Source organism: Pigmentiphaga sp. H8 (assembly GCF_003854895.1).
Classification (GTDB): domain Bacteria; phylum Pseudomonadota; class Gammaproteobacteria; order Burkholderiales; family Burkholderiaceae_B; genus Pigmentiphaga.
This window is the reverse complement of the sequence record NZ_CP033966.1, coordinates 2,424,347-2,649,792: the sequence shown is the minus strand read 5'-3', so window position 1 is coordinate 2,649,792 and position 225,446 is coordinate 2,424,347. Positions and strand designations below refer to the sequence as shown.

206 protein-coding genes (1 of these 206 cut by a window edge) are annotated in these 225,446 nt (G+C 67.0%); 91 read left to right on the top strand and 115 right to left on the bottom strand.

What is annotated here, in order from left to right:
• Window positions 1-39, bottom strand: partial view of a pyridoxal phosphate-dependent aminotransferase gene (locus EGT29_RS12595; RefSeq protein ID WP_124689325.1) — the beginning only. The gene continues 1,266 nt to the left of window position 1, outside the view; only the first 39 of its 1,305 coding nucleotides appear in the window; its start codon is at window positions 37-39; its stop codon lies beyond the left edge, outside the window.
• A gap of 169 nt (window positions 40-208) precedes the next feature.
• Between EGT29_RS12595 and imuA the strand changes: the two genes are divergently transcribed.
• The 3 genes from imuA to EGT29_RS12580 are packed head-to-tail and all read left to right on the top strand — an operon-like array spanning window position 209 to window position 5,696.
• The gene (gene imuA / locus EGT29_RS12590; RefSeq protein WP_124689324.1) at window positions 209-961 is read left to right on the top strand and encodes a translesion DNA synthesis-associated protein ImuA; all 753 of its coding nucleotides are present in this window, start codon (window positions 209-211) and stop codon (window positions 959-961) included.
• The gene (locus tag EGT29_RS12585; RefSeq protein WP_124689323.1) at window positions 891-2,360 is read left to right on the top strand and encodes a DNA polymerase Y family protein; all 1,470 of its coding nucleotides are present in this window, start codon (window positions 891-893) and stop codon (window positions 2,358-2,360) included. Before imuA ends, EGT29_RS12585 begins: the two co-directional genes overlap by 71 nt.
• Before the next feature lie 6 nt (window positions 2,361-2,366).
• Window positions 2,367-5,696, top strand: a complete 3,330-nt coding sequence (locus EGT29_RS12580; RefSeq protein WP_124689322.1) for an error-prone DNA polymerase — start codon at window positions 2,367-2,369, stop codon at window positions 5,694-5,696.
• A 135-nt stretch (window positions 5,697-5,831) separates the two neighbouring features.
• Here the strand turns inward: EGT29_RS12580 and EGT29_RS12575 are convergent, their stop codons facing one another.
• The gene (locus tag EGT29_RS12575) at window positions 5,832-8,147 is read right to left on the bottom strand and encodes a hypothetical protein (protein WP_124689321.1); all 2,316 of its coding nucleotides are present in this window, start codon (window positions 8,145-8,147) and stop codon (window positions 5,832-5,834) included.
• Window positions 8,148-8,436: 289 nt separating this feature from the next.
• On the bottom strand, window positions 8,437-9,372 hold the full coding sequence (locus EGT29_RS12565; protein ID WP_124689320.1) for a LysR family transcriptional regulator: 936 nt from the start codon (window positions 9,370-9,372) through the stop codon (window positions 8,437-8,439).
• Between the two features lie 123 nt (window positions 9,373-9,495).
• On the opposite strand from EGT29_RS12565, the gene EGT29_RS12560 reads away from it, so the two are divergent.
• The 9 genes from EGT29_RS12560 to EGT29_RS12520 all read left to right on the top strand — a co-directional run bounded on the left by EGT29_RS12560 (window position 9,496) and on the right by EGT29_RS12520 (window position 20,138).
• Entirely contained in the window at window positions 9,496-10,860 is a 1,365-nt protein-coding gene (locus tag EGT29_RS12560) for an MmgE/PrpD family protein (RefSeq protein WP_161567808.1), read from the top strand.
• Between the two features lie 52 nt (window positions 10,861-10,912).
• Window positions 10,913-12,433: an argininosuccinate lyase gene (gene argH / locus EGT29_RS12555; RefSeq protein ID WP_124689318.1), complete on the top strand. Its 1,521-nt coding sequence runs from the start codon at window positions 10,913-10,915 to the stop codon at window positions 12,431-12,433.
• A gap of 60 nt (window positions 12,434-12,493) precedes the next feature.
• Window positions 12,494-13,483 carry a tripartite tricarboxylate transporter substrate-binding protein gene (locus tag EGT29_RS12550; protein ID WP_238160385.1) on the top strand — a complete coding sequence of 330 codons (990 nt, stop codon included), beginning with the start codon at window positions 12,494-12,496 and terminating at the stop codon, window positions 13,481-13,483.
• 108 nt (window positions 13,484-13,591) lie between these two features.
• Window positions 13,592-14,827 (top strand): alpha-hydroxy acid oxidase, encoded by a 1,236-nt coding sequence (locus EGT29_RS12545; protein ID WP_124689317.1) that lies wholly within the window; start codon window positions 13,592-13,594, stop codon window positions 14,825-14,827.
• Window positions 14,828-14,856: 29 nt separating this feature from the next.
• Window positions 14,857-15,840, top strand: a complete 984-nt coding sequence (locus EGT29_RS12540) for a tripartite tricarboxylate transporter substrate binding protein (protein ID WP_124689316.1) — start codon at window positions 14,857-14,859, stop codon at window positions 15,838-15,840.
• Window positions 15,841-15,856: 16 nt separating this feature from the next.
• A complete protein-coding gene (locus EGT29_RS12535; RefSeq protein ID WP_124689315.1) occupies window positions 15,857-17,050 on the top strand; it encodes a CaiB/BaiF CoA-transferase family protein in 1,194 nt (397 codons plus the stop codon).
• Window positions 17,040-17,825: an enoyl-CoA hydratase gene (locus EGT29_RS12530; protein ID WP_124689314.1), complete on the top strand. Its 786-nt coding sequence runs from the start codon at window positions 17,040-17,042 to the stop codon at window positions 17,823-17,825. Before EGT29_RS12535 ends, EGT29_RS12530 begins: the two co-directional genes overlap by 11 nt.
• The gene (locus tag EGT29_RS12525) at window positions 17,815-19,212 is read left to right on the top strand and encodes a CoA transferase (RefSeq protein WP_124689313.1); all 1,398 of its coding nucleotides are present in this window, start codon (window positions 17,815-17,817) and stop codon (window positions 19,210-19,212) included. Before EGT29_RS12530 ends, EGT29_RS12525 begins: the two co-directional genes overlap by 11 nt.
• Window positions 19,209-20,138, top strand: a complete 930-nt coding sequence (locus tag EGT29_RS12520) for a LysR family transcriptional regulator (RefSeq protein ID WP_124689312.1) — start codon at window positions 19,209-19,211, stop codon at window positions 20,136-20,138. The genes EGT29_RS12525 and EGT29_RS12520 overlap by 4 nt, the downstream gene beginning before the upstream one ends.
• Before the next feature lie 3 nt (window positions 20,139-20,141).
• Here the strand turns inward: EGT29_RS12520 and EGT29_RS12515 are convergent, their stop codons facing one another.
• On the bottom strand, window positions 20,142-20,645 hold the full coding sequence (locus tag EGT29_RS12515) for an MgtC/SapB family protein (protein WP_124689311.1): 504 nt from the start codon (window positions 20,643-20,645) through the stop codon (window positions 20,142-20,144).
• Between the two features lie 580 nt (window positions 20,646-21,225).
• Here EGT29_RS12515 and EGT29_RS12510 point away from each other — a divergent pair.
• The 6 genes from EGT29_RS12510 to EGT29_RS12485 all read left to right on the top strand — a co-directional run bounded on the left by EGT29_RS12510 (window position 21,226) and on the right by EGT29_RS12485 (window position 34,099).
• Entirely contained in the window at window positions 21,226-22,908 is a 1,683-nt protein-coding gene (locus tag EGT29_RS12510; RefSeq protein ID WP_124689310.1) for a DUF262 domain-containing protein, read from the top strand.
• Window positions 22,909-24,440: 1,532 nt separating this feature from the next.
• Complete coding sequence (locus EGT29_RS12505) at window positions 24,441-25,538, top strand: hypothetical protein (RefSeq protein WP_124689309.1); 1,098 nt, start codon at window positions 24,441-24,443, stop codon at window positions 25,536-25,538.
• Between the two features lie 2 nt (window positions 25,539-25,540).
• Window positions 25,541-27,868 carry a hypothetical protein gene (locus EGT29_RS12500; protein ID WP_124689308.1) on the top strand — a complete coding sequence of 776 codons (2,328 nt, stop codon included), beginning with the start codon at window positions 25,541-25,543 and terminating at the stop codon, window positions 27,866-27,868.
• The gene (locus EGT29_RS12495) at window positions 27,865-31,413 is read left to right on the top strand and encodes a helicase-related protein (RefSeq protein ID WP_124689307.1); all 3,549 of its coding nucleotides are present in this window, start codon (window positions 27,865-27,867) and stop codon (window positions 31,411-31,413) included. The genes EGT29_RS12500 and EGT29_RS12495 overlap by 4 nt, the downstream gene beginning before the upstream one ends.
• Before the next feature lie 2 nt (window positions 31,414-31,415).
• Window positions 31,416-33,308 carry a hypothetical protein gene (locus EGT29_RS12490; protein WP_124689306.1) on the top strand — a complete coding sequence of 631 codons (1,893 nt, stop codon included), beginning with the start codon at window positions 31,416-31,418 and terminating at the stop codon, window positions 33,306-33,308.
• Window positions 33,305-34,099, top strand: coding sequence for a phospholipase D-like domain-containing protein (locus EGT29_RS12485; protein WP_124689305.1), 795 nt, complete (start codon window positions 33,305-33,307; stop codon window positions 34,097-34,099). Before EGT29_RS12490 ends, EGT29_RS12485 begins: the two co-directional genes overlap by 4 nt.
• 144 nt (window positions 34,100-34,243) lie before the next feature.
• On the opposite strand, the gene EGT29_RS12480 is transcribed toward EGT29_RS12485, so the two are convergent.
• The 4 genes from EGT29_RS12480 to EGT29_RS12465 all read right to left on the bottom strand — a co-directional run bounded on the left by EGT29_RS12480 (window position 34,244) and on the right by EGT29_RS12465 (window position 38,192).
• Window positions 34,244-34,885 carry a class I SAM-dependent methyltransferase gene (locus EGT29_RS12480; RefSeq protein WP_238160384.1) on the bottom strand — a complete coding sequence of 214 codons (642 nt, stop codon included), beginning with the start codon at window positions 34,883-34,885 and terminating at the stop codon, window positions 34,244-34,246.
• A gap of 75 nt (window positions 34,886-34,960) precedes the next feature.
• On the bottom strand, window positions 34,961-35,836 hold the full coding sequence (locus EGT29_RS12475; protein ID WP_124689303.1) for a sugar phosphate isomerase/epimerase: 876 nt from the start codon (window positions 35,834-35,836) through the stop codon (window positions 34,961-34,963).
• Between the two features lie 5 nt (window positions 35,837-35,841).
• The gene (locus tag EGT29_RS12470; RefSeq protein ID WP_124689302.1) at window positions 35,842-37,032 is read right to left on the bottom strand and encodes a dihydrodipicolinate synthase family protein; all 1,191 of its coding nucleotides are present in this window, start codon (window positions 37,030-37,032) and stop codon (window positions 35,842-35,844) included.
• Window positions 37,029-38,192 carry a Gfo/Idh/MocA family protein gene (locus EGT29_RS12465; protein WP_124689301.1) on the bottom strand — a complete coding sequence of 388 codons (1,164 nt, stop codon included), beginning with the start codon at window positions 38,190-38,192 and terminating at the stop codon, window positions 37,029-37,031. The genes EGT29_RS12470 and EGT29_RS12465 overlap by 4 nt, the downstream gene beginning before the upstream one ends.
• A 180-nt stretch (window positions 38,193-38,372) precedes the next feature.
• Between EGT29_RS12465 and EGT29_RS12460 the strand changes: the two genes are divergently transcribed.
• Window positions 38,373-39,185: an AadA family aminoglycoside 3''-O-nucleotidyltransferase gene (locus EGT29_RS12460; RefSeq protein ID WP_124689300.1), complete on the top strand. Its 813-nt coding sequence runs from the start codon at window positions 38,373-38,375 to the stop codon at window positions 39,183-39,185.
• A 60-nt stretch (window positions 39,186-39,245) separates the two neighbouring features.
• Here the strand turns inward: EGT29_RS12460 and EGT29_RS12455 are convergent, their stop codons facing one another.
• Both EGT29_RS12455 and EGT29_RS12450 read right to left on the bottom strand, forming a co-directional pair.
• A complete protein-coding gene (locus tag EGT29_RS12455) occupies window positions 39,246-40,058 on the bottom strand; it encodes a TauD/TfdA family dioxygenase (RefSeq protein WP_124689299.1) in 813 nt (270 codons plus the stop codon).
• A 145-nt stretch (window positions 40,059-40,203) separates the two neighbouring features.
• The gene (locus EGT29_RS12450) at window positions 40,204-41,118 is read right to left on the bottom strand and encodes a LysR family transcriptional regulator (RefSeq protein ID WP_124689298.1); all 915 of its coding nucleotides are present in this window, start codon (window positions 41,116-41,118) and stop codon (window positions 40,204-40,206) included.
• Between the two features lie 352 nt (window positions 41,119-41,470).
• Between EGT29_RS12450 and EGT29_RS12445 the strand changes: the two genes are divergently transcribed.
• Window positions 41,471-42,454 (top strand): tripartite tricarboxylate transporter substrate binding protein, encoded by a 984-nt coding sequence (locus tag EGT29_RS12445; protein WP_124689297.1) that lies wholly within the window; start codon window positions 41,471-41,473, stop codon window positions 42,452-42,454.
• 2 nt (window positions 42,455-42,456) lie between these two features.
• On the opposite strand, the gene EGT29_RS12440 is transcribed toward EGT29_RS12445, so the two are convergent.
• Window positions 42,457-42,753: a hypothetical protein gene (locus EGT29_RS12440; RefSeq protein ID WP_124689296.1), complete on the bottom strand. Its 297-nt coding sequence runs from the start codon at window positions 42,751-42,753 to the stop codon at window positions 42,457-42,459.
• A gap of 324 nt (window positions 42,754-43,077) precedes the next feature.
• Here EGT29_RS12440 and EGT29_RS12435 point away from each other — a divergent pair, with 324 nt between their 5' ends.
• From EGT29_RS12435 to EGT29_RS12415, 5 genes are all read left to right on the top strand, one after another.
• Window positions 43,078-43,527, top strand: a complete 450-nt coding sequence (locus EGT29_RS12435) for a hypothetical protein (protein WP_124689295.1) — start codon at window positions 43,078-43,080, stop codon at window positions 43,525-43,527.
• Between the two features lie 96 nt (window positions 43,528-43,623).
• On the top strand, window positions 43,624-44,274 hold the full coding sequence (locus tag EGT29_RS12430; protein ID WP_124689294.1) for a carbonic anhydrase: 651 nt from the start codon (window positions 43,624-43,626) through the stop codon (window positions 44,272-44,274).
• An 86-nt stretch (window positions 44,275-44,360) separates the two neighbouring features.
• Complete coding sequence (locus EGT29_RS12425; RefSeq protein ID WP_124689293.1) at window positions 44,361-45,065, top strand: hypothetical protein; 705 nt, start codon at window positions 44,361-44,363, stop codon at window positions 45,063-45,065.
• Between the two features lie 109 nt (window positions 45,066-45,174).
• Window positions 45,175-46,065 carry a cation diffusion facilitator family transporter gene (locus tag EGT29_RS12420; protein WP_124689292.1) on the top strand — a complete coding sequence of 297 codons (891 nt, stop codon included), beginning with the start codon at window positions 45,175-45,177 and terminating at the stop codon, window positions 46,063-46,065.
• A 12-nt stretch (window positions 46,066-46,077) separates the two neighbouring features.
• Window positions 46,078-46,638, top strand: coding sequence for a DUF1415 domain-containing protein (locus EGT29_RS12415; RefSeq protein WP_124689291.1), 561 nt, complete (start codon window positions 46,078-46,080; stop codon window positions 46,636-46,638).
• Window positions 46,639-46,653: 15 nt separating this feature from the next.
• On the opposite strand, the gene arfB is transcribed toward EGT29_RS12415, so the two are convergent.
• Together arfB and bioB are read right to left on the bottom strand one after the other, a co-directional pair.
• Window positions 46,654-47,076, bottom strand: coding sequence for an alternative ribosome rescue aminoacyl-tRNA hydrolase ArfB (gene arfB / locus EGT29_RS12410; protein ID WP_124689290.1), 423 nt, complete (start codon window positions 47,074-47,076; stop codon window positions 46,654-46,656).
• Window positions 47,077-47,084: 8 nt separating this feature from the next.
• Window positions 47,085-48,086, bottom strand: coding sequence for a biotin synthase BioB (gene bioB, locus EGT29_RS12405; RefSeq protein WP_124689289.1), 1,002 nt, complete (start codon window positions 48,084-48,086; stop codon window positions 47,085-47,087).
• 370 nt (window positions 48,087-48,456) lie between these two features.
• Here bioB and EGT29_RS12400 point away from each other — a divergent pair, with 370 nt between their 5' ends.
• From EGT29_RS12400 to EGT29_RS12385, 4 genes are all read left to right on the top strand, one after another.
• Window positions 48,457-48,738, top strand: a complete 282-nt coding sequence (locus EGT29_RS12400) for an HU family DNA-binding protein (protein WP_124689288.1) — start codon at window positions 48,457-48,459, stop codon at window positions 48,736-48,738.
• 95 nt (window positions 48,739-48,833) lie between these two features.
• Window positions 48,834-49,298, top strand: a complete 465-nt coding sequence (locus EGT29_RS12395) for a MarR family winged helix-turn-helix transcriptional regulator (RefSeq protein ID WP_161567807.1) — start codon at window positions 48,834-48,836, stop codon at window positions 49,296-49,298.
• A gap of 113 nt (window positions 49,299-49,411) precedes the next feature.
• Window positions 49,412-50,404, top strand: a complete 993-nt coding sequence (locus EGT29_RS12390; RefSeq protein WP_161567806.1) for a tripartite tricarboxylate transporter substrate binding protein — start codon at window positions 49,412-49,414, stop codon at window positions 50,402-50,404.
• A gap of 3 nt (window positions 50,405-50,407) precedes the next feature.
• On the top strand, window positions 50,408-51,592 hold the full coding sequence (locus EGT29_RS12385) for an FAD-dependent monooxygenase (RefSeq protein ID WP_124689286.1): 1,185 nt from the start codon (window positions 50,408-50,410) through the stop codon (window positions 51,590-51,592).
• Between the two features lie 12 nt (window positions 51,593-51,604).
• Here the strand turns inward: EGT29_RS12385 and EGT29_RS12380 are convergent, their stop codons facing one another.
• The 3 genes from EGT29_RS12380 to EGT29_RS12370 form a co-directional block, all read right to left on the bottom strand.
• A complete protein-coding gene (locus tag EGT29_RS12380; protein ID WP_124689285.1) occupies window positions 51,605-52,513 on the bottom strand; it encodes a LysR family transcriptional regulator in 909 nt (302 codons plus the stop codon).
• Window positions 52,514-52,649: 136 nt separating this feature from the next.
• A complete protein-coding gene (locus tag EGT29_RS12375; protein ID WP_124689284.1) occupies window positions 52,650-53,621 on the bottom strand; it encodes a tripartite tricarboxylate transporter substrate binding protein in 972 nt (323 codons plus the stop codon).
• 69 nt (window positions 53,622-53,690) lie between these two features.
• Window positions 53,691-54,518 (bottom strand): alpha/beta fold hydrolase, encoded by an 828-nt coding sequence (locus EGT29_RS12370; protein ID WP_124689283.1) that lies wholly within the window; start codon window positions 54,516-54,518, stop codon window positions 53,691-53,693.
• Between the two features lie 199 nt (window positions 54,519-54,717).
• On the opposite strand from EGT29_RS12370, the gene EGT29_RS12365 reads away from it, so the two are divergent.
• Window positions 54,718-55,392, top strand: a complete 675-nt coding sequence (locus tag EGT29_RS12365) for a TetR/AcrR family transcriptional regulator (protein ID WP_161567805.1) — start codon at window positions 54,718-54,720, stop codon at window positions 55,390-55,392.
• Between the two features lie 4 nt (window positions 55,393-55,396).
• Here the strand turns inward: EGT29_RS12365 and EGT29_RS12360 are convergent, their stop codons facing one another.
• The 11 genes from EGT29_RS12360 to EGT29_RS12310 form a co-directional block, all read right to left on the bottom strand.
• Window positions 55,397-55,798, bottom strand: coding sequence for a hypothetical protein (locus EGT29_RS12360; protein ID WP_124689281.1), 402 nt, complete (start codon window positions 55,796-55,798; stop codon window positions 55,397-55,399).
• 11 nt (window positions 55,799-55,809) lie between these two features.
• On the bottom strand, window positions 55,810-56,541 hold the full coding sequence (locus EGT29_RS12355) for an SDR family oxidoreductase (protein WP_124689280.1): 732 nt from the start codon (window positions 56,539-56,541) through the stop codon (window positions 55,810-55,812).
• A 20-nt stretch (window positions 56,542-56,561) separates the two neighbouring features.
• Window positions 56,562-57,524: a tripartite tricarboxylate transporter substrate binding protein gene (locus EGT29_RS12350; protein ID WP_124689279.1), complete on the bottom strand. Its 963-nt coding sequence runs from the start codon at window positions 57,522-57,524 to the stop codon at window positions 56,562-56,564.
• A gap of 29 nt (window positions 57,525-57,553) precedes the next feature.
• The gene (locus tag EGT29_RS12345; RefSeq protein WP_124689278.1) at window positions 57,554-58,288 is read right to left on the bottom strand and encodes an enoyl-CoA hydratase/isomerase family protein; all 735 of its coding nucleotides are present in this window, start codon (window positions 58,286-58,288) and stop codon (window positions 57,554-57,556) included.
• On the bottom strand, window positions 58,285-60,645 hold the full coding sequence (locus EGT29_RS12340) for a xanthine dehydrogenase family protein molybdopterin-binding subunit (protein WP_238160383.1): 2,361 nt from the start codon (window positions 60,643-60,645) through the stop codon (window positions 58,285-58,287). The genes EGT29_RS12345 and EGT29_RS12340 overlap by 4 nt, the downstream gene beginning before the upstream one ends.
• On the bottom strand, window positions 60,638-61,135 hold the full coding sequence (locus EGT29_RS12335) for a (2Fe-2S)-binding protein (protein ID WP_124689277.1): 498 nt from the start codon (window positions 61,133-61,135) through the stop codon (window positions 60,638-60,640). The genes EGT29_RS12340 and EGT29_RS12335 overlap by 8 nt, the downstream gene beginning before the upstream one ends.
• Window positions 61,132-61,587, bottom strand: a complete 456-nt coding sequence (locus EGT29_RS12330) for a CoxG family protein (RefSeq protein WP_124689276.1) — start codon at window positions 61,585-61,587, stop codon at window positions 61,132-61,134. The genes EGT29_RS12335 and EGT29_RS12330 overlap by 4 nt, the downstream gene beginning before the upstream one ends.
• Window positions 61,588-61,630: 43 nt before the next feature.
• On the bottom strand, window positions 61,631-62,422 hold the full coding sequence (locus EGT29_RS12325) for a xanthine dehydrogenase family protein subunit M (protein WP_124689275.1): 792 nt from the start codon (window positions 62,420-62,422) through the stop codon (window positions 61,631-61,633).
• Between the two features lie 141 nt (window positions 62,423-62,563).
• Complete coding sequence (locus EGT29_RS12320) at window positions 62,564-63,727, bottom strand: acyl-CoA dehydrogenase family protein (protein WP_124689274.1); 1,164 nt, start codon at window positions 63,725-63,727, stop codon at window positions 62,564-62,566.
• 30 nt (window positions 63,728-63,757) lie between these two features.
• Entirely contained in the window at window positions 63,758-65,878 is a 2,121-nt protein-coding gene (locus tag EGT29_RS12315; protein WP_124689273.1) for an acetate--CoA ligase family protein, read from the bottom strand.
• Window positions 65,879-65,899: 21 nt separating this feature from the next.
• Complete coding sequence (locus EGT29_RS12310; protein WP_124689272.1) at window positions 65,900-66,742, bottom strand: p-hydroxycinnamoyl CoA hydratase/lyase; 843 nt, start codon at window positions 66,740-66,742, stop codon at window positions 65,900-65,902.
• Between the two features lie 256 nt (window positions 66,743-66,998).
• On the opposite strand from EGT29_RS12310, the gene EGT29_RS12305 reads away from it, so the two are divergent.
• Both EGT29_RS12305 and EGT29_RS12300 read left to right on the top strand, forming a co-directional pair.
• Complete coding sequence (locus EGT29_RS12305; protein WP_161567804.1) at window positions 66,999-67,985, top strand: tripartite tricarboxylate transporter substrate binding protein; 987 nt, start codon at window positions 66,999-67,001, stop codon at window positions 67,983-67,985.
• Between the two features lie 23 nt (window positions 67,986-68,008).
• Complete coding sequence (locus EGT29_RS12300) at window positions 68,009-69,727, top strand: CocE/NonD family hydrolase (RefSeq protein ID WP_370282970.1); 1,719 nt, start codon at window positions 68,009-68,011, stop codon at window positions 69,725-69,727.
• Between the two features lie 11 nt (window positions 69,728-69,738).
• On the opposite strand, the gene EGT29_RS12295 is transcribed toward EGT29_RS12300, so the two are convergent.
• The 15 genes from EGT29_RS12295 to EGT29_RS28485 all read right to left on the bottom strand — a co-directional run bounded on the left by EGT29_RS12295 (window position 69,739) and on the right by EGT29_RS28485 (window position 83,767).
• A complete protein-coding gene (locus EGT29_RS12295) occupies window positions 69,739-70,113 on the bottom strand; it encodes a VOC family protein (protein ID WP_124689270.1) in 375 nt (124 codons plus the stop codon).
• A 64-nt stretch (window positions 70,114-70,177) separates the two neighbouring features.
• Window positions 70,178-70,867: a YafY family protein gene (locus EGT29_RS12290; protein WP_124689269.1), complete on the bottom strand. Its 690-nt coding sequence runs from the start codon at window positions 70,865-70,867 to the stop codon at window positions 70,178-70,180.
• A 9-nt stretch (window positions 70,868-70,876) separates the two neighbouring features.
• Window positions 70,877-72,013, bottom strand: a complete 1,137-nt coding sequence (locus EGT29_RS12285) for an enoyl-CoA hydratase/isomerase family protein (protein ID WP_124689268.1) — start codon at window positions 72,011-72,013, stop codon at window positions 70,877-70,879.
• A 10-nt stretch (window positions 72,014-72,023) separates the two neighbouring features.
• The gene (locus tag EGT29_RS12280) at window positions 72,024-72,539 is read right to left on the bottom strand and encodes a disulfide bond formation protein B (RefSeq protein ID WP_124689267.1); all 516 of its coding nucleotides are present in this window, start codon (window positions 72,537-72,539) and stop codon (window positions 72,024-72,026) included.
• A 21-nt stretch (window positions 72,540-72,560) separates the two neighbouring features.
• Window positions 72,561-73,268 (bottom strand): MarC family protein, encoded by a 708-nt coding sequence (locus EGT29_RS12275; RefSeq protein WP_124689266.1) that lies wholly within the window; start codon window positions 73,266-73,268, stop codon window positions 72,561-72,563.
• A gap of 24 nt (window positions 73,269-73,292) precedes the next feature.
• Entirely contained in the window at window positions 73,293-74,054 is a 762-nt protein-coding gene (cobA, locus tag EGT29_RS12270) for a uroporphyrinogen-III C-methyltransferase (RefSeq protein ID WP_124689265.1), read from the bottom strand.
• 3 nt (window positions 74,055-74,057) lie between these two features.
• Window positions 74,058-74,570: a DUF934 domain-containing protein gene (locus tag EGT29_RS12265; protein WP_124689264.1), complete on the bottom strand. Its 513-nt coding sequence runs from the start codon at window positions 74,568-74,570 to the stop codon at window positions 74,058-74,060.
• The gene (locus EGT29_RS12260) at window positions 74,563-76,296 is read right to left on the bottom strand and encodes a nitrite/sulfite reductase (protein ID WP_124689263.1); all 1,734 of its coding nucleotides are present in this window, start codon (window positions 76,294-76,296) and stop codon (window positions 74,563-74,565) included. Before EGT29_RS12260 ends, EGT29_RS12265 begins: the two co-directional genes overlap by 8 nt.
• A 223-nt stretch (window positions 76,297-76,519) precedes the next feature.
• The gene (gene purF / locus EGT29_RS12255; protein WP_124689262.1) at window positions 76,520-78,040 is read right to left on the bottom strand and encodes an amidophosphoribosyltransferase; all 1,521 of its coding nucleotides are present in this window, start codon (window positions 78,038-78,040) and stop codon (window positions 76,520-76,522) included.
• 29 nt (window positions 78,041-78,069) lie between these two features.
• A complete protein-coding gene (locus EGT29_RS12250; protein ID WP_124689261.1) occupies window positions 78,070-78,558 on the bottom strand; it encodes a CvpA family protein in 489 nt (162 codons plus the stop codon).
• Window positions 78,555-79,346 (bottom strand): SPOR domain-containing protein, encoded by a 792-nt coding sequence (locus tag EGT29_RS12245; protein WP_124689260.1) that lies wholly within the window; start codon window positions 79,344-79,346, stop codon window positions 78,555-78,557. Before EGT29_RS12245 ends, EGT29_RS12250 begins: the two co-directional genes overlap by 4 nt.
• 56 nt (window positions 79,347-79,402) lie before the next feature.
• Entirely contained in the window at window positions 79,403-80,728 is a 1,326-nt protein-coding gene (gene folC / locus EGT29_RS12240; protein WP_124689259.1) for a bifunctional tetrahydrofolate synthase/dihydrofolate synthase, read from the bottom strand.
• 64 nt (window positions 80,729-80,792) lie between these two features.
• Entirely contained in the window at window positions 80,793-81,560 is a 768-nt protein-coding gene (map, locus tag EGT29_RS12235) for a type I methionyl aminopeptidase (protein ID WP_124689258.1), read from the bottom strand.
• A gap of 26 nt (window positions 81,561-81,586) precedes the next feature.
• The gene (locus EGT29_RS12230) at window positions 81,587-83,437 is read right to left on the bottom strand and encodes a DUF2207 domain-containing protein (RefSeq protein ID WP_124689257.1); all 1,851 of its coding nucleotides are present in this window, start codon (window positions 83,435-83,437) and stop codon (window positions 81,587-81,589) included.
• A 189-nt stretch (window positions 83,438-83,626) separates the two neighbouring features.
• Window positions 83,627-83,767 (bottom strand): hypothetical protein, encoded by a 141-nt coding sequence (locus EGT29_RS28485; protein ID WP_161567803.1) that lies wholly within the window; start codon window positions 83,765-83,767, stop codon window positions 83,627-83,629.
• Between EGT29_RS28485 and EGT29_RS12225 the strand changes: the two genes are divergently transcribed.
• Complete coding sequence (locus tag EGT29_RS12225; RefSeq protein WP_124689256.1) at window positions 83,766-84,893, top strand: FAD-dependent monooxygenase; 1,128 nt, start codon at window positions 83,766-83,768, stop codon at window positions 84,891-84,893. The genes EGT29_RS28485 and EGT29_RS12225 overlap by 2 nt on opposite strands.
• 6 nt (window positions 84,894-84,899) lie before the next feature.
• Window positions 84,900-85,709 carry an IclR family transcriptional regulator gene (locus EGT29_RS12220; RefSeq protein ID WP_124689255.1) on the top strand — a complete coding sequence of 270 codons (810 nt, stop codon included), beginning with the start codon at window positions 84,900-84,902 and terminating at the stop codon, window positions 85,707-85,709.
• 5 nt (window positions 85,710-85,714) lie between these two features.
• On the opposite strand, the gene EGT29_RS12215 is transcribed toward EGT29_RS12220, so the two are convergent.
• Window positions 85,715-86,419, bottom strand: a complete 705-nt coding sequence (locus EGT29_RS12215; protein WP_124689254.1) for a GntR family transcriptional regulator — start codon at window positions 86,417-86,419, stop codon at window positions 85,715-85,717.
• 144 nt (window positions 86,420-86,563) lie between these two features.
• On the opposite strand from EGT29_RS12215, the gene EGT29_RS12210 reads away from it, so the two are divergent.
• From EGT29_RS12210 to EGT29_RS12200, 3 genes are read left to right on the top strand one after another with little or no spacing between them, the layout of a single operon-like run.
• Complete coding sequence (locus EGT29_RS12210) at window positions 86,564-87,013, top strand: carboxymuconolactone decarboxylase family protein (protein ID WP_124689253.1); 450 nt, start codon at window positions 86,564-86,566, stop codon at window positions 87,011-87,013.
• Between the two features lie 17 nt (window positions 87,014-87,030).
• A complete protein-coding gene (locus EGT29_RS12205) occupies window positions 87,031-87,912 on the top strand; it encodes an amidohydrolase (protein ID WP_124689252.1) in 882 nt (293 codons plus the stop codon).
• 40 nt (window positions 87,913-87,952) lie between these two features.
• On the top strand, window positions 87,953-88,915 hold the full coding sequence (locus EGT29_RS12200; RefSeq protein ID WP_124689251.1) for a tripartite tricarboxylate transporter substrate binding protein: 963 nt from the start codon (window positions 87,953-87,955) through the stop codon (window positions 88,913-88,915).
• Window positions 88,916-88,942: 27 nt separating this feature from the next.
• Here the strand turns inward: EGT29_RS12200 and EGT29_RS12195 are convergent, their stop codons facing one another.
• Together EGT29_RS12195 and gor are read right to left on the bottom strand one after the other, a co-directional pair.
• Window positions 88,943-89,791, bottom strand: a complete 849-nt coding sequence (locus EGT29_RS12195; RefSeq protein WP_238160382.1) for a 3-keto-5-aminohexanoate cleavage protein — start codon at window positions 89,789-89,791, stop codon at window positions 88,943-88,945.
• A 17-nt stretch (window positions 89,792-89,808) separates the two neighbouring features.
• The gene (gor, locus tag EGT29_RS12190) at window positions 89,809-91,164 is read right to left on the bottom strand and encodes a glutathione-disulfide reductase (RefSeq protein ID WP_124689249.1); all 1,356 of its coding nucleotides are present in this window, start codon (window positions 91,162-91,164) and stop codon (window positions 89,809-89,811) included.
• A gap of 74 nt (window positions 91,165-91,238) precedes the next feature.
• On the opposite strand from gor, the gene EGT29_RS12185 reads away from it, so the two are divergent.
• The 4 genes from EGT29_RS12185 (at window position 91,239) to EGT29_RS12170 (ending at window position 94,799) form a co-directional block, all read left to right on the top strand.
• Window positions 91,239-91,871: a class I SAM-dependent methyltransferase gene (locus EGT29_RS12185; protein WP_124689248.1), complete on the top strand. Its 633-nt coding sequence runs from the start codon at window positions 91,239-91,241 to the stop codon at window positions 91,869-91,871.
• A 35-nt stretch (window positions 91,872-91,906) separates the two neighbouring features.
• Window positions 91,907-93,028: a methyltransferase gene (locus EGT29_RS12180; protein ID WP_370282967.1), complete on the top strand. Its 1,122-nt coding sequence runs from the start codon at window positions 91,907-91,909 to the stop codon at window positions 93,026-93,028.
• A 29-nt stretch (window positions 93,029-93,057) separates the two neighbouring features.
• Window positions 93,058-93,360 (top strand): Dabb family protein, encoded by a 303-nt coding sequence (locus tag EGT29_RS12175; RefSeq protein ID WP_124689247.1) that lies wholly within the window; start codon window positions 93,058-93,060, stop codon window positions 93,358-93,360.
• 215 nt (window positions 93,361-93,575) lie between these two features.
• Complete coding sequence (locus tag EGT29_RS12170; protein ID WP_124689246.1) at window positions 93,576-94,799, top strand: vWA domain-containing protein; 1,224 nt, start codon at window positions 93,576-93,578, stop codon at window positions 94,797-94,799.
• Between the two features lie 201 nt (window positions 94,800-95,000).
• Here the strand turns inward: EGT29_RS12170 and EGT29_RS12165 are convergent, their stop codons facing one another.
• Complete coding sequence (locus EGT29_RS12165) at window positions 95,001-95,828, bottom strand: IclR family transcriptional regulator (protein WP_124689245.1); 828 nt, start codon at window positions 95,826-95,828, stop codon at window positions 95,001-95,003.
• Between the two features lie 138 nt (window positions 95,829-95,966).
• On the opposite strand from EGT29_RS12165, the gene hmgA reads away from it, so the two are divergent.
• From hmgA to EGT29_RS12150, 3 genes are read left to right on the top strand one after another with little or no spacing between them, the layout of a single operon-like run.
• Window positions 95,967-97,298, top strand: a complete 1,332-nt coding sequence (gene hmgA, locus EGT29_RS12160; protein WP_124689244.1) for a homogentisate 1,2-dioxygenase — start codon at window positions 95,967-95,969, stop codon at window positions 97,296-97,298.
• Window positions 97,295-98,584, top strand: a complete 1,290-nt coding sequence (fahA, locus tag EGT29_RS12155) for a fumarylacetoacetase (protein ID WP_124689243.1) — start codon at window positions 97,295-97,297, stop codon at window positions 98,582-98,584. The genes hmgA and fahA overlap by 4 nt, the downstream gene beginning before the upstream one ends.
• Before the next feature lie 19 nt (window positions 98,585-98,603).
• Window positions 98,604-99,578, top strand: coding sequence for a tripartite tricarboxylate transporter substrate binding protein (locus EGT29_RS12150; RefSeq protein ID WP_124689242.1), 975 nt, complete (start codon window positions 98,604-98,606; stop codon window positions 99,576-99,578).
• Window positions 99,579-99,728: 150 nt separating this feature from the next.
• Here EGT29_RS12150 and EGT29_RS12145 read toward each other — a convergent pair whose 3' ends face one another.
• From EGT29_RS12145 to EGT29_RS12110, 8 genes are all read right to left on the bottom strand, one after another.
• Window positions 99,729-101,309 carry a sulfatase gene (locus tag EGT29_RS12145; protein WP_124689241.1) on the bottom strand — a complete coding sequence of 527 codons (1,581 nt, stop codon included), beginning with the start codon at window positions 101,307-101,309 and terminating at the stop codon, window positions 99,729-99,731.
• Window positions 101,310-101,341: 32 nt separating this feature from the next.
• Window positions 101,342-102,307: a tripartite tricarboxylate transporter substrate binding protein gene (locus tag EGT29_RS12140; protein ID WP_124689240.1), complete on the bottom strand. Its 966-nt coding sequence runs from the start codon at window positions 102,305-102,307 to the stop codon at window positions 101,342-101,344.
• A gap of 80 nt (window positions 102,308-102,387) precedes the next feature.
• On the bottom strand, window positions 102,388-103,320 hold the full coding sequence (locus tag EGT29_RS12135) for a LysR family transcriptional regulator (RefSeq protein ID WP_124689239.1): 933 nt from the start codon (window positions 103,318-103,320) through the stop codon (window positions 102,388-102,390).
• Window positions 103,321-103,377: 57 nt separating this feature from the next.
• On the bottom strand, window positions 103,378-104,397 hold the full coding sequence (locus EGT29_RS12130; RefSeq protein ID WP_124689238.1) for a 2Fe-2S iron-sulfur cluster-binding protein: 1,020 nt from the start codon (window positions 104,395-104,397) through the stop codon (window positions 103,378-103,380).
• A gap of 23 nt (window positions 104,398-104,420) precedes the next feature.
• On the bottom strand, window positions 104,421-105,428 hold the full coding sequence (locus EGT29_RS12125) for a PdxA family protein (protein WP_124689237.1): 1,008 nt from the start codon (window positions 105,426-105,428) through the stop codon (window positions 104,421-104,423).
• Complete coding sequence (locus tag EGT29_RS12120; protein WP_124689236.1) at window positions 105,425-105,898, bottom strand: aromatic-ring-hydroxylating dioxygenase subunit beta; 474 nt, start codon at window positions 105,896-105,898, stop codon at window positions 105,425-105,427. Before EGT29_RS12120 ends, EGT29_RS12125 begins: the two co-directional genes overlap by 4 nt.
• 3 nt (window positions 105,899-105,901) lie before the next feature.
• Window positions 105,902-107,143, bottom strand: a complete 1,242-nt coding sequence (locus tag EGT29_RS12115) for an aromatic ring-hydroxylating dioxygenase subunit alpha (protein ID WP_124689235.1) — start codon at window positions 107,141-107,143, stop codon at window positions 105,902-105,904.
• 23 nt (window positions 107,144-107,166) lie between these two features.
• On the bottom strand, window positions 107,167-108,141 hold the full coding sequence (locus EGT29_RS12110; protein WP_124689234.1) for a tripartite tricarboxylate transporter substrate binding protein: 975 nt from the start codon (window positions 108,139-108,141) through the stop codon (window positions 107,167-107,169).
• A gap of 117 nt (window positions 108,142-108,258) precedes the next feature.
• Between EGT29_RS12110 and EGT29_RS12105 the strand changes: the two genes are divergently transcribed.
• Window positions 108,259-109,038: an IclR family transcriptional regulator C-terminal domain-containing protein gene (locus EGT29_RS12105; RefSeq protein ID WP_124689233.1), complete on the top strand. Its 780-nt coding sequence runs from the start codon at window positions 108,259-108,261 to the stop codon at window positions 109,036-109,038.
• Window positions 109,039-109,044: 6 nt separating this feature from the next.
• On the opposite strand, the gene EGT29_RS12100 is transcribed toward EGT29_RS12105, so the two are convergent.
• Together EGT29_RS12100 and EGT29_RS12095 are read right to left on the bottom strand one after the other, a co-directional pair.
• Entirely contained in the window at window positions 109,045-110,208 is a 1,164-nt protein-coding gene (locus tag EGT29_RS12100; protein ID WP_124689232.1) for a GGDEF domain-containing protein, read from the bottom strand.
• 20 nt (window positions 110,209-110,228) lie between these two features.
• The gene (locus EGT29_RS12095; RefSeq protein WP_161567802.1) at window positions 110,229-112,013 is read right to left on the bottom strand and encodes a bifunctional diguanylate cyclase/phosphodiesterase; all 1,785 of its coding nucleotides are present in this window, start codon (window positions 112,011-112,013) and stop codon (window positions 110,229-110,231) included.
• A gap of 236 nt (window positions 112,014-112,249) precedes the next feature.
• Here EGT29_RS12095 and EGT29_RS12090 point away from each other — a divergent pair, with 236 nt between their 5' ends.
• The gene (locus tag EGT29_RS12090) at window positions 112,250-113,212 is read left to right on the top strand and encodes a tripartite tricarboxylate transporter substrate binding protein (protein WP_124689230.1); all 963 of its coding nucleotides are present in this window, start codon (window positions 112,250-112,252) and stop codon (window positions 113,210-113,212) included.
• 128 nt (window positions 113,213-113,340) lie between these two features.
• The gene (locus EGT29_RS12085; protein WP_124689229.1) at window positions 113,341-113,775 is read left to right on the top strand and encodes an RcnB family protein; all 435 of its coding nucleotides are present in this window, start codon (window positions 113,341-113,343) and stop codon (window positions 113,773-113,775) included.
• A 57-nt stretch (window positions 113,776-113,832) separates the two neighbouring features.
• Here the strand turns inward: EGT29_RS12085 and EGT29_RS12080 are convergent, their stop codons facing one another.
• Genes EGT29_RS12080 through EGT29_RS12065 form a run of 4 tightly spaced genes read right to left on the bottom strand, consistent with a single transcriptional unit; the run spans window position 113,833 to window position 118,366 of the window.
• The gene (locus tag EGT29_RS12080) at window positions 113,833-114,825 is read right to left on the bottom strand and encodes a tripartite tricarboxylate transporter substrate binding protein (RefSeq protein WP_124689228.1); all 993 of its coding nucleotides are present in this window, start codon (window positions 114,823-114,825) and stop codon (window positions 113,833-113,835) included.
• Window positions 114,826-114,847: 22 nt separating this feature from the next.
• Window positions 114,848-115,855 (bottom strand): dipeptidase, encoded by a 1,008-nt coding sequence (locus tag EGT29_RS12075; protein WP_161567801.1) that lies wholly within the window; start codon window positions 115,853-115,855, stop codon window positions 114,848-114,850.
• 19 nt (window positions 115,856-115,874) lie between these two features.
• Window positions 115,875-116,621: a hypothetical protein gene (locus EGT29_RS12070; protein ID WP_124689226.1), complete on the bottom strand. Its 747-nt coding sequence runs from the start codon at window positions 116,619-116,621 to the stop codon at window positions 115,875-115,877.
• A complete protein-coding gene (locus EGT29_RS12065) occupies window positions 116,618-118,366 on the bottom strand; it encodes a hypothetical protein (protein ID WP_238160381.1) in 1,749 nt (582 codons plus the stop codon). Before EGT29_RS12065 ends, EGT29_RS12070 begins: the two co-directional genes overlap by 4 nt.
• A 163-nt stretch (window positions 118,367-118,529) precedes the next feature.
• On the opposite strand from EGT29_RS12065, the gene EGT29_RS12060 reads away from it, so the two are divergent.
• On the top strand, window positions 118,530-119,261 hold the full coding sequence (locus EGT29_RS12060; protein WP_124689225.1) for an IclR family transcriptional regulator: 732 nt from the start codon (window positions 118,530-118,532) through the stop codon (window positions 119,259-119,261).
• Window positions 119,262-119,273: 12 nt separating this feature from the next.
• Here EGT29_RS12060 and EGT29_RS12055 read toward each other — a convergent pair whose 3' ends face one another.
• The 4 genes from EGT29_RS12055 to EGT29_RS12040 form a co-directional block, all read right to left on the bottom strand.
• Window positions 119,274-120,245 (bottom strand): tripartite tricarboxylate transporter substrate binding protein, encoded by a 972-nt coding sequence (locus tag EGT29_RS12055; protein ID WP_161567800.1) that lies wholly within the window; start codon window positions 120,243-120,245, stop codon window positions 119,274-119,276.
• 10 nt (window positions 120,246-120,255) lie between these two features.
• Entirely contained in the window at window positions 120,256-121,287 is a 1,032-nt protein-coding gene (locus EGT29_RS12050; RefSeq protein WP_124689223.1) for a TauD/TfdA family dioxygenase, read from the bottom strand.
• Between the two features lie 95 nt (window positions 121,288-121,382).
• Window positions 121,383-122,129, bottom strand: coding sequence for a GntR family transcriptional regulator (locus tag EGT29_RS12045; RefSeq protein WP_124689222.1), 747 nt, complete (start codon window positions 122,127-122,129; stop codon window positions 121,383-121,385).
• A 74-nt stretch (window positions 122,130-122,203) separates the two neighbouring features.
• Window positions 122,204-123,082 (bottom strand): LysR substrate-binding domain-containing protein, encoded by an 879-nt coding sequence (locus tag EGT29_RS12040; protein ID WP_124689221.1) that lies wholly within the window; start codon window positions 123,080-123,082, stop codon window positions 122,204-122,206.
• A gap of 111 nt (window positions 123,083-123,193) precedes the next feature.
• Between EGT29_RS12040 and phnD the strand changes: the two genes are divergently transcribed.
• The 8 genes from phnD to EGT29_RS12000 all read left to right on the top strand — a co-directional run bounded on the left by phnD (window position 123,194) and on the right by EGT29_RS12000 (window position 130,255).
• On the top strand, window positions 123,194-124,066 hold the full coding sequence (phnD, locus tag EGT29_RS12035) for a phosphonate ABC transporter substrate-binding protein (RefSeq protein ID WP_124689220.1): 873 nt from the start codon (window positions 123,194-123,196) through the stop codon (window positions 124,064-124,066).
• Window positions 124,063-124,866 (top strand): phosphonate ABC transporter ATP-binding protein, encoded by an 804-nt coding sequence (phnC, locus tag EGT29_RS12030; protein ID WP_124689219.1) that lies wholly within the window; start codon window positions 124,063-124,065, stop codon window positions 124,864-124,866. The genes phnD and phnC overlap by 4 nt, the downstream gene beginning before the upstream one ends.
• Entirely contained in the window at window positions 124,863-125,687 is an 825-nt protein-coding gene (phnE, locus tag EGT29_RS12025) for a phosphonate ABC transporter, permease protein PhnE (protein WP_124689218.1), read from the top strand. Before phnC ends, phnE begins: the two co-directional genes overlap by 4 nt.
• Window positions 125,688-125,718: 31 nt before the next feature.
• The gene (psrA, locus tag EGT29_RS12020) at window positions 125,719-126,804 is read left to right on the top strand and encodes an iron-containing alcohol dehydrogenase PsrA (protein WP_124689217.1); all 1,086 of its coding nucleotides are present in this window, start codon (window positions 125,719-125,721) and stop codon (window positions 126,802-126,804) included.
• A 26-nt stretch (window positions 126,805-126,830) separates the two neighbouring features.
• Window positions 126,831-127,649, top strand: coding sequence for a phosphonoacetaldehyde hydrolase (phnX, locus tag EGT29_RS12015; protein ID WP_124689216.1), 819 nt, complete (start codon window positions 126,831-126,833; stop codon window positions 127,647-127,649).
• A gap of 115 nt (window positions 127,650-127,764) precedes the next feature.
• Window positions 127,765-128,793, top strand: a complete 1,029-nt coding sequence (locus tag EGT29_RS12010; protein ID WP_124689215.1) for a CDP-6-deoxy-delta-3,4-glucoseen reductase — start codon at window positions 127,765-127,767, stop codon at window positions 128,791-128,793.
• A gap of 35 nt (window positions 128,794-128,828) precedes the next feature.
• On the top strand, window positions 128,829-129,362 hold the full coding sequence (locus EGT29_RS12005; RefSeq protein WP_124689214.1) for a VOC family protein: 534 nt from the start codon (window positions 128,829-128,831) through the stop codon (window positions 129,360-129,362).
• Window positions 129,359-130,255 (top strand): fumarylacetoacetate hydrolase family protein, encoded by an 897-nt coding sequence (locus tag EGT29_RS12000; RefSeq protein ID WP_124689213.1) that lies wholly within the window; start codon window positions 129,359-129,361, stop codon window positions 130,253-130,255. The genes EGT29_RS12005 and EGT29_RS12000 overlap by 4 nt, the downstream gene beginning before the upstream one ends.
• Window positions 130,256-130,278: 23 nt before the next feature.
• Here EGT29_RS12000 and EGT29_RS11995 read toward each other — a convergent pair whose 3' ends face one another.
• Window positions 130,279-131,184: a LysR family transcriptional regulator gene (locus EGT29_RS11995; protein ID WP_124689212.1), complete on the bottom strand. Its 906-nt coding sequence runs from the start codon at window positions 131,182-131,184 to the stop codon at window positions 130,279-130,281.
• A 185-nt stretch (window positions 131,185-131,369) separates the two neighbouring features.
• Between EGT29_RS11995 and EGT29_RS11990 the strand changes: the two genes are divergently transcribed.
• Window positions 131,370-132,548, top strand: coding sequence for an ABC transporter substrate-binding protein (locus EGT29_RS11990; protein WP_124689211.1), 1,179 nt, complete (start codon window positions 131,370-131,372; stop codon window positions 132,546-132,548).
• 11 nt (window positions 132,549-132,559) lie between these two features.
• Here EGT29_RS11990 and EGT29_RS11985 read toward each other — a convergent pair whose 3' ends face one another.
• The 6 genes from EGT29_RS11985 to EGT29_RS11960 are packed head-to-tail and all read right to left on the bottom strand — an operon-like array spanning window position 132,560 to window position 138,068.
• The gene (locus EGT29_RS11985; protein WP_161567799.1) at window positions 132,560-133,540 is read right to left on the bottom strand and encodes a tripartite tricarboxylate transporter substrate binding protein; all 981 of its coding nucleotides are present in this window, start codon (window positions 133,538-133,540) and stop codon (window positions 132,560-132,562) included.
• A 25-nt stretch (window positions 133,541-133,565) separates the two neighbouring features.
• On the bottom strand, window positions 133,566-134,585 hold the full coding sequence (locus EGT29_RS11980; protein ID WP_124689209.1) for a fumarylacetoacetate hydrolase family protein: 1,020 nt from the start codon (window positions 134,583-134,585) through the stop codon (window positions 133,566-133,568).
• Window positions 134,582-135,124, bottom strand: a complete 543-nt coding sequence (locus tag EGT29_RS11975) for a VOC family protein (protein WP_124689208.1) — start codon at window positions 135,122-135,124, stop codon at window positions 134,582-134,584. Before EGT29_RS11975 ends, EGT29_RS11980 begins: the two co-directional genes overlap by 4 nt.
• A 4-nt stretch (window positions 135,125-135,128) precedes the next feature.
• Window positions 135,129-136,097, bottom strand: a complete 969-nt coding sequence (locus EGT29_RS11970; protein ID WP_124689207.1) for a tripartite tricarboxylate transporter substrate binding protein — start codon at window positions 136,095-136,097, stop codon at window positions 135,129-135,131.
• A 32-nt stretch (window positions 136,098-136,129) separates the two neighbouring features.
• The gene (locus EGT29_RS11965; RefSeq protein WP_124689206.1) at window positions 136,130-136,351 is read right to left on the bottom strand and encodes a hypothetical protein; all 222 of its coding nucleotides are present in this window, start codon (window positions 136,349-136,351) and stop codon (window positions 136,130-136,132) included.
• Between the two features lie 10 nt (window positions 136,352-136,361).
• Complete coding sequence (locus EGT29_RS11960) at window positions 136,362-138,068, bottom strand: FAD-dependent monooxygenase (RefSeq protein WP_124689205.1); 1,707 nt, start codon at window positions 138,066-138,068, stop codon at window positions 136,362-136,364.
• Between the two features lie 107 nt (window positions 138,069-138,175).
• On the opposite strand from EGT29_RS11960, the gene EGT29_RS11955 reads away from it, so the two are divergent.
• Window positions 138,176-138,994 carry a LuxR C-terminal-related transcriptional regulator gene (locus tag EGT29_RS11955; protein ID WP_124689204.1) on the top strand — a complete coding sequence of 273 codons (819 nt, stop codon included), beginning with the start codon at window positions 138,176-138,178 and terminating at the stop codon, window positions 138,992-138,994.
• Here the strand turns inward: EGT29_RS11955 and EGT29_RS11950 are convergent.
• The 10 genes from EGT29_RS11950 to EGT29_RS11905 all read right to left on the bottom strand — a co-directional run bounded on the left by EGT29_RS11950 (window position 138,991) and on the right by EGT29_RS11905 (window position 147,578).
• A complete protein-coding gene (locus tag EGT29_RS11950) occupies window positions 138,991-139,746 on the bottom strand; it encodes a YoaK family protein (RefSeq protein ID WP_124689203.1) in 756 nt (251 codons plus the stop codon). The two genes, EGT29_RS11955 and EGT29_RS11950, sit on opposite strands and share 4 nt — an antisense overlap.
• A gap of 104 nt (window positions 139,747-139,850) precedes the next feature.
• Window positions 139,851-140,438, bottom strand: coding sequence for a DUF2894 domain-containing protein (locus tag EGT29_RS11945; RefSeq protein WP_238160380.1), 588 nt, complete (start codon window positions 140,436-140,438; stop codon window positions 139,851-139,853).
• A 7-nt stretch (window positions 140,439-140,445) separates the two neighbouring features.
• A complete protein-coding gene (locus EGT29_RS11940) occupies window positions 140,446-141,081 on the bottom strand; it encodes an OmpA family protein (RefSeq protein WP_124689201.1) in 636 nt (211 codons plus the stop codon).
• On the bottom strand, window positions 141,081-143,666 hold the full coding sequence (locus tag EGT29_RS11935) for a DUF802 domain-containing protein (RefSeq protein ID WP_124689200.1): 2,586 nt from the start codon (window positions 143,664-143,666) through the stop codon (window positions 141,081-141,083). Before EGT29_RS11935 ends, EGT29_RS11940 begins: the two co-directional genes overlap by 1 nt.
• 10 nt (window positions 143,667-143,676) lie before the next feature.
• On the bottom strand, window positions 143,677-144,393 hold the full coding sequence (locus EGT29_RS11930) for a DUF3348 domain-containing protein (protein WP_124689199.1): 717 nt from the start codon (window positions 144,391-144,393) through the stop codon (window positions 143,677-143,679).
• Between the two features lie 105 nt (window positions 144,394-144,498).
• Window positions 144,499-145,221, bottom strand: coding sequence for a PAS domain S-box protein (locus tag EGT29_RS11925; protein ID WP_238160379.1), 723 nt, complete (start codon window positions 145,219-145,221; stop codon window positions 144,499-144,501).
• Window positions 145,222-145,243: 22 nt separating this feature from the next.
• Window positions 145,244-145,390: a hypothetical protein gene (locus EGT29_RS11920; protein WP_192901811.1), complete on the bottom strand. Its 147-nt coding sequence runs from the start codon at window positions 145,388-145,390 to the stop codon at window positions 145,244-145,246.
• 77 nt (window positions 145,391-145,467) lie between these two features.
• Complete coding sequence (locus tag EGT29_RS11915; RefSeq protein WP_124689198.1) at window positions 145,468-146,154, bottom strand: GntR family transcriptional regulator; 687 nt, start codon at window positions 146,152-146,154, stop codon at window positions 145,468-145,470.
• A 63-nt stretch (window positions 146,155-146,217) separates the two neighbouring features.
• Window positions 146,218-147,174 carry a tripartite tricarboxylate transporter substrate binding protein gene (locus EGT29_RS11910; RefSeq protein WP_124689197.1) on the bottom strand — a complete coding sequence of 319 codons (957 nt, stop codon included), beginning with the start codon at window positions 147,172-147,174 and terminating at the stop codon, window positions 146,218-146,220.
• Window positions 147,175-147,176: 2 nt separating this feature from the next.
• Window positions 147,177-147,578 (bottom strand): RidA family protein, encoded by a 402-nt coding sequence (locus EGT29_RS11905; protein WP_124689196.1) that lies wholly within the window; start codon window positions 147,576-147,578, stop codon window positions 147,177-147,179.
• Between the two features lie 161 nt (window positions 147,579-147,739).
• Here EGT29_RS11905 and EGT29_RS11900 point away from each other — a divergent pair, with 161 nt between their 5' ends.
• Window positions 147,740-148,795 carry a bifunctional transcriptional activator/DNA repair enzyme AdaA gene (locus EGT29_RS11900; RefSeq protein WP_124689195.1) on the top strand — a complete coding sequence of 352 codons (1,056 nt, stop codon included), beginning with the start codon at window positions 147,740-147,742 and terminating at the stop codon, window positions 148,793-148,795.
• Between the two features lie 6 nt (window positions 148,796-148,801).
• On the opposite strand, the gene EGT29_RS11895 is transcribed toward EGT29_RS11900, so the two are convergent.
• The 4 genes from EGT29_RS11895 to EGT29_RS11880 all read right to left on the bottom strand — a co-directional run bounded on the left by EGT29_RS11895 (window position 148,802) and on the right by EGT29_RS11880 (window position 152,393).
• Window positions 148,802-149,305 (bottom strand): flavin reductase family protein, encoded by a 504-nt coding sequence (locus tag EGT29_RS11895; protein WP_124689194.1) that lies wholly within the window; start codon window positions 149,303-149,305, stop codon window positions 148,802-148,804.
• Window positions 149,306-149,317: 12 nt separating this feature from the next.
• Window positions 149,318-150,424 (bottom strand): LLM class flavin-dependent oxidoreductase, encoded by a 1,107-nt coding sequence (locus EGT29_RS11890; RefSeq protein WP_238160378.1) that lies wholly within the window; start codon window positions 150,422-150,424, stop codon window positions 149,318-149,320.
• Window positions 150,425-150,443: 19 nt separating this feature from the next.
• Window positions 150,444-151,415, bottom strand: a complete 972-nt coding sequence (locus tag EGT29_RS11885; RefSeq protein WP_124689193.1) for a tripartite tricarboxylate transporter substrate binding protein — start codon at window positions 151,413-151,415, stop codon at window positions 150,444-150,446.
• A 120-nt stretch (window positions 151,416-151,535) separates the two neighbouring features.
• The gene (locus EGT29_RS11880) at window positions 151,536-152,393 is read right to left on the bottom strand and encodes an IclR family transcriptional regulator (protein ID WP_161567798.1); all 858 of its coding nucleotides are present in this window, start codon (window positions 152,391-152,393) and stop codon (window positions 151,536-151,538) included.
• 170 nt (window positions 152,394-152,563) lie between these two features.
• Here EGT29_RS11880 and EGT29_RS11875 point away from each other — a divergent pair, with 170 nt between their 5' ends.
• The 3 genes from EGT29_RS11875 (at window position 152,564) to fhuE (ending at window position 156,958) form a co-directional block, all read left to right on the top strand.
• The gene (locus EGT29_RS11875; RefSeq protein WP_124689191.1) at window positions 152,564-153,352 is read left to right on the top strand and encodes an alpha/beta fold hydrolase; all 789 of its coding nucleotides are present in this window, start codon (window positions 152,564-152,566) and stop codon (window positions 153,350-153,352) included.
• Window positions 153,353-153,429: 77 nt separating this feature from the next.
• On the top strand, window positions 153,430-154,644 hold the full coding sequence (locus tag EGT29_RS11870; RefSeq protein ID WP_124689190.1) for a formyl-CoA transferase: 1,215 nt from the start codon (window positions 153,430-153,432) through the stop codon (window positions 154,642-154,644).
• 130 nt (window positions 154,645-154,774) lie between these two features.
• On the top strand, window positions 154,775-156,958 hold the full coding sequence (gene fhuE, locus EGT29_RS11865) for a ferric-rhodotorulic acid/ferric-coprogen receptor FhuE (RefSeq protein ID WP_124689189.1): 2,184 nt from the start codon (window positions 154,775-154,777) through the stop codon (window positions 156,956-156,958).
• Between the two features lie 9 nt (window positions 156,959-156,967).
• Here the strand turns inward: fhuE and EGT29_RS11860 are convergent, their stop codons facing one another.
• The 7 genes from EGT29_RS11860 to EGT29_RS11830 form a co-directional block, all read right to left on the bottom strand.
• Window positions 156,968-158,380, bottom strand: a complete 1,413-nt coding sequence (locus tag EGT29_RS11860; RefSeq protein ID WP_124689188.1) for a GntP family permease — start codon at window positions 158,378-158,380, stop codon at window positions 156,968-156,970.
• 96 nt (window positions 158,381-158,476) lie between these two features.
• Window positions 158,477-159,601, bottom strand: coding sequence for a porin (locus EGT29_RS11855; protein ID WP_124689187.1), 1,125 nt, complete (start codon window positions 159,599-159,601; stop codon window positions 158,477-158,479).
• A gap of 65 nt (window positions 159,602-159,666) precedes the next feature.
• The gene (locus EGT29_RS11850; RefSeq protein WP_124689186.1) at window positions 159,667-160,704 is read right to left on the bottom strand and encodes an aromatic ring-hydroxylating dioxygenase subunit alpha; all 1,038 of its coding nucleotides are present in this window, start codon (window positions 160,702-160,704) and stop codon (window positions 159,667-159,669) included.
• A 12-nt stretch (window positions 160,705-160,716) separates the two neighbouring features.
• Window positions 160,717-161,703, bottom strand: coding sequence for an ABC transporter substrate-binding protein (locus EGT29_RS11845; RefSeq protein WP_124689185.1), 987 nt, complete (start codon window positions 161,701-161,703; stop codon window positions 160,717-160,719).
• 28 nt (window positions 161,704-161,731) lie between these two features.
• Complete coding sequence (locus EGT29_RS11840; protein WP_124689184.1) at window positions 161,732-162,034, bottom strand: recombinase-like helix-turn-helix domain-containing protein; 303 nt, start codon at window positions 162,032-162,034, stop codon at window positions 161,732-161,734.
• Window positions 162,035-162,164: 130 nt separating this feature from the next.
• Window positions 162,165-162,761: a TetR/AcrR family transcriptional regulator gene (locus EGT29_RS11835; protein ID WP_161567797.1), complete on the bottom strand. Its 597-nt coding sequence runs from the start codon at window positions 162,759-162,761 to the stop codon at window positions 162,165-162,167.
• A 175-nt stretch (window positions 162,762-162,936) separates the two neighbouring features.
• Window positions 162,937-163,824 (bottom strand): LysR family transcriptional regulator, encoded by an 888-nt coding sequence (locus EGT29_RS11830; RefSeq protein ID WP_124689182.1) that lies wholly within the window; start codon window positions 163,822-163,824, stop codon window positions 162,937-162,939.
• Window positions 163,825-163,941: 117 nt separating this feature from the next.
• Between EGT29_RS11830 and EGT29_RS11825 the strand changes: the two genes are divergently transcribed.
• Window positions 163,942-164,754, top strand: a complete 813-nt coding sequence (locus EGT29_RS11825) for an amidohydrolase (RefSeq protein ID WP_124689181.1) — start codon at window positions 163,942-163,944, stop codon at window positions 164,752-164,754.
• Window positions 164,755-164,763: 9 nt separating this feature from the next.
• Window positions 164,764-165,720: a tripartite tricarboxylate transporter substrate binding protein gene (locus EGT29_RS11820; RefSeq protein ID WP_124689180.1), complete on the top strand. Its 957-nt coding sequence runs from the start codon at window positions 164,764-164,766 to the stop codon at window positions 165,718-165,720.
• A gap of 21 nt (window positions 165,721-165,741) precedes the next feature.
• Here the strand turns inward: EGT29_RS11820 and EGT29_RS11815 are convergent, their stop codons facing one another.
• Entirely contained in the window at window positions 165,742-167,106 is a 1,365-nt protein-coding gene (locus tag EGT29_RS11815; protein ID WP_124689179.1) for a 3-deoxy-D-arabino-heptulosonate 7-phosphate synthase, read from the bottom strand.
• A 147-nt stretch (window positions 167,107-167,253) separates the two neighbouring features.
• On the opposite strand from EGT29_RS11815, the gene EGT29_RS11810 reads away from it, so the two are divergent.
• The 9 genes from EGT29_RS11810 (at window position 167,254) to EGT29_RS11770 (ending at window position 178,957) form a co-directional block, all read left to right on the top strand.
• Entirely contained in the window at window positions 167,254-169,245 is a 1,992-nt protein-coding gene (locus tag EGT29_RS11810; protein WP_161567796.1) for a S8 family serine peptidase, read from the top strand.
• Window positions 169,246-169,278: 33 nt separating this feature from the next.
• Entirely contained in the window at window positions 169,279-169,737 is a 459-nt protein-coding gene (locus tag EGT29_RS11805) for a hypothetical protein (RefSeq protein ID WP_124689177.1), read from the top strand.
• A 79-nt stretch (window positions 169,738-169,816) separates the two neighbouring features.
• The gene (locus tag EGT29_RS11800; RefSeq protein ID WP_124689176.1) at window positions 169,817-171,805 is read left to right on the top strand and encodes an acyltransferase family protein; all 1,989 of its coding nucleotides are present in this window, start codon (window positions 169,817-169,819) and stop codon (window positions 171,803-171,805) included.
• Between the two features lie 35 nt (window positions 171,806-171,840).
• A complete protein-coding gene (locus EGT29_RS11795; RefSeq protein WP_161567795.1) occupies window positions 171,841-172,695 on the top strand; it encodes an IclR family transcriptional regulator in 855 nt (284 codons plus the stop codon).
• 86 nt (window positions 172,696-172,781) lie between these two features.
• Window positions 172,782-174,131 carry an FAD-dependent oxidoreductase gene (locus EGT29_RS11790; protein WP_124689174.1) on the top strand — a complete coding sequence of 450 codons (1,350 nt, stop codon included), beginning with the start codon at window positions 172,782-172,784 and terminating at the stop codon, window positions 174,129-174,131.
• Window positions 174,132-174,150: 19 nt separating this feature from the next.
• Complete coding sequence (locus EGT29_RS11785) at window positions 174,151-175,116, top strand: tripartite tricarboxylate transporter substrate binding protein (protein ID WP_161567794.1); 966 nt, start codon at window positions 174,151-174,153, stop codon at window positions 175,114-175,116.
• Window positions 175,117-175,134: 18 nt separating this feature from the next.
• On the top strand, window positions 175,135-176,553 hold the full coding sequence (locus EGT29_RS11780; RefSeq protein WP_124689172.1) for an FAD-dependent oxidoreductase: 1,419 nt from the start codon (window positions 175,135-175,137) through the stop codon (window positions 176,551-176,553).
• 18 nt (window positions 176,554-176,571) lie between these two features.
• Complete coding sequence (locus EGT29_RS11775) at window positions 176,572-177,951, top strand: FAD-dependent oxidoreductase (protein WP_124689171.1); 1,380 nt, start codon at window positions 176,572-176,574, stop codon at window positions 177,949-177,951.
• A gap of 22 nt (window positions 177,952-177,973) precedes the next feature.
• Complete coding sequence (locus EGT29_RS11770; RefSeq protein WP_124689170.1) at window positions 177,974-178,957, top strand: tripartite tricarboxylate transporter substrate binding protein; 984 nt, start codon at window positions 177,974-177,976, stop codon at window positions 178,955-178,957.
• Window positions 178,958-178,967: 10 nt separating this feature from the next.
• Here the strand turns inward: EGT29_RS11770 and EGT29_RS11765 are convergent, their stop codons facing one another.
• From EGT29_RS11765 to aceE, 8 genes are all read right to left on the bottom strand, one after another.
• Window positions 178,968-179,660: a phytanoyl-CoA dioxygenase family protein gene (locus EGT29_RS11765; protein WP_124689169.1), complete on the bottom strand. Its 693-nt coding sequence runs from the start codon at window positions 179,658-179,660 to the stop codon at window positions 178,968-178,970.
• A 339-nt stretch (window positions 179,661-179,999) separates the two neighbouring features.
• The gene (locus tag EGT29_RS11760; RefSeq protein ID WP_124689168.1) at window positions 180,000-180,329 is read right to left on the bottom strand and encodes a YegP family protein; all 330 of its coding nucleotides are present in this window, start codon (window positions 180,327-180,329) and stop codon (window positions 180,000-180,002) included.
• Window positions 180,330-180,623: 294 nt separating this feature from the next.
• Window positions 180,624-181,160 carry a hypothetical protein gene (locus EGT29_RS11755; protein ID WP_124689167.1) on the bottom strand — a complete coding sequence of 179 codons (537 nt, stop codon included), beginning with the start codon at window positions 181,158-181,160 and terminating at the stop codon, window positions 180,624-180,626.
• A 75-nt stretch (window positions 181,161-181,235) separates the two neighbouring features.
• A complete protein-coding gene (locus EGT29_RS11750; protein WP_124689166.1) occupies window positions 181,236-181,808 on the bottom strand; it encodes a hypothetical protein in 573 nt (190 codons plus the stop codon).
• 282 nt (window positions 181,809-182,090) lie between these two features.
• Complete coding sequence (locus EGT29_RS11745; protein ID WP_124689165.1) at window positions 182,091-182,378, bottom strand: tripartite tricarboxylate transporter substrate-binding protein; 288 nt, start codon at window positions 182,376-182,378, stop codon at window positions 182,091-182,093.
• Window positions 182,379-184,208 carry a dihydrolipoyl dehydrogenase gene (lpdA, locus tag EGT29_RS11740; protein WP_124689164.1) on the bottom strand — a complete coding sequence of 610 codons (1,830 nt, stop codon included), beginning with the start codon at window positions 184,206-184,208 and terminating at the stop codon, window positions 182,379-182,381.
• Between the two features lie 10 nt (window positions 184,209-184,218).
• Complete coding sequence (gene aceF / locus EGT29_RS11735) at window positions 184,219-185,889, bottom strand: dihydrolipoyllysine-residue acetyltransferase (RefSeq protein WP_124689163.1); 1,671 nt, start codon at window positions 185,887-185,889, stop codon at window positions 184,219-184,221.
• Between the two features lie 112 nt (window positions 185,890-186,001).
• Window positions 186,002-188,716, bottom strand: a complete 2,715-nt coding sequence (gene aceE, locus EGT29_RS11730) for a pyruvate dehydrogenase (acetyl-transferring), homodimeric type (protein WP_124689162.1) — start codon at window positions 188,714-188,716, stop codon at window positions 186,002-186,004.
• 270 nt (window positions 188,717-188,986) lie between these two features.
• Between aceE and EGT29_RS11725 the strand changes: the two genes are divergently transcribed.
• The 3 genes from EGT29_RS11725 to EGT29_RS11715 are packed head-to-tail and all read left to right on the top strand — an operon-like array spanning window position 188,987 to window position 192,667.
• Window positions 188,987-191,365, top strand: a complete 2,379-nt coding sequence (locus EGT29_RS11725) for a PAS domain S-box protein (protein ID WP_124689161.1) — start codon at window positions 188,987-188,989, stop codon at window positions 191,363-191,365.
• Window positions 191,365-191,988: a response regulator transcription factor gene (locus tag EGT29_RS11720; RefSeq protein WP_124689160.1), complete on the top strand. Its 624-nt coding sequence runs from the start codon at window positions 191,365-191,367 to the stop codon at window positions 191,986-191,988. Before EGT29_RS11725 ends, EGT29_RS11720 begins: the two co-directional genes overlap by 1 nt.
• A 25-nt stretch (window positions 191,989-192,013) precedes the next feature.
• Window positions 192,014-192,667 carry an FMN-binding negative transcriptional regulator gene (locus EGT29_RS11715; RefSeq protein ID WP_124689159.1) on the top strand — a complete coding sequence of 218 codons (654 nt, stop codon included), beginning with the start codon at window positions 192,014-192,016 and terminating at the stop codon, window positions 192,665-192,667.
• Between the two features lie 9 nt (window positions 192,668-192,676).
• Here the strand turns inward: EGT29_RS11715 and EGT29_RS11710 are convergent, their stop codons facing one another.
• Window positions 192,677-192,967, bottom strand: a complete 291-nt coding sequence (locus tag EGT29_RS11710) for an addiction module antidote protein (RefSeq protein WP_124689158.1) — start codon at window positions 192,965-192,967, stop codon at window positions 192,677-192,679.
• Window positions 192,968-193,083: 116 nt separating this feature from the next.
• Here EGT29_RS11710 and folD point away from each other — a divergent pair, with 116 nt between their 5' ends.
• Entirely contained in the window at window positions 193,084-193,929 is an 846-nt protein-coding gene (gene folD / locus EGT29_RS11705) for a bifunctional methylenetetrahydrofolate dehydrogenase/methenyltetrahydrofolate cyclohydrolase FolD (protein ID WP_124689157.1), read from the top strand.
• A 206-nt stretch (window positions 193,930-194,135) separates the two neighbouring features.
• Entirely contained in the window at window positions 194,136-196,283 is a 2,148-nt protein-coding gene (locus tag EGT29_RS11700) for a M3 family metallopeptidase (RefSeq protein WP_124689156.1), read from the top strand.
• On the opposite strand, the gene EGT29_RS11695 is transcribed toward EGT29_RS11700, so the two are convergent.
• Entirely contained in the window at window positions 196,250-196,579 is a 330-nt protein-coding gene (locus EGT29_RS11695; protein WP_124689155.1) for a hypothetical protein, read from the bottom strand. The two genes, EGT29_RS11700 and EGT29_RS11695, sit on opposite strands and share 34 nt — an antisense overlap.
• A 149-nt stretch (window positions 196,580-196,728) precedes the next feature.
• Here EGT29_RS11695 and EGT29_RS11690 point away from each other — a divergent pair, with 149 nt between their 5' ends.
• A complete protein-coding gene (locus EGT29_RS11690; RefSeq protein ID WP_124689154.1) occupies window positions 196,729-197,133 on the top strand; it encodes a helix-turn-helix domain-containing protein in 405 nt (134 codons plus the stop codon).
• Between the two features lie 88 nt (window positions 197,134-197,221).
• On the opposite strand, the gene ilvD is transcribed toward EGT29_RS11690, so the two are convergent.
• On the bottom strand, window positions 197,222-199,111 hold the full coding sequence (gene ilvD, locus EGT29_RS11685; RefSeq protein WP_124689153.1) for a dihydroxy-acid dehydratase: 1,890 nt from the start codon (window positions 199,109-199,111) through the stop codon (window positions 197,222-197,224).
• 157 nt (window positions 199,112-199,268) lie between these two features.
• Between ilvD and EGT29_RS11680 the strand changes: the two genes are divergently transcribed.
• The 4 genes from EGT29_RS11680 (at window position 199,269) to EGT29_RS11665 (ending at window position 202,754) form a co-directional block, all read left to right on the top strand.
• Window positions 199,269-200,300, top strand: coding sequence for a hemin-degrading factor (locus EGT29_RS11680; protein ID WP_124689152.1), 1,032 nt, complete (start codon window positions 199,269-199,271; stop codon window positions 200,298-200,300).
• Window positions 200,297-201,193 carry a ChaN family lipoprotein gene (locus tag EGT29_RS11675; RefSeq protein ID WP_238160377.1) on the top strand — a complete coding sequence of 299 codons (897 nt, stop codon included), beginning with the start codon at window positions 200,297-200,299 and terminating at the stop codon, window positions 201,191-201,193. Before EGT29_RS11680 ends, EGT29_RS11675 begins: the two co-directional genes overlap by 4 nt.
• 93 nt (window positions 201,194-201,286) lie before the next feature.
• The gene (locus EGT29_RS11670; protein ID WP_161567793.1) at window positions 201,287-202,264 is read left to right on the top strand and encodes a Gfo/Idh/MocA family oxidoreductase; all 978 of its coding nucleotides are present in this window, start codon (window positions 201,287-201,289) and stop codon (window positions 202,262-202,264) included.
• Between the two features lie 124 nt (window positions 202,265-202,388).
• Complete coding sequence (locus EGT29_RS11665) at window positions 202,389-202,754, top strand: hypothetical protein (protein ID WP_124689150.1); 366 nt, start codon at window positions 202,389-202,391, stop codon at window positions 202,752-202,754.
• Window positions 202,755-202,808: 54 nt separating this feature from the next.
• Here the strand turns inward: EGT29_RS11665 and EGT29_RS11660 are convergent, their stop codons facing one another.
• From EGT29_RS11660 to EGT29_RS11620, 9 genes are all read right to left on the bottom strand, one after another.
• Window positions 202,809-204,191 carry a heavy metal sensor histidine kinase gene (locus EGT29_RS11660; protein WP_124689149.1) on the bottom strand — a complete coding sequence of 461 codons (1,383 nt, stop codon included), beginning with the start codon at window positions 204,189-204,191 and terminating at the stop codon, window positions 202,809-202,811.
• Window positions 204,191-204,877: a heavy metal response regulator transcription factor gene (locus EGT29_RS11655; RefSeq protein WP_124689148.1), complete on the bottom strand. Its 687-nt coding sequence runs from the start codon at window positions 204,875-204,877 to the stop codon at window positions 204,191-204,193. The genes EGT29_RS11660 and EGT29_RS11655 overlap by 1 nt, the downstream gene beginning before the upstream one ends.
• A 19-nt stretch (window positions 204,878-204,896) precedes the next feature.
• Complete coding sequence (locus EGT29_RS11650) at window positions 204,897-205,361, bottom strand: DUF411 domain-containing protein (RefSeq protein WP_124692318.1); 465 nt, start codon at window positions 205,359-205,361, stop codon at window positions 204,897-204,899.
• Between the two features lie 15 nt (window positions 205,362-205,376).
• Window positions 205,377-206,306, bottom strand: coding sequence for a copper homeostasis membrane protein CopD (gene copD, locus EGT29_RS11645; protein WP_124689147.1), 930 nt, complete (start codon window positions 206,304-206,306; stop codon window positions 205,377-205,379).
• A gap of 3 nt (window positions 206,307-206,309) precedes the next feature.
• Window positions 206,310-206,693, bottom strand: coding sequence for a copper homeostasis periplasmic binding protein CopC (gene copC, locus EGT29_RS11640; protein ID WP_124689146.1), 384 nt, complete (start codon window positions 206,691-206,693; stop codon window positions 206,310-206,312).
• Window positions 206,694-206,734: 41 nt separating this feature from the next.
• Window positions 206,735-207,700, bottom strand: coding sequence for a copper resistance protein B (locus EGT29_RS11635; protein WP_124689145.1), 966 nt, complete (start codon window positions 207,698-207,700; stop codon window positions 206,735-206,737).
• A 10-nt stretch (window positions 207,701-207,710) separates the two neighbouring features.
• Window positions 207,711-209,420: a copper resistance system multicopper oxidase gene (locus EGT29_RS11630; protein WP_124689144.1), complete on the bottom strand. Its 1,710-nt coding sequence runs from the start codon at window positions 209,418-209,420 to the stop codon at window positions 207,711-207,713.
• 92 nt (window positions 209,421-209,512) lie between these two features.
• Entirely contained in the window at window positions 209,513-211,933 is a 2,421-nt protein-coding gene (locus EGT29_RS11625) for a heavy metal translocating P-type ATPase (protein ID WP_124689143.1), read from the bottom strand.
• 95 nt (window positions 211,934-212,028) lie between these two features.
• Window positions 212,029-214,302 carry a DUF6351 family protein gene (locus EGT29_RS11620; protein ID WP_124689142.1) on the bottom strand — a complete coding sequence of 758 codons (2,274 nt, stop codon included), beginning with the start codon at window positions 214,300-214,302 and terminating at the stop codon, window positions 212,029-212,031.
• 107 nt (window positions 214,303-214,409) lie between these two features.
• Here EGT29_RS11620 and EGT29_RS11615 point away from each other — a divergent pair, with 107 nt between their 5' ends.
• The 4 genes from EGT29_RS11615 to EGT29_RS11600 all read left to right on the top strand — a co-directional run bounded on the left by EGT29_RS11615 (window position 214,410) and on the right by EGT29_RS11600 (window position 218,189).
• On the top strand, window positions 214,410-215,366 hold the full coding sequence (locus tag EGT29_RS11615; protein WP_238160376.1) for a LysR family transcriptional regulator: 957 nt from the start codon (window positions 214,410-214,412) through the stop codon (window positions 215,364-215,366).
• A 122-nt stretch (window positions 215,367-215,488) separates the two neighbouring features.
• The gene (locus EGT29_RS11610) at window positions 215,489-216,874 is read left to right on the top strand and encodes an acyclic terpene utilization AtuA family protein (RefSeq protein WP_124689141.1); all 1,386 of its coding nucleotides are present in this window, start codon (window positions 215,489-215,491) and stop codon (window positions 216,872-216,874) included.
• Window positions 216,871-217,224, top strand: coding sequence for a hypothetical protein (locus tag EGT29_RS11605; RefSeq protein WP_192901810.1), 354 nt, complete (start codon window positions 216,871-216,873; stop codon window positions 217,222-217,224). The genes EGT29_RS11610 and EGT29_RS11605 overlap by 4 nt, the downstream gene beginning before the upstream one ends.
• Window positions 217,221-218,189 carry a tripartite tricarboxylate transporter substrate binding protein gene (locus EGT29_RS11600; RefSeq protein WP_124689140.1) on the top strand — a complete coding sequence of 323 codons (969 nt, stop codon included), beginning with the start codon at window positions 217,221-217,223 and terminating at the stop codon, window positions 218,187-218,189. Before EGT29_RS11605 ends, EGT29_RS11600 begins: the two co-directional genes overlap by 4 nt.
• A 31-nt stretch (window positions 218,190-218,220) precedes the next feature.
• Here EGT29_RS11600 and ftsH read toward each other — a convergent pair whose 3' ends face one another.
• Complete coding sequence (gene ftsH / locus EGT29_RS11595; protein WP_124689139.1) at window positions 218,221-220,260, bottom strand: ATP-dependent zinc metalloprotease FtsH; 2,040 nt, start codon at window positions 220,258-220,260, stop codon at window positions 218,221-218,223.
• The gene (locus EGT29_RS11590; protein ID WP_124689138.1) at window positions 220,257-221,213 is read right to left on the bottom strand and encodes a LysR family transcriptional regulator; all 957 of its coding nucleotides are present in this window, start codon (window positions 221,211-221,213) and stop codon (window positions 220,257-220,259) included. The genes ftsH and EGT29_RS11590 overlap by 4 nt, the downstream gene beginning before the upstream one ends.
• Before the next feature lie 114 nt (window positions 221,214-221,327).
• Between EGT29_RS11590 and EGT29_RS11585 the strand changes: the two genes are divergently transcribed.
• The 4 genes from EGT29_RS11585 to EGT29_RS11570 are packed head-to-tail and all read left to right on the top strand — an operon-like array spanning window position 221,328 to window position 225,258.
• Entirely contained in the window at window positions 221,328-222,305 is a 978-nt protein-coding gene (locus EGT29_RS11585) for a tripartite tricarboxylate transporter substrate binding protein (protein WP_124689137.1), read from the top strand.
• A gap of 37 nt (window positions 222,306-222,342) precedes the next feature.
• The gene (locus EGT29_RS11580) at window positions 222,343-223,335 is read left to right on the top strand and encodes a tripartite tricarboxylate transporter substrate binding protein (protein ID WP_124689136.1); all 993 of its coding nucleotides are present in this window, start codon (window positions 222,343-222,345) and stop codon (window positions 223,333-223,335) included.
• Between the two features lie 37 nt (window positions 223,336-223,372).
• Window positions 223,373-224,434 (top strand): isocitrate/isopropylmalate dehydrogenase family protein, encoded by a 1,062-nt coding sequence (locus EGT29_RS11575; protein WP_124689135.1) that lies wholly within the window; start codon window positions 223,373-223,375, stop codon window positions 224,432-224,434.
• A gap of 2 nt (window positions 224,435-224,436) precedes the next feature.
• Window positions 224,437-225,258: an amidohydrolase gene (locus EGT29_RS11570; RefSeq protein WP_238160375.1), complete on the top strand. Its 822-nt coding sequence runs from the start codon at window positions 224,437-224,439 to the stop codon at window positions 225,256-225,258.
• Window positions 225,259-225,446: the final 188 nt, after the last annotated feature.

Sequence of the window (225,446 nt, the reverse complement as noted above, 5' to 3'; positions counted from 1 at the left end):
GACGTGAGCCAGCTTGTTCGATTTGTTGATGGGTTTCATGAATGAACGGGTCTTCGTAGGAATTGATGCAACGACACGGCCAAGCCACGATACCAGAACACGGGCGTGCCGGCGGCGGACGGCCCCGCCGGCGTTGCGATGACTTTCCACGGCTTGACTCGATCACTGTATATTTATACAGTACTCTGCCGTAAACCGCCGTTGCCCCATGTCTTCAGCCGGAACCTCCACGCCGCGCGCCAGCACCGCGATCCACCCCCTTCTGTGGCGGGGATCGCAGCTTGCCCGCAACTGCCGCCCCGGCCTGGATACCGGCCATGCCGAGCTGTCCCGCCAGTTGCCCGACGGCGGGTGGCCGCTGGGCAGCCTGACCGAACTGCTGCTGCCGCAGCCGGGCATAGGCGAAATCCGCCTGTTGCTGCCGGCGCTGCGGCAATTGCCCGTCCAGCGCAGCATCGTCCTGCTCCACCCGCCCCACCAGCCGTCCGTCCAGGCCTGGCAGGTCCATCGTTTTTCCAGCCGGCAACTGCTGTGGGTCGCGCCCGCCCACGCGGCCGATGCCCTGTGGGCGGCCGAGCAAGTTCTCAAGCAAGGGCATTGCGGCGCCCTGCTGTACTGGGCCTCCCGTCCGCCCGCGACCGCCCTGCGCCGGCTGCACCTGGCCGCCCAGGCCGGCGATACCGCCTTCTTCCTGTTCCGCCCCGCCGAATCGGCCCGCCAGGCATCGCCCGCGCCGCTGCGCCTGCTGCTGCATCCCGCCGGAGACCAGTTGCGCGTGGACATCCTCAAGCGCCGCGGTCCCGTCCACGACACCAGCCTGCTGGTGCCGCTCGCGCCCCCGCGCGCGACAGCGGCCACGGGTCCGATTCCCGCCTTTTCCGAGTTTTCCCATGAGCCTGTGGATCAGCGTCTACCTGACCCAGCCCAGCCTCGACGCACTGAGCCCGTCCTGGCCGGATGACGCGGCCGGCCAGTTGGTGGTCCTCGAGCACGAGGCGGTCGTGGCCGTGACCCCTGCCGCCGCGCAATTGGGCGTGCGGCCGGGCATGCGCAAGAAAGGCGCCGGCGCCCTGGCCCCGCATGCCGCGTTCATCCAGCGGGATGTCGAACGCGAGCGGCAACTGCTCGATGCCGCCGCGCTGGCCATGCTGCAATACACGCCGGAGGTCGCGCCTGGTCCCGACACCAGCCTGCTGCTCGACGTCCGCGCCAGCCTGCGCGTCTTCGGCGGCCCCCTGGCGCTGTGCCGGCGCATCCGGCGCACGCTGGAACAACTGGGCTGCCAGGCCCGCGTCGGCATGGCGCCGACCGCCCATGGCGCCTGGCTGCTGGCGGCACGTGCCACGCGCGGCCCGCGCCGCGTCCTGCGGCTGGATCGGCTGCTGCGCCGGATGGCCCCCTTACCCTGCCTGCTGCTGCCGCCGGCGCGGCCGCACCAGGCCTGGCTGGACGGCATAGGGTGCCGTACCCTTGCCGCCCTGATGCGGCTGCCGCGCGCCGGCCTGCAAAAGCGCTGCGGCCACGCCCTGCCGCACATGCTAGCCCAGGCCCGCGGCCAGGCGCCCGAATTGTTCGACTGGATCCGCGCGCCTCTCCGGTTTTCCGCGCGCCTGGAACCGATCGCCCGCCTCGAGCACACCGCCGCCGTCCTGATCGTGGCCCGGCGCCTCGTCCAGCAACTCGTGGGATGGCTGGGCGCCACGCAGACGGCGGCCAGCGCCATCGTCCTCCTGCTGGAGCACGAACGCGGCCGCCACGCCCGGCCGCCCACGCGGCTGACCGTGGCCCTGGCCCAGCCCGGCTGGCAGGCCGACCACCTGCTGCGCCTGCTCAAGGAACATCTCGAACGCCTGACGCTGGAAGCGCCGGCCATCGCCGTGGCCCTGCATGCCGACCAGCTCGTCTCCCGCGCCGCGCCCTCCGAGGCTTTGTTCACCGACCCCGGCGGCACCCCGGCCGACCACGACCGCCTGCTGGAACTGCTGACGGCGCGGCTGGGCGCGGACCGCGTACTGGCCGCCCGGCCGCGCGCCGACCATCGGCCGGAAGCCGCCAATGGCTGGCAACCGGCCTTGTCGGCGTCACGCACCGGCCCTCGGGACATGGCCTTCGAGGCCGAACGCCCGCTGTGGCTGCTCGCGCAGCCCATTGCCCTGGTCCTGCGCGGCAACCGCCCCTACTACGGCACCCCGCTGCGCCTGCTGCGCGGCCCCGAACGCCTGGAAAGCGGCTGGTGGGACGGCGCCCCCATCTCGCGCGACTACTTCGTGGCCGAAAGCGAAAACGGCATCCGCTACTGGCTCTACCTCGACCAGGCGCTGGACGAACCGCGCTGGTACCTGCACGGGCTCTACGCCTGAATCGCCATGTCATCGCCCCCGCCTTCGCTCCCTGCCCTGCCCGGCTACGCCGAACTGCAATGCCTGACGAACTTCACCTTCCTGCGCGGCGCCTCCTGGCCCGGGGAACTGGTCGAGCGCGCTGCCGAACTGGGCTACACGGCCCTGGCCATCACCGACGAATGCTCGCTGGCCGGCGTCGTGCGCGCGCACGAGGAAGCGAAAAAAGCCCCCACGCTTGCCGCTGACGCGGCGGCGCTGCCCCCCGAGGGGGCTGTTTTGCCTTGGGGCGGCCCGGCGGCAAAACAAGCCCCCACGCTTGCCGCTGACGCGGCGGCGCTGCCCCCCGAGGGGGCTGTTTTGCCTTGGGGCGGCCCGGCGGCAAAACAACACAAGCTGCACCTGATCCTGGGCAGCCAGTTCCGGCTCGAAGCCCAGGACGGCATCCCGCCCATGGACCTGGTCCTGCTGGCCACCAACAAGGAAGGCTACGGCAACCTGTCGGAACTGATCACTTATGCCCGCATGCGCGCCGCCAAGGGCAGCTACCGCCTGCTGCCCGGCGACCTTTCCCACCCCGAGGCCGGGCATGAGCATTTGCGCGGCGTGCCGGACTGCCTGGCCATCCTCGCGCCCGCCCACGGCGTCGCCCGCGACGTGCTTGCCAAGCAGGCCGGCTGGCTGGCGCGGACCTTTCCAGGGCGGTGCTGGATGGGCTTGGCGCTGCTCAATCGCGCCGGCGACGCCGCCCACCGCCAGACCGTCGAAGACGTCGCCCGCGCGCGGGACCTGCCCGTCGTGCCGCTGGGCCAGGTCGAGATGCACGTCCGCTCGCGCAAGCCCTTGCACGACACGCTGTGCGGCATCCGCCTGCGCCAGTCCGTGGCCGAATGCGGCTATGCGCTGGTGCCGAATGCCGAACAGCACCTGCGCGCGCGCGTGCACCTGGCGCAGGTCTACGGTTCGGAACTCATGCGGGAAAGCCTGCGCGTGGCCCGGCTGTGCACCTTCGACCTAGACGAATTGCAGTACGAATACCCCGAGGAACTGGTACCGGCCGGCGCCACGCCCACCACCTATCTGCGCGACGAGACCTATGCCGGCGCCAACAGACGTTTCCCCGAAGGCATCCCCGACAAGATTCGCGATCAGCTCGAAAAAGAACTCGCGCTGATCAGCGAACTCCAGTACGAGGCTTACTTCCTTACCGTCCACGACCTGGTTAGGTTCGCCAAGAACCGCCGCATCCTCTGCCAGGGACGCGGATCGGCCGCCAACTCCGCGGTCTGCTTCTGCCTGGACATCACCGTGGTCCCGCCCGACGACAACTCGCTGTTCGGACGCTTCATCAGCAAGGAACGCAACGAACCGCCGGACATCGACATCGACTTCGAACACCAGCGGCGCGAAGAAGTCATCCAGTACGTCTACGACAAATACGGACGGCGCCGCGCCGCGCTGACCGCCGTCGTCATCAGCTACCGTTCGCGCAGCGCGCTGCGCGACGTGGGGCGCGCGCTGGGCATGGACCTGGCCCTGGTCGACCGCGTCGCCAAGGCCCACCAATGGTGGGACGGCAGGAAGAACCTGCTGAACCGCTTCGAGGAATGCGGGCTGGCCGCCGACTCGCCCGCGGCGCAGCTGTGGGCCAGGCTGACCGAGCAATTGCTGGACTTTCCGCGCCACCTTTCCCAGCATCCTGGGGGCTTCGTCATGTCGCGCGGACCGCTGTCGCGCCTGGTGCCCATCGAGAACGCCGCCATGCCCGACCGCAGCGTCGTGCAATGGGACAAGGACGACCTGGACGCGGTCGGCCTGCTCAAGGTGGATGTGCTGGCCCTGGGCATGCTGACGGCGCTGCGGCGCGCCCTGGAATTCGCCAGCCAGCGACAACAGAAACTGCTCGATCTCTACAGCATCCCTCCAGACGACACCAAAACCTACGACATGATCTGCCAGGCGGACACCATAGGCGTCTTCCAGATCGAGTCGCGCGCGCAGATGAGCATGCTGCCCCGCCTGCAGCCGCGCAATCTGTACGACCTGACAATACAGGTCGCCATCGTCCGGCCCGGCCCCATCCAGGGCGGCATGGTGCACCCCTTCCTGAAACAGCGCGAACAGGCACGCCTGCACGGCCCCGCCCGGATTCCGTATCCCAGCCCCAAGGTCCGCAAGGCGCTGGCCCGTACCTTCGGCGTGCCCATCTTCCAGGAACAGGTCATGCAGATCGCCATGTACGCCGCCGGCTACAGCGAAGGCCAGGCCGACGAACTGCGGCGCTCCATGGCGGCCTGGCGGCGCAAGGGCGACCTGGCACAGCACTACGAACGCATCGTCACCGGCATGCTGACGCACGGCTACGAGCGCGCCTTCGCCGAATCCATCTGCCGCCAGATCCAGGGCTTCGGCGAATACGGCTTTCCCGAATCGCACGCCGCCAGCTTCGCGCAACTGGCCTACTCCAGCTCCTGGCTCAAGCGGCACGAACCCGAAGCCTTCCTGGCCGCGCTGCTCAACAGCCAGCCCATGGGGTTCTATTCACCCTACCAGTTGATCCAGGATGCGCAGCGCCATGGCGTGACCGTCCTGCCCGCCGACGTGCTGGCCAGCGATTGGGAAGCCACCCTGGAAGCCACCGGCGGCGAACGCCCCGCCGTGCGGCTCGGACTGAACCAGGTGCAGGGCTTGCCGGAAGCAGCCGGCCTGCGCATCCAGGCGGCGCGCGAACACCGGCCGTTTGCCGACGCCACCGACCTGGGCCGGCGCGCCGATCTCGACCGGCATGCCTTGCAGGCCCTGGCCGCCGCCGATGCGCTGCGCCGCCTGTCCGGCCACCGGCGCGCGGCGCTCTGGGAAGCCACCGACAGCGTGCCCCAGCGCGATCTATTGCGCGACGCCATGGTGTACGAACAGGCGCCACTGCTCGACGTTCCCAACGAGGCCGACGACATCCGCGCCGACTACGAATCCCTGAAACTGACCCTGCGGCGCCATCCCTTGGCGCTACTGCGCGATCGCTTGACGCGGCGCGGCTTCGCCTCCGCCGAAGCCCTGCACACCTACCCCGACCGCCGCCTGGCGCGCGCCTGCGGCATCGTCACCGTGCGCCAGCGCCCGGGCACAGCCAAGGGCGCGGTCTTCGTCACGCTGGAGGACGAGACCGGGCAGGTCAACGTCATCGTCTGGCCGGGGCTGGTCGAGCGCCAGCGCAGGGAACTGGTGGGGGCGCCGCTGCTGGGGGTGTATGGCACGTGGCAGTCGCATCAGAATGTGCGGCATCTGCTGGCCAAGCGGCTGGTGGATTTGACGCCGTTATTGGGGAGCTTGGTTGTGTCGAGTCGGGATTTTCATTGAGGGGCGGATTGGATGGAGTTGTTCCCGCAAGCCCTGGGCGAATGTGGGCGCGTCGAGGTTTGCTTGCGACCCGAAACGGTCAGTCGAATAACGCGTCTCGAATGCAAGTTTAGAGGTGCATGGTGAGAAGCTTTACTACTCCTCTCCTGAATTATTAAAGTAAAGCTGTGTCGTCACGTTGACCAACTCTTCGGGCGACCCTCCGTAGCTTTCGATACCATGTGTTTCCTTAAGCCGCTCAAAAATATGGTACGGCTCAAGTTCTCGCGCTGTCAGCAGGATGACGCGGTGCTCGTACGGGCCGTTCAAGGTGCGGGCCAAGGCGATCTCATCGGCGGTGAAAGGTGCCAATTTAACGAACAGTACATACGCTTTGAAGCGATGCCTGGGCAATGCGTCCGCGACGCGGCGCATGTTGTCCATATCGCGTTGAAATTCCTCCAGATTGATGGGGCCTTGATCTTTGCACTCAGCGAGGATTACCGCCGAGGGATCCGGATACTGCCCTTTCATCAGCCAAACAAAATCGACTTCGCATTTCGGCAAAACCTGGTCCACAGTGGGTACCAAATCAAGAGAGGCGGAATACACACTGTGCCTTGATACATGATCGAGATTTGTACCTAGTTGCTGCAAGGTTAACGCGACCGGTATTGCTCCCTGGGCGTTCCGCTCTACGCCCAGCAGTCCTGATCGCCGGAAACGCCATTTACTGTCAAGTAGTTGCCGCGCGGCATCGTAGCTGTGCCCACAAAGTTCGCACATGGCTTGCTGCCTAAGCGCATCGAGCGCTACCCAGCTCGACATTCCACATTTCACACAATCCAGATTGACACCCATACGAAACAGGCCTTTGTCCACCATGTAGCTGAAGACATCTGGCGGGGATAGTTTCGTGTTCATCGGGCGTGGACCTAGAAACAAGTCCACATGTGGAGAAAACGAGCCGCTACGATGCTCAGGCGTTTTATCTACGATTGTGTCGCGTGCCGCCTCACGCGTGAACGTATCATGTAGTCCGAACTTCTTAAGTAACTTCCGAGCACCTGGTATTTTGAATACGCGTGCCCCTTGCAGACCACCTAGTTGAGCTAGTAACTGGCGCACAATGCGCCCACCGTTGCTCAGCTTTGCATCAAATCCAGCCATCGAGAAAATGCGCTGCACCAGATCGGCGACAGGCATCGCGGCGAGGAAACTGTCATGATCAGATGCCCCGATTACTAACCCCATCCTTTGCGGCTCTATGCGAAAGCTGGAATAGTCAAAGTGTAAGGTGCGAGCATAGAATTCGTTGAGTTCCGGCACGTAGGGCACGTCGAACGTGTTCAGCTCATCACCATAGAGACCACCAAAGAAAGAGATGGAAGCCACCAGACGTTGATTATAAAAATGCACATCGCTATCAAAGGGCTTGTTGGCGAATGCGAAGTTCACACGTGGAACAGCATTGGACTCCCCCATAACGCCCAGTGTTGATGCCTCGCCGAGTGACATCATCGGCGGGGAAACAGAACTGCCGGACCAAAAGTGATCTTGGACGCGGTAGCGGATCGTTTGCATATTTCCGAAGAGCTCATCCGCATTGTAAATGTCGCGTCTAGACCAAACGCCAAGTCGACGATCCGATTCATGCCGACGATGCTCCACACTGTTTTGCAAAGCCTTGCGCAATTCTGGAATCAGATCGGCATAGCGATCCATATGATCGGGATCAACGAACCAAAGTGTGATGTCACACGCACGCAGATTCCAGTAGCAGACAATATCATCTGGCTCTGCTGCGTTACCCACAAAGAATCCGGGGGTATCCCAGCCTGGCCTGACTGCGTAATGACGCTGTATGCCCAATCGGCCAATAGCAGCGATATGAGGGTGTTCTAAGATGTCTGCGGGGATTCGAGCTCGCGGTTCCAGCTCGTAAACTTTCGGTTCTGCAACCTGAGCGATCATTTCGGCATAGTCCACGCCGATTTCATCTGCGCTCGGGTAGGCACCGAACTGCATGAGAAATACATCCGCGAGAGCATCATCCTGTTGCCATTGGTAAGTTCGGAAGCCTTCATCCTTTATGAGTTTCCACTCAGGCCTATTGTGCCAATGTGAGACGGCATTGGATATATCGAGAACGCGTGAATAGCTACCCCAACGCTCATCTTTGACGAAAATGGCGTCACCGCAAAGCGGGGGAATCAAGTGCGGGAATTTCTTCGGAAAGTCTTTTACTTCCACGCTGTCGCCCAGCGGATAGATGAGATCGACACGGAACCGTTCGATCAACTGGCGTGCTTCTTCCTCCCGATCAATCACTAAGATGGGGTTGAATCGGCCTCCCCAAAGCGCGTAGGAATACCTTATTGCCTGCCGTATTGCGTTGACGTCGCCTTCGCGCACTGCCCAGCCGATGCGCAACGGGCGATAGCACACATCCACCCTTAGAGTATCTACCATCCGAACTCCCTCCACTTTGTAATTTCCAGCAGCACCCAAAGCCTACCGACCTTAACAATGCCTGCTTCTAACCGGTAGCAGCCCCCCAGGACAGCACCGATCGCGTTCGAGAAATTGAACGCCCTATGGTTAACGCTGCGGCCAATGTCCGAACCTCACCGGCGATGTTCATCAAACCTGTTTGCAATGCTAGAACCAGAGCGAAACCCGTCCCGACGAGAAACAACACGACGACGGTAGCAGCTTTGGAGCTGGCGAAAACAGAAAACACGCCGAAGACCTGACGCCCCTACTGTGAAGCCTGATCGTCCCGAGCCGGAATTTCCATTGACAACCGGACCGGATGGAATTGCTCCCGCAACCCCTGGGCGAATTTCAGGGCCAACCGTGAACGCGGACGATCCTTCGGAAAAATCAGGCACAGGCTCAATTCGATGTGCGGGCGGAAAGGACGAAACTCGACGTCGGGCAACGGGTACTGATGCACCGTCGCCAGATCGACCAGCCCGATGCCCACGCCCTTTGCCACCATCAGGCACGCGGCCTGCGAGGAGTTGACCTCCACCGCCACATTGGGCATCGACAACCCGTGCGCCCCGTATGCGGCCTGGATCGCTTTGCCGATCCGGGTCGTGGGGCCGGTGGCAACGACGATTCCCTTGGCAAGGTCCTGCGCGGTCACCTCTTTTTGCTTGGCCAGGCGCGACCGCCGCGGCACGGCGCACACCACGCTGGACTTTCCCACCTGCTCGACACCGACGCTGGGGTCCATGACCGGCGTGTAGACCAGGCCGATATCCACCTCGCGCCTTGCCACCCGCTCTTCGATGGCGTTGGCCGTGGCCATGGCATGAATCGTGACGCGCGCTCCGGGGCTGTGCCGGTGCAGCCGGGACACTGCTTCGGGCAGATAGGCATTGACGAAGGTCGGGGACGCGGCAACGGCCAGCCGCCCCGTGCGGCCGCCGCGTATCTCGTCGACCGCGCGGTTCAAGGTATCGATGCGGCCGAAGATCGCCTGGACATCGGGGAAAAGATCGCAGGCTTCGGGCGTCGGTTGCAGGCGTCCGCCCATGCGTTCGAAGAGCTTGAACTTCAGTTGCTGTTCCGCATGGCGCAGCACGTTGCTGATGGCCGGCTGGGTGACGTTGAGCAAATGGGCGGCCCCGGTCACGGACCCGGCCTGCATGATCGCGTGGAAAACCTCGAGATGGCGCAGGTTCATGGGACGGCCTCGCGGCGATGGCATCACTTGGAATGATAGGGTACCAAAGAATAATCATTGGAAAGAAATACCACGGCACTTCAAGATCCCGGCTATCGAAGCATCGATCGCAAGGGAGTTGGGGTGGAGACGACACGACGGGACGGCGCCGGCCTGACGCGGGAACTGGTGCGGCGGGCGCTGGCGGTGCGCCACGAAGACCTGCCCGGCACCGTGCGCCAGGTCGCCCGGGACTGCCTCGTGGATTGGCTGGGTTGCACCCATGCGGGTGAGCAGGAACCGGCCTGCCGCATCGTGCGCGCCTCCGTGCTCGAGGAAGGCGGCGCCGCCCAGGCGACCTTGATCGGCAGCCCGCTCAAGGTCGGCGTCTCGCAGGCGGCCCTGGTGAACGGTACGGCCTCGCACGCCCTGGACTATGACGATGTGAATCTGGTGCTGCCGGGACATGTCAGCGTTGCCGTCATCCCCGCCCTGCTGGCGCTTGCGGAATATCGCCAGGCCTCCTTGTCCGAGTTCGTCGCGGCCTTCGTCGCGGGCTATGAAACCGCCTGCCGCATCGGGGCGCTGGTCGAGCCGGCGCACTATGCGAACGGCTTTCATGCCACGGCCACCCTTGGCAGCCTGGGCGCGGCGGTGGCCTGCGCGCACTTGCTGAAGCTGTCGGAATCGGAGGCCTGCCATGCCGTCGGCGTGGCCGCGACCCAGGCGGCGGGCCTGAAGGCGATGTTCGGCAGCATGGCCAAGCCGCTGCATGCCGGCATGGCCGCCCAGACCGGCGTACGGTCCGCCCTCTGGGCGCAGAAAGGCTTCACCAGCCGCCCGGACGCGCTGGAATGCGCGCAGGGCTTCGTGCTGGCGCACGGCCAGGACATGCATGCGCACCACGCTCTGGCGGAGCCGGCCGGCGGTCATCACCTCCTGAACAACATTTTCAAGTTCCATGCGGCCTGCTTCAGCACCCATGCGACCATCGAAGCGCTGCGGGAACTCCGGCGCGAACATGCGCCTTCCCCAGACCAGGTCCAGCGCATCCAGGTGACGGCGGGCACCCCCTGCGCCATCTGCAACATCCCATCGCCCACCACCGGCCTGGAGGCCAAGTTCAGCCTGCGCGCCGCTTCGGCGTTCGCCCTGCTGGACATGGACACCAGCCGATTGGACACCTGGGACCGGGTGACCGAGGACGCCGTGCAGGCCACCCTCGAACGGGTCCGTGTGGAACTGGTGCCCGGCATGGGGTTGAGCGAATCGGTCGTGGCCCTGCACCTGGCCGACGGGCGCTCGTTCGAACGCGCGGCAAGCGTGGGATCACCCATGGCGGACAAGGCGGAACAGTCGCGGCGGGTGGACCGGAAGTTTCTAGCCCTCGTCTCGCCCCGGATCGGATACGACCGCAGCCTCCGCATTCTCGATCGGCTGACCGCGATGGTCGACGACGCCTCTTCGTCCGCATCCCTGACCGATTTGTTTCTCGATTGCCGCGCCTGACGGCACCCTGGATTTCCTTCCCCCCCGACATCGATCAAGGAGACCGATAGCAATGAACAAGGACAGCATCTATGGCAAGGTTGCCAAAGGCGAACCGTACCGCAAGGCCGGCGCCCGCCTGACGGAGGATGCCGAGGACGTCCAGAAACGCACGAAGCTGGGCGATCCCGAACAGCAGATGCGCGAATACAAGTTCTATCACCGCTTCGACAAGGCGCATCTGGTGATGCTGGCCGAACAAGGCTTTCACACGCGCGAAGATGCCGCCAGGATGTTGCAGGCGCTGCGCAGGATGGAGCAAGCCGGCATCGAGAAAACGCGCGCGGAAACCGAAGCCGGCGAACATTCCGGTGAAGCCTGGCTGATCACCGAACTGGGCGAAGACGTGGGCGGCCGCATCCATGCCGGCCGCAGCTCGGGCGACTTCATGGCGGTCACCAGCCGCATCTTCATCCGCGAATTCATCCTGAAGCTGATGGACGCATCGATCGCCCTGCGCAAGCAACTGGTGCAGCTTGCCAGCGAAAACGTCGATACCGTGATGCCGGCCTCGACCTGGTCGCAGCATGCGCAGCCCACGACCTTCGCGCACTATGCGATGTCCTGGGAGCTGTCTCTGGAAAACGATTTCTCGCGCCTGAAGCAGCTTTACGAGCGCGTCAACATGAGCCCGGCGGGCGCCGCCATCATGACCGGATCGCGCTACCCCATCAAGCGCGAACGGACCGCCGAACTGCTGGGCTTCGACGGCGTCATCACCAACACGCGCTATGCCGTGCTGGGCTTCGACGGCTGGCTGGGCGTGCCCGCCGAGGCCTATACCGTCCCGGCCCTGCTGATGATGAACGTATCGGGCATCGCCTCCGAACTCTACCTGTGGTCCAACACCGAGTTCTCGTACGTGGAACTGGCCGACCGGTATTGCGGCACCAGCAGCATCATGCCGCAGAAGAAGAACCCCTACACCCTGATGTGGATACGCGGCGCCGCGGCGCGCACCTATGGGCACCTGGCCTCGTACCTGTACGAAATGCACGATGCCTGCATGGGCTACACGCGGCAGCTCGCGCCGACCCTGGACGACGTGCTGGAGGCCACCCAGATCATGACCGGCGTGCTCGCGACGCTGTCGCTGAAGAAAGACCGGATGCTGGCCAACGCCACCGGCCTGAACTGGATCTGCGCCACCGACATCGCCGACGCGATCGTCCTCGACAAGGGCCTGCCCTTCCGCACCGCGCACCAGATCGTCGCCATCCTGGTACGGCTGGGTATTTCCCGCGGCCTGACCCAGGCCGACGTGACGAGCGCGCTGGTCGATGAAGCGGCCATCGAATACATGGGCAAGCCGCTCGGCTTGAGCGAAGCATCGCTCCGCCAGGCTCTGACACCGATCGAATGCATCAAGGCCCGCACGTTGACCGGCGGCCCGGCTCCCGAACGGGTCGAGGAGGACATCGCCCGGGCCAGGAAACAATACGCCACAGACGAAAATATCCTCGCCGAAATCAGCCAACGCCTGGCCGCCTCGGAAAGCCGGCTCGAACAGGCCATCGACCAGATCATCGGATAACGGGCGGCACGGGGGACTCCCCCGTGCCTGCCCTGCCCGATGACTTAGGAGAACAAGGAAATGAAATCCATACGGATGGAGACAGGACACTCGGCGCTGCGCCGGACACTCATGGGCCTGTGCCTGGCGGCCGCGGCCGCGGCCGCCGCCTCGCCCGCGCAGGCCGAACGCGTGATCAGGCTCATCGTGCCCTACGGGCCGGGGGCGACGCTGGACACCGTGGCGCGCAACTTCAACGCCGATCTCGGCAAGGCCCTAGGCGCCACGGTGATCGTGGAAAACCGCGCCGGCGCCGGCGGCACCATGGGCACGACCTTCGTGGCCCGCTCGACCGACCACAACACCCTGCTGTTCACCGCGGCCAGCCACAACCTCGCGCCGTCCCTGTATCGCAGCCCCGGCTACGATCCGATCAAGGATTTCTCCGGCGTGGCCTACGTCGGCAACGCGGGATTCGTGATCGCGGTTCCCGGAACCCTGGGCGTCGATTCGCTGCAGGACTACATCAAGGCCATCAAGGCCAAGCCGGGCGAACTGAACTACTCCTCCGCCGGCAACGGCGGCGCCACCCACCTGGCGATGGCATCGTTCCTGGCCAACGTCGGCGGAAAGATGCAGCACATTCCCATGAAGGCGACCGGCGACGCGATCAACGAAGTGCTGGCGGGCCGCACCCAGGGCACCGCCGCGGCCGTGCCGGCCATCATAGGTTTCAAGAACGACGCGCGCGTCAAGATGCTCGCCTACACCGGCGCCAAGCGCTCTCCTCTGTTGCCCGACCTGCCCACCGCGGCCGAGGCCGGCGCCCCGGGCTACAAGTACGACACCTGGTTCGGCATCCTCGCTCCCAGGAACATGCCGCAGGACGAGATCGACAAGATCCACGCCGCGATGGACAAAGTGCTGGCCGATACGACGGTACAGGCGCGCCTGACCCGGCTGGGCATCGATTCCGAGCAGATGTCGGCCGAGGCGTTCAACACGCTGCTGCGGAAGGACTTCGAAGCCGCGGGTCCGCTGGTCAAGGCTTCCGGGGCCAATATCGAATGATGGATGCGCCTGCCTTCTCGTCGAAGCCATTTTTTTTCGATTTTTTAGAAGCACTACCCACAAATAATTTCACTTTTTTCAAAAGGAGGGGGTGTGTAGTCTTGCCGCATGACAACGACGCACCACCCCGCCACCCCGGCCAGGCACGCCGCCTATGAAGCGCGCACGACGGGGCTCCCTGCCCGCATCCGTCACGTCCTGAACCTGGACGATTTCGAACGCGCGGCGGCCCGGTACCTGCCCCGCCCGCTGCGCGAATACGTACTGGGCGCGGCCGAGGACAACCGGTCGCTGGCCGCCAATCGCGCGGCGTTCCGGCGCCATGAGTTCGTCACGCGCGTGCTGGCGGACGTTTCCCGCCGCTCGACTCAGACCACGCTGCTGGGCCAGGCCTACCGCGTGCCTTTCGGCATCGCGCCGGTCGGCATCAGCGCGCTGCTGGCCTACCAGGGCGATCTCGCCATGGCCCTGGCCGCTCGGCAGGAAGGCGCGTGCATGATCATGAGCGGCTCGTCGCTGATGCGGCTGGAAGAGATCCACGAACAGGCCCCCGGCACGTGGTTCCAGGCCTACCTGCCGGGCGATCCGGTCCGCCGCGCCGCCCTGGTCGAACGGGTGGGCCGCGCCGGCTACGAGACGCTGGTGGTCACGGTGGACATCCCCGTGTGGGCCAATCGCGAGAACAACATACGCGCGGGCTTTTCGCTGCCCCTGCGCCCCACCCCCAGGCTGGCCTGGGAAGGCGTCACGCATCCCGGCTGGCTGGTCCGCACCCTGCTCCGGACGCTGGCCACGCGCGGCATGCCGCATTTCGAAAATTCCTTCGCCGAACGCGGCGCGCCGGCGTTTTCCGCCAAGGCGGTGCGCGACACGACCGGCCGCGACCATCTGACCTGGGACGACATCGCCGCGATACGCCGGCAGTGGCGCGGCAACCTGGTCGTCAAGGGCATCCTGTCGGTGGAGGATGCGCGCCGCGCGCTGGCGATCGGCGCCGAGGGCATCATCGTGTCCAATCACGGCGGGCGCCAGCTCGACGGCGCCGCCGCCCCCCTGCGCGTGCTGCCGGCCATCGCGGACGCGGTCGGGCAGCGCCTGGCGGTGATGATGGACGGCGGCATCCGGCGCGGCGGCGACGTCCTGATCGCGTTGTCCCTGGGCGCCCGCTACGTTTTCGCCGGCCGCCCTTTCATTTGCGCCGCCGCCGTGGGCGGTCAGGCCGGCGTGGCCCACGCCATCCAGCTTCTGCAAGCCGAGGTCGATCGCAACATGGCGATGCTGGGAGCCAGCCGCCTGGACGAACTCGGCCCGCACTGCCTGTTGCAGGCACAACAAGAATCCTGAAGAGGATCCGACATGACGAGGAGAAAACCATGAACAAGACCCTGTTGACCACTTTGTTTGCCGCCCTGGGCGCCGGCCTGGCCGCCCCCGCGCTGGCCGACTCGTTTCCGGCCGCGCCCATCACCATCGTCGTTCCGATGGCGGCAGGCGGCCCGACGGACACCGCCGCCCGCGCCATCCAGCAGGCCATGGGCACGGCGCTGGGACAGTCGGTGGTCATCGAGAACAAGGCCGGCGCGGCCGGGCTGATCGCCATGAATTTCGTGCGCCGCGCCAAGCCCGACGGCTACACGCTGGGGGTCGCCTCGGCCACCACGCATGCCATCGCGCCCAACATCTATACCGAAGCGCCCTACGACTCGGTCAAGGACTTCAGCTTCGTCGGCGCGCTGATCACCGCCCCCGGCGTGCTGGTGGTGGCGCCGTCGGTCGCGCCCAAGTGCGACATGCAGGCCTTTCTGAAGAACCTGAAGGCCAACCCCGACAAGTACTCGTACGGCTCGGCCGGCGCGGGCTCGCTGTCGCATCTGAACGGCGCGCGCTTCCTGCAGGCCACGGGCACCAACATGCTCCACGTGCCGTACCGCGGCCTGTCCAACGCGATGAACGATCTGTACGCGGGCCAGGTGCACGCCGTGTTCGACAACGTCAGCTCGGCCATGACGCACATCAAGAGCGGCAAGGTCTGCGCCATGGCCGTCCAGGCCCCGTCGCGCCTGGACAGCCTGCCCGACGTGCCGACCTATGCCGAACTGGGCCTGCCCGAACTGAACAAACCCACCTGGTACGGCATCGTCGGCCCCGCCGGCATGCCCAAGGAACGCGTGCAGGCGCTGAACCAGGCCCTGAACAAGGCCCTGGCCTCGCCCGAGGTGGCCACCCTGTACCAACGCCAGGGCGTCGCGGCGGCGGCCGGCTCGGCCGACGACTTCGCCGGCAAGGTCGCCAGCGAGCGCCAGATGTGGGCGGACACCACCGCCCGGATGAAATTCGAGAAATTCTCGGTGAAGTAAGCAAAGGAGAATCAGGATGTCTGAACAGCAGGCCCGCTTGCCCTTGTCCGGCCTACGCGTGCTCGACCTGACGCGCGTGCGCGCCGGCCCGACCGCCGTGCGCGTCCTGGCAGACTGGGGCGCCGACGTGGTCAAGATCGAAGAACCCGTCGATCCCGAACACGAGAACGAAATGGGCGGCATGCGCCTGGGACCGGACTACCAGAACCTGCACCGCAACAAGCGCAGCATCACGCTCAACCTGAAATCGGACCCGGGGCGCGCGCTGTTCCTGGACCTGGCCGCGCAGGCCGACGTCGTCGTCGAGAACTACCGCCCCGACGTCAAGGACCGCCTGGGCATCGACTACGACACGCTCCGCGCCCGCAACCCGCGCCTGATCTACGCCAGCATCTCCGGCTTCGGCCAGGACGGCCCCTATGCGCGGCGCCCGGGCTACGACCAGATCATCCAGGGCATGACCGGCATGATGTCGATCACCGGCCTGCCCGGCCACGGTCCGGTGCGCGCCGGCATCGCCATCGCCGACACGACGGCGGGCGTTTTCGGCGCGGTGGGCATCCTGACCGCGCTGTACGAACGCGAGAAGACGGGACAGGGGCAATGGGTCCGGACCTCGCTGCTGGAATCGCTGCTGGCGACCATGGACTTCCAGTGCGCCCGCTATCTGGTGGCTGGCGAGATTCCGGTGCAGGCCGGCAACGACCATCCCACCATCATTCCCACCGGCGTGTTCGACACGCAGGACGGACAGGTCAACATCTGCGTGTCGGGCACCGTGATGTGGAAACGCTTCTGCCACGCGATGGGCCGGGAACGCTGGCTGGACGATCCGCGCTTCGCCACCAACAAGAACCGCTCGGCCAACCGCCTCGAACTGAACGACGAGATCGCCGCCGTGTTCGCCACGCAGACCAACGAACACTGGATCGAGCACCTGAACGCCAGCGGCCTGGCCTGCGGCGCCGTCAACAACGTCAAGCAGGCCTTCGACGACGCGCAGGTGCGGCACCTGGGCATCGCCTGGCCCGTCGCGCACGAGAAGCTGGGCGACATCCACCTGGTCGGGCAGCCCTTCAGCCTGGGCAACCATCAGGCCGGCGTACGGCGCGTCGCCCCCATGCCCGGCCAGGACAACGAAGCCATTCTTGCCGAGATCGGCATCCAGGGCGACACCCTGCAGCAACTCAGGAGCGAACATGTCATCTGAAGCCCGGCCCGGCCGCATCCACGTCGCCGTCGAGCAGCACCTGGGCCGCGTCGTGATCGACCACCCGGCCAAGCACAACGCGCTGACCTTCGACATGTGGCAGTCCCTGCCCGGACTGCTGGACGAACTGGAAAGCCGCGACGACGTGCGCGCCATCGTGTTCGAGGGCGCGGGCGACCGCGCCTTCGCCTCGGGTTCGGACATCTCGCAGTTCGGCGAACAGCGCGACACCGAGGAAAACGTGCGCCGCTACAACGCCACCGTCGAACGCGCCATCGGCCGCATCGGCGCCGTGCGCAAGCCCACCCTGGCCTTCATCAACGGCTATTGCTTCGGCGGCGGCGTCGCCATCGCCCTGCATTGCGACATGCGCTATGGCAACGAACAGGCGCAGTTCTGCATCCCCGCCGGCAAAGTGGGCGTGGGCTACCACGAGCTCTGGCTGCACCGGCTGGCGCAACTGGTGGGGCCGGCCCACGCCAAGGAAATCATGTTCACCGCCCGCCGCTACACGGCCGAGGAAGCCCGGCAGATGGGCCTCGTCAACCGTATCCAAACGCGCGAGGAAACGCTGGACCTCGCGCGCACCATCGCCGGCCTGGCGCCGCTGACGCACCGCGCATCCAAGCTCGCCATCGAAACCTCCATCGCCCCGGAGGGACGGGACTGGCAGGCCTGCAAGGACGCGATCCTGGACTGCTTCCGCAGCGCCGACTACGTCGAGGGACGCGAGGCCTTCACCGGCAAGCGGACACCGGTGTTCCGTGGCAAGTGAGCACACCGGCGCGCCGGAGCAGCGCGTCCGCGCCATTGCCGACGACCTGCTTGCCGGCGCGGGCCTGCCCGGCCTGACGGCGTTCACGCTGGCCGGGCCGCGCCCGGCGCTGGACTCGCCGCTGCCATTGGCGGACATCGCCGTGGCCTTCCAGTTGGCGGTGGCCCATGGCACCGCGCTGGTCGCCACAGGCGAACCCCGCGCGCACTACGAAGTGTCGCCCGCGCAGGCGCTGGCCGGGCTGGAACCCACGCACTTCCAGCGCATCCATGACCACCGCTTTCCCCAGTCGTCGCACGGCAAGGAACTGAAGTCCGACTTCTATCCCACCGCCGACGGCCGGTGGTTCCTGCCTTCCGGCTCCTATCCCCATCTGCGTGACGGCACCCTGGCCTTGCTGGATTGCGCCAATACGGCGCCCGCCTTGGCCGCGGCCATACGGCGCTGGCCGGCGCAAGAACTGGAGGACGCGGGAGCCGGACAAGGCCTGCCCGGCGCCTGGGCGCGAACGCCCGAAGCCTGGCTGGCCAGCGACGCGGGCGCCGCTATCGCCTTGGAACCGCTGCTGACGGTGCGGCCGCTGCGCGCCGGCGCGCCGGTTGTGGGCGGCTTGGCCGGATTACGGGTCCTGGATCTGTCCCACGTCATCGCCGGGCCGGTGGTCGCCCGCCACTTCGCCTTCCACGGCGGCGACGTCCTGCGGATCTCGTCGCCCGCCCAACCCGACCCGCTGCCGCAGATCCTGGACACCGGCATCGGCAAGCGCAACGCCTTCGCCAGCTTCCACGACCCCGACGACCTGGCCCGTGTGCGGACGCTGGCCACGGACGCGGACATCGTCGTCGATTCGTGGCGGCCCGGCGCGCTGGCCCAATTCGGCCTGGACGCCGCCGGCCTGCTGCCGCGCGCCAGCCGCGACTTCATCCACGTCGGCGTGAGCGCCTTCGGCCATCACGGCCCCTGGGGCGCGCGCAAGGCCTTCGACCAGGTGGTGCAGGCCGCCACCGGCATCGCCGCGCTGCACGCGCGGGACGGCAAGCCCCGGCTGTCGCCCACCCGCCTCCTGACCGACTACCTGACCGGCCAACTGGGCATACTCGGCACGCTGGCCGCGCTGCGCCAGCGGCAGCAGTCCGGCGGCAGTTGGGAGGTGCGGGTATCATTGGCGCGAGTGGCGACGTACCTGCTGGCCTGGGCCGCCCCATCGCACCGGGGCGGCGACGCCTTCGACGCCCTGGCGCCCCAACTGGTCACGCGCCACGGCCCGTTCGGCACCACCCATCACGTAGCGCCCGCCGTCGCCGGCCTGGACGACGGGACAACCCCCGGTCCCCATCCGCTGGGCAGCTCGCCCGCGGCCTGGGCGCCTTCCCCCCTTCGGCCATGACACTGAAACAGCTCGAAGCGTTCTACCTGGCGGCCACCAGCCCCAACTTCATGATCGCCGCCGAACGCCTGCACATTTCCGTCTCCACCCTGTCCAAGCGCATCACCGACCTCGAACACAGCCTGCGCAGCATCCTGTTCGACCGCAGCTCCTTGCGGGCCCGCCTGACCAGCGAAGGCGAACAACTGCTGCCGCACGTCGAACAACTGCTCAAACAGGCCAACGTCGTCGCCGGCATGGGCCGACAAGCCGAAATCCTGCGCGGCCGCTGCCACTTCGGCGTGGGCGAACTCAGCGCCCTGACCTGGCTGCCCACCTTCATCGCCCGCCTGCAAGCCGCCCACCCCGACCTGCAACTCGACCCCGTGGTCGAAGCCGGCAGCTCGCTCGGCAACCTCGCCCGGCGCGTGGCCGAAGGCGACCTCGACTTCGCCGTCATCGCCAACCGCCCCGCCGACAACCGCATCAAGGCCGAATACCTCGGCAGCGCAGGCTTCGCCTGGGTCTGCTCCCCCGCCCTGCACCGCCAGGGCGAAGGCCGGCTGCCGGCCCTGCTGCCCGATTGCGCGCTGATCTCGCTACCGCCCTCCAGCGGCACTGCCCTCATCATCGAACAATCGCTCCAGTCCATCGACGCCACCGTCGCCCGACGCCTGCACTGCAACAGCTGGGCCGTCATCGCCCAACTGCTGATACAGGGACTGGGCCTGGGCGTGCTGCCCGAATCCTGGGCCGACCAACTCGTCCAGGCCGGCCTGCTCGTGCGGCTACGCGGCACCCCGCCCCTGGCGGCGCTGGACTACTTCCTGATCTCACGCGAACGCGACCTGCGGCCTCTGGTCGGCACCTGCCTGGACATTGCCTGCGAAGTCGTCAACTTCAAGCCCACCGACATCGGCTTTTTGCACACCGGCACGCGGGCCTGAACCCTATTGATGGTCCTCGTGCTTCGGCTGGCCTCGGTCATGCGTCAGCTTGCGCAGCAGCGCCAGGATGAACAGCGCGAACAGCGTGCTGACGATGGCCGTCATCTCCCGCCCCATGCCAGCCGCGATGCCGATGGCGGCTGTCAGCCAGATGCTGGCTGCCGTGGTCAGGCCGTGGATCTCGCGGCCGTTTGATTTGAGGATGGCGCCGGCGCCGAGGAAGCCTATGCCGGCGATCACGCCTTGCAGGACTCGGCTCATGTCGGCTACCTCCATGCCGCCTTGTAGGGGGACGAGAACGAATAGTGCGGCGCCCAGGGCGACGAGCATGTGGGTGCGTAGGCCGGCTGAGGTGCCGCGTAGTTCACGTTCCAGGCCTAGGAGGCCGCCCAGGGTCATCGCGACCAGGAGGCGGACGAATACTCGGGTTAGTTCGGCTACGTCGGGGATGTCGGAGAATTCGCTGGAGGCGGTGGTCCAGATTTGGGTCCATAGGGGGGCGTCCATGGGTGGCCTTTTTTTATTCGGATAATCGTCAGACTACGGGCAAGCTGGTGAGATGCGCAGTCACAGAGCACTCACGCTCGTAACAAGGTGTAGACTCAGCAAGTCGAATAGGCCCAACGCTAAGCTTGTTCTCAGATGCCTAGGCTCACAGTTATAGGCATTTCCTCTTCCAGGTCAGGTGCTTTAGTCAACGTCAGCTTTCGGCCACCTGCGTACGTTGACCAGCGCTGCTGGATAGACATTACAGCGGCGGCTACGCCCAGATAACGGTTGTTGAATGCTATGAGCGTGACTCGACGCTTACCGTGTACTGCCGCGCGATCCACTGTCACAGTGCCCGTTACTTTCCCGGCTGGAAATGCGCCCACGCCACCCCCTATTGAGCGCATGCGGGTCTGAGGTTGTTATGGCCTTCGTGCAATTTCGATGGGTTCAAGGTAGGCTATGCGAATGCCACGCTCACACCGCACCCGTGTTTCTGCGGTAACCGCACCCGACGTCCAGGCCACTAGACATTGTCGGCTTCAATTTTGGCTCTCACTTTGACCCCATTCTGCTCACGACGCAACGGAATTAATGTATGACCGATCCGATCAATACACTAGAAATTAACTCGCACGGGCTCGGTGCATGTCTCGCTTCGAACTTCCTGACGGTACCACGGTATCAACGGGCTTACTCGTGGGAAGATGACAATGTAGGCGATTTTCTGACGGATGTGAACACGTCGTTTAATAACGGAGCCGCAGAATACTTCATGGGCTCGGTGGTTATCCAAGGTGCGGATCAAAAATACGAAGTCGTTGATGGGCAGCAGCGTCTAACAACGGCAACCATTCTCGTGGCGGCTGTTCGGGACTACCTCGGCGAGAAAGGGCAAGCAGCCATAGCCGAAGACTTGGAGCGCCAGTTCCTTCTCACGAAAGACACTTGGCAGCAGCAAATCAAACCGCGTATGGTCTTGAGTGACTATGACAACGCCTTTTTCGTTTCCAATATTCTAAAAACGGAAGAGATGAGCGTCGCCAAACCGACACGTGAATCGCATGAGCGGATTCTGAGGGCGAAGGCGGCGGCCCGCGCGTTCATTAGCGGATTCGTGGCCCAAACGGCGAATTGGCTTGAGCGTTTGCAAAGACTCATCGAATTTCTGGAGCACAAAGTTCGCGTCATTATGGTGATGGTCCCAAGCCAAGCAAACGCGTATGTGATTTTCGAAACCCTGAATGATCGCGGGCGCGATCTGTCCGCCTCCGACCTCCTGAAGAACTATCTCTTCGGCAAGGCCGGAAATCAGTTGAACGAAGTACAGACGAAATGGAACCTGATGCTGGGCGCACTGGAAATGCACGGTGGCGATGCTGTCGTTATCACATACATTCGTCAACTTTGGTCAGCTACGAGGGAGGTTGCCCGGGAGAAGGAGCTTTTTTCCAAGATCAAAGATAAGATCATCAATGTACAAACTGCCGTCGATTTCGCGAGCGAGCTTCACGAGCGTGCGAGAAACTATGCAGCTATCATCAACGAGAACGATGGGTCTTGGGATGAACTGGGCGTAGAAGCAAAATCTATCATCCGTTCTCTGAACCTTCTTAAGCTGGAGCGGCATCGCCCAGCACTCCTTGCATTGATCTGCTGTTTTGAAAAGAGCGAGTGCATTAAGGCGATGAGATTGTTGTTGAACGGTGCTGTGCGGTATCTAATCGTGACGGGCGCTGGTGGTGGCACTTTGGAATCTGCGTATTCAGATGCTGCGCGCAAGATCTTCACAGGAGAGATAAAGACGGCGACTGCCTTTGGCAAAGAACTTCAAAAGATTATTCCTAACGACGAGGCATTCAAAGCCAGTTTTAAAACCGCACGTAGTTCGAAGGCTTTCCTTGCCCGCTACTACATGACGACGCTTGAGCGTGCGGCCAACGGAGAGGAGAACTGCGAACTAGTACCAAACGAAAATGTCACTGCTGTGAATCTGGAGCACGTCCTGCCGGACAATCCTGAGGAAAATTGGCCTCACGTCGAACCCGACGTCGCCGCGGCTTATTCGAAACGACTCGGAAATCTAGCTATTCTCAGCGCCGCGCTGAATACGGAGATTGGTAACAGAGGTTTTGAAGAGAAGCGAAAAATTCTAGCTGCGTCGCAATTCAAACTTACGAGTGGCATCTCGAGTTATGCGTCTTGGGGGCCAGTAGAGATCGATGCTCGTCAAGCGATGTTGGCAGACTTGGCCGTGAAGGCATGGGGCTATGCGCCATAAAAAAATGGCGTTGCGGCCAGTCGTGCGTGTTGACAGGTACTTCGATGGGAAGCATGCAATCTCGTTTCCGCAGTTTATGCCCAAGATAACAGTCGCCGTCTCGGAGATTAAGGGCGAGTTGGCAACCTTAACCGCGGCCGTTGAGCGCACAGATGCGCTCAAGAGCGGAGAACCTCTTAAGTCGACAATCGTCGGCGCTGTTCGTGCTTTGGCCGAGTCCATCAGCGGAGATTGGACAGCGCAGGAGGCTCAGGTCGCTCACAGTAAGCTGAGACTCGAATGCCTGCGACACCTCCGATGACGCGTTGACCAAAATGACTGCCAGAATGGCCGTCATGGCTTAAAAGCACCCTTTGGGTGAACACGGGCTCGACGTTCGCTTCGAGTCGAAAGCTGTCATTCGTGAATAGCTGCTTTCGACCCAAAGCGGAAGTTCAAGGGACCAAAGACCATGACTGCTTCGCAGCGGGTGCTGGCCTTGGTCGCAGGAACAATTCCCGAGTTACTGATGGTCGGAAATTCCGGGGATATCGAGTGTCGCGGCGGTGAGCGAGCTTATTGATGGTCCAGCGCACCAGCAACCCAAGGGTAGATCGTTCCGCCCGGTATTGACCACGTAGCTCAGGCGCAGGAGAATGCAACAAAATGTTCTGGCAGGGGCATTAAGGCATTAATGAAGAACAGCGCAACGGCCGTTGAATTGAAGGCGTTGCCCTGAAAGGGCCTACAACCGCATGTCACAGCCTCAACGCACATCTTCATCAACTTCCTTGTTGGCGCGCGTCAACTGGCAGGCGGTAGGCGCTCGTGTGGCGAGAGAGGTGAGCAACCGAGAAGTCCACGCTCCGGTCGTGTCGACCTACCGTTGGTGGGCTCGCCGCCCGCACAGCGTAATGGGGGCGTTGCTCGACGCTGCCGTGAAACATTACGGAGCTGACCTAATTGTGTCGGACCCCTTCAGCGGCGGAGGAACCGTGACGTTCGAAGCTGCTAAGCGAGGGATCAAGACATACGCCCAAGATCTCTATCCCTGGCCTGCCCGCGGACTCGCCGCTGCTCTGGGTCGTTGCGAAACCACAGACCTTCGGGCGGCTGCCGACCGCGTACTAACCGCCCTTGCGCCACAGCGTACCGCTTATCTCACCCCTACAGGCGCCGAACTCTCGCATGTTCTCCGCGTTCGCGTGTCAACGTGCTCGCACTGCACCTGCGAGGTCCACGAGTATCCGCATGGACTAGTTTCGTTGACTAGTCGCGGCCTTCGGGACACTGGCGCCTTCTTCGGCTGCCGCGCCTGCGGTCACCTCACTCGACGAAATCGGAACGTCAAGAGCTTCTCCTGCGACGGTTGTCAGAAGCGCTGGAATGTAGACGCGGATGGGGGAAATTGTCCTCATTGCCTGCAGGAAGGAGGCCTACAGCCTAAGGGCTGGCGTGCCATTTTGGTCCAGGAGTTGGTAGAGCTCCAGGGCCGGCTCCGTGCCGTCTTGAGGCCTGTCTCTGCAGGCGACCCCGTCTGTCTCGATGACTCCATGATGCTGCATGAAGCGCTGGCCATCGGGATTCCACCGGGCAAGGAGACCAAGCGACTTCTTGACAACGGGTTCGTGAGGTGGAGCGACCTATACTCGCGTCGGCAGGCTGAGGTCCTTGTCGATGGTTTGAGAGCTGTGGCTGCACTGGACTGCGCAACGACCATCAAAGACCGGCTGGTGTTCTCGCTGCTTGGCGCTGCCGAAATGCCAGCGTTCCTCAGCCGGTGGGACCGGTTCAACCTCAAGCCGTTTGAGGGGATGGCGAACCACCGCTACACCCAGACGACCCTTGCGGTGGAATGCAACCTTCTGTCCCCAGTGGGAAGGGGCACGATTCCGCGCCGCCTTGAGGCGGCCACGCGGGCGCTCCAGTGGTTCATTGACTCGCGACAGCGGCCTCCGAAAGTTGAGACAACGGTCCCCGGTCGCCGTGGTCGAAAGAAGACCGACTGGGACGTGCTCGTAACCACAGGTAGCAGCGTCAAGCAGGCGCTGCAAGCGGGTTCAGTGAGCGTCGTCGTGACAGATCCGCCTTACTTTGACGATGTGCAGTATGGGGAGCTGGCAAGACTATTCCATGTCTGGCTGACGATTTATGACCCAAGTATTACCGTCGACGAAAGCGCCGAAGCTGTGCCGAACAACACGCGAGGCGTCTCCTCCGCCGACTACGAAGCAACGATTGCAGCATGCCTAGCTGAGAGCAGGCGAACGCTGAAGGCAAACGGCCGGCTTATCCTCACGTTTCACAACAAGAAGGTCGCTGCTTGGCGAGCACTTGCCGGCGCAATTGCCAGAGCCGAACTCAAGGTGACCGCTCTAGCCGCTGTGCTGGCGGAAAACCAGGGCGACCATTGCAAACGCAGCGTTAACGCAATGCTCCACGACTTGGTCATTGAGTGTGCGCCGGTAACCGCGTCTCGGCTGGCCAGGCCATCGCTTGAGTTCAGGCCAAAATCGTGTGCTGAGAAGAATCTTGCGGCCATGGGGTTGGCGTTGGCCGATTGCGTGGCCGCTTGCGAGGCGATCAATATCGGTATTGCATACCGTGCCCACCTCAAACGTCTTGGCGTTCGTAAGCGGCTCATCGAATAGCGATGTGGGACGGTGCAATCCGGTTATCCACCCAGCGTGTCACTGACGCGCTTTTGCATCGCAGCATTCTGCCTCAAGACGCACTGGCATTCGAGAAAGTCAGCGGCGCGATTGCAGTGCGAACCGCGTTGCGACTACCGACTGGTGAGCAAAGCCTGCTATTCGCTGTGCCCGAGGCAACTGCATCAACAGCACGCCACATCGTGGCGGCTCTGCTCGTCGGAGACTACGCGCACACAAACGCGCAGGGGCAAGTGCCTCAAGCCGAGGCCAAGCACATACTCCGGGGGGATATCGTCCTTGTCACACAGGCCATCTCTAACGGCAAGGCTCGGCTTGAAGAACTGTCCGTAGGTAGGGGGCAGCGACTTTCTGACCTCTGGGAAATCACGACGCTCAGCAGGTATACCGCGGCCAAGTCTACTAAGCCAAGGGTGTTTCTGACTAACCCCGGCTGGCTTGAGAAAACCATGGGTGGGCGGCGGTTCGGCGCAGTGGTCATCGACGCCTCGCACCCGAGCACCTTCGTTCAACTGCCGCAGTTGATGCGGACCGCCATGGGATGTACATCTCTGCGTATTGGGATTTCTCCACCTCCGGCTGAGGAGATTCTGGGCGCATGCGGATACCCATCAAAGCTGCAGCTTTGGCTGTGGGACTCGCAGGCGAAGAGTGATGCGGAGACTGTCGTCGAAGCGAGAGATCCCCAGTGCCGTGCCAACGGCGACCGCCACCTGTGGGTTTGTGACTCGGACGCGGAAGCGGCACAGGCGCTGGCGGAGGTTTACCGGTGGCTCACGACCGCAGCCCGAGCCGCTGAAGGTCGCAGCTATCCAGGGCTGCGGCAATGCTGGGGGCTGTACAACCGCCTGCGCCAAGTGGCCGTCCCACTTGCACACCTTGAGCAAGTGTCAGCCTCAACTTGGGCGGGCAACTTACGACAGCGCATAGCTGAACTGGAGAGCGTCAGTGGCCATGGCAGCGTTGCGTGGGATACAACATGGCCACACCTCGTTGCTACGCTCAAGTTGGCATACGAAATGCTTCTGAGGCGGGAGGAAACCGCGAAATTCTGGGGTGTAGCAAGCAACCTGGAGGCGTTCCTGGCCTCAACCACTCCCCACCTCCGCGTTGTAGCTGGGTCAGAGACAGAAGTCACTCTTTTGGCTCCCGCACTCGAGTCTGTAGTCGACGGGTTCTCCGAGGCGCTTGCATCGGGCAGAGTCGAGTTTGTCACCGGCAACAAAGAGGCAAAGTTGGTTGCCGAGGGTGATGTCTGTCCGACTGTACTATTGGCTCCTAGAACGAACGGGCATCGCTACCTCGATGTATTCCCATCCGTGCGTGTTGACGAGTTGCTTTATCCACACGAGGTCGACATCGAGCGAAGCAACCAAGTGCGAATTCACGCTGCTTGGGCCCCGAGAGTGCAGGACGAAGCGCGCGTTCGCTTCCTCGAGCCATTTGGCTTCAACGCCTTATCGTCGGCTGTTCCGCGCCCCTCCGTTCAGCCTCCCGCAGTTGTCGTTCGCAAGTCCAGCGGGCATGTGGTTTCGTTGGTGAGCAGCGCCGAAGTGTCGGGTGAAATCGACATCGAAGCGCTGGTGGACCGCACAGGTGCAGACCTGTTTGACGGTTACAAACCAACGGTGTTCGCCTCCACGGGTACCGCGGGCCCTATCACCGAAGTTCTCTTCGCCAGTGGCGAGCGGCGTCAGTTCTATCGCGGGCAGAAGCTAGACATCTATCTGTCGGAAACGTCGCGCATCGAGCGCCACCTGGCGTGCGAAGTGCGAGCGGGGTGGCAGGTCATAGCTTTCGTCGATGGCCCGTACGACGGTCTCTTCCGGCGGCTTGCCGATGTCGTCAGCTCTCGCCTTCCTTCTTCCGAACGCGTTGCCCTGGAGTTGTGGCGCCAGGCGAAGGAGCACCTGGTCGCGAGGTTCGAGAGCAAGCGCGAGCTCTATGAAAAGCTGGTGGCGCAGGGGCTGACATCTAGCTACGGAACTTTCATTAGCTGGGTCAGCGATGGCGACGAGGACATCATCGCCCCACAACAGTTTCATGAGTTCAAGGTGCTTGCCTCCGAGATGGACACTTATGCCAGCTCGAAGGTAATGATGGAAAGCGCTTTCAAGGCAGTTCAGCACGAACGTGGACGCAATCGGAAATTGGGCCGCACGCTTCGAACGTTCCTCCGAGCGGTGGTTTCTGGCGATGGTTACGAGGAGGCCCTCGCCGGTGCACGCACGATTGACACAGCTATCGCCGATGTATTCGCCGCGGTGGAAATTCTCGAGGTTGAATCAGTTCGCGAAAAGGAAGCATGATGACTGAGAAGAACACGTACAGTCCCACGTATGCTGACGAACTTATTATCTCACGGCACTTCGTTCAAGTGCTCGAACAGCGACTTGCCGGCCGAGACAGTGTGCGTCGAACTAATGTGAACCCGTTGGATTGGTGCCACCTCGGTGTCATTGGACCCGCGAAGCTGCAGAATGCCCCTGTGGAGTTGGACGCGGCAACCCTCGAAGCCGAAACTACCACCGACTACTCTCCTGAGGCCAAGGTTGGCAGCTCTGCTCTAGCGGTTGGCGCCCAATCGACCCATCCGTTGACCGAGGCACGTGCAGGAGCGCCACCAGCGATGGTACAGGAGTCGGAGGACCCAAAGGCGACCGAGAAAAGTGATGATCGTGAGGGTACACGCCGCCCACCCTCTGCCATTGGGTTCGAGGCTTTGGTTCAACCCGGCCCAGACGGCGCCATTACGCTAACGCTCAGCGCACAGTTTTGCATCTTCACAAAGCACTTGCCTGACTTGGCAGAACAGACGAATGTCCTCGACGTTGGGGCATCAGTCGGAGCGCCATTGGCTGAGGTCGTGCAGCGATGGCCGATTGATCTGCAAAACGTCGTGTTCAAGATTCCTTCGGCTGGCGGCACGTTGAATGATGAAGGCGCCGTCCAACGACTACTCGACGACACGCTTGAACGTGCATTTGCTCGCTCTGATGCAGAGCGAGCTTTTCCCGGGACCCGCCCGAAGGTCTCCGAGCTGGACATCAAGACGCCTGAAGCATTCCAGGCTTTCCTGGCTTCAAGACTCAATGCCTCCGAGGTGGAGACGTGGCATCTTAACGCGTCGCTTGAGGTCCGAGCGGTGCCACGACCTGACGGCAAGGTTCGAATCGGCTGTTACTTCAAAAATGATACGCCTGAAACACCTCCGTTGACTAAGGGCAAGGGGCTGAAGGACGCCTTCAAGGTCATTAGTGACGTGCGCATCGATGCCAAAGTGAACGGCCAACTCTGTCCAATCGAAATTCTGCCGGTGCCGCAAGATTACCAATACGACCGACGTGTGTGGGCCGTTGGACACAACACAAGCGTAGTCACCGACAACGAGGTGGGTTTGATTCGAACTGCGGCTTTGGCAGTGTTCGAGCAGCCGCGCATCATGACTCGCGACGTAGTGCCCGCCAAGTTTGCCGCGTTGGCGAGGAGCCCGTTCGAGACGCTTCAGGTCATTTACGAGGCCATGGTCGAGTACGAAAAGGATTGGCAGAAGCGCATTCTCGACGGCAACGAACTGAAGCTGGACCCAGCCGCGATGGTCGAATGCCAGCGCGACCACTCGGGCTTCAAGGACGAGATTCGTCGCTTCGCGTGTGGTGTCGCTGCCTTGCGATGCGATGAGCGTCTGTTGCGGGCGTTCCAGGCGGCTAATCGCGTGTTCGACAAGCTCGCCACCGGATATAACTCGTGGCGGCTTTTTCAGCTTGTGTACATCGTGACTCAGCTGCCGGCGTTGGCAGTTCGTGAGAACCATGTGCAGGGCGAGTTCCCTGCGGGTGCCAAACGAGAGTGGAAGGACGCGCTAGACTGGGGTGACGTTCTCTGGTTTCGCACTGGGGGCGGTAAGACTGAGGCGTACCTTGGCCTCGCTTGCTGTGCGATGCTCTACGACAGGTTGCGGAACAAGCGCTTTGGCATGACTGCTTGGTTGCGCTTTCCGTTACGCATGCTGAGCATTCAGCAGTTGCAACGCGCGATGCGCGTGATTTGGGAGACCGAGGAAGAGCGCAAGCGCATTCTCGGTGAGGAGGCAAGCCAGTCAGCACCGCTGCGGCTTGGCTATTTCGTCGGTAGCACAACAACACCGAACAGTCTGTCAGTTGAGTTCCTGAGCAACCTCACGACCGACGATAGCCTTGAGCGGATGCGCGCGGTGCCCGACTGTCCCGCATGTGGCGGGCGTGGAACGGTCAAGACTCACGCTGATATTCAGAGCATCCGTTTTCGCCATGTCTGCGCCGAGTGCAAAACCGAGCTTCCGCTGGATGTATCGGATGATGAGGTGTATCGGCATCTGCCTGCGCTGATCGTGGGAACCATCGACAAGATGGCCACGGTCGGCCAGCAGCCTAAGTTTGGATTGCTCTGGGGCGGTGCAAAATGGAAGTGCCCCGAGCACGGCTACGGCTTCGGCGAGTACTGTTCGGCGTTCGGCTGCAAAGTGGACAAGAAGCTGCGCCGGACGGTAAAGCCCTACGATCCCGCGCCTTCAATCCACATCCAAGATGAGCTGCATCTACTGCAAGAAGAGCTTGGCGCGTTCTCGGGGCACTACGAAACACTCATCCGCTACTGCGAGAGGACAGTAGGCGGTTTGCCGTCGAAGGTCATCGCGGCTACAGCGACCATCGAAGGTTTTGAGAACCAGGTACGGCACCTGTATGGCGTGAAAGACGCGAGGCGCTTTCCGGGGCGAGGATACGACCGGATGAAGAGCTTCTACGCAGTACCAGATCAAGACGCTGAGGGCCTGCCGAAGACGGCTCGAATCTTCGTCGCGTTCAAAAGCCCGTCACTCTCACCTGCAGACGCGTCGGCCTTCTGTTCCGAAATCCTCCACGCCGAAATCGGCCGACTCTTCGCCAAGCCCCACATCGCTCTGGCCATTTTGAAGGACGCCAAGACGGACGACGACGTGGAAGCGCTGCTGCGCCACTACTCAACAACGCTGAACTACGTGGGCAGTCTCGCAAAGGGCTCGCGCGTGCGACAGGCGCTGGACGCGGTGGCGTCCAAGGTGCGGCCTGGAGGGCGTGACCTGAACGTCGAGTATCACTCCAGCCGTTCCTCAAGCTCGGAGGTCGCGGACGTCGTCCATCGAGTGGAGAGCCCACCAGCATGGTCAGACGAGAGCTTTCTCGACGCGCTGGTTGCGACGAGCATGATTAGTCACGGCGTCGATCTCGAGCGCATCAATTTGATGACGATGGATGGAGTGCCTGAGGAAACTGCCGAGTACATCCAAGCGTCTAGTCGAAGTGGCCGACGTCACGTCGGCCTCGTAGTAGTCGTTCTGAGCGGCTTCTCATTGCGGGCAAATAGCATCTACCAGCGCTTCATTGAATACCACCAGCACCTCGACCGTATGGTCTCCCCGGTGCCAGTCAACCGATTCGCTAAGTACGCCGCGGAGAGGACATTGCCGGGTGTTGCGCTAGGGGTTATTTACGGCACTCACGTAGCGCAAACGGGCAGTTCGAAGCTAAATAACCGTGCGGACGTTGTAGAGCTGCTCGACAGGCAAGGTCCGGCCTTCCTGGACGAGCTTAAGAAGGCCTATTCCCTTGGGAGCAGCGTGTACGACGAACGCCTCGAGAAATCCCTGGCAGATGTCATAACCGAGCAGTTCGGGCGGGTGGCGATGTCGATTCGCAACAGCACGGAGAAGAAGGTCAAGGACGCTGTGCGGCCTGTGCCTATGACTAGCTTGCGCGACGTGGAGGCTGGCGTCCCGTTCTGGCCCGACCACTGTGACTCTCGATTGCTTACCTTCGTCCAAAAGTCCAAGGACTGACCATGGTCAACAAAGGTTTCTCACGAGGTCAGACTCAGGTCCTGTTCCGGCACCTCCCCGAGGCAATCTTCGAACACGACGACTACGGTCTGTGCAAGGTGACGCAGGTTGCGCTCGGAGATGTCGAAGTGAACCGCGACGCGCTCTTCGATGCGATGGCTGACGCTCTAGCGATGTGGCCGGCCGACTTCGCGACGAAGTATCCCGATATGAGAGATGCATCTCGCAGATCGTACTACGCCGTAGGATCTCCCCGGGAGGTTCGATTCACGCCATATCCTCAGGTCTTTCGCTGCCGATTGTGCGCAAGAACTGGGACGTTTACCGACCTCATAAAGCGCGGCGCATCCGCCGTGGGGCGCTGTAGTTGTGGGGGACATCTGAATCAGATGCGCTACGTCCAGGCTCACAACTGCGGGCGTCTCGAGGAACTCTTCGTTCCTCCACAGCGGTGTCCCGCCTGCGGCAGCGGTGCGGATCTGGCGTTTTATGACCCTGGCCGAGTCAAGCAGGCGCGCTGGTACTGTGCGAAGTGCAAAGCCGACATTCAAGCACTGCGCATGACACCCTGCAAATGCACTTACAACCAATCGTTGCCGCCGGGGCAACGAGCTGAGAAATTCCTGCGCGTTGTACCCACGGGCGACCCATCGCTCTACATCCCCCACACCGTGGCCTTCGTCAATTTTCCTGAAGACGACCAGGGGCGGTTGCGAGCCGCGCCTGATGCCTTGCAGCTGATGCTGGCCAGGACATGGGGCCTGTTGCATGATGGCGTCTCCGATACCGTTCGCGAGCGAGCGAGCCTGGGCAATCCGGAGGATGCCGACATGACAGCGTCTATTGTCGAGCAACTCCGCAAGCTCCAGCCGGGTAATCCGATGGTTCTTGAGTATGACGCCAAGAAGCAGCAACCGAAAGGGCAAGCCGAAATCGACCGAGTCAACGAGCTTCTCAAAGCTTGCAAAGTGACGCCGACCGGTGTTCCACGGCGATGGCTGGTCGAGCACACGACACTATTGGACAAAACCGACATCAGTTCTATCGCGAACGTCGCTGGTATGCTGCGGCGGTCAGGTGACGAGGCTGGCGCCCTGGACATCGAGGAGGGCCAGCGCAAAGCATCCGAACTGCTCGGCATCAGCAACATTCGGGTCGTCAACGACTTCCCGCTTGCCCTCTGTGCATACGGCTACACCCGGACAGCGCGGGACCCTTCTCGAACGGTCATTACCCCATTTCCAGTCGATGAACGGAGTCGGATTCCCGTGTATGCCATTGCTGCTGAGACCGAAGCGCTCTGGTTCGAGCTTAACCCTTTGAAAGTCTACGATTGGTTGCTTCAGAACGGCATCATCAGTGGCACTGGGCCTGCGTCACGCGAAGAAGCGTGGGCCCGCTTGTACGCAGAAGTGCCTGGTCTGCGCGAGGCCCCGCATGAGCCGGTTTACAACCAGTTGGCGGCGGTGGCTGTCCGTACACTGATTCACACCATGAGCCACCTCTTTCTGAGGCGTATCGAGTGGAGCGGGTTCGCTCCGTCTAGCGTTGGCGAGTACCTCATCCCCGGATCGCTTTCGTTCATCCTGTACACCAACCGCCATGCAGAGACCAAGATAGGTGGTTTGACGACGTTGTTTGAGCAACGCCTGAACACATGGCTATGGGACGCTGTGCAGTCAGGTCGCGAATGCGTCTATGACCCCATCTGCGAGGACGATGGCGGGAGCTGCGCAGGCTGCACGCACCGCGAGCACAGTTGTATCAGCTTCAACCGCGAGCTCTCTCGCGCGACTGTCTATGGCGGCCCAACGCCCCAGTCCAGCGTGTTCGAGGGGGCGAAGCTTGAGTATGGATACTGGAAAGACGCATGGAAAGCGGCGCCTGTTGAATGATGACCATGACTGCGATATCAGAGCGCATCCAGCGCCCTGACGGGGTTCAACGGCTAGGTCAAGCGTTGTGGATGATGGTCGGTGAGCGCATCGGATCACACGAGGACTTGCTCTGGGCCAACTCCTTGCTCGGTTCGGGCGGTGAACACGCCCTTTGGCAAACACTATTGGATTGGCGTTGCTTGAGTGGAGAAGGTCAGTTGCTCGCGCGCCCGTTGGCAGCCTTTCTGTGCGCAGTATGGGAGGCCACGCCGGAGGTTGGTGTGTCTCTTCTTTGGACCCTGCCCGACGGACTGCAGATCGACGGTATCAACCCCATGGGATACGCCCAAGGCCTTCGATCTCTCATAGGGAGCTCGCGAGAGCGGCTGATGCTCCTTGCGCCGTACCTAGAGAATCAGGGCGTTGGTCAGCTGCAGGACGAGTTGCTCGGGGCATTGGCCAGGGGGGTGCTGGTGATCTTCGTGACGCAGGATGCGAACTCGCTTGGGTCGTGGGCGTCAGCTTCGCTGGAATCGCTTCGGCGTGAGGCACGTGGACTACCGGGTCACCTCTTTGTGTACTCCGCGCCGGTCACCGCACCGGTTCTGCTCCATTCCAAGCTCATTGTGGTCGATGGCGTGACCGCCACAATTGGCTCGGCCAACCTGACGGGCAACGCCTTGCGTCGGAATCTTGAAACCGGAGTGCTCGTAGGCGCCCAGCAAGCGATTGAGATTGAACGTGTGGTTCGAGGCGCCATCGAACTAGGCCAAGTGCGTCTCGTGTTTTCAACCTCGGAGCCGTCATAACTGAGAGTGCCTTTAGCAACTCGGAAGAGTTGCCACGGCCCTGCCACTCTGGAGCAGAAGATCCAACGACGTTCGGCTTTCAATGTACAGTGGCCGCTCAAGCGAACCTCCTTAATAGCGACTAATGGCCGAGAGCGGTCCTTTTCAAGTACCCGATTTCTCCCCAAAGCAACCGCCTCCACCCTGCTTCGCCACCCATATCGTCGCGCCCCCGCACGTCACATCTTCCTCTACATATCGAACCACCGCAAAGCCATTGGCACGCAGCAATTCCTGATACTCACTCGTATCCAAGCTGCCGTGATAAAGAGGCTTGCCCTCGAACTGGCCGATAGCCTCACCCAAACGAGTCCCGCTGGTAAACATCAGAACCGCACCCGGCGCCGCCAGCCGCCGAAAGGTAGCGAACATGGGCCGTTGATCTTCAGGGGATAGATGAAAAAAACTATGCCAGGCCAGCAAACCATGGAATGACCCTGTGACCGGCATCTGCCGCATATCCGCCGCAATCCAGCGTTGCTCTGGAAACGACTCACGCGCACGCGCGAGCAATGGCAGCGACGTATCCACCCCGGTTACCCTGCATCCGTTCTGAATAAGGTAGCGCGCCATCGGCGCACCGCTGCCGCAGCCGATATCCAGCACATCCGGCTGAAAGCCGGGAAGCAGCTCCAAGAACCGGTTCAACCAGGCACGTTCGATGAGTTCATGGTTTCTATTTTTCTCGAACGCAGCAGCATGTTCCCGGTACAGGGCAATGACGTTGTCAGCAGGAGATTTGGACAACACGGCACTCCGAAAACTTGAGCACGTGACGCGTTCAAGCATATCAGAGCCGCCGCTACTGCCCTCCCCCCGCCCCTACACCACCGACCGATGCCGCTCGATGCAGGTCCTCAAAATCGTATCGGTATCAAGCTCCCACCACCGATACGAAAATATCTCCACTTCACTAAACCCCGCGAACCCCTGCGCCTCGACCCACCCCCGCGCCTTGGGAATCTCGATCACGCCATCCCCCATCATGCCCCGATCGTTCAGCAGATCAGTGGTAGGCGTAAGCCAATCGCAAACATGAAAAGCCAATAGCCTTTTCTGCCCTGCCCGCTCGATCTGCGCCTGCAACTTCGGATCCCACCAGACGTGATAAAGATCCACCGCCACGCCAATCTCCCCACTACGCGACGGATCCAGCAGATCGCACACATCCAGCGCCTGTTCCAGCGTATTGATGCACGCCCGATCGGCGGCATACATGGGATGCAGCGGCTCGATGGCGATGGGCATCCTGCGCTCTCGCGCATACTCCAGCAATTGCGCGATGCCTTCGGTTACCTGCGCCCGAGCGCGAGTGATATCGTGGTACTCAGCCTTGCCCTGCAAACCCCCGGGCAACCCGCCAACTACCAGCACCAGGCAGGCGGCGTTCAGTTCGCAGGCCTCGTCCACGGCCCGGCGGTTGTCGTCGCGCGCCCGCATCAAACCTGCATCATCCGACGCCGTGAACATGCCGCCCCGGCAGTAGCCGGACAGGGCCAGTCCGTGGCTGCGCACGGCGCGCGACACTTCTTTCAGGCCTTCGGCCGCGACCTGGTCGCGCCACGGGGAAATGGCGCGCACACCATGGCGCGCGCAGGCGTCCAGGATGTCCAGCAGCGGCACTTCCTGGCCGCGCGATTTGCGCACGGTGGCCGTGTTGATGGACATCCAGTCATGATCCTGGGAAAAATCTCGCATGGGGCTTAGTCTCCATCCACGCCGTGCATAGCCAGCAACGTCTTCATCCTGCCCACCGCCAGCTCGGGCTGCTCCAACAACCCCGCCGCGTCCGCCAACCTGAACAACTCAGCAAAGTGCTGCAGCGACCGCGTGCTCTGCTGCCCGCCCACCATCGCGAAGTGGTCCTGGTGGCCGTTGAGCCAGGCCATGAACACGACGCCGGTCTTGTAGAAGCGCGTGGGCGCGCTGAAGATGTGGCGCGACAGCGGCACGGTAGGCGCCAGGATCCGGTTGAAGGCGTCCGCGTTACCCGCCGCCAGTTCCGCAAGCGCCGCGCTGGCGGCCGGCGCGATGGCGTCGAAGATGCCCAGCAGCGCGTCGCTCTGGCGGTGGTTGGGCAGTTCGCCCTGGCCGTCGCCGGCGATCAGTTCGGCATAGTTGAAGTCGTCGCCGGTGTACATGCGCACGCCGGCCGGCAGGCGGCGGCGCATGGCGATTTCCTTGTCCTTGTCCAGCAGCGAGATCTTGATGCCGTCGACCTTGTCGGGGTGCGCGGCGATCACGTCCAGCGCCGTCCGCATGGCGGCATCCACGTCGCCGCTGCCCCAGTAGCCCTTCAGCGCGGGGTCGAACATGTCGCCCAGCCAGTGCAGGATGACGGGTTCGCGGGCCTGGCTCAGGATGCGCTCGTAGACGCGTTCGTAGTCGGCGGGGCCGCGCGCCACGCGAGCCAGCGCGCGGCTGGCCATGACGATCAGCCGGCCGCCCAGGCCTTCGATGGCGGCCATCTGTTCTTCGTAGGCGCGGATCACGTCGTCGATGCTTCGGGCGTCCTCGGGTGCCAGGTGGTCGGTGCCGCAACCCGAGGCCACGCGCGTGCCCGGCACGTCGCGGGCGGCGTCCAGCGATCGGCGGATCAACTCAAGAGACGTCGGCCAGTCCAGCCCCATGCCGCGCTGCGCGGTGTCCATGGCTTCGGCCACGCCCAGGCCCAGCGCCCACAGGCGCTGGCGGTAGGCAATGGTGGCGTCCCAGTCCACGGCGCATTGCAGCCACGGGTCGATGGCCGCCAGCGGATCGGCCACCACGTGCGCCGCCGAATAGGCGATGCGATCGAACTGCGCGCCGGCGGGCGGCGCCTGGAACGGCGCGCGGTCGCGCAGCGCGTACCGCCGCAGGCCGCCGGCCGTCGGCAGGTTGATGGACAGGCTCATCGCTGGGCTCCGACGTCCAGCCGGGGCACGTCCACCCAGCGCCGTTCCTTCCAGCTTTGCAGCGCGGCCTCGACCAGTTGCACGCCCTTGGCGCCCTCGGGCAGCGTCCAGCGGTACGGCGCGTCTTCCACCACGTGGCGGATGAAGTGCTCCCACTGGATCTTGAAGCCGTTGTCGTAGGCCTGGGTGTCGGGCACTTCCTGCCATTGTTCGAAGAACGGCATGGTCTGTTTCACGTCCGGGTTCCAGATCGGCTTGGGCGTGTTGACGCGCGACTGCGTGCGGCAGTCGGTCAGCCCCGCCACGGCCGAGCCGTGCGTGCCGTCCACGTGGAAGGTGACCAGGTCGTCGCGCCGCACGCGGGTCGTCCACGAGCTGTTCACCTGCGCGACCACGCCGTCCGCCAGTTCGAAGGTGGCGTAGCAGGCGTCGTCGGCGGTGGCCTGGTAGGGCTTGCCGGCTTCGTCCCAGCGCGTGGGGATGTGCGTCTTGCCCAGGCAGGACACGGCCTGCACTTCGCCGAACAGGTTGTCCAGCACGTAGCGCCAGTGGCAAACCATGTCGAGGATGATGCCGCCGCCGTCCTTGGTACGGTAGTTCCAGGACGGCCGCTGGATGGGTTGCAGGTCGCCCTCGAACACCCAGTAGCCGAACTCGATGCGCACCGACAGGATCTTGCCGAAAAAGCCCGCCTTGTTCAGCATGTCCAGCTTGCGCAGGCCCGGCAGGAACAGCTTGTCCTGCACCGCGCCGTGCTTGAGGCCCGAGCCTTCGGCCAGCCGGCAGATCTCCACCGCCTCGTTCAGGTTGGTGGCGATGGGCTTCTCGCAATACACGTGCTTACCGGCGCGGATGGCCTTGGCCAGCAGCGTGGGGCGCATCTGCGTCGTGCCGGCGTCGAAGAACACGGAATCGTCCGGGTTGGCCAGGGCCTGGTCCAGGTCCGTGCCCCAGCGCGGGATGTCGTGGGCCTTGGCCAGGGCTTCCATTTTCTCGGCATTGCGGCCGACCAGGATGGGGTCGGGCATGACCTTGTCGCCGTTGGACAGCGTGACGCCGCCCTGTTTGCGTATGGCCACGATGGACCGGATCAGGTGCTGGTTCATGCCCATGCGGCCGGTCACCCCGTGCATGATCAGGCCGAGTCGTTGTGTTGCCATGCGTGTCTCCGTCGTCGACTGTGTGCGGGTCTGCACTTAATTCACCATTTGGTGAATAGTGACGATATGGCCGGCGGATGTCAACGGCGGGAACGAAATACGGGCAGCGGGAGAAACCCTAATCCGTGTCAGACTGGCATGATTCCGGCTCTGGCCGGACAGGCTCGATCAGGGAGAAACATGCAAAGCCCCCCGATACCGATGGAAATCCGCGGCCAGGTGGCCCTGGCCCGTGCCGTAATCGAACGGCATCTGGCCGGCACGCTGGCGGCTATCCACCTGTACGGCTCGGCGCTGGATGGCGGCTTGAAGCGATACAGCGACATCGACCTGTTGGCGGCCGTGCGCGCGCGCCTGCCCGAGGCGGTGCGGCGCGATCTGATGCGGGATCTGTTGACGGTCTCGGCGCCCGTGGACAGCGGCGGGCCACGGCGGGCGCTGGAAGTGACCGTCGTCGTCCTGGAGGACGTGGTGCCCTGGCGCCATCCGGCCAGGCGCGAACTGCAGTTCGGCGAATGGCTGCGCCAGGACCTGCTGGCCGGCGTCGTCGAGCCCCCGGTCCTGGACCACGACCTCGCGATCCTGTTGACCAAGGCCCGGCAGCACAGCATCGCCCTGGTTGGCCCGCCGGCCGCGTCCCTGCTCGACGCGGTGCCGCCGCGCGACTTCCGCACCGCACTGGCCGATACCCTGGCGCAGTGGAATACCGAAGAGGATTGGGAAGGCGACGAACGCAACATCCTCCTGGCCCTGGCGCGCATCTGGTACAGCGCCGCCACCGGCCGGATCGCGCCCAAGGACGTCGCGGCAGCGTGGGCGCTGGAACGCTTGCCCGACGACCATCGCCCTACCCTGGCGGCCGCGCGGGCCGCCTACCTGGACGGGGAACAGGATGGCTCTGTCGACAGCGAACGGGTCGCCGCCTTCATCCGCTACGCCCGCCCGGAAATAGAAAGCATCCTGGCGGAATCCTCCTTGCGCGATCCCGGATAAAAAAAGGCGGCCCGCGATGCAGGCCGCCCAACACAGGCAACAACGACAACGAAAAAAGAATCAGCCGGCCACGGGGGCTTCCTTGCCCTCGACCTGGACGCGGAAACCCGAGCGCACGTTGGGCCAGTAGTCCCAGATCGCCTTGTGGTGCGTGCAGCGGTTATCCCAGAACGCGATCGAATGCGGCTCCCAGCGGAAGCGGCAGGTCCACTCGGGCTTGTTGCAGTGGTCGACCAGGAATTTCAGCACGCGTTCGCCTTCCAGCCTGGGCAGCTCGTTGATGTGCGACGTGAAGTCGGTGTTCACGTAGATCAGCTTCTTGCCGCTTTCGGGGTGGCGCACGATGACCGGGTGCGAGGAAATCGGCGTGCCGGGACCGAAGACGCGCGTGCCGTCATGGGTGGCGGTCAGGCCTTCCAGGTAGGCCTTCATCCGGGGCGACAGCGCCTCGTAGGCCGCGTACATGCTGGCGAACATGGTGTCGCCGCCGCCGTGCGGGGGCACCGTGTGGTTGTACAGCATGCTGCCCAGCGGCGGGATGGCCGCACACGACTGGTCGCTGTGGAAGTTCTCGCCCGAGATCTGCTTGGAGGTCTCGTCGTAGTGGAACTTGCGCACCAGCGGATTATCGGTGGTCTTGCTGATGGTGTTGACGCCGACGTGCTTGCCCAGCGAGCCGAAATATTCGGCCGTGCGGATCTGGTCCTCGAAACTGATTTTCTGGTCGCGAAAGAAAATGACCTGGTATTCGATGAACGCCGCGTGCAGTTCCTTGACCTCCTGGTCGGACAGCGGGCGGGTCAGATCGATATTCCCGATTTCCGCGCCAATATGCGGGGATATGGGTTTGACCGTTATGGCTTCATATTTCATGATGTTTTCCTGATTCCGCAAAAACAAACTACCGGCAACCCCGGCGGCCACCGGTGCCCCGGTCGGCATGGATAGAATCATCTCCCGCGGGCCGCGATCCTGCTAGCCCCCAGGGCGACTAGTTGTTATGCAATTTTCGCATTACTCAGGCAGCGGGTTCGCTGCCGACCAGCGTTTCCGCCGCGGTTTGCCGCAGCAGGTCCACGGTCTTGGCGGTCAACAGTGTGGGCGGCCGGCGGCTGTGCGTGACCAGCCCGATCACCCCGCCCACCACGGGTTCGACCAGCGGACAGATGCGCAGGTCGGTGCCCGGCATGCCCGCCCGCACCAGGTTGTACGGCACCACCGCCGCGCCGAAGCCCTTGTCGACCAGCGCCACGATGGCCTCGACGCCGTCGATCTCGAAGGCGATGTCCAGCACGATGCCCTGCCGCGCGGCTTCGGCCTCGACCAGCATGCGTAGCGGATGCGGCTCGGACGGGAAGATCAGCCGGTGTTCGGCCAGGTGGGAAAACGCCAGCGGACGGCTCTCCTGCCCCGCCTCGGTCTTGCGCAGGATCAGGCACAGCGGCTCGCGCACCAGGGGCTCGATCTCGGTCAGGGTGGAAACGGCCGGGTCGTACATCAACGCGGCGTCCAGCTTGTCGGAGATCAGGCGCTCGTACAGCGTCATGCTGAGCGCCTCGACGATGGTCAGCCGGGCCAGCGGGAAGCGTTCGCTGAAGGCGCGCACCAGCGGCACGGTCAGTACCCTGCCCAGCGACGGCGGCATGCCGATCACCACGCGGCCGGTGATCTCGGTTTCCGAGCGCGACAGTACCTGGGTGGCGGCGTCGAGCTGCTGCAGCACGCTGCGGGCGAACAGCAGGAACTGCTCGCCCGCATCGGTCAGCACGATGCCGCGCCCGTGGCGGTGGAACAGGGTCTTGCGCAGGTCCACCTCGAGCTGGCGGATCTGCCGGCTCAGGAAGGGCTGCCCCAGGCCCAGGGCCGCGGCGGCCCGGCTGAAGCTGCCGTGCTCGGCCACGCGGACGAAGTATTCGAGCTGCTTGAAATCCATGGTTTTCGATCTAACAGAAATGCAGTATTCGCATAGCTTGTTGCTATCTTCCAGCGAAGGCGGCGATTTGGCAAGAAGCGCTTGACACCATTCGACACGCGCTTATAGTGTGTCACCTATTAACCATTGGACCATACACGAAACACGACATTCGGTTTAAACACCACATATCGTGATCGTTTTTTTCGTGCCGGTCCCGTGGACCGCGCCAGCCATCCCCGGTTTGCGCGGATTATCAACGGAAGAGACATCAATATATTCCCGCCCATATGGCCGGAATAACCCGCATTTATCCGCCCCGAATCGGCGGGATATCTTCTTCCTTCGTTTTTTCGTCCAGAGAGCATTCACCATGGTATTGAGAAAATACGTGCTGCGCGCCTGTGTCGCCGCCACCTTCGCATCCATCGGACTGTCGGCGGCCCACGCCCAAGGCTATCCGACCCGCCCCGTCACCATGGTGGTGCCCTTCGCAGCCGGAGGTTCCTCCGACATCCTCGCCCGCGCCTTCGGCGCCTCGCTGGCCGCCCGCCTGGGGCAGCCGGTCATCATCGAGAACAAGCCCGGCGCGGGCGGCATCATCGCCTCCGACTACGTCGCGCGCGCGCAGCCGGATGGCTACACGCTGCTGTTCGGCACCATCGGCACTCACGCCATCAATGCGGTGCTGAAGAAGACCCTGCCCTTCGACGTCGCCAAGAGCTTCACCGCCATCGGCCGCCTGCAGGACGGTCCGCTGGTCCTGGTGGTCAACCCCTCGCTGCAGGTCAAGAACCTGCAAGGCCTGATCGACTACGCCCGCGCCAACCCGGACAAGCTCTCGTACGCCTCGGCGGGCATCGGCGCCATCTCCCACCTGGGCGGCGAACTGTTCAAGTCGGAAGCCAAGGTGGAGATCGTCCACGTTCCGTACAAGGGCGGCGGCGCCGCCATGCCGGACCTGTTGGGCGGACAGGTCCAGCTCATGCTGGAAACCATTCCCAACACGCTGTCCTCGGTCCGCGCCGGCAAGCTGCGTGCGCTGGCCATCAGCAGCGACAAGCGCTCGGCCGCCCTGCCCGACGTGCCCACCTTCAAGGAAAGCGGCCTGAAGGGCCTGGACGTCACGACCTGGACCGGCCTGTTCGGCCCCGCGAACCTGCCCGCCGACATCGCCTCGCGCCTGAATGCCGAGATCGCCAAGGTCGCCGCCGATCGCGACTACATCGCGCGCATCGAGCAGACCGGCAGCGAAGTCGCCAAGCCCATGACCGGGGAACAGTTCGCCGCCTTCGTCGGCAGCGAGGTCACGCGCTGGCGCAAGGTGGCGCAGGCCGCGGGCGTGCAGCCGGAATAAGCCTAGCCCGGAACGTCGCCGCGCGGCCCGGAGGCCGCGCGCGGCTCCGCCCGGGCCGAGGCGGCCTGCACGGGCACGGCCTGGGGGGACAGGGATTTCATGCAGGCGGCGTAGTCGGCGTCGACGTCGGCCAGCGAGGTATTGCCGCCATAGATTTCCGAGACCAGTCCGATGAACCAGGTCCGGGTCTCGACATCGTCGATGTGCGAGTTGGAAAGCACGGCATCGATCGTACGCTGGGCGGTCCATCCCATGTCCCGCAGCCGGACGACGATCTCCTTCACGTCACGACTGGTCACGCACTCCTCCTGCCCCGAAGTCGTTGCACCCGCCCGGTCGTAACCGTTCATGGTGCACCCCATCGTCACAGCGGTCGCGAGCCCCGCGAGCACCGTTCTCATGGATTCCGCAGTCCTTGTAAATTTTATCGTTGTGTGGCCAGCGGCAAGCATATAGAAGCACGGCCCCGAACTCCACAACGCCGCGAAACTCTTTGCGTTGCGCGCGACATGGCCGCGCCGGCGCAACCGCCCTGTTAAACCCGGAAAAAACCGCAACGGCGCTGTAACCCCTGATGGCCGGGCATGCGGCTAAGCTCGACAGAAATCGGAACGGACTCCGCCATGCGCATTCCCCCCACGACGCGCGAGACCCGCCACACTGCGGAAACCCATCTCAGGGCCGCCGTGCATCCGCTGCGTCCGGACATCCCGGCCCGGGCCATCACCATCGAGACCGACGAGCGCGGACTCTGGAGCGCCCAGATCTTCGGCGTCGAGCAGTCCCTGCAAAACCCCGGGGAATCCCTGCAACGGGAAGTGATGGACCGGCTGTCGCAATGGCACCCCATCTACGAACACGAAGAAATCGCGGCGCTGCTGACCACCCTCAAGATCATCGCGCCCAAGGCGGGGCTGGCCATCCCGCCCGGAGCCCTGAAGCTGATCGAGCTGCCCGCCGGCGTCCTCGTGCTGACGCTGAACGACGTTCCGGTCGTGGCCTCCGAGGACCCCCTGCACCTCCTGTCCCAGGCCCTGGTCAGCCTGCGCGCCGCGCAGGACGCGGCGCGCTGACCGGCCCCCCGGGCATCCCCCAGCATCTCCCCAAAGGCTTCGGCTGGTATCATGATGCTTCCCGCCCGTCCAGGGCGGGCCAGCAACAGGTGAAGCATGTTCCCAGCACGACTCACAGACGGCTACCGCTCTTTCCTGGGCGGCCGTTTCAACGACGAGCGCACCCGCTACAAGACGCTTGCCGAAAAGGGCCAGAAGCCCGAAATCATGGTCATAGGCTGTTGCGATTCCCGCGTGGCCCCGGAAGTCATCTTCGACGCCGGCGCCGGCGAGATCTTCGTGGTCCGCAACGTCGCCAACCTCGTCCCCCCCTACGAAGGCATCACCCAGCACTATCACGGCACCAGCGCGGCGCTGGAGTTCGCGGTGCAGTCGCTGCGCGTCAAGCACATCGTCGTGCTCGGCCACGCGTTGTGCGGGGGCGTCTCGGCCTTCGCCAACAGCGCCGACCCGCTTTCGCCCGGGGACTTCATCGGCAAATGGATGCAGCAGATCGCCCCGGTGGTCGAACGCACCGTCCCGCCCGGCGAAAACCCCGGCATGTACATCCGGCAGCTGGAACTGGCCACGGTCGAACACAGCCTGAACAACCTGATGACCTTCCCGTGCGTGCGCATCCTGGCCGAACGTGGCCAGTTGCAGTTGCATGGGGCCTACTTCGGCGTCGCCACCGGCGTGCTCATGGTGCGCGACCCGGCCACCGGCGAGTTCCATCCCGTCACCGAAGGCCCCATCCCGCTGGACTAGGGCAACAATTTTTACGCAACGTCATCGGGCATCGGCGGTCCAAGCGGTTTGCACCGCGCACGGCCGCTGCGCATGGAGCCTGGACCATGATGTTACGTATTGCCGCCACGGCGCTGTTGTCCCTGTCCCTTCCCCTGCTCGCCCACGCCGCCGGCACCGCCCGGCTGGCCGGACTGGACGACCGGGGGCAGCCTTTTTCCGCCTCGGTCGAATACGCCGGCAACAACCTCAGGGCCGCCTCGCCGCAGAGCCCCAACAACTACCTGCTGGCCCGCGGCGACAAGATCTACGCCGTCAGCCGCGTCAACGGACAGCAGGTGGTCATGGAAGCGGCCGACCTGATGCGCATGGCGGGCGGCCTGATGCCCAGCCCCACGGCCGCCCTCGAGCAGGTCAGCGCCATCGTGTCCCTGCAGCCGACCACGCGCAGCGAGACCGTGGCCGGATTGGGCGGCACCGTCTACGTGCTGACCTATGAAGACGGCCGCCGGCAGCGGCGCACCGAGGAGCTGGTCCTGACCTCGGCCCCCGCGGCCAGCGAACTGACCACCGCGGCGCTGAAACTGGGCCGCAGCCTGGCCTCGCTGTCGGGCACCCTGCTTCCCCCCGGCGCCGACGATCTGGCGCGGCGCCTGCAGGCGGACCGGCTCGGCCTCCTGCGCTTCGGCGACCGCTTCAGGGTGGAGACCCTGGACGACCGCGCGCCCCAGGCCTCGCGCTTCGAATTGCCCGGCGGCTCGTTCCAGATACCCGACCTGCGCGGCCTCTTGCCCGGCCTGGGCGGCCGCTAGGGCACGCAAACCGCGCGGACCCGGCTAGAATGCCGGGATCCGCACGCCTGCCCGAGCCCATGCCCCTTCCCGTCCTGCCCTTCCTGCGCCACGGGAACACGGAGTCCCCATGACACGCGCCACGAGATTCGGCGTGGCCACCATCGTCGTCGGGATCGCCGTCCTTGGCCTGAAATACCTCGCCTACCGGCTGACCGGCAGCATCGCGCTGTATTCCGACGCGCTGGAAAGCATCATCAACGTGGCCACGGCCGTCATCACCGTGGTGGCCCTGTCGGTCAGCGCCATTCCCGCCGACTCCAACCACCCCTACGGCCACAACAAGGCCGAGTACCTGTCCGCGGTCCTGGAAAGCACGCTGATCGTGTTCGCCGCGCTGGCCATCCTGCGCGAAGCCTACCAGGGCTTCCTGAACCCGCGACCGCTGGACGCGCCGGTGCTGGGCATGGCGATCAACCTGGGCGCCACGCTGATCAACGGCGTCTGGGGAGCCTTGCTGATGCGCTACGGGCGCCGCTGGCACTCGCCGGCGCTGGTCGCCGACGGCCGCCACCTGTGGACCGACGTGGTCTCGTCGATAGGCGTGGTGATCGGCGTGGCGCTGGTGGCGCTGACCGGCTGGACCCGCCTGGACTCCATCATCGCCGGCCTGGTGGCGCTGCACATCCTGTGGTCCGGGTGGCAATTGATGCGCGACTCGGTGGGCGGCCTGATGGACGAGGCCCTGCCCCGCGAAATCGTCGACGGCGTGCGGCGGATCATCCACGAACACGGCACCGGGGCGCTGCAAGCCCATACCCTGCGCTCGCGCCGCTCGGGCCCCCGCGTCTTCATCGAATTCAATCTGGTCGTGCCCGGCGCGATGCCGGTAGGCGCCGCCCACGCGATCTGCGACCGGCTGGAAGCCGCCATCCATGGCTACATCGAAGGCAGCTCCATCGTCATCCACATCGAACCCGAACAACAGGCGGTCGCCTCGCCCGAGGTCCGCATCAGCTGAGCCCCACGCATCATGTTCACTTCCCCTCCCGATTCCCTCTCCCATCCGGCCATCGTCGACGCCACCCGCGCGTGGCTGGAGAAGGCCGTCATCGGCCTGAACCTCTGTCCCTTCGCCAAGGCCGTCCACACGAAGGGCCAGATCCAGTACGTGGTCAGCGACGCGCGCGACCCCGACGCGCTGCTCGAAGAACTGGGCGCATGCCTGCGCACGCTGGCGCAGAGCGACCCGGAACAGGTCGACACCGTGCTGCTGATCCACCCCTGGGCGCTGGCCGATTTCTACGACTACAACGAGTTCCTGGACGAGGCCGACGCCGCCGTGGAAGCGCTGGGCCTGGAAGGCGAGATCCAGGTCGCCAGCTTCCACCCCGACTACCAGTTCGCGGGCACCGGCGCCGACGACATCGAGAACTACAGCAACCGCTCGCCCTACCCCACCCTGCACCTGCTGCGCGAGGCCAGCGTGGACAAGGCCATGGAGGCGTTCCCGGAAGCCGAGAGCATCTACGAACGCAACATCGAGACGCTGCGCGAACTGGGCCACGAAGGCTGGAAGAAACTGGGACTGTAGGGCGCCGCGCGGATCTCAGTCCTCGCTCACGCGGCCGCGCATCCGCTTGACCTCGCCGTGCCGCACCTTGCGCTGCAGGCGGCGCTGCTGCGATCCCTTGGTGGGCCGCGTGGCCTTGCGCGGCTTGGGCGGTTCCGCCACCGAGGCCAGCAGGGCCGTCAGGCGTTCCAGCGCGTCGGCCCGGTTCTTTTCCTGGCTGCGATAGGCCTGCGCCTTGATCACCACCACGCCGGCGCTGGAGATGCGCCGGTCCGCCTTCTGCATCAGCGCTTCTTTCCACGCCGGCGGCAGCGACGAGGCGGCCAGGTCGAAGCGCAGGTGGACCGCGCTCGACACCTTGTTGACGTTCTGGCCGCCCGCCCCCTGCGCGCGGATCATCGTGAAGACGATCTCGTCTTCATCGATGGCGACGCCGGGGGCCAGGGGCAGGACGGGCATGGGCGGCCTCAGTGCGCGGCCGCGTCCACGCGCATGCCCAGCCGCCGCAGCAGGTCGCGGTCGGCCTCGGCCTGCGGGTTCTCGGTCACCAGCAGCTTGTCGCCGTAGAACATGGAATTGGCGCCGGCCAGGAAGCACAGGGCCTGCAAGGCCTCGTCCATCTGTTCGCGCCCGGCCGAGAGCCGCACCACGGCCTCGGGCATGGTGATGCGCGCCACCGCGATGGTGCGCACGAACTCGAACGGATCCACCGAGGCGTTGTCGGCCAGCGGCGTGCCCTGCACGCGCACGAGATTGTTGATGGGCACGGACTCCGGATACGGATCCATGTTGGCCAGCTGGACGATGAGCCCGGCCCGCTCGCGGCGCGATTCGCCCAGGCCCACGATGCCGCCGCAGCAGACCTTGATGCCGGCCTCGCGCACCCGGCCCAGCGTATCCAGCCGGTCCTGGTAGGTGCGCGTGGTGATGACCCGGCCGTAGAACTCGGGCGAGGTATCCAGGTTGTGGTTGTAGTAGTCGAGCCCGGCCTCGCGCAGTTGTTCGGCCTGGCCGTCGCGCAGCATGCCGAGCGTCACGCAGGTCTCCAGGCCCAGGTCCTTGACCGCCTTGACCATGTCGGCCACCGCGTCGACCTGGTGGGGCTTGGGGCTGCGCCAGGCCGCGCCCATGCAGAACCGGGTCGCGCCGTTGTCCTTGGCGGCCTGCGCCGCTTCCAGCACCTCGTCCAGCGGCATCAGCTTCTCGGTCTCGACCCCGGTGTCGTAGCGCGAGGACTGCGGACAGTACGAGCAATCCTCGGGGCAGCCGCCGGTCTTGATCGACAGCAGGGTCGACAGCTGGATGGCGTTGGGATCGAAGAAGCGCCGATGCGCCTGCTGCGCCTGGTAGAGCAGATCGGCGAAGGGCAGCTCGAACAGCGCCAGCACCGCATCCACGTTCCAGGATGCGCAATTGCGGCGAGATGTAACAGCGGCGGCCGCGTTCGCGACGACGGGATCAGCTTGCATGGGAACTCCTACACGGGGGATGGCGCGGCTCGCGGGCCGTGGCCAGCGCACATGGTAAGCAAGCCGGGCGGTCGCATCAAATATTCAAAATCCGTTTTTTGCATCAAAAATCGGCGAACTTGCCGTGTACACCCTGATTTTGGATGAAGTCGCGGCCAACATGACGCCTACGCCTGTTGCAACTTCGCAGGATTTTTCGGGTAAGGTGCCCGGACCTCGCCGCGCAGTGGCCGCTCTCGCCCTGCCCTGCGCCGACTGTCATCATCTGCGGCCGGACTTGCATTTCTGCTCCAAGATTGCTTGAATGCCGGCTCTGTGCATAGGCAGGCGGCCATCCGGCCGGTCTGCCGATATTTTTCAAGGAGTACGCATGCGCACCAAGAAGGAACTGATCGACGCTCTCGCCGAGCGCACCCAACAACCGAAGAATGTCTCCGAAGCCTTCATCGACGCACTGGGCGATGCCCTGCGCGACACGCTGGCCAAGGGCGACGAGGTCGTGCTGCCGGGCGTCGGGAAGTTCTCGGTGAAAGAAAAAGCCGCCAAGACGGGCCGCAACCCCCGTACCGGCGAAGCGATCCAGATCGCTGCCCGCAAGGCACCCGCTTTCAGCGCCGCCAAGGTCTTGAAAGACGCCGTCGACGTCAAGTAAGCGTCGCCGCCACGCGCACCTTCCGCCTGGCGCGGCGGTGCGCGCCGAATCAGTCTGCCTTACACTGCAGGAATCCTTCGCTCCCGGAGTCATTCTTGTCCACCGACCAACCCGCAGAGCCTTTCAGCGGTCCCAGCACCACCTACCTGGTCTCCCAGGTACACCATCCCCTCCGCAACTTCAGCGACGCGCTGCTCAAGCCCTACGGCGTGACGGGTATCCAGTTCACCGTGCTGTCCGTGGTCGCGCACCGCGAAAAACTGTCCTCCGCGGACCTGTCCAGGCGCTTCTATGTCACCCCCCAGTCGATGGGCCAATTGCTCTCGACCCTGGAAGAGCGCGGCCTGCTCGAGCGCAAGGAAGACGCCAGCAATCGCCGTATCCTGCGCATCACGCTCACCCCGGCCGGACGGCAGGTGGTCGAGGCCGGCACGCGCGAGCTGAACCGCTTCGAGCAGGAAGCCTTCTCCAGCCTCGGCCCCAAGGAACTCAAGACCCTGCGCGGACTGTTGCGTACAGTCATCGACGATTTGCGCAGCCGACACATCGGCGCGACATAGCGGGCATCGCGCTGATCGAAATTCCTTGTGATCCTATAATTATTATGTGATTCAACTCGCTCATCGCTTCATCTTATAGTCCCCCCAACATGACGGACAACGAGGGGACATCGATGAACAAGCGAGTCTTGCGTGCAACGCCGATGCGGCGTGCGTGCCTCGCCACCTTGGCAACACTGGCCCTGGCCGGCACCACATCGGCCGCGGCCGCCGAATTTCCCGCCGGGCCTGTCACCATCGTCGTGCCTTTCCCGCCCGGAGGCCCCACCGATACCACCGCGCGGCTGGTAGGCAAGACGCTGGCGAAACAACTCGGCCAACCCGTGGTGATAGAAAATCGCGCGGGCGCGGGCGGCACGGTCGGCTCCACCTCGGTCGCGCGCGCCAAGCCCGACGGCCATACCCTGCTGTGGGCCAGCACCAGCAGCCTGGGCGTGGCACCGGGGTTGTACCGCAACCTGGCCTACTCCCCGATGGAATCCTTCGCGCACGTGGGCCTGGTGGCGCGCAGCCCCATCCTGCTCGTGGTGCGTAACGCGTTTCCCGCCAATACCTTGCAGGAACTGGTCGCCTATGCCGCCAAGAACAAGGTGTCCTACGGTTCCGCCGGCAACGGTTCGATCAACCACCTGACCGGCGAATGGTTCAAGGAGGTGTCCGGCGCGAACATCCTTCACGTTCCCTACAAGGGCGGCGCGCCGGCGCTGGCGGACATGATCGGCGGCCAGATCGACATGACGCTGGAGACCATCACCGTCGTGCGGCCCTACCTGGAAAGCGGCCGGGCCAAGGTACTGGCTACCGGCGGCGCCACGCGCTCGGCCGACATGCCGCAGGTCCCCACCGTGCGCGAAGTCTTCGGCGGCGATTTCGAATCGTATTCCTGGACGGGCCTGGTGGCGCCCGCCGGCACCCCGGCCGCCGTCGTGCAGAAGCTCAACGCCGCGCTGCGCGCGGCGCAGGACGATCCCGAACTGATGAGCCAGATGAAGGCCGGCGGCCAGGACGTGATCAAGACCACGCAGGACGAATTCCGCAGCTTCCTGGCCAACGACACCAAGCGCTGGGCCGAACTGATCAAACGCACCAACACCACACTGGACTGACTCATGCGCATCATCATCGCCGGCGGCGGCCTGGGCGGACTGACCGCCGGTCTCGCCCTGCTCCAACAAGGTTTCCAGGTCCGTATCCTGGAACAGGCCCCGCAGTTGAAAGAAGTCGGCGCGGGCATACAACTCGGGCCCAACGCCGTGCACGTGCTGTATGCGCTGGGCCTGGAAGGCGACATGGCCGGGCAGGCCTGCGAGCCGGAAGGCAAGATCGTGCGGCTGTGGAACAGCGGCCAGACCTGGACCCTGTTCAACCTGGGCGACGTATCGCGCGAACTCTACGGCTATCCTTACCTGACCGTGCACCGCGCCGACTTGCACCAGGCCATCGCCGCCGGCGTACAGCGCGCCGACCCCGACGCCCTGGTGCTGGGCGCCAAGTTCGAGCGTTTCGAGCAGAACGGCGACGGCGTGGCCGTCCACACGGCCGACGGCCGGATCTTCCACGGCGACGTGCTGATCGGCGCAGACGGCGTGCACTCGCTGGTACGCGGCCAGCTATTCGGCGCCGACCGGCCCGATTTCTCGGGCCTGGTCGCCTGGCGCGGCGTGATCGAGGCCGACAAGCTGCCCGAGCGCCTGAGCCGCCCGGTGGGCGTGAATTGGGTGGGCCCCGGCGCCCACGTCATCCACTATCCACTGCACGGCTACAAGCTGGTGAACTTCGTCGCGGCCGTGGAGCGCAGCGATTGGCAGGTCGAGTCCTGGACCGAGCGCGGCACCACCGAAGAGTGCCTGAACGATTTGCGCGGCTGGAACGAGGACGTACATACGCTGGTGCGCGCCATCGACGTGCCCTACAAATGGGCGCTGATGGTTCGCGATCCCATGCCGCGCTGGAGCGAAGGCCGGGTCACCCTGCTGGGCGACGCCTGCCATCCCATGCTGCCTTTCCTCGCCCAAGGCGCGGGCATGGCCCTGGAAGACGGCTACATCCTGGCGCGCGCCTTGCGCCAGTACTCCGATCCGACGCAGGCGCTGCTGCGCTACGAGCAGGCGCGCAAGGACCGCACCGCCAATGTCATCCTCGGCGCCAACGCCAACGCCAAGCGATTCCACAATCGCGAACTGGCCCACGCCGAGGGCGCGGCTGCCTACGTGAACCGCGAATGGCAGGAAGACCGGGTGAAGGAACGCTACGAGTGGCTCTTCACCTACGACGTCGAAACCGTACCTATCTGATCGCCCGGCAGACTACGGGCGAGTCTCCATCACGTCCTTGAACACCTGGGCGAATTCGGTCAACGTATCGGGCAGGGGCGCCCCCGCCCGCATCACGTAGCAGAAATCGAAGGTCACCGCCGGGCTGATCACCCGGTGCTCCACCGCATAGCGTGCGCACGCAATTTGCGAAAACTCCGGAATGACCGCGATGCCGAAGCCCTGCTCCGCCAGCCCCAGCGCCGTATCCAGGTGCTGGACGGCGATGCGGCGGCCGATGTTGACCTGGTGCTTGAACAAGGCATCTTCCGCCAATTGATGAAGGGGGCTGTCCTCCGTCAGCGCCACATAAGGCTGGTCGCGCAGGATCTCCCAGGTCGTGTCCTTGCGCCCCTTGGCCGACGGCGTCGGCGCATAGCGCCCCGGCGCATAAACCGCCAGCAGCCCCGATGACACCAGCGCCTTGCGCACCAGCCCCGACACCTTGGAAAAGAACGCGCCGAAAGCCGCATCGGCCTCGCCCGTCTCGACCAGTTGCTGGATTTCGAGCGGACTGCCGGCAATGATCTCGATCTCGACCTGCGGATGATCCGCCAGGAAGCGCCGCATGGTCTCCGGCACGACATTGGCCGCCATCAAGGGCGTGAACGCCAGGCGCAGGGCAGAGCCCTCCTGGCGCCCCATGTCGCGCAGACGGGCCGCCGCGGCGCTGAGTTCACGCTCGACCAATTCCGCCGCGGGCAGAAAGACACGGCCGGCCTCGGTCAGCACCACCGCGCGGGTGGTGCGCTCGAACAACCGGGTATTGAGCTGGGATTCGAGTTCGCGAATGGTCGCGCTCAGCCCCGCCTGGCTCAGATGCAGACGCTGGGCGGTACGGGTGAAATTGCCCGATGCCGCCACCCCCAGAAATGCCCGTAATTGGCGCAAAGAAATATTCATGCGCCAATTATTTCAGTTTTCCCCCCTCTTTGCGCATCACCGCCCCAGACCCAGGATGCGGTGGATCCGGCTCCGCCGGTCCACCCGCATCGCCCCCCGGGGGGCGCGCGAAGCGCGTAGGGGGGGGGCCTTCCCTTCAGTCCAGCTTCAGCCCCGTCCGGCGCACGATGTCGCCCCACTTGGAGATATCGGTGGCGATGATCTTGCGAAACTCCTCGGACGAGGTCGGCGCCGGGTCGGCGCCGGCCGCGCGCACACGTTCGATCACGCCAGGGTCGGTCAGCGCCGCCCGGATCGCCGCGTTCAGGCGCTTGACGACGGGTTCGGGCGTGCCGGCGGGCACCGCGATCCCGAACCAGCCCATGGCCTCGTAGCCTTTCATGCCCGACTCGTCCAGCGTGGGCACGTCGGGCAGCGAACTCGACCGTTCGCGCGTCGTCACGGCGAAGGCCTTCATGCGGCCCTCCTTGATGTACGCCACGGCGCTGGGCACGTCGCTCATGGCCACCGGAATCTGCCCGGCCAGCGCATCGGTGGTGGCCGGACCCGTGCCCTTGTAGGGCACCAAGACGGTCTTCACTTCCCCGATTTGATTGAAGAGCTCGCTGGCCAGGTGCATGACCGTGCCCAGGCCGCCATGGCCGATCGACAGCTTGCCCGGCTCTGCCTTGGCCGCGGCAATCAAGGCCTTGACGTCCTTGTACGGAGAATTCGCCGGCCCCACCAGGACAAACGGCGAGCTGGCGACCATGCTGACCGGAATGAGATCCTTGACGGGATCGAAAGGCATCGTCCGATACAGCACACTGTTGATGCCCAGCGCGCCGGCCCCGCTGAACACCATCGTGTAGCCGTCAGGCGCCGATCGCACCACCGATTCGACGCCGATGTTGCCCCCTGCCCCACCCTTGTTCTCGACCACCACCTGCTGGCCCAGCTGCTTGGACATGACGGGTGCCATGACGCGAGCGATGAGGTCCGTGCTGCCGCCCGGCGGGAACGATACCACCAGCCTCACGGGACGATTGGGAAAATCCCCTTGCGCCTGTGCCGCCGGCAGCGCCAGCACGGTCGCGATCGCCAAGGCCGTCACGATCATCTTCTTCATTGCAGTCTCCTATCTGATAGCCATATGGATCATGCCGCTCGATGGCGGCCTTCTTATTTTTGAGCTTGATCAAATTTGATCATGTTTCATTTCCAGTGACCGCACCATCAGGGCATTCACCGTATCCGCGGCCTCGTAGGCCGCCCAGTGGCCCGCGCCGGGAATCATGTCGAAGACCGCCTGCGGCAGCGTCTCGCGCAAGGCGCGGCCTTGCGCGGGCGCATCGCCGCCGCCGTAGACATCGCGTTCGCCGGCAATGCCATGCACCGGGCAACGCAGGCCCAGGAAAGCCTCCAGTTCGCGGCTGGCCAGCAGCGGCCGGGTGTCCAGCCGGCAACGCTCAAGGTTGTCGGCATGCAGCCGGACGGCCTCGTCATCGACCAGGGCGGCGTCGCCGAACATGGAAACTTCAAGGTTGTGCCGGTGGATACGGGCCGCCTCGGCCGGATCGGTTATGCCTCGCCACCGCAGCAATTCGGGCGGCCGCGGCACCGTGTGCGAGAACGCGCCGCGCAACAACAGGATCTGGCGGACGCGCTGCGGCTGTTGCCGCGCCATGCTTTCCGCCAGGACCGAACCCAGGGAAAATCCGGCGAGCGCCACGTTCGCGTCAGGGCCCGCGACCTGATCGATGCCCAGCCACAGCAGACGGGCGAAAGCGGCGCACGACACGTCGCCGGCCGGCAGGTCGGAATCGCCATGGCCGGGCAGATCGGGCACGAGCACCGTAAAGCGTTCGGCCAGGGCCGCGATGTTGCGCACCCAATGCGTCCACGAACCGCTGTTGCCGTGCAGCAGGACGACCAGCGGACCCGCGCCCCATTGCCGCCAGACTACGGCGCGGCCATCGCCAACCGTCGTGTGGATCCGGGCAGATTGCTCCAGCGTGTCGGCCATTTCGTAAACCCTTGTCTCTTGCGCGTCCGGTCACGTCCGGCGCTTATGATAATCACACCTTATATAAAGTTTCTTTACTTATCAAGAGAATCTTGCATCATCATGGGGGAAGGCCTATCGAGTTCTTCTAGAATAGGCAGCCTCGGCCCCCCCCTCTCATTCCTTCGCCCCCTGCTCTTTCATGAAGAATCCATCCGCTTTGTCTTCCCCGAACCAGGAACTGGGCTTGCGCGAGCGCGCCAAACTCGACAAGCTGCGGCGCATCAAGCAGGCGGCGCGCGACGTCTTCCTGGAAAAGGGCTACGACGTGGCGACCACGCGCGAGATCGCGCAGCGCGCCGAAGTGGCCATCGGAACCATCTTCGTCTATGCCGAGGACAAGCTCGATCTGTTGATGATGATCGTCAACAACGACCTGGATGCCGTGAACGACAAAGGCGCCAGGGTGCTGCGGCGGGACGGTCCGTTGATCGATCTGCTCATGGCTTTCTTCGAACTGCGGTACCGCTACTGGGCCAGGCATCCGCAGATCTCGCGGCCGGCGGTGCAGGCCACCTCGGACTTCCTGGCCCGCAGCAGCGACCGCGGCGAGGAAACGCGTCGTTTCTACGCCCGCCGCGCCAACATCTACGCCATGCTGGCCGACGTGGTGCGGCGCAAACAGGAACAAGAGCAGATCGGCAGCAACGCGGCCCCCGATCTGATCGCCTCGTTGTTCGTCACCATCTACCTGGCCGAAGTGCGGCGCTGGCTCAGCCAGCCCACGCCGCGCCCCGGCGTCGGCCTGGCCTCGCTGCGCGCGCTGCTTCGCCTGGCCATCGAGGGTCTGGCGCCCATGGAGGCCGAACGGCAGGCGCTGGCGTCCGTCGACTGAACGGCTACGCCCCTCCCAACAGGTCGCGCGAGTCGAGCAAAGCGTAGACGATCCCGGGCGTGCGTTCGAAGCAGCGGCGGATCGCGGCAGGAACGGCTTCGCGCGTCTTGCGGCACAGGCCCCGCTGCTCCGCCAGTTCGATGGTGATACCTCGCACCGTGCGGACTTCGTTGGCGCTGGGTTCGATATGCAAGACGATGCCCAGTTGCGCGTGCATGCGCGCCTGCATCGCCATCAGGTCTTCCAGGGTGGCCAGGGTTTCGAGACGGGCCACCAGCCGCTTCTCTTCTTCCTTGGTCAACAGCAGGATGCGCCTATCGCCCTGCGGGTCGGCCAGCAAATGGTCGCGTTCGCAGATACAGGCGCCGGGCGGGCATTCCTTGCGGATGGGAAACGAGGCGTTCATGCCTCGGGATTTTAGCCTCTACCCAGCAAAGGCATGGACAGCGGAAACATCGTGCCTTCATAAAAATTCACTTCGGGCGGCAGGCTGGCCATCAGCAGCACGACGCGGGCCACGTCCTCGGCCTTCATCAACTCGCCGGGTTCGAACTTGCGGCCGGACTTGGCGGCCAGCGCCGACTCGGTCACGCCGGGGTGCAGCACGCTGACCGCGATGCCGTGCGCCCGTCCGTCCAGCGCCAGCGCATGGGTCATGCCGGACAAGCCGTGCTTGGTGGTCGTGTACGGCACCGAGTCCGGCCGTGGCACCTTGGCCGCCACGCTGCCGATGTTGATGATGCGGCCCTGGCGGCGCGGCTTCATGACCCGAAACGCCTCGCGGCTGCAAAGGAAAGCACCGGTCAGGTTCACGTCGATGACGCTGCGCCAGGTATCCAGGCTCATGTCCTCGACAGGCTGGCTGGTGGTGACGCCGGCGTTGTTGACCAGCACGTCCACGCTGCCATGGGCGGCAAGCGCCGCCGCGAACAATTGCGCCACATCGTCTTCACGGCCGACATCGGCGACGCAGGCAAGCGCTTCGCCGCCCGCCTCGCGTACCAACCGTGCGGTCTCGTCCAGGGCGTCCCGGCCGCGAGCGGCCAGCACCACGCGCGCGCCGGCCTGGCCGAACGCCACCGCCACGGCCCGGCCTATGCCGGAACTGGCGCCGGTCACGATCGCGACGCGATCCTCAAGACTCCGCATGCGTGCCAGTCCGCTGCTCGTCATTCGACGGACATGCCCGCGGCGCGGATAATGCGCCCCCACTTCTCGGTGTCGACCGCCACCACCCGCGCCAGGTCGTCCGGACCTCCACTCAGGGGCTCGGCGCCGATGCCGCGCAGGAAGCGGGCCATCTCGGGGCTGCTGGTAACCTTGAGCAGTGCGGCGCTCAGCGTCTTGCGCACGGCCTCGGGCGGATTGGCAGGCAGAAAAATGCCGAACCAGCCCGCCAGGTCGTAGCCTTTCACGCCGGCTTCGGCCATGGTGGGCACATCGGGCAACGACGTGGGCCGCTTGCTGCCCGTAACCGCCAGCGCCTTCACGCGGCCCCCCTTGAGCTGGGGAATGGCCAGTGTCGCGTCGGCGAACAGGAAACTCACCCTCCCCCCGATCAGATCGGTCAGGGCCGGTGGCACGCCCTTGTAGGGCACGTTGACGGCATCGACGCCGGCCAGCGTCTTGTAGAGTTCTCCGGCCACCTGTCCCGTGGCATTGCCGCTGCCCCACGAATACTTGCCGGGCTGATCCTTGAGCAGCCTGGTCAACTGCTCGACGTTGTCGACCTTGGTGTGTTCGGGCGCCACCAGCAGGACGAACCCCAGGCTGGCCACCGTGCCCACCGGCGCGAAATCCTTGATGGGATCGAAGGGCAGCTTCTTGAACAAATGGACGTTGGCCGCATGGGTGGAGTTAGGCGTGAACAGAATGGTGTAGCCGTCGGCGGGCGCCTTGGCCACGAAGTCGGCCGCCAGGTTGCCGAGCGCGCCGGCCTTGTTTTCCACCACCACCGGCTGGCCGAGTTCCTTTTCCAATCCCGCGGCCACCTGGCGCGCCACGTTGTCGATGCCGCTACCGGCGGGATATCCCAGCAACATGCGCACGGGCCGCACGGGGTAGTCGGCGGCCAGGGCCGGCGCGCCGGCCATCAGGGTGATCGCGGCCAACGCGGCAAGGCACTTCTTCATTGATTTCGTCTCCTCTCGAAAGCGTGTCGTCACGCCGGCCGTTCGAACTTGGCCGATAGCGCGGTGCCGGACAGGTGCCCGGCGAGGCTGCTGGAGGTGCCTACCGGCAGTCCCGGCGCCAGCTCCATGAATTGCTTGACCGCGCGCACCGTGACCGGGCTGCACGTCAGGATCGTGGCCGCGATCTGGTCGGCCCGCGACCGCAGCTCGGCGCGCGGGACGACCTCGCTGGCCAAGCCGGCCTGCCAGGCCTCGCGCGCCCCCACCAGGTCTCGCGTCAGCACCATGCGCGCAATCGTTTTCATCGGTACCCGGCCGATCAATGCCGACATCACCAGGGCAGGAGGAATGTCGCGCTCCATCTCGGGAATCTGGAAGCTTGCGTCGTCGGCAGCCAGCGTGATGTCGCACACACCCGCCAGGGCGCAGCCGACACCGTAGGCCTTGCCATGCACGACGGACAGCACCGGCACCGGCGCCGTCTTGAGCGCGTCGTACAGCGCGAGCGCCGGCATCGCCACATTGCGCCGCAGGGCCTCGCCGGTCGGTGTCGAGCCCGGCTTGGGCATGGGCGAGACCCGCCCGGCGCAGAAATCCTCGCCCTCGCCCGACAGGCGGATCAAGCGGATCTGCTCGTCCAGGTTGGAGACGGCATCGATGATCAGGCTCCCCATCTCGGCGCTCATCAGGTTGCCGTTTGCGGGGGTATTCAACACGATGTCCAGCAAGCCCTCGTGGCTGTGCATCCGTACCGGTTCGCTCATGACCGTGCTTCCTGTGCGCGTTGTAGGGCCGACCAGATCGCGGCGGGCGTGGCCGGCATGGGCAATTCCTCGTGCGTGATGTCGCGCAGCGCATCGGCCAGCGCGTTGAAGATGGCGGCCGTGGCAGGCGTGATGCCGCTCTCGCCGCCGCCTTTCACCCCCAGCGCGTTGCCGTGGGTGCGGTCTTCGGTCAGTTCCACGTCGAAGCGCCGCGGGATCGCCCCCGCCCGCGCCACGCCGTAGTCCATGTACGAACCGCTGAAGATCTGTCCGCTTTCCGGATCGACGTGGTAGTCCTCGAGAAAGGCCTGTCCTATGCCCTGCGCCAGGCCGCCATGCACCTGGCCTTCGACGATGAGCGGATTGATCGGGCGTCCCACGTCGTCGATGGAGGTGTAGCGCACGATCTCCACGTCGCCGGTTTCCGGATCGATCTCCAGCTCGCAGACGGCCGTGCCCGTGGGATGGGCGGCGATGCGGCCATTGAACTCGGCGGCGGCGAAGAAGCGGTGTTCCTCCGGATGACCGGGCATGCCGGCGCGCTCGATATGGGCCGCGATCTCGCCCAGGCCGGCCTCGCGTTGCCCGGCTTCGTCGCGCACCCGGCCACCCGCATAGCGCAGCCCCTGCGCGTCGATGCCCCACATCGATGCCGCGGCCGTCAGCGCCGCCGCCCGCAATTGTTCGCCGGCCTGCAACAGCAGATGCCCCACCAGCCGCATGGAACGATCCGAATGCGAACCGCCCCCCACCTTGACGAAGAGCGAATCGCCGGTGCGCATGGTGACGGCTTCGAACGGCACGCCCAGTTCGTCGGCCAGCACCTGCACGAAGCTGGTCTCGTGGCCCTGCCCCGTGCTTTGCGTGCCGACCACGAAGTCGACGCGGCCATCGGCGCCTATGGTGATTTCGATGCGCTCGCGCGGCGCGCCGACCGGCGATTCCACGTAGTTGGCCAGGCCCGTGCCCAGCAGCTTGCCGCGCGACTGCGCCTCGCGCTTGCGCGCCGGCGCCTCGCTCCATTGCGACACGAGCAGGGCGCGCTCCATGTTGGCGGCAAAACCGCCGCTGTCGTAGGTCAGCCCCATGGGACTGCGATAAGGCATCTGCGACGGCTGGATCAGATTGCGCCGGCGCAGTTCGATGCGGTCCATGCCCATCTCGTCGGCGGCGACGTCCAGCATGCGCTCCATCACGTGCGTGGCCTCGGGACGGCCCGCGCCCCGGTAGGGGCCGGTAGGCGGCGTGTTCGTAAGCACCGCGGACAGCAAGGCTGTGGCCGCGGGCACGTGGTAGACCGTGGTCATGATGCGCGAGCCATTGGCCAGCGGCACGTACGAGACGGTATGTGCGCCGACGTTGCCGATGATCTCGTTGTCGATGCCAAGGATGCGCCCTTCCTCGTCGAATGCGATGGCCGCCCGTATGACCTGGTCGCGCCCCTGGTAGTCCGACAGAAAGGCCTCGTTGCGGTCGCTGGTCCATTTCACCGGCTGCCCTACCCTGCGCGCGGCCCACAGCACCGCGAGCTGATCGGGATTCACGCAACTGCGCGGACCGAAGCCGCCGCCCACGTCGGGCGACACCACCCGCAATTTCGCCGGGGGTATCCCCAAGGCATCGGCGATGCACATCTGCTGGCGCGTCACGCCCTGGCTGCCCGAGATCAGCAGGTATTCGCCGGAACCTGCGTCGAAGCTGCCCAGCGCCGAGCGCGGCTCCATCTGGCAATTGACGATGCGGCTGTTGCGGAACTCCCGACGCACGACGCGATGGGCGCGGGCGAAGGCCTCGCGCACCGCCGCCTCATCGCCTACCCGGGCCTGGAAGCACAGGTTGCGCGCAGCGCCGTCCCACAATTGCGGCGCCCCTTCGTCCATCGCCTGCACCGCGTCCACCACGGCCGGCAGGGGGTCATAGTCGATCAGCACCATTTCGCAGGCGTCACGCGCCTCGCGCGCGCTGCGCGCCACCACCAGCACGATCGGCTCGCCCACATGGCGCACGCGATCCACCACCAGCGGCAGGTGCCGCTGGTTGAAAACGCTGCCGGTAAGCGAATCCGGAAAGGCCCGTTCCTTGAAGGCGACGGCGTCGGCCGGATTGGGAATGTGGTCCATGCCGCGCAAGCCGTCATCCAGGTAATCCTGGCCGCGCAGCACGGCGATCACGCCGGGCGCCTGCGAAGCCGCCTCGATGTCGATGCCGCGGATGACCGCATGGGCGTGGGTGGCCCGCACGAACGCGCCATAGGCCTGGCCGGGCAGATTCATGTCGTCGGTATAGCGCCCCTGGCCGCGCACCAGGCGCTGGTCTTCGGCGCGCGGACGCGGCTGGCCGACCAGTCGGCTATCCATGCTGCCTCCCGACCGGCTTGCCCGCCTCGATACGGGCGTGGGCCGCGTGCTTGACCGCCTCGATGATGTTGACGTAGCCGGTACAGCGGCAGATGTTGCCTTCCAGGGCCTGATGGATGCGTTCGTCGTCCAGCGAACCATCCGTGTCCAGGTAGTAATCGATGGCCATCATCATGCCCGGCGTACAGAAGCCGCATTGCAGGCCGTGGCAGGCGACGAAGGCCGCGGGCACTTCGCCCAGTTGCTGCGGCGTCGACAACCCTTCCACGGTCAGTACCTCGCCGCCGCTGGCCTGCGCGGCCAGCACCGCGCACGACTTGACCGCGGCGCCGTCGAGCTTGACCGTGCAGGCGCCGCACTGGCTGGTGTCGCAGCCAACGTGGGTGCCGGTCAGGCCCAGTTCATACCGCAGCAACTCCACCAGCAAGGTACGGTCGTCGACCTCGCGGCTGACCGCCTCGCCGTTCACCCGCAATTCCACCCGGATCATGGCGCGACCTTCTCTTCCACCTTGACGCTGAAGCGCTCGAAGAATTCGGCCGCCATCTTGTTGACGATCGAGCCCACCAGCCGCGCGCCTATCTGCGCCAGCTTGCCGCCGACCTGCGCCTGGGCCACGTAGGTCAGTACCGTGGTCTCCCCGTCTTCGGCCAGCTCGACGTCGGCCACCATCTTGCCGAAGCCGGCGATGCCGCCGTCGCCCTGGCCGATGATGCGATAGCCCAGCGGCGCGCGCTTGTCGGCGATGCTCAGGGTCCCCTTGAAGCGCGCCTTCACCGGACCGATGGCGGCCACCACCACGGCGGCGTACTCGTCCTGCGCCTGTCCGGCATTGAATGATTCGCAGCCGGGCACGCATGCCTGCAGGATTTCCGGGGTATTCAGGTATTCCCACACCCGTTCGCGGGGCGCCCGCAGCGTATGCGATCCTTTCAGTTCCATGACTTCTCCACCTTGCTCGGCCTCGTTCCGGGCCGTCCGCGATTCAAGATAATTGCGCCCAGGCGCGCCGCGCCATCACCCGTACCAGGTTGGCGCGATAGGCCGCGCTGCCCGCGCGGTCGTCGTTCAGTCCATCGGCATCCAGGGGGACCGTAGCCAGCGCCCCGGCGTCGCCGCCGGCCAGCGCCGCCTCCGCTTCGTGCCAGCGGAATACACAGGGCCCGGCCCCGGTTACCGCCACCCGCACGCCCTGCGCGGTATCGGCGACGAACACGCCCGTTACCGCGTAGCCCGTGGCCTTGTGGCGATACTTGGCATAAGCGCTGCGGCGGGGAACGGGAAATTCGAAGCCCACGATGATCTCGCCCGGGGCAAGCGCGGTTTCGAACATGCCGGTAAAGAAATCGTCGGCGGCGATGCGCCGCTGGCTGCTTACCACGGTGCCGCCCAAGCCCAGCACGGCGGCCGGATAGTCGGCGGCGGGATCGTTGTTGGCCACGGAACCGCCCAGGGTGCCGCGGTTGCGCACCTGCGGATCGGCGATCACGCTGGCCAGCGCGGCCAGGCCAGGAATGGCCTCGCCCACCACGGTCGACTCGGCCACCTGCGCGTGCCGCGTGGCGGCACCGATTTTCAGCACGTCGCCGTCGCGCGAGATGCCTTGCAGTTCCGGCAGGCGCGTCAGATCCACCAGGTGCGAAGGCGCCGCCAGCCGCTGCTTGAGCGTGGGCACCAGGGTCATGCCGCCCGACAGGGGGCGGGCTTCGGGCTCACGGGCCAGGCAGTCCAGCGCTTCCTGCAAGGTGGCCGGACGCACATAGCTCAGAGGGTACACATCGTCTCCGTCATTATCGTGGGCGGCCGCGACATGCCGCGCCGCCTGATCCCCGCTAACTGTAGAAGAAACACCGCAAAGGCTGAAACACGGGTTTGCGATGGTCTCACAAGCATTTTCGATAAGTCTCGAAAAGCGGGCTCAATCCTGGTAGCGCTTGAGCATCGTGCGGGCGATCACCAGTTGCAGGACCTGGCTGGTGCCCTCGTAGATGCGCAGCGCCCGGGCATCGCGGTACAGGCGTTCGACGTGGTGGTCAGCCACGTAGCCCGAACCGCCGTGGATCTGCAGGGCGCGGTCGGCGATGCGCGACAGCGCTTCCGAACAGAAGTACTTGGCGGCCGCCGCCTGGTTGCGCACGTCTTCGCCGCGCGCCAGGGCCTGGCCCGCCTGCATCACCAGGGCATGTCCCGCCAGGTATTCGGTTTCGGAATCCGCCAGCATGGCCTGTATCAGCTGGAATTCGGAGATCGGCTGGCCGAACTGCTTGCGCTGCACCGCGTAGCGCGCCGCCTCGTCGATCAGCCGGCGGGCCATGCCCAGCCCCGAGGCCGCCACGCTGATGCGGCCATGATCCAACACCTGCATGGCGATCCTGAAGCCCTGGCCCAGCGCGGCCTCGCCGCCTATCACGTTGGATACCGGCACCCGCACGTTCTCGAAGATCACGTCGCTGATGGGCGAGCCGCGCTGGCCCAGCTTCTTCTCGGACTTGCCTATGTGCAGCCCCGGGGTATCGCGATCGACCAGAATGGCGCTGATGCCGGCCGCGCCCGGACGGGACGGGTCGGTGCGCGCCATGACGGTAAAGACATGGGCACGCGTGGCGTTGGTAATGAAACGCTTGGTGCCGTTGATGACCAGCATGTCGCCGTCCCGTTCGGCACGCGTCTTCAGGCTGGCCGCGTCCGAACCGGCGTCGGGTTCGGTCAGGCAGAATGCCGCGCGCAGTTCACCGCTGGCCAGGCCCGGCAGATACTTCCGCTTCTGCTCCTCGGTGCCGGCCAGCACCAGGCCCTTGCTGCCTATGCCCACGTTGGGCCAGAACACCAGCCGGAAGGCCGGCGAGGTATAGCTGAAGGCCATCTGCACCTGCAATTCCTGCATCAGGTCCAGTTCGCAACCGCCGTAGGCCTCGGGAATCCCCAGGCCGAACAGGCCCATTTGCTTCATTTCCTCGATGACCTCGGGCGGCACCTCCTCCTTTTCCTCCACCTGCCGCTCCAGCGGCATCAGGCGTTGGCGGATGAAGCGCTCGACCGTGTCCATCAACTGAGGAAAGGTCTCGCTATCGAATGACGACATAAGATTGCTCTCCGTGGCGGCACGGCGCCCTCAGGGCGCTGGCGCCGCATCCATGACGAACAGCGCGTCCAGGGCCACGACGCCCTTGCCCGCGGGCAAGGCGATCAGCGGATTGATGTCGATCTCCGCGATCCCGGGATTGGCCAGCATCAGGGCGGACAGGCGCCGCACCACCGCCGCGACCGCCGCCACGTCCACCGGCGGCGCGCCGCGCAGGCCGGCCAACAGCCTGGCGCCCTTCAGGCGCTGCAGTTCACGCATGATCTGCGCCTCGGTCAGGTCGGGCGGCAAAAGGCGTACGTCGTGCAAGGCCTCGATCCATATCCCGCCCAGCCCCACCAGCGTCACCACGCCCCAATTGGGATCGCGGCGCCCCCCCACCACCAGTTCCAGGCCGGGGCTGGACATGGCCTCGACCAGCATGCCGTCCAGCGCGATATCCGGGCAATGCCGGGCCACCGAGGATTGGATGCGCTGCCACGCATCGCCCAGCGCCTGGGCATCGCGCAGGTTGACCGCCACGCCGCCCACGTCGCTCTTGTGCATGAGCGTGTCGGCCTGGGCCTTGAGCACCACCGGATAGCCGATCTCGCGCGCCAGCGCCTCGGCCTCGGCCGGCGTGCGGGCCAGCCCGCCCCGGGGCGTGGCGATGCCCAGTTCGCGCAGCCATTGCTTGCCTTTGAATTCGGCCAGCGGCCCCGGCTGAAGATCGTCGCGGCGCAGGCCGGATTCTTCCCCGCTGCGTTCGGCCGCCTCGGCATGCAGGCGTCCGTAGCGATGCACGTGCGCCATGGCTCGCATGGCGCGGTCGGGCGACCGCAGGAACGGCATGCCGCTCGCATGGACCCGCTCCAGGAATTCGTTGCCCAGCGGGCCGCTGTCGCCCATGATGACGAAGCACACCGGCTTGCGCGATGCCTGCATCACCGGCAACAGCGATTCCGCCTTGGCCATTTGCTGCGCGGGCGAACCGCCCATCAGCGGCATGATCAGGCTGCCCACGCCGGGATCGTCCAGGATGGCCTGCGCCGACAGCCCGAAGATCTCCGGCTTCTGCATGCCGATCGCCGTCAGGTCCAGCGGATTGTCGGGCGCCATGAAGTCCGGCAGGATCTGCGACAAGGCCTGCATCGTGGCGGGCTGGAAATCGGCCAGTTGCAGGCCGATGTCTTCGCAGAAATCCAGCGCCAGTCCGCGCAGCGCGCCCGAGTTCGAGGCCACGGCCGCCCTGCCCTCGGTCACGGGCCGCGGGTAGCGCGCGAGGATGGCCGTCACATCGAACATTTCGTCCATGCTGTCGACCACCACCACGCCTTCGCGCTCGACCAGCGTGCGCATGACCTGGTGATCGCCCGCCAACGCGCCCGTGTGCGACCTGGCCGCCTCGCGAGCGCGCTGGCTGCGGCCCGGGTGCATCAGCACGACGGGCTTGCCCAGCTCGCGCGCGCGGCGCGCCACGCGCAGGAATTCGGCCGGCTTGCGCAGCATTTCGACGAACACCGCGAAGGCATCCACGTCGGGCGCGTCGACCAGCGCGGACAGGAAGTCCTCCGCGCCCAGCACCGCTTCGTTGCCGGTCGAGATCGAGAACGAGACCCCCAGCCCGCGCCCCAGGAACGCCTGGCGCAGGTTGCCGTTCATCGCGCCGCTCTGGGCCACGATACCGATGCGCGGGCCGGTGCGGACCGGCGCCGGCTGCACCGGCTCGAAGGTCAGCGGAACGGCGTCCGCGAAATTGATGAACCCCAGGCAGTTGGGCCCCAGGACGGCCACGCCATGGCGGTGCGCGATGGCAGCCATGGCTTCTTGCGCGGCCCGGCCTTCGTCGCCCATTTCGGCAAAACCCGAGGCGAATACCACCGCCGCGCCCACGCCCCGGCGCCCGCAGGCCGCGACCGAATCGGCCACCGCCACCTGCGGCACCACCAGCACGGCCACGTCCACGCCTTCCGGCAATTCATCGATGGACTTGAAACAGCGGATGCCGTTGACCTCGTCCCGGCTGCGGCTGACCAGGTGCAGCTGCCCGGCATAGCCGAAGCGCTGCAGGTTGGCCAGCAGCAGGCCGCTGACCGACCCCGGCTCGGGCGAAGCTCCGACCACGGCGATCGACTTGGGCCGCAGCAGGCGGTCCAGAGCGAATGAAGACATGCGATACCCCTTCGTGCCGTCTTAGCGCTGATACGCGCCCAGGCCGGGCTTGAACGACTTTTCGTCCAGGAATTGCTTCATGGCGTTGTCGCGGCCGCGCTCCGGATCGTGGAAGGTGGACTGGTCGACCTTGGCCATCAGGTAGTCGGTCGCCTGCTCCCAGCTCATTTCGGCCGCCATGCGATGGGCGATCTTGGCCGTGCGCAGCACGGTGGGATTCTTTTCCATCAGGACCTTGGCCAGTTGGCGGGTCCGTTCGCGCAGGCGCTCGCGCGGCACGGCCTCGTTGACCAGGCCGATATCCGCGGCGCGGCGGCCGTCGAAGGTTTCGCCCGTCATCACGTAGTACATGGCTTCGCGTTCGCGTACCAGCGAGGCCACCGCGCGGCTGACGACGCCCGCGGGGATGATGCCCCAGTTGATCTCGGACAGGCCGAATTGCGCTTCCTCGGCGGCGATCGCCAGGTCGCAGGACACCAGCGGCGTGAAGGCGCCGCCGAAGCACCAGCCGTTGACCATGGCGATGGTGGGCTTGGCGTAGAAGCGCAACTGGCGCCATTGCCACTGGGCGTTGGCGCGATACAGCCGGATGCGCTCCTTGGGATCGTTGTCGGTGCCGCGGAAGTACTCGCGCAGGTCCATGCCGGCAGAAAACGCGTCGCCCGCGCCGGTCAGCACCAGCACCTTGCAGCGGTCGTCCGCCTCCAGTTCCTCCAGCACCCGGACCATGTTGTAGACGATGCCCGGGTTGATGGCATTGCGTTTCGTGGGCCGGTTCAAGGTGACCCATGCGATGCCGTCTTCGAGATCGACGAGTACGGGCGATTGGTCGTTGGACGGGGCGGCTGTCTGGTTGGCGCTCATGGCTTGTCTCCTCATGGATGCCGGATGAATGGCGTACGAACCATTATATAAGATTGCTTTATATAAGGAAACGTTCTTTTATCCGATGGCGGCTCGGGGTTTTCCTTTATCGTCGATATTATTTTTATCCATATAATTTTATCGACAAAATTTTCCAAAGATATTTTTATCGATTTTTTCCAGGTAGCTCGCACAACCACGACAAGAAGCCCGCCCCGACCTCGTCGGGAACACCGCCATGGAGGAGGAACACATCATGAAGAGCCCGGTTTTTCTGGTTGGACTTTCCACAGCCTGCCTCGCAGCCCTGACCCTTGCCGCACCCGCCGCCTACGGCGACACGTTTCCCGACCGTCCCATCAAGCTGATTCTGCCCTTTTCGCCTGGCGGCAATCCCGATACCGTGTCGCGCATGCTGGCGCAGGAAATGGGCAAGCGGCTCAAGCAGCCCGTGATCGTGGAGAACCGTGCGGGCGCCAACTCCATCATTGCCTCGGACCTGGTGGCCAAGGCGCCCGCCGACGGCTACACCCTGCTCTACACCACCGGCTCGCACGTCATCAATCCGCTGCTGTACAAGTCCCTGCCCTACGACAGCGCCAAGGACTTCGTCCCGGTCGTGCTGGTGGGCTCCACTCGCGGCCAGGTGCTCGTGGTCACGCCTTCGCTGCCGGTCAAGAACGTGCAGGACCTGGTCAAGCTCGCCAAGCCGGCCACCTCCAACATCCCTTATGGCTCGGCCGGCATCGGCAACACCATGCACCTGGTGGCCGAGTACTTCAACTACAAGGCGGGCACCCACCTGGTGCACGTTCCCTACAAGGGCGCCGCCCCCGCCATGAATGCGGTCATGTCCGGCGAAGTGAAGCTGGCCTTCCTCAACCCGGTTTCGGCGATCGAACAGGTCAAGAGCGGAACGCTGCGCGCAATCGCGGTGACCGGCTCGACGCGCTTCCCGCAATTGCCCGACGTGCCGACGGTGGAAGAAGCCGGCGTCGCCGGCTACGAAGTCCAGGGCGGCTGGCAGGGGGCGCTGGCCCCGGCGGGCACGCCGCCCGAGATCGTGGCCCGGCTGAACCGTGCCTTCAACGACGCCCTGGCCTCGCCCGCGCTCAAGGAGCGCCTGGCCTCCATGGGGCTGGACCTGGCGGGCGGCTCGCCCCAGGACATGGCGAACTACCTCGCCAAGGAAACCGCGACCTACACCGACATCATGCAGGCCGCCAAGATCGAAAAACAATAGCCAGACAACGCGGAGCCCAGATCGTGACCGAATCGAACACCCCAGCCCGGCATCAAGCCGCCCCCCATGCCCTCGTTTTCGAGAAGGACGTCGAGATCCCGATGGACGACGGCGCCGTCCTGAAAGCGAACGTTTTCCGCCCGGCCGAACCGGGGCGCTATCCCGTCGTCATGGCCCAGGGGGTCTACGGCAAGGACGTCCACTTCGCCGATGGTTTCAAGCCGCAATGGGAAAAATTGCAGCGCCTGCATCCCGGCCTGTGCCAGGACGGCTCCAGCGGCCGCTACCTGCGTTGGGAAACCGTGGACCCCGAACGATGGGTGCCCGACGGCTACGTGGTCATCCACGTCGACGCCCGCGGCAGCGGCAAGTCGCCGGGTTACCTCGACCCCATGTCGCCGCGCGAGATCCAGGACTACCGCGATGCCATCGAGTGGGCCGGCACGCAATCGTGGAGCAACGGCAAGGTCGGCCTGATCGGCATCTCGTACTATGCCGCCACCCAATGGCGTGTCGCGGCGCTGCGTCCCAAGCACCTGGCCGCCATCGTGCCCTGGGAGGGCCGGTCCGATCACTACCGCGACTACGGCTACCATGGCGGCATCCGCAGCAACGGCTTCCTCAGTTCATGGTGGCCCAAGCAGGTGCTGTCCAACCAGCATGGCAACGGCGACACCCCCTATCGCGACCGCGATGACGGCCAACCCACGACCGGCCCCGCGTTGAGCGCAACCTTGCTGGCCGCCAACCGCAGCGACTATCCCGCGGAAATGGCACGCCACGCCTTGTGCGACGCCTGGCACAAGGAACGCACGCCCGATCTTTCCCGCATCACCGTTCCCGTGCTGTCGGCCGGCAACTGGGGCGGCCCCGGCAACCACCTGCGCGGCAACATCGAAGGCTACCTGCGCGCCGGCTCCACGCAGAAATGGCTGTCCATGCACATTGGCACCCACTACGAAAGCTTCTACCTGCCTCGCTACATCGCGCTGCAAAAGCAATTCTTCGATCACTTCCTGAAAGGCCTGCCCAACGGTTGGGACCAGACCCCGCCCGTCCTGCTGTCCATCCGCACCGTGGACGGCGAAACCCGCCGCGCCGAACACGAGTTCCCGCTCGCGCGCACCCAGTGGACCCGGTTCTACCTGCACCCCGGCAACGCCGCCCTGGATACCGTCGCGCCCGCCCAAGCCGCCAGCGCCGGCTTTCAGGCCCAGGAGGAACGCCTGGACTTCACGACGCCGCCCTTTGAAACCGCGACCGAAATCACCGGCTTCATTCCGTTGCGCATCTGGGTCTCGTCCTCCACCCGGGATGTCGACCTCTTCGCCGTCCTCCGGCTCTTCGATCCCGATGGCAAGGAAATCGTGTTCGACGGCGCCCACGAACCCACGCCGCTGACCCGGGGGTGGCTGCGCGCCTCGCACCGCAAAGTCGACGAAAAGATGTCCATGCCCAACCGGATCTTCCATACACACGACGAAATCCAGAAGATCGAACCCGGTACCGCCTATCCTCTCGACCTCGAAATCTGGCCCACCTCCATCGTCATCCCGCGCGGCTACCGCCTGCGCCTGACGATACAAGGCAAGGATTTCGAATTCGAAGGCATCAAGGGTCGGCTTACCCATACCGACCCCACGGATCGCGGCGGCCAGGATTTCCAGGGCCGCACCACCCTGTACAGCGGACCGGAACAGGCATCCTATCTGACGCTGCCCATCATCCCGGCCCGTGACTAGGGCCTGGGAAGCTATCGTGCCGTGTCGGGGGCGAACACACGCAGGCGATGCCCGTCCGGATCGCGCGCGACGAAGGAGCGGCCGAATTCCAGGGTCGCGGGCGGCGTGAGCAGCGGAATGCCGCGCGCCGTCCAGTCCGCGCAGCGGGCGTCGACGGCGTCGTAGCTTTCCATGCGCAAGACGATCTCGCCGCCGCCCGCAGGCGCGCCGGGCGGCGGTTCCACGGTGTGCCGGGACCACAGGCCCAGCATCAGGCCGGTGTCCAGCGCGAACAGCACGAAGGTGGGCGAGGATTCGATGGGGTCGGCCCCCAGCAGGTCCGCGTAGAAACGGCCGCTGGCCTCGGGTTGGTCGACGTAGAGAATGACGAAGTTCGGATGGTTCATGAAGTCGCTCCTGGTTGGTAGGCGTGTCCAGGATAGCGACCGATGCTGCCAATTTCTGTCAGTATCAAACTTCCTGCGGAGGAATGCCTTCTTTCTCTCGCCACGCCTTCAGCAAGGCCTGGCGCCGGCGCGGATAGCGCAGGTCCGTGGCGGTCAGGGCCTGGATGCGGTCGGTGCGGAAATGGCGGAAATCCTGCCGCAGCTCGCACCAACCCAGGACCACGCGCGACTGCTCGAAGAACCCCAGGCCGAATGGCCAGATCAGGCGATGCGAGGCGGCGCCGCCGCCGTCGCGATAGACGATGTCGAGCTTGTGTTCGGCGCGGATCGCGCGGCGGATCTGGGACAGGTCCACCCGCTCCTGCTCGGCCGCCGGGCCCACCAGCAGCGCGGAGGTGTCCAGGCCATGGCGCAGGTCGTCGGGCAGCACGGCGGCGATCTTGGCCAGCGCGTTGCGGGCCGCCCAGGCCAGCGGTTCGTCGGTGCGGCGGGCCACCCACCGCGACCCCAGCACCAGGGCCTCGATCTCCTCTTCCGAGAACATCATGGGCGGCAGCAGGAAACCCGGCTTCAACACGTAGCCCAGGCCGGGCTCGCCTTCGATCTGCGCGCCCTGGGCCTGCAGGCTGCCGATGTCGCGGTAGAGCGTGCGCAGGCTGATGCCCAGTTCCCCGGCCAGCACCTTGCCGCTGACCGGCCGCCTGCGGCGCCGCAGTGCCTGGAGCAAGGCGAACAGGCGTTCGGACCGTGACACGGCGGCAGGCTAGCCGGCCAGCGTCCGCAGCGAAGCGGGCACGGGGAAATCCACGGCCATGTCGCGGAAGGCCTTGTCCGCCCAGGCGGTTCCGACCTCGGTGCCATGGGTGGCCTTCCAGACGGGACGGCGGTCCTTGTCGATCAGCAGGGCCCGGATGCCTTCCTGGAAATCGCCCCGGGTGCAGCACCACAGGGCGACCTGGTATTCCAGCTGGAAGACCTGGGCCAGCGACATGTGGCGCGTGCGCCGCTGCAGTTCCCAGGCCAGCCGCGCGGTGCTGGGCGCGCCCTTGGCCAGGGCGTCGCGCGCCCCTTCCAGCCATGGGTCCCCGCCGTCGTATTGCAGGATGGCGCCGATGACGTCGTCCAGCGCCGGTGCCCGGCACAGCGCCGCCACGGCATCCAGGTTGCGCCGCAGCGGCCCTTCCTCGGGGTCGGGCATGGCATGGCAGGCATCAAGCACCTCGTGCAGCAGGAGGTCGTCGGCACGGCGTTCGCCGGCCCAGTCCTGCCGGGCCAACGCGTCGAGCACCTGTTGCTTGCGGGCATGCGGAATGTGGTAGTCGGCCCAGCCGGCGAACAGCGCATCGGCGGCCTGCAGCGTGGCCCCGGTCAGCCCCAGGAACAGGCCCGACTTGCCCGGCATGCGGTTCAGGGCCCAGGACATGCCCACGTCGGGAAACAGGCCGATGACGATCTCGGGCATGGCCAGGCGCGAGGTTTCCGTGACGACGCGATGGCTGGCGCCGATCAGCAGCCCCATGCCGCCGCCCATGACGATGCCGTTGCCCCAGCACAGGAACGGCTTGGGATAGGCGTGAATGGCGTGGTTCAGGCCGTATTCGCGCTCGAAGAAGCGGGCGATGCGGCGCGGCGGGTCGTCGCCCCGGTGTTCGCGCATCTCGCGGTACACGCTTCGCAGATCGCCGCCGGCGCACAGCGCGCGCCCTTCGCCTTCCAGCACCACCACCGCGATGGCCGGATCGGTGGCCCAGGCCTCGAACTGCATCGCCAGGCGTTCGGCCATCTCCAGGGACAGGGCATTCAGCGTGGCCTGCGCATCGAGCGTGGCCACGCCCAGGCGCCGCCCTCCCCCGGCGGCGATTTCACGGAAGTGGACCGGAGGCGTGGCGCGGGCCTGCATGATGGACTCCCTATTGGACGCCGCCCGCGAACAGCGATCGCGGACGCCGGCGCAGCATCAGGGCGGCGATGCCTGCCACGGCCAGCACCGCGAACAGCAGCACGCTCCATATCTCGTATCGTACGCCCAGCAGGTCCACCACCGCGTCGGCGCAGGTCGCGTAGATGCCGAACACCGCGGGCAGCGACCCGTCGAGGCCGGAACCGGTCATGAAGCGGTCGGCGAAGGTCTGGTCGCAGCTCATCAACTGGGAAGCCACATTGTGCTGATAGACGGCCGTGGCCACGCCGGCCAGCGCCAGCACCGCCACGATGCCGGCGCAGGTCTTCTGCGCCGCCGCGATCCGCCGCAGGACCAGTCCCAGCACCGCGAATACCGCAATCGCGAGATAGATCAGGCGTTGCAGCACACACCAGGCGCAGGGCTGCATGTCGAAGACATGCTGCGACACCAGCGCGACCGCCACGGCGCCCAGGCTGGCGATGGCGGTGAAGGCGAGCAGGCGGTCAACGAGTACGGTTTTCATGGGTCAAGGCCGCAAGGGCTTTCAGGTGGATGGGGGCAACGGGACCTGGCGCAGCACGCCGAGCAGCAGTTCGGACGCGCCATCCCAGACGATCTGGACGCCAAGGCAGAGCAGAATGAATGCTGACAACCGCAGGAACACGACAGTTCCCGTGTCGCCCAGCAGACGCAGCAGTTGCTGCGCATAGCGGAAACACAGCAGCACCGACCCCGCCACCAGGGACAGGCCCAGTACCGCCCCGGCGATGCGGGTGCCGCTGACGATCAGCGAGGCGTGATCGTGCAGGCTGGCGCCCACGGTGATGGCCGCGGCGATGGAGCCCGGCCCGCAGGCAATGGGGAAAGTCAGGGGATAGAAAGCGCGCCGGTTGGCCATCTCAACCGTGAAACCTTCAGCCAGGCGCGCCGAACGCTCGGCTCCGCCGTCGCTGGAATTGAGCAGGCGCCAGGCGCTGGCCACCACCAGCAGGCCCCCGCCCACGCGCACGATGGCCAGCGAGATGCCGAAGAAGTCGAGCACGATCGACCCGATCAGCATCGCCGCGAACAGCAGCAGGAACACGTTGCGGGCGATCCTGGCCGCGAGCACTTCCCGCACGCCAGGGGAAGCGCCCTCGGTCAGGGACAGGAATATCGGTGCCGTCGCCGTGGGATTCAGGATGGGGAGCAGCGTCGCCAGGGAAAACAGGAAACTCTTGCCCAGCGCGAGTCCGTAGTCTTCGATCAACATGACCGAAGTGTAAGAGAAATGAAGTCAGGCCGCAGCGGTCCGCCTCGTTTGCGCTTCCAGGCCGCCCGCTGCCTGCTCGAGCAGGTCGGCGTAGATGTCGCCCACCATGATGAGCGCCGGCCCCCCGCCCAGCTCCCGCGCGGCTTCCGGCAGGCTCCCCAGGGTGGTGGGCAGCACCCGCTGGGCCGCCAGGCTGGCGTTCTCGACCAGCACCGCCGGGCGTCCCGGCGGCATGCCCGTGGCCATCAGGCCCTGGGCGATCGCCTCCGCCTGCCGGCTGGCCATGTACAGCACCACGGTATCGGCCCCCCGGGCGGCATCCGCCCACGCATGGGGACGCTCGCCGCTGCCCACGGCGGGCGTCAGGAACACGACGCTGCGGCTCAGGCCGCGGCGCGTCAAGGACAGGCCCAGCGCCGAGCTGGCGCCGAAGGCCGCGCTGATGCCGGGTACCACCTCGACCTCGATGCCGGCCTGGGCCAGGGCCGCGATTTCCTCCTGCGCGCGCCCGAACAGCATGGGGTCCCCCCCTTTCAGGCGCACCACGCAGGCATGCCGGCGGGCGGCATCGACCAGTTGGCGGTTGATGAACTGCTGCACGGTGGACAACTGCCCGCAGCGCTTGCCCACGGCCACGAGGCGGGCCTGGGGCGCCAGCGCCAGCACCTCGCGGTCCACCAGCGCATCGTGGAAGACCACGTCGGCCCGGCCCAGCAGCCGGGCCGCGCGCACGGTCAGCAGGTCCGCCGCGCCGGGGCCCGCGCCCACCAGATAGACTTTGCCCATGGATCAGTCCTGCCGCGCGGCGGGAACCGGATAGGTTTGCTGGTAGGCCGCCGTGAAGGTGCCGAAGGCCCGCAGCGCCTGCTCGGGATCATGGCCGTGTTTGACCGCGAAGCTGTCGAAGCCCGACCGCGCCTGGTAGTGGATGGTGTCGATCATCACGTCGCCCACCGCCCGCAGCTCGCCTTGCCAGCCCAGCCGCGTGCGCAGCAGGTAGGCGATGGAGTAGCCCCGGCCATCGGTGTAGATGGGGAAATCGACCGCGATCAGCGCCAGCCCTGCGGGGTCTATCCTGCCCTCCTCGGCCAGCTCGGCGGGATCGTCGGCCGGCCCCAGCAGGACGCCCACGGGCCGGCGGCGGCCGCGCAGCTCGGCGCGCGCCGACTGCCAGACGGCCAGCGGCACGAGCCAGTCCTCGTCATCGGCCGGCAGCGGCCGGGCCTCGGTGGGCTCGAAACGCTTCCAGGTGTCGACTTCCAGGTCGCGATGGCGGATCAGCGTGGCGGCGTGCTCAGACATGGGCGGCCTCCACCAGCGCGGCCTTGGCCTGCTGGCGCTCGGCGTAGACCCGGGTCTTGAAGGGATCGATGCCCACGCGCTCGACCACGTCGATGAAGCGCTCGGCGTCGCTGTCGCGCAGGTCGATATAGGTCTCGACCAGGGTGGCGACCACGTCGGCCACTTCCCCGCGCGCGAACGACGGGCCGATGACGCGGCCGATGGCCGCGCCCGCCCCGCGCATGGACTCGATGTCGGGCAAGGGCTTGGCGGCCCCGCTCTGGCGGCCGCCAAGCGTGACCTGGTACCACTCCTCGCCGGCCTTGTCCACGCCCAGAATGCCGATGTGGCCCACGTGGTGATGCCCGCAGGAGTTGATGCAGCCGGAGATGTTCAGGTCCAGCTCGCCGATCTCGTGCAGGTAGTCGAGGTCGTCGAAGCGGCGCTGGATGGCCTCGGCCACCGGGATCGACACCGCGTTGGCCAGCGCACAGAAGTCGCCGCCCGGGCACGCGATGATGTTGGTCAGGAAACCGATGTTGGGCGTGGCCAGGCCCAGCTTGTCGAGTTCCTTCCACAGCGCGTACAGCTGGCCCCGGGCCACGTCGGTGAACACCAGGTTCTGCTCGTGCGAGACGCGCATCTCGCCGAAGCTGTAGCGGTCGGCCAGGTCGGCCACGGCATCCATCTGGTCGGCGGTGATGTCGCCGGGCGGCACGCCGGTGCGCTTGAGCGACAGCGTCACGGCGGCATAGCCCTGGACCTTGTGGAGATGGGTATTGCGCCGCAGCCAGCGCGAGAAGGCCGGATCGTTGCCGGCATGCTGGGGCGAGGTGTCCGGGCCCGGATCCGCGGCATGGGGCGTCGTGGTGAAGCGGTCGGCGATGGCCTGGATGCGCTCGGCGGTGACCGTTTCGGGGCCATCCTTCAGATGCTGCCATTCGCGCTCGACCTCTTCGGCGAACACGTGGGGCGTCAGGTCCTTGACCAGGATCTTGATACGCGCCTTGAACTTGTTGTCGCGACGGCCGTGCAGGTTGTAGACCCGCAGGATGGCCTGCAGGTAGGTCAGCAGATGCTGCCAGGGCACGTAGGCATTGATCAGCTGGCCCACCAGCGGCGTGCGGCCCAGCCCGCCGCCCGCCCAGACGCGAAAGCCGATCTCGCCGTCCTGCTCGACGGCCTGCAGGCCGATGTCGTGCACGCCCACCGCGGCCCGGTCCGTGACCGCGCCGCTGACGGCGATCTTGAACTTGCGGGGCAGGAACGCGAACTCGGGATGGAAGGTGGACCACTGCCGGATCAGTTCGCACCAGACCAGGGGATTGACGATCTCGTCGGGCGCGACGCCCGCGAACTGGTCGGTGGTCGTGTTGCGGATGTCGTTGCCGCTGGTCTGGATCGAGTGCATCTGCACCTTGGCCAGTTCGGCCAGGATGTCGGGAACGTCCTCCAGCTTGGGCCAGTTGAACTGCATGTTCTGGCGGGTGCTGAAATGCCCGTAGCCGCGGTCCCACTTGCGCGCGATGTAGGCCAGCGTGCGAAGCTGGCGCGAGGCCAGCATGCCGTAGGGCACGGCGATACGCAGCATGGGCGCGTGGCGCTGGATATACAGGCCGTTCTGCAGGCGCAGCGTGCGGAAATCGTCCTCGCTGAGCTGCCCGTTCAGGAAACGCCGCGTCTGGTCGCGGAACTGCGCCACGCGTTGATCGACCAGCAACTGGTCGACGGGTTGATACTGGTACATGCAGCAAGCCTCTAGATGTGGCCGAATGGCGATGGGCGGAGCGCGCCGGCGCTTCGGGCCGGAGCGGGCATGCGTATCCCGCGCGGGCGCGCACCCAGGCTTGCAGCTTACAAAGACCGGCTTATGAATAAAACGACCGGTTCGTAATGTGCATATACCGAAAAATATCTAAAAAAAAGCGGAGGCAAAAACCTCCGCTCATATCGGCACCGCCAGTCAGCCGCTACACCTCATTCGCGGCGGAGCCCATGTTCACCCGCAGGCCGCCGGCGCTGCTGTCCTCGCTGCGGCTCTTGCGCATGCGCTCGAGATGATCCAGGTACTCCGGCGTCACGTCGCCCGTCACGTAGTGGCCGTCGAAGCACGAGGATTCGAACTGGGTCAGCGCGGGGTTCATGTCGGTGATCGACTGGCGCATGGCGGCCAGGTCCTGGTAGATCAGCGCGTCGGCGCCGATCACCCGGGCGATTTCCTCGTCGGAGCGGCCATGGGCGATCAGTTCGCTGCGCGTGGGCATGTCGATGCCGTACACGTTCGGGAAGCGCACGGGAGGCGCCGCCGAGGCGAAGAAGACCTTGTTGGCGCCCGCGGCGCGGGCCATCTCGACGATTTCGCCGCTGGTGGTGCCGCGCACGATGGAGTCGTCCACGATCAGCACGTTCTTGCCCTTGAACTCTTCGCTCATGGCGTTGAGCTTCTGGCGCACGGACTTCTTGCGCACCGCCTGGCCGGGCATGATGAAGGTGCGGCCGACGTAGCGGTTCTTGATGAAGCCCTCGCGATAGTCGAGGTTCAGCCGCGCGGCCAGCTGCATCGCCGCCGGGCGGGCCGAATCGGGTATGGGCATGACCACGTCGACCTCGCCCAGGCGCAGGTTGCGCGCGACCTTGTCCGCCAGGTACTCGCCCATGCGCAGGCGCGCGCTGTACACCGATACGCCGTCCATCAGCGAATCGGGACGCGCGAAATAGACGTATTCGAAGATGCAGGGGTTCAGCTGCGGATTGTCGGCGCACTGGCGCGCGGCGCAGCGGCCGTCGAGGTCGATGAACACGGCTTCGCCGGGCGCGACGTCGCGCTCGAACTTGAAGCCCATGCCTTCGAGCGTGACCGACTCGGACGCCACCATCCATTCGACGCCGCTCTCGGTCTCGACCTTGCCCAGGCACAGCGGCCGGATGCCGTAGGGGTCGCGGAAGGCCAGCATGCCGTAGCCGGCGATCTCGGCCACCACCGCGTAGGCGCCGCGCACGCGCTTGTGTACCGCCGACACCGCCCTGAAGATGGCGTCTTCGTCCAGCGACACGCCGTTCGAGGCGCGCTGCAGTTCGTGCGCCAGCACATTGAGCAACACTTCCGAGTCGGAATTGGTGTTCATGTGGCGACGGTCGACGCGGAACAGTTCCTCGCGCAGCGACTCGGTGTTGGTCAGGTTGCCGTTGTGGGCGAAGGTGATGCCGAACGGCGCGTTGACGTAGAACGGCTGGGCTTCTTCCGCGCTGGAGCTGGAACCGGCGGTGGGGTAGCGGACCTGGCCGATGCCCGAGTTTCCGGGCAGCGAACGCATGTTGCGCGTACGGAAGACGTCGCGGACCAGGCCATGCGCCTTGTACATATTGAAGGTGTTGCCCTGCGACGTGGCGATGCCCGCCGCATCCTGACCGCGATGCTGCAGCAGCAGCAGACTGTCGTAGAGCAACTGATTAACCGGCGCCTGCGAGACGACACCGACGATTCCACACATGAGAGCCTCTTTTCAGCAGCACAAACTTCTTAATAGCGGATCCAGTCCGCGAACTGTTCGGGCACATACGGCTTGACCGCGCGCACGCCCTCTTCCGCGTAGGGAGACAGGACGGCTTCGGTCCACCACGGCTCCTTGGGCAGCGGCGTGAATCCCGCCGCCACCACCAGGACCATCACGATGACCACGCCACGCACCAGGCCGAACACGGCGCCCAGGCCGCGATCGGCCAGCGACAGGCCGGTGGCCTTGAGCAACAGCCCCAGCGCCACGTTGACCAGCCCTACCGCCAGCAGCACGGCGATGAACACGCCCGCGTAGGCCACGATCGCGCGCAGGCCTGAATTCTCGATAAAGGCCGCCAGCCACTCGTAGGCCAGCGGTCCATAGCGGACCGCCACCACGAACGCGGCCACATAGGCGATCAGCGACAGGACTTCCTTCACCAGGCCACGAAACAGACCGATCACCACCGACGCGCCCAGGATCAGCAGGACGCCGTAGTCGAAACTGGTCACAGCGGCACGATGGAACTGCTGAAACCGGCCGAACTGACGCGCGCCCGGGCGGCATCGGCCGCCTCGCGCGAGGCGAAGGGACCAACCCGCACGCGGAACACGTCGCCCTTGCCTGTCTTCACACGCTCGGTGAAACTCTTGACGCCCGCGGCGCTGAGCCGGTCGCGCATGTCGTTGGCGCGCTCTTCGGTGGAAAACGCCGCGATCTGCACCGCGAAGCTGCCCTTGCTGTCGGGCTTGGGCGCCGCCGGCGCGGGTGCGTTGCCTTCCAGCAAGGCACGGGCCCGGGCGGCTTCGGCGCGCGCGGCATCCGCGCGGGACGTGTCGCTGGGCGCCGGCTTGGGAGGCGTGGGCTTGGGAGCCTCGGCCTGCGGCTTCGCGGGCTCGGGCTTGGGCGCCTCGGGTTTCGGGGGTTCGGGCCTGGGGGCCGGCGCGGGCGCAGGAGCCGGCGGTTCGGGCTTGGCCGGCGGCGCGGCGGGCGTTTCCGTGGGCGGCGCGGCGGGCGCTTCGGCCGACGGGGCCTTGGCCACCGGTTCGGGGATGGCCATGTTGCGGTCGGGAATCTGGATGGGGATGTCGTCCGGGAGCATGGGCGGCTCGGAATCGAGCACCATGGGCAGCACGACGACCGCTGCCAGGACCAGGGCGATGGCGCCTACCAGGCGGCGCCTGGCGCGGCGGCGCGCTTCCTGGGCGGGATCCTGCGATTCGGCCCCGGCTGCATAGCCGGCGCGACTGGATTTGGCCGTGGTCGTGGCCGCCTTCTTCTTGCGCTCGAGCAATCCCATTGATACGTCCGGCTAAACAGGCGGCAGGGTCTTGCGCCCCCTGCGGGGGCTCCGGCTCAGTCCGCGCGGGCGGGCCTGGCCGCACGCATCGACGCCAACACGCCTGCCACGGTAAGGAAAGATCCGAAGACCAGGATTCTATCACCCTCGCCCATGCTTTCCCGCGCCGCCGCATAGGCCGCGGCGGGGTCGGCGCAGGCCCGCACCGAGGAATCCTTGTCTTCCTTGACGCCTCGCGCGCGCAGGCGCGCGGCCAGTTCCTCGCCGCTCAGCCCGCGGGGCCCGGGCAGGCCGGCGCAGTACCAGTGGTCGATGCGGTCGCCCAGCTTGGCGATGACGCCGTCGATGTCCTTGTCGCTCAGCATCCCGAACACCGCGTAGGTGTAGGGATAGAAGCCCATGTTGTCGAGGTTGTCGGCCAGCACCGCCGCGGCGTGGGGGTTGTGCGCCACGTCCAGGATCACCGCGGGCTGCCCGGGCAGGATCTGGAAGCGGCCCGGCAGTTGCACCTGCAACAGCCCCAGGCGAACCGCCTGCTGCGGCACCGGCAGCCGGTCGCGCAGGGCCTCGAGCGCGGCCAGCGCCGCCGAGGCGTTCAGCAACTGGTTGGCGCCGCGCAGCGCCGGATAGGCCAACGCGTTGCGGCGCTGGCTGCGGCCGCCATAGTTCCACTGCTGCTTGTCGCCGGCGTAGTTGTAGTCGCGCCCGAAGCGCCAGAGATCGGCGCCTATGCTTTCAGCGTAGTCCACCAGCGATTGCGGCGGCATGGGGTCGGCGCAGATGGCGGGCTTGCCGGGGCGGTAGATGTGGGCCTTCTCCCAGCCTATCTTCTCGCGGTCGTCGCCCAGCCATTCGACGTGGTCCAGGTCCACGCTGGTCACGATGGCGCAGTCGGCGTCGACGATGTTGACCGCGTCCAGGCGGCCGCCCAGCCCCACTTCCAGGATGACCACATCCAGCCCCGATCGCGCGAACAGCCGCAGGATGGCCAGCGTGGTCAGCTCGAAATAGGTCAGCGAGGTATCGCCGCGGGCCGCGTCCACAGCGGCGAACTGTTCGGTCAGCGCGGCATCGCTGGCGGATTCGCCGTTCACGCGCGCCCGCTCGTTGAAGTCCAGCAGGTGCGGCGAGGTGTAGAGCCCGACCTTGTACCCGGCGCTCAGCAGCATGGCCTCGAGCATGGCGCAGGTCGAACCCTTGCCGTTGGTGCCCCCCACCACGATGGTGGCCGCGTCCAGATCCAGTTCCAGGCGCCCGGCCACCTCGCGCACGCGGTCCAGGCCCATGTCTATCGGCCGGCTGTGGATGGATTCGAGATAGGCCAGCCACTGAGCCAGGGGGCTGTGGGCGTCGGGGCGGGAGACGAAAGCGGAAGACGGCATGGATGCGAACGGCAGGACAGGAAAATGACGGGAAAACTTGAGGCGACGACTTGGGGCGAGGACGTCAGCGGCGGTTCGGCCAGGCGGTCAGGATATCGTAGCCGTCGTCGGTCACGGCGATCATGTGCTCCCACTGCGCGGACCACGAACCATCCACCGTCACCACCGTCCAGTCGTCGTCCAGCACCTCCACCTCCTGGCGCCCGGCGTTGAGCATGGGCTCGATGGTGAACACCATGCCCTTCTTCAGGCGCAGGCCGCTGTTGGGCCGGCCGTAGTGCAGCACCTGCGGCGCCTCGTGGTACTTGCGGCCGATGCCGTGGCCGCAGAAATCGCGCACCACCGAGAACCCGGCGTCTTCGGCGTAGGTCTGGATGGCCGCGCCCACGTCGCCCAGGGTCGCGCCCGGCCGCACCGCGGCGATGCCGCGCAACATGCTTTCCAGCGTGGCGTCGACCAGGCGCTCGGCCTCCTGCGACGGCTTGCCGGCATAGAACATCCGGCTCGTGTCGCCATGCCAGCCGTCGTGGATCACGGTGACGTCGATGTTGATGATGTCGCCGTCGCGCAGCACGTCCTCGGGCTTGGGAATGCCGTGGCAGACCACGCCGTTGATGGACGTGCACAGCGTCTTGGGAAAGCCGTGGTAGCCGACGTTGGCCGGAATGGCCTTCTGGACCTGGGTGATGTATTCGTAGCAGCGGCGGTCCAGTTCCTCGGTCGAGACGCCGGGCTGGACATACTCGCCTATCATCTCCAGAACCTCGGCCGCCATGCCGCCCGCCACGCGCATCGCTTCGATTTCCTGCGGGGACTTGAGGGTGATTGCCATGCGATGAACTCCGTGTTTGCCCGATTTTAGCGCCGGCCTTCGCCGGCCTCTTCCACGTCCCCGCCGCGCGGGGTCCGCGGCGCGCGTACCGGCGAGGCCTTCGCCGCCCAGCGGTCCAGCGTGCGCATCACCGCGCGCGGCCGGACCAGCGGGTCGTGGACGCCGCCATAGCGGGCCTGCATGTCCACCCGTGCCGCCGAGGCGGCGCCGCGCGCCTGCGCGGCGTGCGCGGCCGCCCAGCGGCGATCCACGCCCAGGGCCAGCGCGTATGGCAGATAGCGTTCGTAGCGGGTCAGCGCGGTGTCGGCATCGTCCGGCGTGGCCGCGGGCGGACGGGCGAGAAACCTGCGGAAACCGTCTATCCGCGCCCGCAGCGCCCGCCCCTGCGCGGTATAGCCGCGCAGGCCGAGAAAGCCCGCGCATACCAGCACCAGCGAGGCCAGCGGCGCCAGCCCGATCAGCAGCAGCCTGGCCGACTCCACGTGCGTGGCCAGCACCACCAGCCCGCCCATCAGGCACAGCAGCCCCAGCACGCTCAGCACGGTGCGGCTGGCCAGGCTGGTCGCCCCCGCCCGCCACTGCGCATAGACCGCGAACCAGGCCGGCACCGCGGGCAGCGGCAGCAGCATGCCCCACGCGGCCCACGACAGCGGATTGCCCTCGCGCACGATGGCGAGTCCGACCAGGGCCACCGTCATGGCGATCCAGAGATAGGCCCCCTTGCGAGCCCGGTCGCCATAGGCCACGAACAGCGAACGCGCGTAGGCCTCGTCCAGCCATTCGCGCTGGCCGCCCTGCGCTTCGTCGTAGCAGCGCCGGTACAGCCCGTCCAGGCGCAGCAGCGTGCGGCCGCCCGCGAAAAAACGGCCCAGCATGGCGTTCAGCAGCGGATCGTGGCGGGCGTCGCTGCCGGTCTGGTTGGGCAGGCGTTCGAGATAGCGTCCGTCGGCCCGCTCCAGCACCTGCACCGAACGGCGGGCCAGCAATTCCATCATGCCGGACAGGAACGCCCAGCGGTCATAACCCTTGCGGTACACATAGCGCAGGGCGGGCGCCGACAGGCCCTCCGGCGGATCGGCCTGCGGCGTCCTGTCGTGCCGGCCCAGCCGCCAGGCCCGCGCGGCGGCGGCCAGGTAATACAGCAGCAGGAGCGCGACCCCCACGCTGGCAACCCAGAACTCGGCCTGGTCCTGCATGCCGTACCACCACGCCTTGAGCGGCCCGGGCCGCCGCACTTCGCCCGCCGGCCATCCCAACTCGACCGTCATGTTCTCGCCCGGCGCCAGCACGCGGGTGGACACGAACACCACGCGCCCGGCCTCCTTTTCCTGGACCCGTCCCGGCGCGCCAGCGCCCTCGCCCGCCACCGCGGCCTGCCGGACCGGCTCGTCCGACGGCAGCACGACACGCACGCGCACCCGGTCGATGGGCAGCGACCAATCCCGGCCCGTCACGTCCCAGGCGAGCCGGTCCTCGCCGCCAGCCGCCTGCAACTGCCGCGTGACGCGATAGATCAATGTGTATTGGTATTCCCCGGGACGGAACACCACGTCCGGCCGGCCGGTGGAAATCCGCATGCCATCGCGCAGGCGCGACAAGGCGAAGGGCTCGGCCCGCCCGTCGCGCCGCACCGAGACGACGTCCAGCCCGGCCGCTGAGCGGCTGCCGTCGGCACGCCGGTACAGCCGCGCGAAATCGCGCTGCAGGCCGTGCTTGATCTCTTTGCCCTCGGAGCGCACGCGCAGGTTTTCGGTCACCAGGAGGTCGCCGCTGCGCTCGACCTTGATGTCGCTGAAGAATTCGAGGATGCGCTCGTCCGCGCGCGCCGGTCCGGCCAGGAGCAACAGCCAGCACAGGGCCAGCAGGCAGAATCTCATGTCCGGCCTCGTCACCGGGTGGATCGAGGAAGCGGCCCGGCCGCGGCCATTACGGAAGAAGTGACGACGTGGGCAGCCCTGGCCCGGGAATGCGATCCGCTCTCAGACATGACACCAGCCTTGTTTTGGCAGGACTGTACCATCGACCGCGCACACGGGCGCCGGCGTCCGTCTCAAGTTGTTTCCCCGTCACAGCGCCATCTCCGGTCCGCCGCTTCCCTCGTCGCGTCCAGGTGTTTTTCCCATTGACATTCTGCCTTCGTCTCCATAAAATTTTTTGAACTTGATGTTCATTTTTGTACAGTCAACACGACACAGGAGAAGTTCCATGGCATCGCCCCTCATCGGTATCAGCGGCGCAGGCATAGGCGGGCTGGCAGCGGCGATCGCCCTGCGCAAGCTCGGCCTGGACTCGGTGGTTTTCGAACAGGCCCCCAGATTCGCGCGCGTCGGCGCCGACATCAACCTCACCCCCAACGCCGTGCTGGCCCTGGACGGGCTGGGCGTGGGCGACGAGCTGCGCAAGACCGCGGCTCGCCCCACGCACCGCATCAGCCGCACCTGGGATACCGGCGAAGAAACGTCCCGCCTGGAAATGTCGCAGGCCGCCGAGACGCGCTACGGCGCGCCCCAGCTGACCATGCACCGGGCCGACCTGCTGGCCGCGCTGGAGCAGGCCGTGCCCGCCGCGACCATCCATCTCGGCAAGCGCACCGTGGGCATAGACGAAGGCGCGGACGGCATTACCGTGCGCTTCGAGGACGGCACGTCCCAGCGCGTGAACGTGCTGGTCGGCGCGGACGGCATCCACTCCACGGTCCGCAAGCACCTGCTGGGCGACGAATATCCGGACTTCACCGGCGTGGTGGCCTACCGCGCCGTGGTGCCGGCCTCGCGCCTGGAAGGCGTGCCCAACCTGGGCGCCTTCACCAAGTGGTGGGGGCCCAACCCCGAAACGCAAATCGTCACCTTCCCGCTCAACCTGGGCCGCGACATCTTCATCTTCGCCACCACGCCCCAGGACAGCTGGCGCCATGAATCGTGGACCATGCCGGGCAGCGTCGAGGAACTGCGCGCGTCGTATGCCGACTTCCACCCCGAGGCGCGCGCGCTGCTCGCGGCCTGCGACGAAGTGCTGAAGTCCGCGCTGTACGTACGCGATCCGCTGCCCTCCTGGTCGCGCGGCAACGTCACCCTGCTGGGCGACGCCTGCCACCCGATGATGCCCTTCATGGCGCAGGGCGCCGGCATGGCGATCGAGGATGCCGTGGTGCTGGCCCGCTATCTGGCGGACACGCCCGAGGCGCCCGCCCAGGCCCTCAAGCGCTACGAGGCCGCCCGCCACGACCGCACCGCCCGCGTCCAGATCGGCTCGCGCGGCAACAACTGGCTCAAGGAAGGCGGCAATGCCGACTGGGTGTACGAATACAATGCCTGGACCGTGCCCCTGGCCTGATCTCCCATGTCATTTTCCGCAGACCCCCTGGACAGCGACGAATCCGCCGGCAAGCCCGGCGCCCTGGTCTCGCCGGTGGTCAGGGCGTTCCGGCTGCTGCGCTACGTGGTCGACGGCGGCAGCACGTCCAACCTGAGCGAGGTCGGCCGCAACATCGACGTCAACCGCGTCACGGTCATGCGGCTGATCGCCACGCTGGAACACGAAGGGGTGATCGAAGCCCTGCCGCAGGGCGGACACCGCATCGGCCTGCCCTTCCTGAAGCTGGCCACCGCCGCCACCGCGGCCAACGACATGCTGGACCTGGGCCGCCGGGTGCTGGCCGACGTGCGGCGCCAGTTGAACGTCTCCGCCTACCTGGCCGCGCTGGATGGCGGCCACGTCGTCTACCTGCTGCGCGACATGCCCGAGGCCGGCCTGATCAGCAGCGTGCGCGTCGGCAGCCGCGTCGCCGCCCACCTGACCACGCCGGGCCGCATGCTGCTGGCCTGGCAGCCGCCGGACGCCCTGGATGCGCTGCTGCGGGCGGATCCCGCCGCGTCGGCCCAGGCCGGCAAGCTGCGCGCGCAACTGGCGGCGGACCGCGAACGCGGCTGCGCCTGGAGCTTCTCGGGTTTCGAACAAGGCATCAACTCGTGCGCGGCACCCGTATTCGGGGCGCTGGGCGAAGCCGCCGCGGCCATCAGCGTGGCGGGCCCGGAAACCGCATTCGGTGCCGATGCCGATTCGCGCGCGCGCACGGAACAGGTCATCGGCCAGGCCGCGCGCGACCTGTCCTCGCTGCTCGGCAGCCGGGGCTACCCGCCCGCCGGCTGAAGCGGTCAGCGGCCGGCCACGCCGGTCTCGCCGCCCGGCAGCACGCTCAACAGATTCGTTCCCGTGCGCGACAGGTGCTGCCGCAGGATGTCGCACGCCCGTTCGGCGTTGCGGCCCAGCGCGGCCTGGTAGATGGCCTCGTGTTCGGCCGGCACGTTGCGATCGGGCGAGTTGCTGGCCAGGAACAGGCGGCGATAGCGGTCGCTCAGGTCGTGCAGCGTATTGCAGAAGCGCAGCAGCAGCGGCATGCCACAGGCCGAGAACAGGGTGATGTGGAAAGTGCGGTGCGCCTTCTCCCAGGCCGGCAGCTTGTCGCCGCTGCGGTCCGCCGCTTCCAGCCGGCTCAGCCGGTGGTAGGCCGCCACCAGGGCGTCCTCCCAGTGTTCGTCCCCGCGCCGGATGGACTCGCCCAGGGCCATGACCTCCAGGTTCATCCGCAAGGCGGTGACTTCCCGGAAATCGTCCGCCGACACCGGCGCCACCCGATAGCCCTTCTTGTCGTTCGTCACGATCAGCCCGTCGGACACCAGCCGCGTCAGGGCCTCGCGCAGGGGACTCAGGCTGACGTCGTACTGCTCCCGCAATTCGTCCAGCCTGAGCTTGCTGCCGGGCAGCAGTGTGCCGCCAAGAATCGAACCCCGCAGGGCCTCGACCAGGGTGGTGGACAGCGTGGGTCCGCTTGGGGAAGGCGTATCGGTCAATGTGGTCATGCTGGAACCCGGAATGAAAGCGCGTGCGCGCAAGGCGCATTCTAGCGGCTTCCATCCCGCTTCGCAGAAATTATCGATTTAAACAAAAAATTGAATTATTAAAAAATAATCGATTACTATATTTAAATCGATCAAGGAGATTCCATGACGCGTTCGCGCCCCGATCCGGCTTTCGTCCAGCAGACCTTCGGCCCCTATGCCGACCCCCTTGCCACCAAGGAAGACCGCGCCGCCAGCTACCGCCAGATGGCCGGCTTCCTGCCCCCGCGGGTCGAAGCCCGGCTCGACGTGACTGGCGCGCTCGACCCGCTCATGGTGGAGTTGCAGGAGAAGGTCCGGGCCCATGCGCTGGAAACCGCCCATTTCGATGACAAGCAGGTGCAGTTGCTGATCTTCGCCATGCTGGTGGCCGAACTGAGCGATGCCGCCGTCATCCACGGCGTGGCCGCCCGCCGGGCCGGTGCCAGCTGGAACGAGATGCAGGCCGTGGTGAACCTGGCCTTCGTCTTCCGGGGTGTCTCGGCCGCCAACCGCGGCGCCGAGATGCTGATACGCATCGCCGAACGCGAGCGCGAGCTGGCCGCCCAGGCCTGACAAAAGGAGTCCGCCCCATGCAAGCCTGCCCCGGCCCGGACCGCGACACCCGCGCGCCCACCTTCGCCGTTCCCCCCGGCTCCTGCGACTGCCACGCCCACGTCTTCGGTCCGCGCGACCGCTTTCCGTTCTCGCCCGAGCGCAGCTACACGCCGGAGGACTGCACGGCCGACCAGTACCGCGACATGCTGGCCACGCTGGGATTCGACCGTGGCGTGCTGGTCCAGGGCGGCGCCCATGGCATCGACAACGCCGCGATGCTGGACGCGATGGAACGGCTGGGGCCCCGCATCAAGGGCATCGCCGTGCTGCCGCCCGGTACGCCGCTGCGCGAGCGCGAGGCGCTGCATGCCAAGGGTGTGCGGGGCTTTCGCATGTCCACCGTCGTCTCGGGCGGCGTGGGCTTCGACCAGCTGGAAGCGCTGGCCGCCGAGGCCGAGGAGATGGGCTGGCACCTGCTGCTGCATTTCCACCGGTCGGAAGAACTGGTGGCCGTGGCCGACCGGCTGCGCGGGCTGCGCTGCCACTACGTGCTGGACCACCTGGCGCGCATCCGCGCGGACGAGGGCCTGGATTCCACGGCCTTCGCCACGGTGATGTCGCTGCTGGATACCGGCCGCTGCTGGATCAAGCTGGCCAGCCTGTATCGGTTGTCCAGCGAGCCCTACCCGCACGCCGACATGCTGCCGATGATCCACCGCGTGGTGGCCGCCCGTCCCGATCGCATGATCTGGGGCAGCAACTGGCCTCATCCCATCCATACCGGCCCCATGCCCAACGACGGCGACCTGGTCGACCTCATCCCGCTCTGGGTGCCCGACGCGGCCGACCGCCACCGGATGCTGGTCGACAACCCGCAGGCGCTGTACGGCTTCGAACCGCTGCCTCGCCAGGCGTAATCCGCCCCCCTTCCCCACCACAAAGATCCAGGAGACTCCCATGCCCTTGAACCCGCGCTTCCTGCTGGCCGCGGCCATGCTCGCCGCCGGCGCATCCGCCCACGCCGGCTATCCCGAAAAGCCCATCACCTTCGTCGTGCCCTTCCCCCCGGGCGGCACGACGGACATCATCGCCCGGTCGCTGGCGGCCCGCCTGGGAACAGAACTCAAGCAGACGGTGGTCGTCGAGAACCGCCCCGGCGCGGGCGGCAACATCGGCGCGCAGGCCGTGGCCCGCGCCCAGCCGGACGGCTACACGCTGCTGCTGTCCACCGCCGGCCCGCTCAGCATCAACCAGCACCTGTACAAGAATCCCGGCTACGACCCGGCCGCCAGCTTCGCCCCGGTCGCCCTGGTGGCGGCGGTACCCATCATGCTGGTCGCCAATCCGTCCGCGCCGTTCAAGACGGTGGCCGAACTGGTGGACTACGCGCGCAAGCATCCCGGCAAGCTGTCGTATGGTTCGCAGGGCAACGGCACCACCAGCCATCTCACGATGGAGCTCCTGAAGACCCAGGCCGGCATCGGCATCCAGCACATTCCCTACCGCGGCAGCGCGCCGGCGGCGACCGACCTGATGGGCGGCGTGGTGCAGGTGATGTTCGACAACTCGCCCAGCACGCTGCCTTTCGTCAAGGGCGGCAAGATGCGGGCGCTGGGCGTGGCCTCGCCCAAGCGCGTGAAAGGCATGGAAGACATACCGGCGGTGGCCGAAACCCTGCCGGGCTTCGCCTCCGAGGCCTGGTTCGGCCTGGTGGCCCCGGCGTCCACGCCGGCCGCCACGGTCGACATCCTGAACAAGGCCGTCAACAAGATCCTGTCCAGCGCCGACTACAAGCAGGAACTGGCGGCCTCGGGCACCGAGCCGCTGGGCGGCACGCCGGCGGACTTCGCCAGGTACCGCAGCGCCGAAGCCGCCAAGTGGGGGGAAATCGTGCGCGCCGCGAACATCCGCCTGGACTGATCCGGCGCAGGCGACGGGCGCGCGGTCCTAGCGCTCGTCGCCCAGGAACAGCGCGCGCACCTGGTCCGCGCTTGCCAGCCGGCGCCCCAGCGCACCGGCGACCTCGGCCACCTGGCGCACCAGCGCGGCGTTGTCGGGCGCGATGGCCCCGTCGCGCAGATACAGGTTGTTCTCGAAGCCCACGCGCGCATGGCCGCCCAGCGCGGCCGCCGCCCCGGCACAGGCGTGCTCGTGGCGGCCGAAGGCGCACATTGCCCACGGGTAGGCTTGATCGTGCGCGGCCAGGAAAGGCAGCAGGTCGGACGGCGACGAAGTCTGGCCGGCGCTGTAGCGCCCCAGCACGAACAGCAGGAACCACGGCGCATCGGGCACCACGCCCTGGCGGCGGTAGGCCTGCCAGCGCTCGACGTCGCCGATGTCGTACAGGATGACCTGGGTCATCACCCGTTCCCGGGCCAGCCAGGAAAACAGCGAGGCCACGCGGGCGTCGGCCTGCGGCCCCAGGGCGATCTCGCGCAGCCCCACGGACACGGCCTCGGGCTTGACGGCCATCACCGCCGCGACCTGTTCGTCGGGGGCGTACACGCCCGCGGCCTCGGTGGTGATCTGCACCACCAGTTCGTTGCCCACCGCCTGGCGCACCGCGCGCGTGGCGGCAAGATAGGCGTCGGGCTCCAGGCTGTGCGACTGGTCGGCCTTGCGCACGTGCATGTGCAGCATGGAGGCGCCGGCATCCAGGCACAGCTTGGCGGTCTCGGCCAGTTGGCCGGGCGTGACCGGCACCGCCGCGTGGTCGGCGGTCTTCTTGTAGGCGCCGTTGGGCGCCACTGTGACGATCAGCGGAGCGTCCAGGCTGGACGGGGCGGGAGCAGGCATGTTCATCTTTTCTTCCCTCAGGCGCCGACCGGATCGCGCATGGTGACGAATTCCTCGGCCGCCGTCGGGTGCAAGCCTATGGTCTGGTCGAACTGCCGCTTGGTGGCGCCGCATTTCATCGCGATGGCCAGGCCCTGGATGATCTCGGGGCCGTCGGGCCCGACCATGTGGCAGCCCACCACCCGGTCGCTGGCGTCGTCCACGACCAGTTTCATCATGGTCTGCTCGTCGCGTCCCGACAGCGTGTTCTTCATCGGCCTGAAGCGCGAGCGATAAACGCGGACCTTGCCGTAGCGCTTGCGGGCGTCTTCTTCGGACAGGCCGACCGTAGCCACCGGCGGCTGGCTGAATACGGCCGCGGGCACGTTCTCGGCGTCGGCCTGCATGGGGTTGTTGTTGTAAAGCGTCTCGGCCAGGGCCCGCCCTTCGGCGATCGCCCAGGGCGTCAGATTCAGGCGGTCGGTCACGTCGCCCACCGCGTAGATGCCGGGCACGCTGGTGCGCGACTGCCCGTCCACCTTGATCTCGCCATGCTCGCCCAGCGCCACGCCGCAGGCTTCCAGCCCCAACCCGCGGGTGTTGGGCGCGCGGCCCGTGGCCATCATCACCTGATCGACCATCAATATTTCGCCGTCGTCGATCTGCACCGCGACGCGGCCGTCGCGCCGCGCCATTCCCACGACACGCGTGTGCGGGCGGATGACGACGCCGCGCCGCTGCAATCCTTCGGCCACGGTCTGGCGGATGTCCTGGTCGAATCCCCCCAGCACCTGGTCGCGCCGGATGGCCAGGGTTACGCGCGCGCCGGCACCGCGGAAGATGCCCGCGAACTCCAGCGCGATGTAGCCGCCGCCCACGATCAGCACGTCGCCGGGAAGCTTGTCCAGCGACAGCGCCTCGTTGGAGGTAATCGCCAGCTCGATGCCGGGGATGTCGGGCAGCACGGGATGGCCGCCGGTGGCGACCATGATGCGCTCGGCCGTATGGCGCTTGCCGGCGACCTCGACCGTATGCGGATCCACCACCACGGCCCGGCCCTCGATCAGCGCCACGCCGGCCTGGTCCAGCATCCGGCGGTAGATGCCCTCCAGGCGGTCGATCTCGCGGTTCTTGGCGGCCACCAGGGCGCCCCAGTCCAGGCTGGCGTCCGGAACGCTCCAGCCATAGCCGGCCGCGTCCTGGAAGGCGTCGGCGAACTGCGACCCGTACATCAGCAGCTTCTTGGGCACACAGCCGCGGATGACGCAGGTACCGCCTACCCGGCTGTCCTCGCAAATCGCCACGCGCGCCCCGTACGACGCGGCCCGGCGCGAACCGGCCACGCCGCCCGAACCGGCGCCAATGGTGATAAGGTCGTAGTCGAACGCAGGCATCAGGCAGGTCTCCGCAACAAGAAACGATACGTAGGCCCTGGATCATAACCCGCACGGCCCACGCCACCGAACCCATGACCGAACCCCATCGCGAGCTTTCCGCCCCCACGCTGGACTACTACGAACAGAACGCCGCCGCCTTCTGGGAAGGCACGCGCGACCACGACGTCGGGCAGAACATCGACGCGCTGCTGCGGCACATCGCCGCGCCCGCGCCGCTGGCCATCCTGGACTTCGGCTGCGGGCCCGGCCGCGACCTGAAGGCCTTGCGCGAACGCGGCCACGCGCCCGTGGGCCTGGACGGCTCGCCGTCCTTCGCCGACATGGCGCGGGCACACAGCGGCTGCGAGGTGTGGTGCCAGGACTTCCTGGCGCTGGAGCTGCCGGCCGGCCGCTTCGACGGCATCTTCGCCAACGCCTCGACGTTCCACATTCCCAGCCAGGACCTGCCGCGCGTGCTGGCGGCGCTGCACGCCACGCTCAAGCCCGGCGGCGTGCTGTTCTGCTCCAATCCGCGCGGCAACAACGAGGAAGGCTGGAACCGGGGCCGCTACGGGGTCTACCATGACCTGGAGCACTGGCGCCGCTACCTGGACGCCGCCGGCTTCGACGAACTCGAACACTACTACCGGCCCGCCGGCCTGCCGCGCGCCCAGCAGCCCTGGCTCGCCACCGTCTGGCGGCGCCGGGCCACGCCGATGGAGTAGACTCGCCCCCCTTCGCCCCAGCCTTTTTCCCCACCGTGACGACTGCCGACGACATCCTGCACTGGAACGACCCCGAACCCCGCGAGGCGGCCTGGCTGTCGGCTGGCGGGCATCCGCCCCCCCGGCGCGTGGCGGCGGCCGACGACCGCATGCCCGCCGACCAGGCCTACCGCCTGGCCTGCGAGGGCACGGCGCTGCTATGGCATGGCGACTTCCAGAATGCCCGCCTGCTGCTGCAGGCCATGGCGCGGCGGGTGGATCGCCGGCCGTTCAAGCCCGGCGCCACCCTTACCCAGACCTTCCACCTGTACCGCCAGGCGCAATTGCAGCGCGCGCGCGTGCTGGGCATGCTGCTGGTCCCCCTGGATGCGGGTTTCGGCATCCCGCTGCGGCGGGCGCCCGACGTGCGCCTGGCCTGCCAGGAAGCCTACGGCGACATCGGCCGTGACGCGGTGGTCTCGCTGCGCGAACTGCAGGGCGTGATCGGCGCCCACGAATGGCGCAAGAAAGGCGTGCCGGTGGCGGCGCTCGATGCCCGCATCCATCCCCATCACGGTGTGTTCTCGCCGATACGCGGCGAATACGTGGAACTGGTGGCCAAGGCGACGCTGCCCGGACAGGACACCGCCTTCGACATCGGCACCGGCACCGGCGTGCTGGCCGCCGTGCTGGCCCGCCGCGGCGTGCGCCGCATCGTGGCCACCGACACCGATGCCCACGCGCTGGCCTGCGCGCGCGAGAACATCGACCGGCTCGGCCTGGCGGACCGTGTCCGCATCGAAGCGGCCGACCTCTTTCCCGCGGGCCGCGCGCAGCTCATCGTCTGCAATCCGCCCTGGGTGCCCGGGCCGGCGCACTCCAGCCTGGACCGCGCGGTCTTCGATCCGGACAGCCGCATGCTGCGCGGCTTCCTGGCCGGGCTGGCCGAACATCTGGCACCCAGGGGCGAAGGCTGGCTGATCCTGTCGGACCTGGCCGAACACCTGGGCCTGCGCCCCCGGTCTGAACTGCTGGCGCTGGTGGAGAACGCCGGCCTGCGGGTGATCGACCGGATCGAAACGCGTCCCCGGCATCCCAAGGCGCAAGACGGCAACGACCCCCTGCACGCGGCCCGGGCCGCCGAGACCACCGCGCTGTGGCGGCTCGCGGCGCGCTAGCACCCTTACCCACGCACCAAGGACCTCCCATGATCAAGCACATCGCCATGTGGCGCCTGAAACTCGATGAAGGCGAAACGCGCGAATCGGTTTTCGCCATCATCCGCGAGACCATCGCGGCGCAGCGCGGGCGCATTCCGGGCCTGCTGGAGTCCGAGGCCGGCCTGAACTTCAGCACGTCGAGCAAGGCGCTGGACGTCGTGGTCTACACGGTGTTCACCGACCGCGACGCGCTACAGGGCTATCACGCCCATCCCGTGCACATGGAAACGCGTGCCAGGATGGACCGCTATCTCGACTCGGGCTGCATGGTCGACTACGAAGTCGCCTGAGCCCCCCGCCATTCGGCCTAGTCCCGCCCTACCGTTTGCCATATTCAGCGGCTTGCGGTTCCTCCCTACCATCCCCTGCACGAACCCCTGATCTCATCCGGACAGCGGTTCAACCAGTCCGCGCCGCACGGCCCACCCTCGTCCATGCAGGATGGTCCGCGCGCCGCGTATTCATGCCATGCGCCCCCTGGGGGGGAACATAAGGGAGCACGACAATGAAACTGTTTTCCAGGAATGGATTGATGGCGCTGCTGGTGGCGGGATTCCTCGCCGGCTGTGGCGGCGACGGCTCGGTCGCGTCGAGCGGCGGCGGTGGAGGCGGTGGCGGCACCCCTCCGCCCCCTCCCCCCGACCCCTATGCCGACAGCACGGCCAAGCCGCCCGCGACGATCACCGACCCGACCATCACGGCGGCCGGTACCGTCTCGGCCAGGACCGATGGCAGCGGCCTGTACGACATCAACGTCGCGGGCTTCGCGGCGCCTACCGCCACGACCTTGTCGGCGCGGCAGTTGTCCATGCGCTCCGGTCCCAACAAGTTCGCGGCCACCCGCGCGAACCTGACCAAGGCAGCCGTTCCTGACCTGGACACCGACGACTTCGTCGTGGTCGAAGGCGGCATCGTCAAGGGCCACACCGTGCGCCGCATCGGCGAGGACTCCACCCGCGCCAAGGCCGACATCGTCTTCGTGTTCGACACGACGGGCAGCATGGGCGGCGCCCTCGACAGCGTGCAGTCGTCCATCATCGAGTTCGCCGACTTCCTCGGCAAGAGCGGGTTGGACGTCCAGCTGGGCGCGGTCACCTTCGGCGATGCCTTCGACACCAAGGTCACGGGCTCGACGCGCATCGGCACCGGCAGCACCACGCCGCCGCCCTTCGATAGCAGTGAGCGTCAGGTCTTCGCGCCCACCACCGACTTCACCAAGTTCAAGCAGTTCATTACCGAAGAAACCGCCACGGGCGGCGGGGACGGCCCCGAGAACGCGGTCGGCGCCCTGCAGTTCGCGTTCGACCATACGCCGTGGCGCACCGGCGCCCAGCGGGTGCTGATCGTCGTCACCGACGTCGTGTCGCACAACGGCGGCAGCTACACCGGCGCCAACATCAGCGGACGCTGGATCCCGCCCACCGCGGCCGACCTCATCACCAAGCTCAAGGGCAAGGCCGTGGTGCACGTGGTGTCGCCCGCCATCGGCGATCCCGGCATCCACACCGACATGAAGGTCTTCGCCGGCACCGAAGGCACGGGCGGCGCGTATTTCGAATGGGACGAACGGGAGTTCAGCCTGGTCGACCTGCCCATCGCTGAAGTGGCCGCCGGCGGCTACATCATCACCTATCGCGCCAAGGCCGATGGCAAGGCCAAGACCCTGCGCGTGGTGATCAATGACGGCGCCGGCATCCGGGGCGAAATCCTCTTGCCGGTCGAATACTGACCCCCCTACGCGCTTACGCGCGCCCCCCAGGGGGCGATGCGGGTGGACCGGCGGAGCCGGATCCACCGCATCCTGGGTCTGAGCGGAGGTGTTTCGGGGCGGAGCACCGCATGCTTGCCTTGATCCACGACGCCGCGGGTACGGGGTGGGCCATCCCAGTGTTGGGTGCAGTCATTTGCCGCTCTGTCGAGCGGCTTTTTCTTATGGGGCCACGGCGTCGCCCGGGTAACCCAGGCGATGGGACAGGGTTTCGGCGGCCTGGCGGACGGCGGCGGCGATGGGGCCGGCGGGATCGGAGTCGAAACGGGCGCTGTTGCCCAGGGCGGTGATGGCCAGCACCATGCGCGAGTCGTAGTCGAAAACGGGCGAGCTGACCGAGTCCACGCCGGGCAGGACGTCGCCGGTGACGCGGCCCACGTGCAGCGCGCGCACGCCGTCCAGCAACTCCGCGACGTCGCGGGCGTTCGAGGGATACGCGCCCTCGGCGGCCCGCTCCTTCAGTTCTTCATCGACCAGCGCGGCCGTCAGCGACGGCGCCATGAAGGCGGCGAATACCCGTCCGGTCGCCGACGACAGCAGCGGCAGGACCGAGCCGGGACGTACGTTCACCATGACCGGACGGGGCGAATCGCGCCATTGCACCACGGTGGGACCGCGATTGCCCCAGACCGCCGCCAGCACGGTCTCGCCCAGCGCGTTGCTGAGTTCGTCCAGCAGCGGCGTGACCAGCCGGACGGCGTCCAGCGAGGCCAGGCTGGCCAGGCCGATGCGCAGGGCCCCGCGCCCTAGGCTGTAGCGCCCTTGCGCATCCTGCTCCACATAGCCACGCTTGATGAAGCTCGCCAGGTAGCGGTGCACCTTGGCCGGATGCATGTCGGCCGCCAGGGCGATTTCCTTGAGCATCATGGGGCGGATGACGTCGGCGAAGGCGTCGAGCACCGTCAGGCCCGTTTCCAGTGCCTGCACCCCGCTGCCGCCGCGCGCGGGCGCCTCGTCCTCGCCTGCGTTCGCGCTTCCCTTGGTCGCCACGCCGCCCCCGCAAAATTACGTTTAACGTAATCCTAGCACGCATGACGTAATTACTTGACGCCGTCGCCAACAAAAATTACGCTTAACGTAAATGCGTTACTTTCGACGTAAATTTTTGATCCCACCCCGCAGACGATCATGACCACGACCCCTCATCCCGCCGAAACTGCCACCAGCACCGGCTACATGTCGGGCTTCGGCAATGAATTCGCCACCGAAGCCTTGCCGGGCGCCCTGCCCGTGGGACGCAATTCCCCCCAGCGCGCGCCCTACGGGCTGTATGCCGAGCAACTGTCAGGCACGGCCTTCACCGCGCCGCGCAGCCACAACCGCCGCTCGTGGCTGTACCGGATCCGGCCCGCCGCGGTGCACCTGCCGTTCGAGCCCATGGAAAGCCCGCGCCTGGTGGGCGACTTCAGCCAGGTGCCGCCCACTTCGCCCAACCAGTTGCGCTGGGATCCGCTGCCCATGCCGCAGGCGCCTACCGATTTCGTCGACGGCTGGGTCACCATGGCCGGCAACGGATCGGCCGATGCCATGCAGGGCTGCGCCATCCACCTGTACGCCGCCAACCGCTCCATGCAGGACCGCTACTTCTACAGCGCCGACGGCGAACTGCTGATCGTGCCCCAGCAAGGGCGCCTGCGCATCGCCACCGAGCTGGGCGTGATCGACCTCGAACCGCAAGAGATCGCGGTCGTGCCGCGCGGCTGCCGCTTCCAGGTGTCGCTGCCCGACGGCGAGGCGCGCGGCTACATCTGCGAAAACTTCGGCGCCCTGCTGCGCCTGCCCGACCTGGGCGTGATCGGCTCGAACGGCCTGGCCAACCCGCGCGACTTCCTGACCCCCTGCGCCAGCTACGAGGACCGCGAAGGCCGCTTCGAGCTGGTGGCCAAGTTCGGCGGCCGCCTGTGGCGCGCCGCCATCGGCCACTCGCCGCTGGACGTGGTGGCCTGGCACGGCAGCTACGCCCCCTACAAGTACGATCTGCGGCGCTACAACGCCATAGGCTCGATCAGCTACGACCATCCCGATCCGTCCATCTTCCTGGTGCTGCAGGCGCCCAGCGACACGCCGGGCGTGGATTCGCTGGATTTCGTCATCTTCCCGCCGCGCTGGCTGGCCGCCGAGGACACCTTCCGCCCACCCTGGTTCCATCGCAACGTGGCCAGCGAGTTCATGGGCCTGGTGCACGGCGCCTACGATGCCAAGGCCGAGGGTTTCGTGCCGGGCGGCGCCAGCCTGCACAACTGCATGACCGGCCACGGCCCCGACGGCGACACCTTCGAGAAAGCCTCGCGCGCGGACACCTCCCAGCCGCACAAGGTCGGCGATACGATGGCGTTCATGTTCGAGACCCGGCACGTCATCAAGCCCACCCGCTACGCGCTGGACACCGCCCAATTGCAAAGCCAGTACTTCCAGTGCTGGCAGAACCTGACCAAGCATTTTTCCCCGGAGACCCGATGAATCCCGCCGATCCCACGATCGCTCCCAGCCTGAGAAGCTGGGTCGAGTCGGCCAATGCCGCCGACAGCCACTTCCCCATCCAGAACCTGCCCTACGGCGTGTTCAAGCCGTCCGCCAGCGCCGACGCCCGGGTGGGCGTGGCCATCGGCGACCAGATCCTGGACCTCGCCCGGCTCGAACAGACGGGACTGCTGCGCACGCCCCGCCCCCTGTTCGCCACCGGCAGCCTGAACGCCTTCATGGCCGCCGGCCGGGAAACCTGGCGCAGCGTGCGCGGCCAGCTCGGCACGCTGCTGGCCGCCAATACGGCCACCCTGCGCGACGACGCCGCGGCGCGCGCCCAGGCGCTGGTGCCGCAGGCGGGCGCCACGCTGCTGCTGCCGGTCGAGATCCCCGGCTATACCGACTTCTATTCGTCGAAGGAACACGCGACCAACGTCGGCGCCCTGTTCCGCGATCCCAAGAACGCGCTGCTGCCGAACTGGCTGGAGATCCCCATCGGCTACAACGGCCGCGCCTCGTCGGTGGTCGTCAGCGGCACGCCGGTACGGCGGCCCAACGGGCAGATCAAGCTTCCCAACCAGGAGAGGCCGGTGTTCTCGCCCTGCCTGAAGCTGGACTTCGAACTGGAAACCGGTTTCTTCGTCGGCGTGCCCAACGGCATGGCCGAACCGGTGTCCAGCGACGAGGCCGAATCGCACATCTTCGGCATGGTCCTGCTGAACGACTGGAGCGCGCGCGACATCCAGGCCTGGGAATACGTGCCGCTGGGCCCCTTCAATTCCAAGGGCTTCGCCACGACCATTTCACCCTGGGTGGTCACGATGGATGCCCTGGCGCCCTTCCGCACCCGGCAGCCCCGGCAGGAACCCGAGCCCCTGCCCTACCTGCGCCACGACGGCCAGCACGCCTTCGACATCCAGTTGGAAGTCTCGCTGCGCCTGCAGGGCCGCGACCAGGCGTCCTCCATCGCCCGTACCAACTTCAAGCACATGTACTGGACGATGGCTCAGCAACTGGCGCACCATACGGTGTCCGGCTGCAATACCCGGGTGGGGGACCTGATGGGGTCCGGCACGATCAGCGGGCCCGACGCGGGCTCGTACGGATCGCTGCTGGAACTCACCGGCAACGGCAAGCATCCGGTGGACATCGGCGGGGCGACCCGCGCCTTCATCGAGGACGGGGATGAAGTCATCCTGACCGGCTGGTGCCAGGGCGACGGCTACCGCGTGGGCTTCGGCTCGTGCGCCGGCACCATCCTGCCCGCCCTGCCCCAACCCTGACAACCCCAAGGAGACAAGCATGAAAAGCACGTGGACGACGGCACTGGCGGCTTCGGCGCTGGTCCTCTGGACCGGCGCGGCCGCTGCGGCCGACGCCTATCCCTCCAAGCCCGTCCGTTGGATCGTTCCCTACGCGGTGGGCGGCGGTTCCGACTTCCTGGCCCGCACCATCGGCGCCCAGTTGTCCGAGCTCATCAAGCAGCCGGTCGTGGTGGACAACAAGCCCGGCGGCAACACGGCCATCGGCGCGGTCGAGACGGCGCGCGCCGCGCCCGACGGCTACACGGTGCTGTCGGCCGACAACGGCACGCTGGTGTTCAACCCCGCCCTGTACAAGAACCTGAGCTACAACCCCACGCGCGACCTGGCGCCCGTCACGCTCATGGGCAAGTTCCCCATGATCCTGATCGTGGGCCCGAACACCGAGTTCAAGGACGCCAAGGACTTCATCGCCAAGGTCAAGAGCCAGCCGGGCAAGTACAGCTACGCCTCGGCCGGCGCGGGCAGCCCGCACCACCTGGCCATGGAACTGCTGAAGGAACGCACCGGCATGCGCATGCTGCACATCGCCTATCGCGGCGCCGCGCCCGCGCTGGTCGACGTGGCCGGCGGCCAGTTGCCGGCCATGATGACCGACCTCGCGGCCGGCAACGCCTTCATCAAGGGCCACAAGGTCCGCCCGCTGGCCGTGGCCAACCCCACGCGCCTGCCGCAGCTGCCCGACGTGCCCACCTTCGCGGAACTGGGCATCCAGGGCGTGGAAGCGTCGGCCCAGGTCGGCATGGTCGCTCCCGCGAACACCCCGCCCGAGGTCATCGCCACCCTGCAAAAACAAGTCACCGCCGCCATCAAGACCCCGGCCGTGAACAAGAAACTGGTGGAATTCGGCATCGAGCCCGTAGGCAGCACGCCCCAGGAATACGCCGCCCTGGTCAAGAGCGAAAGCGAGCTCTGGCAAAAACTGATCCGCGATCTGAAAATCACCCTGGACTGATCAGCTACCCCCAAGGATGCGGTGGATCCGGCTTTGCCGGTCCACCCGCATCGCCCCCTTGAGGGGGCGCCCGAAGGGCGTGGGGGTGGGCTTCCCTTCCGGTCCACCCGCATCGCCCCCTGGGGGGCGCGCGTCAGCGCGTAGGGGGGATCAAGCTAATGCGTCGGGATAGGGGCTGGTGTCGATGTGATGGAGCATGTCGCGCGCCAGGGCCTGCATCATGTCGGCCTTCACGCCCGCGTATTCGGCATCGTCCCACAGGTTCCTGGCCTCGATGGGATCGCGCTCCAGGTCGTACAGCTCGCCCCACTCGGCGCCGTCGTAGATGGTCAGGCGATAGCGGTCCGAGCGCAGGGTGCGGCAGCGGATGCGCGCATCGAAGCCCAGGATGACGCGCTGGCCCTCTTCCTCGATCATCAGGTGTTCGCGCACGCGCTCGGCCTTGCCGGCCATGACGTCCAGCAGGCTCTTGCCCTGGATGCCGTTGAAGCCCGCCACGCCGGCCCGCTCCAGGATCGTGGGCGCGACGTCGATGGTGCTGGCCAGCGCGCTGCCGGCGCCCCGCGCCGGCAGCGCGGGGTCGTGCCAGATGAACGGCACACGCACCAGGCCGCGGTAGTGGATGGGCCCCTTCAGCATCAACTGATGGTCGCCCAGGTAGTCCCCATGGTCGCTGGTGAAGATCACCACCGTGTCCTGGTCCAGCCCCAGCCGTTTCAGCGCCGCCAGCACCCGGCCGATCTGGTGGTCGATGTTGGTGATCGATCCGTAGTTCAGCGCCAGCGCTTCCTTGGCCTCGCGCTCGGTGCAGGCGAAGATGGCGGGCGTGTGCTTGACCGCCTTGCCGCCGTCGCGCTGGCGGTACAGCCATTCGACGTGGGGCAGCGGCGCCTCGCCGGTGTGGAAGGACGGCGGCAGCGCCATCTCGTCGGGGTCGTACATGTCCCAGTACTTGCCCGGCGGCGTGAAGGGATGGTGCGGATCGGGGAACGAGCACTGAATGAAGAACGGCTGGCTGCCGGCGCGCTCCAGGCGCTCGATGGTACGGTCGGCGATGTAGGCGCTGGGATAGAGTTCCTCGGGCACCGCCGTGCGCCAGGCCTGGCCGAACGAGGTCAGCACGTAGTCCGGCGCGGGCGTGGCGGCCTTCGGCCCGATCAGGGCCTCGACCTCGGGATGGTGGCGGCGCAGCCACTGGCGGTAGTGGCCATGGACCGAGTCGCTGTGGTCGTCCACCAGGTCCACGTCCTCGAAACCGTAGAACGGATAGTCGAGATCGTAGCCCTCCCGGGTCAGCCACTTGTTGCGGTTCTCCTGGTCGTAGCGCCCGGGCCCGCGCACCTTCGCCTCGCGCGCCAGCCGGTCGGCGGGATTGGGCGGCCAGGGCGGCGGGTTGTCCGTCATGTTCTGGAAATGCGCCTTGCCCACCAGCGAGGTGCGGTAGCCGGCCTGGCGCAGCACGTCCACGAAGGTGGCCGATTGCAGGTCGAGCGGGATGCCGTTGTGGCGCGCGCCATGGGCCGACGGATAGCGGCCGGTCAACAGGCTGGCGCGGTTGGGCATGCAGATGGGGGTGGCGACGTGCATCTCGTCGCCGCGCCAGCCGGCGGCGGCCAGCGCGTCCAGGTTGGGCGTGGCGACGACCCGGTTGCCGTAGGCGCCCAGGTGATCGGCGCGATGCTGGTCGGTGATGAACAGCAGGAAATTGACGGGGCGTTGCGATTGCGGCATCGGGGATTCCATCGAGGCGTTGTCGTCCGGGCTCATTCGGCGGTGGCGCCGGAAATCTGCACCGCCCGCTTCCACTTGGGCATCTCGGCGGCGATCTGGCGGCCCATGTCGGCCGGGCTCATCGGATGGGGCACCATGCCGAGATCGGCCATGGTCTGCGCGAAACCGGGCTTGTCCAGCGCCTTGCGCACGTCGGCGTTCAGGCGGTCCACCACGGCGGCGGGCGTGCCGGCCGGCGCGGTCAGTCCCATCCATGACGTCACCGATACGTCCGGCGCCACGTCCTTGAACAGCGGCACGCCGGGCAGCGTGGGGAACGGCTCGGGATTGGCCACGGCCAGCACGCGCACCGCGCCCGACTTGATGAACGGCGCCGCCGGCGCGATGCCGCCCATCATCAGCGGCACGTGTCCGGCCGCCAGGTCGGCCATCGCGGGGCCGGCGCCCTTGTAGCCCACGTGCACCACGTCCAGGCGGGCGGCCGCCTTCAGCAGCTCCATGCCCATGTGATGGACCGTGCCCGACCCGGGCGAGGCATAGCTGTACTTGCCCGGTTCCTTGCGGATCAGGGCCACCGCTTCCTGGAAATTCGTCGCCGGGAACGATCGGTGCGCCAGCAGCACCACGACGTTGTCGGCCACCATCGCCACCGGAGTGAAGTCCTTGATCGGATCGTAAGGCAATTGCTTGAACAGGAAGCTGTTCACGCCGTGCGTGTTCGAGGTCGCCATCAGCAGCGTGTAGCCGTCGGGCGCGGACTTGGCCACCGCCTCGGAAGCGATCAGGCCGGACGCGCCGGGCTTGTTCTCGACGATGACGGTATAGCCCTGCTGCTCGGCAATCACGCGCGCCAGTTGCCGCGTCATCACGTCCACGGCGCCGCCCGGGGCGAAGGGCACGACGATGCGCACGGGCCGGGACGGAAAGGCCGCCGGCTGCGCGGCGGCGGTCGCGGCGAACGTGGCACAGGCCGCGACGAGAATACGGGTCGCACCCATGTTGTCTCCTTGCATGATGGATTTGTGCCGGGAGTATGGATGCCCGGGCCCAGGCTGGATAATGACTAATGGGCCCGCTGTCATGAATTCTGGTTATTCCGGCCGCCCGCCCCCGCGGCCTGCCTGAGGCAGGACAGGAAATCCTCCAGCACCGGCGTTGGCATCGTGCCGGCCCGCCGCAGCACCCCCACCGTGGCCCGGCGCCCCAGCGCCAGGGGCAGGACCTTCAGGCGTTCCAGCCGGGACAGCGCCAGCACCACGGCATCCGACATCACCGCCAGCATCTCGTCGTCCTGCAGCAGCGAGGCGATCAGCACCACCGACGAGGCCTCGATGGCCGCGCGCGGCAGCGGCTCGCCCACCGCTGCCAGCGCCAGCTCCATTTCGCGCCGCAGGGGCGTGCCGGCCTGGGGCATCGCCCACGGATAATCGCGGGCCTGGGCCCAGGTCACCTTGCGCAGCCGCGCCAGCGGGTGGCCGCGGCTGGCCACCACGCATATTCCTTCCTCCTGCAGCGGCTCGGCCACGACCGCGGGATCGACGGGCGCCTCGATGCGGGACACGATGCAATCCAGCCTGCCTTCCTTGAGCTGGGGCAGCAGCTTTTCCAGCGAGTTCTCGTGGACGACGGTGCAGATGCCCGGCCGCAGGCGGCGATAATTGCCCAGGCACGCGGGCAGCAGCCCGCTGGTCCCGATGGGCGTGGTGCCGACCAGCAACTGCCCGTCCGAACCGTCGCTCATCGCGCGCAGCGTCTCGCCGGTGCGTTCGAGTTCCCCCAGCACCGTCCGCGCATGCCCGACCAGCGTGTCGCAGAAGCGCGTGGGCACCAGCCCGCGCGAATGCCGCTCGAACAGCTCCACGCCCAGGTCCGTTTCCAGTTCGCGCAGCCATTTCGACAAGGCGGGCTGGGTCATGTGCATCCGCGCCGCGGTCAGGCTCAGGTTGGCCGTCTCGTGCAGAGAGACCAGCACATACAGTTGCCTGACACGCAGGCGTTGAATCCAGTCCATGAAAGCTCCGCACCCGACGACGCCTCATTCTGGCACAGCCCGGAGCGGACACGGCCGCTATGCCGCCTGCGGCGCCATGGGCACGAAGGCATCGCAATAGAAGCGGTCGATGGCCAACCCCCGCTCGTGCACGAAGCCCTGGCGCGCCGCGCTGATCATCGCGGGCGCGCCGCAGGCATAGACCTCATGGTCGGCCAGCGAGGCGAAGTCGTCCAGCACCGCCTGGTGGACGAACCCCTGGCGCCCCTGCCAGCCGGCGTCCGCCGGGCTGTCGGACAGCACGGGCACGAAGCGGAACCAGGGATGCTTGTCGGCCCACTTGCGCGGCAGGTCCGCCAGGTACAGGTCCTCTTCCCGCCGGGCGCCCCAGTAAAGCGTCATGGGCCGATCGAGCTTGCGGCGAATGGCGTCCTCGACGATGGACTTGATGGGCGCGAAGCCGGTGCCGCTGGCCACCAGCACCGCGGGCCGGCCGGTCTCGCGCAGATAGAAGTCGCCGAACGGCAGCGACACGTCCAGGAACTGGCCGGCCTGCACCGACTCCGCCACGTAGCCGGAGAACTTGCCGCCGGGGACGTGGCGGACGTGCAGTTCCACGCCGTCGCTCTGCTGCGGCGGGTTGGCCATGGAGAAATGGCGGACGGCGCCGTCCGCCATCCGCACGTGCAGGTACTGCCCGGCCTTGAAGCGCACCCGCGTGCCAGCGGGAAAGCGCAAGTGCAGCACCGTCACGTCGTGGGCGGCGCGGGCCAGCCGGTAGACCTTGGCGGCCACGGTCTTGCTGGCGGCCGGATCGCGGCGTTCGATGTCGCGCACCGCCACGTCCAGGTCGGAACAGGGCCGGGCCTGGCACAGCAACGCCCCGCCCTCGCGCCGTTCGTCCTCGTCCAGCACGCCCTGGCCGGCCCCGCCACGGACGTCCCCCCGCACGATGCGCCCCCGGCAACTGCCGCAGATACCGGTGCGGCAGGAGTACGGGATCTCGTAGCCGGCGGCCAGCGCGCCGTCCAGGACGGTCTGGCCGTCCTCGCAGGGAAATTCGATGTCTCGTTGATCGATGCGTATGGTGTATTGCATGGATTCCATCCGGTCCGGCGGACCTAGTGATCGGCCAACCCGGCCAAGAGGCGCACGGTGCGCAGCACGGCCGAGGCATCGGCCGTGCCCTGGCCTGCGATGTCGAAGGCGCAGCCGTGTCCGACGCTGCTGAAGCGCACGCCGCCGCCCAGCGACAGCGCGCTGGCCTGCCGGGGGCTCAGCAGCTTGACGGGAATGTGGCCTTGGTCATGGAACATGGCCAGGTACACGTCGTGCCCGCGCTGCGCCAGCATCAGGTCGGCCCCTTGCGGGCCGTCCACGTCCAGGCCCATGGCGCGCAGGCGCGCCACCGCGGGCTCGGTAATAGCCTGGTCCTCGCCGCCGAACAGGCCGCCCTCGCCCGCGTGCGGGTTGATGCCGAAGACGCCCAGGCGCGGCCGTTCGATGCCTATCGCACGCGCGCCGTCTATGATGGCAAGCGCCGCGTCCACGACCAGTTGCGTATCCAGCCGGGCCAGCGCCTGGCGCACCGGCTCGTGCAGCGTCACGTGGCCGATCCTGAGATCGGGCGTGGCCAGCATCAGGAACACCCGGTCGGCCGGCGTCCCGGTCAATTGCGCGATCAGCCCCGGATAGCCCGAGAACGGAATGCCGGCCCGCGCCACCGACGTCTCCGAATGCGGACAGCCGACCACGGCGTCGACCAGCCCGGCCCGGGCCAGGCGCACCGCTTCGCGGACGTAGGCCACCATGGCCGCGCCCGCGCCGGCGCGCACCTCGCCCGGTGCGTACTCCGCCTGCGGCAGGGCCGCCACGTCGACCCACGGCAGTTGATCCGGCAGGCGCACCGCGCCCGGCTCGAAGGCCGTCAGCGCCATGCCGGGCGCATGGCGGGCCACCTGCTCGCGCAGCACGAAACCATCGCCCACCAGCACGCAATCGACCGGCTCGCCGCGCAGCGCACGGGCGGCCTTCACCGCGATCTCCGGACCGATGCCGTTGGCATCGCCCAGCGCGATGGCGATGCGCTTGCGCGCCCTTTCCCCCGGTGGTCGGACGGCTCCGCTCATAGCGGTATCGCCAGCAAGGTATCGATGTTCCGGCTGTCGCAGATGGCCAGCCGCCGGGCGAACCTGAGCTGCCCGTCCGCGCCTTCGACCACGCGGTCCAGGTAGCGGCCGGACGCGAACACCTCGGTGGCGCCATCGCGCATGATGCGCACCACGATGAAGGGCGTCTCGACGCTGGCCGCGCCATCCTCGATGCCCAGCACGAACGGCTGGCCGACGATGTGGCGATAGCGGTGGCGCTCGTAGACGTTGGCATCGCGCAGCGCCGACACGCGGTCGTGCAACATGGCGCGCGTGTCGGCGTAGATCACCCCCGCCTCCATGCCGGCCGCGTGGTTCTCGGCGGTATTGACCACGTACAGGCAGCGCTCCTCGAAGAACGCCGGCCAGGCCTCGACCTCGTCGTTGTCGATGCAGCGCGCGTAGGCGGCGTTCAGGATGCCCAGCCGCTCTTGGGTGAATTCGGCCATGCTTCAGATCTCCATGTAGCCGCGATAGGCGTTCCAGAATCCGCGCACCGACGCTTCGGTGGTGCGGTTCTCCTGGGTCTCGATGCCGCCGCCGCCCATCTCCAGCACGGCCTCCTGATCGCGGCTTGCCGCGATGCCGCGCTGCACGAAACCGCCCACCGCGCCATCCTCCATGGACACGAAGCCCGCCGGCCCCGTCAGGTTGGATTGCCTGAGCCGCATGCGCCGCAACTCGGGCGTGTCGTCCTGGAAGCCCAGGTAGGTCCAGTTCAGCACCGTCCGGTCCAACCCGTCGGGCAGGATCTGGCGCACGGCCAGGGTGTTCTGGATCTGCGCCAGCACGAAACCGGGAAACACCGACAGGATCTGCAAGGTCACGCCGTCGCCGAACTCGTCGCAGCCGTCCAGCATGCTGGGGTCGGCCAGCGCGTAGCCTTCCATGTCCGACCGCAGCTTCTCGGCGCTGTATTCGGCGCTGGCCTGCGGCTGGTGAGCGACCTTCGAATAGCTGACGTGGTGGGCGCCGCTTTCGCTCACGATCACCCCGCCCTTTTGCGACAGGCGGTTGATGTTGAAGGTGGTGAAGAACACGTGCAGCAGGCTGGCATGGTAGGAGTCCTTGACGTTCTCCATGTACAGCTTCCAGTTGTTCGGAATGGTCTGCTTGAAACGGCCGATCACCTCCACCGGCTTGCACAGCACGCGCTCGATGCGTTCCAGGATCTCCTCGCCCAGGTACTCCTCGATCGGCGGCACGTCCTCGTCCAGGCTGCCGAACACCATGCCCGCCACGCTGGCGGTGCGCAGCTTGCGCGGGTGATGGTCCTCCATGCGGAACTCCGGCGGCATGCCGCCCTTGCCGTTCACGCCCTGCTGGAACGCGACGCCGCGCAGGTTGCCCTGCAGGTCGTAGCGCCAGGCATGGTAGACACAGGCGAAGTCGCGCGTCTGGCCGCCGTCGTCCAGCGCGATCAGCGCGCCGCGATGGGCGCAGCGGTTCTCGAAGGCCTGCAGTTCGCCGTCCTCGTCGCGCGCGACGATCACCGGCATGTCGCCCACGAAGGTGGTGCGATAGGCGCCCGGCTCGGCAATCTCGGCCTCCAGGCACAGGTAGTTCCAGGTCGGCCCCTGGAAGACGCGCCGCTGCTCGGCGTCGTGGATTTCCTGGTCGCGGTAGAGCCAGTAAGGCACGCGGGTCAGGCCGGGCTCCCAGGTCCGGGGTTCTCGGGTGTCGCTGTGGGACATGGACTTCCTCGTTGCTGCAAGCATCAGTTGATGGTGACTTCGGCCGTGTCGATGGCCTTCTTCCACTTGACGCGTTCGGTCCGCATGAACTCGGCCATCTGGGCCGGCGTGTCGCCTGCCACCTCGGCGCCCTGCTCGATGAATTTCTGCCTGACGTCCGGCATCTTCAGGACCTCGACGATGGCGGCGTTGAGCTTGCGCGCCACCTCCGGCGGCGTACCGGCCGGCGCGACCACGCCGAACCAGGTGCTGACGTCGAAGCCGGGCAGCCCCGACTCGGCCAGCGTGGGCGTCTTGGGCAGCAAGGGGCTGCGCTGCGCGCTGGTCACGGCCAGGATGCGCAGCTTGCCCGATTCGTGCTGGCGGAAGGTCGAGCTGATGTTGTCGAAGAAGGCATCGACCTGGCCGCCCATCAGGTCGGCCAACGCCGGCGCCGTGCCCTTGTACGGCACGAACACGAAGTCCAGGTCGGCCTGGGCCGCGACCAGCGCGCCGGTCAGGTGCGAGGTCGTGCCGTTGCCCTGGGTCGCCACCGTGACCTGCCCGCCGTTCTTGCGGGCATAGCCGATGAATTCCTGCGCCGACTTCACCGGCAGCGCGGTCTTGACCGCCAGCACGTTGGGCACGCGCGCCAGCACGGCCACGGGAGCGAAGCGCTCGGGATCGAAGGGCAGGCTCTTGTACAGATACTGGTTGATGACCAGCGGCGCCGGCGGCGTGGCCAGCAGCGTGTAGCCATCGGGCGCCGCCTTGGCCACCATGTCGGCGCCGATGTTGCCGCCCGCGCCGGGCCGGTTGTCGATGATGACGGGCTGGCCCCACGCCGCGTTGAGCTTTTCGCCGATGATGCGCGGCAGCACGTCGGCGGTGCCGCCGGCCGAATAAGGCACGACGATGCGTATCGGACGATTGGGGAAGGCGCCCTCGTCGGCCTGGGCCGGGCTGGCGATCACCGCCCATGCCGCGATGGCACAGGCTGTCCATGCTGGTTGTCTCATCCTTGACCTCGTTGGGTTAAACTCGAACAGAAAGTCGCAAAGCGAACGTTAGTTCGGCAATATCCGATGATCAAGAAAAGTGGTTAGAATGTTCGCAAAACGAACATTCCCTCGACCATGAGCACCGTGCCCGAACCCCGCAGCAAGGAAGACAAGGAATACGTGGCCGGCCTGGAGAAAGGCCTGGCCATCATCGAGGCCTTCGGCCTGCGCAGCGGCCCGCTCACCTTGAGCGAAGCAGCCGAGATCACCGGCCATCCGCGCGCCACGGCGCGCCGCTCGCTGCTGACGCTGCAGCGGCTGGGCTACGTGGAAAGCGACGGCAGGTATTTCCGGCTGGCGCCCCGCGCGCTGCGCCTGGGGCACGCCTATGTCAGCTCCAGCCCCCTGCCCAAGCTGGTCCAGCCGGTGCTGGAAACCATCAGCGAGCGCACCAAGGAATCCAGTTCCCTGGCCGTGCTGGACGGCGGCGAAGTCGTGTTCGTGGCGCGCGCCGCCACCCGCCGCAGCCTGTCGGACGGCCTGAGCATGGGCTCGCGCCTGCCCGCCCATTGCGCCGCCACCGGGCGAGTGCTGATGGCCGCCCTGCCCGACGAGGAAATCGCGCGCCTGCTGGGCCGCATGCCGCGCCGCGCGCTCACGCCGCGCACCCGCACCGGGATTCCCGAGCTGACGGCGCTGCTGGAGGAAACGCGGCGCCTGGGCTATGCCACCAGCGACGAGGAACTTGAACTGGGCCTGCGCTCCATCGCCGTTCCCATCCAAGACCAGACCGGACGCACGGTCGCGGCCATGAGCCTGGTCGCGGCCACGGGCCGCTATACGCTGGAAAAAATGGTGGAGATCCTGCTGCCGGAGCTGCTGGGCGGCCGCCGGATGCTGAGCGCGATGCTGTAACAGTGCCTAGGCCACCGCCTGCTTCACGCGGTCGCGCCCCGCCAGCTTCGCCAGGTACAGCGCCCGGTCGGCCCGGCGGAACACGTCGTCGAAGTCGCGATCGCGCGGCTCGCAGCTGGCCACGCCGGCGGAAATGGTGATGGGTACCGGCGCGCCGTCGATGCTGAAGCGGCTGTCCGCCACGGCGACGCGGATGCGCTCGAGCGCCGCGGCGGCCGCCGGCAGGTCCAGGTCGTCCATCAGCACCACGAACTCCTCGCCGCCGGTGCGCGCGACCAGGTCTCCCTTGCGGGCCGCCTGCTTCAGGCAATCCGCGGCGAAGGTCAGCACCTCGTCGCCCACGCCGTGGCCGTAGGTATCGTTGATCGCCTTGAAATGGTCGATGTCGATCACGCCCACGGCCAGCCCGACGCCGGTCTCGCGCGTCCGGCGGAACGCCGTGTTCCCGTCCGCCACCAGCGTGCGCCGGTTCGGCAGGCCGGTCAGATAGTCGGTGGCCGCCGCGATCTCCAGCTGGCGCTTCACGCGTTCGGCGCACAGCAGCACGAACGCCGTGGTGCCGATCACCGGCAGCAGCGCCACAAACATGGGCGAGATCAGATTGATGCCGTAGTCGTTGGTCGCGATCGTGGTCTCGCGCGGCACGTCCAGATGCAGGTAGACCACGAGCCGGCCGAGGACGTAGATGACGACCAGGCCATAGATCACGATCAGCATGCGCCGGCTGCGCGACTCGTCCTCCGCGCGCATGGCGTGCAGCAGCCACATCGACCGGAGCAGCAGCAGCGTCCAGGCGGCCGACAGCAGCTCGACGCGGCAGATGAAGCACGGCTCGATGGCCGACAGCCAGAACGTGCCGGCCACCGCGACCAGGGCGATCGCGACGTCCGCCGGCGACGAACGGCGGCCGTAGAAGCGTTCGAACGCCCGGTGGTAGGCGCCCAGGCCGGACAGGAGCATGCCGTTGGCCAGGGTGACCATGATCGGCAAGGGCATGATGTTGCCGAACGCGAAGAAGCCGCTGCCCAGGGCGACCAGGGCCGTTCCGGCCTGCCAGCGGATCGCGGCGGGCCTCAGCGTCCCGGGAAGATCGCGGTAGACGTTCGCCAGCACGGCGCCGTTGGCCAGCACCATCAGCGCAACCGTCACGAAGACCGACTTGGCGTCCATTCCCTTGCGCTTCCTCCGGCCTAGGGATCGCCGACGGGCGGCATCATGTCGAGGACGTCGGACAGGCCGCCGGCGTCGCATGCCTTGCCGAAATACCAGCCCTGGAGCAGGTCGCAGCCCATGCGGGCCAGGAGCCTGGCCTGCTCCGAGGTTTCCACGCCCTCGGCCGTCACGGTCTTGCCCAGGCTGTGCGCGATGTCGATGATGCCCCGCACGATGGCCTGGTCTTCGGCCGACGCCACCAGGTTGGCGACGAAGCTGCGGTCTATCTTCAACCTGTCGATGGGAAGCAGGCGCAGGTGGGTCAGCGACGCATGGCCGGTGCCGAAGTCGTCCAGCGCGATCTCGACGCCGGCCTCGTGCAGGCGGCGCAGGCCGTCCTCGACCCGCTTCTGGTTCAGTCCCAGGAACATGCTTTCCGTGACCTCGACGCAGAATCGGTCCGGACCGATCCCGCTGTCGCGGAACAGCGCGAAAAAACGATCCAGGAAGACCTCGGAACGAAAATCGGAGTTCGTCAGGTTGATCGCCACGCGGCCGAGCCGGATGTTCCGCGCGTACAGTGCGTCGACGTCGCGGAACACGCGTTCGAGCATGAACATGCCCAGCGCCGCGCGTACCGCCGGATCGGCGAAGCCTTCCTGGAACGCGGCGGGCGGCAGCAGACCGCGCTGCGGGTGGCGCCAGCGCATCAGGGCTTCCAGCGCGACCTTGCCGCCCGGCGCGACCGGAACGATGGGCTGGTAATGCAGTTCGAAGGCCTCGCGGCGCAGCCCCGTCTCGATCTCGGCCAGCAGCTCGGACTTGCGCTCGGCGGTTTCCCTGAGCGTGGGCTCGAAGCATTCCAGGCGATCGCGGCCGAGCGACTTGGCATGGTAGAGCGCGAGGTCGGCCGCCCGGAACATGCTTTCGCTGTCCTCGCCATGGCCGGGATACACGGAAACGCCCAGGCTGGCCGAACACCGCCGCGACGTCTCGGCGATGCGCAGGGGATCGCGCACGCGTTCCAGCGCCCGTTCGAACACCGCGGTGGCTTCGTCGTCGGTCGCGCCGGTCAGCACCAGCCCGAACTCGTCGCCCCCCATCCGCGAGACCGACAGGCGGGCGTCGCCCATCGCGCCCAGCCGCCGGGCGACTTCCCGCAGCAATTCGTCCCCGGCCAGGTGGCCGAAGAAGTCGTTGATCTCCTTGAAGGCGTCAACGTCCATCAGCCCCAGGTGGAACCCCGTGCCGGCCCGCCGGCATTCGCCCACCAGCGACGCCACGTGGTGGTGGAACCAGCTGCGATTAGGCAGCCCCGTCACCGGATCGACGTAGGCGATGCGCCGCAGGCTCTCCTTGCTGCTCCTCAAGGCGTCCTCGAGCAGCTTGCGCTCGGTGATGTCCAGGCAGATCGAGGTGTAGCTGTCCACCGTCCCGTCCTGCAGGACATGCGGCACGATGGTCGTTTCCATCCAGTAGAGCGAACCGTCCTTGCGCTGGTTGCAGATCTCGCCGTGCCAGACCCGGCCTTGCGCGATCTCGCGATACATGGCGCGGAAGAACGACGTGCCGTGCAGGCCCGACTTCAACATGCGGTGATTGGAAGCCAGCAGCTCCTGCCGGGAATAGCCGCTGATCTCGCAGAACCGCGCATTGACATAGGTAATCGTGCCCCGGGCATCGGTACTGGCCACGATGGCGGCACAGTCCAGCGCGTAGCGTATGAAATCCGTGTCCGGCTCGAGGCCGCCCGGGAACCTCGCGTCGTTGGCGGGTTCCCTCGTGCCGACTGTCCGCCGGCTGTTGTTGTACTGCGGGGGCACGCGCTCCCTCCTCCACGGCTGGGCCGTTTTCCCCTCCGGACGCGCAAGGCCGGTCCGGCGCGGTCGGGAAAAACGGTCCGCCCGATATTCTATTGACTGGAATGCCCCCATGATCCAGGAAATGACGCTTGTTTTCCATCGCCACGTGCTAGGCGCGACGGCCGACAGGCCCGGCCGGCACGGGCATGGCGGCGGATTCCGGTATGCTTGACGCCCTCAGAACGAGGAGACATCCCATGTTCCGCAAATGTCTTGCCATCGCCGCACTGGCGCTGGCCGCCACCGGCGCCCACGCCCAGGCCTATCCGTCCAAGCCCATCCGCCTCCTGATTCCCTTCCCGCCGGGCGGGGGCACCGACATTCTTTCCCGCCTCGTCGCCACCCGGCTGGGCGAATCCGAGAAATGGACCATCGTGGCCGAGAACCGCGCCGGCGCGGGCGGCACCATAGGCATCGCGGCGGCCGTGCGCGCGGCGCCCACCGGCTACGAGATGGTGATGGGCCAGAAGGACAACCTGGTGGTCGCGCCCTGGCTGTACAAGAGCGTGGCCTACGATCCGACCAAGGACCTGGTGGCCGTGGCGCACGTGGGCTACACGCCCATCGTCATCGTCACGCAGGCCAATTCGCGCTTCAAGTCCCTGGCCGACGTGGTCGCGGCGGCCAAGGCCGAGCCCGGCGCCATCACCTATGGGTCGCCCGGCAGCGGCACCACCATCCACCTGGCCGGCGAGATCTTCAAGGGCGCGGCGAAGATCGACATCCGGCACATCCCCTACAAGGGCTCGAACGCCGCCATGATGGACGTGCTGGCCGGCAACGTCGACCTGCTGGTGTCCTCCGTGCCGTCGGCCATGGCGCAGATCCAGTCCGGCAAGCTGCGCGCCCTGGCCGTCACCAGCGCCAAGCGCAGCACCTCGCTGCCCGACGTGCCCACCGTCGCCGAGCTCGGCTACAAGGGCTTCGACGTCAGCACCTGGTATGGCCTGTTCATGCCGGCGGGCACGTCCAAGGAGATCGTCGCCACCGTCAACACGGCGGTCAACAAGCTGCTGGCCCAGCCCGAGACCCGCGATGCCATCCACGCCCAGGGCGCCGAGGCGCAGGCCATGTCGCCCGAGGAATTCGCCCAGTTGCTCAAGAGCGACTACCTGAAGTGGAAGGACATCGTGCGCGCCGCCAACGTCACGGTGGAATGAGGCCGCCAGCCGGTTGAAACAGGCTGCAATACCTGCATGGCCCGGTGGGGGTGGCGCGGCCATGCGCGAGGCATAGAATCAATGCAACGCCCGTGTTCCGGGCGCTGCACTGCCTCAAGGAGATCATCATGGCACCCAGTCGCCTGCTGGCGCATCTGCTGACCGGTATCCTGCTCGCGGCCTCGGCCGCGACCTACGCGCAGGGCGGGCCTCCCGGCGGACGGCCCGGCGGCGGCCATGGCCCCGGCGGACCGGGCCACCCGGGCATGAATCATCCCGGACAAGGTCCCGGCCACGACATGGGACGCGGCCCGGGCCGGGCACCCGGCCACGGCCACCGCGGGCCGCAGGGCCCCGGCCCCGGAGACCCCGCCTATCGACACTGGTCTAAGGGCGATCGCGTCCCCTACCCCTATCGCGGGCCGCAGTACGTGGTGGACAACTGGCGCGGCCATCGCCTCTCCCCGCCCCCGCGCGGCTACCACTGGATCAACGTCGGCGCCGACTACTTCCTGGTCGGGGTAGCCACCGGCATCGTGCTCCAGGCCATCCTCAATCCCTAGCCCTGCACGGCACACCTCCCGCGCCACCGCCGCGGGAGGCCTTCGCCGCGCAGGGCCCTAGTCCACCCGCACGCCCGCCGCCTTCACCAGTTTGCCGAAGCGCTCCGTGTCGGCGCGCACCAATGACGCGAACTCCTCCGGCGTCCTGGTTTCGGTTCCATCCACGCCCATCTTCACCAGTTGCTCGCGCACGTCGGGCGCCGCCATGGCCTTGGCGATGCCGTCGTGCAGGCGGTTGACGATGGCGGCCGGCGTGCCCTTGGGCGCGAAGACGCCGTACCAGGTGGCGAAGCGATAGTCGGGCAGGCCCGACTCGGCCACCGTGGGCAGGTCGGGAAACTCCGCCAGCCGGCGCGCGCCGGTCACCGCCAGCGCGCGCAGCTTGCCCGTCTTCACGTAGGGCGCCGTGGTCGGATAGGTATCGAACCCCACCTGCAAGCGCCCCGCCAACAGGTCGGGCATGGACTGCCCGGTGCTCTTGTACGGCACGTGCAGCAATTGCACCCCGGCCATGCTCTTGAACATCTCGCCGGCGATGTGGGGCGTGGTGCCGCTGCCGGCCGACGGGAAGCTGAGCTGGCCCGGATGCGCCTTGGCGTAGGCGATCAGTTCGGGCACGCTGTGCACCGGCACGGAAGGATGGACGGCGATGAAGTGCGGCACCGATGCCGTCAGCGTCACGGGCGCGAAGTCCGTGGCGGTGTCGTACGGAATGTTGTTGAACAGATGCGGCAGGATGGTGTTGACCGACACCACTCCCATCATCAGCGTATAGCCGTCGGGCGGCGCCTTGGCCACGATGCCGCCGGCCACGATGCCGCTCGCGCCCGGCTTGTTTTCCACGACGACCGACTGGCCAAGGATCTCGGACAGCCTGGGCGCGATGACCCGCGCCACCACATCGGTCCCGCCACCCGGCGCGAATCCCACCAGCAGCCGGATCGGCCGGCTCGGAAATGCGTCGTCCTGCGCCCGGGCGGACGGGGCAGCGCCCAGTGCCGCCACCACCCCCACCCCCACCCCCAACATACACCGCAGTAATCGGTTCATGGCCCAGCTCCTAATCGATGAATCAGCCTATCGTTTCACGCAACAGCCTCATCCAGTTGCCCCCCATGATCTTGTCGATGTCGGCCCGGCCGAATCCGCGCCGCTCCAGTTCGACAATGATGTTCTGCAATCCGGCCGGCGTGCGCATCCACTCGGACCAGCCTTCGTGCGGCGCGATCTCCATTTCCTTGGCCGGCGCGCTCTGGCGCGACCACTTCGCGTAGCGCCACCAGGTGCGCACCGAACGCGGATGGCCGGGGCAATAGTCGGTGCCGATGGCAACCGCGTCCACGCCCAGCAGGTCCACGGTCCAGGCCACCATGTCGCCGAACTGTTCCAGCGTGGTCGCGGCACCGTGCCGGGTCATGTTGCGGTTGGGCGTCAGGCCGATCACGCCGCCGCGCCGGGCCAGCTCGCGCAGGGCCTCGGTCTGCTTCAGGCGGCCCGCGCCATATACCGGCGTGCCCACGTATTCGCGCGGGTTGGCATGCGTGATGGCCACCGGCTTGCCGGACATCTGGATGGCTTCCAGGGTCGTGCGCTCGCCGCAATGCGACAGGTCGATCAGGATGCCGAGCTGGTTCATTTCCTCCAGCGCCAGCTGGCCGAACCGCGACGAGATCCCGGTGTCCTTTTCCTCCCAGTAGCCGCAGCCGATGTAGTTCTGCAGGTTGTAGGTCAGTTGCATCACGCACACGCCCAGTTGCCGGAACATGCCGAACAGGTCCAGGTCGTGCTCCACCGGCGCGGTGTTCTGGAACCCGAACATCACGGCCGTGCGGCCCGAGGCGGCCACGGCCTCGATCTCGGCCACGCTGGCGGCGGGCGCGACGAGGTCCTGGTTCTGTTCCAGCACGACGCGCCATTTGCCCAGCAGGCCCAGGGTCTGGGCGGCGTTCTCCCACACCGCCACCGTGGTGTTCACGCAACCTATGCCGGCCTCGCGCCACTCCTCGAACCAGCGCCGCTCCGGCACCGGCATCGACAATCCGTCGACGATGATGCCGACCTGTTTGTTGACCGTATTCATCTGCATCGTCCTTCGCGCGTCACGCGCATCCTTGGCTGGAGGGGACATGGCGGAGCATGTTCAGGTCCATGTCGTCGTCGGCGGGCGGGCGGCCTTGCAGCGTGCCGTCGTCGCGCAGGATGACCGGCCCGGCATGGCGGCGCGAGACCACCGAGTCCGGCGCCAGCGCCCCGTTCGACAAGGCATGGATGGCGCGCCACAGGCCGCCGTCGACCGGATAGCCGTGGCGGATGGCCCGGGCCAGCAGCGGATCCCATTCGTCCATGCCCAGCGGCCGCGCGGTGTTGAACAGCGTCACCACCGCCTTCTGCCCGTGGCCCTCGCCCTCGTCGGGCTGCGACACCTCGGCGCCCGTGCCGTAGCGGCGGCCCAGCCCGGCCATGACGTGCAGCTCGTGCAGGTCCTGCACGCCCGACACGCGCAGCGTGGCGCGGCCCGCCGACCGGGCGCGCTCCACGCCCAGGTCCATCAGGGTGGGCAGCAGCACCCAGGCGTGGATGCCGCCGCCATCCACCACCAGCGCGCCGTCGTCGGCATCCTGCACCGACACCCGGTCCAGCGACCCTTCGCGCAGCCGTTCATAGCCTTCGTACAAGGCGCGGAACCCGCCCAGCCCCATGGACTGGGAAAGCAGCACCACTTCCCTCACGCCGTGCACGTAGCCGGGCGGCAGGCGGCACACCAGCAGGATGCGGTCTATGCACATGCGCGCCTCGCGCACGGATACATCGAACACGCGGGGAGAATCGACGACTTCCCTGTTCATAGGACGGGCTCCTGGGGATAGAACCAATGGGGATCGGCACCGGCGGCGATGTCGGCGGCCGTGGGCGCGCCCTGGTAGATGACGCCGCGCAGGTTGCGCTGCAGGTAGTCGCGCGTCTTGTCGATGCCGTGTATGCCGATGTTGATGAAACGCGTGATCTCGCACGGCACGAACTGCTCGCCCATGATGTTGGCGTGGGGCGAGTGGAAGGCCAGGCCGCTGAGCGTCTGCACGCGGCTGACGATAAAGCGGTATTCCGGCTTCTCCAGCAGGAAGCGCGCGACGCTGGTGGCGGCCGGACGCTGGGCGATCTCGCGGTCCAGCCCCGTCACCAGGCGCGGCAGGTCCAGCCCCAGGTTGAAGACCTCGCCCGCCTCGGCGCGCGGGCCGCGGCGCGGTTCCTCGGCGGTGGCCGACTTGTACCAGACGAACTTCGACGCGCCCTCGGCATCCAGGTCGATGTCGAAGGCCCAGCCGTATTCGGCATGCAGCAGATCGCGCAGGTGGCCGATGGACATCGACGGATCGGTCGCGTATTCCTCGTCCACCGCCAGGCCCTCGGCCAGGCGGTCGCACAGCTCGGGCACCAGCTCGGTCAGCAGGCCCAGGAAGGTCTCGTAGGCTTCTTCGTGCACCGTGCCGTCCAGCGCGTCGCACAGCGCGGACAAGGGATAGCGCTCGGCATTGCCACGCACCGTGCCGGTGTCGTGCAGCGCCTGTACCTGCGCCCGGATGGCCGCCAGGTCGGCGGCAAGGTCGGCGCTGGCCGTGAACTGTTCATAGTCCATCCGGTCTTCGCGCCGGTAGGCAATGGCCTTGTCCAGCAGCTTGAGCAGCAGCGCCAGCTTCGCGTCGCCTGCCGCCACGCGCAGCCGCTTGGCGCCCACGATGGCCTGTTCGCGCGCCTGTACCCAGTGGTGTACCAGCTTGGGATGGTTGTTCACATACAGGATCAGCCCCAGCGCCGAGGCGTTGCCCACGCCCAGGAAACGCTCGATCTCCGGCGCCAGCCTCGCCGCCGCCGGCGAGGCGCAGCGCGCCAGGTGGTTGACCAGGTCCACCGAGAACACCCGCATCATGTAGGCGCACAGCATCTGCGCGTCCAGCGGCCGCCGCAGCGGATGCGTGCTTTCCAGCGCGCGGAACGAACGGGTGCCGAAGGTGCCGTTGCCGTCCAGCCCGGTATTGCGCATCAGATAGCAGACGTCGGCCAGCGTGGGCACGTCGGGCTGGCGCCCCTGTGCCAGCGACTCGACCGTGTGGTTGAACACGCGCGCGCTGCGGTTCGAGCGGGCCCAGATCAAGGTGCCCGGCGTGGCGCGGCCCGCGTAGAGCTTGGGGATTTCCTCGCCGGTGATGCGGATGTCGCGCTCGGACACGGGCCCTTCGACCAGCGCCGCCATCATGTCCCAGGCACGGCCGATGATGCGGCCCGCCCGCCCCTCCATCTTCGGTTCGAATGAATGGACGATGAAATCGAACGGCATCGCGCCCGTGTCGATGCGGTACAGCGCGGTGCCGCGCGCGCGCTCGTCGATCTGCCAGCGCACCCGCTCGATGGTCCAGCGCTCGCGTATGGCCTTGGCCATCAGCAGCCGGCTCACGCTCAGGCGGCTGGCCTGCATCACCCCCATGCGGGCGGGCGTCATCAATAGATCCGCGCTGCGGATGCGGGGCTCGCGCCCGGCCGCCGCGCCGGCTGGCGCCTGGGCCGCAACGGCCTCTTCCACGTCGGCAAAGTCCATGCATGCTCCTGTCGTCATCGCGCCGGCCACGCGGCGCAAGGGGAAACACCTGGCCGGCTGCCCGGCTTTGATGTATTCTATTAGAATACTTATGATTCTATTTAAATCATTCTATACTCCCCATCCGGGAATGCAAGAATTTTTCTGACGAGGAAGCTGCGCCATGCTCGAAGCGCGCGAGGCCGGGGGCGTCCGGCCGCTCAGTTCGGTACTGAAGACGCTGCAATTGCTGGATCTGCTGGGCAAGTCCGACCGGCCCATGAAGCTGATGGAACTCGCGGCCGCCTCGGGCAGCAGCCGCGCCACGACCTACCAGAAGCTGCTGACGCTGATGGAAGCGGGCTGGCTGGAACAGACCGACCAGGGCAGCTACCGACTGTCGCTGCACGCGGCGCTGGTGGGCGAAACGGCGCTGGTGCAGGCCAATCTGGGGGAACGGTTCGCGCACGTGATGCAGGAGCTGGTCCTGCAGGTGGGGGAGACGGCCTCGCTGGCCGTGCTGAACGGCAATTGCGTGCGGCTGGTGCGCCGCGTGGAAGCACAGCAGGTGGCGGTGCGCGCCGACGTCAAGGTCGGCACCCTGCTATCTCTGAACGACAGCTCGTCCGGCCGGGTGCTGACCGCGCTATCCAGCCCGGCCTACCGGGAAATGCTCCAGCGCCAGGGCGCCGTGCTGGCCAGGCCGGCCATGCTGAAAGAGATCGCGGCGCAGGGCTACGCGGTCTCGGAAGGCACCGACACGCCGGGGGTGCAGTCGGTGGCCATGCCGGTGTTCGATGCCAAGGGCGCGTGCATCGCCGCGCTGTCCCTGGTCACGCCGGCCTCGCGCTTCGATCCGGACAAGCTGATCGGACCGCTGCGCGAGGCCGTGCGGACACTCAGCCAGTTGAAGTGATCCGGCTGGCGCTCAGAGCTGGATGTTCAGCTTCTCCACCAGCCCTCCCCACTTGCGTTCGCCCTCGGCGATGGAACGCCGCGCGTCGTCCACCGAACCGCCCGCCGGCTCGGCGCCTTCGCTCGCAAGGCTCTCCCGGATGGCGGGCGACTTCAACACCTGGTTCACGTCGCGGTTGATCCGGTCCAGGACAGCCTTGGGCGTGCCCGCGGGGGCCATCAGCCCGAACCATCCCACCGCCTCGTAACCCGGCAGGCCGGCCTCGGCTACCGTGGGCACGTCGGGCAGCACCGGCGAGCGCTTGGCGCTCGTCACCGCCAGCGCCTTGAGCTTGCCACCCTTGATGTGCTCGCGCACCAGGGGAAACGGCGCGAAGTTCAACTGGATCTGTCCGGAGATGGTGTCCGAAACGGACGGTCCGCTGCCCTTGTAAGGCACGTGGGTGAGCTTGACGCCCGCCATGGACGCGAACAATTCGCCGAACAGGTGATTGGACGATCCGTTGCCGGACGAACCGTAGTTGAGCTTGCCCGGGTTGCGCCGCGCATACTCGATCAGCCCTTTCACGTCGTCGAACGGCATCTTCTCGTTGGCGACCAACACCACCGGCGGCGTGGCCAGCAACACCACCGGCTCCAGGTCCTTGGCCGGATCGTAGCTCAGGCTCTTGTACAGGCTGCGCGCGACCAGGATGTTGCCGAACGAGCCGAGCACGGTGGTGTAGCCGTCCGGCTTGGACTTGGACACCATCTCCACGCCTATGGTGCCGGCCGCGCCCGGCTTGTTCTCGACCACGACCGACTGCCCCCAGATCTGGGACAGCCCCTGCGCGACCACCCGCCCCAGCAGGTCGGTGTTGCCGCCCGGCGTATAGGGCACGATCAGCCGGCTGGGCCGCGACGGAAATGCGTCCTCCGCCTGCGCTACCGGCGCGGCGCACAGCATGCCGCCCAGCGCGGCGGCCAACAGATGCTTGAAGATCATCGCCCTCTCCTCACGAAGCCGACACGGCGGCCTGTCCATGGCGGCGCTCGTACGAAGTGCCGAACTCGCGCGTCTGGCCGAACACCGCCGGCAACGGCCGGCCGTTGGGCAGGGTCAGCCAGGCGCGCAGCAAGTGCCGGCGACGGGCCGGATCGTCGTGGTCCTGGTACTTGGTACGGGCGTGCAGTACCGAATAGTTGTTGCCGATCTGGATGTCGCCCGGCTCCATGCTGAAGCTCAGCTGGACCGCGGGGTCGTTGCAGATTTCCTCGACCAGCTCGATCGCCTGCGCCTGGGCGTCGGTCCAGCGCGGCACGCCGGGCAGGTCCTGCGCCAGTTTCAGGTAGCGGCGCTTGTACAGGGCGCTGAGCCGGCCTTCGAAGAAATTCAGGATGGGCACCGTCTGGATGCGCAAGCCGCCCCGGTGCTGTCCGCGCGTGTCGAAATGGAAAGGTTCCTGCAGCACGCCGGCCAGGTCGGGCCGGCGCCGCAGCACTTCGTTGTACAGCGCCGCGACGCTGACCAGCTTGCTGACGCCCCCGGACACCGCGGTGCGCAGGCACAGCAGCATGAACGCATCGCCGCCGTCGTTGTGGAAGGTCAGTTCGTCGTCGGTCTGGTAGCTGCGCACCGAGTTGTCGTTCGACACTTTCAGGCCGGTGTTGGTGACGCTGTGCATGCGGTTGCCGGCGCCGTCCTGCTCCTGCGGCTCGCCCAGGTTCACGGACAGCCCCCAGAACAGCAGCCGCGCCTCGTCATCCGTGTAGTCGGCGATGGGCAGGCCGCGCAGCAAGGCGAAGCCGCGGCCGCCCTCGAGTTCCTGGCGAACCTTTTCCAGACGGGCGGCCATGCGCGGGATGGGGAAGTCGGCGGCACCGAACTCGGTCGGTTTCATGCCCTTCGCGCGGGCCGTGGCGGTGGCCTCGGCCAGCTCGCGGATCTCGTCCGGCGCCAGGCGCCAGATCCAGTCGGTGGTACCGGCCAGGCTGGTGCCGCTCCAGGCTTCGGGACCGGTGATGGGTGGCAATGCTTGGGCTGTCATGACGTCTCCTTGGTGGCTGTAATTTTGGACATCTTAACATTGTCGACAATTTTGGACGAATTTGAACCCGAAGACGCCCTCCCGGGCGCCCCGCCCTACACGACGCCGCTGTCCTTCAACAGGCGCCGTATCTCCCGGCTATTCTCGTCCAGCCGCGCGGCCCACAGCCTTTCGGCCTCGTCCGCGTCGCCCTTGCGGATCGCCTGCAACGACTTGCGCCACAGCGCCAGCGAACGCTTGCGGCGCTCGACCGAACGCAGGCCCAGCCGGGTATAGCGCGACATCTGCAACGACAGCGACGTGATCAGCGTGAACAGGCGGTCGTTGCCGCTATGGGCGGCGCAGCACAGCGTCAGGCGCGACAGCGTCTCGCCGAAGGCATCGCCCCCCGCCGGGTCCTCGGCCAGCGGCGCGAGCTGGGCCACGCCCGCCTCCAGGATCGCCACCAGTTCGGGCGACGACAGGACGGCCACGCGCCGCGCCACCACGCGGACCAGGGCCTGGCGCACCTCCTGCAAGTCCTCGATTTCCTTCAGCGACAACTGCGTGGCCTGCGCCCCCCGGCGGGGATGGATGCGCACGATCCCTTCCTTCTCCAGCAGCCGCATCGCCTCGCGCACCGGGCTGCGGCTGACCGCGAACTCGTCGGCCAGGTCCTGTTCGCGTATCCACTCGCCCGGCTCGATGGCGGAATTCAGGATGCGGTCGCCCACGTGGGCGGCGATCTGTTCGGGCAGCGTCAGGGTCTTGGACTGCCCCAGCAGCCAGCGGAAACTGGTCGCGCTGCCTTCGTCGTTGGCCTGCAGGAATGCGGAAGATCGGGTGATAGCGGACGGCTCCATCGAATGCCTTGGTTGGTTGTCTGCGTCGGGCAATCGGGCAGTATACGGCGCAGGGGCGGCGCGGACCGCGCGCCCTATCCGCCGCCGGCCTTGCGCAGGCTTAGCGCGACGTCGAAGAACGACTCCAGCATGCGGCTGTGGCGGCGTTCCTCCAGGCAGTAGAGATAGGTCTCGGTGAAAGCCGGGTCGCCCTCGATCCGGACCGGCACGAAGCGCGGGTCGGGCACGAACTCCGCCTCGGATACGGCGCCTATGCCCATGCCGCGCGCCACCGCCTCGCGCAGCGCCTCGCGGCTGCCGATCTCCATCGCGGTGTGGGGCACCACGCCCTGCCGCGCCAGCGCCTCCTCGACCGCGCGGCGCGTGCTGGATCCGCTCTCTCGCCGCAGCAGCGGCTGGCCCTGCAAGGCCTCCAGCGGCACGCTGGCATGGCCGGCGAAGGCATGGCCGACCGGCACGAACAGGATCACCGCGTGCCGGGCATAGGGCATGGCGCTGAACCCGGGCGCATCGTGGAAACGCGCCAGCACACCGATGTCCACGGTGTAGTCCTCCAGGTCCTTGAACACCGAGGTCGAATTTCCCATGCGTATCGACACGTCGATACGCGGATAGCGGCGGTGGTAGGCATCGGCCATCTCGATCACGTGGAAAGGGCCCACCGCGCCCAGCCTGAGCTGGCCCGCGTTCAGTTCCCCGCTGTCGTGCAGCAGGCTGTAGGCGTCCGCCTCCAGCTCGCCCAGTTGGCGCGCGAGCGGCAAGAGGCGTGCGCCGATGGCCGTCAGCTCGACCCGGTGCCCGCGCCGGTGGAACAGTTCGACGTTGTAGCGGCGCTCCAGCCCCTGCACCTGCGTGGTCAGGGTGGGCTGGCTCATGCCCAGCGCCCGCGCGGCGGCGCTGAAGGTCCCGTACTGGGCGACGGCAAGGAAGGCGCGAAGCTTGGCGGCTGACATCCATAGATTGTGTCTATGGAACGATGACGAAATCGTGAATGTCTTGATAAACCCCTGTCACATTGAGTTCTTAATCTGGCGGCACTCGAACCAACCCCAGCGAGAATCTCCATGTCCCTGCGTTTCCCCCGCCTGCGCCGCGCCCTGCTCGCCCTGGCCCTGCCCCTGCTGGCCGCCGCGCCGGCCCACGCCGCCGATACGTTGACCATAGGCCTGATTCCCGCCGAGGACTCCCAGGCCATGATCGAAAGCAGCAAGCAGGTGCTCGACAGCCTGCAGCGCCAGCTCGGCATGCCGGTCAAGCCCTTCGTCGCCACCGACTACAACGGCGTGATCGAGGCGCTGCGCGCCAAGAAGCTGGACGCCGCCTACCTGGGACCGTTCTCCTACGTGCTGGCCCACTCGGTCGCCAACGTCGAGGCCTTCGCCGTCGCGGTCACCAAGAAGACCGGACAAAGCTCGTACAAGAGCCTGATCATCGCCCGCAAGGACAGCGGCATCGCGACGCCGGCCGACCTCAAGGGCCGCAACTTCGCCTTCGTCGATCCGACCTCCGCCTCGGGCCACCTCTTCCCCAAGGCCGGCCTGCTGCAAGCCGGCTACGATCCCGACAGCTTCTTCGGCCGCGTGGTCTTCTCCGGTTCGCACGACGCCAGCATCCTGGCGGTGGCCAACAAGAAGGTCGATGCCGCCTCGGTGGCCGACCGTATCCTGGCCAGCGCCATCGCCAAGGGCCAGGTCAGGCAGGACGACCTGCGGGTCGTCTGGAGCTCGAACCCGATTCCCGAATCGCCCATGGTCTGGCGCAAGGACCTGGACCCCGCCCTGAAGCAGAAGCTGGCCCAGGCGCTGGCGAACGTCAAGGACCTGCCCTGGGGCGACCAGGGCGTGCTGAACGGCTTCCAGCCGACCAACGACGCGGCCTACGACGTCGTGCGCGAGACCGCCAAGGTACTCAAGCTCGATCTGCGGAGCATGAAGTGATCCACGCGCGCCAGTTGACCAAGCGCTACGGCGACAACGCGGTCCTGCGCGGCGTCGACCTCGATGCCGCGGCCGGGGAATTCGTGGTGGTGCTGGGCGAGTCCGGCGCGGGCAAGTCGACCCTGCTGCGCTGCATGAACCGCCTGGCCGTGGCCGACGGCGGCCAGTTGCGCATGGCCGGCATCGACGCCATGCAGGGCGCCGATACGCGGGCGCTGCGGCGAAGCGTGGCAATGATCTTCCAGCACCATCATGTCGTGCCCCGGCTGACCGCGCTCAAGAACGTCCTGACCGGCCGGCTGGGCGCCATGTCCACGCTGGCCTCGGTGCTCCATTGCTTCCGCGGCGACGACGTGGCGCTGGCGCACGAATGCCTGGCCCGCGTGGGGTTGGCGCACAAGGCCCACGCGCGCGCCGACGCGCTGTCGGGCGGACAGATGCAGCGCGTGGGCATCGCCCGCGCGCTGGCGCAGCAGCCGCGCGTCATCCTGGCCGACGAGCCGGTCGCCAGCCTGGACCCGCACACCTCGCGCAAGGTCCTGCAATACCTGCGCGACGCCTCGCGCGACCTGGGCATCACCGTGCTGTGCAACCTGCACCAGGTCGACTATGCGCGCGAGTTCGCCGACCGCATCGTCGGCCTGAACGGCGGCCGCGTCGTGTTCGACGGCGCCGCCGGCTCGCTGGATCAATCCGGCGTCGATCGCATCTACCGGCACTCGCCCGATCCGGCGGACGCGGGCGGCACCGCCCCACCGCTGGCCGCGCGGTTGGCCGTTCCCTCGGGAGCCCAGGCATGAACACCTCGACCAACCGGTATCGCTGGATGGGTCCCGCCCCGCGCAACGCGCAGGGCTGGATCACCCTGGCGGGCGGCGCCCTGGCACTGGCCTGGGCCCTGCAATGGAGCGCCAGTGGCGCGCAAATCAGCTGGACCGAACTGGCGTCCGGCCTGCCGCAGATCATCGACTTCGCCGGACGCACCCTGCCGCCCGACTGGAGCATGCTGGGTCGCCTGGCCGCCCCCGCGCTGGAAACCGTGCAGATCGCCATCTGGGGCACGCTGCTGGCGATCCTGCCGGCCATTCCGCTGTCCTTCCTGGCCGCGCGCAATCTCCAGGGCCGCCGCTGGGTCTACCTGGCCACGCGCCAGGTGCTGAACGTCGTGCGCAGCATCAACGAACTGATACTCGCGCTGGTCTTCGTCTCGGCCGTGGGGCTGGGCCCCTTTCCCGGCGTGCTGGCCCTGGCCGTGCACGGCGCCGGCATGCTGGCCAAGTTCTTCGCCGAGGCCATCGAGGAAATCGACCAGGGCCCGATCGAGGCGCTGCGGGCCACCGGCGCGCGGCCGCTGCAAGTGATCGTGTTCGGCGTGCTGCCCCAGGTGATGACGGCCTGGATCGCGGTCGTGCTGTATCGCTTCGAGGTGAACCTGCGATCGGCCACCGTGCTCGGCATGGTGGGGGCCGGCGGCCTCGGCTTCGAGCTGGTCAGCAGCCTGAAGCTGTTCCGCTACACCGAGACGGCCACCTGCATCATCGTCATCGCCGCGATGGTGGTCGCCGCCGACGCCGTTTCCAGCCAGCTCCGCCACCGGATCCAACACACCGGCCGGCATTGAGCCCGGCCACCTACCTACCCCGTACCGACCCATGTGGACCTATACCAATCCCGTCGCCGCGCACGTCGGCCGCGGCGCGCTGGACCAGTTGCCGCGCCTGCTGGGCGCGCGCCGCGCCATCCTGGTCGCGTTTCCCGAGGCCGGCCCGCTGGGCCTGGTCGACCGCCTGCGCACCCTGCTGGGGCAGCGCCTGGCGGCCGTCGAGACCGATGTCCTGCCCAACCCCGACATCGCCTGGCTCGGCCCCTTGTATGAGCGCCTCTGGCGCGACCACCCCGAGGTCGAATGCGTGATCGCGCTGGGCGGCGGCAGCGCCATCGACTGCGGCAAGGCCATGGCGGTGCGCACGCCCTCGGGCACGTTCGGCGAACTCCTGCACTGGCTGGAGACCGGCGCGCCCGGCACGCCCCACGGGCACCGGCGGCTGATCGCCGTCCCGACCACGGCCGGCACCGGCAGCGAAGTCACGCCCTGGGCCACCCTGTGGGACCAGGCACGGTCCCGCAAGCTGTCGCTGCACCTGTCCTGCACCTGGCCCGAGGCCGCCGTGGTCGACGCCGGCCTGATGGCCAGCCTGCCACGCGCCGCTACCCTGGCGAGCGGCCTGGACGCGCTGTCCCACGCGCTGGAATCCCTGTGGAACGTCCATCGCAACCCGGTCTCGGCCGCGCTGGCCGTGACCGCCGCGCGCAGCATCGTCCGCACCCTGCCCCGGCTGCTGGACGCCCCGGGCGACCTCGACCTGCGCGAGCGGCTCGCCACCGCGGCGCTCCAGGCCGGCCTGGCCTTCTCCAATACCCGCACCGCCCTGGCTCATTCGCTGTCCTACGACATCACGCTGGAACACGGCGTGCCGCACGGCATCGCCTGCTCGTTCAGCCTGCCGCGCATCCTGGAGCTGGCCTGGGGACGCGACCCCGAGGTCGATGCGCAGATGCTGGCCATCTTCGACGCCGCCAACCGCGACGGCGCCGTCGCCCGCCTGACGGATTTTCTCCAGGCCGCCGGCGTGAACACCGACCCCGCCAGCTACGGCATCGCGGACGCCGACTGGCAGCTTCGCATCGACCATGCCCTGCGCGGCCCGCGCGGCCGCAACTTCATCGCCGCCGCATGACTTCCCTTCCTTCATCGACCCCCACCATGTCCCTCCCCCTTCCCCCCGACCTTCCCGCCCCCCACGCCGTCCAGGCCGTCATCTTCGACTGGGCCGGCACCCTGGTGGATTTCGGTTCCCTGGCCCCGACGCAGATCTTCGTCGACGCCTTCGCCTCCTTCGGCATCGAGGTCGGCCTGGACCAGGCGCGCGGCCCCATGGGCCTGTCCAAGCGCGACCACATCCGCACCCTGCTCGACCATCCCGCCATCCGCGCGCAATGGCTGGAACGCTTCGGCCAGCCGCCGGGCGAGCCCGACGTCGACGCCATCTACCGGCGCTTCATGCCCATGCAGATCGAGAAGGTGGGCGACTATTCGGCCCCCATCCCGGGCGCCGGGGAAACCCTGGCATGGCTGCGCCGGCAGGGCATCCGCATCGGCTCCTGCTCCGGCTATCCGCGCGAGGTCCTGGACGTGCTGCTGCCGATTGCCGCCGGCCACGGCATCGCGGCCGACCACGTGGTCGCCGGCGACGAACTGCGCGCGGGCGGGCGGCCCGGCCCCTACATGGCGCTGGCCAACGTGCTGGCGCTGGGCATCGGCGACGTGCGCGCCTGCATCAAGGTGGACGACACGATCCCCGGCATCGAGGAAGGCCGCAACGCGGGCATGTGGTGCGTGGGGCTGACGCTGTCGGGCAACGAGACCGGCCTCACCCTCGAGGAGCTGTCCGCCCTTCCCCCCGAACACGTGGCGGCGCGGCGCGAGGCGGCCGGCCAGCGGCTGCGGGCGGCGGGGGCGCACTACGTGATCGACAGCGTGGCCGGGCTGCCGGCGGTGGTGGCGCAGATCGCGGGGCAATAACACCGTTAATAGCAAGCCTTCTCTCCGAACGATAGTTCCCCGGCGCAACCGTCATTAGACTGGCGTCGGACACTATGACTGCGCCGCGGCCACGCACCCGGCGCGGCGGAGAGACATGGACTACACCATCACCCTGCATCCCAGCGGACATGCCTACGCCTGTCCGCCCGGCACCCCGGTCCTGAAGGCCGGTCTCGACAACGGGCTGTTCATGCCCTACAGCTGCCGCTCCGGCATCTGCCGCACCTGCCGCGCCACCATCGTCGAAGGCCGGGTCGACTACGGCGACGTCCACCCCAGCTGCCTGGACGAGGACGACAAGCGCCAGGGCTACGCGCTGCTGTGCAAGGCCACGCCGCTGACCGACCTGGTCGTCCAGGTGAACGAACTGGATCCGGCCGACGCCATCCGCTCGAAATACATGCCGGCCCGCGTGCTGAAGATGGAGCGGGCCGCCGACGACGTGATGATCGTCACGCTGGGCCTGCCCATGAACGAGCCCACGCTGTTCCGCGCCGGCCAGTACCTGGACATCCTGCTGCAGGACGGCACCCGCCGCAGCTATTCCATCGCCAACGTTCCCGACAACGAGGGCGTCCGGCAGGTCGAGCTGCACATGCGCCACCTGCCCGGCGGTCGCTTCACCGACCACGTGTTCGGCGCGATGAAATTGCGCGAGATCCACAAGCTCGAGATCCCGCTGGGCTCGTTCTTCCTGCGCGAGCACGGCGACAAGCCCATGATCATGCTGGCCTCGGGCACGGGCTTCGCCCCCATCAAGTCCCTGATCGAACACGCCCTGGCGCGCGGCAACCGCCGTCCCATCACGCTGTACTGGGGCGGCCGCAGGCGCGGCGACCTCTACCTGCACGATCTCGCGCAGTCGTGGGCCGACCGGCACGAGCACGTGCGCTTCGTGCCGGTGCTGAGCGAGCCCACGCCGGACTGCGCGTGGACCGGGCGCACCGGCTTCGTGCACCTGGCCGCCATGGAGGATTTTCCCGACATGTCGGGCCACCAGGTCTACGCCTGCGGCGCGCCGGTAGTGGTGGACGCGGCACGGCGCGACTACGTGGCGCGCTGCGGCCTGCCCCAGGACGAATTCTTCGCCGATGCGTTCCTGACCGCCGCCGACAAGCGCTGACACACGAACTCATGCCTTTGGAACAAGGAGACATCATGCTGCCCGAAAACTGCAGGGTCGATACGCCGGCCCACGACTCCGTGGTCAAGCCCTTCTGCCTGGGCCACGGCACGCTGGAGTGCTACAGCCTGAAGGCCTCGCGCCGCTTCTACGAGGAATTCCTGGGACTGGAATGCGTGCGCCACGGCAAGCCGGCGATGGCGGTGCGCCTGGCCATGCGCTTCCACATCATCTGCGTGGAAGTGGGCGACCAGGTCCACCCCGCCAACCTGCTCAATCACTGGGGCCTGGACCTGCCCAGCCGCGAGGCCGTGAACCAGGCCCACGCCGACGCCGTGCGCCTGCAGGACAAATACGGCATCCGCCAGGTGCTGCCGGTGCAGGACATGCACGGCGTGTACTCCTTCTACCTCGAGGACCTGGACCACAACTGGTGGGAGCTGCAGTGCTACGACAACGGCTTCCAGCACGACGACCTGTTCGACTTCGGCGACCGCTTCTCGATGGACGACGCGGCCGACATCGGCTCGCTGGAAGAACTCAAGATCCGCAACCAGGGTGACGCATGATCCAGCTCGTGACCTTCCTGCACGACGGCCAGAGCCGGACCGGCCTGCTCCACCAGGGCAACATCTACGCCTCGCCGCGCTATGCGCGCGTGCAGGACGTGCTGGACGACTGGCCCCGCGCCGACGGCAAGCTGGCCGTGCTGGCCGGCGACCTGCCGGGCCGCGAGCCGGTTCGCGGCGCCACCCTGCTGGCGCCGCATCCCCACCCGCCCACCATCTATTTCGCCGGCGCCAACTACCGCGACCACGTCGAGGAAATGCAGCGCGAGCTGTCCATGCCGCTGGAGATCGACCCCAAGGGCGCGGGCCAGACGCCCTGGCATGCCATCAAGGCTTCGGGCACCACAGTGGTCGGGCCCGAGGCCCAGGTGCGCGTGCCCGGCGGCGCGCCCCTGCTGGACTGGGAACTGGAGCTGGGCGTGATCGTGGGCAGGACCGCCAAGGACGTGGCCGTCGACGAGGCGATGGACTACGTGGCGGGCTACGTGGTGGCCAACGACCTGTCGGCGCGCGGCCATTTCGGCCGGCCCGGCGTGGCCGAGGGCTCGCCCTTCAAGTGGGACTGGATAGGCCAGAAATCCTTCGACGGCGCCTGCCCGCTCGGCCCCGCCATCACGCCGGCGCGCTTCGTGCCCGACCCCATGGACCTGGCCATGAAGCTGTGGGTGAACGACGAGCTGATGCAGGATTCGAACACGTCGCGCATGCTGTTCAGCATCGCCGACCAGATCGCCCACCTGAGTTCGCGCCTGACGCTGCGGCCGGGCGACCTGATCCTGACCGGCACGCCGGCGGGCGTGGGCGCCGCGCGCAAGCGCTTCCTGAAACCGGGCGACGTGGTGCGGCAATGGATCGAACACATCGGCGAATTCCGCTTCACCATCGTGCAATGAAGCCGGGCGCCGCGATCCGCCGCTCAGGGCCGGAAACCGATGCCGTCGATGCAGTCGACCACCTGTTCCCGGAACCACTGGCTGGCCGGATCCTTATGGAAACGGTCATGCCAGTACAGGGCTACCTCGAAATGGCCCAGCGGCAGCGGCACCGGCTTGACCACCAGCGGGAAATACTTGCACAGCTCCACCACCAGCGACTCCGGGCAGGTCCAGATCAGGTCCGAGTTCAGCACCAGGTGCGGCGCCGCCAGGTATTGCTGCATGCGCACCTGGATCCGATCGCGAGCCCCCACCTCGTTCAATGCGCGTTCCAGCAGAATGTGGCCGCTGCCCGCGTATTCCACCAGCAGATGCTGCTGGGCCACGAAGCGTTTCTGCGTCAGCTCCTGCCGGGCGATCGGGTGGTCCCGCCGCATCAGGCACAGGTAGCGCTGCTTGAACAGCACCTTCCTGTGGATGTTGCGTTCGAGCGCCGGCAGGTAGCCCAGCGCCACGTCGATGCGCCCGGTCGACAGGCCCTGCACGGTCTCGTCGATGGGGGCGAACACGACGTTGAGCTTGACGTCCGGCGCGGCCCGGGCGATGCGCGTGAACAGGCTGGGCAGCACCACCACCTCGCCCACGTCGCGCGTGCGTATGGTGAAGGCCCTGCTCGACTCGGCCGCGTCGAACGACGACAGCATGCCCGACGTCTTGCGTATCGCATTCAGCGATTCGAGCAGCGCGGGGGCGATCTCGGCCGCCAGCGCCGTGGGTTCCATGCGGCGGCCGGCCAGCACGAACAGCTTGTCCCGGTATTCCACGCGCATGCGCTTGAGCGCGCTGCTGACGGCACCCTGGGTCACCCCCAGGTTCTCGGCCGCCAGCGTGACCGAGCGGTCGCGCCACAGGGCCTCGAACACGTACAGCAGATTCAGGTCTTTCACGGCGCGGCTCCTGTCGCGGCTTGGGAAGAACTATCAATTCCGCTAATAGCTTGGAATCATCGCCAGCCCATGGATGACGGGCCGGCGGGCGAGGATACTGGCCAGCCAACGCCGTAACTATAAAACACAGTGATGCCCGATCCGCGCTGGCGCGCGGGCAGGACATTCAAGCAAGGGAGACAAGCATGCGAAGCACTCTGGCATTGACCCTGGGCCTGGCCGCCGCGGCCGCCTGCGGCCCGGCGGCAGCCGATCTGAAGATAGGTTTCCTGGCCACTTTGTCGGGCCCGTCGGCCGACGTCGGGCAGGACCAGTACGATGGCTTCATGCTGGCCGTGGAGCAGATGCAGGGCAAGCTCGGGGGCGTCGCCACGCGCGTCCTCCGCGAGGACGACCAGATGAAGCCCGAGATCGCCGTCCAGGCCCTGACCAAGCTGCTCGACCGCGACAAGGTGGACGTGGTCACCGGGCTGACCTACGCCAACGTGCTGATGGCCCTGCAGGGAAAGATCGCCGGCACCGACGTCCCCTTCATCGGCTCGGTGGCCGGCCCCTCGCCCACCGCCGGCGCGCAGTGCAAGTCCAATCTCTTCATCACCTCGTGGCAAAGCGACACCACCGCCGAAGCCATGGGCAAGTATCTGCAGGACACCGGCGTCGACCCCGTCGCCATCCTCGCCCCGAACTTCCTGGGCTCCAAGGACAAGGTCACCGGCCTGAAGCGCTTCTACCGGGGCAAGGTCGCCCAGGAAACCTACACCCCGCTCACCCAGCTCGATTTCTCGGCCGAACTGGCCGCCACCGGCTCCTCGGGCGCGAAAGGCCTGTTCGCCTTCTTCCCGGGCAGCCAGGGCGTCAGCTTCGTGCGCCAGTACCAGCAGTTCGGCATGCTGCAAAAGCTGCCCATGTACTCGGTGCACACCGTCGAGCCCGGCAGCGTGAACGCCATGGGCAAGGCCGGCGTCGGCGCCATCGTGGCCGAGTCCTGGCAGCCCGGCGCCGACAACGACGAGTCGCGCCGCTTCGTCGCGGCCTTCGAGAAGAAGTACAAGCGCACCCCGACGTCCTACGCCGCGTTCAGCTATGACGCCGCCATGCTGATCGACGCCGCCGTCCGCGCCCGCTCGGGCAACGTGTCCGACCGCCAGGCGCTGGCCGCCGCGCTGCGCGGCGCGCCGTTCAAGTCGGTGCGTGGCCCGTTCCGGTTCAACCGCAACAACTACCCCATCCAGAACTACCACATCTACCAGGTGGTGGAAGGCGCCGGGGGCAAGCCCGCCTTCAAGGTGCTGGTGCCGAACGTGCTGGCCAACCACGAGGACGCCTACGCGCGCGACTGCGCGCTCAAGGCCGAGGGCGCCTGACCGGCGCCGCATCAATCCAGCGTCGCGCCCGCCGCCTTCACGATGGCGGGCCATCGGGCCAGGTCGGCCTCCATCCGGCCGCGAAACGCATCCACGGTGGCCGGCGCGGGCTCCAGCCCTTGCCGGGCCAGCTTGTCGCGCACCTCCGGCCGCTCCAGGATGCGGTTCACTTCCCGGTTCAGGCGCTCGACAATGGCCATGGGCGTGCCTGCTGGCGCCACCACACCGTTCCACACGCTCACGTCGAAATCGTCGATGCCGGACTCGGCAAAGGTGGGCACCTTCGGCAGTCCGGCAAAGCGCGTGGGCCGCGGGATGGCAATGGCCTTGAGGCGGCCGGTCTCGATCTGCGGCAACGATGTCGCCAGGGCATCGAACATCAGGTCCACCTGCCCGCCCAGCAGGTCCTGCATGGCGGGCGCGGCGCCCTTGTAGGGAATGTGCCGCAGCGAGATCCCCGCCCGGGTATTGAGCATCTCGCCCGCCAAGTGGGCGATGCCGCCGTTCCCCGTCGAGGCGAAAGTCAGACCGCCGGGCTTGGCACGGGCCAGGCGGATCACTTCCTCCAGAGTGTTGGCGGCAACGGTCGGGTTCGCAACCAGCACGACCTGGTTGGTGCAGGCCATGGCCACGGGCTGGAAATCCTTGCGAGGGTCAAACCTCAGCGATCGGTACAGCGCCGGATTGATCGTCAGGATGGCCGAGGTCGCGAAGAACAGCGTATAGCCGTCGGCCGGTGCACGCGCCACCTGCTCGGCAGCGATGTTGCCGTTGGCCCCCGGACGATTCTCCACGATCACGGGCTGGCCCAGGGCCTGGGCCAGCGGCTCGGCAATCAACCGCGCAGTCGCGTCCGTGCTGCCGCCCGCGGGAAACGGCACCACCATGCGTACCGGCCGGTTGGGATAGGACTGGGCCTGGACCGCCGTCCATCCAAATGAGCACAGGACGGCCGCGCCCAACATCAGGCGTCCCGGAAGTAGTCTCGCCATGTTTTTTCCTTTTGATGTGCCGCGCTCAGCGGCTGGCTGGCGCGATGCGCACGCGCTGGTCGATCGCGCCGAACACCGATCGCCCCGCATGATCGACCGCGTCTATGGTCACCCGGTCGCCATCGCCCAGGTAGGGGTGCAATTGCGTCTCCGGCACGCCATCCAGCATCTGCCGTACGCGCGCCTCGGTAATGCAGGCGCTGCCCGCGACCGGATCGGCATTGCTGATGGTGCCGGCCCCGACGATAGTGCCCGCGCCCAGTGCCCGCGTGGCCGCCAGATGGGCGATGATCTGTCCGAAATGGAAGACCGCCTCCTCGCCCGACCGCAGGTCGCCGAACGGCGCGCCGTTGATGCGCACGCGCACCCGTAAATCCGCCATCGCGCCCCGCCAGGCCTCGCCCAGCACAGCCGGCGACACCGCCACCGGCGCGAAGCTCGTGGCCGGCTTGCCCTGGTAAAACCCGAAACCGCGCGCCACTTCGCCCGGGATCAGGCCCCGCAGCGATACGTCGTTCAGCAACACCACCAACGCGATGTGGTCCAGCGCCCGCGCGGCGTCCACGCCCATGGGGACGTCCGTCGTCACCACCGCGATCTCGGCTTCCAAGTCGATGTCGTGCGAGGCCTCGGCCGCCACGATGTCCTCGGTGGCCGACAACATGACATCGGAGCCGCCCTGGTAGACCATCGGAACTTCCTCGTAGCGCGGCGGGATGGGCTCCTTGCGCCACTGGTAGATCAGCCGCGCGTGGTTGCGGTAGACCGAGGCATCCGCCCACTGGTAGGCGCGCGGCAGCGGCGCCAGGCAGCGATCCGGCGCGAAGGGTTCGGCACCGGCCCAGTGCGCCTCGTCCTGCCGCGCCCGTAGCGCATCCAGCCCGGGCGCGGCCCGTTCCCAATCGTCCAGCGCATCCTGCAAGGTCCTGGCCACGGCGCCCGCCGGCACGCAGCCTCGCAGGTCCGGACTGACCAGCACCAGCCGGCCGTCGCGCGAACCATCGGCCAGCGTCGCCAAGCGCAGTGGATAACGTCCGGCCTTCATGCCCGCCCCGCCACGCGCGCGCGTTTTTCCCGATTCCATTCCGCCAGCACGCCGTGCGCCGCGTCGGCATAGCCTCGTACCGTGGCGGGCTCGGCCACCTCGATGGTCAGCTCGACCCGCAGGCCGTTGGGGTCGAAGAAGTAGATGGATTCGATATAGCCGTCGTGGTCGATAACGCCGATGGACTCCACGCCATGGCTGCGCAGGCGGGCACGCATGTCCTCCAGGCTGCCCCGGTCGGGCACCCGCAGCGCGATGTGCTGCACCCAGGCCGGCGTGTTGGCGCTGGGCAGCGAGGCCGCGTCGTCGCCCAGATCGAAAAAGGCGATGTGCGAGCCATCCTGCATGCGGAAGAAGATGTGTACGTAGGGGCAGAATTCGCCCGTGCTGGGCACGTTGTCCTTCTTGATCACGTGCACCAGCGGCAAGCCGAGCAGGTCCTCGTAGAAGTGCCGGGTGGCCTCGGCGTCGCGGCAGCGCCATGCGAAGTGGTGCAAGCCGCAGACCGGGCGAGCGTCGGGTATGGTTGGTTCAGCCATGGTTCTAATCCAGGGAAATGTGATTGGCCTTGATGATGGGCCCCCACTTGCGCGATTCGGCGCGGGCCAGCGTACGGAACTGCTCGGGGCTGCCAGGGGTCGGTTCCAACCCGAAATCGGTGAAGCGGCTCATCACCGCGGGGTTCTTCAGCGCCTTGTTCAACTCGCCGTTCAGGCGGCGCACCACGTCGGCGGGCATACCCGCTGGTCCCAGCACGCCCTGGAAGGCAAACACGTCCACGTCCTCCACGCCCAGTTCAGCCAGGGTGGGCACGTCCGGCAGCACCGGCGTACGGTTGCGCGTGCCGATGGCCAGCGGCCGTACCTTGCCGCTCTGGATGATGGACAGGCCGGAGGCCAGGTCCAGGAACATCGCCGGCACATGCCCGGCCATCACGTCCTGCATGGCGGGCGCGGCGCCGCGATAGGGGATGTGGGTAATGAAGGTCTTGGTGCGGTGCTTGAACATTTCCATCGCCAGGTGATGAGGCGAACCGTTGCCCACCGACGCGTAGTTCACCTTGCCGGGATTGGCCCGCACGTAATCCAGGAACTCCTTGAAGTTGCGAGCGGGAAAGGCCGGGTTCACCACCAGCACCAGCGGAAATTTGCCGATCGCGCCGATGTAGGTGAAGTCCTTCTCGGGGCTGAACGGCAGGCTCCTGAACAGATGCTCGTTGAAGGCCAGCACCGCGTTGTCGCCCGACATGATGGTATAGCCGTCGGGCCGCGACCGCGCCACCAGGTCCGCGCCCACGTTAGTGGCGGCTCCCGGACGGTTCTCGATCACGATCTGCTGGCCCAGGCCGGCACGCATGGACTCGGCCAGCGTGCGCGCCAGGTTGTCGGTGCCGCCGCCCGCGGGGTAAGGCACCACCCACTTGATCATCTGCGAGGGATAGTCGCCCTGGGCCAGGATGGCCGGGGCCCAGGCCAGCAGCATCGCCGCCAGGCCGAACTTGCGTCTATGCATGGTTGTCTCCGTTGTCGTTGAGGGATGAATGGCTAGCCGGCCCACGCTCCGCCCGGCGCGGACGGCGAAGGTTCAGGCAACTCCCGCAGCGCCTCGTCGATGGCGGCCAGGCAGCGTGACTCGTCACCCACCTGCTCGAACAACAGCAGCGCCAACCGCGCCAGGAACAGCGGCTCGCGGTTTTCGCCAGCCTCGGAAACCGCCTGTGCACAGCGGGTGTAGACGCGATCGCGCGCCAGATCGTCCAGATTCATGAAGGTCCTCTCAGTCTTGGGCGGGCAGCCCGCACGCTTGCCGCAGCGCTCGAAGCACGGCCGCCGGCTCGGCTCGCCGCCAGCGGGCCGCCACATGTCCGTCGGGCCTCAACAGCCAGGCGGCGCCCTGTCCACCCCCATAGGCGGCCCGCATGCGATGCTTCGGATCGGCCACGGTATCTCCGATGGCTTTACCGGCACGGCTGGAGACGCGCAGCACCCGCAGCGGCAGTTCCTGTCCGTCGAACACCGCGCGCATGCGGTCACATGACTCGCCCTCCTCGTCGAACAACAGCAAGGTGAATCGTCTCCCGCCCTCCTCCGCCACCGTCGTGGACAGGTGCGGCAGGCCGTCGCCCGGCAGCACGTCCAGCAGCGGCGCGCCCGGGGCAGGCCCTTCTCCCGCGCCTTCGTCCGGGCTGGACAACGGCGATTCCGCATAAGTGATCGCATGGGTCTGCCGCGGGTTGATCAGGCGCGCGATGCCCTCGTGCCTTTCAGCCAGCGACAGGCAGGCCTCGCGCATCAGATCGAAGCCGCGTGACGGCGGCGACATGAATTCGGTGCTGCGCATCGCGCTGGCGGCATTGATGTGGAAGGCTTCGAGCCGTTCGTCGCTGTAGCTGTCCAGCAGCGCTTGGCCGCCCTGCCCCTTGATCGCATAGGCCAGCTTCCACGCCAGGTTGTCGGCGTCGTCGAACCCCGAGTTCAGCCCCCGCACACCGAAGATGGGCATTGCGTGGGCGGCATTGCCGGCGAACAGGATGCGGCCATGCCGGTAGCCATCGATGGTCATCGCGCCGGCGCGATAGATGGACGTCCAAACCGGTTTCCATGGCAGGTGTCCCTCGCCGATGGCGTCCAGGTGACGCTGGACGAACTCGCGCACGCGCTCCGGCCGCAGGGCGTCCTCCGCATTCTCGCCCGGCCGCACCTGATAGTCGATGCGCCAGATGTCGTCGGGCTGCCTGTGCATGAGGATGGTCGAGCCGCGCCACCAGGGCGGATCGAACCAGGCGCGCCGTTCGGTGGGTGCTCGGCTGGGCAGTTCGATGTCGATGATGACGTAGCGGCCATCGTAGCCGGTACCCGCCATGGACAGGCCCAGCTCGCCGCGCACGAAACTCTGGCCGCCGTCACAGGCCACCAGCCAGTCGGCCTCGGCGGCGTAGGCGCCCAGCGCGTTCTCGATCTCGACCCGCACACCAGCCGCGTCCTGCCGCAGTCCCGTCACGCGCGACGCCCAGCGCACCTCCACGCAACCGGGGTCCGACACATTGCGGGCATCGATGGCGTCCAGCAGGTACTGCTCGATGTAGTACTGCTCCAGGTTGACCATGGGCGGAAATTTCTGCGCGTCGTCCTGCGGCATCGAGAAGCACAGGACTTCGCTTCGGCCGTAGTAGCTGCGGCCCGTGGTCCAGGCCAGTCCCTTGCGCAGGAAGGCATCCGCCGCCCCCAGGCGCGCCAGGATTTCCAGGCTGCGCCGCGAGATACAGGCTGCGCGGCTGCCCTCGCAGACGGTGTCGTCGGCCTCGACCACCACCGAGCGCACACCTTGCCGCGCCAGCCCCAGCGCCAGGGCCAGGCCCACCGGCCCGCCGCCGGCGATCAGGACGGGATGGCGCCGCTCGTCCACGTCGTCGCGCAGCACGGGCAGGCGCGGCGCGTGCCGGTGGTAGATGAAGGGGCCGATGCGGTCGAGTCTGGCTGTCATGCTGTGCCGTGCTGTTCGGTGATGGACGATGCCGGTATTCTTCAGTAAAGCCGTGCCCGAGTTGTCGTCATTTATTACTACATGAATACCCCTAGCCCCCGCGCATCATGAAACGCTGGAAAGTCGTCCCGATCTCGGACACCGTCCCCTCCGCCTTCGCCGTCCGCGCCATCGCCGGCATAGGCACGCCGTCGCTGGCCGGGTCGTTTCTTTCGGCCATGCAGGAACTGCTGCCCGCCAGCCACTGCACCGTCTTCGCTCTGGAGGCGAACGGGCGTGTCGCGGCAGTCTCCACGGCCAGCGCCCACGGCCAGGTCGCGGCGGTGACGGCGGCCGAGTACTACCGCAACCGCTTCGACCTGCAGGATTCGAACATGGTGTGGATGGCCCGCAAGAAAGCCCCCGCGCGACCTCAGACCTGGCTCAGCCACCAGTACGCCGAGGACGTCCGCAACCCTCACTACCGGGACGTCTGCTATACCCAGCCGGGCATACGCGAACGGACCTCGGTGCTGCTGCTCAATCCCGACGGTGGCCGCATCGCGGTCAGCTTCTACCGCAACCTGGCCTACAAGCCCTTCGACGAACAGGATTTCCACATCATCACCACCTGCGCGCCGGTGCTGCAGGCGGCGGTTACCGCGCACGTGCGAGCGGCCTCGGAACCGACGGCGGGCGATACGCTGCATCACAAGGTGTTGTCTCTGCTGGCCAACCGCGAACGCCAGGTGGTGGCGCATCTGCTGGCGGGCAAGACCTCGCGCGCGACGGCCGAATTGCTGGGGCTGCGGTTGACCACCGTGCTGACCTACCGCTACCGCGCCTTCGCCAAGCTGGGCGTACGCACCCAGCGCGAACTGCTGGCGGCCTTGGACAGCCTGCCGCTGAACGTGACGGGCCGAGGCGTCGGGTCCTCGCGCCCCTAGTGGTGCCGCCAGTAGCCCTGGAGGTCCTCGGCCACCGGCATGACCGCCAGCAGGCCCAGCAGCACCGCCAGCGGCACGGTCGACACGAAGCCGAAATAGGCGAACGACAGCGCGCCGCCCACGCCGCCCGCGAAGAACAGGCCGACCAGCATGACCAGCACGCGCAGCTTGGCGCGGTCGGCCTTCACGAAATGCCCGGGATCGGCCTCGCGCGAGGCGTTCCAGTAGAACAGCTTGCCCAGTTCGATGCCGATGTCGGTCACCATGCCGGTGACGTGGGTGGTACGGATCTCGGCGCGCGAGATCTTGGTGATGATGGCGTTCTGCAAGCCCATGATGAAGCACAGCAGCATGACGGTGGCCGGCACCGCCAGCCAGCGGAACTGCTCGATGTTGCCCCCCAGCAGGCCGAAGCACAGCAGCAGCCCGGCCTCCAGCAGCAGCGGCAGCGCGTACTCGCTGGCCAGCCGCGAACGGCGGCCGAAATTGATCAGCACCGCCGACGTCCCGGCGCCCAGCACGAAGAACAGCAGCGCGGCCAGTCCTTGCAGGAAGAAGGCCACGCCGCCCAGGGCCAGATGGTCGGCCATGGACGACAGGATGCCGGACATGTGGGAGGTGTATTGCTGGACCGCCAGGAAGCCGCCCGCGTTCACCGCGCCGGCGACGAGTGCCAGGATGTAGGCGAGGTGGCGGTTGGCCTGAGGCGTGCGCTCGACGGCGGTCAGTCTGCGTAGGTAGAACAAGGGCATGGCGCGGGCATTCCGGGAACGGCGCCGGCGCCTGGGCCAAGGGGCCGCGCCGGACGACCCGCCAAGCATAGACGTTTTCCCGCCTCCTGCGGGAGGCGCCCGCCTCAGTCGGCCTTGCCCTTGCCGGTCTTCTTCGGCGCCTCGGTGCGCGGGGCGGCGCCCAGCAGCAGATCGGCGCCGCTCATGCGCTCCATCCAGGACAGGGTATCGGCATACGACAGGAAATGCCGCAGGTATCCCGGCGCCAGGTCGTGCATCAGCATCAGCGATTGGTGCACGAGATGCAGCGAGTTCAGCGGCCCGGCGTTCTCGGGAACGTTCTCCAGGGCCTGCCGCAGTTCCCTGCCCACGCGCAGCTCGGCCCACAGGCCCCGGAAGTAGTCCAGCACCGCCATGTCGCCGGCGGCGTCCTGGAGCGCGGCGCCGTTCGCCGACAGCAGATCGACCAGCGTGGTCAGGCCGTCTGCCGGCACGGGCGCCGCCACGGCTTCGCCCGCGCCCGCCGCCTGCTCCACGCAGCGGGCATAGTCGTCCAGCACGCCGGCCAGCTTCTCGTCCAGGACTCGGCGCGCCTCGCCCTCGTGCCCGGACGCCCGCCGCGCCAGCGCCTCGATGAAATGGAAACGCAGCGGATCGACGCGATCCACCCCCTGCCCGCGCCAGGTGTCGAGCAGCGTCGCCGCGTCGGACACGGTGTCCCTACTCACGGCGCTGGGAAGACCGGGGCATGGGCGCGATTTCCACGCGCCGGTTGCGCGACCGGCCTTCGTCGTTGGCATTGGACGCCACGGGCTGTTCGGCGCCGAAGGCGGCGGCGAACACCGACGACGATGGAATGCCCTCGTCGATCAGGGCCCGCGTCACGGTCAGCGCCCGCTGCGCCGACAGCTCCCAGTTGTCGGCGAAGCGGCGGTTGCCCTCGCGTATCAGCCGGTCGTCGGTGAAGCCGCTCACCATGATGATCTCGTCGCGAGCCTTCAGGTAGGCGCCCAGCGGCCCCACCAGGCTCTTGAGCACCTGCCGGCCTTCCGGCTGCAAGGCATCGGAATTCAGCGCGAACAGCACGTTGCCGCTGATGCCGATGCGGCCATCGACCAGCGTCACCCGTCCCGTGGCCAGCGGCCCGGCCAGCGCCTGCTCCAGGGCCTGCCGCCGCTGCACCTCGCCCTGCCGCCTCTGGACTTCCTCTTCGAGCTTGGTCGAGAGTTCCAGCTGCGTGCCGATCACGCCCACCAGGAGCAGCACGAAGGCGCCCAGCATGACCGACATCAGGTCGCCGAAGACCGCCCAGACGGGCGATGCCGCCTCGACGTTGGATTCGATGTCGTCGGCCATCAGGACACGTCGCCCGCCGGCGCCCGTTGCACGTCGAGCTGCCGCAGCTCCTCGACGATCTGTTTCTGCGACATCATGCTCAGGTCGATGACGTCCTTGGCCTGCGCGACGTAGTAGGCAAGCTGCTCGTCGCTACGCGCGACGGCCTTGTCCAGGGCGCCCTCGATGCCGCGCAGTTGCTCCATCAGTTTGTCGCTGGATTCGCCGAACAGCTTGACCGCCTGCCCCAGCGCCTCGCCCAGGCTGGCCACCTCGACGGCGCTGCCGGTCACCTGCGCGGCCACCGACTCCAGTTTGCCGGTCTCGGCGCCGACCTGCTCGGTGAAGCGCGTGCCCACCCGGTCCAGCATGTCGGCCGACGCCGCCACCAGCGCATCGACCGCCTCGCGCTGTTCGGTGCTGGCGTGGTTGACGGTGTCCAGCAGGCTGCCCACCGTTTGCAGCAACCGCTCGCGCTCTTCCAGCATCGCGTTGTCGCGCGTCATGCCGTCCGACAACTGCTGCCGCAATTCGCCGATGATCCGGGCCGCCGCCAGCGGGGCTTCCGAGGCCGCCTGCACCAGCCGCTCGATCTCGGCGATGGTGGCGCGGGCATGGGCCTGGGACTCGGACGAGATCTCGTCGGCCGTGCGCGCCAGCGTCTCGCAGACCTCCTGTTGCCGGCCCGCGATCTGCGCGCCGGCCTCGCGCCATTCCTGGCTGAGCGAGCCGGCCAGGGTTTCCAGGGCGCCGGTCCAGGCCGCCTGCCGCGCCTCGTCGCGCGAGGCCAGCTCGGACCGCAGTTCGCCATGGGCCTGTCCCACCGTGTCCAGCAGCGAGGCCGCATGGCGCTCGAAGGTGGCCGCGGCCTCGGCCAGCGCCTGACGCGTGTCGCCGGACAACTGCTCGCTGGCCTGTCCATGCCGCGCAAGCGCCTCGTTCCAGGCGCCCGATACGTTCTGGACGGCGGCCTCCAACTGGCCGGCCACCCGTTCCACCAGGCTGGCCGCCCCCTGCCCGAACGTTTCGGCGAAACGGTCGAACGACGCCCGCATGTCGCCGGCCAGCGCCTCGCCCGTGCGCCGGTGCTCGTCCAGCGCCGTGCTCCATGCGCCGGACACTGTCCCCGCCGTGGCATCCAGGCGGGCGGCGATCCCGTCCACCAGCCCCGCCGAACGCTGCTCGAAATCTTCCGCCAGCCGGTCGAACGAGGCGCGGACGTCGCCGGCCAGCGCCTCGCTGGTGCGCTGGTGCCCGTCCAGCGCCGCGCTCCACGCCTGCGACACCTGTCCGGCCACGTTCTCCAGCCGTGCGGCCACGGTCTCCACCATCTCGGTCGAACGCTGCGCGAAGGCCTGCGCGACGCCATCGAACGTGGCGCGCAGCTCGCCCGACACGGTCTCGCTGGTCTGCTGGTGCGCCGCCAGCGCCGTTCCCCAGGTCGACGACACCTGGTCCACCGACGCCTCCAGGCGGGCGGACACGCCTTCGACCAGGCTGGCCGAACGCTGCTCGAAGGTCCGGGCGAACGCGTCCAGCGCCGTGCGCAGGTCGCCCGCCAGCGCGTCGCTGGTCTTCCGGTGCTCGCCCAGCGCGGTATTCCAGGTATCGGCCACCGTGGCGGTGCTGGTCTCGAAGCGGCTGGACAGCGTGTCCAGTTGCCGCTGCACCGCCTGCGTGACCGTCTCGTGCAGGCTGGCCGTCTCGCGCGCCAGGCCGGCCATCGCGGTCTCGACCGCCGGCTGGATCGTGGCGCCGGCCACCCGCGCGCTGTCGGCCAGGCTCTCCTTCAGGCTTTGCTCCACCGAACCGGCCAGGCGCCGGTACTCGGCCTCGACCCGGCCATGGAAGCTTTCCTGCCCGGCCGCCAGGCGCTCGCCCAGGGCCTCGTTGTGTTTGGCCACCGACTCGGCCAGGGCCTGCAACCGGTCGACCAGCGCCGGCATCAGGTCCGCCTGCCGCTGCAACAGCTTGAACGATTCCTCGCGCTGGTGGGCAAGCGAATACGGGCGCAGCACCGTCGCGATGCGCGTATCCAGTGCCTGCGCCGCCTGCAGGCGCTCGCGCCGGCACAGCGAGGCCAGGAGGCCCAGCATCGCCGACGCCGCCACGCCCGCCACCGAGGTCCCGAAGGCGAAGCCCAGCCCCTTGACCGGCGCCGCCAGCGACGCGCGGATCGCCTGCAGGTCGGTCGCGCTTTCCAGCGCGACCCCCGTGCCCCGCAGCGTCGCCACCATGCCCAGGAACGTCCCCAGCATGCCCAGCAACACCAGCAGGCCGGCCAGATACGGCGTCAGTGCCGGCCCCGGCAGCCCCACCCTTTCACCCTCGACGCGCAGCCGCACGGCGTTGCGCAGCGACGGATGCACCTGCTCCAGCCACGTCCCCAGGCTGGACGGCGGCGCCGACAGATCCGCCGCGGCGCGTGCCAGCGACGACGTCGCCTCGTGGAAACGGCGCAGTTCCAGCCCACCCAGCACGTAGAACGCGGCGATCAGCAGGATCACCGCCAGCGCCAGCAGGTTCGAGCCGACATAGCCCACGCCCACCCAGCCCACCACGGCCAGACCCACGAAGAAAACCACGAAAGGAAGATATCTGCTCATCTAGGACGGATCAGCTTGCGCGAAGGGCCGCCAGCAGCCCCTCGACCGGTTGAAATCGGAAATCCAGCTCGGCCAGCAGGACGCCCCGCATGTCCGCGCGGAAGGTGTCCAGCCAGGGGCCGGGATCGTTGTCGTTGTTGGCGGGATCCTGGCCGGCCTTGCGCAGGCGCAGGAAATGGCCTTCCAGCAGGCCGGGCACCGAGGCCAGCAGATTGCGCTCCTGCGTGCCCAGCACCCGCTCCATGACCGCGTCCACCGCGGCCAGCCGCGCCATCTCGGGCGAGCCGGCGGCCAGCATGGCCCGCAGGCGGCCACGCAGGGCCGCGATGCCGGTCTCCATCTGCTGCTGCTTGGCCAGGCAGCGCTGGCGGTAGCGGGAAAAATCGGTGTCGTCGTCCGGATCGACCAGCAGCGCGGGATCGCGCCGGTGGCGGCTGCGCACGGGGCGCAGCACCCGGTCCCGCTCGATGGCCAGGGCCAGTTCGTCCCGCACCCGCGCGCTATCCTCCCGCGCGGCCGTATCGCTGGCGGGCATGCTGGCGGGCGCCGCTTTCGCGTTGCCGCTCAATACCGCGGACAGCGCGATGGCATCGGTCCAGCCGAGCCACAGGCTCAGCCGGTCGGCAAGCGGCTGCCGGGGGGTGGGAACGTGGGCGTGCGCCAGGCGGGCAAGCAGGCGGACGAAAGCCGGGCCGCTGGCGCCTGTGCGCCCGGACATGTGCGCCATGGGACCGGACGGGCAAAAGCCGGAAGTTTACACGGCTGGCCGCCCCCCAACCCGCCTGGGGCAACGGGAATAGAAGTGGTTACATCTGCATTGACAGAGCCGGCCCTAGTCGGCCGCTTCGATCTTCCGGTAGACCTTGAACCCCTGGCTGCGCACCGTCGCCACCGGCAGCTCCAGCCCGCACGCCTGTTCCACCTTGCGCCGCAGGCGGCGCATCTGCGTATCCAGGCGACGCTGGTCGTAATCCAGGAAATTCTCGCCCAGCGCCTGCACGATGGCCTTGCGCGTCACGCATTCGCCGGTGCCGTCGGCCAGGGCGCGCAGCACGCGATAGTCCTGTCCCGACAGCGGGATCGGCGCGAAGCCGGGAGGCGTCAGGCTGGGCGGCGCCGAGGACAGCCGCCATGTCTCGTCGGCCATCCCGGCCGGCTGCAGGCGCTCGTCCGGCAGCACGTCGTCGCGGGCGGAAATGTCGCGGGCCACCGCCACGCGATGCGCCTTGTCGTCCGACAGGCGCGCCGACCACATGATGTGGGCCACGCTGCCGTCCTTGCGGACATAGCGGTTCTCGAAATAACGCTGGAGATAGCCGGCCTCGATCCGCTCCACCGCGTGCAGCGTACGCGCGCGGTCATCGGGATGGACGAACTCGATCATGCGCCGCCCCACCATTTCCTCGGGCTTGTAGCCGAAGATGCCCTCGCCCGCCCCGGTAATGGACAGGAAACGGCCGTCATGGTCCACGACGCAGATGGCGTCGAGCAGCAGGTCCAGGACTTCGGCGGGCGGCAGCTTGGCCATCGGGTCGTTCGGGCGATTGTTCGTCAAAGGTACGTATCGGCGGTGACTTTCATGGCCCGTCGGCCTTCATGGCGCCTTCCGCTATCGCAGCGTTGATGTCCTCGATGCTTAGCTTGGCGCCGTTGGTCTTGCCTTTCAGAATGCCGCGCAATTGTCCGAAGGACGGCCCCGGGGCGGTCACCGTCAATCTGCCCATGGCTTACCTCCAGTTACCCAGTCATTGCAATGCAATTTTGCATTACAAGAAAGATGAATGGAAGGTAAACGGAGAATTCAACCCAGGTATTTCTGCCGGATCGACCCCACGTGCGCTTCCATCGTGCGCACCGCTCCGGCGCGGTCGCCGCGCCGGATACAGTCCAGCAGGTCCTCCAGCTCCGCCACGTTCGCCCGCTCGCCCGCGTCCACCTTGGGGCGGAACCACAGCAGCATGGAACGATCGAGCAGCAGCGCCGCGAAATCCGACAAGGTGCGGTTGTCCGCCGTGTCGTACAGCAGATGGTGGAAGCGCCGGTCGATCTCCATGCCGCCCGCGTGGTCCTTGGCCCGATAGCGTTCCCAGCCGGCGTCCACCAGCTCCTGCAACTGCTGGACGATCTCGGGATGCATGTGGTCCACCGCCAGCCCCGCCAGATAGGGTTCGATCAACTGGCGCGCGGCGATCAGCTCCAGGAAACCATCCAGGGTCTCGGCCTTGACCAGCAGCCCCTTGCGCGGAAGGATCTCCACCAGCCCCTCGCGGGCCAGCCGGTGCGTCGCCAGATGGATGGGACTGCGCCCCAGGTCCAGCCGCTGGCACAACTGCGCGACGTTGATGTGTTCGCCCGGCCGCAGTTCGTGCGACAGGATCATCCGCTTGACCGCAACATAAGCCTGCTCGCCCAGCGAGGGCGAGCCGCTGGCGTGTTCATCGCCGTCGCGGGCGGCGGCAGGTCGCGAGGTCTTCGAGGGTCTGGGCATGCGGCATGGTCAAGCGTGGCGGGTGCGCCCGCGATTGTAGCCTCGCGGGCCCCCTGCCCCGGCTCACTCCGGCTTGAGTCCCGCCTTCTCCACCGCGACGCGGTACTGGTCCGACTGCTGCTGCAGGAAACGCGCGAACTCGGCCGGGGCCGACGGCTTGGCCTCCATGCCCTGCTGCTGCAGCGTCTTGCGCACCTCCGGATCCTGCAAGGCCTGCGCGAACAGGTCATGCAGACGGTCCACCCGATCCTGCGCCACGCCGGCGCGGGTCAGCAAGCCCATCCAGGTTTCCGACGCGAACCCTGTCAGCCCCGCCTCGGCAAAAGTCGGCACCCCCGGCAGCGCGGCCGAACGGCTCGCCCCGGACACCGCCAGCGCCTTCAGCTTGCCCGCCGCGATGTGCGGCGCCACCACGCCCACGTCGCCCAGCGTCGCGTCCACCTCGCCCGACAGCACCGCCATCGTGGCCGGTGCCGAGCCCTTATAGGGCACGTGCAGCATCTCCATGCCCGCGCGCTGCTTGAACAGCTCGAAGCCCAGATGGCCCGACGACCCATTGCCGAAGGACGAGAAACTCGCCTTGCCCTGCTGCGCCTTCGCCCAGTCGATGAACCCCTTCAGGTCATGGGCGGGGACCTTGGACGAGACGACCAGCACATGCGGATTCGAGGCCAGCGCCGTCACCGGCTGGAAATCCTTGCGCGTATCGAACGGCAGATTCTTGATCAGATAAGGATTGATGACGAAGCTCGCCGCCATCATCAACACCGTCTGCCCGTCCGCCGGCTTGGCCAGCAGCGCCTGCGCACCGATGACCGTGCCGCCGCCGGGACGGTTCTCCACCACCACCGATACCCCCGCCGCCTTGCCCACCACCTGGGCCAGCGCGCGCGCCAAGGCGTCGGACGACCCGCCCGCGGCATAGGGCACGATCAGCGTCAGGGGTTGCGAGGGAAACGACTGCGCCATCGGGGCGGTGGATGCCAGCGACAACGCCAGGCCCAACATGAGCTTCTTCATGATCAGCCCCCCGCGCCCAGTCTGGCCTGGCCCTGGATCTCGACCAGGATTTCCGGCTTGGCCAGCCCCTTCACCTCCACCAGCGCGCAGGCCGGGAAATCGCCCGTGAAGAACTCGCGGCGCGCCTTCCAGACCCCCTGGTTGCCCGACATGCGCGTCACGAACACCGTCAGCGTGACCACGTCGTCGATCTTGCCGCCGGCCGCTTCCACCAGGTGCTTGATCTTGGCGAAGATGAACTGCGACTGCTCGTATTCGTCGCTGCCCTGGATGGTGTCGCCGTCGTTGGCGCGGGAGGTCAGGCCCGACAGATAGAGGGTGTCGCCCACTTGCAGGCAGTTGGACCAGAGGCCGGGAGCGGCTTCGGCGACGTGAGGGGTGGTGATGCGTTGCTTGCGGGGCATGGAGGGCTCTCCGTGTGAAATGTTTGTGATATTTCACAAGGGTCCCACAAAAGGAACTCGAAAGCAATCGTCTTGGTGGGAAATACTCGTCCATTTTTCGGTTGTAGCGCGCCAGGGCGAAACCCATACTGGCCCCCTGTCCAGACAAGCCGCCTCCGACCATGCTGATCACCGACCACCGGCAAATCGACACCTACTACCGCGCCCTGCTCGACCGCGCCGCCGATCACGTCGGCATCTTCTACGTCGGCGTAAGAACCACCGGCGTGTTCTGCATCGCCACCTGCCGGGCACGCAAGCCCAAGCGCGAGAACGTGGTGTTCTACACCGACTTCAAGGAAGCGCTGGACGCCGGCTACCGGCCGTGCAAGGTATGCCGGCCGACCGAGAACGCCCATGCCGCGCCGCCGGAAGTGGCCCAGGCCGTCGACTGGGTGCGCCAGCACCCCAAGGAGCGGCTGAGCGATTGGCAGCTCAGGCAGCGCGGGCTGAGTCCCGAGCGCATCCGGCGCTGGTTCCAGCAGCACCACCGCATGAGCTTCCAGGCGTTCCAGCGTTCGCTGCGCATCAATACGGCGCTGGAGGAATTGAAGACCGGGCGCCGTGCGACGGACGCCGCGCTGGACAACGGCTACGACTCGCTTAGCGGCTTTGGCTACACCGTCAAGAAGCTGACCGGCGGCGCGCCCACGGCCGAGGCGCGCGTGCTGCTCATCCATCGCTTCACCACGCCGCTGGGGCCGATGTTCGCCTGCGCCAGCGAGCGCGGCGTCTGCCTGCTGGAGTTCGTCGACCGCCGGATGCTGGAGACCGAGTTCAAGGATCTGCAAAGGCTGCTGCGGGCGCGCATCCTGGCGGGAGAAAACGCACATACGCGGCAGGCCGAGCGCGAGATCGGCGAGTACTTCGCGGGCACGCGACAGGGGTTCGATCTGGTGCTGGACACACCGGGCAGCGAGTTCCAACAGTCGGTGTGGCAGGCGCTGCAAGCCATTCCCTATGGCCGCACCGCCAGCTACGCCGACCAGGCGCAGAAACTGGGCAAGCCGCAGGCCGTGCGCGCGGTGGCCGGCGCCAATGGCGCCAACCGGGTGGCGATCGTCGTGCCTTGCCACCGGGTCGTGGGCAAGGATGGAGCATTGACGGGCTACGGCGGCGGCCTGGCCCGCAAGCAGTGGCTGCTGGAGCACGAACAGCGGCATGCGCGCGGGGGATAGCCCGCGTCAGCCCAGTTCCGCCACCGGCTCGATCCCTGCCCAGCCTCCGTCCACATACAGCAGCGGCTGCAACTCACCGCTGCGGCAACCCGCCTCCACCTCCCCCACGATCAGGGTGTGCGTGCCCGCCTCCATGCTCCGCACCAGGGCACAATCGAAGGCCAGCACCGCGCCCTTGAGCATGGGCACGCCCGACGGCGCGCTCGTCCAGTCGTCCGCGCCGAATCGGGCTTCTCCCGCCATGCCCCCCTGCCCCGCGAACCGCTTGGCTACCTGGATCTGCCCGCGCTCCAGCACATTCACACAGAACCGGCCATGCCGCACCAGCCGCTCGTGTGTATAGGTGGACCGGTTGATGGCGCACACCAGTTGCACCGGCTCCATGGACAGCGACATCACCGCGGTGGCCGTCATGCCGGCCCGGTCGGGCGCCTGGCCGGTGGTGATGACGGTGACGGCGGCCGGGTAGCGCCGCATCATCCGCCGGAATTCTTCCGCGCTCAGCGCCATGGCCGGCTCCCGCTAGCGGCCGCCGATGGCGGCGTTGACCCGGGGCATGACCTGGGTGGCCATCAGTTCCATGGAGCGATAGGCCATGGCCTTGTCCACCATGTCCATCCCGGCGTAGACGATTTCGCCGAAGTCGCCCGCGGTCTCGCGCAGCGCCAGGATCTGGTCCACGACTTCGTCCACCGTGCCGGCGATCACCAGTTCGTCGACCAGCCGGTCCAGGGTGACGGCGCTGTCGTCCTCGTCGCGGTGCTTCTTGAAGATGACGTGCCGGTTGGACATCTTCATCTTGGTCAGCATCTGCTTGTAGTAGTACCGGTAGGGGCTGTTGGCGTCGCGCTTGCCGTAGGCCTGCGCCGTGGCGTCGTCGTCGGCCACGAAGATGGTCCGGGCGATGCGCCAGTCGGCCACGTCGGGTTCCACGCCCACCGAGCGCTTGCCTTCGGCGTAGTTGTCCCAATGGCTGCGCAGCCAGTGCGCCAGCAGGAAGTTGGCCGACATCGGATGGAAGTCGCGCCGGCCCATGGCGACGACGCCCTTGGAGAACGGCGCCACCACGGTGCCGACGATCTCGGGATACGGCCGCTGGTAGGGCTTGGGCATGATGCCGCGGCCGATCTCGAAGGCGGAGGTGGTGGCCGTGGTGACCTTGTAGCGGTTGTCGGGCAGGTCGATGTCGTAGGGCGCGTTCTTTTCCCAGATGGCCAGGATGACGTCGATGGCTTCGGCGAACAGGCGGTTGCGGTCCTGGTCCAGGATACCGAGCGCCTCGGCGTCGGAGGCCAGCGCGCCGGGGCTGATGCCGAAGATGAAGCGGCCCTTGGCCAGGTGGTCGAACATGGCCGCCTGGGCGGCCAGCAGCGTGGGGTGCGAGTGCGACAGGTTCGAGGTGCCGGAGGCGAGCTTGATCTGGGTAGTGACCGGGATCAGGGTCGCCAGGAACAGCAGGCTGTTGGTGACGTTCTCGGCCTGGTCGGTCAGGTGTTCGCCCACGAAGGCGTCGTGGAAACCCAGCCTGTCGGCCAGGATGATGGCTTCGCGGTCTTCCTGCAGGGTCTCGGTGGGGTTGCGATGCAGGGGATGCAGCGGCATCGTGAAGTAACCCAGGCGCATGTCCATGTCCTATCTCGTTGCGGTGTCATTGCGGCGGCACGCCGGCGGCCTTGACCTGGCGGGCCCAGTAGTCGATCTTTTCGCGCGAGAAGCGCACGTATTCCTGCCGGCTCATGGGCAGCGGCTCCATGCCCAGTTCGTTCAGCTTGGCGACGAAGGCCGGGTCGTGGGCGGCCTCGTCCATCCAGGCGTGCAGCTTGGCCAGGATGGGCGCGGGCGTGCCCTTGGGCGCCACCAGTCCCAGGTGGAAGTCGAGTTCGTATCCCGGGTAGGTCTCGGCGATGGTGGGCACGTCGGGCCAGGCGCCGTAGCGCTTGCTGGCGGTCACGCCCAGCGGCACCAGCTTGCCGCCCGGGATCTGGCCGACCGCCGGCAGGTACTCCATGAAGATCACCTGGATGTGGCCGCCCAGCAGGTCCGAGGTGGCGTTGCCGATGGATTTGTAGGACACGCCCTTGAGCGGTGCGCCGGACTTCAGCCGGAACAGTTCACCCGACATCTGCGAAGCCGAGTTGTAGTAGCCGAAGAAGGCCTTGTCGGGATGCGCCTTGGCATGGTCCGCCAACTGGCGGACGGAGGTGATGCCCGATTCCTTGCTGACCATGGCCACGGAAGCCGAGAGGCCGAAGGGCGCGATGTGCTCAAAATCGGCCATCGCGTCGTAGGGAAGTTGTTTGTACAGGCTGACGTTGGCGGCGTGCGTGGTGTTGGTGCTGAGTTCCAGCGTATAGCCGTCGGGCGCCGCTTCCTTCACGTAGCGCGTGCCGATGATGCCGTTGGCGCCAGCGCGGTTCTCGACCACCACGGGCTGCCCCGTCTTCTTCTGCAGGTATTCGCCGAACACGCGTCCGACGATGTCGCTGGAGCCGCCGGGCGCGAATGGCACGACGAGGCGCACGGGGCGGTCCGGGTAGGTGTCGTTGGCATGCGCGGCCCAGGGCGCGGCGAATGCCGCGATGGCCAGCATCGATCCCGCCAGCCAGCGGTGCACGGACATGGTGGTCTCCTCCTGTCGTTTTGATTGACGCCAGTATAGGCAGGAGGATCAAGCACAAGAACGGTCAAAGTTCCATGTTATGGAATTCATGAAAAACGCCCGGACAGCCCCGGGAGCGGCCTACCCCAGCAGGTGCCGCGAACCCGACCCGCGCACCGCCACGCGCCATTTCTCTTCCTGCTGCTGTTGCAGGCGCGCGCTTTCGTACAGCTTGGCGATCAGCGCGGCCTCGTGCCGCAGCCTGCCCACCAGTTCCTGCAGGTAGCCCCCCTTCATCCGGCTGGCCTCGGCCACCGCGCACAAGGAACCGATGGGATAGTTCCGCTCGTCCAGTATCGGCACCGCCACGCCCGCGTTGCCCTTGTACGAACGCATCGTGCGCCGGGCGTAGCCGTTGCGGCGGGTCTTCAGGATGGACTCGGCGATATGCTCGAAGGTCAGGGTGTCCTCCGGGCGGACGCGGCGGCGGTTGAAGCCGATGACGTCCTGGATTTCCGGCTCGGGCAGGAAGGCCAGCACGGCCAGGCTGAACGAGCCTATGCCCAGCGGCCAGCGGTCGTTCACCTCCAGCAGCAGGCCGGCCTCGTCGGCCACGGCCACGTGCTTGTCCAGGCACAGCATGTCGTAGCCGCTGCGCACGCCCAGGTACGCCGCGGTGCCCGTCCCCTCGGCCAGGCGCGCCAGGGACGCCCCGGCCAGCGGCTGCAGGTCGAAGCAGGAACGCACGGCGATGCCGAAGGCGAAGACGTCCGGCCCCAGCCGGTAGTTGCGCGTGCCCGCCGGACGCTCGACCAGGCGCTCGTCCACCATGGCCGCGAGCAGGCGATGCACCGTGGCCTTGGGCAGGTCGGTCAGCCGGCTGATGTCCATCAGCGGCGCTCCCATGGATCCGAAGGTCGCCAGCGTCCGCAGCAGCAATGCGGCGCGCGTGGTGCTTTGCGCGCCTTCCATGCGCGCCGTCGATCTTGTCGTGGCCATCTCTCGCGGTCTAACTTGAAAAATATTTCCATGATACGGAATATTCGTCGGGACCGCGGGAAATCGCCCGTGACGCCGTTGATGGCGCCAGACCCCGCTCGCTAGACTGGCCGCACGATGAACCCGTCCCGCCGGCATCCGGCGGGCAAGAACCTGGAGCAGGGACAGACATGGTTGGAAGTTCGGATCCGCGATGGAAGGAAGGCTTCACCGCACTGGGGAACACGCGGCTGCACTACGTCGAGGCCGGCCAGGGGGAGCCCTTGATCCTCCTGCACAGCAACGGCAGCTCCGTCTTCGAGTTCCAGTTCGTGATCGAGGACCTGGCCCGGCGCCACCACGTATACGCCATCGACCTGCCCGGCCAGGGGGACTCCGATCCGCTCGTCCATCACTGGACCTATCCCATGTATGCCCGCGCCGTGGCCGCCTTCATGGACGAGCACGGTCTGGCCCAGGCCACCGTGCTCGGAACCTCCATAGGCGGCGTCATCTGCCTGGCCCTGGCCGAACACCATGCGCAGCGGATGCGCGCCGTCATCCTGGTCGAGACGCCCATCCGCTCGGCCCAGGCCTGGGCGGACCGCTGGGCCTACGTGGAAAGCAATTTCGCGCTGCCCATCCAGACCTTCGACAACGTGGCCGCCCGCCTCGGCAACCTGACACCTGAGCTGCACCAGCGTTGGAACATCGATCGCAGCAAGGCCGGCGCGCATGCCATGATGGACGCCATGTGGGCCCTGCGCGAGTACGACGCGCCGCAAGGGCTGGCCCGTTCCCAGGTCCCCACTTACGCGATCCTGGGCTCGAAAGGCCCGGTGGGCGACAGTCTCGATGCGCTGCGCCAGGCCCTGCCGCCCGACCGCCTGTCCATCATGGAAGGCTGTGGACACTTCCCCATGATCGAGGATCCCGCCCGCTTCGTCGAACACGTCGAGCGCTACACCGGATCGCGCTAGGCGAACCGCCCTGCCATACACTCCGAACAGGCCGCGGCCTGTTTTTTTTCGCCCGGCCCATGGATAAGGATTCCAGAATGGAGACATCGCTGCATGGCGTCCGGATACTCGACCTGACTCATGTCCAGGCCGGCCCGAGCGCGACCCAATTGCTGGCGTGGCTGGGCGCCGAGGTCATCAAGGTCGAACCGCCGCAGGGCGACATCACCCGCCACCACCTGCGGCACGCCGACGGCATCGACAGCCTGTATTTCTCGATGCTCAACTGCAACAAGCAATCCGTGGTGATCGACCTCAGGCAGGCCGAAGGCGTGGCGCTGCTGCTGCGGCTGGCCCGGCGCTGCGACGTGCTGGTCGAGAACTTCGCGCCAGGCGTCATGGACAGGCTCGGGCTGGGCTGGGAGACCCTGCATGCCGCGCAACCCGGGCTGATCGTCGGCTCCATCAAGGGCTTCGGCGACACCGGCCCCTACAAGGACCTGAAGGCCTACGAGAACATCGCCCAGGCCATGGGCGGCGCGATGAGCGTGACCGGCACGGCCGACGGCCCGCCCACCGTCAGCGGCGCGCAGATCGGCGACTCGGGCACCGGGCTGCACCTGGCCGTCGGCCTGCTGGCCGCCCTGCACCAGCGCACGCGCACGGGCCTGGGCCAGCGGGTCGAATGCGCCATGATGGATGCGGTCATGAACCTGGGCCGCGTCAAGTGGCGCGACCACCAGCGGCTGACCCACGAGCAGGATGCCGGCGGCGACCTGCCCCGCGCCGGCAATCATTCCGGCGGCGCCTTGCCGGGCAACACCGTCCGGTGCAAGCCCGAGGGCCCCAACGACTATCTCTACATCGTCCTGCAGGACACGACCTGGGAACCCCTGGCCCGCTTCCTGGGCGGCGAGGCGCTGGCGCGCGATCCGCGCTTCGCCACGGCGGCCGCCAGGCAGCGCAACCAGGGCGCGCTCTGGGCCCGCATCGAGTCCGTCACCCGGCGCCACACGAAGACGGACATGTTCGAGGCCCTGACGAAGCTGGGCGTCGCCTGCGGCCCCGTGCTGGGCACGGGCGAGCTGGCCGCCAACGGCCACGTCCGGCAGCGCGGCATGTACGTGCACATCGACGACGCCCGGCGCGGCCCCTGGGCCACCGTCGGCATGCCCATCCGGCTGTCCGGCTCGCACGTGGACATCGTGCGCGCGCCCTACCTGGGCGAGCATACGGACGCGGTCCTGCACGGCCTCGCGGAACTGGACGACGCCGCGATCCAGGCGCTGCGGGAACGGCGCGTCATCGGCTAGCAGCGCTCTTCTCCGGCGCCAGACTGTTGCCTTCAGCAAACATTCGAACAAAAAGTAAACATAAGTACAAATGAAAACAATTATTATTCAATAAATTAGGGGACTCAAACCGACCATCACGAGGGAGAAAATGGCAGCCCGCCCAGCCGTACCCGTTCGACTCAAGCAGCTCAGCCTGTGCATCGCCGCAGCCCTGCCCCTGTCCACCCTGGCGCAGGAAACTCCGGCCGTGTTGCCGGCAATCACGGTGAACGCCGCCCCCGAGGGCGAGGACTCCGCCACCACCGAAGGCACCGGGTCATACACCACGACGGGCCCCTCCCGCACCGCCACCCCGCTGGGCCTGAGCCTGCGCGACACGCCCCAGTCCGTGACGGTGGTCACGCAGCAGCGTTTCGAAGACCAGCGGTTGCAGACCATCACGGACGTGCTGAACAACACCACGGGCGTCTCGGTGAACCAGTACGAGACGCATCGCGCCCAGTTCAACGCGCGTGGCTTCGACATCAATGCCTTGATGATCGACGGCGTGCCGACCACCTGGGACCAGCCCTGGAGCTCGGGCGAGATCTTCAGCAGCCTGGTCACCTACGACCGGGTGGAAATCGTGCGCGGCGCGACCGGGCTGACCACCGGCTCGGGCAATCCCTCCGCGGCCGTCAACATGGTCCGCAAGCGGGCCAGCAGCAAGGAATTCACCGGCGCCGCGGAACTGGACCTGGGCAGCTGGAACCAGCGCCGCGGCATGGTCGACCTGTCCACCCCGGTCAACACGGCCAAGACGGTGCGGCTGCGTGTCGTGGGCGAACACGCGGAACGCGACAGCTGGGCCGATCGGCTCAGCAACAAGAACCAGACGCTGTTCGCCACGCTGGAAGCCGACCTGACCAGCAACACCCTGCTGACGGCGGGCCTGAGCTACCAGAAGGGCAAGGCGCGCGGCCCGATGTGGGGCGGCCTGCCGCTGTGGTACAGCGACGGCACGCCCACGAACTGGGACCGATCCAAGAGCGCGGCGGCCGACTGGACGCGCTGGAACACCACCTACCAGACCTATTTCGCCTCGCTCCAGCACCGATTCGACAACGACTGGCGGGTCAAGCTCAGCTATAACCGCAGCGAACGCAAGGCCGACTCCTACCTGCTGTACCTGTCGGGCGCGCCCGATCGGACGACCGGCCTGGGCATGACCACCTTCGCCGGTTCCTATGACGTCAAGACGACCCAGGACGACGTGGCGGTACAGGCCGACGGCCCGTTCGAACTGCTGGGCCGCAAGCACCAACTGGCCTTCGGCTACGTCTACGCCAACCAGAAGTTCAACGCCGATGCGCGGGCGGCCACGCCGGCCGGCGGCCTCGCGCCGGATTTCAACGCCTGGAACGGCTCCTTCCCGGAACCCGTCTGGGGCGCCCCCACCTTCTACGAGAACGGCACCACCACGCAGCAGGCGCTGTACGGCGTCGCGCGCTTCAACGTGACCGATCCGCTCAAGGTGATCGTCGGGGCCCGGGTCACCGACTACCGCAAGAAAGGCGACGTGGCCTACAGCGGCGCCTACGAGGTCAAGAGCGACAACGAAGTGACGCCCTACGCCGGCGTGATCTACGACCTGAACGACACGTACTCGCTCTACGCCAGCTACACCAACATCTTCCTGCCCCAGAACGCGCGCGACGTCACCGGGCGCTATCTCGATCCCGTCAAGGGCAAGGCCATGGAAACCGGCATCAAGGGCGAGTTCCTGAATGGCCGGGTGAACGCGTCCGCGTCCGTGTTCCACATCAAGCAGAACAACCTGGCACAGCAGACCACGGACACGGTGCCCGGAACCAACCCGCCGGAAACGGCCTACCGCGCCGTGGACGGCGCGACCAGCAAGGGCTTCGAGCTGGAAGTCGCGGGCGAACTGGCTCCCAACTGGAACCTGAGCGCCGGCTACACGCACTTCCGGGCCAAGGCCGCCGACGGCACGGACGTGAACAGCCTGTATCCGCGCCGGCTGTTCCGCCTCTTCACCACCTACCGCCTGCCCGGCGCATGGAGCGGGCTGACGTTGGGCGGCGGCCTGAGCTGGCAGGGCAAGACCTACACGCATGCCACCAACCCGCTGGGCGTGGTCGAGAAGGTCGAACAGAAGGACTACGCCCTGGTCGGCCTGATGGCACGCTACGAGATCAACAAGCAGATGACCGCGCAGCTGAACATCAACAACCTGTTCGACAAGAAGTACTACGGCATGTTCGCGGCCTACAGCCAGCTGACCTACGGCGCGCCGCGCAACGTCACGGTCAGCCTGAAGTACAAGTTCTGAACGCCCGCCTCAGAACCCGCCGAACATCGTGCCCAGCGCGATGACCAGGGCCAGCGCCGGCAGCGGAAAGAGGATCGTCACGGCGGCGATGTCTCCATACGACTGCCGGTGCGTCAGCTTGCAGATGGCCAGCAGCGTGATGATGGCGCCGCAGTGCGGCAAGGTGTCCATGCCGCCGGCGGCCATCACGGCCACGCGGTGCATCAGCTCGGCGCTGATGCCCGCCTCGTGGGCCATGCGCAGGTAGTCCTGGCCCAGCGTCTGCAAGGCGATGCTCAGGCCGCCCGAGGACGAACCCGTGATGCCAGCCAGCACGTTCATCGCCACCGCCTCGGAAATCAGCGGGTTGCCGGGCGCCACGTTCAACACCGCGTCGCGGATGATGGCGAACCCCGCCAGGCCCGCGATGATCGCGCCGTAGCCCACTTCGGAAGCCGTGTTGAACAGCGGCAGCATGAAACCGAACACGCCCTGGTTGATGGTGTTCTTCAGGTTGTTCCAGTGCTTGAGCCGCAGCAGCACCAGCACCGTGCAGGCCGTGGCCAGCGCGATGATCAACGCCCACAGGCCGACGATCTTTTGCGGTGCCAGGTCGGGGAAGCGCCGGGCCAGGAACGAGAAATCCACCGCCGGGAACACCACGTAGGTGAACAGGGCGTTGATCCCGACCACCAGCAGCAGCGGCAGCAAGGCCAGCGGCACAGGCATGATCGACCACCGGGCATCCTGCTCCCCGCTGCCGTCGGTGGGCGCGCCCTCCTCCGCGTCGTCGTGGTCGCCGTAGCCTTCACCCGCGGCCCGGGCGGAAGCGGCGCGGCGGCGCAGCCACCAGGTGCCGCCGCCGAACATGATCGCGGCCGCGATGATGCCCAGCCCGGGCGCCGCGAAGACGTTGGTGCCGAAGTACGGGATGGGAATCGCGTTCTGGATGGCGGGCGTGCCGGGCAAGGCCGTCATGGTGAACGTGAAGGCCCCCAGCGCGATCGTGGCGGGAATCAGCCGCTTGGGTATCCGCGCCGCCTTGAACAGGTCGACCGCGACCGGATAGATCGCGAAGGCCACGACGAACAGCGACACGCCGCCATAGGTCAGCAGCGCGCAGGCCAGCACCACGGTGACGATGGCGTGCTTCTCGCCCACGCTGGCCACGATCCAGCGCGACAGCGTATTGGCCGCCCCCGAGTCGGCCATCAATTGGCCGAACAGGGAACCCAGCAGGAAAATGGGCAGGAACTGCAGCACGTAGCCGCTCAGGGCGGTCATGAAGGTGCCGGTATAAATGGGCAGCAGCAGCGCGGCGTCGCCCGACAGCACCACCGCCAGCGCGCCCATCAGCGGCGCCAGCAGCAGCACGGTAACGCCGCGATAGGCCAGGTACATCAACAGCGCCAGGGAAACGACGATGGCGAGCGTGCTGGTCATGGGACTCCTTGGGGCAAGGCATGGCAAAGCCCCATCATCTCATGCCGACACGACAGTTTCCGGTCCACGCCGGGCCCGCGCCCCCGGCCTGGACCGCTAGAACGAGTGCCGCAACCCCACCATCACCCCCATCTGCCCCTGCCCCGCCTTGGGCGACCACGGCACGATGCTGCTGCTGGACACCGAGAACACCGCTCCCGCACCGCTATTGCCCATATGCGCCAGCATGGCATAGGCGGCGGTCCGCTTCGAGAAGCTGTAGCTGGCGCGGCCGACCAGCATCGTGCCCTTGGCCTGGTAGGCGTTGGCGATCATGCGCGAGGCCTGCGCGTTCAGGGTCCAGCTTCCTATCGGATAGGTCGCGCCCACGAAATACAGGTTGGTCGAGACATCGGCGGCGCTGCCTTCGATGCGGCGGTGCATCCAGCCGGCGCCCAGTTTCAGGTCGGCGATGTGCACGTAGCCGTTGGCCATGTAGCGCCGGTCGCGGCTGTCCGACGACGCGATCGCGACGCCGGCCACGCCCGGCACCACCACCGCCGGGGCGGCGCCGGGACCGCCGCGCTGTTCGTCGATGACGGCCGCCACGCCCCAGCCGCCGCCGTCGTACTTCAGCAGCCCCGACCATCCGCGGCACGCCTGCGCGTCTCCGGGGCGCTCGCCGCCGCAATTGCCCGCGGCGGAGGTATCGCGGCCCAGGGAATAGGTCGCGCCCACGGTCAGGCCGCCGAACCTGCCGCGGTAGGCCAGCGAGTTGTCGGCGCGCGCGTTGGGGATGTAGCTGTCGAAGCTCGCCATGCTGAACACCGACGGTCCGATCACGTCGGCATCCATCAGCGACCAGGTCAGCATGGTCGACTGGCGCCCCAGCGTGAAGCTGCCCCACGGCCCCTCGACGCCGACGATCGCGGTGCGCCCGAACAGGCGGCCCGCCTGGCCGGACGAACCCGAGTCGGCGAAGAAGCCGCTTTCCAGGTTGAAGATGCCGCGCCAGCCGTTGCCGAGGTCTTCGTTGCCGCGCAGGCCCCAGCGCGACGGCAGCTGCCCACCGGTCAGCGTGGGCATGCGCACGCCCGATCCGCCGCTCGCGCTGGCATGGGTGATGTATTCGACGCCGGTATCGATGGCGCCGTACAGCGTCACGTTGCCGGCGGGCGACTGGGCCAGGCAAGGCAGGGAAACGAGGGCGAGCGCGAGCCCCCCTGAAAGTCCGAGTTTCATGGTCGTTCCTGAGGAAAGGAGGATATCGGGCAGGCCCGCCCGAGGGGACTACTCGTCGTTGCCGTTCAGTGGACCGCCGCGGCCTGTTCGGCCTCGACCTGTTCCCTGGCCAGCTTCTCCATCACGCGCCTTACCCGCACGAGACCGAGATCATGGGAATAGAGGTTCTCCTGGCTGCGCGCGTGGCGCGCCAGGCTCTCGATGACGACGCGATCCTGTTCCAGCACGTCCCAGTGCAGGCCTTCCAGGCGGTTGCGGTACAGGAAGCGCCATAGGTTGCGCTCGAAGCCCTGGGACTTGCGGATGCGCCAGAAGTACACCTGGCAATTGCCGTCGTCGACGGGCGTGACGAAGCCCACGATGAAGAACTCGCCGCCGCCATACTGCGGACGATAGGGAACGGACAGGCGGATCCACAGCGAGGACGTGTGGCCGAACTCGACCCAGTCGAAGTTCACGCCGCGCTGGCCGACCTTCTCGAAGACCAGACCGCAGTCGGTGTGGCGGATGACCATTTCCGCCTTCTTGTCGCCCTCGGCCATCGAATGCGAGTTCGAATGCAGATAGGTCCCATGCATGAGGTCCATCACGTTATCGATGGCGTAGCGGTAGTTGCACTTCCAGTTCTGCATGCACAGGAAGCCGGAGTACTCGTCGTTCGTCATTTCCTCGGGCAGCGCGAACGGCCTGGGCTGCCCGTGCTCCATGGACCCGAACCACAGGAAGACGGCGCCGCCGTACTCCACCACTGGATAGGACCGCAGGCATTTCCTGCCCACGAGCTGGCTGCTTTCCAGCGCCGGCACGTCGGCCACCTTGCCTTCGCCGTCGACCTCCACGCCGTGGTACCAGCAGGCGATGCGCTCGCCCAGGTTCCAGCCCAGCGACAGGCGGGCGCCGCGATGGGGGCAGCGATCCTCGACCGCGCGCACCGTGCCGGCGCGATCGCGCCACAGCACGATGTTCTCGGAAAGCCGGGTGATGCCCAGCGGGGTATCGCGCACGGCATAGCTGGGCGTGACGGGGTACCAGAGGTTGCGCAGGCCGGTTTCCACGCGGGTCGCGGCGGCAAGGGCCAGGCCGTCCTGGACGATGGGGTTCATGGGGATGTCTTCCTACTGTTTCGCCGGCACGAAGTCGTTCGTGAACAAATCGTTCAGCGGGACCGCGCGCGAGATGATGCCTTCGTTCAGATAGAACGCCTGGAGCGTGGCGACGCGGTCCGGGTCGATCGCGCCCAGCCGGGGCTGGCCCTGGTAGACGGTGGCGTTGTACAGCCGCAGGACCGACTCCACGTACTTCTCCCGCCCCTGGTACCCCGGCACCGCCTTGACGTAATCGGCCGTGGCCGCGACCGGATCGCGCGAGATGTCGGCCAGGCCGCGCAGCGTGGCCTTGACGAACTTGCGGATCAGCTCGGGCTCCTTCCTGATGGTCTCGTCCGAGGCCAGGATGGCCTGGGCCATGCTCTTGAAATAGCGGTCCGCCGGAATCAGCTCGACCTTCACGCCCGCCTCCTGCGCGCTGACCGTCCACTCCGGCACCGAGGCCAGCGCGGGGATCTTCTGTTCGGCGAAGAGCTGCCAGACCGAAGGGCCGCTGGCCTGGATGTCGACCGCCGACTTCGCCACGCCGTTCGCCCGCAGCATGCCCAGCAGCGCGTAGTAGGTCGTGTCGGCGTAGGACATCGCGCCTATGGTCTTGCCCTTCAGGTCGGGGATCCCGCCCGGCGCGGCGGCGCGGTTGATGGCCAGGTGCATCAGCGAGGCGCCGCCCAGTACCGCCACCGCCTTGACCGGCACGCCGTTGGGCCGGACGATGATGGGCGTATCCCCCACGCCGCCGCCCAGCGGCGCATTGCCCGCGCCCACCTGCTTGGCGACGTCGGCGCCGCCCTTGCCGACCACGAAATTGATCTTCAGGCCCTCTTGCGCGTAGTAGCCCTTCTGCTGCGCGATCATCCACGGCGCGAACGCGGGCAGGCTGGGCGGGGCCGGCAGCAGATAGGTCACGTCCCGGAGGTTTTCCGCCCGTGCCTGCGGGAGCATCAGGGACACGGCGGCGATACAGGCGGCGGCTCTTGCGGCGGACAGCAGGCTCATGGCGGCTTCCTTGGGTGACGTGGGCGGCTTAGTAGCCGAGGCGGGACATTTCCTGTTCCAGGCTCGCGGCGCTCCAGGCCCGTCCCGACAGGTTGGCGACGCCGGCGGCGTTCAGGTGATCGGCGAACTGCTGCGACGTCCTGGCGCCGGCCAGGTAGGCGCTTTCGATCGCATCGGCCAGCGCGTTCTCGTAATCGGTGGGGGCCGATTCCCTGCTCTGCCAGCGAAGGTTCACCCCTTCACCGGGGGCTTCCACCATGCCCAGGCCCGCGTGCGGACTGGGCTCGTTTCCCTTCCATCTGCTCAGGTGGACGTTGAATTGCTCGGGCATACCTTCCTCGCGATGAGTCGGCCAGAAACGGCGCTGGCATTGAGTTTTTTCTATTCCTAAAACTAGGAATAGAGAGCAGATTATCGACCGCGAAAAAAGGTGTCAAGAATTTTCAGACTAGCGAAAACGCCTACTTCACGATGCCGTGCAGGATGAGGCGCGTGGCGAAATCCAGGTAGCGTCCGGTCAGGTCCTCGGCGTCGGGCTCGCCGTTGAACAACACCTTGAGCATGGGCTGGGCATCGACGAAGAAGGTGCACAGCCCCAGGAAGGCGACATGCAGGAAACGCGGGTCGATGGCATCGAGCTGCGGATCGCCGTCGCGCCCGACCAGCAGCGCCTCGCTCAGCGCCAGGCCGCGCAAGGCCACGCCTTGCAGCGTGTCGATGCGCTCGGGCGTGTCGACGTGGCTGTAGATCTCGTTGAGCACCAGTTGCAGGAAGCGCGGATTGTCCTTCAGCGCTTCGATCAGCAGGACCAGGCGCTTGCGGATCCGCGCTTCCAGCGGCGCATCCTGCCCCAGCATGACCTGGCTCCTGGCCTGGAGCTGGTCCATGATATGCGTGGCCGCGGCGCGCATCAGGCCCTGCTTGTTGGTGAAGTAATACCGGATCAAGGCGGGGTCGACGCCGGCGGCCGTGGCGATTTCGAGCACGCTCAGTTCCTGCGGCGTCTTGGTCTTCATCAGCGCGATCACCGCGTCGATGATCGCGGCCTTCCCCACCATGGTCCTCTCCGTGGGATGGCCGGCGGAGCGCTTGATTCGTGGCTTCTTGCGGGGCGAGGGATCAGGCATACGTGTCGTCGGTGGGACTCGGCAACGCGCAGTGTACCGGTCATTGATGCCGGACAGGCGGCCCCCTGCGCGGGACTACCGCGCGGCTTGGTGACGCGCCCCGCGCTTACTGTCCCGCCCCGCACGCCCGCACGAAATCGTCCGCCAGCCCCGCCACGGCGCGCTTGGGCCAGATGGCGCTGACGTCGAAGCTGGGCAGCCTCGCGCCGTCCACGACCTCGCAATAACGCACGCCGGCGAAATCCAGCGACCGTATCCAGCTGGGCAGGAGCGCGATGCCGCAGCCGCCGGCCACGCAGGCCAGCACGGTCAGGGTCCGGTTCGCCTCCTGCACGATTTCCGCGTCTAGGCCCTCCTTGCGAAACGCGTCCATGACGGACTCGTAGAAGGTGGGTAATTGCTCGTGCGGAAACATCACCAGGCCGGCGCGGGCGATGTCCGCCATTGACACCCGGTCCTGGCCGCCGGGCAACAGGTCTTCCGGCACCGCCGCCACCAGGCGTTCGCGCATCAGCACTTTCTCGTGCATGACCCCGGACAGGGCCACCGGCGTGTGCACCAGCGCCACGTCGATCTCGCCGCGCGACAAGGCCTGCGCCTGTTCGGCGTTGCTCATCTCGCGCAGCACGACGCGCAGGCCGGGAGCCTCGTCGCGCACGGCGCGCAAGGCGCGCGGCAGGATGTCGATCAGCGCGCTGGAGACCAGGCCGACGCGCAGCACCCCGGCCCGCCCCGCCGCGATCGCCTGGGCCGCATCGATGGCATTGACGATGCGAAAGACCCCGCGCCGTACTTCCTCGGCGATCTGCCGCGCCGCCGGCGTGGGCTCGGCGCCGCGCCGCGACCGCTGGAACAGTTTCACGCCCAGTTCGCGTTCGAGCCGCGCCAGGGACTGGCTCAGGGCCGGCTGGGCCACGCCCAGTTTCTCGGCTGCCTTGCTCAGGCTGCCCGTATCCAGGACCGCGATGAACTCTTCCAGACGCCGGATATCCATCACAAAACCTTATATAAAAACATGATTTACTGGATAGATAAATATAACAAGCCTTCCTAGAATCGGCCCGAATCCGGCACTCGCCCCCGGCCGGACCCGACTCTGGAGAGATTCCCCGTGGCCGACCCCACGCCCCCGCTGATCGATGCCCACGCCCATGTCTTCGCCCGTACGCTGGCGCTGGCGCCGGGCCGCCGCTACGCGCCGCAGGCCGATGCGCCGCTGGAGGACTATCTCGGACACCTGGATGCGCACGGGCTCGGGGCCGGCGTGCTGATCCAGCCCAGCTTCCTGGGCACGGACAACGGCTACATGCTCGATGCCATCCGCCAGGCGCCGAACCGCCTGCGGGGCGTGGCGGTCGTGGACGAGCATGCCGCGCCGGCCGAACTGGAGCGGCTGGCGCGCGGCGGCATCGTCGGCATCCGGCTGAACCTGATCGGCCAGCCGCTGCCGCGGCTGGATCAAGGCGGCTGGCCCCGCTTGCTGGCGTGCCTGCGGGCGCTGGACTGGCATGTCGAAGTCCACGTGGAAGCGGCGCGCCTGTCCGCTATCGTCGGCCCGCTGCGCGCGGCGCAGTGCCGCGTGGTGGTGGACCACTTCGGCCGGCCCGCCCCCGCGCTGGGAGCGGCCGACCCCGGTTTCCGATGGCTGCTCGAGGCCGCCCGCGACGACGGCGTCTGGGTCAAGCTCTCGGGCGCCTATCGCAACGGGTCCGAGCCAGCCGGACCGGCGGCGCGCCAGGCCGCGCGACTGCTGGTCGAGCATGCCGGACCGGACCGCCTGGTCTGGGGCAGCGACTGGCCCCACACCCAGCACCCCGGCGTGACCTATGCGCAAACCTTTCAGGCACTCGCCGACTGGATCGGCGACATCGATCTACGCCTGCGCATCCTCGCGGCCAACCCGAGCCGCTGCTTTGCATTCTAAGGAGACACCATGATCCGCATTCCCGTCCTGGCCACCCTGGCCTTCGCCCTGCCCTTGTCGGCCGCGCACGCGGCCTGGCCCGAGAAAGCCGTCACCCTGATCGTCACCTATCCGCCCGGCGGCACGGTGGACACGGTGGCCCGCATCATCGGCCCCAAGCTGTCGGCCCGGCTCGGCCAGTCGGTCATCATCGACAACAAGGGCGGCGCCGGCGGCATGATCGGCGGCGCCGCCGCGGCCCGCTCGGCCCCCGACGGCTACACCTTCATGCTCGATGCCTCCAACCACGCTCAGAACCCCGCGCTGCAAAGCAAGATGAGCTTCGACACGCTCAAGGCCTTCGACTCCGTATCGCTGCTGCTGCGCGTGCCCAATGTGCTGGTGACCTCGCCGCAAGGCAAGATCGCCTCGGTGCAGGACCTGATCCGGAACGGCAAGTCCAAGACCCCCGCCTACTTCGCCTCGGCCGGCCCCGGGTCGGCGCAACACCTGGCCGGCGAACTGTTCAACGTCATGGCCGGGACCTCGCTCGTCCACGTCGCCTACAAGGGTGGCGGCCCGGCCATGGTCGACGTGATGTCCGGCCAGGTGCCCATCATGTTCGCCAGCCTGGGCTCGGCGTGGACCCACATCCAGAACGGCAAGCTGCGGCCCATCGCGGTCGGCGGCGACAAGCGCTCGGCCGTGCTGCCGCAGATTCCCACCATCGCCGAATCCGGCGTGCCGGGCTTCTCGTCCTACGAGTGGAACGCCGTGTTCGCGCCCGCCGGCACTCCCAAGGCCATCGTCGACCAGATGTCGGCCGCGCTGGCCGACGTGCTCAAGGATCCGGACATCAAGTCCAAGCTCGAAGGCATCGGGGCCGAACTGGTCGGCTCCAGCCCCGCCGAACTCGAGACCTTCCGCCGCGCGGAGATCCAGAAGTGGCAGGACGTGGTCAAGAAGAGCGGCATCACCGTGAACTGAGGTTCGCGATCGCCGGCAAGATCAGCGCGGCCTGCCGGCAATCGCGGCCATCAGGTCGTCGACATGCACCATCAGCCCGCGCACCTGGCGCAGCCGCGGATATTGCTCCAGCACCGCGGCCCAGCCCGGCGCATGCAGCAATTCGTTCCAGACCGGTTCGAGCTCCCGCGGGTCCGCGTCGCGCCCTGCTTCCAGCGCGCCGGCGAACGCCAGGCTGGCCGGTGCCGACAGCAACTGCATGCGGCTGGCCGCGCCCAGCAGGCGCGGCGTGGGTTCGGCGGGCGCATCGCAGCAGTACAGCACCGAACGGGCCAGGCCCGCTTCGTCGGCGGATAGCGCGCGCAGCGACGCTCCGCGCAAATGCACCGTGCCTTCGCCGGCCTGGAACGGATAGACCCTGTGTTCCTCGGCCTGCGCCAACAGGCGCACACCGCGCCGCAACCGCGGAAGGTCGGTCGTCGCCGCCTCGATGGAGGCCTTGGCTTCGACCAGCAGGCGGACGTCCCAGGCCGGCTCGCCCTCCACCTCCGGCGCGCGCCGCAGCAGGACCGCGTCCCACTCGGTCTTGGCGTGTTCGTGGCTGGCCGGTATCAAGGACGGCACCCGCATCGACGTCACCACCCGGTAGGCCGCTTCGGCATGTTCTTCCTTGCACAGACGTTCGGCCAGCGCCCCGAGCGCACGGGCGGCCGACGCCTCGACGGCCTTGCCGCGTTTCTGCGAAATACCGCCTTGCGCGACGGCCGCGGCGCTTCCCGGGGGCGGTCCATGCCGGTCCCGGAGCGCTTGGTAGTGGCGCACGAGTTCGTCCGAGGCCAAGGCGTCGAGGCGTTGCAGGCGAGCCAGGGCCGGGTTGTCCAGCAACTTGGCCAAGCCGGTCTGAAGCGGCGTGTCGCCGGCGATGTCCGGCCTGGCCAGCAGGCGCGGCAGGGCCGTATGGACGTCGCGCCAGGACGCGTGGGAAGCGGCGGCGCGCCATCGCGCCAGGGCTTCCCGCACAGCCCCATCGGGCATGCGTTGCAGCCGGGCCGGATGCGCCACGGCATCGACCGCCGCCCGGACCTGCCGGCGGTCCTGGCCCGCACGCGCGACCAGCGAGGCGTATTCGCGCACGTGCGCATGGCGGTGCCTGAACACCATGGCCTGGATGACCGGGTCGCCGGATCCCGGTTGCATCGCTTCGCGGATCAGGCAAGCAAGCGCCCCGGTGAAGGCCCGTGCCAGCTTCGCGTCCGGCCGCCCTCCATCCGCGGCGGCCCGGCGGGCCTGCTCGATGGCCAGCGCGAGCGCGGCCGACGGATGGGCCGCGGGTTTTCCGGGCAGCCAGAGCGCATCCGGCGGCAGGCCGTAGCGGCGCGGGACCGATTTCAGGATGTCATCGAGCATCGGACATTCACGCCGATGCGTTGAAATCAAGAATCATATGGTCACATTTGAAATGTTTTGACTCATAATATTGGGGTCGGTTCGCGACGCTCATCCATGTGCCCTCGCGCCATGGCCTGGCAATTATCCCTCTCACGACCCATGAACATGAGAACAGTGCGTTTTGCCCTGCTGCCCCTGGTCGCCGCCCTGCTGGCCGCGTGCGGCGGCAGCGGTTCGAACGGCGACCAGCCCGTGGCCTGCGTGGAAACCGGTCCCTATGCCTGCAAGACGGGCGAGACCGAGCCGCTCTACACCTTCCAATGGGCGCTGAACTACGCCGCCAGCTATTTCAAGGATTTCGCCGCCGTGTTCGGCGGCGGGCTGGACCTGAACGTCGAAGCGGTCCATCGGCAGGGCGTCAAGGGCCAGGGGGTGAACGTGCTGGTGCTGGATACCGGCACTGACCTGCGCAACGAAGACCTGGCGCCCAACGCCGATTTCGGCATGTCGTGGAATTTCCTGACGGAAACGAACGATCCCTATCCCGATCTGGCCGCCCCCGACAGTGCTCCGCACGGCACCGTCGTCGCGGGCATCATCGCCGCGGCCCAGAACGGGAAAGGCGTCATGGGCATCGCGCCGCTGGCCACCGTGGGGGGCGCCAACTTCATCAGCAAGCCAGGCAGGATATTCGAGGCCTACGGCGGCGCGCCCTGGTCCAGTAAGGCGCACGTGTTCAACGCCTCGTATGGCGCCGATACGGTCGCGATGCCGTATGAATCCGATACCGGCATCGGCAACATCGTGGCGATCCGGGGCCTGAAGAAATTGCGCGACGGCAAGGGCGCCGTCTTCCTCAAGGCCGCCGGGAACTCCTTCGATCCGGGCCTGTGCGGCATCGAGGCCGCCTATTTCGACTGCACCAACCCCACCAACGACACGACCAACCTGGAACCGAACATCATCACCATCGCGGCCCTGAACGCCAAGGGCAGCGCCAGCAGCTACAGCAGCTCGGGCTCGGTGGTGTGGGTCACGGGCATGGGCGGCGAATACGGCAGCCAGGGCACCTATGGCGAGGGCCCGGGCGCCGGCGACGACGGCCCGACCATCTTCTCGACGGACCTGCGCGGCTGCGTCCACGGCTACAGCCGCGCCGGCGCGGGCACGCCCTTCCTGCGCGGCCAGACCGTGCGCAACGGCCAGCCCGACAACGTCGATTGCGACTACACCTACATGAACGGCACCTCCGCCGCCACCCCCACCCTCGCGGGCGTGGCCGCCCTGGTGCTCAGCGCCAATCCGGCGCTTACGTGGCGCGACGTGCGCGACATCCTGCGCGTCTCCGCCCGCAAGGTGGATGCCGACTACATCCGCCACATTCCCTTCCGGGGCGACAAGCCCTTCGGCGCCCTGCTGGATCTCGCCACCAATAAGCCCACCGACCGCATCGGCGGTCCCGCCGACATCCACGACGGCGCCACGGCCTTCCCCATGGACCTGGGCTGGCAGAAGAACGCCGCGGGCTACGAGTACTCCAACTGGTACGGCTTCGGCGTGCCGGATGCCGCCAAGGCGGTGGCCCTGGCGCTGAAGTACAAGGAAAATCCCGGCCTGAGCCGTTCCGGCGACGTCCAGATACCGGAGTTCCGGCCCATGGCCTATTGGCAGTTGAACGAGCTGGCGCCGGACGTGGACCTCGACGAACTCGAAGGCGCGACCGTCCGCACCGGTCCCTTCCCCTACCGGCGCATCACGTCGCTGGGCAAATTCCAGGGCGATGCGCGAACGGTGGACCAGCTCCAGGTCCGCCTGTCCGGCGAAGGAGTCTGCCTGGGCTCGCTGGGCATCGCCGCCAGGTCGCCCGGGGGCACGGTTTCCCTGCTGAAGCTGCCCAACGACCACTTCAAGGCGGACGGCTGGGACGAGTTCCGGCGCTATACGCTGGGAAGTTATGCTTTCCATGGAGAGGCCGCACAAGGCGCCTGGGAATTCTTCGCCATCGCTTCGAACTCCGACACGCAGATCACCGTGGTCGATCGCGATCCCGACGGCAACCCCCGCAAGCGCCTGTCCGAGCCCTGCCCCTCGACGAACGACGACGGCTCCGACCGGAATTTCAGACTCGTCGTCGAAGCCCGCGTCATCGCCCAATAAGCCAGGCCGCCACCCGTTCCAGGAATCCGACACATGAAAAAGAGTTTTCGACGCTACATCGGGCTGATCGGCATGTCGCTGGCGCTAGCCAGCGGCGCGGCGTTTGCCCTGACACCGGGGCAGAAGCTTCCCAAGTCGCAGATCGCCCAGTGGGGCGCCCTGCCCGTCTACGACATCGACGGCAGCCGCATCCGGGTGATCCCGCCCCAGTATTCGGATAGCCAGGACACCCTGGTGCTCAACGAGCAAGGGGTGGTCGGCAAAAGCGCCAACGAAGTCGTCGTGGCCCAGGCGTCCGCCGGCGTCCAGGCCCTGATCGAACAGACGCAGCCGCGCCCCGTTTCGGTCAAGCGCTACGAGGCAACGGGCATCACGGTATCGACCTATGCCGACTTCGCCCAGGCGGTCGAAGCGCTGCGTGCGCTCAAGGCCGCGCTGCCCTCCGCGCAAGTAGGTCTGCCGATATTGTTCACCCGGCCGCAACCCTATTGACGTTCTGCCCCGCGGTCCCTGAGTCCGATTTCGCGTACAGTTCGGGCGGAAAACCGCATCCGCTCGACCAGGGACCGCCTTGAACCGTTTCAGAAAAGACATCAATGGCCTGCGCGCCTGGGCCGTCGTTGCCGTCGTCCTGTACCACTTCGGCGTCCCCGGCTTCGAAGGCGGCTTTGTCGGCGTCGACGTCTTCTTCGTGATTTCCGGCTTCCTGATGACCGGCATCGTCGTCGGGAAAATGGAGCGGCCGGGCGGGATCAGGTCCTGGACGTTCGATGTCCTGGACTTCTACCTTGCCCGCGCCCGGCGGATCCTGCCCGCGCTGGCGGTACTGTGCGCGGCCTTGCTCGCGGCGGGCGGGTTCTTCCTCGGCCCCCTGGACTACGCGCAACTGGCCACCCATGCCGCCGCCGCGCTGCTGTTCCTGTCGAATGTGCAGTTCTGGCGCGAGGCCGGCTACTTCGACGCCCAGGCCCATGAAAAACTCCTGCTTCACACCTGGTCGCTTTCGGTGGAATGGCAGTTCTGCCTGGCCCTGCCGCTCGCGCTGCTGCTCGTCTGGAAAATCCGCCCTGGCAGGAAGTTTCTGGGTTTGGCCGTCCTGGCCGGGTTCGCCGCATCGTTCCTCCTGTCCGTGGCCTTCACCCCCAGGGCAGCCAGCGCCGCCTTCTACCTCCTGCCCACCCGGGCCTGGGAAATGCTGGCGGGCGGCCTGGTCTACCTGTACCAGGACAGGAACCCGCTGGCCCGCGGCGGCAACAGGATCCTGGAAGCTCTGGGCTTCTTGATGATCGTGTCCAGCATCGCCGCGTTCGATGGCGCCGGCCTCTGGCCGGGATGGAAGGCCATCGTTCCCGTGCTGGGGACGGCGCTGGTCATCCTGGCCGAGAACGACGACTCCCCGCTCAGCGCGACGCCGGCCGCCCAGTGGCTGGGCAAGACCTCTTATTCGCTCTATCTCTGGCATTGGCCGCTGTGCGTGGCGCTGATCTATACGGGCACCCAGGGCCAGCCCGCGCCCATGGTCGCGGCCATCGTCCTGAGCCTGGCGCTCGGATGGTTGTCCTGGAAGCTGGTCGAAAACACCAGCCGGCAATCGCTGGTCCGACACCCGCAAGCCCGGCAATTCGCCGTCATCGCCCTGCCCGTGGCCTGCCTGGTCGCCGCCAGCCTCTACACGGCCGGCCAGGAAGGATTTCCGGAAAGACTGGCCGGAAGAATCAGCCCCGACAAGGCGCTGCTCATGTCCATGCCGCTACCCGCCACCGGCTGGTGCTTCTACAGCCTGGATGCGGTCAAGACCCTGGAAGTCGGCGAGCAAGGCCTGGACTGCCACGTGGGCGAGGCCGGCGCGCCCAAGACCGCGCTGCTGTTCGGCGACTCCTTCGCCGGCCACAACCTGCCGTTCTGGGACAAGGTCGGCAAGCATTTCCACTTGAACGTGCATGTCGTCGCCACGAGCTGGTGCTTCCCGACCCTGGGCAAGGCATTCATCGGCCCGACCTCGCACAAGGCCTACGAACAGTGTCTGCTGGACAGGGCCTACGTGAAGGACAACCTGGCACGGTACGACTACATCCTCCTGGCCGGGAACTGGGGGCCGGTGTACAAGCGGGGGCTCATGGACTCGATGCTGGACACGCTGGAATCCATGAACCGCCTGGACAGGAAGATCGTCATCATGGAAGCCCCGAAGCGCTTCGACAAGAATCTCCGGTCGGCCTATGAACGAAGCCTGCTGCTGGGCCTGGCGTTTTCCGCGGACCGGGTGCCCGCCACCCACGACGCGATGAACGTGGACGCGCACCGCGCGCTGGACGCCTACGCCAAGGACAAGCCGAACCTGTACATCCTGACCCGGTCGATGCTGTTCAGGGACAGCTACCAGACCCGCGACCACGTGCCCTTGATGGTGGACGACAACCACCTGAGCATCCTGGGGGCGCAGCAGTCCGCGGACTACGTGCTGGCGGCCGCGGGCAGCGCGCCGGACTTCGATGCGTTCCTGGAAACGCTGACGGACAGGCCGTCCGCAAGCCTCGGCGGACCCATGGCGATGCCTTGACAGGCGCTTCGGCACCCTGCCCTACAATCCCCCGGGTGAACCCCACCCCTGCGTCCAAGCCGCGCCGCGTGGCCTCGACCGCGCGCGGCCAACCCGCCCCCGCCCGGTCCGGCGTCAAATCGGCGGACCGCGCCCTCGATCTGCTGGAGCTGCTGGCCAGCACGGGCCGGGCCATGACGCATGCCGAAATCGCGCGGCGCACCGGCGTCCCGAAAAGCAGCCTGACCGCGCTGCTGCACAATCTGGTCGGCCGCGGCTACATCGAGCAATTGCAGGATACGCAGCAGTTCCAGCTGGGCGAAGGCGCCTACGCGCTCGCGCGGCGCGGCGCGCACAATCGCGACCTGCTGCGCGCCAGCGAGCCGTGGCTGCAGCGGCTTACGCACGACACCGGGGAATCGGCCGGGCTCAGCGTGCTGCGCAACGACATGGCCGAGCGCATCGCGTCCTCGCAGTCGCCCAAGGCCGTGCTGTATTCCGTGCACGTGGGCGTCATGCAGCCGCTCTACGCCAGCTCGGCGGGCAAGGTGCTGCTGGCGTGGCTGCCGCCGGCCGAGCGCGAAGCCTATCTCCAGCGCGTCAGGCTGCAACCGCGCACCGAGCAGACGATACGCTCGGCGGCGGTCCTGCGGCGGCAACTGCACCAGGTCCGCGAGGAAGGCGTGGCCTGGTCCTTCAGTGAATTCACGGTCGGCATCGTGGGGCTGGCCGTGCCTGTCCTGGACGTGCATGGACGCGCGCTGGCGGCCCTGGGCTTCGCCCTGCCGGCCAGCCGCCTGGACGACACGCGCAAGCCGAAGCTGGAACTGGCCCTGCGCAGCGCCGCCGCGAAAATCACGGCGGCCATGGACAAGACCCGGTCCGCCGAAGCGAAAAGTGTTCACATATGAGAACACCCTCTGGCGGCAGGCGGCGCTGAGCGCAACACTGCACGGCATGACAGGAGGCACCCGCCCAGGGTGCCCAGGAGACATGCATGCCGCACCCCGCCACCATCCAGGAAACCCTGAACACGCCCATCGCGGGCCGTTATGACGTCATCGTCGTCGGCGGCGGCGCCTCCGGCACCGTGGCAGCCATCGCGGCGGCGCGCACCGGCGCACGCACGCTGCTGGTCGAGCGCGGCGGCTGCCTGGGCGGCGCCGCCACCGCCAATCTCGTGGCCCAATGGGTCGCGTTCTTCCACGGCGAGACGCGCGTGGTCGGCGGCATCCCGTTCGAGCTGGCCGAGCGCGTGCAGGCCGCCGGCGGCTCGGACGGCTTCCACCGCTACGTGATGGGCGAAGCCGCCGGCACGCCGTTCCCGCTGCGCGTGCTGCCCTTCAATCCCGAAACGGTGAAATGGGTGCTCGACGGCGCGGTCGGCGAAGCGGGCGTGGAGGTGCTGCTGCATACGAGCTTCGCGCGCGCGCTGACGCGGGACGGCGCCATCACCGGCGTCACGGTCGAGACCGTACAGGGCCGCCTGGCCTTGCTCGCGCCGGTGGTGGTGGACGCCTCCGGCGACGCGCTGGTGTGCGCCAGCGCCGGCGTGCCGTCCAAGGACGACGGCGGCGAGCGCCAGCCCTGCACGCTGTCCTTCCGGCTGTCGAACGTGGACGTGCCACGCTTCAGGGCGGTGCCTTCCGACGAGCGCCGAGCCCGGGTGCTGGACGGCTTGCGGCGCGGCGAACTGTTCTGGGAAAGCCTGTCCTTCGTCAGCACCCCGGGCGGTACCGACGCCATCTGCCTGATGAGCCGCATCCAGGACGTCGACGCGCTGGATGCGCGCGACGCCTCGCGCGCCGAACAGGAAGGCCGCCGGCAGATCGCCAGCATCGTGGGCTTCCTGCGGCGCGAGATTCCCGGCTTCGAGCACGCCGTCCTGGCCGATGTCGCCGAACGCGTGGGCGTGCGCGAGACGCGCCGCATCGAAGGCCGGTACACGCTAAGCGAAGAAGACATCATGCAGGCGCGTGGCTTCGAGGATGCCATCGCCCTGGGCGCCGGCCCCATGGACCGCCACCAGCCGGGCGGCACCGGCATCCGCCTGTATGCGCCGCCCCAGCCCTTCGAGATACCGCTGCGCGCGCTGCTGCCCGTGGACGTGGAAGGCCTGCTGGTATGCGGCCGCACCTTGAGCGCGACCCGCGAGGCCATGGCCGGCGCGCGCCACATGGCGACCTCCATGGCGATGGGACAGGCGGTCGGCACGCTGGGCGCCATCGCCGCAGCCAGCGGCCGCCGCCCCTCGGACGTTCCCGCCTCGGAAGTACAGCAGCGCCTGGCACAGGCCCATGCCCTTTTCCGCCGCGAGCAGGTCGCGCCCCAGAACCCGCCCGCCTGAGATTTCCCAGGAGACATCCATGAAAAGAACACGACAAGCCACCGCCTGCCTCGCCCTGCTGGCCACGGCCACCGTGGCGGCCGCCCAGGATTGGCCCAGCCGCGCCACCACGGTGATCAACCCCTTCAGCGCCGGCACGACCACCGACACCGTGGCGCGCGTCGTCGCCGAAGGCTTGCAGAAAAAATTCGGCACCCCCTTCATCGTCGATTCCCGGCCCGGCGCCGGCGGCATGATAGGCACCACGCTGGTCGCCCGCGCCCACCCGGACGGCAGCACCTTCGGCGTCAGCATCGCCGGCCCCTTGGTGCACAACCCCCTGCTCTACAAGAGCATGGCCTACGACCCGGACAAGGACCTCACGCCGCTGACGCTGGGCGTGCACCAGCCCTGCCTGCTGATCGCGTCCAAGGCGCTGGGCGTCAAGACCGTGCCGGAACTGGTCGACGTGCTGAAGAAAAATCCCGGCAAATACAACTACTCGTACGTGGGCAACGGCTCGCTGGGCCATCTGGTCATGACCCTGCTGGCCAACAAGAGCGGCACGCAGATCGTCCCGATCATGTATGCCGGCGCGGTCCAGGCCACCACCGCCGTGATGACCGACGAGGTGCAGATGGGCTGCCTGCCCGCCCAGGCCACGATGGCGCAGGTGCGCGGCGACAAGGTGGTGCCCATTGCCGTCTCCACCGCCGAACGCGCGGCGCTGCTGCCCGAGGTGCCGGCCCTGCGGGAGTTCTACCCCGAGATCGTCGGCAGCGCCTGGATGGGCTTCGTCGCGCCCGGCGGCATGGCCCCCGCGCTGGCCGCGCGCATCAGCGCGTCGATCGGCGAGGTGCTGCGCCAGCCCCAGGTGGTTGAGTTGCTGCGCCAGCAATTGATGGAACCCGCGCCCGGTACGCCCGCGCAGTTCAAGGCCTTCATGCGGGAAGAACTGGCGCGCTGGAAACCCGTGATCATCGACAACAAGATCACCGCCGAATAGCGAAACGGAGAACGAGAAGTGAAAAGCCGTAGCAACCAGCCCCAGGGCTGCACCGCCCAGGGCGTGCCGATCGTGGCGCAGGCCGACGTCGTCGTCATCGGCGCGGGGCCGGGCGGCTTCGCGGCGGCGCTGCGCGCGCGCCGCGAAGGCTGCAGCGTGGTCCTCGTCGAGAAGTTCGACATGCCGGGCGGGGTCCACACCTCCGGGCTCCAGGGCGCCGCCAATACCGGCGTCGGCGGCATCCATACCGAACTGATGGAGCGCTTCGCCTCGGCCGGCGCCATCTACACCGTTACCGAAAAGGACCTGCCCGACTGGGCCGGCAACGCGCTGTCCCACTACGACCACTACCTGGAGCCGGGCTCGCCCTTCCGGCGCGCCTCCTTCAACCCCGATGCCGCGGGCAACATCATGCTGCGCATGCTGGACGAAGCCGGCGTGCACGCCATCTACGGCGCCGCCTTCGTGGACGTCGAGATGCAGGCCGAGGGCGATCAGCGCCGCATCACCCACGCCATCATCGAAACGGTGCAAGGCCGCCAGGCCATCGGGGGCCGCGTCTTCGTGGAGGGCAGCGGTACCGCGGAAGTGGTGGCGCGTGCCGGCGCTCCCTTCGTGCGCGGCGGCGGACGGCAGCCCGAGACCGTGGCCAGGGATGCCCAGGAGCGCCCCATACCCGGCGGCCTGCTGTGGATCATGAGCGGCATCGACTTCGCCCGGACCGCCGCCTACCAGAAGCGCGAGAACGACCCGGCGCTGAGCAAGCTGATCAACGCGGCGCGCGCGGCCGGCGACATCCCGCCCGAACTGTATCGCCCGCGCCTGGCCGACCAGGGCGTCTACGGCGACCACTACATCGGCCACCCGACGGTGGACATGAGCCCCATCCAGGGTCCGGGCACCTTCATCCTGTGGCAGAACGTGCCCTACGAGTGGGCGCTGCACATGGACGAGGACACCGAGCACGCCTCGCGCGCCAAGCGCGAGCTGCGCCGCCTGATCGATATCGAGGCCGCCTTCCTGCGCAAATACGTGCCGGGCTTCCAGGACGCCTTCATCTCCCACGTCGGCCGCTACGTGGGCGTGCGGGACGGCCGCCATCCCATCGGCGAATACGTGTTCTCCATCGACGACGCGCGCGAGCAGCGGCGCTTCCCCGACGCCGTGACGCGCCCCATGACCAAGACCTTCTTCTGGGACCAGTACACGAAGTACAGCTTCGAGGTGCCCTACCGCTGCTTCCTGCCCAAGGAAGTGGACAACCTCTTGCTGACCGGCGCCTCGCTGTCCTTCACCTTCGAGACCATCTTCATGGTCATGCGCAACTTCCCCTGGTGCTGCCAGACCGGCGAAGTGGCCGGCCACGCCGCCGCGCGCGCCGTCCGCGAAGGCGTCAGCCCCAAGCAGTTGCGCTGGACCGAGCCGCTGCCCTTCTGATCCGCAAGGAGACACGACATGAATGCTTCGGTCATTACCGAAACCCTGAACACGCCCGTACTCGACCACTATGACGTCATCGTCGCGGGCGGGGGCGCCTCCGGCCTGATCGCCGCCGTCGCGGCGGCCCGGGGCGGCGCGCGCGTGGCGCTGATTGAGCGCGCCGGCTGCCTGGGCGGCACCGCGACTTCCGGCATGGTCGCGCAGTACATCGGCCTGTTCAACGGCACCGTGCGCTGCGTGGGCGGCCTGGGCTTCGAACTCACGCAGCGCATCGAAGCCGCCGGCGGCAGCGACGGTTTCCGCCGCTATACCCTGGCCGAGGCCAGCGCCAACCCCGTCACCATCACCAACCTCCCCTTCAATCCGGAAGTCGTCAAGATCGTGGCCGACGACATGGCGCGCGAAGCCGGCGTGGACGTGCTCCTGCACTCGCGCGTCGTCGGGCCGCTGATGGAAGACGGCCGCGTGGCCGGCTTGCTGCTGGAAAACGTATCCGGCCGCCGCGCCCTGCGCTCGCGCATGCTGGTCGATGCCACCGGCGATGCCGTCATCGCCGCCGCGGCCGGCGTCCCCTGCGTGGGCGAAGAACCCGAACTGCGCGACAAACGCCAGCCCTTGACCCTGGTGTTCCGCATGTCCAACGTGGACGTGCGCGCCTTCCGCGCCATCCCGCGCGAGCGCAAGCGCGCCATCGCCCTGGATGGATTGCGGCGCGGCCAGCTCGCCTGGGAAAGCCTGTCCTTCTGCAGCACGCCCGGCGACACCGACGCCATCTGCCTGATGAGCCGCATCCACGGCATCGACGCGCTGGACGGCGCCGAACTGACGCGGGCCGAACAGATCGGGCGGCAACAGATCAAGACCATCGTGCCCTTCCTGCGCGAACACGTTCCCGGCTTCGAAAGATCCGTGCTCGCCGGCATCGCCGAACGCGTGGGCATACGCGAGACACGCCGCATCGTCGGCCGCCACACCCTGACGACCGACGACATCGTCGGCGGCAAACGCTTTGCCGATGCCGTCGCCCTGGGCGCCGGTCCCATGGACCTGCACGAAGCCGGCGGCACCGGCGTCGACCTGTGGATGCCGCCCGCCCCTTTCGAGATCCCCCTGGCCTGCCTGCTGCCCCAGTCCATCGAAGGCATCGTCGTGGCCGGCCGGGCCATCTCCGCCACGCGCGAGGCCAACGGCGGTGCCCGCCACATGGGCACCGCCATGTGCCTGGGCCATGCCGCCGGCGCCTACGCCGCCCTGGCGGCCAGCGGCCAGGGCACCCTGGAGAACCCCGCCATCGACTCGCTGCGCCAGGTGCTGCGCAGCCAGGGCGCCCTGATATCGGCCGACGAGGCGGTGGCCGACGCGGAACAAAACGCGGTCGACGCTCGCCCCGCCTGAATGGATTGATAAGGAGACAACCATGCACGACATCGTTCGACGCAAGACACTGGCCACGGCCGTGCTGATGGCCATCACGGCTGCCGGCGCCGTCCCCGCGCTGGCACAGGACTATCCCAGCAAACCCATCCGCCTGATCGTGCCCTTCCCCGCCGGCGGCCCGTCCGACACCACCGCACGGTCCATTGCCGAAGGCCTGGGCAAGGTGCTGGGGCAATCCGTCGTGGTCGAAAACAAGCCCGGCGCCGGCGCCATCATCGGCAGCGAAGTCGTGCTGGGCCAGCCCGCCGACGGCTACACGCTACTGATGGCCAGCAACGTCATCTCCACCGGCAAATGGCTCTACCCCTCCATGAACTTCGAACCCGTGCGCGACTTCCGCGCCGTGGCCGGCGTGTTCCGAAGCCCGCACCAGGTGGCCGTGGCGCCGGACTTTCCGGGCAAGGGCATCCAGGACCTGATCGCCCTGGCCAAGCGAGAAGGCGGACGGATGAACTACGGCTCCGGCGGTTCAGGCACCATGCCGCACCTGGGTACGGAGCGGTTCAAACAGGTTACCGGCGTAGAGATGCAGCACATTCCCTACCGGGGTTCCGCACCGGCCAACGTCGCGCTGGTGGCGGGCGACGTGCCGGTTCACTTCGACATCGAGTTCTCGGTGCAGCCGCTGCTGAAGTCCGGACGGCTGCGGTCCCTGGGCGTCACCGCGTTGAAACGGTCCCCTCAGTTTCCCGACGTTCCCACGCTGGACGAACAGGGTATCAAGGGCTTCGAACTGTATTCGTGGTTCGGTATCGTGGCGCGCACCGGCACCCCGGACGGCATCGTCGCCAAATTGAATCAGGCCATCAACCAGGTGATGGAAACCCCGGAATTCAAACAGAGGCTGACGGCGCTGGGAGCCGAGAAGATCGGCGGACCGCCTGCTGCGTTCGAGAAGATGATCAAGGACGACTATCGACTGTGGGGCGAGGTGATCAAGAAGGCCAACATCAAGATCGAATAAGCATGCGGCATCAGGGGTCGAGAAAGCAGCGAGAGGTCGCCATCATTCGCACCTGCTGCGTCGAATTGACCGACGGAGTGTGCAGCAGGCGCATGTCCATGAGGAAGACATCGCCTGCGCGTCCGGACATCTCGACGATCCCGATCCCCAGGTCATCAAGCTGGCGCTCCAGCCCCCCCGCCGTTTTCAATATCCGGCGCAACTGTGATGACGACATATCCGGCCGCGTATCGACACGATGAGATCCGGCCAGCGCCAACGTTCCCCCGCCGCCGCTGGCCACGTCGTCGAGCAGGAAGAATGCCTGTATCCCCGGCAAGCGGCCTGGCGGCTTCGCCGCCACGTCCACATGCCAGTTCAAACCCTGCAGCGTCCAGGCGCCCTGACGGGGCGGCGACAGCAGCAGTTCGACATCCTGGACCAGGTTCGGCGCTCGTCCGGCCAGTCGAGCCACCTCGGCCAGCAATTCCCGCGTGACCAGCGATTCATGCAGGCCGGGCAGCCTGACCAGCGAAGACAGCTTGCCGATCTGCTGGAAGACAGGGAGGCCACGCACCAAAGCAGGCATGCCCTTTCCCTCGGACACACGTTTGAGCTCATCAAGCAGCTTCTGCCGGACAGCCATCATCCGCTTGCGCGGATGGAAGCCCTCCAACCGTACGTAGCCTTGCTCGGCGAAGAAATCGGCTTGAGCGGGTTTCATTGGCAGCAATTCCCTGGAGGAACCGACGTCCTCATTCTCGCCACTCAATGCAGGTAAGGAGGCATGCCGCCCTGTGGACGTGCGCTGTCTATTCGGCTGCTTCGAGCATATACATGGCATCTCCGATCGGCGGAGCTATCGCGCGCATCGTCATCGCTGACATCCGGCGGGTTCTTGATCGCCATATCTGCCTCGGCATGTACGCGATCCTGCTACACGAACGCGAGCTGCTTTTTCTGAACGCATCACCCGCCGCTCCAGCCACGCAACGCTTATTCATATCAACACGGCGGCAACGCCGGCCCCACGAAAAGCAGCCAACGCTGCCGCAGCAATCACTCAAGTATTGTCTTTCACGGTGGGAGTGGGCCCATTAGCCTTGACCGAATCAATGCCATTATCCCGTGCCGACGTGCTCGAGTACATCTCGCTACGCCCGATGATTTCCCCATTTGCTCCTGTCAAGGTGAAATAGAGCGAACCGTCGGACGCCGTCTTGCGTTGATATCTTGCGTCGCTCGGGGAGTTCTTGCGCACCGACTCAATGCCTCCCGAGGCGCTCGCTTTGGTGGTGTAACGCTCGCTGGTAAGAATGGTTTCGTGATTGCCAGCTTTTAGATTGAACATATACTGATCACCGCTACGCTTCAAATCGTAGTAACCGCTCATAGGAATCTCCAATTTCTGAGTTTTTCATCTGATGGTCGATCGGTGCTGCTCTGGGCATCGTATACATAAACACCGGACAATGGTAATACGTTCCATGTCCGTCGCAATTTTCTGAATAAGCAAACAGATGCGATCGTTAACCGGCCATTCTCTGAGTGGCGTCTTTGAAGAGGCCCATGAAAACATGCTTCTGGTGACTCAATCCGGCTTCTCGTCTCGTTTCCAGCCCAACTCACGCTGCATTTAAATTTCCATGGCCCCCAGGATCCTCATTTGTGGCCACTACCGGCCATCTCAAAACCCCGAAACGCCCTTTTTCTTGCCAAACGCTTCTACTTGCCTGTAAACAAGCTGCCATGCAGCGACAGATGCCTCATTAATGATTTTGAGTTGTTCGAATGCTTTCTTTCCAAAGATACAAACCCCACGATACTCCGCCTGCTTGTTCCCTCCCGCGGCAACGGGTAACACATCCAACGCTGCAGCCAATGTTCTAAACTCTTCCGATGCTTTTGTACGTTTCGTCTCCAACTCCCTGCCTTCTGGAGTATCCTTCGCCACAGTTAGAATGAACGTGTTCGCTTCCTGTTCGGTCCAAAATCCTGCAGCGATAATTCGCTCTTTTGCCTCCTCGTACTTATTCTTCCACTCATTTTCCCTCGCCTTACCATTCCCCCCTTCATTTCTAATCATCCCATCAAAGCCTGCCGCATACGCTTTTGCCTGTACGGCATCGTCGCAACTAACTTGCACTTGCCCCTTGACAATGGAACACGTAGCAATTAAGAACAGGCCTACCAGAAAACGGTTCTGAAAAAACCTTGTTTGCATATTTTCTTAAATTGTTATAAACGCAGATTCATAGTTAACGGCCCCATAGAAATACTCGGCGTAGCCGACGTGCGATTAAGCTTCACTTTTTTTCAAGATCACCGCAGCTTTCACGCCATATTCTCCAACAAAGAAGGCTCGCACATTTACATCACTAGCGAAACGCTTTACGGCATCGGATTTCTCTCGAAGATTAAAATCTGAAAACCCTACGAAATCGATTCCATTTTTATCTGATATATATCGATAACGTTGATCATGTGTTCTGCGAAGTTCTTCCAGCGTTTCGGGAAAGAGATCAGTATCGCGATAAACCCAATCCTCGACAAGAAAATTGAATATATAGAACGAATCGCAGTAATGCTTATTATAATCTTTAAGAAGTTGATCTATACGGTGTGTGCTTCTTGGTATGGCCCCTGTAGCAATTCCGATGCAACCTTTTAAGTAAAGCTCAAGAGCATGTCGGCAAAGATGTGAGACAACTAACCATTGCGCATGATCAGCTTGGTACTGATCGTCTAACATCGAATTAACTAGCACCTCGGCTCCTTGCGCATAAGCCGACGCAAGCCATAACATCTTTTCTGCTTCGCCTTTGCCATAGATACCTGGCTCAACTCTAGGATCTTCGGAGACATCTGGCATTCGTTTCTTCCACAAAGCGATTTTTTAAAATTCGCATTTCTTGATGCTAATGAGAAGAGGTATTGAAGATGCCTTCTATAGAATTAGAGGTGCTTCAGCTGGGAGAAGACGAACACTGGAGAAAACAATGCAAAATTCGTGTTCGTTCGAATTTGCGATCAATAGTAGTGCAAAGATTATATAAACCGAATTAAAGCTTTGCCGTTCGTGCAGCTTTGGCAGTCAATCTTTGACAAATTTTGGCCCGAATCCTTAATCATCGCCTCGAACGCCGCTGGCGGCTCACCTATCTGCTCCTGGCGCCTTTGGCCGCTGTTTGAATTCCGGCGTCTCCGCCACCTGCGTGATGATCTGATTCAGTTTGGCGACGATGCTGTCTGGAGTGCCGGTGCGTGCCACGATACCGAACCATAAGTACAATTCGAAACCCTTGATGCCCTGTTCGTCCAGCGTGAGCACATCGGCAGTAATTTTTTCAACTTCAAAAACCCCCTGGTCCAACAATATAGCCGTCCTACTTTCGTTGAACAAAAAAAACCGCACTAGGTGCGGCTTTTTTCCCAACGACAACTACTTCTTCCTAACCGGCGGCAAATCCGTACACACCCCTTCCGCCACCTCAGCCGCCATCCCGATCGACTCACCCAGAGTCGGATGCGGATGAATGGTCTTCCCGATATCCACCATATCCGCCCCCATCTCGATCGCCAGGGCGACCTCGCCGATCATGTCGCCGGCATTCGTACCCACGATGCCGCCACCCACGATCCGGTGCGTTTCCTCGTCGAACAGCAGCTTGGTAAACCCTTCGTCCCGCCCATTGGCGATGGCGCGGCCCGAAGCGGCCCAGGGGAACATGCCCTTGGTGACCTTGCGGCCCTGCTTCTTGGCTTCGTCTTCGGTCAGGCCCACCCACGCGACTTCCGGGTCCGTGTAGGCCACGGACGGGATCACGGTGGCGTCGAAGTGGCTCTTCTGGCCGGCCGCGGCTTCGGCGGCCACGTGGCCTTCATGCACGGCCTTGTGGGCCAGCATGGGTTGGCCGACGATGTCGCCGATCGCATAAATGTGCGGCACGTTGGTACGCATCTGGGAATCGACGGAAATGAATCCGCGGTCGCCCACCTGCACGCCGGCCTTGTCGGCGCCGATCTTCTTGCCGTTGGGGCTGCGGCCGACGGCCTGCAGCACGAGGTCGTAGCGCTGGGGTTCCTTGGGGGCCTTTTCGCCCTCGAAGGTGACCCAGATGCCGTCTTTCTTGGCCTCGATGCCCACCGTCTTCGTCTTCAACATGATGTTGTCGAAGCGGTGTTCGTTCATCTTCTGCCAGACCTTGACCAGGTCGCGGTCGGCGCCCTGCATCAGGCCGTCCAGCATTTCGACGACGTCCAGGCGAGCGCCCAGGGTCGAATACACCGTGCCCATTTCGAGGCCGATGATGCCGCCGCCGATAATGAGCATCTTCTTGGGCACGCTTTTCAAGAGCAGCGCGCCGGTGGAGTCGACGATGCGTTCGTCTTCGGGGGCGAAGGGCAGCTTCACGGACTGGCTGCCGGCGGCGATGATGGCGCTGGCGAACTGGATGACCTGTTTGCCGTCCTTGCCCTGCACTTCGATGTGGTTGGGGCCGACGAAGGCGCCCACGCCGGTCACGACGGTAACCTTGCGGGCCTTGGCCATGCCGGCCAGGCCGCCGGTCAGCTTGCCGACGACGCCGTCCTTGAACGCGCGCAGCTTGGTGAGGTCGATTTCGGGCTTGCCGAAGGTGATGCCGTGTTCGGCCATCTTGGCGGCTTCCTCGACCACGGCGGCGGTGTGCAGCAGGGCCTTGGAGGGAATGCAGCCGACGTTCAGGCAGACGCCGCCCAGGGTGGCGTAGCGTTCGATCAGGGCCACTTTCAGGCCGAGGTCGGCGGCGCGGAAGGCGGCGGAGTAGCCGCCGGGGCCGGCGCCCAGGACCACGACGTCGAAGCTCTGGTCGGCCTTGCCGCCGAAGCTGGCGGCGGCCGGTGCCGGAGTCGTCAGCGGGACAGGATCGGGGTCCGGCTTGTCGGAGGTGGGTTCGCCCAGTTCGTGCATGGCGGCGGGCGCCAGTTCGACCTTGGGGAAGCCGGTACGGGACTTGGTGTCCACGGCCGGGGCCGGGCTGGCGGCGGCACCGCCTTCGGCGGCGTCGATCTCGAGCAGCACCGAGCCTTCGCTGACCTTGTCGCCGACCTTGACCTTGATGGCCTTGACCACCCCGCCCTGTTCGGCGGGGATTTCCATGGAGGACTTGTCGGATTCGACGGTGATCAGGCTTTGCTCGGCCTTGATGGTGTCGCCCACGGCCACCAGGATCTCGATGACTTCGACTTCCTTGAAGTCGCCGATGTCGGGTACTTTCAGTTCTATCGCCATCCGTTGCTCCTTACAGCAGGATGCGGCGGTAGTCCGCCAGCACCGAGGCCAGGTAGGCGTTGAAACGGGCGCCGGCTGCGCCGTCGATGACGCGGTGGTCGTACGACAGCGACATGGGCAGCGTCAGTTGCGGCACGAATTGCTTGCCATCCCACACGGGTTTCATGGCCGAGCGGCTGACGCCCAGGATGGCCACTTCGGGCGCGTTGATGATGGGCGTGAAGCTGGTGCCGCCGATGCCGCCCAGCGACGAGATCGAGAAGCAGCCACCCTGCATTTCCGAGGGCGAGAGCTTGCCGTCGCGCGCCTTCTTGGCCAGTTCGGAGGTTTCCTTGGCCAGCTCCAGGACGCCCTTCTTGTCGGCGTCGCGGATGACCGGCACCACCAGCCCGTTGGGCGTGTCGGCGGCGAAACCGATGTGGAAGTACTTCTTCAGGATCAGGTTGTCGCCTTCCAGCGAGGCGTTGAACTCGGGGAATTTCTTCAGCGCCGAGACCACGGCCTTGATCAGGAACGCGAGCATCGTGACCTTGACGCCGGACTTCTCGTTTTCCTTGTTGAGCTGGACGCGGAAGGCTTCCAGGTCGGTGATGTCCGCATCCTCGTTGTTGGTGACGTGGGGGATCATCACCCAGTTGCGGTGCAGGTTGGCGCCGGAGATCTTCTTGATGCGCGACAGCGGCTTGGCTTCGATTTCGCCGAACTTGGCGAAGTCGACCTTGGGCCAGGCCAGCACTTCCAGGCCGGAGCCCGAACCGCCGGCGGCGGCGGGCGCCGCGGCGGAGGCGCCTCCAGCCAGCGCTTTCTTGACGAAGTTGCGCACGTCGTCGGGCGTGATGCGGCCCTTGGGTCCGGTGGCGGGCACCCTGGCCAGGTCCACGCCCAGTTCGCGCGCGAACTTGCGCACGGACGGCGAGGCATGGGCCTTGGAAGGCGCGTGCTCGGCGGCGGGATCGGCCGGCACCGGCGGCTGCTTGGCCGCGGGGGTGGGAGCAGGCGCGGCGGCCGGCGCTTCGGCCTTGGCAGCGGGCGCCGGGGCGCTCTCGGCCTTGGCGGCCGGCGCGGCGGCGGCCGCACCGCCACCGCTCTTGACCTTCACGAGCTGGCTGCCCTTGGACACCTTGTCGCCCACCTTGACCAGCACGGCGGTGACTTCGCCCGCCGTCGAGGTCGGGATTTCCATGGAGGACTTGTCGGACTCGACCGTGATCAGGCTTTGCTCGGCCGAGACCTTGTCGCCAACCTTGACCAGCAGCTCGATGACTTCGACGTCCTTGAAGTCGCCGATGTCGGGCACGACCACGGTTTCCTCGGCACCGCCCTGGGCGGGCGCGGCCTGGGGCGCGGGCGCGGCTTCCTGCTTGGCAGCGGGCGCAGCGGCAGCGGCGGGCGCCTCGGCCTTGGCCGGCGCCGCTTCCTGCTTGGGCGCCTCGGCGCCGCCGGCGGCTTCGATCTCGACCAGCGGCGTACCTTCGCTGACCTTGTCGCCCACCTTGACCTTGATGGCCTTGACCACCCCGCCGGTGGCGGCCGGGATTTCCATGGACGATTTGTCGGACTCGACGGTGATCAGGCTTTGCTCGGCCTTGATGGTGTCGCCCACCGAAACCAGGATCTCGATCACTTCGACTTCGCTGAAATCACCGATGTCGGGGACTTTCAGCTCGCTCACATTACTCATTCTGTAGTCTCCAGAAAGCCGGACCCCACCGGCGCCCCCGCCGCAGGCAGGCGCGCGCCGGCCGGGCGGGCAAGACAGGGGCAGTCCCTATCTTACCCATCCCGGCCATCGATCAAGCGTGTTGAGGGTTGGCTTTCTCGGGGTTGATGCCGTACTTCTTGATGGCCTCGGCCACCTTCTTCATCGGGATCTTGCCTTCGTCGGCCAGCGCCTTCAGGGCGGACAGCGTGACGAAGTGGCGATCCACCTCGAAGTGTTCGCGCAGCTTGGCGCGGAAGTCGGAACGGCCGAATCCGTCGGTGCCCAGCACGTTGTAGGTGCGGCCCTTGGGGATGAACGGACGGATCTGGTCGGCGAAGGACTTCATGTAGTCGGTCGAGGCGACGATGGGGCCCTCGGTCTTTTCCAGGGCTTCGGTCACGTAGGCGACCTGGGCCTTCTTCTCGGTCGGATGCAGCAGGTTGTGGCGATCGACGTCCAGGCCGTTGCGGCGCAGTTCGGTGAAGCTGGTCACGCTCCAGATGTCGGCGGCCACGCCCCAGTCCTTCTCGAGGAGATCCTGGGCGGCGATGACTTCGCGCAGGATGGTGCCCGAACCCAGCAGCTGGACGCGGTGCTCGGCCTTGGCCTCGCTCTTCTTCAACTGGTACATGCCGCGGATGATGCCCTCTTCGTCGCCGGCCTTCAGGCCGGGCTGGGCATAGTTCTCGTTCATGACCGTGATGTAGTAGAAGACGTTTTCCTGGTCTTCCACCATGCGCTTCATGCCGTTCTGGATGATGACGGCCAGTTCGTGCGCGAAGGTCGGGTCGTACGACACGCAGTTGGGGATGGTGGCCGACATCAGGTGGCTGTGGCCGTCCTCGTGCTGCAGGCCTTCGCCGTTGAGCGTGGTGCGCCCGGCGGTGCCGCCCAGCATGAAGCCCCGGGCCTGCATGTCGCCGGCGGCCCAGGCCAGGTCGCCGATGCGCTGGAAGCCGAACATCGAGTAATAGATGTAGAACGGCACCATGATGCGGTTGTTGGTCGAATACGACGTGGCCGCGGCGATCCACGAGCTCATCGCGCCGGCCTCGTTGATGCCCTCTTCCAGGATCTGGCCGTCTTCGGACTCGCGGTAGTACATGACCTGCGCCTTGTCGACCGGCACGTATTTCTGGCCGGCGTGGGCGTAGATGCCGATCTGGCGGAACATGCCTTCCATGCCGAAGGTGCGCGACTCGTCCGGCACGATGGGTACGACGCGCGGGCCGAGCGTCTTGTCACGCAGCAATTGCGTGAGGATGCGGACGAAGGCTTGCGTGGTCGAGATCTCGCGGCCTTCGGCGGTGGGGTCGAGCACGGCCTGGAACGCCGACAGCGCCGGCGCGGGCAGGTGTTCGTCGGCCTTCTGGCGGCGGTGCGGCAGGTAGCCGCCCAGGGCCGCGCGGCGCTCGTGCAGGTACTTCATTTCCGGCGATTCGTCCGCCGGCTTGAAGTACGGCAGGTCGCACAGCTTGTCGTCCGGCACCGGGATGTTGAAGCGGTCGCGGTAGGCGCGGATGATGTCGTCGTCCAGCTTCTTCTGCTGGTGCGCGGGGTTGCGCGACTCGCCGGCGGCGCCCATGCCGTAGCCCTTGATGGTCTTGGCCAGAATGACGGTCGGACGGCCTTCGCTTTTTTGCGCGGCGTCGAACGCGGCATACACCTTGTGGGGATCGTGGCCGCCGCGGTTCAGGCGCCAGATGTCCTCGTCGCTCATGCGGCTGACCATCTCCAGCAGCTTGGGATGCTTGCCGAAGAATTTCTCGCGCACGAAGGCGCCGTCGTTGGCCTTGTAGGCCTGGTATTCGCCGTCGACGGTCTCTTCCATGATCTGGCGCAGGATGCCTTCCTTGTCGCGCGCCAGCAGCGGATCCCAGTAGCCGCCCCAGATGAGCTTGACCACGTTCCAGCCGCTGCCGCGGAACTCGCCTTCCAGTTCCTGGATGATCTTGCCGTTGCCGCGGACCGGGCCGTCCAGCCGCTGCAGGTTGCAGTTGATGACGAACACGAGGTTGTCGAGGTTTTCACGCGAGGCCAGGCTGATGGCGCCCAGCGACTCGGGCTCGTCCATCTCGCCGTCGCCGCAGAACACCCAGACCTTGCGGTTGCTGGTGTCGGCGATGCCGCGGGCGTGCAGGTATTTCAGGAAACGGGCCTGGTAGATGGCCATCAGGGGGCCGAGGCCCATCGAGACGGTGGGGAATTGCCAGAAATCGGGCATCAGCTTCGGATGCGGGTAGGACGACAGGCCCTTGCCGTCGACTTCCTGGCGGAAATGGTTGAGCTGGTCTTCCGACAGGCGGCCTTCCAGGAAGGCGCGGGCGTAGACGCCGGGCGAGGAATGGCCCTGGAAATAGACCAGGTCGCCGCCGCGGTTTTCGGTTTCAGCGTGCCAGAAGTGGTTCTGGCCGGTTTCGATCATGGTCGCCAGCGAGGCGAACGAGGCGATGTGGCCGCCGAGGTCGCCGCCATCGGCCGGATGCAGGCGGTTGGCCTTGACCACCATCGCCATCGCGTTCCAGCGAATATAGGAGCGAATGCGGGCTTCCAGGTCCAGCGTGCCCGGATGCGCCGGCTCCATGTGCGGCGGGATGGTATTGACGTAGGCGGTGTTCGGAGAGAACGGGATGTAGGCACCGGAGCGACGGGCCACGTCGATCAGGCGTTCCAGCAGGTAATGCGCGCGCTCAGGACCTTCGCGATCCAGCACCGCTTCCAGGGCGTCGAGCCATTCTTGGGTTTCCAGGGTATCTTCGTCGTTGGCGGCGGTTATACCGGCCCCGACCTGAGGAAGAGCGGACATACCTGTCTCCTGAGTCTCTGTGACATCCGGACGGCTCGTAGCCATCCAAGGGTTTAGTCGCTGTTGGCGGCCTTCGCCTATGTAAAACTAGGGCCCTCGCAACTCCGGCGCGATTCTAGAAGGCAGCACGCCTTCCAGGCAATAAAAATTTCGCTTTACGATATCATTTACCACGATGTGAAATCTAACACGAAACCTGGATAAAAGCATTCTGCGCTGCAATAAAACAGCGGGCCTCCGAACGCACCACACTGTGCGTAAACTTTCTTCATGTCTACCGTTCATCCTTCCAATATTCCCGCCCCGTTCAAGGAACTGGGGCGCTTGCGCCGGCGCAGCTGGTATTGGCTGACGCCCGCCATCGCCCTGGGCCTGTTCGTCTGCGTCATGGGCTCCATCCTGTGGTGGCTGGACGCCCGCGACGACGCGCAGCGCTACGGCACGCTGGTGCGGGACGTCGACTGGGCGCAGCAATCGATGCGCCTGCGCATGCTGGCGGCGCGCGACCGCATGGGGGCGCTGGGGCGCGACCTGGTGCGCACCAACATGACCGAGAGCCGGTTCCTGGACGATGCCCGGGAACTCCAGGTCGAGCACCCCGAGATCATCCACGTGGCCTGGATCAACGCCGACCGCAAGGCCGTCTGGATCTCGACGCCCGACCGTCGCGCCGGCCAGACCTTCCGCATGAGCGCCCCGGGCGCGGCCGAGCCGGAGGCCTTCCGCGCCTTCGAGATCGCCCGCGACGAACACCGGCCGGCGTATTCCCGCCCCTATCGCGGCCAGTACAACGAGGTCTACCTGGACCTGTACGTGCCGGTGTTCCAGAACGAACGCTTCCTGGGCACGCTGGCCACGGTGTACTCGGTGGACGCCATCCTGCAGCACCTGATCCCCCAGGAGACCCAGCACAAGTACAAGGTGTCCATCCTGGACGGCAACGAGATGCCGCTGGTGTCCTCGTCGTCGCGCGCGGACAAGGGCGCCATCAACGCCTATGAAGTGCCGCTGGACCCGCCGGGCAACGGCATGATGCTGAGCGCGCGCGGCTACCGCACGCAAACCGACACCTCGCAGACCATGCTGGTCTGGGTGGTGGTGTCGCTGTCGGCGGTCATCATATGGAGCCTGTTCGCGCTGTGGCGCCACACCCGCTTCCGCTCCCAGGCCGAGCAGGCGCTGATCGCCGAAACCGCCTTTCGCCGCGCCATGGAGAACTCCATGCTGACCGGCATGCGGGTGCTGGACATGGAAGGCCGCATCACCTATGTGAACCCGGCCTTCTGCCGGATGATGGGCTGGGACGAGGCCGACCTGCTGGGCCGGCCCCCGCCCTACCCCTACTGGCCCCAGGGCGACCACGCCGCCCAGTGGCGCAACACCGAGATGCTGCTGTCGGGCAATGCCCCCAGCAGCGGCTTCGAGATGGAGGCCCAGCGGCGCGACGGGTCGATCTTCTTCGCGCGGATGTACGTCTCGCCCCTGCTCGACCAGCGCGGCGTGCAGACGGGCTGGATGACGTCCATGACCGACATCACCGAGCCCAAGCGCATCCGCGAGGCCCTGGCGGCGGCCCACGAACGCTTCATGACGGTGCTCGAGGGGCTGGACGACGCCATCTCGGTCACGGCCGAGACGCCCAAGGGCTCGGAGCTGCTGTTCGCCAACAAGACCTACCGGCGCGTGCTGGGCTCGCAGCCCACCGGGCACGACGAGCTGTCCGCCGGCCGGCGCGGCCGTTTCACAGATGAAGCAATCGAGGTGTATTCCTCGTCCACCCACCGCTGGTTCGAGGTGCGCCACCGCATGCTGCAATGGGTGGACGGCCGCCGGGTGCGGATGCAGGTGGCGCGCGACATCACCGAACGCCGAGCCTCCGAGGAAGCCTCCCGCGCCCAGCAGGAGAAGATCCAGCTCACCAGCCGCCTGATCACCATGGGCGAAATGGCCTCGTCGCTGGCGCACGAGCTGAACCAGCCGCTGACGGCCATCAACAACTACAGCATGGGCGTGGTGGCGCTGGTGCGCGCCGGCGATACCGACCCGGCCAAATTGCTTCCGGCCCTGGAAAAAACCACCGCACAGGCCCAGCGTGCAGGTATGATCATCCGCCGCATACGCGAATTCGTGAAACGGAGCGAGCCCAAGCGCCAGCGGGTAAGCCTGTCCACGATCGTGGATAATGCGGTCGGTTTTGCCGGGATCGAGTCCCGGACCCGGCGGATCGATATCATTCAAAAAATACCCGAACAGTTGCCGGACGTTCTTGCCGATCCCATCCTGATCGAACAGGTGGCCCTGAACTTGATGAAAAACGGCCTGGAGGCCATGCAGGAATCAGACGGGCGGGAACTGCTGGTGGAAGCAAACGTGCGCGAGGACATGGTAGAAGTGGCAGTCACCGATACCGGCCATGGGCTGGCCGATCCCGAACGGCTGTTCGAGCCTTTCTACAGCACCAAGTCGGAAGGCATGGGCATGGGCCTGAACATCTGCCGCACGATCATCGAATTCCACCACGGCCGGCTGTGGGCCGAAGCCAACCCCGCCGGAGGCACGATCTTCAAGTTCACGCTTCCGTGGGTACGCCCGATCCTGCCGACCGGACCGGCGCCCAAACTGGAATCCGCACCCAAGGAGCTTACCTGATGAGCAATACGCCCCAATCCAGCACGGTCTTCATAGTCGACGACGACGAAGCCGTGCGAGATTCTCTCCGATGGCTGCTCGAAGCCAACGGTTACCGGGTACGGGCCTACGAGAGTTCGGAACGTTTCCTGGCCGAGTACGACCCCGAGGTGATCGGCGTGCTGATCGCCGACGTGCGGATGCCGGGCATGACCGGGCTCGAGCTCCAGGAACAACTGCTCGCCCGCAAATCCACCCTGCCCATCGTCTTCATCACCGGCCATGGCGACGTGCCCATGGCGGTCTCCACCATGAAGAAAGGCGCGGTGGATTTCCTGGAAAAACCCTTCAACGAAGCGGACCTGCGCCAGATCATCGCCAACATGCTGGAACAGGCCCATTCGCGCGCGGCCGACGAAGCCACCCGGCGCGGCCACGAGGCCCTGCTGGCCCGGCTGACCGTGCGCGAGCAACAGGTGCTGGAACGCATCGTGGCCGGGCGCCTGAACAAGCAGATCGCCGACGACCTGGGCATCAGCATCAAGACCGTCGAGGCGCATCGCGCCAACATCATGGAAAAGCTGCAGGTCACGACCGTGGCGGATCTCATGAAGGTCGCCCTGCACCATCGGCCGCAGGGGTAACCCGCCGCCCGATACCCAGCCAACTATGTATTTGCCGCCGCATTTCGAGCAGACCGACACGGACAGGATCCGCGACCTGATACGCACCTGTCCGCTCGGCATGCTGGTTGCGGCGGGACCGCAGGGGCTGGATGCCAATCACCTGCCCTTCATCCTCGACCCCGACCGCGGTCCGCACGGCACCCTGCTGTGCCACGTGGCGCGAGCCAATCCGGTCTGGCGGGAACTGGCTGATTCCCAGGCCGAGAGCCTGGCCGTCTTCCAGGGTCCCAGCGCCTACGTATCGCCCAGCCTGTACGAAACCAAGCGCACGACCCACGAAGTCGTGCCCACCTACAACTACGCCGTCGTGCACGCCCATGGACGGATCATCGTGCATGACGATCCGCGCTGGGTGGCGGGCGTGGTGGGCCGGCTGACGCGCATGTTCGAGCAGGGACGCGACGCCCCGTGGAAGATGAGCGACGCGCCGCCCGCCTTCCTGGAAGAAAGGCTGTCGGCCATCGTCGGGCTGGAAATGCCCATCGCGCGTCTGCAGGCCAAGTGGAAGATGAGCCAGAACCGCAACGAGGCCGACCGGCGGGGCGTGGTGGCGGGCCTGGACGCGTCCGGGCGGGACGGGGACAGGGCCGTGGCGGCGGTGATGAAAGCAGCGGAAAAAGCCTCGCCGGCAGACTAGGACGAGTGGCTATCTGGACAAGGCCCGCGCAGGCGACGCCGAAAGACGCATCCCCACCGCATCCAGAACAGCTATGAGGGTGTTCAACGTGGGATTGCCGTTGGGCGACAAGGCCCTGTAGAGAGCCTCGCGCGTGATGCCCGCCGACCGTGCGACGGCCGCCAGGCCACCATAGGCCTCGGCCACATCGCGCAATGCCAGCAAGCCCACAGCCCGGTGCCGGGAGTCCTCCATTTTTTCCAACGCCGCTTTCAGATACTCGACGGCGAAGTTTTCGCATGCTGCCTCCGGCAACGGCATCTGCCTATTCGTTGCGAGACAGGAATGTCTCGCAACGCCCGCCCCTCCCCCGTGCGCTAAAATGCCCCAGGCGCCCGCGCCCTCGTTCCTCCACCCCTCTTCGCCTTCACACCGCCATGCCCGCACGCCTCATCAACGGCAACGAACTCTCCAAGCAGATCCGCTCCGACATCGCCCAGCGCGCCGCCGAACTCACGCGCCAGGGCACGCGTCCCGGCCTGGCGGTGATCCTGGTGGGCGAGGATCCGGCCTCGCACGTGTACGTGCGCAACAAGGTCAAGGCGTGCCACGACGCTGGCTTCCATTCGGTGCTGGAAAAATACGAGGCCACGATGACCGAGGCCGAGCTGCTGGCCCGCATCGACCTGCTCAACCATGACCCCGCCATCCACGGCATCCTGGTGCAGATGCCCCTGCCCGGGCACATCGACCCGCACAAGGTGATCGAGGCCATCTCCCCCCGCAAGGACGTGGACGGCTACTCGGTGCTCAGCGCCGGCGAACTAATGACCGGACTGGACGGTTTCCGTCCGTGCACCCCCTACGGCTGCATGAAGCTGATCGAAAGCACCGGCTACGACCTGCGCGGCAAGCATGCCGTGGTGATCGGCCGCAGCAATACCGTGGGCAAGCCGATGGCGCTGCTGCTGTTGCAGGCCAACGCCACGGTCACGGTGTGCCACAGCGGCACGCCCGACCTTGCCTACCACACCCGCCAGGCCGACGTGGTGGTGGCCGCCGTGGGCCGCCGCAACACGCTGACCGGCGACATGGTCAAGCCCGGCGCGGTGGTGATCGACGTGGGCATCAACCGCGACGACGAAGGCAAACTGTGCGGCGACGTGGACGTCGCCAGCGTCTCGGAAGTGGCCGGCTGGATCACGCCGGTGCCGGGCGGCGTCGGTCCCATGACCATCACCATGCTGCTGGCCAACACGCTGGAATCCGCCCAGAGGGCATGAGCCCTGCGCGCCGCCCCCCAGGGACGAAGATAAGCACAGAGCCCCCAGCGCCTATTCGTTGCATGGGCACAGCGGATCCGGCTCCGCCGGTCCGCCAGTGCCGCCCCCTGGGGGACGCGCGAAGCGTGTAAGGGGGGCACTTCCCCCTGGATTTTCCTTGTTTCGCCCCCATCTATGGGGCACAGTCAGCATTCAGGAGTTTCTCCATGGCGCAAGCGTCCGACCTCCCCTCTTCTTCCCCCCTGGCCGGCAATCCGCTCATGGACCTGTCGGGCCTGGCTCCGTTCGATGCCATCCGCCCGGAGCACATCACCCCCGCGATCACGGCCCTGATGGAGCGGGCGCAGCAGGCGGTGGACAAGCTGGAGGCCGACCAGGCGGCGGATGCGCCGGCCACCTGGCAAAGCGTGGTCGAGACGCTGGATGAAGGCACCGAAGGGCTGTCGCGGGCCTGGAGCGTGGTCGGACACCTGAACTCGGTGGCCGACACGCCGGAGCTGCGTGCCGCCTACGGCGAGAACCTGCCGCGCGTGACCGAGTTCTGGGCCGGCCTGGGCCAGAACCAGGCGCTGTACGAACGCTACAAGAAGCTGGCGGCGGGCAAGGAATTCCAGCACCAGACGCCGGCCCGCAAGAAGCTGATCGAGAACGAGCTGCGGGGCTTTCGCCTGGGCGGCGCCGAACTGCCCGAGGCCGCCAAGCCGCGCTTCGCCGAGATTCAGGAGCAGCAGGCCACGCAGTCCAAGGCCTTCTCCGACCACGTGCTGGATGCCACCAATACCTACGCGCTGATCGTGCGCGACGAGGCCGAACTGGCCGGCCTGCCCGACGACGTGAAGGAAGCGGCGCGCGAGGCCGCCAGGAAGGCGCCGGCCAAGGAAGGCGAGGCCCGGGACGACACGCCGGCCTGGAAATTCACCCTGCACTTCCCCTCGTATTTCCCGGTGCTGCAATACGCCGACAACCGCGCGCTGCGCGAAACCATGTACAAGGCGCACGTGACACGCGCCTCGGAACTGGGCCCCGAGTACGGCCAGGGCCAGGCCGAGTGGGACAACACGGCCATCATGCTGGACCTGCTGCGCCTGCGCCGCGAAGAAGCCGGCCTGCTGGGCTATGCCAACTACGGCGAGGTGTCGCTGGTGCCCAAGATGGCCGACACCCCCGAGCAGGTGCAGAAGTTCCTGGCCGAGCTGGCCGAGCGCGCCCATCCCTACGCCGAACGCGACCTGCGCGAGCTGCGGGAATTCGCCGCCGCCGAACTGGGCCTGGGCGAACTCGAACCCTGGGACATCGCCTACGCGTCCGAGAAACTGCGCCAGGCGCGCTATGCCTTCTCGGAAAACGAGGTCAAGCAATACTTCCCCGAGCCCAAGGTGCTGGCTGGCCTGTTCAAGGTGATCGAGACGCTGTTCTCGGTCCGCATCCGCCCCGACAGCGCCCCGGCCTGGCACCCCGACGTGCGTTTCTTCCGCGTCGAATCGGCCGCCGGCACCCTCCTCGCCCAGTTCTACCTGGATCTGTACGCGCGCGACGGCAAGCGCGGCGGCGCATGGATGGACGACGCCCGCACCCGCTATCGCCGCCCAGGTGGCCAACTGCAGACGCCGGTGGCCTATCTGGTCTGCAATTTCACGCCGCCCAGCGGCGGCAAACCCTCGCTGTTCACGCACGACGAGGTCATCACCCTGTTCCACGAATGCGGCCACGGCCTGCACCACATGCTTACGCAGATGGAAGACCTGGGCGTGTCGGGCATCAACGGCGTGGAGTGGGATGCGGTCGAGCTGCCCAGCCAGTTCATGGAGAACTTCTGCTGGGAATGGGCGGTGCTGGAGCAGATGACCGCGCACGCGGAAACCGGCGCCCCCCTGCCACGTACCCTGTACGACAAGATGGTGGCCGCCAAGAATTTCCAGGGCGGCCTGATGACGCTGCGCCAGGTCGTGCTGGCCGCCACCGACATGCACCTGCACACCGACTACGATCCGGACGGCCCGCAAAGCGTGCTGGCCCTGTCGCGCGCGGTGAACGATCGCATGCACGTCCTGCCCCAGCCGCAAGTCTCGCGCTGGATCAACACCTTCAGCCACATCTTCGCCGGCGGCTACTCGGCCGGCTACTACAGCTACAAGTGGGCCGAAGTGTTGTCGGCGGACGCCTACGCGGCTTTCGAGGATGCCGCCACCGAGGACACGCTAAGGCCCGAGGTGGGGGAACGTTTCTTGCGGGAGATCCTGCAAGTAGGCGGCAGCCGGCCCGCGATCGAGTCGTTCCGCGCCTTCCGCGGACGAGAGCCCAGCATCGAGGCCCTGCTGCGTCACAGCGGAATGGCCGACGCCGTCGCGTCCTGATCGCGCGCGATCAGCAGCTTGACGGCTATCGTGCCGTCGGACAGCAGGTCGCTCAGTGAAGAGGAATCCGGCAGTTCGAGCAGCGGACTGCCGCCATACCGATCCGCCAGTTCGCGGGCGACGTCGACGCTTACCAGGACCTGGCGGCGCGGCACCCCGGCATGGTCGGTGAACGGGAAACATTGTTCCAGTTCGGCGATGTTCCAGCCGCCAGGCACGAACATCCAGGCGACGTGGCCGTCGTGGGCGATCCCGCTCAGGACCAACAGTTCGGTGAAGCCTTGTTTTTTTTGCATGACACGCAACATGCAAGGACGCGGAAGAGCCACGCGACCATTCCGCCGCCTCGCATCTCCTCCCTTCGTTTGCTTTATACGCAAAATATACACCAGCGATTTGCGCGCTGCGCTTTGCGCGCCAGGCAAGGCGTTCGGACAATCACGCCATGGACATCGGTTCGGCGATCAGATACCTGCGCGAAAAACTCGGGCTCAAGCTCGAGGCCGTCGCCATGGAAGTCGGAACCGATGCCGGCAATCTGTCCCGCATCGAGACCGGTAAGCAGAAGCCGTCCATCGTCCGGCTGGAGAACATCGCCCGCGCCATGAACGTGGGCGTGACCGATCTGTATGCCTTGGTGGAAAATGTCCGCGTGGTTCCCGCCACCTCCGAACTGCGCGATGGCGACGAACTTCCCTACTCCGACGATACCCGCGCCCTGCGCCGCAGCTTCGCCGCGCTGAACGCGCGCAACCGCAAGCTGGTGATCGAATTCGCCAAGCTGCTGAACCGTGTGGAAAAGGAAGAACAGGCCAACCCTTCCAAGGAAGGACCGCCCCTCTCGCCTTGACCGGCCGTCGCGCCAGAAAATAAAACGGCCTCGCTTTCCTGGAAAGCAAGGCCGTTTTTCTTGCCGCCCCCCCAAAGGGGAGCGCGCGTCAGCGCGTACGGGGGGTTTTCAGCTGCGAGATGTCGCGCACGGCGCCACGATCAGCCGAGGTGGCCATCAGGCCGTAGGCCTGCAAGGCCTGCGACACGACACGCTGGCGGTCGACCGGCTGCCAGGCCTTGTCGCCGCGCGCCTCCATCGCTTCGCGGCGCCTGGCCAGCTCGGCGGCATCCACGCGCAGGTTGATGCCGCGGTTGGGGATGTCGATCTCGATGATGTCGCCTTCTTCCACGAGTCCGATGGCACCGCCCTCGGCCGCCTCGGGCGAGGCATGGCCGATCACGAGGCCCGAGGATCCGCCCGAGAAGCGGCCGTCGGTCAACAGCGCGCAAGCCTTGCCCAGACCCTTGGACTTGATGTACGAGGTCGGATAGAGCATTTCCTGCATGCCCGGACCGCCCTTGGGTCCTTCGTAACGGATGATGACCACGTCGCCGGCATGCACCGTGTCGCCCAGGATGCCGTCCACGGCATCTTCCTGGCTTTCGAAGATGCGCGCCTTGCCGGTGAACTTCAGGATGCTTTCATCGACGCCCGCGGTCTTGACGATGCAGCCCTTCTCGGCCACGTTGCCGTACAGCACGGCCAGGCCGCCGTCCTGCGAATAGGCATGGGCCTTGTCGCGGATGCAGCCGGCTGCGCGGTCCAGGTCCAGCTTGTCGAAGCGCTTGTCCTGGCTGAAGGCCGTCTGCGTGGGCACGCCGCCGGGCGCGGCGCGGAAGAAGGCGTGGACGGATTCGTCGGCGTTCGTCTTGACGTCGTGCGCGGCGATGGCCTCGCCCAGGGTCTTGCTATGCACGGTGGACACCGAGGTATCCAGCAGGCCCGCACGGTCGAGTTCGGCCAGGATGGACATGATGCCGCCCGCGCGGTGCACGTCCTCGATGTGGTACTGCTGCGTGGCGGGCGCGACCTTGCACAGGCAGGGCACGTGGCGCGAGATGCGATCGATGTCGCTCATCGTGAAGTCCACGCCGCCCTCCTGCGCCGCGGCCAGCAGGTGCAGCACGGTGTTGGTGGAGCCGCCCATGGACACGTCCAGCGCCATCGCGTTGGTGAACGCCGCCTTGGTGGCGACGTTGCGCGGCAGGACCGAGGCGTCTTCCTGTTCGTAGTAGCGGCGGCACAGCTCGACCGCCACGCGGCCGGCGCGCAGGAACAGATCCTTGCGGTCGGCGTGGGTGGCCACCAGCGTGCCGTTGCCCGGCAGCGACAGGCCCAGGGCCTCGGTCAGGCAGTTCATGGAGTTGGCGGTGAACATGCCCGAGCACGAGCCGCACGTGGGACAGGCCGAACGCTCGTAGTTCTCGACGTCCTCGTCCGACACGCTGGGGTCGCCGGCCTTGATCATGGCGTCGATCAGGTCCACCTTGATGATCTTCTGGCCGTTCACGTCCTGGGCGGGGTGATAGGCCTCGATGACCTTGCCCGCTTCCATCGGGCCGCCCGACACGAACACGGCCGGGATGTTGAGCCGCATGGCGGCCATCAGCATCCCCGGGGTGATCTTGTCGCAGTTGGAGATGCAGACCATGGCGTCGGCGCAATGGGCGTTCACCATGTATTCGACCGAATCGGCGATCAGTTCGCGCGAGGGCAGCGAATACAGCATGCCGCCGTGCCCCATGGCGATGCCGTCGTCCACGGCGATGGTGTTGAATTCCTTGGCGACGCCACCGGCGGCCTCGATTTCGCGGGCGACCATCTGGCCCAGGTCCTTCAGGTGCACGTGGCCGGGCACGAACTGGGTGAACGAATTGACGACCGCGACGATGGGCTTGCCGAAATCGCCGTCCTTCATGCCGGTCGCGCGCCAGAGCGCACGTGCCCCGGCCATGTTGCGACCATGGGTGGAGGTATGGGAACGGTATTGCGGCATGGCGGGACTCGCAAAGAGAATGACGAAACACTCTAGTATAGGGCGGAAAGGGCCTGCCCGCCCCGCGCTATCGATGCATCCGGATGCATGGCTTACGCCAATTAATAAAAATCATTATCATTACGAACCCTTCCCCTTCGCATTCAAGGTTTCCGGCATGACAGCACCCCTCCTCTGGCAACGTTACCTGGCCCTCAAGGCCGAGCAGCCCAAGCTGCGCATGCGCGACGCGGCCGCCCGCATCGGCGCCAGCGAAGGCGAACTCGTCGCCGCCGACCCGTCCGCGACCCGGCTCAAGCCCGACTGGAGCGCGTTGCTGGGTGGACTGAAGGCGGCCGGGCCGCTGCTGGCGCTGACCCGCAACGAGGCCGCCGTCCACGAGAAGACCGGGGTCTACGACCACGTCCAGATCGAAGGCAGGATGGGGCTGGCCCTGAACCCCGAAATCGACCTGCGCCTGTTCCTGTCGCAGTGGCGGCACGCCTACGCCGTGGCCGGCGAGCGCCCCAGCCTGCAGGTGTTCGACCAGCAGGGCGAGGCGGTGCACAAGATCTACGTGGTCGAGGGCACTGACCGCGCCGCGTTCGAGGCCCTGCTGGCGGCGCAGGCCGACCGCGCGCAGGCCGTCACGCCGGAGCCGCGGCCCGCAACCGAGCGCAAGGCCGACCAGGACGTCGACGTCGAGGCCTTCCGCCAGGAATGGCGCGAACTGCGCGACACCCATGAATTCTTCGGCCTGCTGCGGCGGCATGGCGTCGAACGCACGCAGGCGCTGCGGCTGGCGCCGCCCGAGTTCGCGCAGCAGGTGGGCGTCGGCGCCGTGGATGCCGTGCTGAACTCGGCCGCCGGATCGGGCCTGTCCATCATGGTGTTCGTGGGCAATGCCGGATGCGTGCAGATCCACACCGGGCCGGTCCACCGCATCGCGCCCATGGGCCCCTGGCTGAACGTGCTGGACCCGGGCTTCAACCTGCACCTGCGCATGGACTTGTTCACCGAGGCCTGGCTGGTGCGCAAGCCTACCGTGGACGGCATCGTGACCTCGCTGGAATGCTATGACGCCGAGGGCTCGCTGATCGTGCAGTTCTTCGGCGAACGCAAGCCCGGCAAGCCCGAGCTGGCGGCGTGGACCGCGCTGGCCGACGGACTGGCCGCCATCGCGCCGGGCACGCCCCGGCCCGCGGCATGAGGGCCGGCGCCTGGACGCCGATGCGGCGCGGCCCTGGCGCCACGTCCGGCCTGCCGCTGGCCGCCGCCGCGGCCCTGCTGCTGGCCGGCTGCTCGTGGCTGCCCGGCAGCCGCGACGCCGCCGTCGCCTCGCTGGCGGCCGAGCTGCCGCGCCACGAGGTCGTGCTGCTGGGCGAGGTCCATGACAACGCCCAGGGCCATCGCCTGCGCCTGCAGGCGCTGACGCGCGCGGTGCGCGCGGGCTGGCGGCCGGCCATCGCGATGGAGCAGTTCGACCGCGAACGGCAGGCCGACCTGGACCGGGCCCTGCGCACCTGTACGACCGCCGACTGCGTGATCCAGGCCGCGGCTCCGGCCAAGACGGGCTGGGATTGGGCCCACTACCGCCCCGTGCTGGACCTGGCGCTGCGCGAGAAGCTGCCCGTGGTCGCCGCCAACCTGTCGCGCGCCGATGCCGGCACCGTCATGAAGCAAGGTCCCGGTGCCTTGTTCGATACCCATGAAGTGCGCCGGCTCGGCCTGCTCTCGCCCCCGCCCGACCTGCTGGCGGCGCAGCGCAAGGAAGTGGCCGAGGCCCATTGCGGCGCCCTGCCCCCGTCCATGCTGGGCGGCATGGCCATGGCCCAGCTCGCGCGCGATGCCGTGATGGCCGGCGCGATCGCCGGTGCCGCGCGCGTGCCCGGGGCTTCCGCCCGGCGGCCTGTCGTCCTGCTGGCCGGCAACGGCCATATCCGCCGCGACATCGGCGTGCCGCGCTGGCTCGAGCCCGGCACCATCCTGTCGGTGGGCTATACCGAGCGGCCCGCCGCGCCCGGCGCCTACGACCGCGACATTGTGATCCCGCCTGCACCGCGCGAAGACCCTTGCAAGGCGTTCCAGGTACCCGGCCGCTAGTCCGGCGCGGGAGCGCCGCCTAGAATAGCGGGATCCCCTCGAACAATGGGCGCGGCCCTCGGCCGCGCGCCCTCATCACGGAGACCGCGTCCCATGTCTGCCCCCTCGTCCCCCATCCGTCTCTGCATCGCCGGCGAAGGCGCCATGGGCTCGACCCACGCGCGCATCTTCGCCGCCATGCCGGGCGTGAAGATCGTGGCCCTGGCAGCGGCCGACATGGCGCGCGGCCGCCAGTTGGCGGCGCAATACGGCATTCCCGATTGCGGCGACGACCTGGCCGCCGCACTGGCCCGTCCCGACGTGGACGCGGTGGTGCTGGCCACGCCCTCCGGCCTGCATGCCGAACACGCCGAGCTGGCCGCCCGCCTGGGCAAGCCCATGCTGATCGAGATTCCCGCCGCGCTGACCCTGGCCGACACCGAGCGCCTGGCGCGCGTGCAGGCCGAAACCGGCGTTCCCATGATGGTCGCGCACAGCCGCCGCTTCGCGCCTCCGCACACCACCCTGCGCGAACGCATCCAGAGCGGCGATTTCACGCTGCACCACCTGGTCTGCGAAACCTATTTCTTCCGCCGCAACAACCTGAACATGTTCGGCGAACCTCGCACCTGGGTCGACAGCCTGCTCTGGCACCACGCCTGCCACACCGTGGACCTGTTCTGCTGGCTGCTGGACGAATCGGAGTTCGACGTCTGGGGCCAGCGCGGCCCCGACCATCCCGAGCTGGGCATCCCCATGGACGTCACGGTGGCCATGCGTTCGCGCAAGCGCGGCACGCTGCTGACCATGGCCATGTCGTTCAACAACAAGGGGCCCTTTGGCGGCTTCTACCGCTACATCGGCGAACAGGACACCTACCGCGCCTTCCGCGACGAACTGAGCGACAGCGACGGCAAGATCGTGGAGATGCCCGGCGCGCAGCCCGCCTTCGAGGCCCAGGACGCCGAGTTCATCGCCGCGCTGCGCGAAGGCCGGCCCAGCCGCTGCGACATCGCCTCGGTGCTGCCCGCGATGCGGGCGCTGGACGGCATCGACCGCGTCATGCGGGGCGAACCCACCGCCGCGAGATGACCGACATGTAATTCGCCGGCCATCTTGCTGTCCGTGCCGGCCTCCTAAAGTGAAGGCTCCTGTGCAAACCCACGCACAGCCAACCGGGCGCCCCCTGCGGCGCACGGTACTTTTGGAGATCGACATGTTGAACGGCAAAATGGTCATCCTCGTCGCGGCCCTGGCGGGCGGCGCCTCCCCGGCCTACGCCGCGGGTCCGGATATATCCAGCGCCGCACCGCGAACCGCCGCTCCCGCGCTGCTGGCCAGCGCGGACGGCTGGGCCTTCGTCAACGGCGAATGGGTCCGCCAGGACCACGCCTACGCCATGAAGGACGGCCGGGTGGTCCACACGGATACGCTGCCCCACCACGGGTCCATGAAGGGCAACAGCGCCGCTCCCAAGGCGCGGGACGCCACGCCCGGAGGCAACAACAAGTTCATCGCCTACGACGGCTGGGTGTTCGAGAACGGCGAATGGTCCCTACCCCCCAGCAACTACCGCCGGTAAGCACGGCGGCCCGGCCACGGACAAGCGGTCCCGTCCTTGGCCGGGCCGTCGTGGTCACCCTGCTTGCGACGCGTCCTTGGCCGGAAAGACCAGCGTGAACCGGGTCCGGCCGGAAGCCGAGCCGGCGGTGATGTCGCCGCCGTGCGCCACCATGATGGCGCGCGTGATCGACAACCCCAGGCCCGAGCTTTCCGAGTCGGGCCGGGCCCTGGACTTGTCGCCGCGAAAGAAGCGGTCGAACAGCGAGGGGATCAGTTCCGCCGGGATTTCCTTGCCATCGTTCTCGACCGCGATCGTGACGGCCTTGGCGTTGCTGGCGACCACCACGTCTATGGCCCCGCCCGGCGGAGTATGGCGCAAGGCGTTCGACAGCAGGTTGCTCAGGGCGCGCCGCAGCATCAGCCGGTCGCCCATGATCCTGCCCCGGCCCGTCAACCGCAAGGCCACGGCCTTGTCCTCGGCCAGGGCCTCGTAGAACTCGAACAAGGCGCTGACCTCGTCCTGCACGGCAATGACGCCGGCGTCGGGCAAGGTGATGCCATGCTCCATCTTCGCCAGGTACAGCATGTCGGACACCATGCGCGACAGGCGCTGCAACTCTTCTTCGTTGGACGCGAGGATCTCGCGATACTTCCCGGCCTCGCGGGGCTGCGCGAGCACCACGTGGGTCTGCGTCAGCAGGTTCGTCAGCGGCGTGCGCAGTTCGTGGGCCAGGTCGGACGAAAACTCCGACAGCCGGCGGAAATCATCCTGCAGCCGCGCCAGCATGGCGTTCAAGGTCACAGCCAGGTCGGCCATCTCCCGCGGCACGGCATCCACGGGCATGCGCTCGTCCAGCTTCTGCGCGGTCACGGCACGGGCCCGGGCGGCCATCGTGCGCAGCGGCGCCAGCCCGCTGCGGGCCGCCCACCAGCCGAATACGCCGCTTACGAGCGCGGACAGCAGCACGTACAGCACCAGGGAATGGAGGAAACCGTGCATGAAGTGCGCGTGGATCTCGGTCGCCAGCCCGACGATGATCAGGAGTTCCCCCCCGGCCCCGCCCACCGTGGCGCGCAGGCCCCGGTACTCGGCGCCGTCCTGGCGCCAGGTGAATTCCTCCTTCCCGGCCGGCAAGGCCCGCGCCGCAGCCAAGGCGTGCTGGAAAGCGAAGCCGTCCGTGGCATACAGGCTGGTCCCCTGCCCCGTCCGGATCAAGGCCACCAGCCCGGGATGGTTCTGGAGCGCCGTGCCCAGGCGCATCGGCATCGCGCCGGGCGCCGCATCCTGGGCGATCTTGCGGACCAGGTTCGCCTTCTCCTCGAGCACGGCGAAATCCTCGTACGCGAAGTGCTGGTCCATCGAGATGGCGATCAAGGCCCCCAGTCCCAGCAGCACGGCGGCCGACGACAGCGAGAAGAAGGTCGTCAGCCGCGTCGTCAGGGAAAACGGGCGCATCAGCCTATGTCCTCGGGTTCTTCGAAGACGTATCCCATGCCCCGCACGGTCTGGATCAGCTTGGCATCGAACGCATCGTCGATCTTGGCGCGCAGCCGCCGGATGGCGACGTCGATGACATTGGTGTCGCTGTCGAAGTTCATGTCCCAGACCTGGGAGGCGATCAGCGAACGCGGCAGCACCTCGCCGCGCCGGCGCACGAACAGTTCCAGCAGCGCGAACTCCTTGCTCGTCAGGTTGATGCGCCGGCCGGCGCGCGTGGCCCGGCGGCGGACGAGATCCAGCACCAGGTCGCCGACCTGGATGCGGTCGGTGGCGATCTGTCCGCTGCCCCGGCGCAGCAGGGTCCGCACGCGGGCCAGCAGTTCGGAGAAGGCGAAGGGCTTGACCAGATAGTCATCCGCGCCCAGCTCCAGGCCCTTGACGCGGTCGGCCACGCTGTCGCGCGCGGTCAGGAACAGGACGGGCACGTTGTTCTCGACGGCGCGCAGGGTCTGCAGGATGCGCCAGCCGTCCACGTCGGGCAGCATCACGTCCAGCACGATCAGGTCGTAGGATTCGCTCAACGCCCGGTACTGGCCGTCCAGGCCGTTGTCCGCCAGGTCGACCACGAAGCCGGCCTCGGTCAGCCCCTGCCGGAGATATTCTCCGGTCTTGGCCTCGTCTTCCACGACCAGTAGTTTCATGGCGGCGCCCCGTTACGGATCAGCGATAAGCCTGGTAGACGCTGGGCCGCCCACCGGTCCGCACCAGCAGGACATCGTAAGCGGATTTGCGGCCGCCGTACTCAGGCCCGTCCATGCCCGGCGATCCCAGGGGCATGCCCGGTACGGTCAGGCCGATGGCCGACGGACGTTCGCGCAGCAGCCGCTTGATTTCCTTCGCCGGCACATGCCCCTCCAGCGCATAGCCGTCCACCGCCGCCGTATGGCACGAACCCTTGTCGTCGGGGATGCCCAGGCGGTGCCGCTCCACGGAGGGATCGTCGACGTCGTGGGCGACCACCTGGAATCCGTTGTCCCGCAGGTGCTTGATCCAATCCTTGCAGCATCCGCAAGTGGGTGTCTTCCAGACCTCCACGGTATTCGTCTTCTGCGCCCAGGCGCCCAGCGGAAGCAGGGCCGCCTCGATCAGGAGCGTACGGCGCGACAGGCTTGCGTGTTTGTGCATCATGCATGGTTTCCTTCAAGATCCGGTGGGCGGGCCGAGCGTACCCAGCCACGCCACCAACAACAGAATGGCGGTCGCCGCGCCCGCCTCCAGCGCCACGCTCCGGCGCAGCAGGGCCAGGGCGGCGCCGGGGCGCTCAGCGGCGATCGCCGCCTCCAGCCTGGGGGCAAGGCGGAACCGGTTCACGGCCGCCAGGCCCAGCATCGTGGCGAACAGCCCCAGTTTGCCCAAAAAAAGCAGGCCGTAGGGGCTGGACAGCAGGCCGTTCACGGTCGGACCGACGATGAACCCGTAGTTGGCCACCCCCGTGAGCGTCAAGGCCGCGACGATGGCGGTGCCCAGGCCGGCGAAGCCCGCCAGCCCCCGGCTCAGCAGGCGAACCTGCCTGTCCGGGGCATCCGTGGACGACCAGGACATTCTCGCGAAAACGGCCAACGCGCCCACCCAGCCGGCCGCCGCGAGCAAGTGGACGACGTCGGCCCACAAGTGCACATAGCCCCGCACGCCGTCGTCCATCGCGCCATGCCCGCCCCAGGCCAGGCTGGCAAGCGCGACGAAGGCCCACCCGGCAACGGCCCGCAAGCCCGCGACGCGCCGGGGCTTCATTCTCAGGGCACACCACAGGGCCAGCAATAGCGCGCCTATCCGTATCGCCGCGGCCAGCCCCGCGTGCGTGCCGCCGACCACCATGGCTAGTATGGAAAATCGCAGTGCCATGAGAGATTCGGCGCCGCTCATGGACTGGGCAAGCAAGGCCAGGCTCAGCGCCGCAAGCAGGACGCCGAAGCCCGCGGCGGCGGCCGGCCAGGCGCCGAAGCCCAGGCCGGGTTGGCCGTCTTCCCATTCTCTTTGAAAGCTGTGCAGCAGGAATAGCGGCACGCCGCAAAGCAGCGCCAGGTCCAGGTACAGCGCGAAGCGGACGGCAACGCCCAGTCCGTCGGCCATCGCCTACTTCACGCTGAACGAGAAATTGCCGGTGATGGGGTGCGTATCCGACGAGACGGCCCGCCACTCCACCCGATAGGTGCCGGCCGCCAGGGGCTTGGCCGGGGTGATCAGCATCGTCTTGGGATCGGCGTCGCCCGAGACCCGGGCTTCGACCGGCATGGGCGCATGGGTCATGCCGGCCATGCCCGTCATGAGCAGCCTGGCGCCCGAGAACTGGGTGACCAGCGCCTCGGAGAAGCGCAGTTCTATCCTGGCGGGCGCCGTGGTCTCGGCCTTGGCCTCGGGGGTCGAGGACAATAGTTCGGGATGGGCCTGGGCCGCGGTGGCGGCAAGCAGCCCGGCCGTCAGGACGGCGGCGTTCAGGGCGGTGCGAGCGTTGGACATGATGGACCTTGAAACGGATGAAAAAGAAGAATGAAGGGGAATCAGAACCACATGCGCACGCCGACCACGAACCGGGTGTCGCTGCGGCGTTCTCCGTGCGACCGGGCATAGTCCGCGGTGGTCCCGTAGGTCCGGTTCCAGGTCACGCCTAGGTAAGGGGCGAATTCGCGGCGGATCTCGTATCGCAGGCGGACGCCCACTTCGGTACTCGACAGGCCGGACCCGATGCCTCGACCATGGTCGTTCTTCCCGAAGAAGTTGACCTCGGCGGCGGGCTGCAGGATGAGCCGGTTCGTGAAGAGGATGTCGTACTCGCCCTTCAGGCGCGCGGCGGTCTGCCCGTTCTCGCCGGCGAAGACCATGGCGGAGGCCTCGAAGTTGTAGAGCGCCATTCCCTGCAGGCCGAACGCGGCCCAGGTTTGCGACGAACCCGGCTTGAAGTCGTGGCGCACCCCGCCCACGACGTCCCACCAGGGGCTGATGGCGCGGCCCCACAAGGCCTGGACCTCGGCCTCGTGAAGCTTGCCTCCCGAGCGCTCGCCTTCCGAACTGAGCCACAGGCGGTCGATGTCGCCGCCTATCCAGCCCTTGAAATCCCAGTTCAGCGCATTGCCGCCGCGGGCGTCCTGCCATTCCAGCCGGTCCACCAGGAACAGGGAATTGATGCCCTTGTCGTGCACGGCGTGACCCGCCGTATCGAAGGCGGCGGCCTGGCGGTCGGCATCGGTCAGCTTGGGAATGGGCGTGCGGCTTTCCGTGGGCGCGGCCTCCATGCCCTGCATCGGCGCCTGGTCCATGCTTTGCATGGGAGCGTGATCCATGTTCTGCATGGTCGAGTGGTCCATGCCCGGCATGCTGGAATGGTCCATGCCCTGCATCCGGGAGTGGTCCATGTGCGAATGGTCCATCCCTTGCATCTGGGCCCGCGCGGTCGACGTGCCAGCCAGAGTCAGGCCGATGAGCGCGGCGGCCAATGCCGGCGCGTTGCGATGAATCGAAAAAATCATGGCCGGCCCCTTATTCTTCCACCCGGACTTCACGGAACATGCCGGCTTCCATGTGATACAGGAGGTGGCAGTGATAGGCCCAACGCCCCAGGGCGTCGGCGGTCACGCGATAGCTGCGCCGCGACCCCGGCGGCATGTCGATGGTGTGCTTGCGGACCATGAAATTGCCGTTCTCGTCTTCGAGATCGCTCCATAGCCCATGCAGGTGGATGGGATGGGTCATCATGGTGTCGTTCACGAGCACGATCCTGACCCGCTCGCCGTACTTCAGCACCACGGGTTGCGAATCCGAGAACTTGATGCCGTCGAACGACCAGGCGAATTTCTCCATGTGGCCGGTCAGGTGCAGCTCTATCGTCCGGCCCGGCGCGCGTCCGTCGGGGTCCTCGAAGGTACTGCGCAGGTCGGCATAGGCCAGCACGCGGCGGCCGTTGTCGCGCAGGCCCATGCCGGGGTCGTCCAGCTTGGGCGTGGGAGTCATCGTCTGCATGTCCACCAGGGGGTTGCCCGCTTCCGAGGCGGGATGGGACTGCATGCCGGACATGGCGCCATGATCCATGCCGGCCATGCTGCCATGATCCATCCCCGCCATGCCGCCATGGTCCATGCCCATGTCCTCCATGGCCAGAATCGGCCTGGGATCCAGGGCGGGAACCGGCGCCTGCGCGCCTTCGCGCACGGCCAGCGTACCGCGCGCATACCCGGTGCGGTCCATGGACTGCGCGAAGATGGTGTAGGCCTCGTCCGCGGCAGGCTCGACGATCACGTCGTAGGTCTCCGCCACGGCGATGCGGAACTCGTCCACCGCGATGGGCTTGACATGCTGCCCGTCGGCCGCCACCACGGTCATCTTCAGGCCGGGAATGCGCACGTCGAAATAGGTCATGGCCGAGCCGTTGATGAAGCGCAGGCGGATGCGCTCGCCCGGCTTGAACAGCCCTGTCCAGCCGCCGTCCGGCGCCTGCCCGTTCAACAGATAGGTATAGGTGTACCCGCTGACGTCGGCGATGTCGGTCGGATTCATCCGCATTTCGGCCCACATCTTCCTGTCCGCGACCGTGGCCGACCAGCCCTTTTCCCTGACGTCCCGGAAGAAATCGCCAACGGTGCGCTTGTGGAAGTTGTAGTAGTCGGACTGCTTCTTCAGCGTGCGCATGAGCCGCGCCGGGTCCTCGTCGGTCCAGTCCGACAGCATCACGACGTATTCGCGGTCGTAGGCGAACGGTTCCGGCTCCCTGGCGTCGATGATCAGCGGTCCGTAGACGCCCGACTGCTCCTGGAATCCCGAATGGCTGTGGTACCAGTAGGTGCCGTTCTGGCGCACCTTGAAGGTGTAGACGTACATGCCGTCGGGCGCGATGCCTTCGAAGCTCAGCCCGGGCACGCCGTCCATGTTGGCGGGCAGCAGGATGCCGTGCCAGTGGATGGAGGTGGACGCCTTCAGCTTGTTGCGCACGCGCAAGGTGACGGTGTCGCCTTCGCGCCAGCGCAGCAGCGGCCCCGGTATGCCGCCGTTCACGGTCATTGCGGTGCGGGCGCTCCCGGTGAAATTCACCGGCGTTTCGCCGATCTGCAGGTCGAACTCGGTGCCGGTCAGCACATGAGGGGCGCCCGGCCCGATGGCCGCCCATACGGGCTTGCGCCAGAGTCCCAGCGCGCCCAGTGCGCCGCCCGCGGCCAGGGCGGTGACGAAGGTCCGCCTTGAAGTCTTGATGTGCATGCGATATCCGATGAATCCGGTCAGGCCGCCACTCTAGCCAGCGGCCCCCCACCCCAGCCTGACCCGAAGATTACGTTTGTGTAATGTTGGCTTCAGGCACGGCCCTTCCAGCGCCGCAGCAGCAAGGCGTTGGAGACCACGCTGACGCTGCTCAGCGCCATCGCCGCCCCGGCCAGCACCGGGCTGAGCAGGCCCAGGGCCGCCAGCGGCACGCCGACCACGTTGTAGATGAAGGCCCAGAACAGGTTCTGGCGGATCTTGGCGTAGGTGCGCCGGGAAATGTCGATCGCGTCCCCGACCAGGGCGGGATCGCCGCGCATCAACGTGACGCCCGCGGCATGCATGGCCACGTCGGTGCCGGTCGACATCGCGATCCCCACGTCGGCGGCGGCCAGCGCCGGCGCGTCGTTGATGCCGTCGCCCACCATCGCCACCACGTGGCCTTCGGCCCGCAGCGCGGCAATGGCTTCGGCCTTGTGCTCGGGCAGCACTTCCGCGCGCACGTCGTCCACGCCCAGCGCCTGGCCGATGGCGCGCGCCGCGCCGGCGTTGTCGCCGGTCAACAGCACGCTGCGTATGCCTTGCTCGCGCAGCGACCGCAGCGCCGCATCCGAGGTCGGCTTGAGCGTATCGCCGAAGGCCAGCAGCCCCAGCAGCACGGGCTGGCCGCTCACGCTCGCCACCCACGACACGGTGCGGCCTTCGCCCTGGAGCGCCGCGGCGCGCTGCGCCAGCGGACCGATCTCGACCCCCAGCTCCTGCATGTAGCGGCCGCTGCCCAGGCGCAGTTCGCGCCCGTCCACCGACGCCGCCATGCCGCGCCCGGCCACCGCCCGCGCCTGGGTGGCGGCCGGCACGGTGATGCCCTCGCGGCGCGCCTCGGCCATGACGGCGCGCGCCAGCGGATGTTCGCTGCCCGCCTGCAAGGCGGCGCTGGCGGCCAGCAGGTCGCGGCGCTCGCCCTGCGCCGGTTCGGCGGCGACCAGTTCGGGCTTGCCCTCGGTCAGCGTGCCGGTCTTGTCGAACGCCACGACCTTGACGTTGTGCGCCACTTCCAGCGCCTCCGCGTCCTTGATCAGGATGCCATGGCGGGCCGCCACGCCGGTGCCGGCCATGATGGCCGTGGGCGTGGCCAGTCCCAGCGCGCACGGGCAGGCTATGACCAGGACCGCCACCGCATTCAGGATGGCCAGCTCCCAATCGCCGGTCGCGCCGCCCCAGGCCAGCAGGGTCACGGCGGCGATGGCCACGATCACCGGCACGAATACCTCGCTGACACGGTCTACCAGGCGCTGGATGGGCGCCTTCTTGGCCTGCGCCGACTCGACCAGCCGCACGATGCGGGCCAGCATGGACTCCGCGCCGACGGCGGTGGTGCGGACCACCAGCAGGCCTTCCGCGTTGACCGAGCCGCCCGTGACGCGGTCGCCGTGCTGCTTGTCCACCGGCAGGCTTTCGCCAGTGATGAGCGATTCGTCGATCTGGCTGGCGCCCTCGACCACTTCGCCATCCACCGGCACGCGCTCGCCCGGGCGCACCACGACGAGGTCGCCAGGGTGCACGGACGCGACCGGCACCTCGACCTCGCCGCCCTCGCGCCGCACGCGGGCCACCTCGGGCCGCAGGGCGTTCAGGGCGCGGATCGCCTCGGTGGTCTGCCGCTTGGCGCGGGTTTCCAGCCACTTGCCCAGCAGGACCAGCGTGATCACCACCGCCGAGGCCTCGAAATACAGATGCGTGGCCCCATGGGCGCCATGGCGCAGCAGTTGATAGACGCTCAGGCCGTAGGCGGCGCTGGTACCCAGCGCCACCAGCAGGTCCATGTTGCCGGTGCGTGCTTTCAAGGCCTTCCAGGCACCGCGGTAGAAACGCGCGCCCAGCCAGAACTGCACCGGCGTCGCCAGCGCCCATTGCACCCAGCCGTTGGGCATCCAATGGATGCCGAAAGGCATTAGCAGCATGGGCACGACCAGCGGCAGGGAAAGCGCCCCCGCCAGGGCGATCGGCCACCACGTCGGCAAGCCCGCGGTGGCCGCGTCGGCGACGGGCGCGGACTGCGCGGCAAGGCGCGCCTCGTAGCCGGCCTTCTCCACCGCGCCGATCAGTACCGCCGGATCGACCTTGGAGACCAGCGAGACCCGGGCGGTCTCGGTAGCGAGATTGACCTCGGCGCCGGCCACGCCCGGCACCCGGGCCAGGGCCTTCTCCACCCGCGACACGCACGAGGCGCAGGTCATTCCGCCTATGCTCAGGTCCACCGATCCGGCGGGGATCTCATAACCGGCCTTCTCGACCGCCGCGCGCAGCGTGGCGGCCTGCACCGGGGCATCGGCCTCGACCTCGGCCGTCTCGGTGGCCAGGTTGACGCTCGCGCGCCGCACGCCGGGCACCTGCGACAGGGCACGCTCGACCCGGCCGACGCACGAGGCGCAGGTCATGCCCTCGATGGGCAGGGTCCAGCTTACCGGGGCATCGCCCGGGCCGGCCGCTGCCGGCGTTGACTGTGCACTCATGGTTTCCTCGCGATACTGGGGTAATGCTTCGCAGTATCAAGCTTCCCATGATGGCAAAGTCAAGCGCCGGACCCGGGGCCGGTAACCGGGCCGGTTCAGGCCCCCTCGCCCGCCGCCGACGCCGGTACCGGCCCCAGGGGCTTGCCGCCAGGCCCGTCCATGAAGCTCTGCCAGGGCTCGGGAACGGCCTGGCCGGCGCCCGGCTTGCTGTAGTCGCATACGCCCAGCGGAAACACCGCCTGCAGGCGCGTCCACTGCCCACCGCTGAAGGCCACCGCGAAATCGGCCCGCGCCAGCGGCTTGAGCGCGCACTTCATGATGTCGCTGGCCAGCCCTTCTCCCGCCGCGACGCGGGTATCGCGGAACACCGGCCACTCATCCACGCCGGGACTGTAGACCGCCGCCGCGCCCGAACCGGCCACGCTCGAGGCCGAGGTCGGATCGGCGCCGGTGTTGCAGTAGTCGGGATCGGTGCTCCACGTGGCCGCGTCGGCCCGCCAGCACGCGTCCACCGCGATGGCCGGCTTGTTGGCGATGATCTTCTCGCGCAGCGTCTTGCCGGAAGTATCGGCCTCGATCTTGCCCAGCCATTCGTTCATCGCGTCGAAGCGGCGCGCGGCGTAGTCGGGCGGCGTGGACTTGTAGCGCCAGATGACGTGGTTCGCGTAGTCGCCGTGTTCGCGCAGGATGCGGTTGCGGATCACGTAGCCGCGGAAATCGTAGTGCTCCTCCCGCACGTTGAAGCTGATGGACTGGATGATGGCCACCTCGCCCAGGCGCTGGCCGTGCACGACCCGGCCCGACCGGTGCGCGATTTCCGCCGCGCCGGGATCGGCCGCCATCCGCGCGGGCTGCCATTGGCCGTTGATGTCGTAGCCGCCCACCTGTTCGTTCAGCATCACGAACTGCTCGGGCGATATCTGGCCGCTGTTGACCGCCCGCAGGCCGTACAGGATGCCGATGTTGTCGATCGGGGTCTTGGCATAGCCGGTCGCATCCCGTGGACCGAACACCGCGATGTTGAAATCCTGCAGCGTGCAGCGGATGCCGGTGGTATTGCCGGGCGACCAGACGTTCCAGTGCGTCCCGCAGCCCGCGCCGCCCACGGTGGGATCGAGATAGAACGGCGTGCGTGAAGCCATGTTGGTGTTGGCCGGCCCTTCGCACACCTGATCGTAGACATGGCCGTTGACGTGGGCCTTTTCCATGATGGTGAACGGAAACCCGGCGGTCTTGCGCGCGTCGTAGAACCGCTTGAGCAGCCCGCAGTCGGCGAACTCCCTGCCGGTCGTCCAGGTGTCCTGCCACCCTTGCCCGGGAAGCAGCCCCTGCAGCAGGCCGGGATAGTTCGAGGCATGCAGATGCTGCTGGTGCGCGCCGCCGGAGTCGCCGTCGGCCATGGTGTAGCGGATCTCGCCGTAGTTCTCGGTGATGTATTCCTTGAGCATGATCACCGTTTCGGCCGACGTGATGTCATTGCAATGCGTGCCGTACTGGGTCATCTCGGACGATGCCACCATGAAGCCCCGGCTCAGGGCCACGTCGTCCAGCACGCTGCCCGGATTGCCCTGGGTGCGGCTGTATTCGCAGCCCGACCCGAACTTCCAGTGCAGCTTGCCGTTCCAGGACGCAGGACGGGCATACGGCGTCCAGCCCTTGAGCGGGTCGGCCGGGTTGGCCAGGTAGGCGATGTCGTACTTGCCGCGGTTGACCACGCCGCGCTCGATGCGGACGATGTAGGGCACGGTCTTGCCCTCGTCCGTGGTCGCGCTGGCGATCTCCGACGAGGCCGGGGGATGGGCGGGATCGTAGACGGCGAACCGCCCGGCCGTGGTCCGGTACTGGTAGCGGAACACGGGCGCGGCGATATTGCACTGCTCGTCGAGCGGATCGCCCAGATCGGGGTTGGTCGGCGTCGGCGCCGCGACCTTGGTGGTGCATTCCCAAGAACCGACCTGGGCGCCGGAAATGACCGGCCCGCCATTCGGATGGTTGTTGATCGCGAGATGCGCCGAGGCGCCGTCGTCCGTCCGCGCCACCAGGGTATTGTCACCCTCGGCCAGCCCCTCCACCCGCCCCATGTAGCGGCCGTTCTCGCGCACGGCGAATGCGCTGGTCACATCGCTGCCATTGAGCAGCATGCGGATCTGTTCGAAGCGCGTGGAGGAACCCTCGGGAACCTTGACTTCGACCAGCGCCTGCCCGCCGGACACGAGGTCGGCGCGGTTCCCCAGCACGGAAACCTGCAGGCTCGGCTCGCCTGGCGCCGTGGGGCCGCCGTCGCCCGACGTTCCCCCGTCGCCACCGCCGCAACCCGCCAGCACCGCCGCCAGCGACATGCCGGTCAGCGCAAATGATGCCCTTTTCATTGGAGTCTCCTCATCATCGTTAGCGTTCTTGTGTCACCCACAGCGACCGGATAGTAAGATTTGCCAATCATCGAGGGCATCGCTTTTTTTTGATGGAGTGATCGAATATGCAGATAACCGATCTGAATCTCTCCACACGCCAGGTCCGCGCATTCACGGCCCTGGCCGAGCACAGGAACTTCACGCGCGCCGCCGAGCAATGTCATTTGTCCCAGTCGGCATTCAGCAGCCTGATCCGCACGCTGGAAGACTCGCTTGGCGTCCGGCTGTTCGATCGCGACACGCGCCGCGTCGAGTTGACGCCCGAAGGCCGGTTGTTTCTGGGAGGCGCCACGCGCGTGCTGGCCAGCCTGCGCGACGCGCTCGAGGACCTGGGCGAGCACGCCACCGGCCGGCGCGGCCGCGCCGGCGTCGCCGCGCTGCCCTCGCTCGCGGCCGGCTGGATGCCCGGAGTGCTGGCGGCGTTCCACCAGGAATACCCAGGCATCCAGGTGGACGTCGCGGACGTCCTGTCCGAAAGCTGCATAGAATTCGTGCGCAGCGGCCGGGCCGACTTCGCCCTGGCCTCGATGCGCTCCGTCGGGCCGGACCTGCAGGCGGACCCGTTCTGCCGCGACGGCTTCTACCTCGTCTGCCGCAAGGACCACCCCTTGTCGCGCCGGCGGCGGCTCACGCTCCCGGCGCTCAGCGGCGAGCCCTTCATCCATCTGGCCCAGGACAGCAGCGTGCGCCAGCACATCGAGGCGGCCATCCATCCGGCCAAGATGAACGGCATGATGGAGCTGGACCAGTTGAGCACGGTGGCCGGCATGGTGCGGGCCGGCCTGGGGATCACCGTCGTGCCGGCGTTGACGCTGTTCCACTTCGACAGCGACGACCTGACCGCGCTGCCGGTCGAGACGCCGGGGCTGACGCGCGAGGTCTTCGTCATCCGGCGCCGCGACCGCAGCCTGTCCATAGGCGCCCAGGCGCTGCTTGCTTTCATGATGCAACGCCGGCCGCAGCCCGGGGAAAAGCGGGGAAGCCGGCGCGCGGCGGCGCCCGCGCGGGTGCGGAGCCGGTAATCGATTTTTTCCATCAGTCATCCCAAATAATCCATTTCCCGGAATACTCCAGGCGCCCCTATCGTGTCGCTCATCCGCGGGTCCCGATCCGGACCCGCCTCCACGACCATGACCGGGTGTGCATGCATTCATCTTCTACGTCCGCCGCGCCGAGCCTGCACATCGGCGCCGGCGCGGGTTTTTCCGGAGACCGCTGGGATGCCGCCGTCCCCGTGGTCCGTACCCTGCTTGCGCACGACGGCCCTCGCGCCCTGATTTTCGAGACTCTGGCCGAACGCACCCTGGCGCTGGCGCAATTGCGGCGCAGGCAGGACCCGGACTCGGGCTGGGAGCCTTCCCTTGAGCATTTCGTTGCCCCCGTCCTGGCCGATTGCGTACGCGGCGGCATCCCCATCATCGGCAACTTCGGCGCGGCCAACCCCCGCGGCGCGGCGCGGCAACTGCAACGGCTGGCCTCATCCCTTGGCCTGCCCGCGCTGCGCGTGGCCATCGTCAACGGCGACGATCTGCTGACGGCGCTTACCGCCGACCAGATGCGCGCGCTGCTCGATCAATCTTCGATCGAACGCCCCCTGGTCAGCGCGAACGCCTACCTGGGCGCCCGTGAAATCGCCGCGGCGCTGCGAGCCGGCGCGCAGGTGGTGGTGACCGGCAGGGTCGCGGATCCCGCGCTGGCGCTCGGCCCCATGCTCGCCCATTTCGACTGGCCCGAAGACGATTGGGATCGTCTGGCCGCGGGCACCATGGCCGGACACATCCTCGAATGCGGCGGACAGGTATGCGGCGGCTATTTCGCCGATCCCGGCTTCAAGGACGTGCCCGATCTGGCCGAACTCGGTTTTCCCATCATCGAGATGCACGAGGACGGACGCTTCGTCGTCACGAAGGCCGCGCACACCGGCGGTTGCGTGGATCGCCGGACCGTCGTCGAGCAATTGCTGTACGAGATCCACGACCCCGGCGCCTATCTGACGCCCGACGTGGTGGCCGACATCACCGAGGCCGAGGTGCGCGAGATCGGTGCCGACCGGGTGGAAATCACCGGCGTGCGGGGCCACGCGCGGCCCGCCACCCTCAAGGCCACGCTTTGCTACGAGGGCCCGTGGCTGGCGGAAGGAGAAATCTCCTATGCCGGCCCCAATGCGGCGGCGCGCGCCGCGCTGGCGGCCGACGTCGTGCGCAAGCGCCTGCATGGGCTCGGCCTGGGAGATCTGAAGATGCGCGCCGACTTCATCGGCGTCGCCAGCGTATTCGGCGACGACAAGGGGCACTGGACAACCGCGGCGGATGTCCCGGCCTCGCCGGCGGACGACTTGCGGCTGCGCATCGCGGCGGCGGCCGCGACCCGCCTGGACGCCGAGCGGGTCGCGCGCGAAGTGCTGGCTCTGTACACCTGCGGACCGGCCGGCGGCGGCGGCGTGCGCACGGCCGTCACGCCTCGGCTGGGCAGCGGCTCGTGCCTGGTACCACGCGAGTGGCTGGCGCCGACCTGGGAGTTCGCCGCATGAAAGATACGATGAACCCCCGCACGATTCTCCTGCACAGACTGGCCCACGCCCGCACCGGCGACAAAGGCAATCGCGCCTCCATCAGCGTCATCGCCTACGATCCCGCCCACTGGCCGCTGCTGGTCGAGCAGGTCACCGAGGCCCGCGTGGCCCGCCTCTTCGCTTCGCGCTCGCCCACTCAGGTCAAGCGCTACCTGCTGCCGCGCCTGGCGGCCATGAACTTCGTGCTGGACGATGTGCTCGACGGCGGCGTCAACGATTCGCTGAACCTCGACACGCACGGGAAGACGCTTTCCAGCCTGCTATTGACGCTTCCCATTTCCATCGACAATAAGGAGGAGACATCATGAACACCCATCGCCGCCGGCACCTTGCCACGCTCGGCCTCGCGCTACTGGGCGCCTGGGGCACGAGCGCCCAGGCCTTTCCCGACAAACCCATCACCTTCGTCGTGCCCTTCGCCGCCGCCAGCGCCACCGACCAGATCGCGCGGGCGCTCGGCCAGGCCGTTTCGGAAGCAAGCGGACAGCCGGTGGTGATCGAGAACAAGCCGGGCGCCAACTCCTTCATCGGCGCCCAGGCCGTGGCCCGCGCCAAGAATGACGGCTACACGGTGCTGATCACGACCAACACCACCCATGCGGCCAACGAGCACCTGTTCAAGAAACTGCCCTACGACCCCGTCAAGGACTTCGAACCGGTGACGCTGCTCGGCAAGGGCGGGCAGATCATGGTCGTGCCGCCCAGCCTGCCCGTCAAGGACGTGAAGGAGTTCATCGCGCTGGCGAAGGCCCAGGCCGGCAAGCTATCGTTCGGCTTCGGAAGCTCGTCCAGCCGGGTGGCCGGAGAACTCTTCAAGCAATTGACGGGCACGGAAATCGTGTCGGTGCCCTACCGCAGCAACCCCATGGGCATCACCGACCTGCTGGGCGGGCAGATCCAGGTCATGTGGACCGACATGACGACCGGCCTGCCCCAGGTCAAGAGCGGCAACCTGAAAGCGCTCGGCGTCACGACCTCCACGCGCAGCCCGCTCGCGCCCGACGTGCCGACCATCGCGGAATCGGGCGTGCCCGGCTACGAGTCGACCTACTGGTTCGCGGCCTACGTGCCCGCCGGCACGTCCGAGGCGATCGTGAACCGCCTGAACCAGTTGCTGGTGACCGCGGCCAAGACGCCGACGGCGGCGAAGTTCTACGGCCCTACCGGCACCGAGCGGGTGACCAGCACGCCCGACGAACTGCGCCGCTTCCAGGCCGCCGAATCGCAGAAGTGGGCGCAGATCATCGCCAAGGCGGGCATCCAGAAGGAGTGATGCACGCGCGCGTCGGACTCGGCTGCCGCCTTTACAACAGCGGCAGCTTGTCCTCGTCGTCCCGCGGCCGGATCCCTTCGGGCAGCTCGTTGAGCCGCGGCGCGGGCGGCAGGCCCGTCGCCTCCAGGATCTCTTTCTCGTCCAGCGTCTCGCGCTCCAGCAGCGCCCGCACCAGCGCGTCCAGCTGGCCGCGATGCTCGCGCAGCAGGCCCAGCGCGCGATCGTGGCAGCCGTGGATGATTTTCTGCACCTCGTCGTCCACGGCGCGGGCCGTTTCCTCGCTGTATGGCAGGCTGCTGCCCGCGCCGCCCAGATAGGGGTTCTGGCGCGGCGCCAGTTGCACCATGCCGAGCCGGTCGCTCATGCCCCAGCGCATGACCATGTTGCGCGCCAGGTTCGACGCCTGCTCGATGTCGCTCTCGGCGCCGGTGGTGCGGGTGCCGTAGACCACTTCCTCGGCCGCCCTGCCGCCCAGCATGCCCACGATGCGCGCCAGCAGATAGGCTTCGGGATAGTTGTAGCGGTCGGTTTGCGGACGCTGGTAGGTCACGCCCAGGGCCTGGCCGCGCGGCACGATGGTGACCCGGTGCACCGGGTCGGCGCCCGGCACCAGCAGCCCCAGGATGGCGTGGCCGCCCTCGTGGTAGGCGATCCGTTCGCGGTCCGCGTGGCTCAGGATCAGCGGCCGCTCGGGGCCCAGCACGATCTTCTCGAGCGCATCGTTGAAGTCCTTCTTGTGCACCTGGTCCTGGTCGCGGCGGGCCGCCAGCAGGGCCGCCTCGTTCACCAGGTTCTTCAGGTCGGCGCCCGACAGGCCCGGCGTGGTCGAGGCCAGCTCCGGCAGGTCCACGTCTCCGGCCAGCGGTGTCTTGCGCGTATGGACCTTCAGGATGGCCTCGCGGCCGTTCTTGTCCGGCAGGTTGACCACCACGCGCCGGTCGAAGCGGCCCGGCCGCAGCAAGGCCTTGTCCAGTACGTCGGGCTGGTTGGTGGCGGCCAGCACGATGACGCCCTCGCGCCCCGAGAACCCGTCCATCTCGGTCAGGATCTGGTTCAGGGTCTGTTCCTGCTCGCTGGAGCCGCCTATCGCGACCTGGCCGCGCGCGCGGCCGATGGAGTCGATCTCGTCGATGAAGATGATGGACGGCCCCTGCTCGCGCGCCTGCTTGAACAGGTCACGCACCCGCGCCGCGCCCACGCCCACGATCATCTCGACGAACTCGGCCGCGCTCATGGAGAAGAACGGCACGCCGGCCTCGCCCGCCACGGCCTTGGCCAGCAGCGTCTTGCCGGTACCCGGCGCCCCCACCAGCAGCACGCCCTTGGGGGCCGAGCCGCCCAGGCGCGTGTACTTGGCCGGGTTCTTCAGGAAGTCGACCACCTCGACCAGTTCGTTCTCGGCCTCGTCGATGCCGGCCACGTCCTCGAAGGTGACTTTTTCGCCGCCCTCCAGGTCGTAGCGGCGCGCCTTGCTCTTGCCCAGCCCGAACATGCTGCCGCCCATGCCGCCCTGCCGCGCGGCGCGCCGGTACAGCCAGACGTAGAACGCGATGATGAAGATGGCCGGCCCGAAACCGAAGATCAGCGTGGTCAGCCAGTTGCCGCTCTGGATGGGCTCGGCGCTGATCTCCACCTTGTGCTCGATCAGGAATTGCTCGAAGCCCGGCCCCACGAATACCGGCAGCGTGCTTTCGAAGGTCGTGGACGTGCGCGGCTGCTGAGCCCGCGCGCCGGCCTTGGCGGGCGCCTCGGCGGCGGCCGTGGGCCAGGTGACGGCCTTGACGAAGCGGCCTTCGATGCGCTCGCCCTGGCTGTAGATGGCGGTGACGTTGCCCTTGGCCACCTCTTCCTTGAAGACCGTGTACGGCACGGTGATGGGCGCGTCGGCGCCGCCGCCCGACAAGTAGCGCGCCAGGAAGTAGTTGACCAGCAGTACCGCCAGGAAGATCAGCCACATCCGGCGCGGCGGCATGGACATCTGGCCGCCCGCGCCGCGGCCGTCGGGCCGTCCGCCCTTGCCTGCGGCGCTGTTCGCGGGTTTCTTCGGCTCTTGCTGGCTCGGCCACTTCATGGCGTCCCCTCCCTGTGTCGATCGGCTGCCGCCAAGCATACTCCTCCGGTACGGTTTTCCCTGCGTGCGCGCGCCTGGGCAACGATCACGTCGCGAAAGGCCTGCACCGCGGGCGCGGCCGGCTGTCCACGGCGCCAGATCAGGCCGACCTGCCGCCCCAGCACGGGCTCGACCAGGTCCACACTGGCCAGGCCCTGGCCCGCCGAACCGGACAACGCGTGCTTGGGCACCGCGCCCACGCCCACCCCGGCCTGGATCAGGCTGAGCAGCGCCGGCACGTGCAGCACTTCGCCTATCCATTTGGGGCGCGCGGCCAGATGGGCCAGCCCCTGGTCGATCAGCAGACGGTTGCCGCCCCCGGCGGCCAGCCCGATGCATTCCACGTCGGCCAGTTCCTTCCAGCGCACGCGCCGGCGCCGGGCCAGCGGATGATCCGGCCGGCAGGCCAGGACGAAAGGCTCGCTCGCCAGTTCCTCGAACTCCAGGTCGGGTTCGCGCGTGCCAAGGTAGCTGATGCCGAAATCGGCGTCCGAGCGCGAGACCGACAACAGCACGTCGGGCGCCGGCTGGTCCAGCACCCGCAGCCGGATGCGCGGAAAACGGGCGTGGAAAATGCTGGCGGCCCGCGCGACGAAGTTGTCCACGGCCGACGGGATGCATGCCACCGTGACCAGTCCGCGTATGCGTTCCGACAATTCGGTCATGCCCAGCAGCGCGCCCTCGAGTTCGGACAGCACGTGCTGGGCGCGCGGCAGGAACGACCGGCCCATGGCGTTGAGTTCGACCTTGCGGGTACTGCGCTCGAACAGCCGCATGCCCAGCGCCTGTTCCAGCTTGTCGACCCGGCGCGACAGCGCCGGCTGGGACACGTGCAGGGCCTGCGCCGCGGCGCGGAAGCTGGCCAGTTGCGCCACCGTCACGAAGGCTCGCAGGTCCGACAGATCGAAATTCATACGATTACCGTATCAATTGAAAGGATTTTTGCAATTTACAGCAGGAACGGGATGGATGACGATGCCGGCAAGGCACCGATGAGTGCCTTGCAGAACATTTTCGGAGGCACTTCCATGAAGCGACGCTTCATACTCCTGGCCGGCGCAGCCGCGACGGCCGGCGCACTGGCATCCACCGCGGCCCGGGCCGACGAGGCCTGGCCCCAGCGCCCGATCACGCTGGTTGTCCCCTTCGCCGCCGGCGGCGGCACCGACAGCATCGCCCGCGACATCGCCAAGCAGATGAGCGATCAGCTGCGCCAGCCCGTGGTGGTGGAAAACCGCGGCGGAGGCGGCGGCTCCCTGGGCGCCAACGCGGTCGCCAAGGCGCGGCCCGACGGCTACACCGTGTTGTTCGCGACCTCCACCTTCGCCACCAACGCCGCCTTCGAGCCCAAGCTGCCGTACGATCCGGAGCGCGACTTCGCCCCGGTTGCCATGATCGGCCGCGGCCCCCTGCTGCTGGTGACCAGCAAGCAGCTCGGCGCCACCACGGTGCCGCAGTTGCTGGCCGCCGCGCGCGGCCGCGCCGAGGGCCTGAATTTCTGCTCGGCCGGCCCGGGCAGCATCAACCACCTGGCCGGCGAACTGTTCCGCCAGCAGACCGGGGCGGCCATGACCCACGTGCCGTTCAAGGGCAGCGCCCCCGCCAGCATGGAACTGCTGGCCGGACGCGTGGACGTGTTCTTCGCGACGGTGCCGACCATCCTGCCGCACATCAAGGAAAACAAGCTGAACCTGCTGGCCGTGACCAGCGACAAGCGCTCGGCCCTGTTTCCCGAGGTTCCCACCCTGGCCGAGGCGGGGGTAAAAGGCTATGACGTGACCACCTGGTGGGGCGTGCTGGCTCCCGCCGCAACAAAGCCCGCCGTGGTGCAGGCGCTGAACAAGGCGGTGATCGCCGCCGCCTCGGCCGCGCCCGTGCAGGAACGGCTGCGCCATGAAGGCGCGACGCCGCTGGCGCTCAGCCCCGCCGCCTTCGGCGAGGAACTGCGCAAGGAACTGGCGCTGTGGCGCGGCGTCGTCGCCAAACCCGGCATGCAACTGCAATGACCGCGCCGGCCAAGAAGATCACCACGAGACTTTTTCCATGACTGCTATTTCCGCCTTGTCCCGCCGCGACTTCGCCCGGCTCGGCGCGGCCACCGCCATGCTGGCGGCCAGCGGCGCCGGCCGCGCCGCCGGCTCCTATCCGACCAAGCCCGTCACGGTCATCGTGCCCTACGCCCCGGGCGGCCAGGGCGACGTGTTCGCCCGCCTGCTGTCCCAGGACCTGGGGCAGGCGCTGGGACAATCGGTCATCGTCGAGAACCGGCCCGGCGCCAGCGGCGCGCTGGGCACCCGGCAGGTCGTGCGCGCCGATCCCGACGGTCACACGCTGCTGCTGGGCCAGACCGGCGAAATCGCCATCAACGGCTTCGCCATGAAGAGCCCCGGCTACGACACGCTCAAGGACCTGCGCGCAATCGCCCTGGTCGGCAACGCGCCGCTGGTGCTCGCCGTGCCGCAGAACTCCCCCTACGGCAGCGTAGAGGCGCTGCTGCGGGCGGCGCGCGACAAGCCCGGCAGCGTCGCCTACGCGTCCTCGGGCGCCGCCACGCCCGGCCACCTGGCGGCCGCGGCGATGGCCGCCCGCTCGAAGGCCGACATGACCCACATTCCGTACAAGGGCGCGGGCCAGGCGATCTCGGACCTCATCGGCGGACAGGTGCAGTGCTTCTTCGCCAGCGCCTCGTCGATCATGCCGCACATCCAGGGCGGACGGGTGCGCGCGCTGGCCGTCTCGTCGCTGGAGCCGGTCGCGGCGCTGGCCGGCGTGCCGACCGTCGCGCAAACCCTGCCCGGCTTCGAGTTCAGCCTGTGGGGCGGCTATTTCGCGCCGGCCGCAACAAAGTCCGCGATCGTCGAACTGCTGGCCGGACACATCAACCGCATCGTCCAGAAACCCGAGCTGCGCGGCCGCTTCGAAGCGGAAGGCAGCGCGGTCGATCCGATGACGCCCGAGCGCTTCGGCAAATTCGTGCGCGCGGAAATGGACAAATACGCGGCCCTGGTCAAGAGCACCCAGGCACGCATCGACTAACCAACCTATCCCCTCTTTCCTTCCTGGCTGGAACATCATGAAAATCATCGTACTTCCCGGCGACGGCATCGGCCCCGAGACCATGGCCGCGACCGTCGAGGTGCTGCGCGCGGCGTCGCAGCGCTTCGGTTTCGAGCTTGCGCTGGAACACGACGTCGCGGGCCACGACAGCCTGCGGCGCCACGGCGCCACGGTCACCCAGGCGCTGCTGGACAAGGTTCGCGCCGCCGACGGCCTGATGCTCGGCCCGATGGCGACCTTCGACTTCAAGGACGAAAGCAAGGGCGAGATCAATCCGTCGATGTTCTTCCGCAAGGAACTCGACCTGTACGCCAACATCCGCCCGTCGCGCACCTGGCAGGGCGTGCCGCACAAGGTCGATGCCTTCGACCTCGTGGTCGTGCGCGAGAACACCGAGGGCTTCTACGCCGACCGCAACATCGCCTCGGGCGGCAGCGAGATGCTGATCACCGAGGACGTGGTGGTGTCGCTGCGCCGCATCACGCGCCTGTGCTGCGCCCGCATCGCCCGCGCCGCCTTCGAGCTGGCGCGCGCCCGCCGCAAACACGTCAGCATCGTCCACAAGGCCAACGTGCTCAAGATCGGCGACGGCATGTTCATCGACGAATGCCACAAGGCCGCCCGGGACTTTCCCGACGTGACCGTGGACGACTTCATCGTCGATGCGATGATGGCGCACGTGGTCCGCGCCCCGCAGCGTTTCGACGTCATCGTCACCACCAACATGTTCGGCGACATCCTGTCGGACCTGACCGCCGAACTGTCCGGCAGCCTGGGACTGGGCGGTTCGCTCAACATGGGCGCGCGCTACGCGATGGGCCAGGCCGCGCACGGCTCGGCGCCCGACATCGCCGACCAGGACATCGCCAACCCGTTCTCGCTGATCCTGTCGGCCGGCCAGTTGCTGGACTGGCACGGCCGCCGCACGAACCAGCCCGCCTACGTCGCCGCGGCCGATGCCATCGCGCGCACCGCCGCCATTGTCGTCGAAGCCGGGGAATCCACGCGCGACGTGGGCGGCAACCTGGGCACCGCCGCGACCGGCCGCGCCTTCGCCAAGCGGCTGCTGGAGGCCTAGACGTGGACCTGGCGTGCGATTGCCATACCCACGTGATCGGCGCCGCCGCGTCCTATCCCATGGTCGCGGATCGCCACTACACGCCGGGCCCGGTCTCGGCCGCCCAGTTGCGCCGCCACCTGGAACAAACCGGCATGGCGCGCGTGGTCATCGTGCAGCCCAGCGTCTACGGCACCGATAACCGCTGCCTGCTCGACGCCTTGGCGGACATGGATGGACGGGCCCGCGGGATCGCGGTGATCGATGACGGCTTCACCTCCGCGCAAGTGCGGGCGCTGCACGACGGCGGCGTGCGGGGTGTGCGTGTCAACCTGGAAAGCGCCGGCCTGCACGACATCGGCGCGGCGGAACGGGCGCTTGCCGCCGTCGCCGCGCAGGTGGCCGATCTGGGCTGGCATGTGCAGCTGTATGCCGCCCATGGCGTGATCGCGGCGCTGGCGCCCCGGCTGGCCGCGCTGCCCTGCCCCGTGGTCCTGGACCATTTCGCCATGGCGCCCTGGTCGCCCGAGGCCGCCGCGGCCCTGGCCGGCCTGCTGCGCTCGGGGCGGGTCCACCTGAAACTGTCCGCGCCCTATCGGCTGGCGGCCCCCGAAGACGCCGCCCGCTGGGCCCAGGCACTGTGCCGGGAGGTCCCGTCCGCCCTGCTATGGGGCAGCGACTGGCCGCACACCGCCCGCGCGCCCGGCAAGGCGGCGCACGAAGTCAGTCCGTATCGCCCGATCGGCCCGGGCCGCCTGCTGGACGATCTGGCGCGCTGGCTGCCGACGCCCGAACTGCGTCAGGCTGTCCTGGCGGACAATCCCGACCGGCTGTATTGGCGCTGACGCCGCCGCCCCGCAGGGCCTGGCGGATCACGTCCACATTCGCGCGCAGCCGCTCGTCGCCGGGAGCCCTCCTCAGGGCTTCCCGGGCATGCGCCAGCGCCTCGTCGCCGCGGCCCAGCCGCCAGTTGGCGATGGCCGCGAGATCGTGCGGCAGCGCGCCATGGCACACCGGATCGTTCATGTAGCCG

What these genes read in the sequence shown, in the direction of transcription:
- imuA (WP_124689324.1), top strand. Translation starts at nt 209, where the DNA reads ATGTCTTCAGCCGGAACCTCCACGCCGCGCGCCAGCACCGCGATCCAC.
- EGT29_RS12585 (WP_124689323.1), top strand. Translation starts at nt 891, where the DNA reads ATGAGCCTGTGGATCAGCGTCTACCTGACCCAGCCCAGCCTCGACGCA.
- EGT29_RS12580 (WP_124689322.1), top strand. Translation starts at nt 2,367, where the DNA reads ATGTCATCGCCCCCGCCTTCGCTCCCTGCCCTGCCCGGCTACGCCGAA.
- EGT29_RS12575 (WP_124689321.1), bottom strand. Translation starts at nt 8,147, where the DNA reads ATGGTAGATACTCTAAGGGTGGATGTGTGCTATCGCCCGTTGCGCATC.
- EGT29_RS12565 (WP_124689320.1), bottom strand. Translation starts at nt 9,372, where the DNA reads ATGAACCTGCGCCATCTCGAGGTTTTCCACGCGATCATGCAGGCCGGG.
- argH (WP_124689318.1), top strand. Translation starts at nt 10,913, where the DNA reads ATGAACAAGGACAGCATCTATGGCAAGGTTGCCAAAGGCGAACCGTAC.
- EGT29_RS12550 (WP_238160385.1), top strand. Translation starts at nt 12,494, where the DNA reads ATGAAATCCATACGGATGGAGACAGGACACTCGGCGCTGCGCCGGACA.
- EGT29_RS12545 (WP_124689317.1), top strand. Translation starts at nt 13,592, where the DNA reads ATGACAACGACGCACCACCCCGCCACCCCGGCCAGGCACGCCGCCTAT.
- EGT29_RS12540 (WP_124689316.1), top strand. Translation starts at nt 14,857, where the DNA reads ATGAACAAGACCCTGTTGACCACTTTGTTTGCCGCCCTGGGCGCCGGC.
- EGT29_RS12535 (WP_124689315.1), top strand. Translation starts at nt 15,857, where the DNA reads ATGTCTGAACAGCAGGCCCGCTTGCCCTTGTCCGGCCTACGCGTGCTC.
- EGT29_RS12530 (WP_124689314.1), top strand. Translation starts at nt 17,040, where the DNA reads ATGTCATCTGAAGCCCGGCCCGGCCGCATCCACGTCGCCGTCGAGCAG.
- EGT29_RS12520 (WP_124689312.1), top strand. Translation starts at nt 19,209, where the DNA reads ATGACACTGAAACAGCTCGAAGCGTTCTACCTGGCGGCCACCAGCCCC.
- EGT29_RS12515 (WP_124689311.1), bottom strand. Translation starts at nt 20,645, where the DNA reads ATGGACGCCCCCCTATGGACCCAAATCTGGACCACCGCCTCCAGCGAA.
- EGT29_RS12510 (WP_124689310.1), top strand. Translation starts at nt 21,226, where the DNA reads ATGACCGATCCGATCAATACACTAGAAATTAACTCGCACGGGCTCGGT.
- EGT29_RS12505 (WP_124689309.1), top strand. Translation starts at nt 24,441, where the DNA reads ATGATGCTGCATGAAGCGCTGGCCATCGGGATTCCACCGGGCAAGGAG.
- EGT29_RS12500 (WP_124689308.1), top strand. Translation starts at nt 25,541, where the DNA reads ATGTGGGACGGTGCAATCCGGTTATCCACCCAGCGTGTCACTGACGCG.
- EGT29_RS12495 (WP_124689307.1), top strand. Translation starts at nt 27,865, where the DNA reads ATGATGACTGAGAAGAACACGTACAGTCCCACGTATGCTGACGAACTT.
- EGT29_RS12490 (WP_124689306.1), top strand. Translation starts at nt 31,416, where the DNA reads ATGGTCAACAAAGGTTTCTCACGAGGTCAGACTCAGGTCCTGTTCCGG.
- EGT29_RS12485 (WP_124689305.1), top strand. Translation starts at nt 33,305, where the DNA reads ATGATGACCATGACTGCGATATCAGAGCGCATCCAGCGCCCTGACGGG.
- EGT29_RS12475 (WP_124689303.1), bottom strand. Translation starts at nt 35,836, where the DNA reads ATGCGAGATTTTTCCCAGGATCATGACTGGATGTCCATCAACACGGCC.
- EGT29_RS12470 (WP_124689302.1), bottom strand. Translation starts at nt 37,032, where the DNA reads ATGAGCCTGTCCATCAACCTGCCGACGGCCGGCGGCCTGCGGCGGTAC.
- EGT29_RS12465 (WP_124689301.1), bottom strand. Translation starts at nt 38,192, where the DNA reads ATGGCAACACAACGACTCGGCCTGATCATGCACGGGGTGACCGGCCGC.
- EGT29_RS12460 (WP_124689300.1), top strand. Translation starts at nt 38,373, where the DNA reads ATGCAAAGCCCCCCGATACCGATGGAAATCCGCGGCCAGGTGGCCCTG.
- EGT29_RS12455 (WP_124689299.1), bottom strand. Translation starts at nt 40,058, where the DNA reads ATGAAATATGAAGCCATAACGGTCAAACCCATATCCCCGCATATTGGC.
- EGT29_RS12450 (WP_124689298.1), bottom strand. Translation starts at nt 41,118, where the DNA reads ATGGATTTCAAGCAGCTCGAATACTTCGTCCGCGTGGCCGAGCACGGC.
- EGT29_RS12445 (WP_124689297.1), top strand. Translation starts at nt 41,471, where the DNA reads ATGGTATTGAGAAAATACGTGCTGCGCGCCTGTGTCGCCGCCACCTTC.
- EGT29_RS12435 (WP_124689295.1), top strand. Translation starts at nt 43,078, where the DNA reads ATGCGCATTCCCCCCACGACGCGCGAGACCCGCCACACTGCGGAAACC.
- EGT29_RS12430 (WP_124689294.1), top strand. Translation starts at nt 43,624, where the DNA reads ATGTTCCCAGCACGACTCACAGACGGCTACCGCTCTTTCCTGGGCGGC.
- EGT29_RS12425 (WP_124689293.1), top strand. Translation starts at nt 44,361, where the DNA reads ATGATGTTACGTATTGCCGCCACGGCGCTGTTGTCCCTGTCCCTTCCC.
- EGT29_RS12420 (WP_124689292.1), top strand. Translation starts at nt 45,175, where the DNA reads ATGACACGCGCCACGAGATTCGGCGTGGCCACCATCGTCGTCGGGATC.
- EGT29_RS12415 (WP_124689291.1), top strand. Translation starts at nt 46,078, where the DNA reads ATGTTCACTTCCCCTCCCGATTCCCTCTCCCATCCGGCCATCGTCGAC.
- arfB (WP_124689290.1), bottom strand. Translation starts at nt 47,076, where the DNA reads ATGCCCGTCCTGCCCCTGGCCCCCGGCGTCGCCATCGATGAAGACGAG.
- bioB (WP_124689289.1), bottom strand. Translation starts at nt 48,086, where the DNA reads ATGCAAGCTGATCCCGTCGTCGCGAACGCGGCCGCCGCTGTTACATCT.
- EGT29_RS12400 (WP_124689288.1), top strand. Translation starts at nt 48,457, where the DNA reads ATGCGCACCAAGAAGGAACTGATCGACGCTCTCGCCGAGCGCACCCAA.
- EGT29_RS12390 (WP_161567806.1), top strand. Translation starts at nt 49,412, where the DNA reads ATGAACAAGCGAGTCTTGCGTGCAACGCCGATGCGGCGTGCGTGCCTC.
- EGT29_RS12385 (WP_124689286.1), top strand. Translation starts at nt 50,408, where the DNA reads ATGCGCATCATCATCGCCGGCGGCGGCCTGGGCGGACTGACCGCCGGT.
- EGT29_RS12380 (WP_124689285.1), bottom strand. Translation starts at nt 52,513, where the DNA reads ATGAATATTTCTTTGCGCCAATTACGGGCATTTCTGGGGGTGGCGGCA.
- EGT29_RS12375 (WP_124689284.1), bottom strand. Translation starts at nt 53,621, where the DNA reads ATGAAGAAGATGATCGTGACGGCCTTGGCGATCGCGACCGTGCTGGCG.
- EGT29_RS12370 (WP_124689283.1), bottom strand. Translation starts at nt 54,518, where the DNA reads ATGGCCGACACGCTGGAGCAATCTGCCCGGATCCACACGACGGTTGGC.
- EGT29_RS12360 (WP_124689281.1), bottom strand. Translation starts at nt 55,798, where the DNA reads ATGAACGCCTCGTTTCCCATCCGCAAGGAATGCCCGCCCGGCGCCTGT.
- EGT29_RS12355 (WP_124689280.1), bottom strand. Translation starts at nt 56,541, where the DNA reads ATGCGGAGTCTTGAGGATCGCGTCGCGATCGTGACCGGCGCCAGTTCC.
- EGT29_RS12350 (WP_124689279.1), bottom strand. Translation starts at nt 57,524, where the DNA reads ATGAAGAAGTGCCTTGCCGCGTTGGCCGCGATCACCCTGATGGCCGGC.
- EGT29_RS12345 (WP_124689278.1), bottom strand. Translation starts at nt 58,288, where the DNA reads ATGAGCGAACCGGTACGGATGCACAGCCACGAGGGCTTGCTGGACATC.
- EGT29_RS12340 (WP_238160383.1), bottom strand. Translation starts at nt 60,645, where the DNA reads ATGGATAGCCGACTGGTCGGCCAGCCGCGTCCGCGCGCCGAAGACCAG.
- EGT29_RS12335 (WP_124689277.1), bottom strand. Translation starts at nt 61,135, where the DNA reads ATGATCCGGGTGGAATTGCGGGTGAACGGCGAGGCGGTCAGCCGCGAG.
- EGT29_RS12330 (WP_124689276.1), bottom strand. Translation starts at nt 61,587, where the DNA reads ATGGAACTGAAAGGATCGCATACGCTGCGGGCGCCCCGCGAACGGGTG.
- EGT29_RS12320 (WP_124689274.1), bottom strand. Translation starts at nt 63,727, where the DNA reads ATGTCGTCATTCGATAGCGAGACCTTTCCTCAGTTGATGGACACGGTC.
- EGT29_RS12315 (WP_124689273.1), bottom strand. Translation starts at nt 65,878, where the DNA reads ATGTCTTCATTCGCTCTGGACCGCCTGCTGCGGCCCAAGTCGATCGCC.
- EGT29_RS12310 (WP_124689272.1), bottom strand. Translation starts at nt 66,742, where the DNA reads ATGAGCGCCAACCAGACAGCCGCCCCGTCCAACGACCAATCGCCCGTA.
- EGT29_RS12305 (WP_161567804.1), top strand. Translation starts at nt 66,999, where the DNA reads ATGAAGAGCCCGGTTTTTCTGGTTGGACTTTCCACAGCCTGCCTCGCA.
- EGT29_RS12295 (WP_124689270.1), bottom strand. Translation starts at nt 70,113, where the DNA reads ATGAACCATCCGAACTTCGTCATTCTCTACGTCGACCAACCCGAGGCC.
- EGT29_RS12285 (WP_124689268.1), bottom strand. Translation starts at nt 72,013, where the DNA reads ATGCAGGCCCGCGCCACGCCTCCGGTCCACTTCCGTGAAATCGCCGCC.
- EGT29_RS12280 (WP_124689267.1), bottom strand. Translation starts at nt 72,539, where the DNA reads ATGAAAACCGTACTCGTTGACCGCCTGCTCGCCTTCACCGCCATCGCC.
- EGT29_RS12275 (WP_124689266.1), bottom strand. Translation starts at nt 73,268, where the DNA reads ATGTTGATCGAAGACTACGGACTCGCGCTGGGCAAGAGTTTCCTGTTT.
- cobA (WP_124689265.1), bottom strand. Translation starts at nt 74,054, where the DNA reads ATGGGCAAAGTCTATCTGGTGGGCGCGGGCCCCGGCGCGGCGGACCTG.
- EGT29_RS12265 (WP_124689264.1), bottom strand. Translation starts at nt 74,570, where the DNA reads ATGTCTGAGCACGCCGCCACGCTGATCCGCCATCGCGACCTGGAAGTC.
- EGT29_RS12260 (WP_124689263.1), bottom strand. Translation starts at nt 76,296, where the DNA reads ATGTACCAGTATCAACCCGTCGACCAGTTGCTGGTCGATCAACGCGTG.
- purF (WP_124689262.1), bottom strand. Translation starts at nt 78,040, where the DNA reads ATGTGTGGAATCGTCGGTGTCGTCTCGCAGGCGCCGGTTAATCAGTTG.
- EGT29_RS12245 (WP_124689260.1), bottom strand. Translation starts at nt 79,346, where the DNA reads ATGGGATTGCTCGAGCGCAAGAAGAAGGCGGCCACGACCACGGCCAAA.
- folC (WP_124689259.1), bottom strand. Translation starts at nt 80,728, where the DNA reads ATGCCGTCTTCCGCTTTCGTCTCCCGCCCCGACGCCCACAGCCCCCTG.
- map (WP_124689258.1), bottom strand. Translation starts at nt 81,560, where the DNA reads ATGGCAATCACCCTCAAGTCCCCGCAGGAAATCGAAGCGATGCGCGTG.
- EGT29_RS12230 (WP_124689257.1), bottom strand. Translation starts at nt 83,437, where the DNA reads ATGAGATTCTGCCTGCTGGCCCTGTGCTGGCTGTTGCTCCTGGCCGGA.
- EGT29_RS12225 (WP_124689256.1), top strand. Translation starts at nt 83,766, where the DNA reads ATGGCATCGCCCCTCATCGGTATCAGCGGCGCAGGCATAGGCGGGCTG.
- EGT29_RS28485 (WP_161567803.1), bottom strand. Translation starts at nt 83,767, where the DNA reads ATGGAACTTCTCCTGTGTCGTGTTGACTGTACAAAAATGAACATCAAG.
- EGT29_RS12220 (WP_124689255.1), top strand. Translation starts at nt 84,900, where the DNA reads ATGTCATTTTCCGCAGACCCCCTGGACAGCGACGAATCCGCCGGCAAG.
- EGT29_RS12215 (WP_124689254.1), bottom strand. Translation starts at nt 86,419, where the DNA reads ATGACCACATTGACCGATACGCCTTCCCCAAGCGGACCCACGCTGTCC.
- EGT29_RS12210 (WP_124689253.1), top strand. Translation starts at nt 86,564, where the DNA reads ATGACGCGTTCGCGCCCCGATCCGGCTTTCGTCCAGCAGACCTTCGGC.
- EGT29_RS12205 (WP_124689252.1), top strand. Translation starts at nt 87,031, where the DNA reads ATGCAAGCCTGCCCCGGCCCGGACCGCGACACCCGCGCGCCCACCTTC.
- EGT29_RS12200 (WP_124689251.1), top strand. Translation starts at nt 87,953, where the DNA reads ATGCCCTTGAACCCGCGCTTCCTGCTGGCCGCGGCCATGCTCGCCGCC.
- EGT29_RS12195 (WP_238160382.1), bottom strand. Translation starts at nt 89,791, where the DNA reads ATGCCTGCTCCCGCCCCGTCCAGCCTGGACGCTCCGCTGATCGTCACA.
- gor (WP_124689249.1), bottom strand. Translation starts at nt 91,164, where the DNA reads ATGCCTGCGTTCGACTACGACCTTATCACCATTGGCGCCGGTTCGGGC.
- EGT29_RS12185 (WP_124689248.1), top strand. Translation starts at nt 91,239, where the DNA reads ATGACCGAACCCCATCGCGAGCTTTCCGCCCCCACGCTGGACTACTAC.
- EGT29_RS12175 (WP_124689247.1), top strand. Translation starts at nt 93,058, where the DNA reads ATGATCAAGCACATCGCCATGTGGCGCCTGAAACTCGATGAAGGCGAA.
- EGT29_RS12170 (WP_124689246.1), top strand. Translation starts at nt 93,576, where the DNA reads ATGAAACTGTTTTCCAGGAATGGATTGATGGCGCTGCTGGTGGCGGGA.
- hmgA (WP_124689244.1), top strand. Translation starts at nt 95,967, where the DNA reads ATGACCACGACCCCTCATCCCGCCGAAACTGCCACCAGCACCGGCTAC.
- fahA (WP_124689243.1), top strand. Translation starts at nt 97,295, where the DNA reads ATGAATCCCGCCGATCCCACGATCGCTCCCAGCCTGAGAAGCTGGGTC.
- EGT29_RS12150 (WP_124689242.1), top strand. Translation starts at nt 98,604, where the DNA reads ATGAAAAGCACGTGGACGACGGCACTGGCGGCTTCGGCGCTGGTCCTC.
- EGT29_RS12145 (WP_124689241.1), bottom strand. Translation starts at nt 101,309, where the DNA reads ATGCCGCAATCGCAACGCCCCGTCAATTTCCTGCTGTTCATCACCGAC.
- EGT29_RS12140 (WP_124689240.1), bottom strand. Translation starts at nt 102,307, where the DNA reads ATGGGTGCGACCCGTATTCTCGTCGCGGCCTGTGCCACGTTCGCCGCG.
- EGT29_RS12135 (WP_124689239.1), bottom strand. Translation starts at nt 103,320, where the DNA reads ATGGACTGGATTCAACGCCTGCGTGTCAGGCAACTGTATGTGCTGGTC.
- EGT29_RS12130 (WP_124689238.1), bottom strand. Translation starts at nt 104,397, where the DNA reads ATGCAATACACCATACGCATCGATCAACGAGACATCGAATTTCCCTGC.
- EGT29_RS12125 (WP_124689237.1), bottom strand. Translation starts at nt 105,428, where the DNA reads ATGAGCGGAGCCGTCCGACCACCGGGGGAAAGGGCGCGCAAGCGCATC.
- EGT29_RS12120 (WP_124689236.1), bottom strand. Translation starts at nt 105,898, where the DNA reads ATGGCCGAATTCACCCAAGAGCGGCTGGGCATCCTGAACGCCGCCTAC.
- EGT29_RS12115 (WP_124689235.1), bottom strand. Translation starts at nt 107,143, where the DNA reads ATGTCCCACAGCGACACCCGAGAACCCCGGACCTGGGAGCCCGGCCTG.
- EGT29_RS12110 (WP_124689234.1), bottom strand. Translation starts at nt 108,141, where the DNA reads ATGAGACAACCAGCATGGACAGCCTGTGCCATCGCGGCATGGGCGGTG.
- EGT29_RS12105 (WP_124689233.1), top strand. Translation starts at nt 108,259, where the DNA reads ATGAGCACCGTGCCCGAACCCCGCAGCAAGGAAGACAAGGAATACGTG.
- EGT29_RS12100 (WP_124689232.1), bottom strand. Translation starts at nt 110,208, where the DNA reads ATGGACGCCAAGTCGGTCTTCGTGACGGTTGCGCTGATGGTGCTGGCC.
- EGT29_RS12090 (WP_124689230.1), top strand. Translation starts at nt 112,250, where the DNA reads ATGTTCCGCAAATGTCTTGCCATCGCCGCACTGGCGCTGGCCGCCACC.
- EGT29_RS12085 (WP_124689229.1), top strand. Translation starts at nt 113,341, where the DNA reads ATGGCACCCAGTCGCCTGCTGGCGCATCTGCTGACCGGTATCCTGCTC.
- EGT29_RS12080 (WP_124689228.1), bottom strand. Translation starts at nt 114,825, where the DNA reads ATGAACCGATTACTGCGGTGTATGTTGGGGGTGGGGGTGGGGGTGGTG.
- EGT29_RS12075 (WP_161567801.1), bottom strand. Translation starts at nt 115,855, where the DNA reads ATGAATACGGTCAACAAACAGGTCGGCATCATCGTCGACGGATTGTCG.
- EGT29_RS12070 (WP_124689226.1), bottom strand. Translation starts at nt 116,621, where the DNA reads ATGAACAGGGAAGTCGTCGATTCTCCCCGCGTGTTCGATGTATCCGTG.
- EGT29_RS12065 (WP_238160381.1), bottom strand. Translation starts at nt 118,366, where the DNA reads ATGGACTTTGCCGACGTGGAAGAGGCCGTTGCGGCCCAGGCGCCAGCC.
- EGT29_RS12060 (WP_124689225.1), top strand. Translation starts at nt 118,530, where the DNA reads ATGCTCGAAGCGCGCGAGGCCGGGGGCGTCCGGCCGCTCAGTTCGGTA.
- EGT29_RS12055 (WP_161567800.1), bottom strand. Translation starts at nt 120,245, where the DNA reads ATGATCTTCAAGCATCTGTTGGCCGCCGCGCTGGGCGGCATGCTGTGC.
- EGT29_RS12050 (WP_124689223.1), bottom strand. Translation starts at nt 121,287, where the DNA reads ATGACAGCCCAAGCATTGCCACCCATCACCGGTCCCGAAGCCTGGAGC.
- EGT29_RS12045 (WP_124689222.1), bottom strand. Translation starts at nt 122,129, where the DNA reads ATGGAGCCGTCCGCTATCACCCGATCTTCCGCATTCCTGCAGGCCAAC.
- EGT29_RS12040 (WP_124689221.1), bottom strand. Translation starts at nt 123,082, where the DNA reads ATGTCAGCCGCCAAGCTTCGCGCCTTCCTTGCCGTCGCCCAGTACGGG.
- phnD (WP_124689220.1), top strand. Translation starts at nt 123,194, where the DNA reads ATGTCCCTGCGTTTCCCCCGCCTGCGCCGCGCCCTGCTCGCCCTGGCC.
- phnE (WP_124689218.1), top strand. Translation starts at nt 124,863, where the DNA reads ATGAACACCTCGACCAACCGGTATCGCTGGATGGGTCCCGCCCCGCGC.
- psrA (WP_124689217.1), top strand. Translation starts at nt 125,719, where the DNA reads ATGTGGACCTATACCAATCCCGTCGCCGCGCACGTCGGCCGCGGCGCG.
- phnX (WP_124689216.1), top strand. Translation starts at nt 126,831, where the DNA reads ATGTCCCTCCCCCTTCCCCCCGACCTTCCCGCCCCCCACGCCGTCCAG.
- EGT29_RS12010 (WP_124689215.1), top strand. Translation starts at nt 127,765, where the DNA reads ATGGACTACACCATCACCCTGCATCCCAGCGGACATGCCTACGCCTGT.
- EGT29_RS12005 (WP_124689214.1), top strand. Translation starts at nt 128,829, where the DNA reads ATGCTGCCCGAAAACTGCAGGGTCGATACGCCGGCCCACGACTCCGTG.
- EGT29_RS12000 (WP_124689213.1), top strand. Translation starts at nt 129,359, where the DNA reads ATGATCCAGCTCGTGACCTTCCTGCACGACGGCCAGAGCCGGACCGGC.
- EGT29_RS11990 (WP_124689211.1), top strand. Translation starts at nt 131,370, where the DNA reads ATGCGAAGCACTCTGGCATTGACCCTGGGCCTGGCCGCCGCGGCCGCC.
- EGT29_RS11985 (WP_161567799.1), bottom strand. Translation starts at nt 133,540, where the DNA reads ATGGCGAGACTACTTCCGGGACGCCTGATGTTGGGCGCGGCCGTCCTG.
- EGT29_RS11980 (WP_124689209.1), bottom strand. Translation starts at nt 134,585, where the DNA reads ATGAAGGCCGGACGTTATCCACTGCGCTTGGCGACGCTGGCCGATGGT.
- EGT29_RS11975 (WP_124689208.1), bottom strand. Translation starts at nt 135,124, where the DNA reads ATGGCTGAACCAACCATACCCGACGCTCGCCCGGTCTGCGGCTTGCAC.
- EGT29_RS11970 (WP_124689207.1), bottom strand. Translation starts at nt 136,097, where the DNA reads ATGCATAGACGCAAGTTCGGCCTGGCGGCGATGCTGCTGGCCTGGGCC.
- EGT29_RS11965 (WP_124689206.1), bottom strand. Translation starts at nt 136,351, where the DNA reads ATGAATCTGGACGATCTGGCGCGCGATCGCGTCTACACCCGCTGTGCA.
- EGT29_RS11960 (WP_124689205.1), bottom strand. Translation starts at nt 138,068, where the DNA reads ATGACAGCCAGACTCGACCGCATCGGCCCCTTCATCTACCACCGGCAC.
- EGT29_RS11955 (WP_124689204.1), top strand. Translation starts at nt 138,176, where the DNA reads ATGAAACGCTGGAAAGTCGTCCCGATCTCGGACACCGTCCCCTCCGCC.
- EGT29_RS11950 (WP_124689203.1), bottom strand. Translation starts at nt 139,746, where the DNA reads ATGCCCTTGTTCTACCTACGCAGACTGACCGCCGTCGAGCGCACGCCT.
- EGT29_RS11940 (WP_124689201.1), bottom strand. Translation starts at nt 141,081, where the DNA reads ATGGCCGACGACATCGAATCCAACGTCGAGGCGGCATCGCCCGTCTGG.
- EGT29_RS11935 (WP_124689200.1), bottom strand. Translation starts at nt 143,666, where the DNA reads ATGAGCAGATATCTTCCTTTCGTGGTTTTCTTCGTGGGTCTGGCCGTG.
- EGT29_RS11930 (WP_124689199.1), bottom strand. Translation starts at nt 144,393, where the DNA reads ATGGCGCACATGTCCGGGCGCACAGGCGCCAGCGGCCCGGCTTTCGTC.
- EGT29_RS11920 (WP_192901811.1), bottom strand. Translation starts at nt 145,390, where the DNA reads ATGGGCAGATTGACGGTGACCGCCCCGGGGCCGTCCTTCGGACAATTG.
- EGT29_RS11915 (WP_124689198.1), bottom strand. Translation starts at nt 146,154, where the DNA reads ATGCCCAGACCCTCGAAGACCTCGCGACCTGCCGCCGCCCGCGACGGC.
- EGT29_RS11910 (WP_124689197.1), bottom strand. Translation starts at nt 147,174, where the DNA reads ATGAAGAAGCTCATGTTGGGCCTGGCGTTGTCGCTGGCATCCACCGCC.
- EGT29_RS11905 (WP_124689196.1), bottom strand. Translation starts at nt 147,578, where the DNA reads ATGCCCCGCAAGCAACGCATCACCACCCCTCACGTCGCCGAAGCCGCT.
- EGT29_RS11900 (WP_124689195.1), top strand. Translation starts at nt 147,740, where the DNA reads ATGCTGATCACCGACCACCGGCAAATCGACACCTACTACCGCGCCCTG.
- EGT29_RS11895 (WP_124689194.1), bottom strand. Translation starts at nt 149,305, where the DNA reads ATGGCGCTGAGCGCGGAAGAATTCCGGCGGATGATGCGGCGCTACCCG.
- EGT29_RS11890 (WP_238160378.1), bottom strand. Translation starts at nt 150,424, where the DNA reads ATGGACATGCGCCTGGGTTACTTCACGATGCCGCTGCATCCCCTGCAT.
- EGT29_RS11885 (WP_124689193.1), bottom strand. Translation starts at nt 151,415, where the DNA reads ATGTCCGTGCACCGCTGGCTGGCGGGATCGATGCTGGCCATCGCGGCA.
- EGT29_RS11880 (WP_161567798.1), bottom strand. Translation starts at nt 152,393, where the DNA reads ATGGCCACGACAAGATCGACGGCGCGCATGGAAGGCGCGCAAAGCACC.
- EGT29_RS11875 (WP_124689191.1), top strand. Translation starts at nt 152,564, where the DNA reads ATGGTTGGAAGTTCGGATCCGCGATGGAAGGAAGGCTTCACCGCACTG.
- EGT29_RS11870 (WP_124689190.1), top strand. Translation starts at nt 153,430, where the DNA reads ATGGAGACATCGCTGCATGGCGTCCGGATACTCGACCTGACTCATGTC.
- fhuE (WP_124689189.1), top strand. Translation starts at nt 154,775, where the DNA reads ATGGCAGCCCGCCCAGCCGTACCCGTTCGACTCAAGCAGCTCAGCCTG.
- EGT29_RS11860 (WP_124689188.1), bottom strand. Translation starts at nt 158,380, where the DNA reads ATGACCAGCACGCTCGCCATCGTCGTTTCCCTGGCGCTGTTGATGTAC.
- EGT29_RS11855 (WP_124689187.1), bottom strand. Translation starts at nt 159,601, where the DNA reads ATGAAACTCGGACTTTCAGGGGGGCTCGCGCTCGCCCTCGTTTCCCTG.
- EGT29_RS11850 (WP_124689186.1), bottom strand. Translation starts at nt 160,704, where the DNA reads ATGAACCCCATCGTCCAGGACGGCCTGGCCCTTGCCGCCGCGACCCGC.
- EGT29_RS11845 (WP_124689185.1), bottom strand. Translation starts at nt 161,703, where the DNA reads ATGAGCCTGCTGTCCGCCGCAAGAGCCGCCGCCTGTATCGCCGCCGTG.
- EGT29_RS11840 (WP_124689184.1), bottom strand. Translation starts at nt 162,034, where the DNA reads ATGCCCGAGCAATTCAACGTCCACCTGAGCAGATGGAAGGGAAACGAG.
- EGT29_RS11835 (WP_161567797.1), bottom strand. Translation starts at nt 162,761, where the DNA reads ATGGTGGGGAAGGCCGCGATCATCGACGCGGTGATCGCGCTGATGAAG.
- EGT29_RS11830 (WP_124689182.1), bottom strand. Translation starts at nt 163,824, where the DNA reads ATGGATATCCGGCGTCTGGAAGAGTTCATCGCGGTCCTGGATACGGGC.
- EGT29_RS11820 (WP_124689180.1), top strand. Translation starts at nt 164,764, where the DNA reads ATGATCCGCATTCCCGTCCTGGCCACCCTGGCCTTCGCCCTGCCCTTG.
- EGT29_RS11815 (WP_124689179.1), bottom strand. Translation starts at nt 167,106, where the DNA reads ATGCTCGATGACATCCTGAAATCGGTCCCGCGCCGCTACGGCCTGCCG.
- EGT29_RS11810 (WP_161567796.1), top strand. Translation starts at nt 167,254, where the DNA reads ATGAGAACAGTGCGTTTTGCCCTGCTGCCCCTGGTCGCCGCCCTGCTG.
- EGT29_RS11805 (WP_124689177.1), top strand. Translation starts at nt 169,279, where the DNA reads ATGAAAAAGAGTTTTCGACGCTACATCGGGCTGATCGGCATGTCGCTG.
- EGT29_RS11790 (WP_124689174.1), top strand. Translation starts at nt 172,782, where the DNA reads ATGCCGCACCCCGCCACCATCCAGGAAACCCTGAACACGCCCATCGCG.
- EGT29_RS11785 (WP_161567794.1), top strand. Translation starts at nt 174,151, where the DNA reads ATGAAAAGAACACGACAAGCCACCGCCTGCCTCGCCCTGCTGGCCACG.
- EGT29_RS11775 (WP_124689171.1), top strand. Translation starts at nt 176,572, where the DNA reads ATGAATGCTTCGGTCATTACCGAAACCCTGAACACGCCCGTACTCGAC.
- EGT29_RS11770 (WP_124689170.1), top strand. Translation starts at nt 177,974, where the DNA reads ATGCACGACATCGTTCGACGCAAGACACTGGCCACGGCCGTGCTGATG.
- EGT29_RS11765 (WP_124689169.1), bottom strand. Translation starts at nt 179,660, where the DNA reads ATGAAACCCGCTCAAGCCGATTTCTTCGCCGAGCAAGGCTACGTACGG.
- EGT29_RS11760 (WP_124689168.1), bottom strand. Translation starts at nt 180,329, where the DNA reads ATGAGCGGTTACTACGATTTGAAGCGTAGCGGTGATCAGTATATGTTC.
- EGT29_RS11755 (WP_124689167.1), bottom strand. Translation starts at nt 181,160, where the DNA reads ATGCAAACAAGGTTTTTTCAGAACCGTTTTCTGGTAGGCCTGTTCTTA.
- EGT29_RS11750 (WP_124689166.1), bottom strand. Translation starts at nt 181,808, where the DNA reads ATGCCAGATGTCTCCGAAGATCCTAGAGTTGAGCCAGGTATCTATGGC.
- lpdA (WP_124689164.1), bottom strand. Translation starts at nt 184,208, where the DNA reads ATGGCGATAGAACTGAAAGTACCCGACATCGGCGACTTCAAGGAAGTC.
- aceF (WP_124689163.1), bottom strand. Translation starts at nt 185,889, where the DNA reads ATGAGTAATGTGAGCGAGCTGAAAGTCCCCGACATCGGTGATTTCAGC.
- aceE (WP_124689162.1), bottom strand. Translation starts at nt 188,716, where the DNA reads ATGTCCGCTCTTCCTCAGGTCGGGGCCGGTATAACCGCCGCCAACGAC.
- EGT29_RS11725 (WP_124689161.1), top strand. Translation starts at nt 188,987, where the DNA reads ATGTCTACCGTTCATCCTTCCAATATTCCCGCCCCGTTCAAGGAACTG.
- EGT29_RS11720 (WP_124689160.1), top strand. Translation starts at nt 191,365, where the DNA reads ATGAGCAATACGCCCCAATCCAGCACGGTCTTCATAGTCGACGACGAC.
- EGT29_RS11715 (WP_124689159.1), top strand. Translation starts at nt 192,014, where the DNA reads ATGTATTTGCCGCCGCATTTCGAGCAGACCGACACGGACAGGATCCGC.
- EGT29_RS11710 (WP_124689158.1), bottom strand. Translation starts at nt 192,967, where the DNA reads ATGCCGTTGCCGGAGGCAGCATGCGAAAACTTCGCCGTCGAGTATCTG.
- folD (WP_124689157.1), top strand. Translation starts at nt 193,084, where the DNA reads ATGCCCGCACGCCTCATCAACGGCAACGAACTCTCCAAGCAGATCCGC.
- EGT29_RS11700 (WP_124689156.1), top strand. Translation starts at nt 194,136, where the DNA reads ATGGCGCAAGCGTCCGACCTCCCCTCTTCTTCCCCCCTGGCCGGCAAT.
- EGT29_RS11695 (WP_124689155.1), bottom strand. Translation starts at nt 196,579, where the DNA reads ATGCAAAAAAAACAAGGCTTCACCGAACTGTTGGTCCTGAGCGGGATC.
- EGT29_RS11690 (WP_124689154.1), top strand. Translation starts at nt 196,729, where the DNA reads ATGGACATCGGTTCGGCGATCAGATACCTGCGCGAAAAACTCGGGCTC.
- ilvD (WP_124689153.1), bottom strand. Translation starts at nt 199,111, where the DNA reads ATGCCGCAATACCGTTCCCATACCTCCACCCATGGTCGCAACATGGCC.
- EGT29_RS11680 (WP_124689152.1), top strand. Translation starts at nt 199,269, where the DNA reads ATGACAGCACCCCTCCTCTGGCAACGTTACCTGGCCCTCAAGGCCGAG.
- EGT29_RS11675 (WP_238160377.1), top strand. Translation starts at nt 200,297, where the DNA reads ATGAGGGCCGGCGCCTGGACGCCGATGCGGCGCGGCCCTGGCGCCACG.
- EGT29_RS11670 (WP_161567793.1), top strand. Translation starts at nt 201,287, where the DNA reads ATGTCTGCCCCCTCGTCCCCCATCCGTCTCTGCATCGCCGGCGAAGGC.
- EGT29_RS11665 (WP_124689150.1), top strand. Translation starts at nt 202,389, where the DNA reads ATGTTGAACGGCAAAATGGTCATCCTCGTCGCGGCCCTGGCGGGCGGC.
- EGT29_RS11660 (WP_124689149.1), bottom strand. Translation starts at nt 204,191, where the DNA reads ATGCGCCCGTTTTCCCTGACGACGCGGCTGACGACCTTCTTCTCGCTG.
- EGT29_RS11655 (WP_124689148.1), bottom strand. Translation starts at nt 204,877, where the DNA reads ATGAAACTACTGGTCGTGGAAGACGAGGCCAAGACCGGAGAATATCTC.
- EGT29_RS11650 (WP_124692318.1), bottom strand. Translation starts at nt 205,361, where the DNA reads ATGCACAAACACGCAAGCCTGTCGCGCCGTACGCTCCTGATCGAGGCG.
- copD (WP_124689147.1), bottom strand. Translation starts at nt 206,306, where the DNA reads ATGGCCGACGGACTGGGCGTTGCCGTCCGCTTCGCGCTGTACCTGGAC.
- copC (WP_124689146.1), bottom strand. Translation starts at nt 206,693, where the DNA reads ATGTCCAACGCTCGCACCGCCCTGAACGCCGCCGTCCTGACGGCCGGG.
- EGT29_RS11635 (WP_124689145.1), bottom strand. Translation starts at nt 207,700, where the DNA reads ATGATTTTTTCGATTCATCGCAACGCGCCGGCATTGGCCGCCGCGCTC.
- EGT29_RS11630 (WP_124689144.1), bottom strand. Translation starts at nt 209,420, where the DNA reads ATGCACATCAAGACTTCAAGGCGGACCTTCGTCACCGCCCTGGCCGCG.
- EGT29_RS11625 (WP_124689143.1), bottom strand. Translation starts at nt 211,933, where the DNA reads ATGAGTGCACAGTCAACGCCGGCAGCGGCCGGCCCGGGCGATGCCCCG.
- EGT29_RS11620 (WP_124689142.1), bottom strand. Translation starts at nt 214,302, where the DNA reads ATGAAAAGGGCATCATTTGCGCTGACCGGCATGTCGCTGGCGGCGGTG.
- EGT29_RS11615 (WP_238160376.1), top strand. Translation starts at nt 214,410, where the DNA reads ATGCAGATAACCGATCTGAATCTCTCCACACGCCAGGTCCGCGCATTC.
- EGT29_RS11610 (WP_124689141.1), top strand. Translation starts at nt 215,489, where the DNA reads ATGCATTCATCTTCTACGTCCGCCGCGCCGAGCCTGCACATCGGCGCC.
- EGT29_RS11605 (WP_192901810.1), top strand. Translation starts at nt 216,871, where the DNA reads ATGAAAGATACGATGAACCCCCGCACGATTCTCCTGCACAGACTGGCC.
- EGT29_RS11600 (WP_124689140.1), top strand. Translation starts at nt 217,221, where the DNA reads ATGAACACCCATCGCCGCCGGCACCTTGCCACGCTCGGCCTCGCGCTA.
- ftsH (WP_124689139.1), bottom strand. Translation starts at nt 220,260, where the DNA reads ATGAAGTGGCCGAGCCAGCAAGAGCCGAAGAAACCCGCGAACAGCGCC.
- EGT29_RS11590 (WP_124689138.1), bottom strand. Translation starts at nt 221,213, where the DNA reads ATGAATTTCGATCTGTCGGACCTGCGAGCCTTCGTGACGGTGGCGCAA.
- EGT29_RS11585 (WP_124689137.1), top strand. Translation starts at nt 221,328, where the DNA reads ATGAAGCGACGCTTCATACTCCTGGCCGGCGCAGCCGCGACGGCCGGC.
- EGT29_RS11580 (WP_124689136.1), top strand. Translation starts at nt 222,343, where the DNA reads ATGACTGCTATTTCCGCCTTGTCCCGCCGCGACTTCGCCCGGCTCGGC.
- EGT29_RS11575 (WP_124689135.1), top strand. Translation starts at nt 223,373, where the DNA reads ATGAAAATCATCGTACTTCCCGGCGACGGCATCGGCCCCGAGACCATG.